The sequence below is a fragment of the Aeromicrobium sp. IC_218 genome (assembly GCF_004336805.1).
In the GTDB taxonomy this organism is placed as follows: Bacteria; Actinomycetota; Actinomycetes; order Propionibacteriales; family Nocardioidaceae; genus Aeromicrobium.
The window spans coordinates 1-226,943 of sequence record NZ_SJXM01000002.1 but is presented as its reverse complement, the minus strand read 5'-3'; the positions used below and the strand labels follow the sequence as shown (position 1 = coordinate 226,943).

At 72.3% G+C, this 226,943-nt stretch carries 210 protein-coding genes, 1 tRNA gene and 2 pseudogenes (1 of these 213 running past the window's edge); 124 read left to right on the top strand and 89 right to left on the bottom strand.

The window, feature by feature from the left end:
• Together E0W78_RS03120 and E0W78_RS03115 are read left to right on the top strand one after the other, a co-directional pair.
• Positions 1 to 193: the end of an FhaA domain-containing protein gene (locus tag E0W78_RS03120; protein WP_131402378.1), read on the top strand. It extends 788 nt beyond the left edge of the window; the window shows 193 of its 981 coding nt (coding positions 789–981); its start codon lies off the left edge, out of view; it ends in the stop codon at positions 191 to 193.
• 44 nt (positions 194 to 237) lie between these two features.
• Positions 238 to 1,752, top strand: a complete 1,515-nt coding sequence (locus E0W78_RS03115; RefSeq protein WP_165570390.1) for a serine/threonine-protein kinase — start codon at positions 238 to 240, stop codon at positions 1,750 to 1,752.
• Between the two features lie 31 nt (positions 1,753 to 1,783).
• On the opposite strand, the gene E0W78_RS03110 is transcribed toward E0W78_RS03115, so the two are convergent.
• Both E0W78_RS03110 and E0W78_RS03105 read right to left on the bottom strand, forming a co-directional pair.
• The gene (locus E0W78_RS03110; RefSeq protein ID WP_131402376.1) at positions 1,784 to 2,761 is read right to left on the bottom strand and encodes a glycoside hydrolase family 6 protein; all 978 of its coding nucleotides are present in this window, start codon (positions 2,759 to 2,761) and stop codon (positions 1,784 to 1,786) included.
• Positions 2,758 to 5,334, bottom strand: a complete 2,577-nt coding sequence (locus E0W78_RS03105) for a DEAD/DEAH box helicase (protein WP_207392604.1) — start codon at positions 5,332 to 5,334, stop codon at positions 2,758 to 2,760. Before E0W78_RS03105 ends, E0W78_RS03110 begins: the two co-directional genes overlap by 4 nt.
• A gap of 128 nt (positions 5,335 to 5,462) precedes the next feature.
• Here E0W78_RS03105 and E0W78_RS03100 point away from each other — a divergent pair, with 128 nt between their 5' ends.
• Complete coding sequence (locus tag E0W78_RS03100; protein WP_131402374.1) at positions 5,463 to 6,284, top strand: class III extradiol ring-cleavage dioxygenase; 822 nt, start codon at positions 5,463 to 5,465, stop codon at positions 6,282 to 6,284.
• A gap of 54 nt (positions 6,285 to 6,338) precedes the next feature.
• Here the strand turns inward: E0W78_RS03100 and trxA are convergent, their stop codons facing one another.
• Positions 6,339 to 6,719 carry a thioredoxin gene (gene trxA, locus E0W78_RS03095; protein ID WP_131402373.1) on the bottom strand — a complete coding sequence of 127 codons (381 nt, stop codon included), beginning with the start codon at positions 6,717 to 6,719 and terminating at the stop codon, positions 6,339 to 6,341.
• A 161-nt stretch (positions 6,720 to 6,880) separates the two neighbouring features.
• Between trxA and E0W78_RS03090 the strand changes: the two genes are divergently transcribed.
• The 3 genes from E0W78_RS03090 (at position 6,881) to E0W78_RS16435 (ending at position 9,084) form a co-directional block, all read left to right on the top strand.
• Entirely contained in the window at positions 6,881 to 7,693 is an 813-nt protein-coding gene (locus E0W78_RS03090; protein WP_131402372.1) for a hypothetical protein, read from the top strand.
• Between the two features lie 33 nt (positions 7,694 to 7,726).
• A complete protein-coding gene (locus E0W78_RS03085) occupies positions 7,727 to 8,851 on the top strand; it encodes a PQQ-dependent sugar dehydrogenase (RefSeq protein WP_165570389.1) in 1,125 nt (374 codons plus the stop codon).
• Positions 8,852 to 8,916: 65 nt separating this feature from the next.
• Entirely contained in the window at positions 8,917 to 9,084 is a 168-nt protein-coding gene (locus tag E0W78_RS16435; RefSeq protein ID WP_165570388.1) for a hypothetical protein, read from the top strand.
• A 68-nt stretch (positions 9,085 to 9,152) separates the two neighbouring features.
• Here E0W78_RS16435 and E0W78_RS03080 read toward each other — a convergent pair whose 3' ends face one another.
• A complete protein-coding gene (locus tag E0W78_RS03080; protein ID WP_019145480.1) occupies positions 9,153 to 9,356 on the bottom strand; it encodes a cold-shock protein in 204 nt (67 codons plus the stop codon).
• 348 nt (positions 9,357 to 9,704) lie between these two features.
• Here E0W78_RS03080 and E0W78_RS03075 point away from each other — a divergent pair, with 348 nt between their 5' ends.
• Complete coding sequence (locus E0W78_RS03075) at positions 9,705 to 12,101, top strand: immune inhibitor A domain-containing protein (RefSeq protein WP_131402370.1); 2,397 nt, start codon at positions 9,705 to 9,707, stop codon at positions 12,099 to 12,101.
• 65 nt (positions 12,102 to 12,166) lie between these two features.
• Here E0W78_RS03075 and E0W78_RS03070 read toward each other — a convergent pair whose 3' ends face one another.
• The 4 genes from E0W78_RS03070 to E0W78_RS03055 all read right to left on the bottom strand — a co-directional run bounded on the left by E0W78_RS03070 (position 12,167) and on the right by E0W78_RS03055 (position 15,872).
• Positions 12,167 to 13,243 (bottom strand): beta-eliminating lyase-related protein, encoded by a 1,077-nt coding sequence (locus tag E0W78_RS03070; protein ID WP_131402369.1) that lies wholly within the window; start codon positions 13,241 to 13,243, stop codon positions 12,167 to 12,169.
• Positions 13,244 to 13,284: 41 nt separating this feature from the next.
• Positions 13,285 to 14,577 carry an MFS transporter gene (locus E0W78_RS03065; RefSeq protein WP_131402368.1) on the bottom strand — a complete coding sequence of 431 codons (1,293 nt, stop codon included), beginning with the start codon at positions 14,575 to 14,577 and terminating at the stop codon, positions 13,285 to 13,287.
• Complete coding sequence (locus E0W78_RS03060) at positions 14,564 to 14,989, bottom strand: MarR family transcriptional regulator (protein WP_207392603.1); 426 nt, start codon at positions 14,987 to 14,989, stop codon at positions 14,564 to 14,566. Before E0W78_RS03060 ends, E0W78_RS03065 begins: the two co-directional genes overlap by 14 nt.
• An 85-nt stretch (positions 14,990 to 15,074) precedes the next feature.
• Positions 15,075 to 15,872: an exodeoxyribonuclease III gene (locus E0W78_RS03055; RefSeq protein ID WP_131402367.1), complete on the bottom strand. Its 798-nt coding sequence runs from the start codon at positions 15,870 to 15,872 to the stop codon at positions 15,075 to 15,077.
• An 82-nt stretch (positions 15,873 to 15,954) separates the two neighbouring features.
• On the opposite strand from E0W78_RS03055, the gene E0W78_RS03050 reads away from it, so the two are divergent.
• Positions 15,955 to 18,048, top strand: a complete 2,094-nt coding sequence (locus E0W78_RS03050; protein ID WP_131402366.1) for an EAL domain-containing protein — start codon at positions 15,955 to 15,957, stop codon at positions 18,046 to 18,048.
• A gap of 21 nt (positions 18,049 to 18,069) precedes the next feature.
• Here the strand turns inward: E0W78_RS03050 and E0W78_RS03045 are convergent, their stop codons facing one another.
• Positions 18,070 to 19,719 carry an FAD-binding dehydrogenase gene (locus E0W78_RS03045; RefSeq protein WP_131402365.1) on the bottom strand — a complete coding sequence of 550 codons (1,650 nt, stop codon included), beginning with the start codon at positions 19,717 to 19,719 and terminating at the stop codon, positions 18,070 to 18,072.
• Positions 19,720 to 19,944: 225 nt separating this feature from the next.
• Here E0W78_RS03045 and E0W78_RS03040 point away from each other — a divergent pair, with 225 nt between their 5' ends.
• Positions 19,945 to 20,976 (top strand): aminotransferase class V-fold PLP-dependent enzyme, encoded by a 1,032-nt coding sequence (locus tag E0W78_RS03040; protein WP_131402364.1) that lies wholly within the window; start codon positions 19,945 to 19,947, stop codon positions 20,974 to 20,976.
• A 4-nt stretch (positions 20,977 to 20,980) separates the two neighbouring features.
• On the opposite strand, the gene E0W78_RS03035 is transcribed toward E0W78_RS03040, so the two are convergent.
• Positions 20,981 to 22,231 carry a geranylgeranyl reductase family protein gene (locus tag E0W78_RS03035; protein WP_131402363.1) on the bottom strand — a complete coding sequence of 417 codons (1,251 nt, stop codon included), beginning with the start codon at positions 22,229 to 22,231 and terminating at the stop codon, positions 20,981 to 20,983.
• A 44-nt stretch (positions 22,232 to 22,275) separates the two neighbouring features.
• Here E0W78_RS03035 and E0W78_RS03030 point away from each other — a divergent pair, with 44 nt between their 5' ends.
• Complete coding sequence (locus E0W78_RS03030) at positions 22,276 to 23,004, top strand: queuosine precursor transporter (protein ID WP_242686207.1); 729 nt, start codon at positions 22,276 to 22,278, stop codon at positions 23,002 to 23,004.
• 108 nt (positions 23,005 to 23,112) lie between these two features.
• On the opposite strand, the gene tgt is transcribed toward E0W78_RS03030, so the two are convergent.
• From tgt to E0W78_RS03015, 3 genes are read right to left on the bottom strand one after another with little or no spacing between them, the layout of a single operon-like run.
• On the bottom strand, positions 23,113 to 24,306 hold the full coding sequence (gene tgt / locus E0W78_RS03025) for a tRNA guanosine(34) transglycosylase Tgt (RefSeq protein WP_207392602.1): 1,194 nt from the start codon (positions 24,304 to 24,306) through the stop codon (positions 23,113 to 23,115).
• A gap of 20 nt (positions 24,307 to 24,326) precedes the next feature.
• Positions 24,327 to 24,953, bottom strand: a complete 627-nt coding sequence (locus E0W78_RS03020; RefSeq protein ID WP_242686206.1) for a M50 family metallopeptidase — start codon at positions 24,951 to 24,953, stop codon at positions 24,327 to 24,329.
• A gap of 23 nt (positions 24,954 to 24,976) precedes the next feature.
• A complete protein-coding gene (locus E0W78_RS03015; RefSeq protein ID WP_131402360.1) occupies positions 24,977 to 25,384 on the bottom strand; it encodes a tetratricopeptide repeat protein in 408 nt (135 codons plus the stop codon).
• A gap of 143 nt (positions 25,385 to 25,527) precedes the next feature.
• On the opposite strand from E0W78_RS03015, the gene E0W78_RS03010 reads away from it, so the two are divergent.
• The 6 genes from E0W78_RS03010 (at position 25,528) to E0W78_RS02985 (ending at position 33,424) form a co-directional block, all read left to right on the top strand.
• Positions 25,528 to 26,643 carry an exonuclease SbcCD subunit D gene (locus tag E0W78_RS03010; RefSeq protein ID WP_131402359.1) on the top strand — a complete coding sequence of 372 codons (1,116 nt, stop codon included), beginning with the start codon at positions 25,528 to 25,530 and terminating at the stop codon, positions 26,641 to 26,643.
• Positions 26,640 to 29,231 carry an AAA family ATPase gene (locus E0W78_RS03005; protein WP_131402358.1) on the top strand — a complete coding sequence of 864 codons (2,592 nt, stop codon included), beginning with the start codon at positions 26,640 to 26,642 and terminating at the stop codon, positions 29,229 to 29,231. Before E0W78_RS03010 ends, E0W78_RS03005 begins: the two co-directional genes overlap by 4 nt.
• A 196-nt stretch (positions 29,232 to 29,427) precedes the next feature.
• Complete coding sequence (locus E0W78_RS03000) at positions 29,428 to 30,537, top strand: spermidine/putrescine ABC transporter substrate-binding protein (RefSeq protein ID WP_242686205.1); 1,110 nt, start codon at positions 29,428 to 29,430, stop codon at positions 30,535 to 30,537.
• Positions 30,521 to 31,678: an ABC transporter ATP-binding protein gene (locus E0W78_RS02995; protein ID WP_131402356.1), complete on the top strand. Its 1,158-nt coding sequence runs from the start codon at positions 30,521 to 30,523 to the stop codon at positions 31,676 to 31,678. The genes E0W78_RS03000 and E0W78_RS02995 overlap by 17 nt, the downstream gene beginning before the upstream one ends.
• Positions 31,678 to 32,523, top strand: coding sequence for an ABC transporter permease (locus E0W78_RS02990; protein ID WP_131402355.1), 846 nt, complete (start codon positions 31,678 to 31,680; stop codon positions 32,521 to 32,523). Before E0W78_RS02995 ends, E0W78_RS02990 begins: the two co-directional genes overlap by 1 nt.
• 76 nt (positions 32,524 to 32,599) lie before the next feature.
• Complete coding sequence (locus tag E0W78_RS02985) at positions 32,600 to 33,424, top strand: ABC transporter permease (RefSeq protein ID WP_242686204.1); 825 nt, start codon at positions 32,600 to 32,602, stop codon at positions 33,422 to 33,424.
• 382 nt (positions 33,425 to 33,806) lie between these two features.
• Here the strand turns inward: E0W78_RS02985 and E0W78_RS02980 are convergent, their stop codons facing one another.
• The 4 genes from E0W78_RS02980 to E0W78_RS02965 are packed head-to-tail and all read right to left on the bottom strand — an operon-like array spanning position 33,807 to position 37,743.
• Positions 33,807 to 34,550 carry an ABC transporter ATP-binding protein gene (locus E0W78_RS02980; protein ID WP_131402354.1) on the bottom strand — a complete coding sequence of 248 codons (744 nt, stop codon included), beginning with the start codon at positions 34,548 to 34,550 and terminating at the stop codon, positions 33,807 to 33,809.
• On the bottom strand, positions 34,550 to 35,428 hold the full coding sequence (locus E0W78_RS02975) for an ABC transporter ATP-binding protein (RefSeq protein ID WP_242686203.1): 879 nt from the start codon (positions 35,426 to 35,428) through the stop codon (positions 34,550 to 34,552). The genes E0W78_RS02980 and E0W78_RS02975 overlap by 1 nt, the downstream gene beginning before the upstream one ends.
• A 4-nt stretch (positions 35,429 to 35,432) precedes the next feature.
• Positions 35,433 to 36,431, bottom strand: coding sequence for a branched-chain amino acid ABC transporter permease (locus E0W78_RS02970; RefSeq protein ID WP_131402352.1), 999 nt, complete (start codon positions 36,429 to 36,431; stop codon positions 35,433 to 35,435).
• Between the two features lie 16 nt (positions 36,432 to 36,447).
• Positions 36,448 to 37,743, bottom strand: coding sequence for a branched-chain amino acid ABC transporter permease (locus tag E0W78_RS02965; protein ID WP_131402351.1), 1,296 nt, complete (start codon positions 37,741 to 37,743; stop codon positions 36,448 to 36,450).
• 269 nt (positions 37,744 to 38,012) lie between these two features.
• Here E0W78_RS02965 and E0W78_RS02960 point away from each other — a divergent pair, with 269 nt between their 5' ends.
• Positions 38,013 to 38,618 carry a GNAT family N-acetyltransferase gene (locus E0W78_RS02960; RefSeq protein ID WP_242686216.1) on the top strand — a complete coding sequence of 202 codons (606 nt, stop codon included), beginning with the start codon at positions 38,013 to 38,015 and terminating at the stop codon, positions 38,616 to 38,618.
• 33 nt (positions 38,619 to 38,651) lie between these two features.
• Positions 38,652 to 41,315 carry a DNA polymerase I gene (polA, locus tag E0W78_RS02955; RefSeq protein ID WP_131402349.1) on the top strand — a complete coding sequence of 888 codons (2,664 nt, stop codon included), beginning with the start codon at positions 38,652 to 38,654 and terminating at the stop codon, positions 41,313 to 41,315.
• A gap of 152 nt (positions 41,316 to 41,467) precedes the next feature.
• Here the strand turns inward: polA and E0W78_RS02950 are convergent, their stop codons facing one another.
• Both E0W78_RS02950 and E0W78_RS02945 read right to left on the bottom strand, forming a co-directional pair.
• Positions 41,468 to 42,019, bottom strand: a complete 552-nt coding sequence (locus tag E0W78_RS02950) for a GNAT family N-acetyltransferase (protein WP_131402348.1) — start codon at positions 42,017 to 42,019, stop codon at positions 41,468 to 41,470.
• Positions 42,016 to 43,227 carry a hypothetical protein gene (locus tag E0W78_RS02945; protein ID WP_165570386.1) on the bottom strand — a complete coding sequence of 404 codons (1,212 nt, stop codon included), beginning with the start codon at positions 43,225 to 43,227 and terminating at the stop codon, positions 42,016 to 42,018. The genes E0W78_RS02950 and E0W78_RS02945 overlap by 4 nt, the downstream gene beginning before the upstream one ends.
• A gap of 53 nt (positions 43,228 to 43,280) precedes the next feature.
• On the opposite strand from E0W78_RS02945, the gene E0W78_RS02940 reads away from it, so the two are divergent.
• On the top strand, positions 43,281 to 44,981 hold the full coding sequence (locus E0W78_RS02940) for a hypothetical protein (RefSeq protein ID WP_165570385.1): 1,701 nt from the start codon (positions 43,281 to 43,283) through the stop codon (positions 44,979 to 44,981).
• On the opposite strand, the gene E0W78_RS02935 is transcribed toward E0W78_RS02940, so the two are convergent.
• The 3 genes from E0W78_RS02935 to E0W78_RS02925 are packed head-to-tail and all read right to left on the bottom strand — an operon-like array spanning position 44,926 to position 47,922.
• Positions 44,926 to 45,684 carry a decaprenylphospho-beta-D-erythro-pentofuranosid-2-ulose 2-reductase gene (locus E0W78_RS02935; protein WP_131402345.1) on the bottom strand — a complete coding sequence of 253 codons (759 nt, stop codon included), beginning with the start codon at positions 45,682 to 45,684 and terminating at the stop codon, positions 44,926 to 44,928. The genes E0W78_RS02940 and E0W78_RS02935 overlap by 56 nt on opposite strands.
• 10 nt (positions 45,685 to 45,694) lie before the next feature.
• The gene (locus tag E0W78_RS02930; RefSeq protein WP_131402344.1) at positions 45,695 to 47,044 is read right to left on the bottom strand and encodes an FAD-binding oxidoreductase; all 1,350 of its coding nucleotides are present in this window, start codon (positions 47,042 to 47,044) and stop codon (positions 45,695 to 45,697) included.
• A complete protein-coding gene (locus tag E0W78_RS02925; protein WP_131402343.1) occupies positions 47,041 to 47,922 on the bottom strand; it encodes a decaprenyl-phosphate phosphoribosyltransferase in 882 nt (293 codons plus the stop codon). Before E0W78_RS02925 ends, E0W78_RS02930 begins: the two co-directional genes overlap by 4 nt.
• Before the next feature lie 125 nt (positions 47,923 to 48,047).
• On the opposite strand from E0W78_RS02925, the gene E0W78_RS16430 reads away from it, so the two are divergent.
• On the top strand, positions 48,048 to 48,194 hold the full coding sequence (locus E0W78_RS16430; RefSeq protein ID WP_165570384.1) for a hypothetical protein: 147 nt from the start codon (positions 48,048 to 48,050) through the stop codon (positions 48,192 to 48,194).
• Between the two features lie 115 nt (positions 48,195 to 48,309).
• Here the strand turns inward: E0W78_RS16430 and E0W78_RS02920 are convergent, their stop codons facing one another.
• Entirely contained in the window at positions 48,310 to 49,395 is a 1,086-nt protein-coding gene (locus tag E0W78_RS02920) for a glycosyltransferase family 4 protein (RefSeq protein WP_242686202.1), read from the bottom strand.
• A gap of 98 nt (positions 49,396 to 49,493) precedes the next feature.
• On the opposite strand from E0W78_RS02920, the gene E0W78_RS02915 reads away from it, so the two are divergent.
• Positions 49,494 to 50,225, top strand: a complete 732-nt coding sequence (locus E0W78_RS02915; protein WP_242686201.1) for a class I SAM-dependent methyltransferase — start codon at positions 49,494 to 49,496, stop codon at positions 50,223 to 50,225.
• Entirely contained in the window at positions 50,222 to 54,310 is a 4,089-nt protein-coding gene (locus E0W78_RS02910; protein WP_131402341.1) for an alpha-(1->3)-arabinofuranosyltransferase family protein, read from the top strand. Before E0W78_RS02915 ends, E0W78_RS02910 begins: the two co-directional genes overlap by 4 nt.
• On the opposite strand, the gene E0W78_RS16425 is transcribed toward E0W78_RS02910, so the two are convergent.
• The 4 genes from E0W78_RS16425 to E0W78_RS02895 are packed head-to-tail and all read right to left on the bottom strand — an operon-like array spanning position 54,202 to position 60,948.
• Positions 54,202 to 55,398, bottom strand: a complete 1,197-nt coding sequence (locus tag E0W78_RS16425; RefSeq protein WP_165570383.1) for an acyltransferase — start codon at positions 55,396 to 55,398, stop codon at positions 54,202 to 54,204. The two genes, E0W78_RS02910 and E0W78_RS16425, sit on opposite strands and share 109 nt — an antisense overlap.
• Positions 55,395 to 57,242 (bottom strand): hypothetical protein, encoded by a 1,848-nt coding sequence (locus E0W78_RS16420; protein WP_165570382.1) that lies wholly within the window; start codon positions 57,240 to 57,242, stop codon positions 55,395 to 55,397. The genes E0W78_RS16425 and E0W78_RS16420 overlap by 4 nt, the downstream gene beginning before the upstream one ends.
• Complete coding sequence (locus E0W78_RS02900) at positions 57,239 to 59,179, bottom strand: hypothetical protein (RefSeq protein WP_131402340.1); 1,941 nt, start codon at positions 59,177 to 59,179, stop codon at positions 57,239 to 57,241. The genes E0W78_RS16420 and E0W78_RS02900 overlap by 4 nt, the downstream gene beginning before the upstream one ends.
• The gene (locus E0W78_RS02895; protein ID WP_131402339.1) at positions 59,176 to 60,948 is read right to left on the bottom strand and encodes a hypothetical protein; all 1,773 of its coding nucleotides are present in this window, start codon (positions 60,946 to 60,948) and stop codon (positions 59,176 to 59,178) included. Before E0W78_RS02895 ends, E0W78_RS02900 begins: the two co-directional genes overlap by 4 nt.
• A gap of 250 nt (positions 60,949 to 61,198) precedes the next feature.
• Between E0W78_RS02895 and E0W78_RS02890 the strand changes: the two genes are divergently transcribed.
• The 3 genes from E0W78_RS02890 (at position 61,199) to rpsA (ending at position 65,176) form a co-directional block, all read left to right on the top strand.
• Positions 61,199 to 62,209: a DUF3068 domain-containing protein gene (locus tag E0W78_RS02890; RefSeq protein WP_165570381.1), complete on the top strand. Its 1,011-nt coding sequence runs from the start codon at positions 61,199 to 61,201 to the stop codon at positions 62,207 to 62,209.
• A gap of 67 nt (positions 62,210 to 62,276) precedes the next feature.
• On the top strand, positions 62,277 to 63,539 hold the full coding sequence (locus tag E0W78_RS02885) for a M18 family aminopeptidase (RefSeq protein ID WP_131402337.1): 1,263 nt from the start codon (positions 62,277 to 62,279) through the stop codon (positions 63,537 to 63,539).
• Positions 63,540 to 63,724: 185 nt separating this feature from the next.
• The gene (rpsA, locus tag E0W78_RS02880) at positions 63,725 to 65,176 is read left to right on the top strand and encodes a 30S ribosomal protein S1 (protein WP_131402336.1); all 1,452 of its coding nucleotides are present in this window, start codon (positions 63,725 to 63,727) and stop codon (positions 65,174 to 65,176) included.
• An 82-nt stretch (positions 65,177 to 65,258) separates the two neighbouring features.
• On the opposite strand, the gene E0W78_RS16415 is transcribed toward rpsA, so the two are convergent.
• Positions 65,259 to 65,402, bottom strand: coding sequence for a hypothetical protein (locus E0W78_RS16415; RefSeq protein WP_165570380.1), 144 nt, complete (start codon positions 65,400 to 65,402; stop codon positions 65,259 to 65,261).
• Positions 65,403 to 65,495: 93 nt separating this feature from the next.
• On the opposite strand from E0W78_RS16415, the gene E0W78_RS02875 reads away from it, so the two are divergent.
• From E0W78_RS02875 to coaE, 3 genes are all read left to right on the top strand, one after another.
• Positions 65,496 to 66,473, top strand: coding sequence for a helix-turn-helix domain-containing protein (locus tag E0W78_RS02875; protein ID WP_131402335.1), 978 nt, complete (start codon positions 65,496 to 65,498; stop codon positions 66,471 to 66,473).
• A 236-nt stretch (positions 66,474 to 66,709) separates the two neighbouring features.
• Positions 66,710 to 67,453, top strand: a complete 744-nt coding sequence (locus E0W78_RS02870) for an SH3 domain-containing protein (RefSeq protein ID WP_131402334.1) — start codon at positions 66,710 to 66,712, stop codon at positions 67,451 to 67,453.
• Complete coding sequence (gene coaE / locus E0W78_RS02865) at positions 67,454 to 68,041, top strand: dephospho-CoA kinase (RefSeq protein ID WP_131402333.1); 588 nt, start codon at positions 67,454 to 67,456, stop codon at positions 68,039 to 68,041. It abuts the gene before it with no gap.
• Between the two features lie 215 nt (positions 68,042 to 68,256).
• Here the strand turns inward: coaE and E0W78_RS02860 are convergent, their stop codons facing one another.
• Together E0W78_RS02860 and E0W78_RS02855 are read right to left on the bottom strand one after the other, a co-directional pair.
• Positions 68,257 to 69,201, bottom strand: a complete 945-nt coding sequence (locus tag E0W78_RS02860; protein WP_131402332.1) for a sigma-70 family RNA polymerase sigma factor — start codon at positions 69,199 to 69,201, stop codon at positions 68,257 to 68,259.
• A gap of 86 nt (positions 69,202 to 69,287) precedes the next feature.
• Positions 69,288 to 69,866 carry a TetR family transcriptional regulator C-terminal domain-containing protein gene (locus E0W78_RS02855; RefSeq protein ID WP_131402331.1) on the bottom strand — a complete coding sequence of 193 codons (579 nt, stop codon included), beginning with the start codon at positions 69,864 to 69,866 and terminating at the stop codon, positions 69,288 to 69,290.
• A 70-nt stretch (positions 69,867 to 69,936) separates the two neighbouring features.
• On the opposite strand from E0W78_RS02855, the gene E0W78_RS02850 reads away from it, so the two are divergent.
• Positions 69,937 to 70,479 (top strand): hypothetical protein, encoded by a 543-nt coding sequence (locus E0W78_RS02850; RefSeq protein WP_207392601.1) that lies wholly within the window; start codon positions 69,937 to 69,939, stop codon positions 70,477 to 70,479.
• A gap of 13 nt (positions 70,480 to 70,492) precedes the next feature.
• Here E0W78_RS02850 and E0W78_RS02845 read toward each other — a convergent pair whose 3' ends face one another.
• Together E0W78_RS02845 and E0W78_RS02840 are read right to left on the bottom strand one after the other, a co-directional pair.
• Positions 70,493 to 72,595, bottom strand: a complete 2,103-nt coding sequence (locus E0W78_RS02845; protein ID WP_131402330.1) for a S9 family peptidase — start codon at positions 72,593 to 72,595, stop codon at positions 70,493 to 70,495.
• 76 nt (positions 72,596 to 72,671) lie between these two features.
• Entirely contained in the window at positions 72,672 to 74,000 is a 1,329-nt protein-coding gene (locus tag E0W78_RS02840) for a DNA polymerase IV (RefSeq protein ID WP_131402329.1), read from the bottom strand.
• Between the two features lie 115 nt (positions 74,001 to 74,115).
• On the opposite strand from E0W78_RS02840, the gene E0W78_RS02835 reads away from it, so the two are divergent.
• The 9 genes and pseudogenes from E0W78_RS02835 (at position 74,116) to E0W78_RS02795 (ending at position 82,371) form a co-directional block, all read left to right on the top strand.
• Positions 74,116 to 75,120 (top strand): DUF4192 domain-containing protein, encoded by a 1,005-nt coding sequence (locus tag E0W78_RS02835; protein WP_165570379.1) that lies wholly within the window; start codon positions 74,116 to 74,118, stop codon positions 75,118 to 75,120.
• A gap of 10 nt (positions 75,121 to 75,130) precedes the next feature.
• Positions 75,131 to 76,606: a glutamate-cysteine ligase family protein gene (locus E0W78_RS02830; RefSeq protein ID WP_131402327.1), complete on the top strand. Its 1,476-nt coding sequence runs from the start codon at positions 75,131 to 75,133 to the stop codon at positions 76,604 to 76,606.
• Between the two features lie 130 nt (positions 76,607 to 76,736).
• Positions 76,737 to 78,062, top strand: coding sequence for an RNA polymerase sigma factor (locus E0W78_RS02825; protein WP_131402326.1), 1,326 nt, complete (start codon positions 76,737 to 76,739; stop codon positions 78,060 to 78,062).
• Between the two features lie 126 nt (positions 78,063 to 78,188).
• Positions 78,189 to 78,482 (top strand): helix-turn-helix transcriptional regulator, encoded by a 294-nt coding sequence (locus tag E0W78_RS02820; protein WP_165570378.1) that lies wholly within the window; start codon positions 78,189 to 78,191, stop codon positions 78,480 to 78,482.
• Positions 78,479 to 79,549 (top strand): protein kinase, encoded by a 1,071-nt coding sequence (locus tag E0W78_RS02815; RefSeq protein WP_131402324.1) that lies wholly within the window; start codon positions 78,479 to 78,481, stop codon positions 79,547 to 79,549. The genes E0W78_RS02820 and E0W78_RS02815 overlap by 4 nt, the downstream gene beginning before the upstream one ends.
• A gap of 232 nt (positions 79,550 to 79,781) precedes the next feature.
• Complete coding sequence (locus E0W78_RS02810) at positions 79,782 to 81,296, top strand: hypothetical protein (RefSeq protein ID WP_131402323.1); 1,515 nt, start codon at positions 79,782 to 79,784, stop codon at positions 81,294 to 81,296.
• A gap of 21 nt (positions 81,297 to 81,317) precedes the next feature.
• Positions 81,318 to 81,461 (top strand): annotated as a pseudogene (locus E0W78_RS02805) (sigma factor-like helix-turn-helix DNA-binding protein); the annotation flags it as partial.
• A 115-nt stretch (positions 81,462 to 81,576) separates the two neighbouring features.
• A complete protein-coding gene (locus E0W78_RS02800; RefSeq protein ID WP_131402322.1) occupies positions 81,577 to 82,005 on the top strand; it encodes a hypothetical protein in 429 nt (142 codons plus the stop codon).
• Positions 82,006 to 82,014: 9 nt separating this feature from the next.
• On the top strand, positions 82,015 to 82,371 hold the full coding sequence (locus E0W78_RS02795; protein ID WP_131402321.1) for a VOC family protein: 357 nt from the start codon (positions 82,015 to 82,017) through the stop codon (positions 82,369 to 82,371).
• Positions 82,372 to 82,440: 69 nt separating this feature from the next.
• Here E0W78_RS02795 and E0W78_RS02790 read toward each other — a convergent pair whose 3' ends face one another.
• Positions 82,441 to 83,067 (bottom strand): DUF6338 family protein, encoded by a 627-nt coding sequence (locus E0W78_RS02790; protein WP_131402320.1) that lies wholly within the window; start codon positions 83,065 to 83,067, stop codon positions 82,441 to 82,443.
• Positions 83,068 to 83,405: 338 nt separating this feature from the next.
• Positions 83,406 to 83,630 carry a hypothetical protein gene (locus tag E0W78_RS02785; protein ID WP_131402319.1) on the bottom strand — a complete coding sequence of 75 codons (225 nt, stop codon included), beginning with the start codon at positions 83,628 to 83,630 and terminating at the stop codon, positions 83,406 to 83,408.
• Positions 83,631 to 83,866: 236 nt separating this feature from the next.
• Here E0W78_RS02785 and E0W78_RS02780 point away from each other — a divergent pair, with 236 nt between their 5' ends.
• The 7 genes from E0W78_RS02780 (at position 83,867) to E0W78_RS02750 (ending at position 90,675) form a co-directional block, all read left to right on the top strand.
• Positions 83,867 to 85,924 carry a DNA topoisomerase IV subunit B gene (locus E0W78_RS02780; protein ID WP_131402573.1) on the top strand — a complete coding sequence of 686 codons (2,058 nt, stop codon included), beginning with the start codon at positions 83,867 to 83,869 and terminating at the stop codon, positions 85,922 to 85,924.
• Positions 85,925 to 86,061: 137 nt separating this feature from the next.
• Positions 86,062 to 86,592 (top strand): isopentenyl-diphosphate Delta-isomerase, encoded by a 531-nt coding sequence (idi, locus tag E0W78_RS02775; protein WP_242686200.1) that lies wholly within the window; start codon positions 86,062 to 86,064, stop codon positions 86,590 to 86,592.
• Positions 86,592 to 87,476: a squalene/phytoene synthase family protein gene (locus E0W78_RS02770; RefSeq protein WP_131402571.1), complete on the top strand. Its 885-nt coding sequence runs from the start codon at positions 86,592 to 86,594 to the stop codon at positions 87,474 to 87,476. Before idi ends, E0W78_RS02770 begins: the two co-directional genes overlap by 1 nt.
• Positions 87,473 to 89,050, top strand: a complete 1,578-nt coding sequence (gene crtI / locus E0W78_RS02765) for a phytoene desaturase family protein (RefSeq protein ID WP_131402318.1) — start codon at positions 87,473 to 87,475, stop codon at positions 89,048 to 89,050. Before E0W78_RS02770 ends, crtI begins: the two co-directional genes overlap by 4 nt.
• Positions 89,051 to 89,126: 76 nt before the next feature.
• Positions 89,127 to 89,477 (top strand): lycopene cyclase domain-containing protein, encoded by a 351-nt coding sequence (locus tag E0W78_RS02760; protein ID WP_131402317.1) that lies wholly within the window; start codon positions 89,127 to 89,129, stop codon positions 89,475 to 89,477.
• Entirely contained in the window at positions 89,474 to 89,785 is a 312-nt protein-coding gene (locus E0W78_RS02755; protein WP_131402316.1) for a lycopene cyclase domain-containing protein, read from the top strand. Before E0W78_RS02760 ends, E0W78_RS02755 begins: the two co-directional genes overlap by 4 nt.
• Positions 89,782 to 90,675 (top strand): prenyltransferase, encoded by an 894-nt coding sequence (locus tag E0W78_RS02750; protein ID WP_131402315.1) that lies wholly within the window; start codon positions 89,782 to 89,784, stop codon positions 90,673 to 90,675. Before E0W78_RS02755 ends, E0W78_RS02750 begins: the two co-directional genes overlap by 4 nt.
• Here E0W78_RS02750 and E0W78_RS02745 read toward each other — a convergent pair.
• From E0W78_RS02745 to E0W78_RS02715, 7 genes are all read right to left on the bottom strand, one after another.
• The gene (locus E0W78_RS02745) at positions 90,618 to 91,394 is read right to left on the bottom strand and encodes a glycosyltransferase family 2 protein (protein ID WP_131402314.1); all 777 of its coding nucleotides are present in this window, start codon (positions 91,392 to 91,394) and stop codon (positions 90,618 to 90,620) included. The two genes, E0W78_RS02750 and E0W78_RS02745, sit on opposite strands and share 58 nt — an antisense overlap.
• A complete protein-coding gene (locus tag E0W78_RS02740) occupies positions 91,391 to 91,987 on the bottom strand; it encodes a hypothetical protein (RefSeq protein ID WP_207392599.1) in 597 nt (198 codons plus the stop codon). The genes E0W78_RS02745 and E0W78_RS02740 overlap by 4 nt, the downstream gene beginning before the upstream one ends.
• Positions 91,969 to 92,400: an SRPBCC family protein gene (locus tag E0W78_RS02735; RefSeq protein WP_019145551.1), complete on the bottom strand. Its 432-nt coding sequence runs from the start codon at positions 92,398 to 92,400 to the stop codon at positions 91,969 to 91,971. The genes E0W78_RS02740 and E0W78_RS02735 overlap by 19 nt, the downstream gene beginning before the upstream one ends.
• A gap of 68 nt (positions 92,401 to 92,468) precedes the next feature.
• A complete protein-coding gene (locus E0W78_RS02730; RefSeq protein WP_131402313.1) occupies positions 92,469 to 92,966 on the bottom strand; it encodes a carbonic anhydrase in 498 nt (165 codons plus the stop codon).
• A 20-nt stretch (positions 92,967 to 92,986) separates the two neighbouring features.
• Positions 92,987 to 94,732 carry an MFS transporter gene (locus E0W78_RS02725; protein WP_131402312.1) on the bottom strand — a complete coding sequence of 582 codons (1,746 nt, stop codon included), beginning with the start codon at positions 94,730 to 94,732 and terminating at the stop codon, positions 92,987 to 92,989.
• Position 94,733: 1 nt separating this feature from the next.
• On the bottom strand, positions 94,734 to 95,423 hold the full coding sequence (locus tag E0W78_RS16410) for an LppX_LprAFG lipoprotein (protein WP_242686215.1): 690 nt from the start codon (positions 95,421 to 95,423) through the stop codon (positions 94,734 to 94,736).
• A 7-nt stretch (positions 95,424 to 95,430) separates the two neighbouring features.
• Complete coding sequence (locus E0W78_RS02715; protein WP_131402311.1) at positions 95,431 to 97,890, bottom strand: DNA topoisomerase IV subunit A; 2,460 nt, start codon at positions 97,888 to 97,890, stop codon at positions 95,431 to 95,433.
• 119 nt (positions 97,891 to 98,009) lie between these two features.
• Here E0W78_RS02715 and E0W78_RS02710 point away from each other — a divergent pair, with 119 nt between their 5' ends.
• From E0W78_RS02710 to E0W78_RS02695, 4 genes are read left to right on the top strand one after another with little or no spacing between them, the layout of a single operon-like run.
• Complete coding sequence (locus tag E0W78_RS02710; protein ID WP_131402310.1) at positions 98,010 to 100,703, top strand: bifunctional GNAT family N-acetyltransferase/acetate--CoA ligase family protein; 2,694 nt, start codon at positions 98,010 to 98,012, stop codon at positions 100,701 to 100,703.
• Positions 100,700 to 101,272 (top strand): DUF5998 family protein, encoded by a 573-nt coding sequence (locus E0W78_RS02705; RefSeq protein ID WP_131402309.1) that lies wholly within the window; start codon positions 100,700 to 100,702, stop codon positions 101,270 to 101,272. Before E0W78_RS02710 ends, E0W78_RS02705 begins: the two co-directional genes overlap by 4 nt.
• Complete coding sequence (locus tag E0W78_RS02700) at positions 101,269 to 102,399, top strand: nucleotide pyrophosphatase/phosphodiesterase family protein (protein ID WP_242686199.1); 1,131 nt, start codon at positions 101,269 to 101,271, stop codon at positions 102,397 to 102,399. Before E0W78_RS02705 ends, E0W78_RS02700 begins: the two co-directional genes overlap by 4 nt.
• A gap of 29 nt (positions 102,400 to 102,428) precedes the next feature.
• Entirely contained in the window at positions 102,429 to 103,082 is a 654-nt protein-coding gene (locus E0W78_RS02695; protein WP_131402308.1) for a thymidine kinase, read from the top strand.
• A gap of 111 nt (positions 103,083 to 103,193) precedes the next feature.
• On the opposite strand, the gene sepH is transcribed toward E0W78_RS02695, so the two are convergent.
• Entirely contained in the window at positions 103,194 to 104,165 is a 972-nt protein-coding gene (gene sepH, locus E0W78_RS02690; RefSeq protein WP_131402307.1) for a septation protein SepH, read from the bottom strand.
• A 143-nt stretch (positions 104,166 to 104,308) separates the two neighbouring features.
• On the opposite strand from sepH, the gene E0W78_RS02685 reads away from it, so the two are divergent.
• A complete protein-coding gene (locus tag E0W78_RS02685) occupies positions 104,309 to 104,704 on the top strand; it encodes a VOC family protein (protein WP_131402306.1) in 396 nt (131 codons plus the stop codon).
• Here E0W78_RS02685 and E0W78_RS02680 read toward each other — a convergent pair.
• The gene (locus tag E0W78_RS02680; protein WP_131402305.1) at positions 104,701 to 108,174 is read right to left on the bottom strand and encodes a bifunctional proline dehydrogenase/L-glutamate gamma-semialdehyde dehydrogenase; all 3,474 of its coding nucleotides are present in this window, start codon (positions 108,172 to 108,174) and stop codon (positions 104,701 to 104,703) included. The genes E0W78_RS02685 and E0W78_RS02680 overlap by 4 nt on opposite strands.
• Positions 108,175 to 108,264: 90 nt before the next feature.
• Entirely contained in the window at positions 108,265 to 109,476 is a 1,212-nt protein-coding gene (locus E0W78_RS02675; protein WP_131402304.1) for an MFS transporter, read from the bottom strand.
• 70 nt (positions 109,477 to 109,546) lie between these two features.
• Here E0W78_RS02675 and E0W78_RS02670 point away from each other — a divergent pair, with 70 nt between their 5' ends.
• The 3 genes from E0W78_RS02670 (at position 109,547) to E0W78_RS02660 (ending at position 111,745) form a co-directional block, all read left to right on the top strand.
• Positions 109,547 to 110,587, top strand: coding sequence for a ferrochelatase (locus E0W78_RS02670; RefSeq protein WP_131402303.1), 1,041 nt, complete (start codon positions 109,547 to 109,549; stop codon positions 110,585 to 110,587).
• Positions 110,584 to 111,384 (top strand): inositol monophosphatase family protein, encoded by an 801-nt coding sequence (locus E0W78_RS02665; protein WP_131402302.1) that lies wholly within the window; start codon positions 110,584 to 110,586, stop codon positions 111,382 to 111,384. The genes E0W78_RS02670 and E0W78_RS02665 overlap by 4 nt, the downstream gene beginning before the upstream one ends.
• A 61-nt stretch (positions 111,385 to 111,445) precedes the next feature.
• The gene (locus tag E0W78_RS02660) at positions 111,446 to 111,745 is read left to right on the top strand and encodes a DUF4193 domain-containing protein (RefSeq protein WP_019145566.1); all 300 of its coding nucleotides are present in this window, start codon (positions 111,446 to 111,448) and stop codon (positions 111,743 to 111,745) included.
• Positions 111,746 to 111,952: 207 nt separating this feature from the next.
• Here E0W78_RS02660 and E0W78_RS02655 read toward each other — a convergent pair whose 3' ends face one another.
• Complete coding sequence (locus tag E0W78_RS02655) at positions 111,953 to 112,309, bottom strand: DUF4235 domain-containing protein (RefSeq protein ID WP_131402301.1); 357 nt, start codon at positions 112,307 to 112,309, stop codon at positions 111,953 to 111,955.
• On the bottom strand, positions 112,284 to 112,778 hold the full coding sequence (locus E0W78_RS02650) for a DUF3093 family protein (RefSeq protein WP_165570376.1): 495 nt from the start codon (positions 112,776 to 112,778) through the stop codon (positions 112,284 to 112,286). The genes E0W78_RS02655 and E0W78_RS02650 overlap by 26 nt, the downstream gene beginning before the upstream one ends.
• A gap of 64 nt (positions 112,779 to 112,842) precedes the next feature.
• Here E0W78_RS02650 and dut point away from each other — a divergent pair, with 64 nt between their 5' ends.
• The 4 genes from dut to E0W78_RS02630 are packed head-to-tail and all read left to right on the top strand — an operon-like array spanning position 112,843 to position 114,919.
• Positions 112,843 to 113,286 carry a dUTP diphosphatase gene (gene dut / locus E0W78_RS02645; protein WP_207392598.1) on the top strand — a complete coding sequence of 148 codons (444 nt, stop codon included), beginning with the start codon at positions 112,843 to 112,845 and terminating at the stop codon, positions 113,284 to 113,286.
• 2 nt (positions 113,287 to 113,288) lie between these two features.
• Positions 113,289 to 113,843 carry a GrpB family protein gene (locus E0W78_RS02640; RefSeq protein WP_131402299.1) on the top strand — a complete coding sequence of 185 codons (555 nt, stop codon included), beginning with the start codon at positions 113,289 to 113,291 and terminating at the stop codon, positions 113,841 to 113,843.
• Between the two features lie 39 nt (positions 113,844 to 113,882).
• On the top strand, positions 113,883 to 114,242 hold the full coding sequence (locus E0W78_RS02635; RefSeq protein ID WP_207392597.1) for an OB-fold nucleic acid binding domain-containing protein: 360 nt from the start codon (positions 113,883 to 113,885) through the stop codon (positions 114,240 to 114,242).
• Positions 114,239 to 114,919: a DUF3159 domain-containing protein gene (locus E0W78_RS02630; RefSeq protein ID WP_207392596.1), complete on the top strand. Its 681-nt coding sequence runs from the start codon at positions 114,239 to 114,241 to the stop codon at positions 114,917 to 114,919. The genes E0W78_RS02635 and E0W78_RS02630 overlap by 4 nt, the downstream gene beginning before the upstream one ends.
• Positions 114,920 to 114,922: 3 nt before the next feature.
• On the opposite strand, the gene E0W78_RS02625 is transcribed toward E0W78_RS02630, so the two are convergent.
• On the bottom strand, positions 114,923 to 115,585 hold the full coding sequence (locus E0W78_RS02625) for a TrkA family potassium uptake protein (protein ID WP_131402298.1): 663 nt from the start codon (positions 115,583 to 115,585) through the stop codon (positions 114,923 to 114,925).
• A complete protein-coding gene (locus tag E0W78_RS02620; protein WP_131402297.1) occupies positions 115,582 to 116,247 on the bottom strand; it encodes a TrkA family potassium uptake protein in 666 nt (221 codons plus the stop codon). Before E0W78_RS02620 ends, E0W78_RS02625 begins: the two co-directional genes overlap by 4 nt.
• Positions 116,248 to 116,315: 68 nt before the next feature.
• On the opposite strand from E0W78_RS02620, the gene E0W78_RS02615 reads away from it, so the two are divergent.
• The 9 genes from E0W78_RS02615 (at position 116,316) to E0W78_RS02575 (ending at position 130,215) form a co-directional block, all read left to right on the top strand.
• Positions 116,316 to 118,319 carry an APC family permease gene (locus tag E0W78_RS02615; protein WP_131402296.1) on the top strand — a complete coding sequence of 668 codons (2,004 nt, stop codon included), beginning with the start codon at positions 116,316 to 116,318 and terminating at the stop codon, positions 118,317 to 118,319.
• Positions 118,312 to 119,532, top strand: coding sequence for a TRAM domain-containing protein (locus E0W78_RS02610; protein ID WP_207392595.1), 1,221 nt, complete (start codon positions 118,312 to 118,314; stop codon positions 119,530 to 119,532). The genes E0W78_RS02615 and E0W78_RS02610 overlap by 8 nt, the downstream gene beginning before the upstream one ends.
• A 49-nt stretch (positions 119,533 to 119,581) precedes the next feature.
• Positions 119,582 to 122,143 carry a hypothetical protein gene (locus E0W78_RS02605; protein ID WP_131402295.1) on the top strand — a complete coding sequence of 854 codons (2,562 nt, stop codon included), beginning with the start codon at positions 119,582 to 119,584 and terminating at the stop codon, positions 122,141 to 122,143.
• A gap of 46 nt (positions 122,144 to 122,189) precedes the next feature.
• Complete coding sequence (locus E0W78_RS02600) at positions 122,190 to 122,888, top strand: hypothetical protein (protein WP_131402294.1); 699 nt, start codon at positions 122,190 to 122,192, stop codon at positions 122,886 to 122,888.
• A 146-nt stretch (positions 122,889 to 123,034) separates the two neighbouring features.
• Positions 123,035 to 125,869 (top strand): aconitate hydratase, encoded by a 2,835-nt coding sequence (locus E0W78_RS02595; RefSeq protein WP_131402293.1) that lies wholly within the window; start codon positions 123,035 to 123,037, stop codon positions 125,867 to 125,869.
• Between the two features lie 103 nt (positions 125,870 to 125,972).
• The gene (locus tag E0W78_RS02590; protein ID WP_131402292.1) at positions 125,973 to 126,482 is read left to right on the top strand and encodes a flavin reductase family protein; all 510 of its coding nucleotides are present in this window, start codon (positions 125,973 to 125,975) and stop codon (positions 126,480 to 126,482) included.
• A 73-nt stretch (positions 126,483 to 126,555) separates the two neighbouring features.
• Complete coding sequence (dxs, locus tag E0W78_RS02585; RefSeq protein WP_131402291.1) at positions 126,556 to 128,436, top strand: 1-deoxy-D-xylulose-5-phosphate synthase; 1,881 nt, start codon at positions 126,556 to 126,558, stop codon at positions 128,434 to 128,436.
• 10 nt (positions 128,437 to 128,446) lie between these two features.
• Complete coding sequence (locus E0W78_RS02580) at positions 128,447 to 129,340, top strand: PAC2 family protein (RefSeq protein WP_131402290.1); 894 nt, start codon at positions 128,447 to 128,449, stop codon at positions 129,338 to 129,340.
• Positions 129,337 to 130,215 (top strand): acyl-CoA thioesterase II, encoded by an 879-nt coding sequence (locus E0W78_RS02575; RefSeq protein ID WP_131402289.1) that lies wholly within the window; start codon positions 129,337 to 129,339, stop codon positions 130,213 to 130,215. The genes E0W78_RS02580 and E0W78_RS02575 overlap by 4 nt, the downstream gene beginning before the upstream one ends.
• A gap of 118 nt (positions 130,216 to 130,333) precedes the next feature.
• On the opposite strand, the gene E0W78_RS02570 is transcribed toward E0W78_RS02575, so the two are convergent.
• Together E0W78_RS02570 and E0W78_RS02565 are read right to left on the bottom strand one after the other, a co-directional pair.
• A complete protein-coding gene (locus E0W78_RS02570) occupies positions 130,334 to 131,212 on the bottom strand; it encodes a MaoC/PaaZ C-terminal domain-containing protein (RefSeq protein WP_207392594.1) in 879 nt (292 codons plus the stop codon).
• A 1-nt stretch (position 131,213) separates the two neighbouring features.
• On the bottom strand, positions 131,214 to 132,560 hold the full coding sequence (locus E0W78_RS02565; protein ID WP_131402288.1) for a 3-oxoacyl-ACP reductase: 1,347 nt from the start codon (positions 132,558 to 132,560) through the stop codon (positions 131,214 to 131,216).
• A gap of 142 nt (positions 132,561 to 132,702) precedes the next feature.
• Between E0W78_RS02565 and E0W78_RS02560 the strand changes: the two genes are divergently transcribed.
• The 3 genes from E0W78_RS02560 (at position 132,703) to E0W78_RS02550 (ending at position 137,330) form a co-directional block, all read left to right on the top strand.
• The gene (locus E0W78_RS02560) at positions 132,703 to 134,025 is read left to right on the top strand and encodes an acetyl-CoA C-acetyltransferase (RefSeq protein WP_131402287.1); all 1,323 of its coding nucleotides are present in this window, start codon (positions 132,703 to 132,705) and stop codon (positions 134,023 to 134,025) included.
• A 61-nt stretch (positions 134,026 to 134,086) separates the two neighbouring features.
• A complete protein-coding gene (gene uvrB, locus E0W78_RS02555; RefSeq protein ID WP_131402286.1) occupies positions 134,087 to 136,171 on the top strand; it encodes an excinuclease ABC subunit UvrB in 2,085 nt (694 codons plus the stop codon).
• A 184-nt stretch (positions 136,172 to 136,355) separates the two neighbouring features.
• Entirely contained in the window at positions 136,356 to 137,330 is a 975-nt protein-coding gene (locus E0W78_RS02550) for a TerC family protein (RefSeq protein WP_131402285.1), read from the top strand.
• Between the two features lie 54 nt (positions 137,331 to 137,384).
• Here the strand turns inward: E0W78_RS02550 and E0W78_RS02545 are convergent, their stop codons facing one another.
• The gene (locus E0W78_RS02545; RefSeq protein ID WP_207392593.1) at positions 137,385 to 138,806 is read right to left on the bottom strand and encodes an APC family permease; all 1,422 of its coding nucleotides are present in this window, start codon (positions 138,804 to 138,806) and stop codon (positions 137,385 to 137,387) included.
• 98 nt (positions 138,807 to 138,904) lie between these two features.
• On the opposite strand from E0W78_RS02545, the gene E0W78_RS02540 reads away from it, so the two are divergent.
• Together E0W78_RS02540 and E0W78_RS02535 are read left to right on the top strand one after the other, a co-directional pair.
• Entirely contained in the window at positions 138,905 to 140,206 is a 1,302-nt protein-coding gene (locus E0W78_RS02540; protein WP_131402563.1) for a cytochrome P450, read from the top strand.
• Positions 140,203 to 141,186 carry a hypothetical protein gene (locus E0W78_RS02535; RefSeq protein ID WP_131402284.1) on the top strand — a complete coding sequence of 328 codons (984 nt, stop codon included), beginning with the start codon at positions 140,203 to 140,205 and terminating at the stop codon, positions 141,184 to 141,186. The genes E0W78_RS02540 and E0W78_RS02535 overlap by 4 nt, the downstream gene beginning before the upstream one ends.
• A gap of 9 nt (positions 141,187 to 141,195) precedes the next feature.
• Here the strand turns inward: E0W78_RS02535 and E0W78_RS02530 are convergent, their stop codons facing one another.
• Positions 141,196 to 141,975 (bottom strand): putative protein N(5)-glutamine methyltransferase, encoded by a 780-nt coding sequence (locus E0W78_RS02530; protein ID WP_131402283.1) that lies wholly within the window; start codon positions 141,973 to 141,975, stop codon positions 141,196 to 141,198.
• Between the two features lie 44 nt (positions 141,976 to 142,019).
• On the opposite strand from E0W78_RS02530, the gene E0W78_RS02525 reads away from it, so the two are divergent.
• On the top strand, positions 142,020 to 142,376 hold the full coding sequence (locus tag E0W78_RS02525; protein WP_131402282.1) for a hypothetical protein: 357 nt from the start codon (positions 142,020 to 142,022) through the stop codon (positions 142,374 to 142,376).
• A gap of 96 nt (positions 142,377 to 142,472) precedes the next feature.
• Here the strand turns inward: E0W78_RS02525 and E0W78_RS16830 are convergent.
• The 4 genes and pseudogenes from E0W78_RS16830 to E0W78_RS02510 form a co-directional block, all read right to left on the bottom strand.
• A pseudogene (locus E0W78_RS16830) lies at positions 142,473 to 142,586 on the bottom strand (MBL fold metallo-hydrolase); the annotation flags it as partial.
• Between the two features lie 46 nt (positions 142,587 to 142,632).
• Entirely contained in the window at positions 142,633 to 142,950 is a 318-nt protein-coding gene (locus E0W78_RS02515; protein WP_131402281.1) for a hypothetical protein, read from the bottom strand.
• Entirely contained in the window at positions 142,950 to 143,198 is a 249-nt protein-coding gene (locus tag E0W78_RS16685; RefSeq protein ID WP_207392592.1) for a hypothetical protein, read from the bottom strand. Before E0W78_RS16685 ends, E0W78_RS02515 begins: the two co-directional genes overlap by 1 nt.
• On the bottom strand, positions 143,192 to 143,848 hold the full coding sequence (locus E0W78_RS02510) for an MBL fold metallo-hydrolase (protein WP_131402280.1): 657 nt from the start codon (positions 143,846 to 143,848) through the stop codon (positions 143,192 to 143,194). Before E0W78_RS02510 ends, E0W78_RS16685 begins: the two co-directional genes overlap by 7 nt.
• Before the next feature lie 122 nt (positions 143,849 to 143,970).
• Between E0W78_RS02510 and uvrA the strand changes: the two genes are divergently transcribed.
• From uvrA to E0W78_RS02460, 10 genes are all read left to right on the top strand, one after another.
• Positions 143,971 to 146,850 (top strand): excinuclease ABC subunit UvrA, encoded by a 2,880-nt coding sequence (gene uvrA / locus E0W78_RS02505; protein WP_131402279.1) that lies wholly within the window; start codon positions 143,971 to 143,973, stop codon positions 146,848 to 146,850.
• The gene (uvrC, locus tag E0W78_RS02500; RefSeq protein WP_131402278.1) at positions 146,850 to 148,802 is read left to right on the top strand and encodes an excinuclease ABC subunit UvrC; all 1,953 of its coding nucleotides are present in this window, start codon (positions 146,850 to 146,852) and stop codon (positions 148,800 to 148,802) included. The genes uvrA and uvrC overlap by 1 nt, the downstream gene beginning before the upstream one ends.
• Positions 148,803 to 149,666 carry an RNase adapter RapZ gene (gene rapZ, locus E0W78_RS02495; protein ID WP_131402277.1) on the top strand — a complete coding sequence of 288 codons (864 nt, stop codon included), beginning with the start codon at positions 148,803 to 148,805 and terminating at the stop codon, positions 149,664 to 149,666.
• Positions 149,663 to 150,661 carry a uridine diphosphate-N-acetylglucosamine-binding protein YvcK gene (gene yvcK / locus E0W78_RS02490; protein ID WP_242686197.1) on the top strand — a complete coding sequence of 333 codons (999 nt, stop codon included), beginning with the start codon at positions 149,663 to 149,665 and terminating at the stop codon, positions 150,659 to 150,661. The genes rapZ and yvcK overlap by 4 nt, the downstream gene beginning before the upstream one ends.
• 4 nt (positions 150,662 to 150,665) lie before the next feature.
• Positions 150,666 to 151,652: a DNA-binding protein WhiA gene (gene whiA, locus E0W78_RS02485; protein ID WP_131402276.1), complete on the top strand. Its 987-nt coding sequence runs from the start codon at positions 150,666 to 150,668 to the stop codon at positions 151,650 to 151,652.
• Positions 151,653 to 151,753: 101 nt separating this feature from the next.
• Entirely contained in the window at positions 151,754 to 152,758 is a 1,005-nt protein-coding gene (gene gap / locus E0W78_RS02480; protein ID WP_131402275.1) for a type I glyceraldehyde-3-phosphate dehydrogenase, read from the top strand.
• Between the two features lie 2 nt (positions 152,759 to 152,760).
• Entirely contained in the window at positions 152,761 to 153,954 is a 1,194-nt protein-coding gene (locus tag E0W78_RS02475) for a phosphoglycerate kinase (RefSeq protein WP_131402274.1), read from the top strand.
• Between the two features lie 17 nt (positions 153,955 to 153,971).
• Entirely contained in the window at positions 153,972 to 154,745 is a 774-nt protein-coding gene (gene tpiA / locus E0W78_RS02470; protein ID WP_207392617.1) for a triose-phosphate isomerase, read from the top strand.
• 31 nt (positions 154,746 to 154,776) lie between these two features.
• Positions 154,777 to 155,013: a preprotein translocase subunit SecG gene (gene secG, locus E0W78_RS02465; RefSeq protein WP_131402272.1), complete on the top strand. Its 237-nt coding sequence runs from the start codon at positions 154,777 to 154,779 to the stop codon at positions 155,011 to 155,013.
• A complete protein-coding gene (locus E0W78_RS02460) occupies positions 155,013 to 155,366 on the top strand; it encodes an RNA polymerase-binding protein RbpA (protein ID WP_131402271.1) in 354 nt (117 codons plus the stop codon). Before secG ends, E0W78_RS02460 begins: the two co-directional genes overlap by 1 nt.
• Before the next feature lie 66 nt (positions 155,367 to 155,432).
• Here E0W78_RS02460 and pgl read toward each other — a convergent pair whose 3' ends face one another.
• The 6 genes from pgl to tkt are packed head-to-tail and all read right to left on the bottom strand — an operon-like array spanning position 155,433 to position 163,490.
• Complete coding sequence (gene pgl, locus E0W78_RS02455; protein ID WP_131402270.1) at positions 155,433 to 156,134, bottom strand: 6-phosphogluconolactonase; 702 nt, start codon at positions 156,132 to 156,134, stop codon at positions 155,433 to 155,435.
• On the bottom strand, positions 156,131 to 157,036 hold the full coding sequence (locus tag E0W78_RS02450; protein ID WP_131402269.1) for a glucose-6-phosphate dehydrogenase assembly protein OpcA: 906 nt from the start codon (positions 157,034 to 157,036) through the stop codon (positions 156,131 to 156,133). Before E0W78_RS02450 ends, pgl begins: the two co-directional genes overlap by 4 nt.
• An 18-nt stretch (positions 157,037 to 157,054) precedes the next feature.
• Entirely contained in the window at positions 157,055 to 158,587 is a 1,533-nt protein-coding gene (gene zwf / locus E0W78_RS02445; protein ID WP_131402268.1) for a glucose-6-phosphate dehydrogenase, read from the bottom strand.
• Positions 158,584 to 160,164 (bottom strand): glucose-6-phosphate isomerase, encoded by a 1,581-nt coding sequence (locus tag E0W78_RS02440; RefSeq protein WP_131402267.1) that lies wholly within the window; start codon positions 160,162 to 160,164, stop codon positions 158,584 to 158,586. Before E0W78_RS02440 ends, zwf begins: the two co-directional genes overlap by 4 nt.
• Before the next feature lie 3 nt (positions 160,165 to 160,167).
• The gene (gene tal, locus E0W78_RS02435; RefSeq protein WP_131402266.1) at positions 160,168 to 161,256 is read right to left on the bottom strand and encodes a transaldolase; all 1,089 of its coding nucleotides are present in this window, start codon (positions 161,254 to 161,256) and stop codon (positions 160,168 to 160,170) included.
• A 26-nt stretch (positions 161,257 to 161,282) separates the two neighbouring features.
• Positions 161,283 to 163,490 carry a transketolase gene (gene tkt / locus E0W78_RS02430; RefSeq protein ID WP_242686196.1) on the bottom strand — a complete coding sequence of 736 codons (2,208 nt, stop codon included), beginning with the start codon at positions 163,488 to 163,490 and terminating at the stop codon, positions 161,283 to 161,285.
• 128 nt (positions 163,491 to 163,618) lie between these two features.
• On the opposite strand from tkt, the gene E0W78_RS02425 reads away from it, so the two are divergent.
• From E0W78_RS02425 to E0W78_RS02410, 4 genes are read left to right on the top strand one after another with little or no spacing between them, the layout of a single operon-like run.
• Entirely contained in the window at positions 163,619 to 164,530 is a 912-nt protein-coding gene (locus E0W78_RS02425) for a heme o synthase (protein ID WP_242686213.1), read from the top strand.
• The gene (locus tag E0W78_RS02420) at positions 164,527 to 164,898 is read left to right on the top strand and encodes a hypothetical protein (RefSeq protein WP_207392591.1); all 372 of its coding nucleotides are present in this window, start codon (positions 164,527 to 164,529) and stop codon (positions 164,896 to 164,898) included. Before E0W78_RS02425 ends, E0W78_RS02420 begins: the two co-directional genes overlap by 4 nt.
• Before the next feature lie 10 nt (positions 164,899 to 164,908).
• Entirely contained in the window at positions 164,909 to 165,298 is a 390-nt protein-coding gene (locus E0W78_RS02415; RefSeq protein ID WP_131402264.1) for a hypothetical protein, read from the top strand.
• A 52-nt stretch (positions 165,299 to 165,350) separates the two neighbouring features.
• Positions 165,351 to 165,713: a DUF1330 domain-containing protein gene (locus tag E0W78_RS02410; protein ID WP_131402263.1), complete on the top strand. Its 363-nt coding sequence runs from the start codon at positions 165,351 to 165,353 to the stop codon at positions 165,711 to 165,713.
• Between the two features lie 3 nt (positions 165,714 to 165,716).
• Here E0W78_RS02410 and E0W78_RS02405 read toward each other — a convergent pair whose 3' ends face one another.
• The 3 genes from E0W78_RS02405 to E0W78_RS02395 are packed head-to-tail and all read right to left on the bottom strand — an operon-like array spanning position 165,717 to position 168,306.
• Complete coding sequence (locus E0W78_RS02405; protein ID WP_242686195.1) at positions 165,717 to 166,610, bottom strand: COX15/CtaA family protein; 894 nt, start codon at positions 166,608 to 166,610, stop codon at positions 165,717 to 165,719.
• Positions 166,611 to 166,612: 2 nt separating this feature from the next.
• Positions 166,613 to 167,389, bottom strand: coding sequence for an ABC transporter permease (locus E0W78_RS02400; protein ID WP_131402261.1), 777 nt, complete (start codon positions 167,387 to 167,389; stop codon positions 166,613 to 166,615).
• Entirely contained in the window at positions 167,386 to 168,306 is a 921-nt protein-coding gene (locus tag E0W78_RS02395; RefSeq protein ID WP_242686194.1) for an ABC transporter ATP-binding protein, read from the bottom strand. Before E0W78_RS02395 ends, E0W78_RS02400 begins: the two co-directional genes overlap by 4 nt.
• An 82-nt stretch (positions 168,307 to 168,388) precedes the next feature.
• Between E0W78_RS02395 and E0W78_RS02390 the strand changes: the two genes are divergently transcribed.
• A complete protein-coding gene (locus E0W78_RS02390; protein WP_131402260.1) occupies positions 168,389 to 168,721 on the top strand; it encodes a VOC family protein in 333 nt (110 codons plus the stop codon).
• 4 nt (positions 168,722 to 168,725) lie between these two features.
• On the opposite strand, the gene E0W78_RS02385 is transcribed toward E0W78_RS02390, so the two are convergent.
• A complete protein-coding gene (locus E0W78_RS02385; protein ID WP_131402259.1) occupies positions 168,726 to 170,252 on the bottom strand; it encodes an ATP-dependent DNA ligase in 1,527 nt (508 codons plus the stop codon).
• A 74-nt stretch (positions 170,253 to 170,326) separates the two neighbouring features.
• Between E0W78_RS02385 and E0W78_RS02380 the strand changes: the two genes are divergently transcribed.
• A complete protein-coding gene (locus E0W78_RS02380; RefSeq protein ID WP_131402258.1) occupies positions 170,327 to 171,418 on the top strand; it encodes an ATP-dependent DNA ligase in 1,092 nt (363 codons plus the stop codon).
• A gap of 5 nt (positions 171,419 to 171,423) precedes the next feature.
• Here the strand turns inward: E0W78_RS02380 and E0W78_RS02375 are convergent, their stop codons facing one another.
• On the bottom strand, positions 171,424 to 172,734 hold the full coding sequence (locus E0W78_RS02375) for an HNH endonuclease signature motif containing protein (protein ID WP_131402257.1): 1,311 nt from the start codon (positions 172,732 to 172,734) through the stop codon (positions 171,424 to 171,426).
• 372 nt (positions 172,735 to 173,106) lie between these two features.
• Positions 173,107 to 173,907, bottom strand: a complete 801-nt coding sequence (locus E0W78_RS02370) for a GTP pyrophosphokinase family protein (protein WP_242686193.1) — start codon at positions 173,905 to 173,907, stop codon at positions 173,107 to 173,109.
• A gap of 103 nt (positions 173,908 to 174,010) precedes the next feature.
• Between E0W78_RS02370 and E0W78_RS02365 the strand changes: the two genes are divergently transcribed.
• The 5 genes from E0W78_RS02365 to E0W78_RS02345 all read left to right on the top strand — a co-directional run bounded on the left by E0W78_RS02365 (position 174,011) and on the right by E0W78_RS02345 (position 178,448).
• The gene (locus E0W78_RS02365; RefSeq protein WP_131402256.1) at positions 174,011 to 174,745 is read left to right on the top strand and encodes an acyltransferase; all 735 of its coding nucleotides are present in this window, start codon (positions 174,011 to 174,013) and stop codon (positions 174,743 to 174,745) included.
• Positions 174,746 to 174,898: 153 nt separating this feature from the next.
• Positions 174,899 to 175,756 carry a hypothetical protein gene (locus tag E0W78_RS02360; protein ID WP_131402255.1) on the top strand — a complete coding sequence of 286 codons (858 nt, stop codon included), beginning with the start codon at positions 174,899 to 174,901 and terminating at the stop codon, positions 175,754 to 175,756.
• A gap of 43 nt (positions 175,757 to 175,799) precedes the next feature.
• Positions 175,800 to 176,051, top strand: a complete 252-nt coding sequence (locus E0W78_RS02355) for a hypothetical protein (protein WP_131402254.1) — start codon at positions 175,800 to 175,802, stop codon at positions 176,049 to 176,051.
• Positions 176,052 to 176,145: 94 nt separating this feature from the next.
• Complete coding sequence (locus E0W78_RS02350) at positions 176,146 to 177,306, top strand: GGDEF domain-containing protein (protein WP_131402253.1); 1,161 nt, start codon at positions 176,146 to 176,148, stop codon at positions 177,304 to 177,306.
• On the top strand, positions 177,303 to 178,448 hold the full coding sequence (locus tag E0W78_RS02345) for a GGDEF domain-containing protein (protein ID WP_131402252.1): 1,146 nt from the start codon (positions 177,303 to 177,305) through the stop codon (positions 178,446 to 178,448). Before E0W78_RS02350 ends, E0W78_RS02345 begins: the two co-directional genes overlap by 4 nt.
• A 1-nt stretch (position 178,449) precedes the next feature.
• Here E0W78_RS02345 and E0W78_RS02340 read toward each other — a convergent pair whose 3' ends face one another.
• Positions 178,450 to 179,508, bottom strand: coding sequence for a DNA primase small subunit domain-containing protein (locus E0W78_RS02340; RefSeq protein WP_131402251.1), 1,059 nt, complete (start codon positions 179,506 to 179,508; stop codon positions 178,450 to 178,452).
• A gap of 135 nt (positions 179,509 to 179,643) precedes the next feature.
• Here E0W78_RS02340 and E0W78_RS02335 point away from each other — a divergent pair, with 135 nt between their 5' ends.
• From E0W78_RS02335 to E0W78_RS02295, 9 genes are all read left to right on the top strand, one after another.
• Entirely contained in the window at positions 179,644 to 180,324 is a 681-nt protein-coding gene (locus E0W78_RS02335) for a metalloregulator ArsR/SmtB family transcription factor (RefSeq protein WP_131402250.1), read from the top strand.
• Positions 180,321 to 181,757 carry a Fe-S cluster assembly protein SufB gene (gene sufB / locus E0W78_RS02330; protein WP_131402249.1) on the top strand — a complete coding sequence of 479 codons (1,437 nt, stop codon included), beginning with the start codon at positions 180,321 to 180,323 and terminating at the stop codon, positions 181,755 to 181,757. Before E0W78_RS02335 ends, sufB begins: the two co-directional genes overlap by 4 nt.
• 44 nt (positions 181,758 to 181,801) lie before the next feature.
• Complete coding sequence (gene sufD / locus E0W78_RS02325; protein WP_242686192.1) at positions 181,802 to 182,965, top strand: Fe-S cluster assembly protein SufD; 1,164 nt, start codon at positions 181,802 to 181,804, stop codon at positions 182,963 to 182,965.
• Positions 182,962 to 183,282 (top strand): non-heme iron oxygenase ferredoxin subunit, encoded by a 321-nt coding sequence (locus E0W78_RS02320; RefSeq protein ID WP_131402247.1) that lies wholly within the window; start codon positions 182,962 to 182,964, stop codon positions 183,280 to 183,282. The genes sufD and E0W78_RS02320 overlap by 4 nt, the downstream gene beginning before the upstream one ends.
• A 6-nt stretch (positions 183,283 to 183,288) precedes the next feature.
• Positions 183,289 to 184,056, top strand: coding sequence for a Fe-S cluster assembly ATPase SufC (gene sufC, locus E0W78_RS02315; RefSeq protein ID WP_131402246.1), 768 nt, complete (start codon positions 183,289 to 183,291; stop codon positions 184,054 to 184,056).
• Positions 184,053 to 185,306 carry a cysteine desulfurase gene (locus E0W78_RS02310; RefSeq protein ID WP_131402245.1) on the top strand — a complete coding sequence of 418 codons (1,254 nt, stop codon included), beginning with the start codon at positions 184,053 to 184,055 and terminating at the stop codon, positions 185,304 to 185,306. The genes sufC and E0W78_RS02310 overlap by 4 nt, the downstream gene beginning before the upstream one ends.
• A 2-nt stretch (positions 185,307 to 185,308) precedes the next feature.
• The gene (sufU, locus tag E0W78_RS02305; RefSeq protein ID WP_131402558.1) at positions 185,309 to 185,758 is read left to right on the top strand and encodes a Fe-S cluster assembly sulfur transfer protein SufU; all 450 of its coding nucleotides are present in this window, start codon (positions 185,309 to 185,311) and stop codon (positions 185,756 to 185,758) included.
• A complete protein-coding gene (locus E0W78_RS02300; protein WP_131402244.1) occupies positions 185,755 to 186,114 on the top strand; it encodes a metal-sulfur cluster assembly factor in 360 nt (119 codons plus the stop codon). Before sufU ends, E0W78_RS02300 begins: the two co-directional genes overlap by 4 nt.
• A gap of 201 nt (positions 186,115 to 186,315) precedes the next feature.
• Positions 186,316 to 187,914 carry an ABC-F family ATP-binding cassette domain-containing protein gene (locus E0W78_RS02295; RefSeq protein WP_131402243.1) on the top strand — a complete coding sequence of 533 codons (1,599 nt, stop codon included), beginning with the start codon at positions 186,316 to 186,318 and terminating at the stop codon, positions 187,912 to 187,914.
• Here the strand turns inward: E0W78_RS02295 and E0W78_RS02290 are convergent.
• Complete coding sequence (locus E0W78_RS02290) at positions 187,887 to 188,681, bottom strand: SURF1 family protein (protein ID WP_165570375.1); 795 nt, start codon at positions 188,679 to 188,681, stop codon at positions 187,887 to 187,889. The genes E0W78_RS02295 and E0W78_RS02290 overlap by 28 nt on opposite strands.
• A gap of 80 nt (positions 188,682 to 188,761) precedes the next feature.
• Between E0W78_RS02290 and moaA the strand changes: the two genes are divergently transcribed.
• On the top strand, positions 188,762 to 189,748 hold the full coding sequence (moaA, locus tag E0W78_RS02285; RefSeq protein WP_131402241.1) for a GTP 3',8-cyclase MoaA: 987 nt from the start codon (positions 188,762 to 188,764) through the stop codon (positions 189,746 to 189,748).
• A 16-nt stretch (positions 189,749 to 189,764) separates the two neighbouring features.
• Here moaA and E0W78_RS02280 read toward each other — a convergent pair whose 3' ends face one another.
• The 3 genes from E0W78_RS02280 to E0W78_RS02270 are packed head-to-tail and all read right to left on the bottom strand — an operon-like array spanning position 189,765 to position 190,867.
• On the bottom strand, positions 189,765 to 190,307 hold the full coding sequence (locus tag E0W78_RS02280; protein ID WP_242686191.1) for a sugar O-acetyltransferase: 543 nt from the start codon (positions 190,305 to 190,307) through the stop codon (positions 189,765 to 189,767).
• A gap of 43 nt (positions 190,308 to 190,350) precedes the next feature.
• Entirely contained in the window at positions 190,351 to 190,557 is a 207-nt protein-coding gene (locus tag E0W78_RS02275; RefSeq protein WP_131402240.1) for a hypothetical protein, read from the bottom strand.
• Positions 190,550 to 190,867 carry a DUF3099 domain-containing protein gene (locus E0W78_RS02270; RefSeq protein WP_131402239.1) on the bottom strand — a complete coding sequence of 106 codons (318 nt, stop codon included), beginning with the start codon at positions 190,865 to 190,867 and terminating at the stop codon, positions 190,550 to 190,552. Before E0W78_RS02270 ends, E0W78_RS02275 begins: the two co-directional genes overlap by 8 nt.
• A gap of 42 nt (positions 190,868 to 190,909) precedes the next feature.
• Here E0W78_RS02270 and E0W78_RS02265 point away from each other — a divergent pair, with 42 nt between their 5' ends.
• Positions 190,910 to 191,125 carry a dodecin gene (locus E0W78_RS02265; protein ID WP_131402238.1) on the top strand — a complete coding sequence of 72 codons (216 nt, stop codon included), beginning with the start codon at positions 190,910 to 190,912 and terminating at the stop codon, positions 191,123 to 191,125.
• Positions 191,126 to 191,128: 3 nt separating this feature from the next.
• Here the strand turns inward: E0W78_RS02265 and E0W78_RS02260 are convergent, their stop codons facing one another.
• Positions 191,129 to 192,337 (bottom strand): MFS transporter, encoded by a 1,209-nt coding sequence (locus E0W78_RS02260; protein ID WP_207392590.1) that lies wholly within the window; start codon positions 192,335 to 192,337, stop codon positions 191,129 to 191,131.
• An 80-nt stretch (positions 192,338 to 192,417) separates the two neighbouring features.
• Here E0W78_RS02260 and E0W78_RS02255 point away from each other — a divergent pair, with 80 nt between their 5' ends.
• Genes E0W78_RS02255 through E0W78_RS02245 form a run of 3 tightly spaced genes read left to right on the top strand, consistent with a single transcriptional unit; the run spans position 192,418 to position 194,271 of the window.
• Positions 192,418 to 192,735, top strand: coding sequence for an ArsR family transcriptional regulator (locus E0W78_RS02255; protein ID WP_131402237.1), 318 nt, complete (start codon positions 192,418 to 192,420; stop codon positions 192,733 to 192,735).
• Between the two features lie 55 nt (positions 192,736 to 192,790).
• A complete protein-coding gene (locus tag E0W78_RS02250) occupies positions 192,791 to 193,711 on the top strand; it encodes a helix-turn-helix domain-containing protein (RefSeq protein WP_131402236.1) in 921 nt (306 codons plus the stop codon).
• A complete protein-coding gene (locus E0W78_RS02245) occupies positions 193,708 to 194,271 on the top strand; it encodes a dihydrofolate reductase family protein (protein WP_131402235.1) in 564 nt (187 codons plus the stop codon). The genes E0W78_RS02250 and E0W78_RS02245 overlap by 4 nt, the downstream gene beginning before the upstream one ends.
• Before the next feature lie 114 nt (positions 194,272 to 194,385).
• Here the strand turns inward: E0W78_RS02245 and serB are convergent, their stop codons facing one another.
• Entirely contained in the window at positions 194,386 to 195,606 is a 1,221-nt protein-coding gene (gene serB, locus E0W78_RS02240) for a phosphoserine phosphatase SerB (RefSeq protein ID WP_131402234.1), read from the bottom strand.
• A gap of 83 nt (positions 195,607 to 195,689) precedes the next feature.
• Between serB and E0W78_RS02235 the strand changes: the two genes are divergently transcribed.
• From E0W78_RS02235 to E0W78_RS02225, 3 genes are read left to right on the top strand one after another with little or no spacing between them, the layout of a single operon-like run.
• Entirely contained in the window at positions 195,690 to 196,496 is an 807-nt protein-coding gene (locus E0W78_RS02235) for an ABC transporter ATP-binding protein (RefSeq protein WP_131402233.1), read from the top strand.
• 30 nt (positions 196,497 to 196,526) lie between these two features.
• Positions 196,527 to 196,994, top strand: a complete 468-nt coding sequence (locus tag E0W78_RS02230) for an NfeD family protein (RefSeq protein ID WP_131402232.1) — start codon at positions 196,527 to 196,529, stop codon at positions 196,992 to 196,994.
• Positions 196,994 to 198,049, top strand: a complete 1,056-nt coding sequence (locus E0W78_RS02225; protein WP_131402231.1) for an SPFH domain-containing protein — start codon at positions 196,994 to 196,996, stop codon at positions 198,047 to 198,049. The genes E0W78_RS02230 and E0W78_RS02225 overlap by 1 nt, the downstream gene beginning before the upstream one ends.
• A gap of 99 nt (positions 198,050 to 198,148) precedes the next feature.
• On the opposite strand, the gene E0W78_RS02220 is transcribed toward E0W78_RS02225, so the two are convergent.
• Positions 198,149 to 198,676, bottom strand: a complete 528-nt coding sequence (locus E0W78_RS02220) for a YbhB/YbcL family Raf kinase inhibitor-like protein (protein ID WP_131402230.1) — start codon at positions 198,674 to 198,676, stop codon at positions 198,149 to 198,151.
• 18 nt (positions 198,677 to 198,694) lie between these two features.
• Between E0W78_RS02220 and E0W78_RS02215 the strand changes: the two genes are divergently transcribed.
• The gene (locus E0W78_RS02215; protein WP_131402229.1) at positions 198,695 to 199,495 is read left to right on the top strand and encodes an RNA methyltransferase; all 801 of its coding nucleotides are present in this window, start codon (positions 198,695 to 198,697) and stop codon (positions 199,493 to 199,495) included.
• 123 nt (positions 199,496 to 199,618) lie between these two features.
• On the opposite strand, the gene def is transcribed toward E0W78_RS02215, so the two are convergent.
• Complete coding sequence (gene def / locus E0W78_RS02210) at positions 199,619 to 200,209, bottom strand: peptide deformylase (RefSeq protein WP_278249415.1); 591 nt, start codon at positions 200,207 to 200,209, stop codon at positions 199,619 to 199,621.
• 129 nt (positions 200,210 to 200,338) lie between these two features.
• Between def and E0W78_RS02205 the strand changes: the two genes are divergently transcribed.
• Genes E0W78_RS02205 through E0W78_RS02195 form a run of 3 tightly spaced genes read left to right on the top strand, consistent with a single transcriptional unit; the run spans position 200,339 to position 203,351 of the window.
• Positions 200,339 to 201,649: an acyl-CoA dehydrogenase family protein gene (locus E0W78_RS02205; protein ID WP_131402228.1), complete on the top strand. Its 1,311-nt coding sequence runs from the start codon at positions 200,339 to 200,341 to the stop codon at positions 201,647 to 201,649.
• An 11-nt stretch (positions 201,650 to 201,660) separates the two neighbouring features.
• Positions 201,661 to 202,869, top strand: a complete 1,209-nt coding sequence (locus E0W78_RS02200; RefSeq protein ID WP_131402227.1) for an acyl-CoA dehydrogenase family protein — start codon at positions 201,661 to 201,663, stop codon at positions 202,867 to 202,869.
• Positions 202,870 to 202,904: 35 nt separating this feature from the next.
• Positions 202,905 to 203,351, top strand: a complete 447-nt coding sequence (locus E0W78_RS02195; protein WP_131402226.1) for a MarR family transcriptional regulator — start codon at positions 202,905 to 202,907, stop codon at positions 203,349 to 203,351.
• Positions 203,352 to 203,357: 6 nt separating this feature from the next.
• On the opposite strand, the gene E0W78_RS02190 is transcribed toward E0W78_RS02195, so the two are convergent.
• A complete protein-coding gene (locus E0W78_RS02190) occupies positions 203,358 to 204,404 on the bottom strand; it encodes a zinc-dependent alcohol dehydrogenase family protein (RefSeq protein WP_131402225.1) in 1,047 nt (348 codons plus the stop codon).
• 60 nt (positions 204,405 to 204,464) lie between these two features.
• Between E0W78_RS02190 and E0W78_RS02185 the strand changes: the two genes are divergently transcribed.
• A complete protein-coding gene (locus E0W78_RS02185; protein ID WP_131402224.1) occupies positions 204,465 to 204,824 on the top strand; it encodes an FKBP-type peptidyl-prolyl cis-trans isomerase in 360 nt (119 codons plus the stop codon).
• Positions 204,825 to 204,894: 70 nt separating this feature from the next.
• On the opposite strand, the gene hrpA is transcribed toward E0W78_RS02185, so the two are convergent.
• From hrpA to E0W78_RS02170, 3 genes are read right to left on the bottom strand one after another with little or no spacing between them, the layout of a single operon-like run.
• The gene (gene hrpA / locus E0W78_RS02180) at positions 204,895 to 208,539 is read right to left on the bottom strand and encodes an ATP-dependent RNA helicase HrpA (RefSeq protein ID WP_242686190.1); all 3,645 of its coding nucleotides are present in this window, start codon (positions 208,537 to 208,539) and stop codon (positions 204,895 to 204,897) included.
• Positions 208,539 to 209,309: a type II CAAX endopeptidase family protein gene (locus E0W78_RS02175; protein WP_131402223.1), complete on the bottom strand. Its 771-nt coding sequence runs from the start codon at positions 209,307 to 209,309 to the stop codon at positions 208,539 to 208,541. Before E0W78_RS02175 ends, hrpA begins: the two co-directional genes overlap by 1 nt.
• Positions 209,306 to 210,202 carry a neutral zinc metallopeptidase gene (locus tag E0W78_RS02170; protein ID WP_131402222.1) on the bottom strand — a complete coding sequence of 299 codons (897 nt, stop codon included), beginning with the start codon at positions 210,200 to 210,202 and terminating at the stop codon, positions 209,306 to 209,308. Before E0W78_RS02170 ends, E0W78_RS02175 begins: the two co-directional genes overlap by 4 nt.
• 212 nt (positions 210,203 to 210,414) lie before the next feature.
• Here E0W78_RS02170 and E0W78_RS02165 point away from each other — a divergent pair, with 212 nt between their 5' ends.
• Both E0W78_RS02165 and E0W78_RS02160 read left to right on the top strand, forming a co-directional pair.
• On the top strand, positions 210,415 to 211,674 hold the full coding sequence (locus E0W78_RS02165; protein ID WP_242686189.1) for a DUF445 domain-containing protein: 1,260 nt from the start codon (positions 210,415 to 210,417) through the stop codon (positions 211,672 to 211,674).
• 452 nt (positions 211,675 to 212,126) lie between these two features.
• Positions 212,127 to 212,211 (top strand) — tRNA-Leu (locus E0W78_RS02160).
• 68 nt (positions 212,212 to 212,279) lie between these two features.
• Here the strand turns inward: E0W78_RS02160 and E0W78_RS02155 are convergent.
• A complete protein-coding gene (locus tag E0W78_RS02155; RefSeq protein ID WP_207392589.1) occupies positions 212,280 to 212,948 on the bottom strand; it encodes a TetR/AcrR family transcriptional regulator in 669 nt (222 codons plus the stop codon).
• Positions 212,949 to 213,053: 105 nt separating this feature from the next.
• Between E0W78_RS02155 and E0W78_RS02150 the strand changes: the two genes are divergently transcribed.
• From E0W78_RS02150 to E0W78_RS02135, 4 genes are all read left to right on the top strand, one after another.
• A complete protein-coding gene (locus E0W78_RS02150; protein ID WP_131402221.1) occupies positions 213,054 to 214,478 on the top strand; it encodes an NAD(P)/FAD-dependent oxidoreductase in 1,425 nt (474 codons plus the stop codon).
• Positions 214,479 to 214,480: 2 nt separating this feature from the next.
• Entirely contained in the window at positions 214,481 to 215,356 is an 876-nt protein-coding gene (locus E0W78_RS02145) for a universal stress protein (RefSeq protein WP_131402220.1), read from the top strand.
• A 61-nt stretch (positions 215,357 to 215,417) separates the two neighbouring features.
• Entirely contained in the window at positions 215,418 to 216,941 is a 1,524-nt protein-coding gene (locus E0W78_RS02140; RefSeq protein ID WP_131402219.1) for an APC family permease, read from the top strand.
• Between the two features lie 98 nt (positions 216,942 to 217,039).
• Positions 217,040 to 218,218, top strand: coding sequence for a GGDEF domain-containing protein (locus E0W78_RS02135; RefSeq protein ID WP_131402218.1), 1,179 nt, complete (start codon positions 217,040 to 217,042; stop codon positions 218,216 to 218,218).
• Here E0W78_RS02135 and E0W78_RS02130 read toward each other — a convergent pair.
• Entirely contained in the window at positions 218,215 to 219,105 is an 891-nt protein-coding gene (locus E0W78_RS02130) for a patatin-like phospholipase family protein (protein ID WP_131402217.1), read from the bottom strand. The two genes, E0W78_RS02135 and E0W78_RS02130, sit on opposite strands and share 4 nt — an antisense overlap.
• Before the next feature lie 241 nt (positions 219,106 to 219,346).
• Between E0W78_RS02130 and E0W78_RS02125 the strand changes: the two genes are divergently transcribed.
• On the top strand, positions 219,347 to 220,492 hold the full coding sequence (locus E0W78_RS02125; protein WP_131402216.1) for a GGDEF domain-containing protein: 1,146 nt from the start codon (positions 219,347 to 219,349) through the stop codon (positions 220,490 to 220,492).
• A 16-nt stretch (positions 220,493 to 220,508) separates the two neighbouring features.
• Here E0W78_RS02125 and E0W78_RS16405 read toward each other — a convergent pair whose 3' ends face one another.
• Together E0W78_RS16405 and E0W78_RS02120 are read right to left on the bottom strand one after the other, a co-directional pair.
• Complete coding sequence (locus E0W78_RS16405; protein ID WP_165570374.1) at positions 220,509 to 220,670, bottom strand: hypothetical protein; 162 nt, start codon at positions 220,668 to 220,670, stop codon at positions 220,509 to 220,511.
• A gap of 88 nt (positions 220,671 to 220,758) precedes the next feature.
• Entirely contained in the window at positions 220,759 to 221,181 is a 423-nt protein-coding gene (locus E0W78_RS02120) for a MauE/DoxX family redox-associated membrane protein (protein ID WP_131402215.1), read from the bottom strand.
• 69 nt (positions 221,182 to 221,250) lie between these two features.
• On the opposite strand from E0W78_RS02120, the gene E0W78_RS02115 reads away from it, so the two are divergent.
• Entirely contained in the window at positions 221,251 to 223,770 is a 2,520-nt protein-coding gene (locus tag E0W78_RS02115) for a DEAD/DEAH box helicase (protein WP_131402214.1), read from the top strand.
• Positions 223,771 to 223,817: 47 nt separating this feature from the next.
• A complete protein-coding gene (locus tag E0W78_RS02110; RefSeq protein WP_242686188.1) occupies positions 223,818 to 224,798 on the top strand; it encodes a TIGR03557 family F420-dependent LLM class oxidoreductase in 981 nt (326 codons plus the stop codon).
• A gap of 1 nt (position 224,799) precedes the next feature.
• Here the strand turns inward: E0W78_RS02110 and E0W78_RS02105 are convergent, their stop codons facing one another.
• From E0W78_RS02105 to E0W78_RS02090, 4 genes are read right to left on the bottom strand one after another with little or no spacing between them, the layout of a single operon-like run.
• The gene (locus tag E0W78_RS02105) at positions 224,800 to 225,099 is read right to left on the bottom strand and encodes a GNAT family N-acetyltransferase (RefSeq protein ID WP_131402213.1); all 300 of its coding nucleotides are present in this window, start codon (positions 225,097 to 225,099) and stop codon (positions 224,800 to 224,802) included.
• 14 nt (positions 225,100 to 225,113) lie between these two features.
• Positions 225,114 to 225,527: a pyridoxamine 5'-phosphate oxidase family protein gene (locus E0W78_RS02100; protein WP_131402212.1), complete on the bottom strand. Its 414-nt coding sequence runs from the start codon at positions 225,525 to 225,527 to the stop codon at positions 225,114 to 225,116.
• The gene (locus tag E0W78_RS02095) at positions 225,524 to 226,387 is read right to left on the bottom strand and encodes a hypothetical protein (RefSeq protein WP_131402211.1); all 864 of its coding nucleotides are present in this window, start codon (positions 226,385 to 226,387) and stop codon (positions 225,524 to 225,526) included. Before E0W78_RS02095 ends, E0W78_RS02100 begins: the two co-directional genes overlap by 4 nt.
• A gap of 37 nt (positions 226,388 to 226,424) precedes the next feature.
• Positions 226,425 to 226,766: a TraR/DksA C4-type zinc finger protein gene (locus E0W78_RS02090; protein ID WP_131402210.1), complete on the bottom strand. Its 342-nt coding sequence runs from the start codon at positions 226,764 to 226,766 to the stop codon at positions 226,425 to 226,427.
• Between the last annotated feature and the right edge of the window lie 177 nt (positions 226,767 to 226,943).

Below are 226,943 nucleotides of genomic sequence, written 5' to 3'. Positions count from 1 at the left end.
CGCCCGCGGCGAGTGGCAGGTCAAGGACCTGGGCAGCACGAACGGCACGACCGTCGACGGCGAGCGGCTGACCCCGGACGTCTGGACGACGGTGCGCCCCGGCGCCGAGCTGGCCCTCGCCGGTGTCGTCGTGACGGTCACGGCGCCGGCCCCGGGCACGGTCCCCGTCCGCCGCGTGCCCACCGTGCGGTGACAATGGAGCCGGCGCCCGACGTCGAGCCGGGAAGGAGGCGCACCGTGGTCGACCCCTTCGTGAGCCCCGACCCCACGATCGACGTGGCGGTGGCCCGGTTCGAGCTGCTCGGACGCATCGGCGCCGGCAACCACGGCGTCGTCTTCCGCGCCCGCGACCGGCACCTGGGCCGCGACGTCGCGGTCAAGCGCTTCTCGCACTTCCTGGCCGACGACCCGCGGGCCATGCGCCGCATCACGCGCGAGGTCGAGGCCCTGGCGCGCGTGTCCCACCCGCACGTCGTCACCGTGCACGACCTCGTCCACATGCCCGACGGCGACGGCGAGGTCACCCCGCACCTGGTCATGGAGCTGGTCGAGGGCACCTCGCTGCGCGAGCTGCTGCAGGCCCACGGCCCGAGCCTGCGCTCGACCGTCGCCGTGCGCGGCGTCCTCGACGGGCTCGCTGCGTGCCACCGCGCCGGCATCCTGCACCTGGACATCAAGCCGGCCAACGTGCTGGTCACCCCCGAGGGCGGCGTCAAGATCGTCGACTTCGGCATCTCCCGCGCCGCGTCCGACACGACGGCCACGGTCGCCGGCACCCCGCACTACATGGCCCCCGAGCAGTACGACGGCCGCGCCGACGAGCGCAGCGACGTCTACTCGGTGGGCTGCCTGCTGTTCGAGTGCCTGACCGGACGCCCGCCGTTCGAGGGCTCGGTCGCCGAGCAGCTCATGGCCCACCGGCAGGCGCCGCGCCCCGACCCGCGGGTCCTCGCGCCGGGCGTCGGCGCCGACCTCGCCGCGGTCGTGCTGGGCGCGATGGCGATCGACCCGGACGAGCGGTTCCAGACCGTCGAGCAGATGCGTGACGCGCTGGACGCCGTCGCCGACGTCCCGGTCGATGCCGCCGCCCGCACCGCCGCCGTGCCGACCTCCGTGCCGCGCCCGCTCGTCACCGACGCTGCGTGGGCGGGTGCCACCGGCCAGGAGGGCGTCGTCGGCTGGCCCGAGCGGCTGCGCCACTGGGCGGTCGGCGGCCTGCTCTGTCTCGGCCTCGCGCTGCTGGTGCCGTCGGTCGTCGCGGGCAGCCAGAGCCTGCTGCCGTCCGCGGACGTGGTCCGGGCCCAGCCGCTGGTGCCGTCGCTGGACTGGACGGCCGTCGCGATGCTCCTCGTCGCCGGTGGTCTGCTGCTGCGCGTCCGGCCGCTGCTGGCCGCCCTCGACGGACCGCCGCTGGGCTCGCCGGTGCCGCGCAGCGCGCTGAGCGGCTCGCACGCCCGGGCCCTCGCGCTGACCTGGGCCGCCGCGTGGCGCGGCAGCCTCGTGCTGCTGCTGCCCTGGTACGCGGCCGGCGTCGTGGCGCTGAGCGACTCCCTGGGCCTGGACTGGCCCGAGGGCGTCGACGCCTGGACGCAGCTGTGGGCCACGATGCCCGCGGTGTCGGTCGCGCTGGCCTGGTGGGGCGTCACCCGCCTGCGGCCGCGGTTCGGCGCCCTCATGGCGTCGATGCTGCGCCTCACCGCCGCGCTGGCCGCGGCGGGCCTGTTCGTGGCCTACCCGTCGGCGCTGGGCTGACCGTCACAAGGCTGACCGGCCACGGGGATGGTCAGCGCAGCAGGCGGCGGGCGCCCTCGGGCCACCACTGGCCGGCGGCCGGCTGACCCGGACGGCAGGAGCCGTCGGACTCGCCGGGGCTCTTGATCCACAGGTAGGCGTCCACGGTGCCGCGCGCGTTCGTGCGGTTGACCACACGCGGACGGCTGCCGAGCCGGGCGGTCGAGGGGTTGCACCAGCCGTCGCTGACCCGGTGGCGGCCGCCGTTGCGCGACGTGTCGACGACGTACCGGCGTCCCTTCACACCGCGCCGCGCCAGCTCGCGCACCACGGCGTCGCCGAAGCGGCGCTCACGGGCGGTGCGGTTGAAGTTCGACACGTTCGTCGAGAAGCCGCGTGCGTACCGGACGCCGGCCGACCGCAGGCGCGTGGCCATCTCGGCGGCCGGCACCCAGCTCGAGTGCCCGGCGTCGAGGTAGACCCAGGCGCCGGCTCCACGCAGCCGCTTGGTGGCGTACCGCATGAGCCGGGTGGTGGCGGACGTGTCGCACGCGCCGAGGTTGGCCAGCGCGTCCGGCTCCAGCACGACCATCGCGCGGCTGCCGCGCAGGCCGCGCGCCACCTCGTCGACGAAGGCGCGGTACTCGCGGGGGCCGTAGCCACCGGCCGAGTACGAGCCGCAGTCACGGTTGGTGATGGCGTAGACGACGAGGACGGGCGTGCGCCGCTGCCCGCGGGCCTCGCGGACGGTCTGGGCGACGACCCGGCGCACCTGCGCGCGTCCGGGGTAGGAGTCGGTCAGCCAGACCGCCTGCGGCTGCGACCAGATGCGCCGGTAGCGCGGGTCCCGGTCGACCCGCTGGGCCGGCCACGCGGGCACGTGCAGCCGCTGGGTCAGGCGGGGATCCTTGGCCGCCGTCGCGGTCGCCGCCGGACGCTCGAGGCCGGCCGGCCCGGCCACGAGCGCGACGACGAGGGCCGCGGCCAGCGCGAGCGCGGCGCGCGACGAGCGGGGGGAGGGTTGGCTCACGAGGTGCTCCGGCGGAGGGTCACGAGCTCGGCGAGCTCGGCGTCGGTCAGCTCGGTCAGTGCCCCCTCACCGGCGTTGACGACCGCGTCGGCGAGGGACCGCTTGGACGAGATGAGCTCGGCGATCGATTCTTCGACCGTACCTTCGGCCACGAGCCGGTGGACCTGAACCGCCCGGGTCTGCCCGATGCGGTGGGCGCGGTCCGTCGCCTGGTCCTCGACCGCCGGGTTCCACCAGCGGTCGTAGTGGACGACGTGGTCGGCCCGCGTCAGGTTCAGGCCGGTGCCGGCCGCCTTGAGCGACAGCACGAACACCGGCACCTCGCCGGCCTGGAACCGGCGCACCATCGACTCACGGGTGCGCACCGGCGTGTGGCCGTGCAGGAAGAAGTGCGGCACCTTGCGCTCGTCCAGGTGGCGGGCCAGCAGGTGCCCCATCTGCGTGTACTGGGTGAAGACGAGCACCGCGCCGTCCTCGGCCAGGATCTCGCCCAGCAGGTCGTCGAAGACGCCGAGCTTGCCCGAGCGTCCGGCCAGGCGTCCCTCGGTCTCGCGCAGGAACTGGGCCGGGTGGTTGCAGATCTGCTTGAGCTGGGTGAGCAGCCGGATGACCAGGCCGCGGCGCTGGATGCCCTGCGCCGCCTCGATCTGGGTCATCGTGTCGCGGACGACCGCCTCGTACAGACCGACCTGCTCGCGGGTGAGGTTCACCTGGTGGTCGGTCTCGATCTTGGGCGGCAGCTCCGGCGCGATGCCCGGGTCGGACTTGCGCCGGCGCAGCACGAAGGGGCGGATGAGCCGGGACAGGGTGGCGGCGCGCTCGCGGTCGCGTCCGGACTCGATCGGCTGGCTCCAGGACGAGCGGAACTCCTCGTGCGTGCCGAGCAGGCCGGGGGTCGTCCAGTCCAGGATCGCCCACAGCTCGCCGAGCGAGTTCTCGACCGGCGTGCCGGTGAGCGCGAGGTTCGCGTCGGCCTCGAGCCGGCGCAGCGCCTGCGCGGTGCGCGAGCGCGGGTTCTTGACGTGCTGCGCCTCGTCGGCCACGACCAGGCCCCAGGCGCGGTCGGCCAGCGTGTCGGCGTCGGTGCGCATCGTGCCGTAGGTGGTGACGACGAAGCCGTTGCCCGCGCCGTGCAGCGACCGGTTCGGGCCGTGGTAGCGGACGACCGGCACGTCGGGGGCGAAGCGCTCGATCTCGCGGACCCAGTTGCCGAGCACGGACGCGGGCGCGACGACCAGCGTCGGCCGCTCGGACTGGCGGTGCAGGTGCAGCGCGATGAGCATGACCGTCTTGCCCAGGCCCATGTCGTCGGCCAGGACGCCGCCCAGCCCGAGCTCGACCAGCTGGCTCATCCAGCCGACGCCGGCCAGCTGGTAGTCGCGCAGGGTGCCCTCGAGCGACTCGGGCTGCTGGACGCCGGCGCCGCCGGAGCCGCGGGCGACGAGCCGCTCGCGCACCTCGTCGAGCCAGCCGACCGTGTGCACCTCGACGGTGCGGCCGTCGACGTCGATCTCACCGGTGACCGCGGCGCGCAGCGCGTCGAACGGGCTGAGCTCCTGGCCGCGCCGGGCGAGCACGTCGCGCAGGTCGTTCTTGTCGACGAACACCCAGCGGTTCCGCAGCCGCAGCAGGCCGTGCTGGGACGCGGCCAGCTGGTCGACCTCCTGGGCCGACAGCACGTCCGAGCCGAGCGCGACCTGCCAGTCGAAGCGGAAGAGCTGTCCGGACGCGAACGCGGCCGGGCGGTCCGAGCGGGGGCCCTCGGCCCGCTGCACGAGGGCGGACGTGCCGAGCTCGCGGACGAGGTCGGCCGGCCACTGCACCTCGACGTGGTTGGCCATGAGCGCCGGCGCGAGCGCCGACGAGCCCAGCGCGGCGACGTCGTCGGTGCCCACCGTGACGGCGCCCCGGGCGTGCGGGCCGCCCAGGCGCGAGGCCGGCTCCCAGCGCTCGGCCAGCCGGCCGAGCATCGCGGTCGCGGCCTCGCGGGCGTCCTCGTTGAACGTCGTCGACGACGGCCCGAACAGCTCGGCGGCGTCGATCGCGGCGGTGCGGCCGGTGCGCGGCTGCGCCTTGAGCCGGACGACGGCGACCTGCTCGTCGGTGGGCTCGGTCAGGAAGCTGATGGTCAACGTGTAGCGGAAGGTGCGCGGCTCGTCCGGTCGCGGCTCGGGGGTGCGGCCGCGCTGCGGGGTGCGCGCGACGTCGGGGGCGTCGGCCGCGAGCGCCTTGAGGAAGCCGGCGATCTTGGCCTGCCCGCGCGAGGCGTCGACGTCGATGTAGCGGGCGGCCTCGCGCAGCTCGTTGAGCTCGGACGCGTCGGGGGACTCCAGCGCGCCGCGGGCCATGATGCGCAGCGCGACGAGGGCCGGCGTGGCCCAGGCGCGCACCGTGTCGTCCGCGCTCAGCGCCCGGATGCCCTGGCTCAGCGGACCGACGGCCTCGTTGGCCGTCGCCCGCTCGTCACCGCGCGGCGTGCGGAACACGAAGCGCGACTCCTCGGGGGCGTCGGCGAGCTCGAAGTCGACCGGGTAGCGCAGCAGCGAGCGCAGGTCGGGGCGGACGAAGACCATCCTTCTATTGTCGCGGGTCGCTCCTCGTGATCCCAAGCGGGTCCACGGTGACGTTCGCGTCATGTCCGGACCTGGACAGGCGTGGACCTCCGTGTAATAGTTGAAGCAACAACTATCGAGGAGTCGTCGTGTCGTACGCCCTGTCGGACCTGGAGAACCGCCTGGTGCCCAGCCCGCTCATGCCCGCGCTGTTCGTGGGGCACGGCAACCCGATGCACGCGATCTCCGACAACGACTACACGCGCACGTGGACGCGGGTCGGGGAGGGGCTGCCGGCGGCGCAGGCCATCGTCGTGGTCAGTGCGCACTGGCTCACGCCCGGCGAGGTCCACATCACCGACGCCCCGCGCAACGAGATCATCTACGACTTCGGCGGCTTCCCCGACGAGCTGTCGCGGGTGACGTACGAGACGACCGGCGACCCGGACGTCGCGCGGCTCCTCGCCCAGCAGCTCGCCGAGTACGAGGCCGAGCTCGACAAGCAGTGGGGCCTGGACCACGGCACCTGGAGCGTCCTGAAGTTCCTGGCGCCTGCGCCGGACGTGCCGGTGCTGCAGATCAGCATCGACTACGCGATGCCGCTGCCCCGGCTGTACGAGCTGTTCTCGCGCCTGCGCCGGCTGCGCCGCCGCGGCGTCGTGTTCATCGGCTCGGGCAACATCGTCCACGCGCTCGGCCGGGCCCGGTGGGAGCCGCAGGCGCCCGCGTACGACTGGGCGCTGCAGTTCGACGCCGACACGGCCGAGGCGATCGTCGAGCGCGACGTGGCCCGCCTGCTCGACCCGTACCGGTCGTGGAGCGAGGCGCGCCTCGCGGTGCCCACCGACGACCACTACCGCCCGATGGTCGCGGCGCTGAGCCTGCTCGAGCCGCAGGAGCAGGTGGAGTTCTTCAACGACACGATGGACATGGGCTCCATCAGCATGCGGTCGTTCATCACCGTCGCCTGAGCGCAGCACGAGGGGCCCGGTCCTGGTGGACCGGGCCCCTCGTCGTGTGCGGCGTCAGGCCTGCGGAGCCTGCTGGGCCTGCTGCTCGGCGAGCTGGCGGCGGACGTCGTCCATGTCGAGGTCGCGCACGGCCTGGAGCAGCTGCTCCAGCGCCTGTCCGGGCATCGCGCCGGCCTGGTTGAAGACCAGGATGCCGTCGCGGAAGGCCATCAGCGTGGGGATCGACGTGATCTGCGCGGCGGCCGCGAGCTCGCCCTGCGCCTCGGTGTCGATCTTGCCGAAGGTGACGTCCTGGTGCTGCTCGCTGGCGTTCTCGAACACCGGGCCGAACTGCTTGCACGGGCCGCACCACTCGGCCCACCAGTCGACGAGCGTGATGCCCTCGCCGGTGACGGTGGACTCGAAGTTGTCCTTGGTGAGCTCGACGGTAGCCATGGGTTGCCTCTCCTCGGGAGCGTGCGTACGACGGGTTCAACGTATGGCCCGTCCGGGCCATTCCCGGTGGCCGATGGTCCCGATCGCGTAACTTCACGCCATCCGCCACGTTTCATGCAACATCGGTCCCGAGTGATGGGGCTCACACAAGGGGAGAACGCATGAAGCGAATGTTGACGGTGCTGGTGGCAGCGGGACTGTCGGTCAGCCTGGTCGGTGCCTCCGCGACGACGGCCCAGGCCGCCGACTCGGTGAAGATCCGCAAGTTCGGCAGCTACAGCGTGACCAAGGGTCACAAGACCACCATCAAGGCGAAGGTCGACGCCCGCGGCAACGTCCGCATCGGCACGCCCGTCATGGACGTCTGGAACAAGAAGGGCAAGCGGATCGTCGTCAAGAAGCCGCGGGCCCGCCTCGGCGCCGGCACCTACAAGGTGCGCACGACGGTCCGGTACCGCTCGTACACGGTCCGCAACAACTACGCCCAGCGCGTCGTGGCCCGCAAGGGCTCGGCGGTCGACGCCACCTGCACCGTCACCTCGGTCAGCCCGGTGGTCGGCACGATCGTCGGACCCGTCGACGACGCGGTCACCGAGATCCCGGTGCTGGGCGACCTGCTCGGGGTGGTGACCGGCCTGGTCGGCAACGTGCTGCAGGGCGTCATCAACGTCCACGACTACACCGCGACCTGCAAGGTCAACGGCTCCAACGGGTTCCGCATCGCCGGCACGATCGCCGGCTCCGGCTCGGTCGATCGTTCCGTGGTCTCGTACCCCGGCTCGGAGAACCGCGACGTCACCGACCCGGAGATCGTGAACTACGGGCCCGAGCAGCTCAAGGGACGCAGCTTCGTCGCCGACGGCCTGACGCTGGCCGCCGACGCCACCCAGACGTACGTCAGGTCCCGCACCACGACGTACTCGCCGCTCAAGAAGAAGACCCGCACCCAGACGGTGAAGATCCGCCGCCGCTAGCGGGCCGGCCAGGGGCCGGGCAGGATCGTGGGCATGGACCGACGACACCTGCTCGGCTCGCTGGCCGCCGTGGGCGCCGCGGCGCTCGTCGGGTGCACGTCCGACGAGCCCGCGCCGCGCCGCACCACCTCCGGCCCCTCGCCGACGCGCAGCCCGAGCGCGACGCCGGTCTCGCCGTCCCCGACGGACGAGCGCCCGGTCCGTCCGCGCAAGGACTCCGTGGTCGCCGAGGGGCTCGGTGTTCCCTGGGGCATCGCGTTCCTTTCGACCGGCGAGGCGCTGGTGTCGCTGCGCGACGAGGCCCGCGTCGTGCGGGTCGGCCCCGACGGCGTCCGCACCGTGGGCGACGTGCCGGGAGTCGTCCCCGCCGCCGGCATCGGCGAGGGCGGGCTGCTCGGGCTGGCCGTGCCGCCGGGCGACGACTCGGTGGTCTACGCCTTCCACACGTCCGGGTCCGACGATCGGGTCGTGCGCATGAGCTACTCCGGTGGCCGGCTGGGTCGTCCCGAGCCGGTGCTCGCCGGCATCCCGACGTCCACGCACCACCACGGCGGACGCCTGCTCTTCGACGGGCGCGGGCGCCTGTTCGTGTCCACCGGCGACGCCGAGCAGCGCGAGCTGGCCCAGGACCGCGACTCGCTCGCCGGCAAGGTGCTGCGTGTCGACCGCGACGGACGTCCGGTCGACGGCAACCCGTTCGGCAACCGCACCTGGACCTACGGCCACCGCAACGTCGAGGGCCTCGCGCTCGACGCGTCCGGACGGCTGTGGGCGACCGAGTTCGGGGACAAGGCGGCCGACGAGCTGAACCTGCTCGAGCGGGGCGGCAACTACGGCTGGCCCCAGGTCGAGGGGGAGGGCGGTGGCGACGGGCTCGTCGACCCGAAGGTCACGTGGGGCACGAGCGAGTGCTCGCCCGCGGGCCTGGCCATCACCCGCTCGACCGCGTTCCTGGGCGCGTTGCAGGGGCGGTGCCTGTTCTCGGTGCCGCTACGCGGCGAGCGGGCCGGGACGCCCCGGCGTCACCTCGACGACGGCGACCGGGTGCGCTCGGTGGCGGTCGCGCCCGACGGCGCGCTGTGGGTGACGACGAGCAACACCGACGGGCGACGCGAGCCCTCCTCGGGCGACGACCGCATCTGGCGCGTCACACTCTGAGGGTGGGCGAGACTACCGCCGCGTAGGGGTGCCGCCGGGCGAAACATGAGGCTAGCGTCAGGTTCATGGACGACTCGACCTTCGACTACGACCGCGACGACGTCACCACCATGGCCCACCGGTTCCCGTCCCGGCCGCTGGCCCACGCCCAGGCGCACCCCGGCGACGTGCGCTTCCTGGCCGGCGTCCCCGAGCCGCTGCAGCACGCGTGGGACGAGGGCGGACGTCCCTGAGCGACGTCCCTCCACGGACGACGAAGGCCCCACCCGGCGAACCGGGTGGGGCCTTCGTGCGCGTCGGGTCAGAGCGGGCGGATGTTCGCCGCCTGCGGGCCCTTGGGGCCCTGCTCGACGTCGAACTCGACCTTCTGGGCCTCGTCCAGCGAGCGGTAGCCGCTCGTCTGGATGGCGCTGAAGTGGGCGAAGACGTCGGCGCTGCCGTCGTCCGGCGCGATGAATCCGAAGCCCTTGTCGGCGTTGAACCACTTGACGGTTCCGGTGGCCATGTCCTTCTCTCCTCCGTGGCAGGAGCGGCCCGAGACGATCTGCGGACCGCGGTCGCGGTCGTGCACCCGAACCAACCAGGCACCCGGACGGGTCACGCAGCCGAGGTCGTACGCACAGCAACTGCCGAACACCCTAGGGCAGCCGATGCTCCCCGTGCACGGGTTCGCCCGAGGCGTGTCGCCGGCACGTCCCTTCACCGAATCGCAATCGGACGAATAGTCCTTGGTGTCTAGACGCAACTAGTCATTTCTTCCTAGGTTGTGCGAAGGCGTGCGCCACCCCACCCGGGCGGCACGCGCTGCGCGGACCACCCGGCCCGCACCATCACGACACACAGGGGGAACACAGTGAGACGTCTCACGACGGGCCTGATCGGGCTCGGACTGACGGCCTCGTTCGGAGTCGCGTACGCCGCGCCCGGACAGGCCGCCCCGGCGCCGCAGCAGCCGGCGGCCGAGAAGGCACACCGGGAGCACGACCTCCCGAACCCGCTCGAGGAGAAGCGTCGCGCCCTGCGCGAGGAGGCCCTCTCCTCGGTGCTGAGCGGTGACGCCAAGACGGTGCAGAAGAACGGCAGCACCGTCGTCAAGCTCGGCAAGGCGTACGCGCCCGCCGACGCCGCCGCCCAGAACAACGCCAAGGCCCGCACCAAGCTGCGTGCGCAGAAGGCCGCGCCGAAGCAGGTCGACCAGTACGTCGAGCTCGAGCAGGAGCGCGCCGACAAGGTCTTCGTGATCCTCGCCGAGTTCGGCGACGAGCGTCACCCCGACTTCCCCGACTCCGACTGGGCCTCCGCCGAGGACGCGGTCGAGCCGCAGCGCTTCGACGGCCCCCTGCACAACCAGATCCCTGAGCCCGACCGTCGCAAGGACAACACGACGATCTGGCAGAAGGACTTCTCCCAGCAGCACTTCGACGACATGTACTTCGCCGACGGCAAGAAGGACGAGTCGCTCAAGACGTACTACGAGACGCAGTCGTCGGGCCGCTACACCGTCGACGGCGAGGTCTCGGACTGGGTCAAGGTCCGGTACAACCAGGCCCGCTACGGCCGCACCGACGAGGGCGCCTGGGACCTGGTCCGCGACGCACTGAACCAGTGGGTCGCCGACCGCGAGGCCGCGGGCGCCACGCCCGCCGAGATCAAGGCGGAGCTGGCCGAGTACGACCAGTACGACCGCTACGACTTCGACGGTGACGGCGACTTCAACGAGCCCGACGGCTACGTCGACCACTTCCAGATCGTCCACGCGGGCGGCGACGAGGCCGACGGCGACCCGATCTACGGCAGCGACGCCCTGTGGTCGCACCGCTGGTACGCCTTCGTCACCGACGCCGGCGCGACCGGCCCGGCCACCAACCCGCTCGGCGGCACCCAGGTCGGCGACACCGGCATCTGGGTCGGCGACTACACCGTCCAGCCCGAGAACGGCGGCCTGTCGGTCTTCGCGCACGAGTACGGCCACGACCTGGGCCTGCCCGACGCGTACAGCACCTCCGGCGGCGACAACAACAACGAGTACTGGACGCTCATGGCGCAGAGCCGCCTGAGCGGCAAGGGCGAGCCGCTCGGCACGCGTCCGGGCGACCTCGGCGCGTGGGAGAAGCTGCAGCTGGGCTGGCTCGACTACGAGGCGGTCACGGCCAAGCAGAAGAAGACGCTCGAGCTCGGTCCGCAGGAGTACAACACCGACAAGGCGCAGGGCGCCGTCGTGGTGCTGCCGAAGAAGTCGGTCACCAAGCAGAACGGGGCCCCGGCCTCGGGCAAGCTGCAGTTCCACTCGGGCTCCGGCGACGACCTGGCCAACTCGATGACCACCGAGGTCGACCTCACGGGCAAGACCACCGCCTCGTTCAAGGGCAAGGTCCGCTACGCGATCGAGAAGGGCTACGACTACGCCTACATCCAGGCGTCCACCGACGGTGGCGACACCTGGACGTCGCTGCCGGGCACGGTGGGTGGCAAGGCCTTCGGCCTCGACACCTCCAAGCGCCCGGCCCTCGGCGGGGAGCAAAAGACCTGGGCGGACCTCAACGTCCCGCTGGACGCGTACGCGGGCCAGAAGATCCAGCTGCGCGCCTACTACAAGACCGACGGCGGCCTCGCCCTCGCCGGCCTGTTCCTGGACGACCTGAGCGTCGTCGCCGACGGCCAGCCGGTGCTGACCGACGGTGCCGAGGACGGCAGCCCGGCGTGGACGTTCGACGGCTTCCAGATCATCGCGGAGACCACGACGACCCAGCACGACAACTTCTACGTCATGGGCAACCGGTCGCACGTCAGCTACGACAAGTACCTGGCGACCGGTCCGTACAACTTCGGGTGGCTGAACACCCGGCCCGACTGGGCCGAGCACTTCAGCTACGGCCAGGGCCTGCTGATCTCGTACTGGGACACGTCCCAGGCCGACAACAACACGATCGACCACCCCGGCCAGGGCCGGAACCTGCCGATCGACGCCCACCCGGAGCCGATCATCAACATCGCGAACGGTCAGCCGTGGCGCGCCCGCGTGGCGGTCTACGACGCGCCGTTCTCGCTGCAGAAGGCGGACTCGTTCACGCTGCACACCAACGGCGTGGCGTCCTACATCCGGGCGCAGAACCCGCAGCCGACCTTCGACGACACCAAGAAGTACTGGTACGCCGAGACGCCCCAGCAGGGCGTCAAGCTGCCGGGTGCCGGTGTGAAGGTCAAGGTGGTGCAGCAGCAGGGCACCAGCCTGAAGATCAAGGTCAACTGACCGACGCCTGACGCGCGAGGGCCCCGGGGAGCGATCCCCGGGGCCCTCGTCGCGTGCGGACGCGCTCAGCCGCGGCCGAGCTCCTGGCGGACGACGGCGACGAAGCGGTCGACGTCGGCCTCGGTGGTGTCCCAGGACGTCATCCAGCGGACCTCGCCGCGCGAGCGGTCCCAGTCGTAGAAGCGCACCTGCTCGCGGATGCGGTCGGCCGCCTCGAGCGGGAGCGTCGCGAAGATCGCGTTCGCCGGGCTGTCCTGCGTGAACGCGAGCCCGGCCAGCGACCCGTCGGCCACGCCGGCCTCGAGCGCCGAGCGCAGCCGGGCGGCCATGGCGTTCGCGTGGGCGGCGCTGCGCAGCCCGAGGTCGTCCTCGAACAGGGCCAGCAGCTGCGCCGAGGCGAACCGCATCTTGCTGGTGAGCTGCATCGTGAGCTTGCGCAGGTAGGTCAGGCCGGTGGCGCGCTCGGGGGAGAGCACGACCACCGCCTCGACGCCCAGCAGCCCGTTCTTGGTGCCGCCCAGGCTGAGCACGTCCACACCGGCGTCGGTGACGAAGTCGCGGAACGGCAGGCCCAGCGCGGCGGCGGCGTTCCAGAGCCGCGCGCCGTCCATGTGCACGGCCATGCCGCGCTCGTGGGCCAGGTCGGCGATCGCCCGCACCTCGGCGGGCGTGTAGAGCGTCCCCATCTCGGTGGTCTGGGTGATGCTGACCGCGAGCGGCTGCGCGCGGTGCTCGTTGCCGTAGCCCCAGGCCTCACGGTCGACGAGCTCGGGCGTGAGCCTGCCGTCGGGCGTCGGGACGGTGAGCAGCTTGAGCCCGGTCATGCGCTCGGGGGCGCCGGCCTCGTCGGTGTTGATGTGGGCGGTGCTCGCGGCGACGACGGCGCCCCAGCGGGGCAGCACGCTGGTCAGCGACACGACGTTGGCGCCGGTGCCGTTGAACACCGGGAACGTCTCGGCCTGCTCACCGAGCTGCTCGCGGACGACCTGCTGCAGGCGGGCGGTGTAGACGTCCTCGCCGTACGCGACCTGGTGGCCGCCGTTGGCCGCGGCGAGCGCGGCCAGCACCTCGGGGTGGACGCCGGCGTAGTTGTCGCTGGCGAAGCCGCGCCAGTCGGGGTCGTGGAGGGGGGTGGTGGTCACCCGCTCATCCTCCCAGCCACGCCCCGACCGGCCGGCGGCGGTCACGCGCGCTCGTGCGCGTGGACGACCTGGTCGATCGCGCCGGGCGCGCCGCCCATCTCGTCGGCGACCTCTCCGGCGACGGCGTCCGCGTCGGTCACGGGGTGGCCGCTCTCGTCCATCCCGGCGTCGGCCGCGTCGAGCGCCGCGCGGTTGGTGGCCAGCACGCCGACGGCGGCGAGCGCGGCCAGGGCGGCGATCGCGAACGGCACGTGCAGGTTCAGGTGCTCGACCAGCTTGCCGGCGGCGTAGGGCGCGAGGCCGCCGCCGATGAAGCGCACGAACCCGTAGGCGGCCGAGGCCACCGGACGCTCGACCGGGGCGACGATCATGACCGCCTGGGTGGTGAGCGTGTTGTTGATGCCGATGAAGATGCCCGACACGACCACGCAGGCCACCAGGACGGTGCGCTGCTCGGGGAAGGCGGCGATCACGGCGAGGACGACCGCGAAGCCGGTGAGCGCGCCGTACAGCGATCGAGCGGTGCCGAACCGGTTCTGCAGGCGCGGGGCGCCGACCACCGAGAACAGCGCGACGAGCAGGCCCCAGCCGAAGAAGACCCAGCCGAGCTGCATGGCGCCCAGGTCCATCGGGAACGGCGCGTAGCCGAGCATCGTGAAGAACGCCCAGTTGTAGAGGAGGGCGGCGACGCTCATGAGCAGCAGGCCGCGGTGGCCGAGCGCGCGCAGGGGGGCGGCGGCCGACGTCGGCGTGGCCGGGCGCGGCGTCGCGGGGAGCAGCACGGCCGTGGCGACCAGGGCGACGGCCATGAGCACGGCGACGCCGTAGAACGGGCCGCGCCAGCTGATGTCGCCCAGCAGGCCGCCGACCAGCGGACCGGCGGCGATGCCGAGGCCGAGGGCGGCCTCGTACAGGATGATCGCACCGGCGAAGCCGCCACGGGCGCTGGAGACGATCGCGGCCAGCGAGGTGGCGATGAACAGGGCGTTGCCCAGGCCCCAGCCGGCACGGAACGCGACGATGCCGCTGATCGAGTCGGTCGAGCCGGCGAGCGCGGCGAAGACCACGATGATCACCAGGCCGGTGAGCAGGGTCGCCTTGGCGCCGATGCGGCTGGAGATCGCGTTGGTCACGAGCATCATGAGCGCGGTGACGACGAGGTAGCTGGTGAACAGCAGCGTGACCTGGCTCGGCGTGGCGTCCAGCTCGGACGCGAGCGCCGGCAGGATCGGGTCGACCAGGCCGATGCCCATGAACGAGATGACGCAGGCGAAGGCGACGGCATAGACCGCCTTCGGCTGCTTGAACATGCTGACGGGCTCAGCGGTGTGCATGGTCCTCCGTGTCGGGGTAGGTGAGCAGGACGGGTGCGGCGGCGGCCAGGAGCTCGCGCTCGGCGGGGGAGAGGCGCTCGAGCCAGGCGCCGAGGGCGGCGTCCTGCTCGGCCCGGCGGGCGGTGAGTGCCTCGCGGCCGGCGTCGGTGATCGAGATGAGGCTGACGCGTCCGTCGGCCGGGTCGTCCTCGCGGTGCACGAGGCCGCCGGCCTCGAGCCGCTGGACCAGGCCGGTCATGGCCGGCTGGCTGACGCCCTCGTTCTCGGCCAGCGCGGTGATGCGCCGGCCGCCGGAGCGCTCCAGGTCGCCGAGGGTGGCCGCGGCGACGCGGCTCATGGACGTCGACCGGGTGCTCCGGGCGACGTCCACCGCGAACGTGCGCAGCGCGCTCGCCAGTTCAAGTTGATTCACGCAACCATGTATATCAGGTGGTTATGCATATCTCCAGACGAGGACGCCCCGGCCCGTGTCGGACCGGGGCGTGCGGGGCCCGGGACTACAGGTCGTAGTCGACGACGAGGGGCGCGTGGTCGGACCAGCGCTCGCCCCAGCTGGCGGCGCGGTCGACCCACGCCTGCCGGGCCAGCGCGCCGAGCTCGGGCGTGGCGAGGTGGTAGTCGATGCGCCAGCCGGTGTCGTTGTCGAACGCCTGCCCGCGCATCGACCACCAGGTGTACGGGCCGTCGACGTCGCCGCTGAGCTGGCGGTGGACGTCCACCCAGCCGAGCTCGCCCAGGAAGCGGTCGAAGTAGGCGCGCTCCTCGGGCAGGAAGCCGGCCTTCTTGAGGTTGCCCTTCCAGTTGCGGATGTCGCGCTCGGTGTGGCCGACGTTGAGGTCGCCCATGAGCAGGCCGTGGGTGCCCGCGGCGCGCAGCTCGCGCATGCGCTCGGACATGGCGTCCATGAAGCGGTACTTGTCGTCCTGGCGCGGGGAGCCGGCCTCACCGGAGTGCACGTAGACCGACACGACGGTCAGCGCGCTGCCGTCGTCGAGGACGTAGTCGGCCTCGATCCAGCGGCCCGACGTGTCGAAGTAGTCGTCGCCGTTGCCGACCCGGACGTCCTTGGGCTCGAACCGGCTCAGGATCGCCACGCCGGCGCGTCCCTTGTCGGCGGCCTCGGTGTGGACGACGTGGAGCCCGCTCTCCGCGGTGATCTCCCGGACGATGTCGTCGGGGGCCCGGACCTCCTGCAGCGCGACCACGTCGCAGCCGCGGTCGGCGAGCCAGGCGTCCATGCCCTTGCGGTAGGCGGCACGGATGCCGTTGACGTTGACGGTGGCGACACGAAGCACGACTCGACCTTATCGGCACGTCCTGCTGAACTAGGGGGCGCGGGATCGCTATGCTCCGGGTGTTCGAGCAACGGGAGGGTCGATGTCCGTGGAGGACGCCGCCGCCGACGAGCGACCCGACGAGGGCTCGTGGCGTGACGTCGTGGAGTCCATCTCCACCGGCGTGCTGGTCTGGGACCTGCGCGGGCGGATCCGCATGGCCAATCCCGAGGCCGGACGCCTGCTCGGCTGCGAGCCGCTCGACCTGGTGGGCCAGGACGTCCGCGACTTCGTCCCCGAGACGTTCCACACCGACACCACCGAGGCGCACCTCGCGCTCGCCGTCACGCGCGAGACGTTCGGGGTCGCCGAGGAGCTCGTGGTCAGCCGTCCCGACGGCACCAGCCTGCACGTCGACGTGCGCCTGTCGCTGCTGCACGGCGACGACGAGCCGCTCGTGGTCGCCTCGGCCACCGACGCGCGCACCCGGGTCGCCACCGAGCAGGCCCGCCTGGACGCGGGCCGGCGCACGATCCTGGACAGCGTCCCGATCAGCATCCTCACCACCGACGCCGACGGCGTCGTCGTCTCGGCCAACGCCGCGGCCGGCACCCTGCTCGGCGTCGAGGCCGACGAGCTGATCGACCTCGACCTGGCCGACCTGCACGACCCCGACGAGCTCGCCGCGGCCGGCCTCGACGTGCCCCAGGCGCGTCCCGAGGGTGACGACGCGCCGACCTTCGCCGTGCTGCGCACGCTGGCCGACCTCGAGCCCGGCGCGCGCCGCGAGTGGTCGTACGTCCGGCCCGACGGCACGCGCGTCCCGGTCGCGGAGTTCATCACGCCGATGGGCGGGGGAGACGCGCCGACCGGCTACCTGTTCGCCGCCTACGACAACAGCCAGCGGGTCGAGGCCTCGGCCGAGGCCGAGCGGCTCGCCCGGCACGACCAGCTCACCGGGCTGCCGACGCGCGCGTTCCTGGTCTCGGTCGTCGACGACATCCTGCTGCGCCGCCCGTCCGCGCCGCTCGCCCTGCTCGTGCTGGACGTCGACCACTTCAAGACCGTCAACGACACGCTCGGCCACCACGTGGGCGACGCCGTGCTGCGCTCCGTCTCCGAGCGCATCCGCGAGGGGGCCGGTCCCGGTGCCGTCACCGCGCGCATCGGTGGCGACGCCTTCGCGACCGTCGTCGACGTGCTCGACGAGCCCGACGCGATGTCGCGGGCCCGGGTCATCCAGGAGCGCGTCGCGATGACCGACATCGAGAGCGACGACCTGGACCTGGTCGGCGTGAGCATCGGCGTCGCGCTGGCCGGCCGCGACGGCGCCGACGCGACCGAGCTGCTCAAGCGCGCCGACACCGCGATGTACCAGGCCAAGGTCGCCGGCCGGAACACGATCAAGGTCTTCGTGCCGTCCATGGACGCCGACCGCGAGAAGCTCCAGCTGGCCAGCGGCCTGCGCCGGGCGATCAACGAGTCCGAGGTGACTGTCTCGTACCAGCCGCTCGTCGACCTGCGCACCGGCAACGTCGCCGCCTTCGAGGCGCTGGCGCGCTGGACCAGCCCGCGCTTCGGCGTCGTGTCGCCCGGCCGGTTCATCCCGCTCGCCGAGGACCACGGTCTCATCTCCGACCTGGGCGAGAAGGTGCTGCGCACCGCGTGCGCCGAGGTGGCCGAGCTGTGCCGCCGCCTCGACCGTCCGGTCGGGCTGTCGGTCAACGTCTCGCCGCAGCAGTTCCGCGACCGCGACCTGCCCGGCCTGGTGCGCCAGATCGCCGAGCAGACCGGGTTCGACCCGACGATGCTCGAGCTGGAGATCACCGAGAACATCCTGGTCAGCGACCCCATGGAGGTCGTCGACGTCATGCGGGCCGTGCGCTCGCTCGGCGTGAAGATCGTCATCGACGACTTCGGCACCGGCTTCTCCAGCCTGGGCTACCTGACCCGGCTGCCGATCGACAAGATCAAGATCGACCGCTCGTTCGTCACCAAGATGGACGACAACGAGCGCGACGCGAGCATCGTGGAGTCGATCATCCTGCTCGCCCACACCCTCGGCATGGCCGTGGTGGCCGAGGGCATCGAGACGCCCGGCCAGGAGCAGCACCTGCGCGGCCTGGGCTGCGACCAGGGGCAGGGCTTCCTCTACAGCGCCGCCGTGCCGATCGCCGCGGCCTCCGTGCTGGTCTGACGGCCCGGGCGGGCCCGCGACCTACAGGTCGCGAGCCAGCGCGCGTCCGGCGGCGCGGCCCGAGAACAGGCAGCCGCCCAGGAACGTGCCCTCGAGCGCGTTGTACCCGTGGACGCCGCCGCCACCGAAGCCGGCGACCTCGCCGGCCGCGTACAGCCCGTCGAACGGGGTGCCGTCGGCCCGGAGCACGCGCGAGTCGAGGTCGGTCTGCAGGCCGCCGAGCGACTTGCGGGTGAGCACGTGCAGGCGGACGGCGACGAGCGGGCCGGCCTTCGGGTCGAGCAGCTCGTGCGGCGACGCGACGCGGATGATCTTGTCGCCCAGGTAGCTGCGGGCCTGGCGCATGGCCGCGACCTGCAGGTCCTTGGTGAACGGGTTGCGCATCTCGCGGTCGCGCGCCTCGACGACGGTGCGCACCTGCGCGACGTCCAGGAGGGGCTCCTTGGTGACGGCGTTCATGCCGTCGACGAGCTGCTCGAGGGTGTCGGCCACGACGAAGTCGGCGCCGCGCTCCTTGAACGCCTCGACCGGTCCGGGCGCGCCCTTGCCCAGGCGCTGGCGGAGCAGCTCCTTGACGCTGCGGCCGGTGAGGTCGGGGTTCTGCTCGGAGCCCGACAGCGCGAACTCCTTCTCGATGATCTTCTGCGTGAGCACGAACCAGCTGTGGTCGTGCCCGGTCTCGCGCAGCAGCTTCAGCGTGCCGAGGGTGTCGAAGCCGGGCAGGCCGGGCACCGGGAGGCGGTTGCCCTCGGCGTCCAGCCACAGCGACGACGGGCCGGGCAGGATGCGGATGCCGTGCATCGGCCAGACCGGGTCGTAGTTCTCGATGCCCTCGACGTACGCCCAGAGCCGGTCGCGGTTGACGTGGTGGGCGCCGGCGGACTCGGCGATGCCCAGCATGCGTCCGTCGACGTGCGCCGGGACGCCCGACAGCATGTGCTCGGGCGGGGTGCCGAGCCGCTCGGGCCAGACCTCGCGCACGAGCTCGTGGTTGCCGCCGATGCCGCCGGAGGTCAGCACGACCGCCTGGGCGCGCAGCTCGAACTCGCCGACGACGTCGCGGTTGGTGGCGACGGCGCGGGCGGACGTGTCGGGGGCCAGGCGGGTGCCGCGGACGCCGACCACGCGGCCGTCCTCGACCACGAGGTCGTCGACGCGGTGGCGGAAGGCGAACGTGACCAGGCCACGGGCGAGACCGTCACGGACGACCCGCTCGAACGGCTCGACGATGCCGGGGCCGGTGCCCCAGGTGATGTGGAAGCGGGGCACGGAGTTGCCGTGCCCGCCGGCGAGCCCGCCGCCGCGCTCGGCCCAGCCCACGACGGGGAAGAGCCGGTGGCCCTTCTCGTGCAGCCAGGCGCGCTTCTCGCCGGCGGCGAAGTGGACGTACGCCTCGGCCCAGCGGCGGGCGTGGTCGTCCTCGGCGCGGTCGAACTGGGCGCTGCCGAGCCAGTCCTGCATCGCGAGGTCGACGGAGTCCTTGATGCGCAGGCGGCGCTGCTCGGGGGAGTCGACGAGGAACAGCCCGCCGAACGACCACCAGGCCTGGCCGCCGAGGCCCTGCTCGCCCTCCTGGTCGACCAGCACGACCGAGCGGCCGGCCTCCACGAGCTCGGCGGTGGCGACGAGACCGGCGAGACCGGCCCCCACGACGACGACGTCAGCATCCATGCCGAGCATTGTGGCGCACGCCACCCCGCCGGCGGGCCGGTACCCGCAGATCCGGCGACCGGGCGCCGGGGGCGGTGCGTCGTCCACCACGGGACCGCCGGGGCGGTGCGTCGTCCACCACGGGACGGTGCTCGGTGGGGGACCACGCACCGCGCGGGGACGCAGGGCCAGTGCGCGTCAGGTGGACCTCCCCTCGCCCAGCCCCCGGCCGGTAGCGTCGCCGGGGTGCGAGAGACCCACGGTGAGACGTTCGACGGTGCCCCGGGATACCTGAACTCCGCGACCTACGGGCTCGCGTCGCGGCGCCAGGCCGAGGTGCTGCGGGGCCGGCTGCGCGCATGGGAGCTGGGCGAGATGACGCCGCGCGACTTCGACGTGCCGGTCGCCGCGGCCCGTGAGGCGTTCGCGTCGTTGGCCGGCGTCCCCACCTCGACGGTGTCGATGGGCGGCAGCGTGTCGGCTCTCATCGGCCTGTTCGCCGCAGTCGTCCCGGACGGGTCGCGCGTCGTCACCCTGACCGGCGAGTTCACAAGCGTGAGCGCGCCCTTCCACGTCCACGGCGGGCGCGGCGTCACGGTGACCGCGCTGGGCCCGGGTGAGCTGGAGCGCCGGGCCGGCGAGTTCGACGTCGTCGCGGTGAGCCTGGTGCAGTCGGCGGACGGGTACGTGCTGGACGTCCCCACGCTGCGCGCGAGCCTGGCCGGGCGACCGACCCGCGTCGTCCTGGACGTCACGCAGGCGATGGGCTGGATGCGCCTGGACGTCGGCTGGGCCGACGCCGTGGTCGGCGGCAGCTACAAGTGGCTGGTCTCGCCGCGCGGCGCCGCCTGGATGGCGGTGCGCCCGGACGTCGCGGACTCGCTCGTCCCGCTGGCGGCGAGCTGGTATGCCTCCGAGCGTCCGTGGGCCAACACCTACGAGCTGCCGCCGCTGCTGGCCGGCGACGGGCGCCGGTTCGACACGTCCCCGGCCTGGTTCACCCTCGTCGGCGCGGGCGTGGCGATGCCGTGGCTCGCCTCGCTGGACATGGACGCGGTGCAGCAGCACTGCACCCGGCTGGCCGGCCGGGTGCGCGAGGCGCTCGACCTGCCGGCGTCGCCGTCGGCGATCGTGGCGCTCGACGCGGACGGCGCCGAGCAGCGGCTGCAGGCGGCGGGGCTGCGGGCCGCGGTGCGCGCCGGACGCGTGCGCGTCGGCTTCCACCTCTACAACGACGACGAGGACGTCGACCGCCTGCTCGCCGCGCTGGCCGGCTGAGCGGTCAGGCGAACGGCGGGCGGGCGTCCAGGCGCACCGAGGCACGTCCGGCCGCGCGCCAGAGCCGGGCGGTGAGGTCGCGGTCCTCGTCGGTGACCAGGTTGCCCATGACCCGCAGCGCGACCGTCATCAGCACCTTCGAGCGCATGCCGAGCGGGCCGAACGTGGGCAGGACCCGCGGCACGGTGAGCAGGCCGGAGAGACGCCGCGCGATCGAGAACGCCTCGCCGTAGTGCCGGCGCAGCAGCGCGGGCCAGGCGGTCGCGAGGTCGGCACCGTCGGCCAGCTGCTCGGCCACGAGGCGTCCGGTCTCCAGGCCGTAGTCGATGCCCTCGCCGTTGAGCGGGTTGACGCAGGCGGCCGCGTCGCCGACCAGCGCCCAGTTGGGGCCGGCCACGCCGGTGACGGCACCGCCCATCGGCAGCAGCGCGGACGTCGGCGCGCGCAGCTCGTCGCCGAGCTCCCAGGTCTCGCGCTGCTGGTCGGCGTACAGGTTCATGAGCGGGCGGACGGCGAGGTCGGCCGGACGCTTGGACGTCGCCAGCGCGCCCACGCCGAGGTTCACCTCGCCGTCGCCGAGCGGGAAGATCCAGCCGTAGCCGGGCAGCACCGTGCCGGTCTCGTCGCGCAGCTCCAGGTGCGAGGAGATCCAGGGGTCGTCGGTGCGGCCGGACTTCACGTACGAGCGCCCGGCCACGCCGTACGCGGTGTCGCGGTGCCACTCACGGCCGAGCACGCGGCCGAGCGGCGAGCGGACGCCGTCGGCGACGACGAGGCGGTCGCAGCGGACGACGTGCGGCTCGCGGCCGCGACCGAGGCTGAACACGACGCCGGTGACGCGGCCGGCGGCGTCACGCTCGACGTCGGTCGCGCGGGCTCCGTCCAGCGGGGTGGCGCCGGCGGCCAGCGCGGTCTCGCGCAGGTGCGCGTCCAGCTCGGTGCGCGGCACGGCCGAGCCGTGGTCGGGCAGCGACCCGCCGGGCCAGGGGAGCAGCAGCTCCTGGCCGAAGCCGGCCGCGCGCAGGCCCCGGTTGGTGCCGTGCGAACGCGTCCACGCACCGAGTCCGAGCCGGTCGAGCTCGGCGACCGCCCGCGGGGTGAGGCCGTCGCCGCAGGTCTTGTCGCGCGGGAAGACGGCCGCGTCGGCGAGCACCGTGGCCAGCCCGTGGCGCGCGGACCAGGCCGCGGCGGCGGACCCGGCGGGGCCGGCGCCGACCACGAGGACGTCGGTGCGGTCGGGCAGCGCGGCGGTCATGGTCGGATTCTCCCAGAGGGTCGGTCGGTGGTTGGATGAAGCCCGTGACAGCCCCCTCGACGCGCGTCCGGTACGCCGCGCGCACCCGCACCCACTTCGACGTCATCCTGGCGCTGTTCTGCGTCGTGCTCGTCGTGTCCAACATCGTCGCCACCAAGGGCATCGAGCTCGGCTCGGGCTCGTGGTCGCTCGGCTCGCTGCAGCTGTGGCCGGTGATCACCGACGGGGGTGCGTTCCTGTTCCCGCTGGCGTACGTGCTGGGCGACGTCATCAGCGAGGTGTACGGCTTCCGGGCCGCACGGCGTGCGGTGATCGTCGGGTTCGGCGCCTCGATCGTCGCGGCCCTGACGTTCGTGGCCGTGGAGCACGCCCCGGCGGCGTCGTTCTACGAGAACCAGGGAGCGTTCGAGGCCGTGCTGGGCCAGGTCCCGCAGATCCTGCTGGCGTCCATGGCCGGGTACGTGGTGGGCCAGCTGACCAACTCGTACGTGCTGGTGCGCATGAAGGCACGCACCGCCGAGCGCGGCCTCGTCGCCCGCCTGGCCACGTCCACCGGCGTCGGGGAGGCCGCCGACACGCTCATCTTCTGCGCCATCGCGGCGTCGGCCATCGGCATCACGTCGATGGGCCAGTTCTGGAACTACGCGATCGTCGGCTTCGTGTACAAGGTGCTCGTCGAGCTCATCGTCATGCCGGTCACCGTCGTGGTGATCGCCTGGTTGAAGCAGCGCGAGCCCGGCTACTGGGACGACGCCGCGCCCGTCGTCGACTGACCGTCGCCCGGTGGGGCGGTGAGTGAGCGTCCACCGCGAGTGCCGCGGTGGACGCTCACTCACCGCTGACGACCCGGGGTGGACGCCAGGTCACCGCCGGCGGCGGGGTCAGCGGCCGTAGTACCGAGCCAGGACGTCGGCCTTGAGGTCGGCGTACGTCCCGTCCTCGATGGCGGCGCGGATCTCGTCGACCAGCCGCACCGTGAACCGCTCGTTGTGGATCGAGGCGAGCGTGGCCGACAGGTACTCCTTGGCCTTGTACAGGTGGTGCAGGTACGCCTTCGTGTAGTGCGTGCACGTGTAGCAGTCGCACGACGCGTCGATCGGCGTGAAGTCGCGCTTGAACCGCGCCTGCAGCAGGTTGAACCGGCCGTCGCGGGTGTAGACCCGCGAGCGGCGGGCCTCGCGGGTGGGGGAGACGCAGTCGAAGGTGTCAATGCCGGACTCGACCGCGGCGAAGAAGTCGTCCGGCTCGCCGATGCCGAGCAGGTGGCGCGGCTTGTCCTCCTCGAGCTCGGAGACGGCCCAGGAGGTGATCTCGCCCAGGCGCTCCTTCTCGATCGCGCCGCCGATGCCGTACCCGTCGAAGCCGAGGGTGCGCAGGTCGCGGGCCGCCTGACGGCGCAGGTCCTCGTGCTGCGCGCCCTGCACGACGCCGAACAGCGCCTGGTACGGCTTGTCCGCGCGCGCCTCGGTCAGTCGCGCGTGCTCGCGGACGCAGCGCTCGGCCCAGCGCTGGGTACGGGCCAGCGACTCGACCTGGTACCCGCGGGAGTTCATGAGCGTCGTCAGCTCGTCGAAGGCGAAGATGACGTCAGCGCCGAGCTGGTGCTGGATGGCCATCGACACCTCGGGCGTGAAGCGGTGCTTGCTGCCGTCCAGGTGCGAGCGGAAGGTGACGCCGTCCTCGTCGACGTGGGCCAGGCGCTCCTTGCCCGGCGCGATGACGTCGTCGGCGGTCGCCGTCGTCGAGTCCATCGACAGCGTCTTCTGGAAGCCGGCACCCAGGCTGAGCACCTGGAAGCCGCCGGAGTCGGTGAACGTCGGGCCGCGCCAGCCCATGAACGCGCCCAGGCCGCCGGCCTCGTCGACGACGTCGGCGCCGGGCTGCAGGTACAGGTGGTAGGCGTTGGCCAGCAGCGCCTGCGCGCCGAGCTCGGCCATCGACTCAGGCAGCACCGCCTTGACCGTCGCCTTCGTCCCGACCGGGATGAACGCGGGGGTCCGCACGTCGCCGTGCGGGGTGGAGAGGACGCCGGTGCGTCCGAGGGTCCCGGGGAGCTGCTTGCCGACGGTGAACACCGCGCCATCCTCCCAGGGGGTCAGTCGAGCACCGGCAGCCAGGAGGTGGCCAGCACGAGCGCGCCGGCGGCGGCCGCGACCAGCAGCAGGTTCCACAGCGGTGCCGGCACCCGGGTGAGCCGGGCCAGCACGTCGGCGTCGGAGGTGCGGGTGCGGCTGCGCCGCCGGTGCGGCCACAGCTCGACGGTGGTGCGCAGGCCGCCGAGCAGCAGGAACCATGCGGCGCCGGCAGCCACGCCCTCCTGCACGGGCAGCGAAGCCCAGCGCACGAGGGCGTAGACGCCGGCGCCGCACAGGGCCACGACGAGCAGCCCGAACAGGTTGCGCACCCACAGCAGCACGAGCGCGAGCACCGCGACCGCGACGCCCAGCGACCAGCGGGTGCCGCCGACCGCGGCGAGCGCGGCCAGCAGCAGCCCGAGCAGGGGAGCGGCCAGGAACCCGGCGGCGGCGGTCAGCACCATGCCGGGGCCGCGCGGACGTCCGACCGAGACCGTCAGGCCGGACGTGTCGCGGTGCAGCCGGATGCCCTGGAGCCGCCGCCCGGTCGCGAGCGCCGCCAGCGCGTGACCGGCCTCGTGCACGAGCGTCACGACGTGGCGCGAGAACGCCCACGCCGGCGGGACGAGCACGAGGGCGGCGGCCACGGCGGCCGGCACCCAGGCCGAGGTCAGACCAGGCCCTTGTCGTCGACCAGGTCGACGCGGGTGGCGTCACGCGGGTCGGCCCCCATGGCCGCGGCCATGCGGTGGAACATCGCGCCCTCGGAGTGACGGCTCTGGCGGTCCAGGCTCAGGCCCAGCGCGGTGTGCGCCCACTGGCTCGTCGGCTCCAGCTCGACCAGGCGGCGGAACGCGTCCTCGGCCGGCACGAGCAGGGCGGCGGCGAAGCGCGCCCGGCCCATGAGCTCCCAGGCGGCGGCGTTGCTCGGCTCGGACTCAACCACCTTGGTGAGCACCCGGATCGCCTCGCGCGGCCAGCGCGAGTCGAGCAGCTCCTCACCGAGGCGGAAGGCGTCGAAGACCTCCATGGCCTCGATCTGCGCGTCCGTGTAGCTCGGCTTCTGGTAGATGGTCATGTGCCAGTCCTTTCTCGTGCCCGCCACAACAGCGACCGAGTGGGATCCATTCCCAACAGCGTCGCACGTCCGCCGGCGGGACGTGACGCACACGCCGGGCGACGCTGCCAGGTTCTGTCAGCCCTCGGACCTAGGCTCGCAGCATGCGATTCGTGGCGACCGCCGACTGGCAGATCGGCATGACCGCGCACTTCCTCGAGGCGGAGGCGCGGCCCCGGTTCGCGCAGGCACGCCTCGACGCCGTCCGGGCCACGGGGCGGGTCGCCGCCGAGCGCGGTGCTGCGTTCGTCCTGGTCTGCGGCGACGTCTTCGAGTCCAACCAGCTCGACCGCCAGGTGGTCGGCCGCGCCTTCGACGCGCTGCGCGACGTCCCGGTCCCGGTCTGGCTGCTGCCGGGCAACCACGACCCGCTCGACGCGGCGTCGGTCTACCGCTCGCCGGAGTTCCTGGCCGGCTGCCCCGAGCACGTCCACGTCCTCGACCGTCCCGGCCTCCACGAGGTGGCGCCGGGCGTCGAGGTGGTCGCCGCACCGTGGTTCTCCAAGCGTCCGCTGAGCGACCTGGTCGCCGACGCGCTCGAGGGCCTCGAGCCGCCCGCGCCCGGCACCGCCCGGGTCGTCGCCGGCCACGGGTCGGTCGTCGGCTTCGACCGCACCAACCCGTCCACGATCAGCGAGCCCGGCCTCACCGCGGCGCTCGACGCCGGGCTGGCCCACGTCGCCGTCCTGGGCGACCGGCACTCGACCACCCGCGTCACCGACCGCGTCTGGTACCCCGGGGCGCCCGAGGTCACCAGCCGGCTCGAGGACGACCCGGGCAACGTCCTGGTCGTCGACGTCGCCGACGACGGTGCTGTGTCGGTCGAGCCGGTCCGGGTCGGCGCATGGCGGTTCGTGGCCCACGCGGCGCGGGTCGACTCCGCCGCCGACCTCGACGCGCTCGAGCGCTGGCTGCGCGAGCAGCCGGCCAAGGAGCGCACCGCGGTGTGGCTCTCGCTCACCGGCACGCTCAGCGTCGCCGAGAAGGCGCGGCTCGACGCCGTGCTCGACGACGCCGGCTCGCTGTACGCCCTGCTCGACCTGTGGGCCCGGCACACCGACCTCGCCGTCCGTCCCGCCGACGGCGACATGGACGAGCTCGGTCTCACGGGCTTCGCCCGCGAGGCGGTCGACGAGCTGGTCGCGCGCTCGGCCGACGACCCGGCCGCGCAGGACGCGCTGAGCCTGCTCTACCGCCTGGCCTCGGCAGGTGCCCGATGAGGCTGCTGCGCATCCGGCTGAAGGACTTCCGCGGGGTCGCGGAGTCCGAGGTGCGGCTCGACGCGCCCGGCGTCACCGTCGTCGTCGGCCCGAACGAGATCGGCAAGTCGTCCCTGGCCGAGGGCCTGCGGCTCGTGCGCCAGTACAAGAGCGCGTCCTCCCACCGCGACGTCAAGGCGGTGCAGCCGACCCACCGCGACGTGGGCCCCGAGGTCGAGATCGAGGTCGAGACCGGGCCCTACCACTTCGTCTACACCAAGCGGTGGCTGCGCAAGCACCGCACCGAGCTCACCGTGCTGGCCCCGCGGCGCCAGCAGCTCTCCGGCGACGAGGCCCACGACCGGGTCGAGGCGATGTTCGCCGAGACCCTCGACGCCACGCTCTGGGACGCGCTCCAGCAGGTGCAGGGCGACTCCCTCCAGCAGCCGGCGCTGGGCCGGGCGACCCCGCTGCAGGCCGCGCTCTCCGGGCGGGCCGGCGCCGACGACGGCTCGGTGCACGCCGCCCTCGTCGACCGCGCCGCCGCCGAGCGGGCGCTGTACCTGACGTCCACCGGCCGGTCGACCAAGGAGCTCGCCGACGCCGAGCAGCGGCTCGCCGAGGCCGAGCACGAGGTCGCCCAGGCGCGCGAGGCGCTGGCGCGGGTCGAGGCCGACGTCGAGGCCCACGCCCGCACCGTGGCCCGCCTGGCCGACCTCCAGCCCCGCGTCGCCGAGCGGGCCGAGGTGCTCGCCGAGGTCGAGCGTCGCCACCAGACCGTGGTCGGGCTGCGCCGCGAGCTCGAGCGGGCCGAGGCCGCCGTCCGCGAGGCCGGTCTGGTGGCCGCCGACGCGCTGCGCCGGGTCGACGACCGCCAGGCCCTGGTCGCCGAGGTGGCCGAGCGCGGCCGGTCCGTCACCGCGCTCGACGCCGAGCACGAGCAGGTGGCGGCCCGCCTGGTCGAGACCGAGACGCTGCTGGCCCCCGCCGTCGAGCGCCGCGACGCCGCCCGCCTGGCCCACGCCGACGCGGCCACGGCGCTCACGACCGCGCGCCGCCAGGTCGAGCTGGCCCGGGCCGGTGCCGAGCTCGCCTCGGTGCGCGATCGCGTGCAGCGAGCCCAGAAGGCCGCCGACGAGCTGCGCTCGGCGCACGAGGCGCAGGAGCGCAACGGCCTCGACGCCGCCGCGCTGCGCCGGGTCGAGCAGGCCCAGCTCGACGTAGACAGCGCCCTGGCCGCCGCCCGCGCCGGAGCGGCACGCATCGTGGTCGAGCCGCTGGGCGACACCGTCGTCCACCTCGACGGTCGTCCGGTGGTGCGAGTCGTCGAGCACGACGTCATCGCCGAGACCGAGGTCGACGTGCCCGACGTCGTCCGGGTCCGTGTGCTGCCCGACCGCAGCGCCGACGAGCAGGCCGAGCGCGTCGGTCGGGCGCGTGACGCGCTGGCCGCGCTGCTGTCGAGGCACGACGTGCCCGACCTGGTCGCCGCGCGTGAGAAGGCGGCCGAGCACGCCGACCTCGTCCGCACGGCCGACGCGGCCGCGGCGACCCGCGACCTGGTGCTGGCGGGGGACAGCCTCGACCGGCTCACCGCTCGCCTGACGGTCCTGGAGGAGCGGGCCGAGGCGGCTCCGGCCGAGCCGCTGGAGGCGCTCGAGGACGCGCTCGACGCCGCCGAGCGGGCTGTGCGCGACGCCGAGCGCGAGCGTGACGAAGCAAGCACCGAGCACGACCATCTGTCCGACCGGGTGGGCGTCCTGCGGGCCGACCACGCACGCACGGGCGCGCGCCGCGAGAGCGCTCACGCCGAGCTCGACCGGCTCGTGACGCGCCTGGAGGCCGACCGGGCCGATCAGCTCGACGAGGCGCTGCAGGCGGCGGCCGACGCGGCCGACCTCGCCGGCGACGAGGCGCGGGCCGAGGTCGCCCGGGTCCGCTCGTCCCTCGCCGAGCTCGGGGCCGAGCTGCTCGAGGTCGAGCTCGAGAACGCCCGCGGTGCCGTCGAGAACGCCGGCCGGGAGATCGGCAGCCTCGAGGCCGAGCGCGTCCGTCTGGAGTCGGTGCTGGACGATCGCGGCCGCGACGGCCTGCAGGACCGGCTCGACGCGGCCCTGGCCGCCCACCACGACGCCGAGCGGGCACACGAGGCCGTCCGGTCGCGCGCGGCTGCGGCCGACCTGCTGCACGAGGTGCTGCAGCGCCACCAGCACGAGACCCGTGCCCGGTACGTCGACCCGTTCCGCCGCGAGGTCGAGACCCTCGGCCGGCCGGTGTTCGGACCCGACTTCGCCGTCGAGATCGCCGACGACCTGAGCGTCGAGAGTCGCACGCTCGACGGCGTCACGGTGCCGTTCACCGGGCTGTCGGGCGGCGCCCGCGAGCAGCTGGGCCTGCTCACCCGGCTGGCCACCGCCCGGCTGGTCGACCCGGCCGACGGGGCGCCGGTCGTGCTCGACGACTCGCTCGGCTTCAGCGACCCGGTGCGCCGGCGCAGCATGGCCACGGTGCTGGCCCTGGCCGGACGCCAGGCCCAGGTCGTCGTCCTGACCTGCGACCCGGACCGGTTCGCCGACCTCGGACAGGCCCACTTCGTCACGCTCGACTGAGCAATCCGTCGCTCAAATGAGCGTTCCTGTACCGATTTCGTTGCGTTGTCGTTACATCAGCACTGAATCCATTGTCAGTGCCCCCCTGTGAGCGGCACCATGATCTGGCCCGGACGACCCGTGTCCGGTTCAGGGAGGTGTTATGCCGCGTCAACCCACTCGCCGCACGGTGCTGAGAGGTCTCGGTGCCGGAGCCGTGCTCGCCGGCAGTGCCGGCGTCCTGCCGCTGTTCGGCACGCCGAGCCGGCAGCAGGACCCCGAGTCGTGCACGACCGACGACCGGTCGGCCACCGACAAGCGCCTGGTGATCTCGAACTGGCCCGAGTACATCGACACCGCCGAGGACGGCGGCACGACGACCCTCGAGGACTTCGAGAAGGCCACGGGCATCGACGTCAGCTACACCGCGGACGTCAACGACAACGTCGAGTTCTTCGCCAAGGTCGTCAACCAGCTCGGCGCCTGCCAGGAGACGAAGCGTGACATGTTCATGCTGACCGACTGGATGGCCGCCCGGATGATCCAGATGGGCTGGATCCAGAAGCTGGACGCCGCCAAGGTCCCCAACCTGCACCAGAACCTCATCTCGTCACTGCGGGGCGTCGACTGGGACCCCGAGCGCGAGTACTCCGCGCCCTGGCAGAGCGGGCTGGCCGGCATCGCCTACAACGCCGCCGAGGTCGGCGAGGTGCGCACGATGGACGAGCTGCTGACCCGGTCCGACCTCAAGGGACGCATCAGCCTGCTCACCGAGATGCGCGACACCATGGGCCTGCTCCTGCTGAGCGACGGCAACGACCCGGCCGACTTCGACGACGACGACTGGGCCGTGGCCATGGAGAAGCTGCGCAAGGCCCGCTCCGCCGGCCAGATCCGCGCCTTCACCGGCAACGAGTACATCCAGGACCTCAGCGCCGGCAACATCCTGGCCTGCGTCGCTTGGTCCGGCGACGTGCTGGCCGCGGGCGACGAGAACCTCAAGTTCGTCACGCCCGAGGAGGGCTCGATGATCTGGTCGGACAACATGCTCGTCCCGAACCTGGCCGGTCACCAGGACAACGCCCAGAAGTGGATCGACCACTACTACGACCCGGCCGTCGCGGCGAAGCTCGCCGCCTGGGTCAACTACATCTGTCCGGTCGAGGGGGCCCAGGCCGAGATGGAGAAGATCGACCCCGAGCTGGCCGAGAGCGAGCTCATCTTCCCCACGGAAGAGACCCTCGCCCAGACCCACGTCTTCCGTGGCCTCAAGGAGTACGAGGCCCGCGCCTACGAAGGAGAGTTCGCTGATGTCACAGGTGGATGAGGTGCTGCACCAGCACCGTGAGCGGGCGCAGACCCGTGACCTGCGGCTCGAGGGCCTGACGAAGGAGTTCGCCTCCTTCACCGCGGTCAAGGCGCTGGACCTGGTGGTGCCGACCGGCACCTTCTTCGCCCTGCTCGGCCCGTCGGGCTGCGGCAAGACGACCACGTTGCGCATGGTGGCGGGCCTGGAGACGCCGACGAGCGGGCGCATCCTGCTCGGCGACGACGACGTCACGTACACCAAGCCGTACAAGCGTCCGGTCAACACGGTGTTCCAGAACTACGCCCTGTTCCCGCACCTGGACATCGCCGAGAACGTCGCGTTCGGCCTGAAGCGACGCGGGATCAAGGACGTCAAGGGCGCGGTGGCCGAGATGCTGGAGCTCACCGAGCTCAGCACGCAGGCGACCAAGACGCCCGGGCAGCTCTCCGGCGGCCAGCAGCAGCGCGTCGCGCTCGCCCGCGCGCTGATCAACCGCCCCGAGGTGCTGCTGCTCGACGAGCCGCTCGGCGCCCTCGACCTCAAGCTGCGCCGCTCGATGCAGGTCGAGCTCAAGCGCATCCAGTCCGAGGTGGGGCTCACCTTCGTGCACGTCACGCACGACCAGGAGGAGGCCATGACCATGGCCGACGTGGTCGCGGTGATGAACGGGGGCGTCATCGAGCAGATGGGCTCGCCGACCGAGCTGTACGACAACCCGCGCACCACGTTCGTGGCCAACTTCCTGGGCCAGTCGAACCTGGTCGCCGGCGAGATCATCGGCGTCGACGGCGACGTCGTGAAGGCCGACATGCACGGCACGACGGTGTCGGTGCCGCGCGAGCGGGCCCACGCGACGTCCGGCAAGGGCTGGATCGGCGTGCGCCCCGAGAAGGTGCTCATCGCCCGCACCGGCGAGCGCATCGACGCGCCCGGCAACCACATGACGGGCGCGGTCGTCACCGACGCCTCGTTCATCGGCGTGAGCACCCAGTACCGGGTGCGCATGGCGTGGGGCCAGGAGATCACCGCCTTCGAGCAGAACACCGGCCTGCGCGAGGTGCTCGCGCCGGGCACCCCGGTCGACGTGTCGTGGCGTCCGGAGTTCGCGTTCCTGCTGGACGCCAGCCAGGACGTCACGGCCGGCCTCGGGGAGGTCTGATGCGCGGACGCCTCACCGGCTACTGGCTGTTCGCGCCGGCGGCGCTGTGGCTGGCGCTGTTCTTCGCCGTCCCGCTGTACTCGCTGGTGGCGACCAGCCTGTTCGACCCGGACGGCTCGGTGCTCACCGGCTACGACGTCGCGTGGGCGTTCGGCAACTTCCCCGACGCGATCAGCGAGTACTGGCGCCCGCTGGTGCGGTCGTTGGTCTACGCCGGCATCGCCACGGCGATCTGCCTGGTGCTCGGCTACGTGCTGGCCTACGCCATCGCGTTCAAGGCCGGACGCTGGAAGAACCTCATGCTCGTCCTGGTCGTGGCGCCGTTCTTCACCAGCTTCCTGGTGCGGACGCTGTCGTGGAAGCTGATCCTGGCCGACGACGGCTGGATCGTGAACACGCTGCAGTTCGTCCACGTGCTGGGCGACGACGGACGCCTGCTGGCCACGCCGGTGGCGGTGGTCGCCGGCCTGACGTACAACTTCCTGCCGTTCATGGTGCTGCCGCTGTACGCGGCGCTGGAGAAGCTCGACCCGCGCCTCATCGAGGCGGCCAGCGACCTGTACGCGTCCCCGGCCCGGGCGTTCTGGAAGGTGACCTGGCCGCTGTCGCGTCCGGGCGTCGTCGGCGGCGTGCTGCTGACCTTCATCCCGGCGGCCGGCGACTTCATCAACGCCGAGCTGCTGGGCAGTCCGAACGAGCGGATGGTCGGCAACGTCATCCAGAACCTGTTCACCACCACCGGCGACTACGCCGCGGCCGGAGCCCTCTCGGTGACGCTCATGCTCATCATCGTGGCCATGGTCGTCGCGTACGCCCGCACCTCGAGCACGGAGGACCTCGTATGAGCGAGCGGAGCGAGCGAACCATGCAGACCCTCACGGGCGGACGTCCGTACCGTGCTCTTCCCACGGAGGTGCGCCCGTGACCCCGCTGCAGCGTGTCGGTCGGTGGATCGGCGACCACCTGGTGCTCGCCCTCGGCGTGCTGGTGATCGTGTACCTCGTGGTGCCGATCGCAATCGTGGCGCTCATGAGCTTCAACGACTCCAGCGGCTCGCGGAACGTGTACAAGTTCCAGGAGTTCACGGTGTCCAACTGGGCGAACCCGTGCAAGCCGGAGGGACTGTGCGACGCGGTCTCGACCAGCATCCAGATCGGTCTGCTGGCGACCATCGTGGCGACGACCCTCGGCACGCTGGCCGCGTTCGCGCTGGCCCGGCACCGGTTCCGGGGCCGGTCGGGCGCCAATATGCTGATCTTCTTGCCGATGGCGTCCCCGGAGATCGTCATGGGCTCGTCGCTGCTGGCGCTGTTCGTGGCGGCCGGCTTCGGCGGCCAGCTGGGCTTCTGGACGATCTTCATCGCCCACGTCATGTTCTGCCTGTCGTTCGTGATCATCACGGTCAAGGCGCGCCTGTCGGGCCTGGACGACAACCTGGAGCAGGCGGCCATGGACCTCTACGCCACCGAGGCGCAGACGTTCTGGCGGGTCACGTTCCCGCTCGTGTTCCCCGGCATCCTGGCCGCGGCGCTGCTGAGCTTCTCGCTGTCGTTCGACGACTTCATCATCAGCAACCTGAACGCCGGGCAGACGGTGACGTTCCCGATGTTCGTGTGGGGCGCGGCCCAGCGCGGCGTCCCGATGCAGGTGAACGTCATCGGCACCGCGATGTTCGTCATCGCGCTGGCGCTCGTGCTCGCCGGTGGCTGGAACCAGCGCCGCCGGGCCACCGCCAAGGCGGCCTAGCCGGGCGCACGCGGCCCGGCGAGAGGGCCCCCGGACGACGCGTCCGGGGGCCCTCTCGCGTCCCCAGGTCCCTCACCCGGGATGCCCGGTCCGGCTCCCGCTGAGTGTGACGTTTCGGGGGTGGAACGGGGCTTCTGAGCCCCGAAACGTCACACTCAGCGGGACGGTGACCGACCACGGGAGGTGAGGCTCAGCGGGACGGTGACCGACCGCGGGAGGTGAGGCTCAGCGGGACGGTGACCCACCTCGCACGGTGACACTCAGCGGGAGGGTGGCCCACCTCGGGCGGTGACAGGCGGCGGGACGGGGGACTGCGGCCGGGGACGTGGGAAGGCCCCCGCACCCGGGAGGGGTGCGGGGGCCTTCGCCGGGGGGACTGGCGTCAGGCCTTGGCCAGCGTCCCCAGGTACAGCTCGATGACCTTGGGGTCGTTGAGCAGCGCGCGACCGGACGCCGTGTGGGCGTCCTTGCCCTGGTCCAGGACGTAGCCGCGGTCACAGATCTGCAGGCAGCGGCGGGCGTTCTGCTCGACCATGACGACCGAGACGCCGGCGGCGTTGATCTTCTTGGTCTGCAGGAACACCTCGTCCTGGAGCGCGGGGGACAGGCCGGCCGACGGCTCGTCGAGCAGCAGCACCGACGGGTCCATCATGAGCGCGCGGCCCATGGCGACCATCTGGCGCTCACCGCCCGACAGCGAGCCGGCGCGCTGGTCCTTGCGCTCCAGCAGCCGCGGGAAGATGTCGGTGACGTACCCGAAGCGCTCCTTGAACTTCTTGGGAGCCAGGTACATCCCCATCTCGAGGTTCTCGCCCACGGTCAGTGACGGGAAGACGTTGTTCGTCTGCGGGACGAACCCGATGCCCGCGGACACGAGCTGGTCGGCGCGCTTGCCGACGATGCTCTCGCCCTTGAGCGTCACGTCGCCCTCGCGCACCTGCACGAGGCCGAACAGCGACTTGAGGAACGTCGACTTGCCCGCGCCGTTCGGCCCGATGATGCCGATCAGCTCGCCCTCGTGGCAGTGCAGGCTCGCACCGTTGAGGATGTTGACGCCGGGCAGGTAGCCGGCGACCAGGTCGTCGGCCCGCAGGACCGCGCCCTCGGGGTTGGTGTAGTCGACCATCAGCGGTTCTCCTCCGTCTCGGCCGCGATCTCCTGCTCGGCCTCCGCCTCGATCTGCGACTCCATGTCGAAGGTCAGCTCGGCGTCGTGGTGGGCGCCCAGGTAGGCGTCGATGACAGCAGGATCGCTCATGACGGCGTCCGGCGTGCCCTGGGAGACGATCTTGCCCTGGGCCATGACGACGACCCAGTCGCTGATGTCGCGGACCATGTCCATGTCGTGCTCGACGAACAGGACCGTGCGGCCCTCGTCGCGCAGCGACTTCACGTGGCCCAGCAGCGACTGCTTCAGCGCCGGGTTCACGCCGGCCATCGGCTCGTCGAGCATGATCAGCTCGGGGTCGACCATGAGGGCGCGCGCCATCTCCAGCAGCTTGCGCTGGCCGCCCGAGAGCGAGCCGGCGAAGTCGTCCTTCTTGGCGTCGAGCTTGAACCGGCGGAGCAGGTCCATCGCGCGCTCGGTGTTGGCGTCCTCCTGGCCCTGCCACAGGAAGCGCAGGACGCTCGGCAGGAACCGCTCGCCCTTCTGCCCCGTGGCGCCCAGGCGCATGTTCTCGATCACCGTCAGGCGCGAGAGCACCTTGGTGAGCTGGAACGTGCGGACCATGCCGCGGCGGGCCACCTTGTAGGGCGGGACGCCGGACAGGCTCTGGCCGTTGAACGTCCAGCTGCCCTCGTCGGGCTTGTCGAAGCCCGTCAGCAGGTTGAAGAACGTCGTCTTGCCGGCGCCGTTGGGTCCGATGAGCGCGGTGATCTTGCCCCGCGGGATCTCGAAGTGGTCCACGTCGACGGCCTTGAGGCCGCCGAACGTCCGGGTCACGCCGTCGGCGACCAGGATGACGTCGCCGCCCCCGTGGGCCGTCTCGTGCTTCTCGTTCATGGTGTCAGCGCCCATCGATCGCCAGCTCCCGCCTGTCTCCGAGGATGCCTTGCGGCCGGTAGATCATGATCAGCATCAGCACCAGGCCCAGCACGATCAGGCGCATGAGGCTGGCCTGGTTGCTGTCCATGATCGCCGAGGGGATCAAGGGGTCGGTGCCGCTCGTGGCCTTGCCGAAGAACAGGTCCAGCCCGTTGAGGAAGAACCAGAAGATCAGCGCACCCAGGACGGGGCCGAGCACCCGGGCCGCGCCGCCGATGAGCAGCACGGTGTAGGCGAAGAACGTCGTGTCGGTCGCGAAGTCCGACGGCGCGACGTTGCTGGTGGCCAGGCCGCTCATGATGCCGGCCATCGCGCCGATGACGCCGCCCAGGACGAGCGCCTGCATCTTGTACGAGTAGACGTTCTTGCCGAGGCTGCGCACGGCGTCCTCGTCCTCGCGGATGCCCTTGAGGACGCGGCCCCACGGGCTGCGCATCAGCAGGTAGATGAACACGCACAGCAGGGCGACCAGCACCCAGCCGATCAGCATGATGAAGAAGTCGTAGGACCGGAACTGGATGATGCCCAGGTCCACGCCTCCCTCGGGGATGGGGTTGATGTCGCGCAGCGCCTCGGTGAAGCCGAAGCGTCCGTCCTGGCCGCCGAACTGGTCGTTCAGGCTGGCGGCACCGAGGATCTGGCGCAGCGCCTCGGCGGCGGCGATCGTCGCGATCGCCAGGTAGTCCGCTCGCAGTCGCAGCGTCGGGACGCCCAGGATCAGGGCGAGGACGACCGCGGCCAGGAGGCCGACCAGGATGCTCAGCCAGAGGTTCTGGCCCCAGGTCTGGACGAGGGCGCCGACGGCGTAGCCGCCGACCATCATGAAGGCGGCCTGACCGAAGTTCAGCAGACCGGTGTAGCCGAAGTGGATGTTCAGGCCGATCGCGGCCAGGCAGTAGACGACCGCCTGCGGGCCGACGGCCTGCTCGATCGCGTTGGTGAGGACTTCGAACCAGCTCATCAGTGTTCTCCTTTCCTCAGCCGACGCGCTCAGCCCGGCCCAGCAGGCCCTGGGGCCGCACGAGCAGGATCAGGATGAGGACGACGAGCGCGGTCACGTACTTGAGCTCGGGCGGCAGGACGATCGAGGACAGCTCGACCAGGAGCCCGACGATCAGGGCGCCGGCCATGGTGCCCCAGATCGTGCCCAGGCCGCCGAGGGTCACCGCGGCGAACGTGAGCAGCAGGATCTTGTTGCCCACCTGGTAGTCGAAGCCGTTCTGCAGGCCCCACATGATGCCGCCCATGCCGGCCAGCGCGGCGCCGGCGATCCAGACGGTCGTGATCACGCGGTTGACGTCGATGCCGGACGAGGCGGCGAGCGCCGGGTTGTCCGAGACGGCGCGGGTCGCCTTGCCCAGGCGGGTGCGGGTCACGGCCAGCGAGACCAGGATCAGCACGACCACGCAGATGACCGCGATGTAGAACGACTTGGGCGAGATGCCCACGCCGCCGATGTTCCACAGGTCGCCGGCGGGGACCCCGCGGTACTGGTGGTTGTCGGCGCCGAAGAAGTACTGGTAGACGTTCCGCAGGAAGATGCCCAGGCCGATGCTGACGATCATCATCGCGATCAGGCCGGTGCCGCGGCTGCGCAGCGGCTTCCAGAGCAGGCGGTCGTTGGCCAGGCCGAAGACGCCGGCCAGGATCACCGCGAGCAGCGCCGCGGCGTAGAAGTTCCAGCCGAAGGCGTCCTGCAGCAGGTAGGCGGCCAGCGCACCGAACGTGATCAGCTCGCCGTGGGCGAAGTTGGTCAGGCCGGTGGTGCCGAACACCAGGGAGATGCCGAGCGCGGCGAGCGCCAGCAGCAGGCCCAGGAAGACGCCGTTGATGCTGTTCTGAGCGATCTCCTGCAGCAGGCCGGGGCCCTTGTCGGCCTCGGGGCCGATGCCGTAGTTGACGGTGATGTCGGCGTTCGTCTTCACCATGACGGTGAAGGAGGTCTTCTTGCCGTCGGTGAGGCTCGTGCCCTCGGGGAGGGAGTCGGTGTCGAGCTTGACGGTGAGGTCCTGACCGAGGAGGTCGTCCGGCGAGCCGGGGACGGGGATCGCGAAGGTGCCGTCGGGTCCGCTGACGCCGGTGGCGACCTCGGATCCGTCGATCTCGACGCTGATCTTCACGTCGGGGACGGGCTCGGGGGGATCGGTACGGGTGTCGCTGAGAGTGCCCTTGATGTTGATCGCGTCGGACGCCGCCCCTGCGGGCGAGGCGAGTCCGACGACGACCAGGGCTCCCAGGACAACCGCGAGGACAGCTGCGGGTCGCAGTCGCACGCGTGGCTCCTAGTTCGTTCAGGCAGCAGGTCGTGCCGCTGAATGGTCCCTGGGAGCATAGACGTGCCCCAGGTCGCCGCACCCCTTGTTACGTCACCTGACGTGTAACAAGTTGGTTGCAGTTCGACTAAGCAGCGTCGGGCCCGCGGGGGAGGGGGTGCGGCGTGGCCGGGCCGCCCGGTCGCAACGGTGCGGCGGGTATGCTGTGCCAGCCTCCGCGGAGGCGTTCCGTCCCCCGCGGTTCTTCCCAGGAGGTCCACCCCGTGCCGATGCGTCCCGGCGTCACCCTGCGTGAGGCGACCCTCGCCGACGCCGCCGAGCTCGTCGCGCTGTGGTCCGAGTGCGCGTCCGCGAACCGCTCCGAGGGCATCGAGGCGGCGGCCTACTCCAACCTGTGGCGCGAGCCGTCGCTGGAGGAGGCCGAGGAGGCGCTGGGCATGACGCTGGCGCGCGACGGCCGGCACATGATCGTCGCGATCGTCGACGACGAGCTCGTGGGCGTCCTCATGTTCCAGATCGGCACGATCACCCCGCTGAACCTGACCCGGACGCTCACGGTGCACGAGCTGCTCGTCTCGCCGCGCTACCGCCGCCGCTCGGTGGCGATGACGCTGCTGTCGGCCGCCGAGCACGCCGGCGAGGAGCACGCCTGCGAGGTCGTCATCGCCGTGACGCCCGCCCACGCGCGCGAGCCCAACCGCTACCTGACCAAGCTCGGCTTCGCCCAGGTGGCGACCGTCCGGGCCATCCAGACCAGCGTCCTGCAGTCGCGCCTGAGCACCCGCACGGGCGCCTCGCGCGACACCGGACGCCTCATCGCGATGCGCCGCACGCTGCGCCGCCGCGAGCGCGAGGCGCACCGCTTCGCCGAGTGAGGCCTGTCGGCCGCGGCCGGTAGGGTCGGGGCCGTGACTCGCCTGCTGCTCATCGACGGACACTCGGTCGCCTACCGCGCCTTCTTCGCCCTCCCGGTCGAGAACTTCTCGACCAGCACCGGCCAGCACACGAACGCCGTCTTCGGCTTCACCTCGATGCTGATCAACGTGCTGCGCGACGAGCAGCCCACGCACGTCGCGGTCGCGTTCGACGTGTCGCGCCAGACCTTCCGGGCCACCGAGTACGCCGAGTACAAGGCGAACCGCTCCAAGAGCCCCGACGAGTTCAAGGGCCAGGTCACCTTGATCAAGGAGGTGCTCGAGGCGCTCGGCATCCCCATGTTCGAGAAGGACGGCTTCGAGGCCGACGACATCATCGGCACGCTCGCCACGCAGGCCCAGGCCGCGGGCATGGAGGTGCTCATCTGCACCGGCGACCGCGACGCGCTGCAGCTGGTCACGCCGACGACCACCGTCCTGTACCCGCGCAAGGGCGTCTCCGACCTCGCGCGCATGACGCCCGACGCCGTGCTCGACAAGTACGGCGTCACCCCCGAGCACTACCCCGAGATCGCCGCGCTCGTGGGCGAGACGAGCGACAACCTGCCCGGCGTCCCCGGGGTCGGGCCCAAGACCGCGGCCAAGTGGATCAACCAGTACGGCACGCTCGAGGCGCTCGTCGCCGACGTCGACAAGGTGCCGGGCAAGGCCGGCCAGTCGCTGCGCGACCACCTCGACGACGTGCTGCGCAACCGGCGCATCAACGCGCTCGTGCGCGACCTCGACCTGCCGCTCGGTCCCGCCGACCTCGCGTTCAGCACGGCGTGGGACCGCGAGGCGATCCACCGCGTGTTCGACGCCCTCGAGTTCGCGGTGCTGCGCGAGCGGCTGTTCAGCTACCTCGGCGGCGCCGACGAGGAGGTCGAGGCCGGCTCGGCGCTCGACCTCGACCTGACCCTCGTCCCGCACGACGGGCTGCGCGCCTGGCTCGACGCCCACGCCGGCACCGACCCGGTCGGGGTCGAGGTCGCGGGCGTCACGCGTCCGGTGGGCGCCCGCACCGAGAGCATCGCCGTGGCCACCGCCGACGGCACCGCCGCGTGGTTCGACGTCGAGGGGCTCAGCGCCGACGACGACGCCGCGCTGGCCGCGTGGCTGGCCGATCCCGAGCGCCCCAAGGTGCTGCACGACGCGAAGGGGCAGGTGCACGCCCTCGCGGCCCAGGGCTGGACGCTGCGCGGCCTGGTCGCCGACACCGCGCTGGCCACGTACCTCGTGCGTCCCGACCAGCGCGCGTACGACCTCGCCGACCTCGCCGTCCGCTACCTGCACCGCGAGCTGACGATCACCGACTCGTCCGGCCAGCTGGCCTTCGACGACGACACCGCCGGCGCCGACGGGGCGGTCCAGCGGGCCCGGGCCACGCTCGACCTGTGGGGCGCGCTGCAGCCCGAGCTGGAGGCCGAGGGGTCCCTGACGCTGCTGCGCGACGTCGAGCTGCCGCTGCTCGACGTGCTCGCGGTCATGGAGCGCGACGGCATCGCGGTCGACTCCGACCACCTGGCCGCGCTGCACGCCGAGTTCTCCGACCGCATGCAGGTGGCGGCCCAGGAGGCGTACGACGTCATCGGCCGCGAGGTGAACCTCGGCTCGCCCAAGCAGCTGCAGGTCGTGCTCTTCGAGGAGCTCGGCATGCCCAAGACCAAGAAGACCAAGACGGGCTACACCACCGACGCCGACGCGCTGCAGTCGCTGTTCGTCAAGACCGAGCACCCGTTCCTGGCCCACCTGCTCGACCACCGCGACGTCACCCGGCTGCGCCAGACCGTCGAGGGCCTGCAGAAGACCGTCGCCGACGACGGCCGCATCCACACGACCTACTACCAGACGATCGCCGCCACCGGCCGGCTCAGCTCGGCCGACCCGAACCTGCAGAACATCCCGATCCGCACCGAGTCCGGGCGTCGCATCCGTGAGGCGTTCTGCGTCGGCGACGGCTACGAGACGCTGCTGACCGCCGACTACAGCCAGATCGAGATGCGCATCATGGCGCACCTGTCCGAGGACGCCGGGCTCATCTCGGCGTTCAACTCCGGCCAGGACTTCCACACGGTCATGGCCGCCAAGGTGTTCGAGCGCGACCCCGAGGCGATCGACGGCGGGCTGCGCGCCCGCATCAAGGCGATGAACTACGGCCTGGCCTACGGGCTGTCGTCGTACGGCCTGAGCCAGCAGCTGGGCATCACCACCGGTGAGGCGCAGGCGCTCATGGACGACTACTTCGAGACCTTCGGCGGCGTCCGCGACTACCTGCGCAGCCTGGTCGACGAGGCGCGCACGACCGGCTTCACCGCGACGATCCTGGGCCGGCGCCGCTACCTGCCCGACCTGCTGAGCGACAACCGCCAGCGCCGCGAGATGGCCGAGCGCATGGCGCTCAACGCCCCCATCCAGGGCTCAGCCGCCGACATCATCAAGGTCGCGATGCTCGGGGTGGCGTCCGCGCTGCGCGAGGCCGACCTCCGCTCGCGCATGCTGCTGCAGGTGCACGACGAGCTCGTGCTCGAGGTCGCGTCCGGCGAGCTGGAGCAGGTCGAGGCGCTCGTCCGCGAGCAGATGGCGGCGGCCGCCGACCTGTCGGTGCCGCTCGACGTCTCGGTCGGCATCGGCCGCACCTGGCACGAGGCCGGCCACTAGCCCGAGCACCCGCACCGCTCCGCCGGAGCGGTGAGTCCTGGTCACTCTCCCGGGGTGGGCGGTGAGTCCTGGTCACTTCCTGGCCAGGAAGTGACCCCAGGTCACCGCTCCCGCAGGGGAGTGACCGCCACTCACCGCTCAGGGGGTGCTGGTCAGCCGAGGGCGGCGACGCCGGCGAGGGTCGCGTCGTCGAGCGCACGGTCGGCCAGGGCCACACGCACCAGCCCGTCCGGGCGCGGCCCGCGCAGCACCTCGCGCAGGCCGGTCCGCCGGGCCACGGCGATCGACGCCGGGTTGGTGGTCAGTGCCCGGGCCACGACCGGACGTTCGCGGTCGTGCGCGTGCGCGGCCCGCACCGCCTCGGTCGCCAGCTCGGTGGCCAGGCCGTGGCCCCAGACCGCGGGGCTCAGCCGGTAGCCCAGGTTCCAGTGGAACGGGTCGCGCGGCGAGACGCCGCCCAGGCCCACGACCGTCCCGGCCGGCACGTCGCCGACCGTCTGCGCGAGCCGCACGGTCCAGGAGTCCAGCCCGTGAACCCGCCATCCCGCCGCGGCGTGGTCGATCATCTGCGCCGTCTGGTCCGGGTGGGTGTGCCGGCCGGACGGCAGGTGGGTCCAGGTGGACGGGTCGGCGAAGACCGCGTGGACGGCGTCGACGTCGCCTGCCGCCACGGGCGCCAGGGCCAGCTGCGCGGTCGTCGTCATCGAGCGGTGCTGCGGTCGTGCGCCCGCGAGGCGCTCCACAGGGCGACGGCGAGCACCGCGGCAGTGGCGGCGACGAGCGTGATCAGTCCGGTGACGTGCACGTCGAGGGCGTAGGCCCCGACGACGAGCACGACGACGGCGGCCCACACCATCACCGTGACCCCGTGGGCGTGGCGGGCCAACGCGTCGAACAGCAGCAGGTGCACGACGGCGAGCACGGAGCCGGCGAGGGCGAAGAGCCAGAGCCGGTCCTGGATCTCGGCGTACTGGTCACCGCCGACCAGGATGAGCGCGAGCCCGGGCAGCAGGGCGGTCGCGGCCGTGGCGAGGGTGCCCAGCGCGGCCACCATGCCGACGGCCCGGAGGCGGGCCTTGGCCCCGCCGCCCTCGGCCAGGTCGGCGAAGACGACGACGCTGACGAACTGGGGGAAGAACACCGCGGCCTTGGCCAGGATGAGCCCGGACGCGTACAGGCCCGCCTCGTGCTCGTCGAACCGGTTGCGGGCGATGAGCGCGTCGAGGTTGCTCAGCGCGAAGTACGCGGCGAGCGCCTGGGTGCCGAGGATCGCCTCGCGCAGCAGGAGGCGACGCGACACCCAACCGCCGCGGGCGTGGGCGCGCAGCAGCGGCAGCCCGACGACGGCCGGCACCACCTGGCCGAGCAGGATGCCGCAGATGGCGCCGAGCGGGGTGGGGGAGACGAGCAGCCCCAGCCCGCCGCCGAGGATGCGGCCGAAGCCGTTGGCCAGGTAGATCGCGGTGAGCGTCCGCCACGCGCGGGTGCCCTGGGCGATGCCCATCTCGGCGCCCATGAACGCCAGCGGCACCATGATCAGGCCGCACACCACGACGAGCCGGTAGTCGTCGAGCCGCAGCACGGGCGTGAGCACGACGGACGACGCGGCGACCAGGGCCGCGACGCTCACGCCGACGAGCAGCGTCACGCGGGCGACGGCGGCGACCACCTGGTCGCGCCGCTCGGGGGCCACGGCCAGCTGGCGCGCGGCGGTGGCCTGCAGGCCCAGCGACGCGACGCTGCCCACCAGGACGATGCCGAGGAGCGCGGTGAGGGCGCCGAACTCCCGGGGCAGCAGGGCGCGGGCGGCCAGGACGGTGAGCCCGTACAGCAGCACGTTCATCACGACCATGCCCATGGCGACGAGGGCGCCGCCGGACACGGTGGTCTGGCGCTCGGCCGGTCTCGTCACCCCTGCACAATAGCCACGCCGGTCACCGTCCGTGGCAGGCCCTGGGAGGACAGATGCGCAACGCGCGACGGCTGCTGGCCGATCGCTGGCCCGACGTGGCCGCGGTCGTGCTGTCCCTGCTCGTGCTGGCCCCGCTGCTGCGCCGTGGGTACGTGCTGTCGTACGACATGGTCTGGGTGCCGGACCTCGAGCTGGGCCGGCGCGACGTCTGGGGGCTGGGGTCGGCGCTTCCGCGCGCGGTCCCCTCCGACGCGCTCGTGGCCCTGGTCGGCTCGGTGCTGCCGCAGTGGGTCGTGCAGCGGCTCGTGCTGCTGGGCGCGCTCGTCGCCGCCGGAGCCGGCGCGTCCCGGCTCTGCGCCGGACTCCCGGTGGCCGGACGCCTGGTGGCGGCGACCCTCGCGATCTGGAACCCGTTCGTCGCCGAGCGCCTCGCCCTCGGCTCCTGGCCCGTGCTGGTGGCCTACGCCGGCACGTTCTGGCTGATCGCCGGCCTGATCGGCGGGCGGCGCGTGCCGGTGGTCCTGGGCCTGGCCGCGACCGCGCTCTCGCCCGCAACCGGCGTGATGGGCCTGCTGGTCGTGCTGGCGTGCGCCCGTGGGGTGGCCGGACGCGTCCGGTGGCTCGCGCTCGGCCTGGCCCTCAACGCGCCGTGGCTGGTGACCGGCCTGCTCCGGGGCTCGGACGCCGTGGTCGACCCGCTCTCGGTGCGGCTGTTCGACGCCCAGCCCGAGCTCGGGCTCGGGCGGCTCGGGGCCGTCCTGTCGCTCGGCGGCATCTGGAACACCGAGGTCGTGCCGGTCTCGCGGACGCTGTTCTCGTCCGCCGTGCTCGTCGTGGCGCTCTGGCTGCTCGTGCTCCTGGGCCTGTGGGCCTGGCGGCGATCCGGCGGGCGTGGCCTGGTGGCACTGGTCGCGCTGGGCGTCGTGGGGGTGCTCGTCGCCCTGGCGGGCTCGGTCGCACCGGACGCCCTGGGCTGGGTCGTCGCCCACGTGCCCGGGGCCGGACTGCTGCGCGACGGCACGCGCTGGCTGCTGCTGCTCGCCCCGGTGCTCGTGGTCGGGGGCGCGCACGGCGCGTCGTGGCTCGTCGACCGCTGCCGCACCGCGGGCCCCCGCCGCCTGGTCGCGGCCGGGCTCGTGCTCGTCCCGGTCGCGGCGCTGCCCGACCTGGCCTGGGGCGTCGGCGGTCAGCTGAAGGTCGCTCACTACCCGCAGGACTGGGCCGAGGCGCGCGAGCGCGTCACCCAGTCCGGCACCGAGGGCGACGTGCTCGTCCTGCCCTTCTCCGCCTACCGGCAGCCGTCCTGGAACCACGACCGCCCGGTGCTCGACCCGCTCGGGCGCTTCCTGGACCGCGACACGGTCGTCTCGGACGACCTGTACGTGTCCGGGCGGCGCATCGCCGGCGAGGACCCGCGCGCGGCCGAGGTCCGCGAGGTGCTGGACGGCGACTGGACGGGCGACGACCTGGCCGATCTCGGCATCGGCGTCGTGGTGGTGGACGGCTCGGCGCCCGGCTCCGCCGACCTGCCGTTCGAGCAGCTGGCCTCGCTGCGCCGGCTCGGCGGGGGAGAGGTGAAGGTCTACGCCGTGGACGGCGCGTCGAGGCCGTCCGTGCCGGCGAGCTGGCGGGTGCTGGTGCCGCTCGCCTGGGTCACCGCCCTCGCGGCCCTGGTGCTGGCGCTCGCGGGTCCGGCGCTCAGACGGGCAGGCGGCGGAACACGCCCCGTGGCAGGTGGCGCAGCCCGCTCATGACGCCGCGCATGGCACCGGGCACCCACACCTGCTCGGAGCCGCCGGTGACCGCCTTGACGATGGCCTCGGCGACGCCCTCGGGGGTCGTGGCCAGCGGAGCTGCGTCCAGGCCCTCGGTCATCTTGGAGCGCACGAACCCGGGCCGGACGACCACGACGCGACCGCCGAGCGGACGCAGCGCCTCGCCCAGACCGGTGTAGAACGCGTCCATGCCGGCCTTGGTGGAGCCGTAGACGAAGTTGGAGCGGCGCGGACGCTCGCCGGCGACGCTGGACAGGGCGACGACGACGCCGTGGCCCTGACGCCGCACGAGGTCGCCGAGCGCGACGCCGACCGTCACGGCGCCGACGTAGTTGACCTCGGCGAGCGCCCGAGCCGCCGCGACGTCGGTCCAGGCCTGCTCCTGGTCGCCGAGCAGCCCGAACGCGACGACGGCGAGGTCGACGTCGCCGTCCTGCGCGGCCGCCTCGACCACCGCGGCGTGCGTGTCCGGCTCGCGGGCGTCGAAGTCGAGCGCTCGCACCGTGCAGCCGGCCGCCTCGAGCCGGGTGACGGCGGCGTCGCGGTCGGCCGACGGCCGGGCCGCCAGCGCCACACGCAGGCCCGGGCCGGCGGCGGCGTAGGCCTCGGCCGTGGCGAGCGCGATGTCGGACGTGCCGCCGAGCAGCAGCAGGGACTGGGGTCGGCCCAGGGCGTCGATCATGGTTCTCCTGTCAGAGGTCGAGTCGTCGGGCCAGGTCCGACCGGAACCGGCGGTCCGGGTCGACCCGGTCGCGCACGGCCGCGAATGCGTCCAGCCGCGGGTACATGCGGGCGATGGTGGCGGCGTCGGCGCGCGAGTCCTTGGCGAGGTACAGCCGGCCGCCGGCGTCCAGGACGACCGCGTCCAGGTCGCGCAGGAGCGCGTCGAGACCCCGCCGCACGGGCAGGTCGACGGCCAGCGTCCAGCCCTCGGTCGGGAACGAGAGCAGGCCGCGGTTGCCGGCCCCGAACCGCTTGAGGACGTTGAGCGACGACACGTGGTCGGACTCGGCGATCATCCCGACGGCGGTGCGGAAGGCCGCCTCCTCGCCGAACGGGACGACGAACTGGTACTGGCAGAACCCGGCCGAGCCGTAGACCCGGTTCCAGTCGGCCACCACGTCGAGCGGGTGGAAGAACTGGGTGAGGTTCTGCAGCTCGCCGTGCCGGTGGCGCGGCGCCTTGGCGTACCAGAGCGCGTTGAACGCGCGAGCGGTGAAGCGGTTCACGACGCCGTTGGGGAACGAGAACGGGACGGTCGCGAGGGTGCGGTCCGACATCGACAGCGCGCCGGGGCGGTCGGCCTCGGGCAGCGCGTCGCGCGGCGCCTGGTCGCCCCGGGTGACGACCGCGCGGCCCATGGACGCGCCGGTGGTGGCGGTGTCGAACCAGGCCACGGAGTACTCGTAGCGGCTGTCACCCTCCGAGAGGGAGGTGAGCAGGCCGTCGAGGTTCGGGACGCGGTCGGTGTCGACCAGGAAGAACGACGACTCGACCCGCTTGAGGGCGACGGTCGCGCGCAACACGACGCCGGTCAGGCCCATGCCGCCGACGGTGGCCCAGAACAGCTCGGCGTCGGGGCCGTCGGGCGCCACCGTGACGACGTCGCCGGAGGCGAGCAGCACGTCCATGCTGACCACGTGGTCGCCGAAGCTGCCGCGGACGTGGTGGTTCTTGCCGTGCACGTCCGCGGCGATCGCGCCGCCGACCGTGACCTGGCGGGTGCCGGGGATGACCGGCAGCCACAGGCCGAACGGCAGCACGGCGCGCATGAGCGCGTCGAGGCTGGCTCCGGACTCGACGGTGACCGTCGCCGCCGCGACGTCGAGGTCGAGGATGCGCGTCCAGCCGGTGAGGTCGAGCACGTCGCCGCCGGCGTTCTGCGCGGCGTCGCCGTAGCTGCGGCCCAGGCCGCGCACGAGCACGCCTCGCGCGCCGGAGGTCGTGACCGACGACCGCAGCTCGTCCAGGCCGGCCGGACGGTGGACGTCGGCCGGGGTCGGGCTGGTGCGGCCCCAGCCGTGCAGCGTCTCGCGGCTCATCCGTAGACCCCCAGGGCGAAGACGACGACCCAGACGACGCCGACCACCTGCAGCACCCGGTCGCGCGCGACGGCGTCCTCGGGCTCGCCGGCCAGGCCGCGGTCGACGTCGACGGCGTAGCGCAGGATGCCCACGACGAACGGCGCGATCGAGATGGCCTGCCAGTTGACGTGGCCGGTGGGCACCAGCTCGAAGGCCCAGAGGCTGTACGCGGTGACGGCGACGGCCGCGGCCAGGCTCCAGACGAACCGCAGGTAGGAGTCGGAGTAGTCGTTGAGCGAGCGCCGGGTGCCGCCGGCCGCGCCGACGGTCATGAGCTCGGAGTAGCGCTTGCCGGCGACCATGAACAGCGAGCCGAACGCGGCGACGAGCAGGAACCACTGCGACAGCGGGACGTCCGCGGCGACGCCGCCGGCGATGGCACGCAGCAGGAAGCCCGACGACACGATGGCGATGTCGAGCACCGCGACGTGCTTGAGCCACAGCGCGTACGCCAGCTGCAGCACCAGGTAGACGCCCACGGTGGCCAGCAGGTCGGGGTCGACCAGGGCCGACAGCGCGACCGAACCCAGGGCCAGCACCACGGCGGTGGCCAGCGCGACGTTCGGCCGGACGCGCCCAGCGGCGACCGGGCGGTGCCGCTTCACCGGGTGGAGCCGGTCGGCCTCGCGGTCCAGCGTGTCGTTGACCAGGTAGATGGACGCCGACGCCATGACGAAGGCGACGAAGGCCGCGACCACGGAGACGATGACGTCGGACTCCAGCAGGACGCCGGCCGACAGGGGGGCCACGAGCACCAGCGCGTTCTTGGACCACTGGCGCGGACGGGCGGTGACGAGGAGGCCGCTGAGCTCTCCGGACCTGACCTCGGTACGCATGATGGGGGCCACACTACGGGCTGGTCCGGGGGCTCGTGACACGTCGGGGAACTTTCGTTTCGAGGACACGTCTTGTGACGTGCGCTACTGTTACTCTTGCGTAGTTCTTGAGGAGGGACAAAGACGTGAATGGAATCCTGATCACCATCGGCTGCCTGCTCGGTGGCGGTGCACTCGCCACCGCGACGGCTGTGGGCATCGTGCAGTCCCAGCAGTCGGCGGGCGAAGAGCCCATCAGCTCGACCAGCACCGTGAACTACGGCTCGAACTAGCTGAGCTTCGCGCCACGGCGCGCACGAGGGGCCCGGAACCGACATGGTTCCGGGCCCCTCGTGCGTCCGGGCACGGACGGATCCGCGCGGACGGAGGCAGGGAGAAGCGGGGAAGTCAGGCGCCGAGCACGGCGGCGAACCCGGCCTGGGCCGCGGTCCACGAGTAGCGCTCGGCCTTGCGGGCGGCGCCGGCGCCGAGGTAGGCGCGCCACTCGGCGTCGCGCAGCACGGCCGCGGTCTCGGCCGCGAGCTCGTCGACGGTGTCGACCAGGACGCCGGAGTCCTTGTGGTCGATCGACTCGGTCGGTCCGCCGGCCTCGCGGTACGCCAGGGTCGGGGTGCCGTGCACGCCGGCCTCGCCGATGACGATGCCCCAGCCCTCCTTCAACGAGGGGAGCAGCATCGCCCAGGAGCGGGCGTAGACCTCGTGCTTGGTGCGCTCGTCGACGAACCCGAGCAGGTGCACGCGGTCGAGCAGGCCGCGGTCGCGCGCGTACGTCTGGAGCTCCTCGTGCCACCAGCCGTCGCCCACGACGTCCAGCTCGAGGTCGGGGAACGTGTCGGTGAGCCGGTCGACGACGTCGATGGCGTGCTCGACCTGCTTGTGCGGCACCAGACGTCCGACGACGCACAGGCGCGGCGTGGGGGAGCGGACGACGTCGACCGCGGGCGCCGGCTCGGTGCCGTTGTGCACGATCGCGATGCGCTCGCGGTCGACGCCGAGCTCGACCAGCTCGTCGCGCGACGCCTCTGAGACGGTGACGTACTGCGAGCGGCGGTAGAGGACGGGGGCGACCCGGGACTCGATGAACCAGCCGATGCGGCCGGTGAGGCCGGGGTAGACGACCGGCCACTGCTCGCGGTGGACGTGGTGCACCAGCACCGTGACCGGCTTGCGCGTGGCCAGGCGGGTGAAGAAGGGGAGTCCGTTCTGCACGTCGACGACGTGGTCGACGCGGCCGTACAGGCCGAGCAGCAGGCGCGCCAGGACGCGCACGTAGATGCTGAGCTTGGTGCCGCGGCGGACGAACCGGACGCCGTCGACCACCTCGTCGCGGGCCGCTCCGGGGTACTCGGCGCACGCGATGGTGACGGTGTGGCCGCGCTGGACGAGGCCGCGGGCCATCGCCTCGACGTAGCGCTCGGAGCCGCCGCCCTCGGGGTTGCGGGTGTCGCGCCAGTTGGCGAACAGCACGTGCACGAGAGCCTCCGAGGCGGGCGTCGTGGCACAGATCACGCCACGGATGACAGTTCCACTGTAACAGTCTGTGTGTGGTGGGTCTCATGTATCGTTCCCGCGTGCCCGACGACTTCTCCCCGGACCTCGCCCGGTCCGTGAGGCTCTTCCGGGCCTTCCGCGTCGAGCAGACCGACCCGGCGCACTTCTACGGGACGCTCGCCGAGGACTCCGTCCGCCAGCTGTCCTCCTACGGCTCGCTCGAGGGCGCCCGCGTCCTGGACGTCGGCGGCGGCCCGGGCTACTTCGCCCGCGCGTTCCGCGCCGCCGGTGCCACGTACACGCCGCTGGACGCCGACCTGGGAGAGCTGTCCGCGGCGACGGAGCCCGAGCCGGGCACCGTGCTGGGATCGGGGATGGAGCTGCCGTTCCGCGACGACAGCCTCGACGTCACCTACTCCTCGAACGTGCTCGAGCACGTGCCGCGGCCCTGGCAGATGGCCGACGAGATGGTGCGGGTGACCAAGCCCGGCGGCCTCGTCTTCATCTCCTACACGCTGTGGTTCGGGCCGTGGGGCGGGCACGAGACCGCCCCCTGGCACTTCCTCGGCGGCCGCTACGCCGCCCGCCGCTACGAGCGCAAGCACGGTCACCCGCCCAAGAACGTCTACGGCGAGTCGCTGTTCGCCGTCACCGCGGCCGGTGGGCTGCGGTGGGCCGAGCAGCAGACCGCGGCGGACGTCCTGGGCGTCGTGCCGCGCTACCTGCCCCGCTGGTCGTGGTGGGTCCTGCGCGTGCCGGTGCTGCGCGAGCTCGTCACCTGGAACCTGGCCGTCGTCCTGAGGAAGCGATGAGGGTCACCGCGTGGCGTCTGCGGCTGGCGGCGGTGAGCATGGTGCTCGCCGCCGTCGCGTTCGTGCAGGCCCCTCGGCTGCTCGTGGCCGACACCAAGGCCGACCTGGTCATCGACCCGGGCGGGTTCCTCGCGCGGGCGCTCAGCCTGTGGGACCCGGACGGCTCGCTCGGCCAGGTGCAGAACCAGGCCTACGGCTACCTGTTCCCGATGGGGCCGTTCTTCTGGCTCGCCGACCTGGTGCACGTCCCCGGCTGGGTGACGCAACGGGCGTGGTGGTCGCTGCTGCTCGTCGTAGCGTTCCTCGGCGTCGTGAAGCTGGCCGGGGCGCTGGGCATCGGGACGCCGTGGGCGCGGGTGGTCGGCGGCCTGGCGTTCGCGCTGTCGCCGCGCATCCTGACGCTGCTGGGCACCAGCTCGATCGAGGTGTGGCCCTCCGCCCTCGCGCCGTGGGTGCTGGTGCCACTCGTGCTGGGGCTGCGCTCGAGGCGACCCGCGCTGCACGCGGCGCTGTCGGCCCTGGCCGTGACGGCCGTCGGCGGGGTGAACGCCGTCGCGACCTTCGCCGTGATCCCGCTCGGGGCGCTGTGGCTGCTCATGGCCCCGCCCTCGCCGCAGCGCCGGGCGATGATGCGCTGGTGGCCGGCGCTCGTCCTGCTCGGGACGCTGTGGTGGATCGGTCCGCTGCTCCTCCTCGGCCGCTACAGCCCGCCGTTCCTGGACTTCATCGAGAGCGCCTCCACGACGACGGGCGTCGCGACCGCCTACGACGCGCTCCGCGGCACCACCAACTGGATCCCGTACCTGGACGGCAACCTGACCGCCGGCCACCTGCTGGTGAGCGAGCCCTACGTCATCGTCAGCTCGGTCGCCGTGGTGGCGATCGGCTTCTACGGCCTGGCCCGCCGCGACAACCCGGCCGGACGCTTCCTGCTCGCTGGCGCGGTGCTGGGTCTCGTGCTCGTCACCCTCGGCCACGCCGGCACCAACCTGGCCTCGGGCACCTGGCGCGAGCTCTTGGACGGCGCGCTGGCCCCGCTGCGCAACACCCACAAGTTCGACGTGCTCGTCCGGCTCCCGCTGGTGCTCGGCCTCGTGCACGCCGCCACCGCGCTGGCCCGCGGCGTGACCGGCTCGACCCGCACGCAGCGCACCGGCCGGGCGGCGGTCGCGCTGCTGACCGCCGCCGCGGTGGTCGGGGCCACCGTGCCCGCCTGGACCGCCGAGCTGCCCCGACGCGGCACGTTCCAGGACGTCCCGCAGTACTGGGTGCAGGCCGCCGACTGGCTGGACGAGAACGCGGAGGGGCAGAACACGCTCGTGGTGCCCGGCTCCGCGTTCGGCGACTACCTGTGGGGGAGTCCCCGCGACGAGGTGCTGCAGGCCCTGGCCGGCACGCCCTGGACGGTGCGCAACGCCGTGCCGCTCACCCCGGCCGGCACGATCCGGACGCTCGACGGCTTCGAGCGCGCCTTCGCCTCCGGGCGGGGCAGCGACTCTCTGCGCGACGCCCTGGTGCGCTCCGGCGTCCGCTACCTCCTGGTGCGCGAGGACCTCTCCGGTGCCGGCACGACCGACACCGAGCTGGTGCACTCCACGCTGGCCACCACCCCGGGCGTGACCCCGGCGAAGGGCTTCGGGCCGCGGGTGGGCAACCCGCCGGCGCAGCGCACCGACGACGGCGAGCTGGTGTTCGTCAACAGCGGCCGGCAGAGCCGGCACCGGGCGATCGAGGTCTTCGAGGTCGAGCAGGCCGACGCCGAGCCGGTGCGATCGCAGGACGCCGGCTCCACGTCGGTGCTGGCCGGTGCGGCCGCCGCGGTCGTGGAGCCCTCGGCCGCGATCCGGGGCGCCGACGACGTGCTGCTCGCGCAGGACGTGCCGAAGTCCGTCACGCCCGAGCACGTCGTCCTCACCGACACCCTGCGCCGACGCGAGGCGGCGTTCGGGCGGGTGGTGAACAACCGCTCGGCCCCGCTCTCGCTGCAGGAGCGCTACCGGGTCGAGCGCCGCGTGCACGACTACGTCGTCGACGACGAGGCCCGCTGGTCGGCCGTGCCCGAGCTGCGCGGAGCGGAGTCGCTGACGGCGTCCTCCTCGGCGTCCGACGTCACCCAGACCAGCATCCGCACCGACCGGTCGCCCTGGTCGGCGATGGACGACGACGACCGCACCCGCTGGACGGCGGGGGAGGCGGACCTGCGGCCCTGGATCGAGCTGCGGTTCGCCGAGCCGGTCGACGTCACCGGCACGGCCGTGCAGCTCACCGAGGCCTTCTCGTCCCGTGACGTCACCGTCACCACCGACGAGGGCTCGGCCGTCACGGCGGTGCCCGCCGGGGGCTCGGTGACCCTCGACGTCCCCGAGGGCGCCACCCGCCGCCTGCGCCTCACCGCGGACAGCAACGCCTTCGACCCGTTCTCGATCGACACCCTCGAGGTGCCCCACGTCGACGTCTCGCGCCCGCTGCGCCTGCCGGCGCTGCCCGAGGAGTGGCCCGAGCCGGACGAGGTGCTGCTCACCACGGCGGCGCCGCCGAACGGCTCCTGCCGCTCGGTGCCCGACGTCCGCGAGGCCGACGACGAGGACGACGAGGACGTGCGCGGCAGCCTGGTCGTGCGCTGCGACACCGGCCCGGAGCGGCTGGGCGAGGACGGCCGCACCCTCGACCGGGCCATCACGCTCCACCGCGAGGCCGGCTACCTGCCCGCCCTGACCGTCCTGCCCGAGTCCGGCCGCGCCCTCAACGACGCCTTCGCCGGGGCGCTGGCGGTCCAGGTGAGCTCGACCGGCTCGGGCGCTCCCCGCGCCGGCGCCCTGGCCACGACCGACGGCGACATCGCGACGGGCTGGATCGCCCGCCTGTCCGACCGCTCGCCCCAGCTCACGCTGAGCCTGGACCGGACGCGCCGGGTCGACGCCCTGCGGCTCTACACCGACGACTCGCTGGCCGCGTCCGCCGTGCGGGAGGCCGACCTGACGTTCGCCGACGGCACGACCCGCACCGTGCGGTTCGACAGCAGCGGCCTGGCCCGCTTCGACGCCGTCCGCACCGACTCGATCACCGTCGACGTCACCCGCATCCGCGTCCGCTCCTCGCTGGGGTTCGACGGGCAGGGCAACGGCCTGCCGCTCGGCGTCAGCGAGATCGCCGTGTCCGACGTCGACGCGGCGGCGGACGCCGGCGAGCCGGTCCGGCTGCCGTGCGGCAGCGGCCCGCAGGTGTCGGTCGACGGGCGCACCTACGACACCCGGGTCACCGCGAGCCGCCAGGCGGTGCTGTCCCGGCAGCCGGTCGGCGCGACGTTGTGCGGCACCGACTCGTTCCTGCTCGGCGCGGGCGAGCACCAGGTGACGGTCCGTGCGTCCGACCTGTTCCGCCCCGCGTCGATGCGCCTGCTGCGCAACCTGCCGCAGGAGGCCGGAGCCACGACGCTCGACGCCGAGCGCACGGAGCGCTCGGTGCAGGCCGAGCCCGCCCCGTCGGCCGACGACCAGGTCGTGTCGCTGGCCCAGACCTGGAACCAGGGCTGGACGGCCGACGACGCGACCCCGGTCGCCGTGTCGGGCTGGAAGCAGGGCTGGATCGTGCCGGCCGGCACCGCGCTCGACGCCCGGTTCGGCGGCCAGCTGCCGTACTCGCTGGCGCTGGGCGTCGGGCTCGTCGCGCTGCTGGCGCTCCTCGGCCTCACGGTGTGGCTGCGCCGGCGCCCGGCCGGGCCCGACGTCGTCGGCGACGTGCGCGAGCGGTCGGTCCGCGTGCCGCTCGGTGTGCTGGGCACCGCGGCCGCGTGCCTGCTCGTGGGCGGCTGGGTCGGCCTCCTCGCCGGCCTGCTGGGTGGCGTGGCCGGCTGGTTCGTCGCCCGCCGGTTCGACCCCGCCCCGCTCGCCGCGCTGCTGGTGCTCGTGGCCGGCCTGGCCTACGTCGTCCGTCCGTGGACGAGCCCGCAGGGGTGGGCCGGGGAGTGGAGCTGGCCTCAGTGGCTGGTGCTGGCGGCCTTCGGCGTGGTGGCCGCGTCCTTGCTGCGGCGCCACGGGGCGCGGACGTCCTTGAGCCGCATGGCCGGACGCTCGACCACCCGGTAGGCGACCTCGGACAGCACGACCGTGATCGCCACGGTCGTGCCGAGCAGCGCCCACCCGTTGCCGGTGAACACCGGCGCGTCGAGCAGGTGGGCCGCGAGGTGCAGCACGAGCAGGTGGATGCAGAAGATGCTGTACGAGATGAGCCCGAGGTGGCGCAGCCACGGGTGGGCCAGCACGTCCGAGTACGTGGTGCCGCGGTCGGGCCCGAGGGCCGAGGGCAGGACGACCAGGCCGGCGATCGCGGCGTAGAGCAGGTTCTTGGTCACCGACTCGGTGCCGGTGGCCGGCAGCAGGGACGTCGGGCCGGCGACCGGGGTGCAGGCCACGGCGAACAACGCGGCGGCCATCGTCCAGCAGGTGCCGGGCAGCTCGGCGAGCGTGCGCAGCCCGCCGAAGGCGTCGGGACGCCGCTGGTGCTCGAGCTGGACGACGGCCAGGGCCATGCCGACCGCGAACCACGACAGGTAGGCCGGCAGCCACTGGTTGGCGCCTGCCCAGCGTCCGGCCAGCTCGGTCGTCCACACGACGTTGGCGACGACGAGCAGCGCGAGCGCGCCGAGCGCCCAGCGCGGGCTCCAGCCGCGGCGCCGGGCGACGAACGCCGCGACGACCATGCCCACGGGCAGGACGGCGTAGAACGCGACCTCGGTGGACAGGCTCCACAGGTGGGTGAGGCCGGCCGGCAGGCCGCCGTCGTGGTAGAGCTCGGTCAGCGTCAGGTTGCGCACCCAGGGGCCGACGCCGAGACCCCGGTTCTCCTCGAGCACCACCAGGGCGAGCACGGTGACGAGCACGGCGAGCGGGACGATGCGCAGGGCGCGCTTCCAGGCGTACCGGCCGACGCGGGGCAGGGGGAGGCCGTCCTGCATCGCGCTCAGGAACGGCCGTCCGAGCAGGAACCCGGACAGCACGAAGAAGAACGCGACGCCGATGTCGAGCCGGGCGGTGGCCGCGCCGAGGTAGCCCTTGGGGTACCAGCCGGCCCAGAACGAGACGTGGGTGACGACGACGGCCAGCGCGGCGAGCGCGCGCAACGAGTCCAGCCCGGGGAAGTACCGGCGGGGCAGGTCGATCGGCGCGGCGGTCACTCGTCCTCCTGCGGGACGTCGAGCGGGGTCAGGAAGCCGACGTTCATGTTGTCGACGCAGAGCGTGGTGCCCTCGGCCGGGGTGAGGGTGACCGAGCCGTAGGCGCCCTGGGTGCGAACGTACGCCGTGTGCAGGCCGCGCTCCACCGGCACCTCGACCTCGGTGCGTCCGGCCGACACCGTCATGGAGCCGTCCTGCCCGGCCAGGTAGCTGATGGTGAGCCAGAAGTCGAAGTCGAGGACCGGCACGATCTCGATCACGGTCTCCTCGGACACGGAGTAGCCGCACTGGCCGTCCGGTCCGGGTTCGGTGCGGGGCACGTCGGCCACGGTGGCGGGGCGCAGGTTGCCCTCGCCGTCCAGCATCCGCAGGTCGGTGCCGTGGTCGACGACCTCCACGCGGTCGCCGAGCGGCGACAGCAGGCGCGAGACCAGGTTCGCCGGGAAGCCGGCCGCCCAGAGCACCGAGTCGGGCACGGTCGTGTCGGGGATCTCGACCGGCTCCTCGGTGAGCGCTTCGGTGGCGTTCGCGACCCACTGCTCCTGCGGCATCTGCACCGGATCGTGCCACGGACGGGCGTACGACCAGGACGACCACAGCGAGCCGGCCAGGACGACGGCCAGCCCGGCCGCGACCCAGCGGCGTCCGACGTGCAGGTCCAGCACGACCGGTGTGCGCGGCTCGCTCGACCCGACGGCTCCGCGCACGGGCAGGGTCGCGAGTCCCAGGCACAGGGCGACGACACCGGACAGATCGGCGAAGTAGCGCAGCTCGAGCGAGGCGGACGCGACGCCGAAGTCGCCCGCTCGTCCGGCGCCGACCAGCACGGCGGACGCGAGCGCGTAGACGGCGAGCAGCAGCAGGGCGAACCAGGCGCGGCGGCGGCGCAGCACCGCGACCAGCGCGAGCATGCCCAGCACCAGCCAGGACAGCGCGACGAGCGACGTGGGGGTGTCGACGAACAGGCGGGGCCCGACGCCACCGACCTGGTTGAGCGACGACCACACCCAGGGCCCGCCGAGCATCGACGGGGCCAGCGAGGTGGTCAGCGACAGGTCGACGGTCTCGGCGAGCACGCCGAGGTCGGGCCGACCGGTGCCGGGCACGGTGGTGAGGTAGACCGCCAGGTAGCTCACCGCGACGACGCCGTACGCCGTCCAGGCCTGCCAGTAGTCGACGAGCGCCCGCCAGGGACGGCGCAGCACGCCGCCCTCGGCGAAGTAGAGGACGGCCACGAGCACCAGGAGCACCGGGACCAGCAGGCCCTTGGTGTAGCTGCCCAGGGCCAGGGCGAAGAAGACCGTCGCCATCACCAGGGCCCAGCGCCGCCGCTCGCGCAGGTAGATGACGTGCGCGGCCAGGCAGGCGTAGAGCGCGGCCTGGTGGGGGAGCTGGTTCACGACCGCCGCCCACCAGACGACGGTCGGGAACGACATCGGCAGGAACAGGAAGGCGCCCAGGGGCACGAGGGTGCCGGGACGGTCGCCGAAGAACGTCCGCAGCATCCACCAGCAGGCCAGGCTCGCGAGCAGCTGGAGCACGAGGATCTCGGCCGCGGCCGCCGTCCAGGAGAAGGCGCCGACGGCCCCGACCAGCTTGGTCAGCCACAGTCCGAGCGGCATGAGGTGGATGTTGTGCGGCTCGAACAGCCACGCGGTGGTGGCCTCGCCGGTCGCCTCCTTGCCCAGGAAGATGAAGTCGTCGGCGTAGAACCAGCTGCCGGCGACCGCCCACCCGCGCAGCAACAGCTGCACGGCGATCATCGTCCAGGCGGCGAGCACGACCCGCTCGCCGGTCGACAGCGCGGCCCACGTGCGGCGCAGGCGCCCGGGCACGCGCCTCATCGGGCGCTCCCCACGGGCTCGACGTCGCCGACGCGGATGCTGTCGACGCACACGGCGCCGCCGGTCTCGGACTGGATCGTGACCTCCGAGAAGGTGCCCTCCGTGGCCAGGAACATCGAGTGCAGCCCTTCCTCGACCGGCACGCGGACGCTCGTGTCGCCGGCGGTCACGATCACCGAGCCGTCCGCCGCCGCCAGGTAGTCCACCTGCATCCAGAACGGCAGGTCGAGCACCGGCGCGACGTCGATCGTCGCCTCGGGATTCACCAGGTAGCCGCACCCGTCGACCGGGCCGGGCTCGGCCCGGCTGTCGCCCGGCACCCGGGCGAGCTGGATGCGTCCGTCGTCGTCGATGATGCCCAGGTCGGTGCCGGCCGAGACCGCCTTGAGCCGCGGCGCCAGCGACGCCAGCTTGTGCGAGGGCCGGTTGAACGGCGCGATGAGCGGGTTGGCGATGACGTACGGCAGCGAGGCGTCCACGACGGACACGGACCGCTCGTCGCGCCGGTCGAGGTCGTCGAGCAGGTTGTTCACGAAGGCGCGCTCGGGGAAGGCCGTGCTGTCCCAGCGCTCGTGCCAGGGAAGCACGTAGGCGACGGACGACCCGACCGAGCCGATGAGGACCGCGAGGGTGACCCCGACGAGCACCGGCCGGGGGAGACGCAGCCGCAGGTACGGCTCGCGGCGCGGCGTCGGGCGGCGCAGCGCGCCGCGGATGGGCGTGATCGCCGCGCCGATCACGAACGCGAGCATGGCGGCGACGTCGGCGTAGTACCTGATCTCGCGGGCGCTGATCGCGCTGCCCCAGACCCCCGCGCGGCCGGCGTACACGAACAGCGCCGACAGCAGCACGTACGGCACGGCCACCCACAGGACGTGGATGGCGTCGCGGAAGCGGCCCCACAGGTAGACGAGCGCGGCGCCGACCAGGAGGACCGCGACGACGGTGAGCGGCAGCGGGGCGTCCGTGAAGGACTGCGGCGCCCCGCCCACCAGCAGGTCGGTGGCACCGCGGTAGGCCTGCGGCACGCAGCTGTCCGGCACCTCGGGGTGGGCGTCGGCCGTCCAGAGCTGCCAGCTCCAGGGGCCGCCGACGACGGCGGTGCCGACGGTGTCGACGAACGAGGTAAAGATCGTCCTGGGCAGCTCGCACGCCTGGCGCGGGGACGCCACGTCGCGGGAGGCCCACCACACGACGGCGTACCCGCCGGCGAGCACCGTGTAGACGGCCCACGCCAGCCAGCTCTGCAGCATCGTCCGGAGCCAGTCGCGCCACGGTCCGCGCGCGAACCACACGGCGGAGATCGTGAACAGCACGACCACGACGAGCGGCCCCTTCACGTAGCTGCCCATGGCCAGCAGCACGAAGACGGCCGCCACGATGATCCATCGCCGCCGCCGAGTACGCATGTAGGTGACGTGGGCGGCGATCGCGCCGAACAGGCCCACGTGCTGGGGCAGCTGGTTGATCGCGACCGACCACCAGACGCTGGACGCGATGGTCAGCGGGGTCACCAGGTAGAAGGCCAGAGGCACCAGGATGCGGAGCCGGTCGCCGAAGACGACCCGCAGCATCCACCAGCAGGCCAGGGCGGCCAGCGCCTGCATGACGACGAGCTGGGTCGCGATCACCGGCCAGTCCAGGCCGGCCCAGCCGACGCTCTTCACCAGCAGGAAGGACACCGGCATGAACAGGTTGAAGTGACTGTGGAACACCCAGGCGAAGTCGTCCATCCCGAGCGTGACCTGCCCGATGAAGATGTAGTCGTCCCACATGAACCACGAGCCGGAGGACGCCCACGTCCGGAAGCCGAGGTGGACGACGATCATCGCCAGGGCCAGGACGGTCACGACGCGCCGGCGCGACCACCGGCGCAGCGCGGCGCCGCCCAGACGGCCGGCGAGCCGTCGGACCGGAGCATCGGTCGAGGTGCTCACGACGCGTCCTCCTCGGGGCTCAGGCTGCCGACCCGGACGGCGCTGACGCACAGCACCTGGCGGTCGGCCGGGTAGATGGTCACCTCGTCGTAGGCGCCGGTGGTGCGCACGAGGAGCCGGTGCTCACCGGCCTCGAGCCGCACGCCGGTGCGTTGGCCGCCGGCCACGACGGCGACGTCGCCGGGGACGAGCGTGGAGTAGTCGACCTGCATCCAGAAGACCGAGTCGATGATCGGCACGATCGGGATCGTCACCGGCTCGCCGCCCGACGCCTCGTAGGCGCACCGCTCCGGCTCGCGGGCGCTGCGCGGCTCACCGTCGACGAACGCCGGCACCGGGTTCCCGTCCACGTCGAGCAGGCTCAGGTCGACCCCCGCCGCGCGGACGTCCTGAGCGTCCTCGCCCAGCGGCGCGAAGTAGTTCCGGATGAGGAACACGTCGCCGCCGGTCACCGGGGGCAGGATCCGCGTGGGCACCGCGTCGTCGGCGACGGCAGCGTCCGACTGGAGCGCGGCCCGTCCGTTCTCGAGGAAACGGCGCTCCTGGAAGTCCTCGTGCCACGGCTCGGCGTACCGGATCGTGGACGTGACGGACGCGGCGAGCACGGCGAGCGCGCCGAGTGCGATGGCGGTCCGGGGGAGGGACACGGCGAGAAGCGGGTCTGCTCGCCGCTGCGAGGACTCGGGGGCGCCGGGGACCCGGAGCAGCATCCCGCCCACCGCCAGCGCGATCAGCGGGGCGGCGTCCGACAGGTACTGGAGATGGAGCCCGACCTCCTTCGCGCCGATGATCGCGATGACGTACGACCGCCCGGCCACGACGAGCGCGATGGAGCCGGCGACGTAGACGGCAGGGATCCACAGCGCACGAAGAGCGCGGACGCGGGTCAGCGCCACCCACGCGAGCAGGGCCCCCAGCAAGACCCAGGCGACGACGATGACCGTCTCACCGGGGTCCACGTACGAGATGGGGCCGGGCCCGAAGAGCTTCCACTGCAACGGACCGCCCACGAGGGTGGGGACGAGCGTGACGCCGATGAACGTGACGGCGAGCTCGACGTTGTTCCCGCCGGTGCCGTTGACGTTCCCAGCGACGCTCAGGTGCAGGTAGAGGACCGCGAAGGCGAGCCCGACCACGCCGTAGGCGAGCCAGGCCAACCACCACCGTCGAAGCGCGCTCCAGGCTCGCGCCACGGGCGTGGAGCCCGCCGTGAACCACACCATGGCGACGACGGGCAGCACCGGCAGGGCGAGGGCGGTCTTCGTGTAGGAGGCGAGTCCGATCAGCAGACCCAGCAGCGCGACGAGCAGCCACCGGCGCCGATTCGTCCGCAGGTACTGCACATGAGCGCCGAGGAGGATGCACAGGCCGATCTGCTGGGGCAGCTGGTTGATGGCCACCGCCCACCACATGACCGACGGAAGCGTGAGAGGGGCGAACAGGTAGCCGGCGAGAAGCACCACGACGGCCGGCCGGTTCCCGAAGATCGTGCGGAGCATCCACCACGCGGCGAGGCTGGCCAGCAGCTGCAGCACGGCGATCTGGACGGTGACGGCGGTCCAGGAGAAGGCCGGGGCGAACGACACGAGCTTCACCAGGACGAACGACAGCGGCATGAAGTGGCCCTGGTGGATCCGCAGGTACCAGTCGAGGTCGTCCTGCCCGCGCGCGATGCCCGACAGGAAGATGTAGTCGTCGACCAGGAAGTGGCTTCCCGCCACCGCCCAGGTGCGGAAGGCGACCTGGAGGGCGATCAGCACGAGCGCCACGGCGGTGATCGTGCCGGGTCGGCGAAGCCGTCGGCTCCACCCCGCAGGGCGCGCCGCGAAGGCTCGGCGGGCGCCCGATCGCTCGTCAGTCACAAGCGCCGATGCTCTCACAGCTGTGTCGTGGGCCACGCGGCAACGGCCGCATTCGTGCCGGTGGAAAAACCATCACGCGCAAAGTTGTGTCAGACGCCACATTGCGACCTTACTCACTGGTACGGTCTGTCCGATCAGTTCTCTGGAGGGAGCCCTCGTGGGTAAGAAGCTCGGCACCGTCGCCATCGTGCTTGGTGCGTTCTTGTTGGTGCTTGCCGCACTGTCGAAGTTCTACATGTACGACCGTCTCGCGGTCGTGCCGCTCAACCAGGAGACGACGAGCATCTCCGCCACGGAGGAGGGCGCCGACGGCACCATCCTCGACATCCCCGGTGGCCTGGTCGAGAAGCAGACCCCGCTCAAGTCGACCCGCACCGTCCAGGGCGACGTCGAGATGAGCAAGGAGGCCAGCGACGAGCTCGACCGCGACGTCGCGGTCTGGAAGACGTTCGTCTGCACCGACACCCCCGACTTCGACTGCGGCTCGGGTGACACCCCGCTCGCGAGCACCTACGACATCGTCGCCTTCGACCGCCACACCGGCGAGGCCGTGAGCTGGGACGGCACCCGCACCGAGAGCAACGGCACCACGGTGCGCGGCAGCTTCGAGGGCCAGTACTTCAAGTTCCCCTTCGACACCAAGAAGAAGGACTACGAGTTCTGGGACGGCACGATCAAGCAGGCCACCCCGGCGAAGTTCGTCAAGGAGACCGAGCTCGAGGGCATGAAGGTCTACCAGTTCGAGCAGGTCATCGAGCCGACCAAGACCGGCACGATCGCCGTCCCCGGCACCCTCGCCGGCGTCTCCAACCCGACGGTCACCGCCGACCGCATCTACTCCAACACCCGTCTGCTGAACGTCGAGCCGACCACGGGCGTCATCATCCGTGGTGGCGAGACCCAGGACGGCTGGCTGGAGTACCAGGGCGAGCGCATCGCGACCACGACCGAGGCCTCGCTGCAGTACACCGACCAGAACGTCAAGGACACGGTCGACGAGTACTCCAGCAAGGTCACCCTGCTGAACGCGATCCAGACCTGGATCCCGCTCGGCGGCCTGATCCTCGGCCTCGTGCTGATCGGCCTGGGCGTCGTGCTGGTCCTGCGCAAGCGTCCGGAGGGCGGCGAGCGCCGCGCCACCGACGAGCGCGTCCGCACCACCGCCTGACGCTCCCGCCGCTCGACGGCCCCCGCACCCCCGTGGTGCGGGGGCCGTCGTCGTTACAGTGAGCGCCATGGTCCACGCCCCCGCCGCGGAGCTCTGCTCCTTCGTCGACGCCTCGCCGACCCCGTTCCACGTCTGCGCCACCGTGCTGGCCGAACTGGAGGGGGCGGGCTACCGCCAGGTCGACGAGCGCGACCCGTGGCCGACCGAGCCGGGCCGCTACGTGGTCGTCCGCGGCGGCTCGCTGATCGCCTTCTCGACCGTCGGGTCCACGTCGCCGTCCGACCCGTTCCGCGTCGTCGGCGGCCACACCGACAGCCCGAACCTGCGGCTCAAGCAGCACCACGACCGGCGCCCCGAGGGGCTGGGCGTCGTCGCGCTCGAGCCGTACGGCGGTGCGTGGACGCACTCCTGGATGGACCGCGACCTCGGCGTGGCCGGACGCCTGGCGCTGCGCGACGGCCGGGTCGAGCTCGTCCGCGTCGACGAGCCCGTCCTGCGCGTGCCGCAGCTGGCCATCCACCTCTCCGACGACCGCAAGGGCGTGCAGCCCGACCCGCAGCGCCACCTGGACGCGCTCTGGACGGTCTCGCCGCAGGGCGGCTTCCTGTCGTGGCTGGCCGCCCAGGCCGGCGTCGACGCCGACGAGGTGCTCGGCTTCGACCTCATGGCCCACGACGTCACCCCCAGCCGGCTGGTCGGCGCGCGCCAGGACCTGGTGTCGGCGCCCCGGCTCGACAACCAGGGCACCTGCTTCGCCGGCACCCGCGCGCTGCTCGGCGCTCCGGACGTCGAGGGCGTCCGCCAGGTGCTGGCGCTGTTCGACCACGAGGAGGTCGGCAGCACGTCCGAGCGCGGCGCCTTCTCGGACTTCCTCACCGGCGTCCTGGAGCGCATCGTGCTCGCCGCGGGCGGCACGCGCGACGACCTCCACCGCGCGATCGCCGGCTCGCTGTGCGCCTCGGGCGACATGGCGCACGCGACGCACCCGAACCGTCCCGAGCGGCACGAGCCGCTGCACCACGTCGACCTCGGCGGGGGACCGGTGCTCAAGGTCAACCAGAACCTGCGCTACGCCACCGACGCGGTGGGCACGGCGGCCTTCGCGCTGGCCTGCGAGCAGGCCGACGTCCCGCTGCAGCGGTACGTGCACCGGGCCGACCTTCCGTGCGGCTCGACCATCGGCCCGCTGAGCGCCTCGCGCACCGGCATGACGACCGTCGACGTCGGCGCCGCACAGCTCGCGATGCACTCGGTGCGCGAGACGATGGCCGCCGCGGACGTGCCGCTCTACGCCGAGGCGCTGTCCGCTTTCCTGGCTCCGCAGGACTGACGGCGCGCCTGCATTGAGGTAACGGGGCCCCGTCGCGTAGGATCGACGGGCGCCGTGTGCCTGCGTGCCCTCGAAGGGAGCAGGTCGCGCTCGTGCCCGTGTCGGGCGATTCTCTCGACAAGCTCACGAAAACAGGTCGCGACGCACCCGGTTCGACTACATCCATCCATCGGAGCATCTCCTATATGACGAGCAGCATCGCACCTTCTGCGGCCCCGCAGGTTGCGGTCAACGACATCGGCAACGAGGAAGACTTCCTCGCCGCCATCGACAAGACCATCAAGTACTTCAACGACGGCGACATCGTCGACGGCACGATCGTCAAGGTCGACCGTGACGAGGTCCTCCTCGACATCGGCTACAAGACCGAGGGCGTCATCCCCTCGCGTGAGCTGTCGATCAAGCACGACGTGGACCCCTCCGAGGTCGTCGCTGTCGGCGACTCCGTCGAGGCCCTCGTCCTCCAGAAGGAGGACAAGGAAGGCCGCCTGATCCTGTCCAAGAAGCGTGCGCAGTACGAGCGCGCCTGGGGCGACATCGAGAAGATCAAGGCGGAGGACGGCGTCGTCGAGGGCACCGTCATCGAGGTCGTCAAGGGCGGCCTCATCATGGACATCGGTCTTCGTGGCTTCCTGCCGGCCTCGCTCGTCGAGATGCGTCGCGTCCGCGACCTCGACCCGTACATCGGCCAGAAGCTCGAGGCCAAGATCATCGAGCTCGACAAGAACCGCAACAACGTGGTCCTGTCGCGCCGTGCCTGGCTCGAGCAGACGCAGTCGGCCGTCCGCCAGAACTTCCTGACCGAGCTCCAGAAGGGCCAGGTCCGCAAGGGCGTCATCTCCTCGATCGTCAACTTCGGTGCGTTCGTGGACCTCGGTGGCGTCGACGGACTCGTCCACGTCTCGGAGCTGTCCTGGAAGCACATCGACCACCCGAACGAGGTCGTGCAGGTCGGCGACGAGGTCACGGTCGAGGTGCTGGACGTCGACATGGACCGCGAGCGCGTCTCGCTGTCGCTGAAGGCGACCCAGGAGGATCCGTGGCAGCACTTCGCCCGGACCCACCAGATCGGTCAGATCGTCCCGGGCAAGGTCACCAAGCTCGTCCCGTTCGGTGCGTTCGTGCGCGTCGAGGACGGCATCGAGGGCCTCGTGCACATCTCCGAGCTGGCCGAGCGCCACGTCGAGATCCCCGAGCAGGTCGTGCAGATCAACGACAAGGTCATGGTCAAGATCATCGACATCGACCTCGAGCGTCGTCGCATCTCGCTGTCGCTCAAGCAGGCGAACGAGACCGAGGTCGCGCTGGACGACGACCAGTTCGATCCCACGCTGTACGGCATGACCTCCTCGTACGACGAGCAGGGCAACTACATGTACCCCGAGGGCTTCGATCCGGAGACCGGCGAGTGGCAGGAGGGCTTCGAAGAGGCCCGCGCCACGTGGGAGAAGCAGTACGCCGAGGCGCACGAGCGCTGGGAGGCGCACAAGCGTCAGATCGCGGACGCCGAGAAGGCCAACCGCGAGGCGGCCGAGACCAGCAACTACAGCTCCGAGCCGGCCGCGCCGGCCGAGGGCTCGCTGGCCTCGGACGAGGCGCTGCAGGCCCTGCGCGAGAAGCTGACCGGCGGCGAGTGATCGCCCCGGCCGCCTAGCGCAGCCGCACGCACGAGGCCCCCGACCATCTGGTCGGGGGCCTCGTCGTTGTCGGGGCTGGGCGTCATCGGGGCGGCCCCCACGGGCCGGTGACGTCCTGCCAGTGGCTGCGGGGAGCGGGACGGGTGCCGTATCCGTCGTGGTCGACGACGACGATGCTGAGCGCGATCACCAGCACCGCCGCGAGCAGGAGCAGTAGAATCATCATGGCAGTAATTCTTCGCCCCACGAGATGCTGCCACCAGTGGCGGGATTGCCATGGTTCGTCGACATCCTGCCAACGATGTGCGAGGCTGGTCACATGCGCAAGGTCGTCGTCATCGTCCAGGACCACGCCGAGCCGTTCGGGCTCGGCTCGCTCGTCGAGGTGTGGGACGAGCCGTACCACCCCGAGGACGACAACCCGCAGTTCGACTTCAGCATCGCCACCCCGCGCCCGGGCGTCGTGAAGGGCCGCTCGGGCTTCGACCTGGTGGTCGAGCACGGTCTGGACGTCATCGAGGGCGCCGACCTGGTCGCCGTGGCGCCGCACCACGACTTCCTCGACCACGACCCGGCCGTCCTCGAGGCGGTCCGCAGCGCGCACGCCGCCGGCGCGATGATCTTCGGTCACTGCTCGGCCGCGTTCACGCTCGGCGCGGCCGGGCTGCTCGACGGCCGCTGCTGCACGACCCACTGGCGCTACGGTGAACGGCTCGCCGCGATGTATCCCGAGGCCGACGTGTGCACCGACGTGCTCTACGTCGAGGACGAGGGCGTGCTGACCGGGGCGGGAGCCGCCGCCGGCATCGACGCCTCGCTGCACCTCATGCGCCGCTGGTACGGCGCGCGCACCGCCGCCACCACGGCCCGCCGCATCGTCGTCCCGCCGCACCGCGACGGCGGCCAGGCCCAGTTCGTGAAGTCGCCGGTCCGCCCGACGCCGGCCGAGACGCTGGCGCCGCTGCTGGAGGCCGTGCGCGAGCGGCTCGACGAGCAGCTCACCATCGACCAGATGGCGCGTGAGGCCCACATGTCGCCGCGCACGTTCGCGCGCCGGTTCAAGGACGAGACCGGCACGACGCCGCTGCAGTGGGTGACAGGGGAGCGGATCGCGCTGGCCCAGGAGCTGCTGGAGCAGACCGCCGAGCCGGTCGAGTCCGTCGCCGCCCGGGTGGGGTTCGGCAACGCCGCGACCCTGCGGCACCACTTCTCCGCCGCGGTCGGCCTCTCGCCGCAGGCCTACCGCAAGCGCTTCAGCTGCGTGGACGACGCCTGTGCCGACGGCGTCGTGGCGTGAGTCCGCTCACCACCCCCGCGGGACGTCCGCCGAGATCGTCCTGACGCGTGATTTTGCTCGCGAGGTGTGCTTGACTCGGTCCGGTTCGTTCCGTCCCCGACCGTCCTGCAGGTGATGCTCCCGTGGCTTCCCCCGGCCACCGTCGACGCCGTCGAGCACCCCTCGGCGAGCGCGTGCTCCGCACCGCGCTGCCCGGAGTGGGCGCCGCTGCCCTTGCGATGAGCACCGTCGCCGTCGTGACCGCGCCCGACCGCGCGGACGACCCGCCGGCCACGACCGCCGCCGCGTCCGTGGGCCGCACGCTGGCCGACCAGTCGAGCCCGGCCGCCACGACCGCCGCGCCGCCCGTCTCGCGCAGCACCGACGTGCGCCCGCCGCTCACCGAGAGCCGCACCGTGCAGGTGCGGGGCAAGCGCTTCGTCGTCACGGCGCTGGACGTGCGCATCGGCCCGTTCAAGGACGCCGCGGTCGTCGGCGAGGTGACCAAGGGCAAGACGGTCGCCGTCACCGGCCGACGCGACGGCCGCTACGCCGAGGTCGTGTACCAGGGCGCCCGGCGCTGGGTGCGGGTCGACTACCTCTCCACCAGCAAGCCCAAGCCGAAGCCGAAGGTCGAGCCGATCGGCACGGCGCCGTGCGCCACCGGCTCGGACGTCGAGCAGGGCCTGCAGCAGAACACGATCGACGTGCACCGCGCCGTGTGCGCCCGCTACCCGCAGATCCAGGTCTACGGCGGCATCCGCGGCGACGGCATGCACAGCCAGGGCCGTGCGCTCGACATCATGGTCAGCAGCGACCTGGGCACCGAGATCGCCGAGTGGCTGCAGGACCACGCCGCCGAGCTGGGCGTCACCGAGCTCATCTGGCGCCAGCGCATCTGGACCACCGAGCGCGCCGGCGACGGCTGGCGCTCCATGGAGGACCGCGGCTCCGCCACGGCCAACCACATGGACCACGTGCACGTCACCACAGGGGGCTGAGTGCGGCTCGGACTGACCGGCGGCATCGGCTCGGGCAAGAGCACCGCCAGCACCCGGCTGCGCGAGCTCGGCGCGACGGTGCTCGACTACGACCAGCTCGCCCGCGACGTCGTCGAGCCCGGCTCCGCCGGCCTGGCCGCGATCGCCGACCGGTTCGGCGCGGAGATCCTGCGCGCCGACGGGACGCTGGACCGTCCGGCCCTCGGCGCGATCGTGTTCGCCGACCCGGCCGCCCTCAAGGACCTCGAGGGCATCACGCACCCGGCCATCCGCGAGCGCGCCGCGCTGCTCGAGCGCGAGGCCGGTCCGGACGCCGTCGTCGTCCACGACAACGCGCTGCTGGTCGACATGGGCGCCCACCGGGCCATGGACACCGTGGTCGTGGTCGACGTGCCGGTCGAGACGCAGGTGCAGCGCCTCGTGGAGCGCCGCGGGCTCACCGAGGCCGACGCGCGGGCGCGCATCGGCGCGCAGCTGAGCCGCGAGGAGCGGCTGGCCGCGGCCGATCACGTCCTGGACAACTCCGGCACGCCGGACGACCTGCGGGCCGCCGTCGACGCGCTGTGGGAGACGCTGGCTCGCTCCTGAGCCCCATCGAGCACGTCCCCGGGCCGACTCGGGAGCGTCGTCGTGCGTCCCTTCGACGAGCTCGGGGAGCGTCGTGCGTGCGTCCCTTCGACAAGCTCAGGGACCGGTGCCGTCGACGCTCGGGGAGCGGTGCCGCGGCGGTGGGCTCCGGACGCACCAGGGCCCCGCGACCGTCGGGGGAGTCGGTCAGCGGGGCCCTGATGGGTCTGGGTGCGTCAGGCGGCCAGGTCCGGGTCGGCGATGCGGCGCAGCGTGGTGAGCGACTCGCGCTCGAGCTGGCGCACGCGCTCGGCGGAGATGCCGTGACGCTTGCCGATGTCGGCCAGCTTGTGCTGACGTCCGTCGAGCAGGCCGTAGCGCGCCCGGATGATGTCGGCCTCGCGCGGTGCGAGGTGCTCCGCGATGAGGGACGACAGCCGGTCGCTGGCCTCGACGTCGAGCACCTGGTTGTCCGGGCCCGGCGCGGTCTCGCGGGCGATCAGGTCGCCCAGCGAGGTGTCGCCGTCCTCGTCCACCGGGGTGTCGAGGCTGACGTGGTCACGGCCCCAGGACAGCAGGTCGATGACGCGCTCGACGGTCATGCCGAGCTCGTGCGCGATCTCGGCCGGCTCGGGGTCGTAGCCGAGCTGGCGCTCGAGCGTGCGACGTGCGCCGGTGACCTGGTTGAGCTCCTCGACCACGTGCACGGGCAGCCGCACGACGCGGGCCTGCTGCGCGATGCCGCGGGTGATCGCCTGGCGCACCCACCACGTCGCGTACGTGGAGAACTTGAAGCCCTTGGCGTAGTCGAACTTCTCGACCGCGCGGATCAGGCCGGTGTTGCCCTCCTGGACCAGGTCCAGCATGGGCATCTGGGCGCGGCCGTACTTGCGCGCGATGGAGACGACCAGGCGCAGGTTGGCCTGCGTGAACTCCTCCTGGGCGCGCTCGCCCTCGGCGACCATCCACTCCAGCTCCTCGGCGGTGGCCGACTTCGGGGCGCCGCCCTTGCGGCGTCCGACGCGGCCGGTCTCGAGCAGGTGCTGGGCGAAGAGGCCGGCCTCGATCGCCTTGGCCAGCTCGACCTCGCGCGCCGCGTCCAGCAACGGGGTGCGCGCGATCTCGGCCAGGTACATGCCGACGCTGTCCTTGCCCTCGACCTCAGTGCTCGTGCTCGCCATCAAATCTTCACCACTCTCGTCCGGTTTGCTCCGTCCAGTACCGTCAACGGACTCCCCGGGCGAATGATTCCGCTCTCAGGCGCTTCTTAGCCGTGGTGTGACGCGATCCGCTCCAGCTCGGCCCGCAGCAGGGCCCGGGCCCACGTGACGTCCTCGCCGGGCTCCTGCGACAGCAGGTGCAGCGCCAGGCCGTCGAGCAGGGCGTGCAGCCGGCGGACGGTGGACTCGTCGTCACGGCCGCCGAGCCGCTCGACCGCCTGCCGGCAGAGCAGGGCGATGCCCGCGGCGGCCTCGTCGCGGATCGCCGCCAGCCGGGGGAGCGCCGGCGCCTCCGCGACCAGCGCGAGGTTCACCTCCATCTCCGCGCGCCGGGTCGCGTCGAGGGGGAGCAGCTCCTCGAGGACCGCCAGGGCGTGGGCGAGCGGGTCGCCGTCCTGCGGCACGGCGCGGACGCGCTCGGCGGCCCGCTGGACGATCAGCTCGGCGGAGAACTCCAGCAGCTCGGCGCGCGTGGGGAAGACGTGTCGCAGCGAGCCGACGGCGACGCCGGCCTCGTGGGCGACGGTGCGGACGGAGACGGCCCCCACACCCTGCGTGAGGACGACGTGCCAGACCGCCCGGGCGAGCTGGGCGCGGCGGGCGTCGACGTCGAGACGGGGTGGCACGTCGGCAACGTAGCACGGTCGTGCTACGTTCGTTGTGGCACGACCGTGCTACAACGTGGAAGGCGGAGAGATGGACCTGATCCTGGCCGTGATCGTGGCCTGCGAGGTGGGCTTCTGGGTGCTGATCGGCGCGGGGCTGGTGGCCCGGTACGTGCTGCGGGCGCCCCGGCTGGGGCTCGTCCTGCTGGCGCTCACGCCCGTCGTCGACCTCGTCCTGCTCGCCGCCACCGTGGTGGACCTGCGGCACGGCGCGACCGCGAGCGTCGCGCACGGCCTGGCCGCGGTCTACCTCGGCTTCTCGCTGGCCTACGGCCACGCGATGATCCGCTGGGCCGACGTCCGGTTCGCGCACCGCTTCGCCGGTGGACCGGCGCCGGTCAAGCGGTACGGGGTGGCCTACGCACGTCAGTGCTGGACCGACGTGGTGCGCAGCGCGTCGGCGGCCGCGGTGGCGTCCGGCCTGCTGCTGCTGCTCGAGCGCCTGGTGGACGACCCGTCGCGCACGGACGCGCTGCGCGGCATCTACCCCGTGCTCGGCGTCGTGCTGGCCGTGGAGCTGGTGTGGGCGGTGTCGTACAGCCTGTGGCCGCGCCGGGAACCGGCGCGACCCTGACCTGGGCCGACCGTCAGGCGTCCTGCGTGGCGGTGTCGATGATCCAGGCCAGCTCCCACGCCCGCTCGTGCCAGGACGCGTACCGGCCGCTGACGCCGCCGTGGCCGGCGTTCATCTCGGTCTTGAGCAGGATCGGCCGCTCGGAGCGCGCCGTGGCCCGCAGCCGGGCCACCCACTTGGCCGGCTCGACGTAGAGCACGCGGGTGTCGTTGAGGCTCGTGACCGCGCAGATGGCCGGGTAGGCGTGCTCGCCGACGTTCTCGTAGGGCGCGTAGGACTTCATGTACGCGTAGACCTCGGGGTCGTCCAGCGGGTTGCCCCACTCGTCCCACTCGATGACGGTCAGCGGCAGCGACGGGTCGAGGATCGTCGTGAGGTTGTCGACGAACGGCACCTCGGCCAGGATGCCGCGGAACGCCTGCGGGGCGAGGTTGGCCACGGCGCCCATCAGCAACCCGCCGGCGCTGCCACCCTCGGCGACGAGGCGGTCCGGGCTCGTCCAGCCCTCGGCGACCAGCTGCTCGGCGGCGGCCACGAAGTCGGTGAAGGTGTTGCGCTTGGTCAGCGTCTTGCCCTCGTCGTACCAGCGGCGGCCCATCTCGCCGCCGCCGCGGACGTGCGCGACGGCGAAGACGAAGCCGCGGTCGAGCAGCGACAACCGGCTGATCGAGAACGCCGGGTCGATGCTGATCTCGTACGAACCGTAGCCGTAGAGCAGCGCCGGGGCGGTGCCGTCGCGCGGGGTGTCGCGGCGGGCGACGACCGAGACCGGCACCTGCGTGCCGTCCGGCGCGGTCGCCCACGTGCGGTGCTGCTCGTACTGGCTCGCGTCGTACCCGCCGCGGACGACGACCTGCTTGCGCAGGTGCCGCTCGCCGGTCTCGACGTCGTAGTCGTACACCGACGGCGGGGTGACGAACGAGGCGTAGCCGACGCGGACGAGCCGCTGGTCCCACTCGGCGTTCGCGCCGACGCCGGTGCTCGAGAGCTCCTCGCCGAAGTCGATCTCGGTGAGCGGGCCGAACCCGTCGTCGGTCAGGCGCATGATCGCGACCCGGGGCAGGGCGTCGCGGCGGTAGGACACGAGCACCTGGCGCTGGAAGACGTCCACGTCCTCGAGCCGCACCTCGTCGCTCCCGGGGATGACCACGGTGCGCTCCTGCGGCGCGTCGACGGGGACGCTGACCAGCTCGAAGTCCGGGGCGCCCTCGTTGTGCAGGACCAGGAAGACGTCCTCGCCCCCGACGACCGCGTGCTCGAGGGAGTACTCGACGCCCTCGCGGCGGGGCCACACGACGCGCGGCTCGCCCTCGGGGTCGTCCGCGGGCAGGACCCGCACCTCGCTGGTGATCTTCGACGAGGCGGCCACGACGATCCACTGCTCGGAGTGGGTCATGCCCACGCCGGCGAAGAACCGCTCGTCGGTCTCCTCGTGCACCAGGACGTCCGCGCCGGTCGAGCCGAGGGCGTGCCGCCACACGCGGTGGGGACGCCAGGCGTCGTCCACGGTCGTGTAGAAGAGGTGGGTGCCGCGGCCGGACCAGGTGACGCCCGCGGACGCGCCGGTGATCTCGTCGCCCAGCAGCTCGCCGGTGCGCAGGTCCTTGACCCGGATCGTGTAGCGCTCGTCGCCCTCGACGTCGACCGAGTACGCCAGCAGGTGCCCGTCGGGGGACACGGTGAACGCACCGAGCGAGAAGAACTCGTGCCCCTCGGCCTCGACGTTGGAGTCGAGCAGCACCTGCTCGCCGTCGATCGGCTGGGTCGGGTCGAGCTCGGGCGGGGTCCAGTCGTCGGGGTCGGCCAGCGGGCAGCGGCAGCGCAGCGCGTACTCCTGGCCCTCGACGGTGCGCGAGTAGTACCACCAGCCGTCGTGCCGGGTGGGCACCGACAGGTCGGTCTCCTGGGTGCGTCCCTTGATCTCCTCGAAGATCGTCTGGCGCAGGTCGGCCTGGTGCTCGGTCTGCGCCTCGGTGTACGCGTTCTCGGCCTGGAGGTAGGCGAGCGTGTCGGGGGAGTCCTTGTCGCGCAGCCACTCGTAGTCGTCGACGAACACGTCGCCGTGGTGCGTGCGGGTGGTGGGGACGACCTTCGCGACGGGGGCCTCCGACGTCATGCCGTCACCTCCGTGGGAAGAGCACGGTACGGAGGTACCGGCACGACGGGCCCGATGGTCGCTCGCTGGCGCTCGCTCATGAGGCGAAGGTACCCGGGGCCTCCGTCGTGTCCGGGCCGCGGTGCCCGGCGTGAAGCGCCGGGTCGTCCGCGCGGAACGTGTGCACGGGCCCGGGCGGGGTGTGGCGGGTCTCGAAGCGGACGGTCACGCGGCCGAGCCCGGCGCCCCACACCCAGCCGTCGCCGTGCTCGTCGTGCGAGGCGTCCATGCCCGGGTACCAGCGCGGCACCTCCGGCTCGTACGCCTCCGGGACGTCGTCGTCGGGCTCCTCCGGCGCGCTGGCGCCGAACAGGTCGTCCTGCACCCAGTCGGCCAGTCCGCTGACCCCGACGCCGAGCAGGCGCAGCCCGCCGCCGAGGTCGGTCTGGGCGAGCAGGGCGCGGGCGGTGTCGGCGAGCAGGGCGGCGCTGTCGGTGGGACCGGCGAGGGTGGTGGAGCGGGTGTGGGTCTCGAAGTCGTGGTGGCGCACCTTGAGCGTCACCGTGCGTCCGGAGAGGCCGTGCGACGCGAGCCGCGCGGCCACGCGCCGGGCCATCCGCTCGGCCACGAGCTGAAGCTGCGCCCGGTCGGTCACGTCGGTCTCGAAGGTGTCCTCGACGCTCACCGACTTGGTCTCGCGCTCGGCCACCACCGGGCGGGCGTCGTCGGCGCGCGCGAGCCGGTACAGCGAGGTGCCGGACGCGTTGCCGAGCAGCCGGGCCAGCTCGTCCTGCGAGGGGCCGTGCAGCTCCTCGACGGTCGTGATGCCGACCCGGCGCAGCCGCTCGGCGGTCGCGGGGCCGACGCCGGGGATCGCGGTGACCTGCATGGGCCCGAGCAGCTCCTGCTCGCTGCCTGGCGCGACGACGAACGACCCGGCGGGCTTCTCCAGCTCGCTGGCGATCTTGGCCATGAGCTTGCTGGACGCGACGCCGACGGACGCGGTGAGGCCGCCGGTCAGGCGCTCGACGTCGGCGCGCAGCCGCTCGACCTGGTCGCGCACTCGAGCGGGGTCGAAGTCGTCGCCCGCGGCCAGGTCGACGAACGCCTCGTCCAGCGACAGCGGCTCGACGAGCGGCGACTCCTCGCGCAGGCGGTCCATGACGATGCGGCTCGCCTCGCGGTAGGCGTCGAAGCGGCCGCCCAGGAACGCGGCGTGCGGGCACCGGGCGCGCGCCTCGGTGGTGCGCATCGCCGAGCGGACGCCGTGCACACGGGCCTCATAGGACGCGGTGGAGACGACACCACGCGGCCCGATGCCGCCGACGACGACCGGCTTGCCGCGCAGCGAGGGCTTGTCGCGCTGCTCGACCGAGGCGAAGAACGCGTCGAGGTCGAGGTGCATGATCGACGCCTCCGCCCGCATGGCGTCCATCCTGCCCGAGCCCGCGGACGTCCACAGACGGGCGGTGGTCCGGTGCCGTCCACAGCGCTGCGAGCCGACGGCCGGGGGAGTCGGTCCCCGCGGACAGCGTGGACGCATGACCCCACGCCACGTCTGCCACGACGTCCCCGACATCCTCGACCTGCTGCCGGCCCTGTTCGGCTTCGTCCCGCACGAGTCGCTGGTCGTGGTCGCGACCCACGGCGAGCGAGTCCGGTTCGGCTTCCGCCTGCGGCTCGACCTGCCGGCCGCGCCGGACGTCGACGCCGCGGCCCGGGTGGTCGCTCACCACCTGCGCCAGGCGGAGCCGGACGGCCTCGTGCTCGTCACCGTCACCGAGGGCGACGGGTACGTGGCCGACACGCTGTGCGACGCGGTGGCCGACCTGCTCGACCCCGTGCCCGTCGTCGTCGCGGCGCGCACCGACGGTCGCAGCCGCTACTGGCTGCCCGGCGGGCCGGACGAGGGCACCGCGTACGTGCCGCGCACGAGCCCGGCCACCGCGGCCGCGGTCCTGGACGGTCGCGAGATCCTGCCGTCGCGTGACGCGCTCGTGGCCCGGTACGCGCCCGCGACCGGGCGGCGTCGCGCCGCCGCCGAAGCCGCGACGGAGGTGGCGCTGGACGAGCTCGTCGAGGCCCGGCGCACCCCCGGCCCGCCGTCGCTGGCCGAGCGCGGACGCCGGGTGGTCGACGAGGTCCGTCGGACGTTCCTGCGCACCGGCTTCGTGCCGGGCGACGCCACGCTGGTGCGGCTCGGGGTCTGGACCGCCGTGCCGGAGGTGCGCGACCACGCGTGGTGGGGGCTCAGCCGCGACGACGCCGCCGTGCACCTGCGGCTCTGGACGGCGGCCGCCCCGCTCGCGCTCGAGCCGTTCGACGCGCACGTCCTGGCCGTGGCCGGGTTCCTGGCGTGGCGCAGCGGCGACGGAGCTGCGGCGCTGGTGGCCACCGACCGCGCCCTCGCGGCCTCACCCGTGCAGTCGCTGGCGCGCACCGTCCACGAGCTGCTCGTCGCCGGGGTGCCGCCGAGCCGCTGGGACGAGCTGCTGGCCACCGAAGGAGGCCGCTCTCGCACGGACGGGAACGCCTCCAGCCCCTAGGGTGAGCGGCATGGGACGCGACGTCGAGGACCGCGAGTTCACCCGCGAGGACCGCACCCGCTACCGCGCCAAGGTGCGCCGGTGCCTGGACGTGCTGGCCCGCATGCTCACCACCCACGACTTCTCGGTCAACGTGCCGCACATCGGCATCGAGATCGAGTTCAACCTGGTCGACGACGACGGACGTCCGGCGTTGCGCAACCAGGAGGCGCTGGACGCCATCGCCGACGAGGACTTCCAGACCGAGCTCGGCCTGTTCAACGTCGAGATCAACGTCCCGCCGCGGCCGTTGACCGGCGACGGGCTGGCGGTGCTCGAGGAGGACCTGCGCGGCGACCTCAACGGAGCGCAGGGCAAGGCGGCGACGATCGGCACCCACCTGCTGATGATCGGCATCCTGCCCACCCTGGACGAGTCGCACATGACGACCGAGGCGATCTCGCCCAACCCGCGCTACAAGCTGCTGTCGGACGAGATCCTCAAGGCCCGGGGCGAGGACATCGCCATCTCCATCGACGGTGTCGACCGGCTGGAGACGACGACCGACACGATCATGCCCGAGGCCGCCTGCACCAGCACCCAGCTCCACCTGCAGGTCGAGCCCGACGACTTCGCGCCGGCGTGGAACGCGTCGCAGGCCATCGCCGGCGTCCAGCTCGCGCTCGGGGCGAACTCGCCGCTGCTGCTCGGCCGCCAGCTCTGGCACGAGACGCGCATCGCGCTGTTCGATCAGTCCACCGACACCCGCAGCGACGAGCTGAAGGCCCAGGGCGTCCGGCCGCGGGTCTGGTTCGGCGAGAAGTGGATCACCTCGGTGTTCGACCTGTTCGAGGAGAACGTCAAGTACTTCCCGGCGCTGCTCCCGATCGTCGAGGACGAGGACCCGGTGGCCGAGGTCGAGGCCGGCCGCATCCCGTCGCTGGCCGAGCTCAACCTGCACAACGGCACGATCTACCGCTGGAACCGGCCGATCTACGACGTCTCGGACGGCTTCCCGCACCTGCGCGTGGAGAACCGCGTCCTGCCGGCCGGACCGACCGTCGTCGACACCTTGGCCAACGCCGCGCTCTACTACGGCCTGGTCCGGGCGCTCGTCCGTGCCGAGCGTCCGCTGTGGTCGCAGCTGTCGTTCCAGGCGGCCGAGGAGAACTTCTACGCCGGCGCCCGCGAGGGCATCGACGCGCAGCTGTTCTGGCCCGGCCTGGGCACCGTCCCGGCCACCGAGCTCGTCCTGCGCCGGCTGCTGCCGATGGCCCACGAGGGCCTGCGGGGCGCCGGTGTCGACGACGGCCTGCGCGAGCGCCTGCTGGGCGTCGTCGAGCAGCGCTGCCTCACCGGCCGCAACGGCGCCACCTGGCTGATCGAGGAGTTCGGACGCCGCCGCCGGTCCGGCGAGGACCGTGCCGAGGCCCTCCGGGCGACGACGAAGGCCTACCAGGAGCGCATGCACGCGAACGAGCCCGTGCACTCCTGGGGCCACGACTGAGCGATCCGCCTGCCCTCGCAGGCATCCTCCGACCTGGCACATGAGAGTTTGCTGAGACGTGCCACACTGGTCTCGCTGAGGTTGACCGCAGGGCAGATCGTTGCGCCCTCGATCCGATGAAGGGGTGCTGATGGCCGTCAGAAAGACCGTGTCTCCGGCGACCGCCGACACCTCGACCCCGTCCCCGTCGAAGCCCGCGACCCAAAAGAGCACCGTGACGAAGACTGCTGCCAAGACCACGACCACCGCCGCCAAGAAGGCGCCCGCCAAGAAGGCCGCTGCGGCCAAGAAGGCGCCGGCGAAGAAGGCGGCCGCCAAGAAGACCGCGGCGAAGGCCGACCAGGTCGACGTCTCCGGCGACGACACGTCCGCCGCGACGACCCTGGTCGACGCGACCGGCAAGAAGGTGCTGCCGGACATCTCCGACACCGAGTTCGAGAAGGACCTGGCGACCGACCCGACGCTGAAGGAGGACGAGAAGTCCGGCTTCACGCTGTCGGCGGCCGACGAGTCCGACGAGCCCGTCCAGCAGGTCATGGTCGCCGGCGCCACCGCCGACCCGGTCAAGGACTACCTCAAGCAGATCGGCAAGGTCGCGCTGCTGACCGCCGCCGAGGAGGTCGAGCTCGCCAAGCGCATCGAGGCCGGCCTGTTCTCGGAGGAGAAGCTGGCCGCCGGCGGCAAGATCACGCCGAAGGTGCTCGAGGAGCTCGAGTGGATCGTCCAGGACGGTCGCCGGGCCAAGAACCACCTGCTCGAGGCCAACCTGCGACTCGTCGTCTCGCTGGCCAAGCGCTACACCGGCCGCGGCATGCTCTTCCTGGACCTGATCCAGGAGGGCAACCTGGGCCTCATCCGCGCGGTGGAGAAGTTCGACTACACCAAGGGCTTCAAGTTCTCGACCTACGCCACCTGGTGGATCCGTCAGGCGATCACCCGCGCGATGGCCGACCAGGCCCGCACCATCCGCATCCCGGTGCACATGGTCGAGGTCATCAACAAGCTCGCCCGCGTCCAGCGCCAGATGCTGCAGGACCTGGGCCGCGAGCCCACGCCCGAGGAGCTCGCCAAGGAGCTCGACATGACGCCCGAGAAGGTCGTCGAGGTGCAGAAGTACGGCCGCGAGCCGATCTCGCTGCACACCCCGCTGGGCGAGGACGGCGACAGCGAGTTCGGCGACCTGATCGAGGACTCCGAGGCCATCGTCCCGGCCGACGCGGTCTCGTTCACGCTGCTGCAGGAGCAGCTGCACGCGGTGCTCGACACGCTCAGCGAGCGCGAGGCGGGCGTCGTCTCGATGCGCTTCGGCCTGACCGACGGCCAGCCCAAGACGCTCGACGAGATCGGCAAGGTCTACGGCGTGACGCGTGAGCGCATCCGTCAGATCGAGTCCAAGACGATGAGCAAGCTGCGCCACCCGTCGCGCTCGCAGGTGCTGCGCGACTACCTCGACTGAGTCACGCCAGACGAAGGGCCCCGGTTCCGTGCGGACCGGGGCCCTTCGTCGTCCGAGCAACGCACGCGCGCGAGCATCTGCGGGCTCGGCTGTTGCCACTCTCGGCAACGAAAGGTACATTGCAGTGTGGCTGAAGAGCTGACCGCTGCACAGGTTCTCCGTCGCGCCCGAGAGGCGCGTGGTATTTCCTTGCGTGCCGCAGCATCGGACATGGGTCTGGCGGCATCACAACTTTCTCGTATGGAGCGCGGCTTGAGGGGCGTCTCGACGGAGTCGGCTGGCCAGCTCCGCCAATATTACGGATTGTCTGACGATGAAATGGCACTGGCAGAGGGGCGCGTGCCTGCTGACGTAATGAGGATTCTTCTCGAGAATCCCGACTTAATCGAGCTCATCCGGAAGAAAGGTCGTGGCGTGTGACCGCGCCTTGGGATACGTTGCTCATCGGGACCCGGGTCGATGGGTACGAGATCGTTGAGCATCTTGGTGGCGGCGGTTTTTGCGACGTTTTCAGAATCGTCCATGATTCGACCGGCGACAGTCGCGCACTGAAGGTCCTGAATCCCACACCTGATTCGGACGCGTCGACCGAATTTGAGCGGGAGGCGCGTCTCTTGACCTCTCTCCAAGGTTCTTCGAATGTTGTCGCGATGGACGGTGATAGGCGGACCGTCAAAGTGATGCTTGAGGCGGTGGGTTCGGGGGTGCCATTCACTATGGAACTCCCATGCATCATTCTTGAGCTGGCCGACTGCTGTCTCGAGGAACTGATCTGCGCGCCCGACGACCTCGCACTGCTGGAGAAGTTCCGACTCTGGCGGGCGGTGGTTCTCGGTGTGCACCAAATGCACATGCGAAATGTCGTCCACAGGGACATGAAGTCAGCAAACTGCCTCGTCTTCGTCGGGAGCTCGATAGGAAGGGAGGGGTGTAAAGTCTCGGATCTGGGGCGCTCGAGGTCACTGGGAGAGCCCCCTGTTCATGCTCTCGACGACTATGTTCTCGGGCGCGGAGACTTGAGGTTCGCGCCTCCCGAATTCTTGTGGGCGCAAGGGGACGATAGCGCTCTCACCCACCGTTGCGCTGACTTGTATGGGCTTGGGTCTGTTCTGTTTGAGATCATTGTTGGTGTCGGGATATCGTCATTGGCCATCAATCCCGACGGGCAGCTTCTAGCAAGAAATCAAGCAAATGTCCGTGCTGGTCTACGTGCCGACTTGTCGTCGCTGCGGTCGCAGTATGAGCGGTCCTTCGATCTGTTCGAGTCTGCACTACCTAGGAACGTTGCCTCTTACGCGACATCTTTGCTCAGAGTGCTTTGCGATCCGGTGCCCGCCGAGAGGTTGAAAATTACTCGTGGCCGCAAGGTGAATCTTCCCCCTGAGTCCTTGGAATGGTTGCTTCGACGCATAGATATTGTGATCAAGCGTCTAGAGATCTCTGAGAAAGAAAACCGACGTCCTAAGGAGAGTTATGGCCGGCGTTAGTGCTCTCGACGCCCCGCGGGTAAGCCCAGCGGCTAGGAGCGTGCCGCATGCTGTTCGCCCCGGGGATGTAGGCGAGCAACTTCGTGAGCGTGACAATGGGCCTCGTCTTTCCCGCACTGTCTCAGGAGAGGTAATCTCACGCAACCTCCGCGATCTGCAACGGCGTAGTCTGGAATTTGCGGAGCGAATGAACACTCCAACCGGCTGGGTGCGCGCAATGCAGTCCGCTCGCATGAGCGGTGATGTGGAGGTCGCCATTGATGCTGCGCGGCGTTCGCTTGTATCTTTGGCCGATGCGCGTGTAACCCGTACGGCGGACGCTGCCCTGCTTGAGGTCGCAGGCGAAGAATTGATCCGGGCGGGCCTTTTCGGTGAGCTCCAAATGCACTTGGACAATGTTGGCGCGCGGCGCCCGGATTTGCCGAGTACTCGACTTTGGGCGATCGTCCTCGCAAACGAGGGACAGTTTTCAGAGGCGTTGTCGTTGTTGGACAATTCGGAGCGGGATGATTCTCTTGATATCCGCGCTTATCTGGAACTCGAGCTGGGAAATCCCCACGTCGCGATCAAGCACCTGCGAAGTCGCCTGCGATCCGGCTTCAACACGCCTCAGGACCATATGAATCTGGCGTTCGCCTACTGGCGGGTTGGTTCCTACGCGAAGGCGATCAAGTCCGCTAGAGAGGCGGCTTTGCTAGCTCCTGGTCGTAAAGACATCTCACTCGATTCGCTTCGCCTGATGTTGGGTGCGGGGATGGTCTCGGAGGTGCTTGCCGAGGTTCGTCGGCTCAAGACACGCGGTATAGATGACCCTGATCTATTGCGTCTAGAGGCCGAAGCTCTGGATCAGATGGATCGAAAGCCTGAGGCGATGAGGGTCCTGCGTCGTGCCGGAAATCATCCGGCTGCGACGGAATCGCTTAGGTCGGAAGCGGAATTGTATTCTTCCGTACTGGGTGCTCGCCTAGGCCTGAACGCTCGCGCTGATGTTTTTGTGAAGGTCCTTGATGCGTGTAGGCAATCGGTCTCGTCCAATCTGGTCGATTGGTTGGTCGAAATGGGTGACACCAAGCGGGACGGGGAGATCGTCGAGAGCCTCTATGACAGAATTCGACATGAATTCACTCGAAACTATGCACTTCGCTTGGAATCCCACATCGCATTTCTGAAGCAAGATTGGGAGACTTCTCTGAATAGAGCCCGCGAACTTCTGGAGCGGGACGAATTCAATGAATTCGCTATCGGTAACGTTGCTATGCTGGAGGGACACCTCTTCGAGCGGTGGGAACCAGCCATCTCGTTGGTTCGACGGATGGAGAGGAAGGGGTTGATCGCTGGTCGTTACATGGTCAACCAGAGTGCTTTTATTCTTGCCTCAGGCGGTTACGGCGATGAAGCCTTGAAGATCCTCGGACGTGCCTCCAACCTGGACCCGGTCATGTTGGCCACGCGAGGCCTCGCACGAATGGCGGCGGGTGACTTCAGTGGAGGCGCGAGGGACTACCGTGACGCTTTCAGCGCTATTCCACGTGGGCCGCGTCAGGCCGCCATGCGCGGTCTGATGGCGGTCTACGAGGCTCAGGGTATGTACCGGTTGGGTATCGTGGAACGGCAAGACCCTGTCGAGATCCAAGGTAATTCGCTGCCGGTTTCAGAACTTGAAGGGATCGATGATTCGGACTCTAGTGTTGCTTTGTTGAAGGAGAGCGCGCTGCGAAACGGATGGCCCTGGCCTACCCTCTTCTAGTTGATCCGCCTTGTATCCGGTACCGACGGCCAGCCCAAGACGCTTGACGAGATCGGCAGGGTCTACGGCGCGACGCGTGAGCGCATCCGCCAGATCGAGTCCAAGACGATGAGCAAGCTGCGTCACCCGTCGCGCTCGCAGGTGCTGCGCGACTACCTCGACTGAGTCACGCCAGGCGAAGGGCTCCGGTTCCATGCGGACCGGGGCCCTTCGCCGTCCCGGGCGGCAGGTCTTGGCCACCACCCTTAGCCTGGGGATCCGCCCGGACGAGGGGAGCGTCGTGGACCGCAGGAGCGTCACCCAGCAGGTGATCAAGTACGCGCCTGTCGTGGCCAAGCAGCTGCCGAGGCTGTGGCCGCTGCTGCTGGAGTCGCGCAACCGGGACAAGGTCACCGGCCTGTTCCGCGACCTGGCCGACACGTCCCCGGCCAAGCGGCTCCAGGCCCGACTCGAGCTGACCGCAGCGCTGGCCGAGCGGATCGGCGACGAGGCCGCGTCCCCGCAGGAGAAGGAGCAGGCCGTCGCGTGGCGCGACCGTGCCCGCAACCTGCAGCGTCGCGTCGACATGCCGGTCGGCGGGGTGCGGGCGAAGGCCGCGCACCGACGAGCGGTCCGCGCGCAGCTCGACGCGCTGCACGCCGAGATGGACGCGCACCTGGGCGGACCGGGGTCGTCGCGGCCCTTGCCGTCGTCGCCGCCGGAGGCCTAGCGTCCGTGGATGGACCTGTTCTCCGGACTCCCGGTGACCGAGATGGCCCGGGCCGCCGCCTGGTACGAGCGCCTCCTGGGCGAGCCGGCGACGTTCGTGGCGTCCCCGCAGGAGTCGGTGTGGGACCTGGCGGAAGGGCGCGCGATCTTCGTTGAGCTCGCCCCCGAGCACGCCGGGCACGCCCGGGTGCTCTTGTTCGTGGACGACCTCGAGGCGCGGGTCGCCGAGATTGCGGCGCGCGGGCTGGAGCCTGTGTCGCGCGAGGAGTACCCGAACGGCGTGCGGAAGGTGAACTACCTCGACCCGGACGGCAATCAGGTCGGGCTGGGCGGGCTCACGGCCGTCGACGCCGGGGGAGCGGAGTAGCCCGGCGAAGTTGTTGACCGTTCAGCAGCCATCGGGCGAAGCAAGTTGCCCGCTGCGTTGGTCGCGGTTCTACTCAGCAACGGGTACATGCGTGACAGTGATGGTCCTGATCTCGGACTCGGGGACCATCAGTCTGTCGCCCGGTAGGGGCGTGACCGGTTGGGTCGAGGAGTAGTAGGAGAGCGGATCCCCGAGTGCCAGGTCTCGCCCGAGACCTAGTGGAATGCCGTCATAGTCCGACACTTGGCCCCGGAGGACCCGTCCGTCCTTGAGCTCCACCTCAGCGAACGCGGCATGACCGGACGGGGCGCCGCCGAGGATTTCATGCCACGTTGACTCTCCCGAGATCCTCTCGTGGCGACATCGGTAGATGGTGGCCGCGACCCAGGAAAGCGTGACCGCGCAGCCTGTCATTGCCGCGAGCACGATCGCGGTCGTCCTGATGTCATCCGTACTGGTGTACTGGGCGCCGCGCAGAGTTTGGACGACCGTCGAGATTCGTTCAGGGCAGATGATGCTGGCAGCTATGACCGTCGGGAGCGTAAAGACGAAGCCGGAGGCAATCAGAGATATGGCTTCTTCGAGTCCGGACTGGTTGAGCTTCGGCGCGCGATGTTGGCTGGTGCCCTGAGCGTAGATATATCCCGGGACTACCGCGCAGAGAAGCAGGACACCGACAAGAGAGGCAGCCAGCACGTGCGGACTAGGAGCTGGAAGGGTCGGAGTCGTTTACCGGCGCCTGCACCGGCGCAGACGGTGGCGGGGGCGCGATGATTTTCTGCTGGCCAACGTGGTTGGAGCCCTTGGTGAACTCGCCCTCTCGCGATTCCTTCGGGACACCCTGAACGGACCGCTTGTTTTCATTCGTCATGGGGGCCATTCTGACAGGTGCCAGCCGCGGGCGGGGCATTTGTCAGCGCCCAGCGCACCTCTCCCTCACCCATGCCCGCACCCTAGGGGGCCGGGGACGCGCAAGGGCCCGGTTCCGAGTGGAACCGGGCCCTGCGGTGGAAGTCTGGGTGTGTCGGGGTGGCTCAGGCCTCGTCGTCGGCGGCGATGGCCGGGGTCGCCACGAGGCGTCCGGTCTCGTCGTGGATGCGGCTCGAGACCTCGCGCAGCTTGTCCTCGTGCTCCCGCGCGTGGTGCGCGCAGAACAGCAGCTCACCGCCGCTGCCGAGCGTGACCCGGACGTACGCCTGCGCGCCGCAACGATCGCACCGGTCGGTGGCGTTCAGCGTGGGCTCTGCGAGTGTCTCCACAGTGACCTTCTCTCCTGGTCGTCGGGTCCGTGCGTTGTCGCTCTGGTCAACATCCAACCACGAAGGGCTATTCCGGGGCGGTCGAGGTGACCTGTGTCCCACGATCCTCGCCGATCGGCCCAAACCCGCGCATCCTGAGGCGTGTCCGACGCCGATTCCGTAGGAGCCGGTCGTTATCGTGGAGCAGTCAATCTCCCCGGCGTCCCAGGGCGCCACGCACCGAGGCAGGCCGCACCATCGAGAGCACGTACGACGCCCGCAACCTCCTGGTCCTGGAAGGACTCGAGGCGGTCCGCAAGCGACCCGGCATGTACATCGGGTCGACCGACACCCGCGGCCTCATGCACTGCCTGTGGGAGATCATCGACAACGCCGTCGACGAGGCGCTCGGTGGCTTCTGTGAGCACATCGACATCCTGCTGCACGCCGACGGCTCCGTGGAGGTCCGCGACGACGGCCGCGGCATCCCGGTCGACGTCGAGCCGAAGACCGGCCTGACCGGCGTCGAGGTCGTCTTCACCAAGCTGCACGCCGGCGGCAAGTTCGGCGGCGGCTCCTACAACGCCACCGGCGGACTGCACGGCGTCGGCGCCTCGGTCGTCAACGCGCTGTCGCAGCGCCTCGACGTCGAGGTCGACAAGGGCGGGGCCACCTGGGCCATGTCGTTCCGCCGCGGCGTCCCCGGCGTCTTCGACGGCGACGGGCCGGACGCGCCCTTCACGCCGACCAACGAGCTGCGCAAGGTCGCCAAGGTCAAGAAGACGGCCAGCGGCACGCGCGTGCGGTACTGGTCGGACCCGCAGATCTTCATCAAGGACGCGGCCTTCGGCTACGACAACCTCGTGGCCCGCGCCCGCCAGACCACGTTCCTGGTGCCGGGCCTGGAGATCGTCATCCGCGACGAGCGGGCCGGCGAGCTGCACGAGGAGAAGTTCCGCCACGAGGGCGGCATCTCGGAGTTCTGCGACTTCCTGGCCGCCGACGAGCCGGTCACCGACGTGCTGCGCCTGCAGGGCCAGGGCACGTTCACCGAGACCGTCCCCGTGCTCGACGAGCACGGCCACATGACCCCGCAGGACGTCGAGCGCGAGCTGGGCGTCGACATCGCCGTGCGATGGGGCACCGGCTACGAGAACGACTTGCGCTCGTTCGTCAACATCATCGCCACGCCCAAGGGCGGCACCCACGTGCAGGGCTTCGAGCGGGCGCTGACCAAGACGTTCAACGAGGTGCTGCGCGCCAGCCGCGTGCTCAAGGCCAACGACGCCGACGTCACCAAGGACGACGTGCTCGAGGGGCTCACCGCGGTCGTGACCGTGCGCCTGGCCGAGCCGCAGTTCGAGGGTCAGACCAAGGAGGTGCTGGGCACGCCGCCGGTGACCCGCATCGTCAACAAGGTCGTCGCCGCCGAGCTCAAGACGTTCCTGACGTCCACCAAGACCGCCCAGAAGGCCAAGGCCCGCCTGGTCATGGACAAGGTCGCCTCGGCCGCCCGCACCCGCCTGCTGGCCCGTCAGCAGCGCGACACGCAGCGGCGCAAGAACGCGCTGGAGTCCAGCGCGCTGCCGGCCAAGCTGGCCGACTGCCGGGCCACCGACGCCGAGCGCACCGAGCTGTTCATCGTCGAGGGCGACTCCGCGCTCGGCACCGCCAAGGCGGCGCGCGACTCGGAGTTCCAGGCGCTGCTGCCCATCCGCGGCAAGATCCTCAACGTCCAGAAGGCGTCCATCGGCGACATGCTGAAGAACGCCGAGTGCTCCTCGATCATCCAGGTCGTGGGCGCCGGCTCCGGGCGCACGTTCGACCTGGACGCCGCGCGGTACGGCCGGGTCATCTTCATGGCCGACGCCGACTCCGACGGCGCGCACATCCGTTGCCTGCTGGCGACGCTGTTCTTCCGCTACATGCGCCCGCTCGTCGAGGCCGGCCGGGTCTACTCGGCCGTCCCGCCGCTGCACCGCATCGAGCTGGTCAACCCCAAGAAGGGGCAGGACAAGTACGTCTACACGTACTCCGACCCCGAGCTGCAGCGCACGCTCGCGTCGCTGGCCAAGAAGGGCGTCCGCTGGAAGGACCCGGTCCAGCGCTACAAGGGCCTGGGCGAGATGGACGCGCACCAGCTGGCCGAGACCACGATGGAGCCCCAGCACCGCACCCTGCGCCGTCTGACGATGGACGACGCGGAGGAGGCCAGCGAGGTCTTCGAGCTGCTCATGGGCAACGAGGTTGCCCCGCGCAAGCAGTTCATCGTGGCCAACGGCGGCAACATCAGCGACGACGACCTGGACTTCTGACGGCAGGGCGCTCGGGGGGTGCGCGCCTTGCCGGGGACGTGTTCACTAGGCCTCGCCGGGGAACGCTCTCCGGCCCGCCGTCGGGCGTCCCGGCGTCGCCGACGAGGGAGAGAACCCTGCACGCAGCCGATGACCTCGTGGTCCTGCTCGACGCCGAGCACCGGCCGTCGGGCACCGCGCCGCGCACCGAGGTGCACACCGCGCGCACGCCGCTCCACCTGGCCTTCTCCTGCTACCTGCTCGACGACTCCGGACGCGTGCTGCTGACCCGGCGCGCCACGTCCAAGCAGACCTTCGCCGGGGTGTGGACCAACTCCTTCTGCGGGCACCCGCGACCGGGCGAGCCGATGGAGGACGCCGTGCACCGCTACGCCGTGCGCGAGCTCGGCACGACGGTGCGCGACCTGCACTGCGTCCTGCCCTCGTTCCGCTACCGCGCCGTCGACGCGTCCGGGATCGTCGAGAACGAGCTCTGCCCCGTCTTCGTCGCCACCTGCGACGGCCCGCTCGCGCCGAACCCCGACGAGGTCGACGCCCTGCGCTGGGTGAGCGAGGACGAGCTCCGCGGCGCCGTCGCGGCCGCCCCGTGGGCGCTCAGCCCGTGGATGGTCGAGCAGGTGGCCGAGCTCGGCCTCGCCGGCAGCACCTGGGGACGGGTGGCCTCGTGATGCTGCTCGGAGGTCGGGGGTCCGGCCGGCCGTCCCCGGCCGACCAGTACGACGCGCTCGCGACGTCGACCGCGCGCCTGGTGATCCGCCGCTACTCGACGTCGTTCGGCCTGGCCGCACGACTGCTCGACGAGCCCGTGCGCACTCACGTCCGCAACGTCTACGCGCTCGTGCGGGTCGCCGACGAGATCGTCGACGCGCCGCGGCCGGGCGAGAGCGACGACGCGCGCCGCACGCTGCTCGACGCGCTGGAGACCGAGACGCTCGCCGCGATGGCCAGCGGCCACAGCGCCAACCTGGTCGTGCACGCGTTCGCCCGCACCGCCGTGGCCTGCGGCATCGAGCCGGAGCTGGTCACGCCGTTCTTCGCCTCCATGCGCACCGACCTGGACGTCCTCGAGCACGACCAGGCGAGCCTGGACGCCTACGTGTACGGGTCGGCCGAGGTCGTGGGCCTCATGTGCCTGCGGGCGTTCCTGCGCGAGGAGCCCGACCCGCAGGCCGCCTACGAGGCCCTCCGTCCGGGCGCGTGCCGCCTGGGGGCGGCGTTCCAGAAGCTCAACTTCCTGCGCGACCTGGCCGCCGACCACCGCGAGCTCGGCCGTCGCTACTTCCCGGACGTCGACCCGGCCACGCTCACGTCCGCCGAGCGCGACGCCCTGCTCGACGACGTCGACGCCGACCTACGGGTCGCCGCCGCGGCGATCGAGCAGCTCCCGCCCGGCAGCCGGCGCGCGGTCCGCGTCGCGCACACGCTGTTCGCCGAGCTGGGTCGCCGGCTGCGCGAGGCGCCGGTCGAGCAGGTCCGCACCGAGCGTGTCCGGGTCCCGAACGTCGTGAAGTCGCGCCTGGTGGCGCGCGAGCTGCTGCGGGGACGCTGGTGAGCGCGCGCGAGCCGGGGCGTGCCGTCGTCGTCGGTGGCGGGGTGGCCGGACTGGCCACCGCGTCGCTGCTGGCCCGCGACGGCTGGACGGTCGACCTGGTCGAGAAGCAGCCCGACCTCGGCGGCCGGGCCGGCACCTGGGAGCAGGACGGCTTCCGCTTCGACACCGGGCCGTCGTGGTACCTCATGCCCGAGGTGTTCGACCACTTCTTCCGGCTCATGGGAACCAGCGCCGCGGACGAGCTGGACCTCGTCCGGCTCGACCCGGCGTACCGGGTGTTCTTCGAGCAGCACGACGAGCCGCTCGAGATGACCGGCGACCGTGCCGCCAACGTCGCCGCGTTCGAGGCCGTCGAGCCGGGCGCGGGCACGGCGCTCGAGCGCTACCTGGACTCGGCCCGCGACGTCTACGACCTGGCCGTCCAGCGCTTCCTCTACGGCACGTTCGCGTCGCGCACGTCCATCGTGCGGCCGGACGTGCTCCGTCGCGGCCCGCGGCTCGCGCGCATGCTCACGCAGTCGCTGGAGTCGTTCGTGGCCGGACGGTTCACCGACCCGCGGCTGCGCCAGGTCCTGGGCTACCCGGCGGTCTTCCTGGGCACCTCGCCGGAGCGCGCGCCGAGCCTGTACCACCTCATGAGCTGGCTCGACCTCGACGACGGCGTCTACTACCCCCAGGGCGGCTTCGGCACGTTCGTGGACGCGCTGGTGCGCGTCGCCGAGCGGGCCGGGGTCCGCCTGCACACCTCCACGGCCGCCACGGCGGTCGAGGTCGAGCGCGACGGACGTCCGCGGGTGCGCGGCGTGCGGGTCCGCAGCGCGGACGGCGCCGACACGCTCGTCGAGGCCGACCTCGTCGTCGGTGCGGCCGACCTGCACCACGTCGAGACCCGGCTCGTCCCGGCCGACCTGCGCACGTACGACGAGGACTACTGGGCCCGTCGCGACCCCGGCCCCGGCGCGGTGCTGGCCTGCCTGGGCGTGCGCGGTGCCCTGCCCGAGCTGGCCCACCACACGCTCTTCTTCACCGAGGACTGGCGCTCCAACTTCGACGCCATCTTCGAGCGTCCGACCCGGGTGCCCGACCCGGCGTCGCTGTACGTGTGCCGTCCGTCCGCCACCGACCCGAGCGTCGCGCCCGCGGGCCACGAGAACCTGTTCGTCCTCGTACCGGTGCCCGCCGACCCCGGGCTCGGCCGCGGTGGTGTCGACGGCGGGGGAGACGCGGTCGTCGAGAAGGCGGTCGACGCGGCCATCGCGACGATCGCGGCCAAGGCCGGCGTGCCCGACCTGGCCGAACGGGTCGTCGTGCGGCGCTCGATCGCGCCTGGCGACTTCGCCGCGGACCTCAATGCCTGGTCCGGCGGCGCGCTCGGTCCGGCCCACGTGCTGCGGCAGAGCGCGTTCTTCCGCGCCGGCAACGCCTCGCGGAGGATCGACGGCCTGGTCTACGCCGGCAACGGCACCATCCCGGGCATCGGACTGCCCATGTGCCTGATCAGCGCCGAGCTGGCGCTCAAGCGCGTGCGCGGCGACCGCACCACCACCCCGCTGCCGGTGGGGGAGGGCGCATGACCGAGCGGAGCGAGGGAACGTTCAGCGCGGTCATGGGCGGGTCTCCGTACCGTGGCTTCTTCACGGAGGTCCGTCCATGACGTCGCTGTACCTGCTGGCGATCGTCGGGTCGACGGTGTGCATGGGGCTGGTCGACCGGCGCTGGCGGCTGTTCCTGTTCGACCGTCCGCGGTTCGCGCTGGGCGTCGTGGCGGCCGGGGTGGCGTTCTTCCTGGCCTGGGACCTCGTGGCGATCTCGCTGGGCATCTACGAGCGGGGCGACTCGCCCGCGATGACCGGTCTCGAGCTGGCCGACGAGCTGCCGGTCGAGGAGATCTTCTTCGTGCTGTTCTTCTGCTACCTCACGATGGTGCTGCACCGGCTCCTGCTGCGGGTCGTGCTGCCCGCGCTCGACGCCCGCGGCCCGCGGGAGAGGAGCGTCCGATGACGTACGCGACGCTCGCCCTGCCGTTCGTCGGCCTCGCCGTCGTCGTGCTCGTCGTGGCCGCGGTCGTCCGGCGTCCGGGACGCCGCTGGTGGCTGGCGACCGTCCTGACCCTGGTCGCGCTGCTCGTGCTCACGGCGGTGTTCGACAACGTCATGATCGCCGCCGACCTGTTCCGCTACGACGACGCGATCACGTCCGGGCTGCGCGTCGGCCTGGCCCCGCTGGAGGACTTCGCCTGGCCGCTGGCCGCCGGGCTGGGCCTGCCCGCGCTCGCGCTGCTGGCCCGTCGCGAGGACGTGGCCGCGTGAGTGCCGCGTCCGTCGGCGGCACGCCCGCACCCAGTCCGCTGCGCCAGGTGCTGGGCTCGTCGCGCCCGCTGAGCTGGGTGAACACGGCCTACCCGTTCGGCGCGGCCTACCTGCTCGCCGGCGGCGGCGTCGACCTCGCGTTCGTGATCGGCGTCCTGTACTTCCTGGTGCCCTACAACCTGCTCATGTACGGCGTGAACGACGTCTTCGACTACGAGTCCGACGTGCGCAACCCGCGCAAGGGCGGGGTCGAGGGCGTGGTGCTCGACCGCCGGGTGCACCGCACGACGATCGTCGCGGCGGTGGCCAGCAACGTCCCGTTCCTGGCCGCGCTGCTCGTGCTGGGCGACGTGCGCTCGGCCCTCGTGCTGACGGTGAGCGTGTTCGCCGTCGTCGCGTACTCGGCCCCGGTGCTGCGCTTCAAGGAGCGCCCGTTCCTGGACTCCGTCACGTCCAGCACGCACTTCGTCAGCCCCGCCGTGGTCGGCCTGGCGCTCGCCGGTGCCTCGATCGGTGACAACGCCGCCGCGCTCGTCGGGTTCTTCCTGTGGGGCATGGGCTCGCACGCCTTCGGCGCGGTGCAGGACGTCGAGGCCGACCGGGCCGGGGGCATCGGGTCGATCGGCACCGTGCTCGGCTCCGCACCCACGACCTGGTTCGCGCTCGGCTGCTACGTCGTCGGCGGGCTCGTGCTGCTCACGCTGCCCTGGCCGTACACGCTCGCCGGCGCGCTCGCGGTGCCGTACGTGCTGAACGTGCTGCCGTTCGTGCGGCTGCGCGACGCCGACTGCGAGCGGGCCAACGCCGGCTGGCGGCGGTTCCTGTGGCTGAACTACCTGACCGGCTTCCTGCTCACCCAGCTGCTGATCTGGCCCCACGTCTCCTGGTGACGGTCGCGCCACCGCAGCCACGGCGGGCTGGTGCGCCAGTTCAGCTCGAGGGTGCGCCGGGCGCGTCCGAACCGGCGGCGCATCTGCACTCCGCCGCGCAGCGACCGGGCCGAGACCCCCACGACGACCGGCACGAGCCGGATGCGGCGGCGCGGCCCGAGCACGAACGCCAGGTCCATGTCGTCGTGGACGTCCGCCTCGCGGTGGACGGCCGTCGACACCTCGGCCCAGGACGTGCGGCGCAGGGCCATGTTCGAGCCCCACAGCGCGGTGTGACCGAGCGCCAGGTGCGAGGTCACGTAGTAGGCGCCGAGGTAGAGGACGGTCAGCAGCGTGCGGCTGCCGCGCGGTGCGTCGCGGAACACGCCCAGCCCGGTCACCGCGTCGAGCCCGGAGTCGTGCTCGAGCGGGGCGACGAGCCGCTCCAGCCAGCGCGGGCCCGGCAGGCTGTCGGCGTCGCAGCGGACGATCACGTCGCCGGCCGCCGCGTCGTAGCCGGTGGCGGCCGCGTGCGGGATGCCGCGGCGCGGCTCGGTCACGACCCGGGCGCCGTACGCGCGGGCCACCGCGACCGAGGTGTCGGTGGAGCCGTTGTCGACCACGACGACCTCGTCGGGGCGTCGGGTCTGCCGCCCGAGCCGGTCCAAGCAGCGGGCGAGGGCGGTCGCGTCGTCCAGCACGGGCACGACGACGGAGACCGAGCCGCGGTCGGCGGTCACCGGTCCGCGTCCGTGCGGCGGGAGAGCGGGACGGCGGCCGCCACGGCACCCAGGGCGCCGGCCAGCAGGTCGCCGACGGTGTCGCTCGTGCCGACCTGGATGCGGTCGTCCAGGTAGGTGTGGCCCAGCCACTCGCCGACCTCCCACACCACGGCGAGCGCCAGGCCGAGGGCGACGGTGGTCATGGCCGACGCCAGGCGGGAGCGGGGCGCCCCCGGCTCGGGCAGCAGCCGGACCCGCGCGAGCGTCAGGTGGGCGACCGCAGCGACCAGGCCGGTCGCGACGGCGTGGACGACCAGGTCGAGCCAGTCGACGGCCTCGTACCAGTCGAGCTGGGCGGCCCACGCCGCGAGCAGGATGGTGGCGCAGAACGGCACGTCCAGCGCCGTCGGCAGGCCCAGGGCCCGGGGCAGCATGGTGCCGCCGAGGACCAGCAGGAACAGCGCGGCACCGACGAACCCGTACAGCGGGACGGCGACGGCGAGGCTCACCAGCGCGGCAGCGCGCAGCAGGTCGCCCGCCACCCACGTGGGGGAGGCGGGCGACCGGGGGTCGGCGGGCTCGGCGGCCCGGCTCAGAGGCGTCGCAGGCACTGTTCCATCTGTTCCGCGGCGTCGTCGCCGAGCTTCTTGAGGCCGAGCGGCAGCAGCGGCTCGACCAGCTTGGCCGCGCCCTGCGGGTGGAACTCGGCGACGTAGCGCACCGTCGTCCGCGGGCCGTCCTGCTCGATCGTGATGGTGTCGTGCAGCTTCACCGAGCCCGCGTCGCCGTCGAGCTCGAGCCGGTGCGGCGCCTCGTGGACGACCACCGTGTACGTCACCTCGGTCTCCTTGCCCAGCAGCTTGGAGACGTTGCGGTAGACGGTGCCCACGCCGCCGTCGCCCGAGACGCGTTCGGTCGACTGCGTCGGCGGGTCCCACTGCTCGGTCGTGGTGAAGTCGGACAGGAAGTCCCACACCGCCTGCTGGTCGGCGTCCACGGTGATGGTGCGGTCGATGTCGGGCACGGTCGTCTCCGGGGGGATCGAGGAAGGGTCACCGGCGTCGTACCCGGGGGCCGACGCCGTGAACCGTCCTACTCCTGGACCGGCGCGAGCAGGCCGGAGTCGACGTCGTAGACGAAGCCGCCGACCTTCGCCCGGTCGCCGATGAGCGGGTGGCTGCGGACACGGTGCAGGTCGTGGCGGATGGTCTGCTGCTGGTCGGTGATCGCGCCCAGCGTCATCCAGGACGCGTCGAGGCCGGCGCTCTGCGTCAGCGCCTCGTGCAGCTCGTGCTCGGGCTTGGAGGCCATCGCGCAGCGCGTGTGCTCGACGACCAGGATCCGCTCGACGCCGAGCAGGTGGACGCCCAGCACGAGGGCGACCAGGGCCTGGTCGGTGACGCGGCCGCCGGGGTTGCGCAGGATCTTCGCGTCGCCGGGCTTGAGCCCGATCATCCCCAGCGGGTCGATGCGCGAGTCCATGCAGGTCACCATGGCGACGCCGGCGCGGGCGACGCCGTCGAAGCCGGCGAGGTCGAAGTCGGACGCGAAGTCCGCGTTGGCGTTCAGGAGGTCGTCGAAATCACCCATGACGGCGAGGGTATCGACACTCAGGCGCGGCGTCGCGGCAGCACCCAGAGAGCGAGAAGAGCGGCCACCACGGCGCACACCGCGGCGCCCACGAACACCGCGTGGAGCTGGCTGATGCCCGCGTCGACGACGGCCTCCCGGTACGCCTTGCAGGCCGCGGCCTGCCCGCCGCACAGCTGCTCGGCCGGCGGGATGTCCTCGGCCGCGTCGTGGAACGCGCGCAGCCCGATCGTGGTGAGCACCGAGATGCCGACGAGCATGCCGACCATCCGCGAGACCACGAGCAGGCCGCTGGCCACGCCGTGGACGTCGTCGGGCGTGCGCTCGAGCAGGGCCGCGTTGACCGGGGCGAGGGCCAGGCCGAAGCCGAGCCCGGCGACGACCAGCGAGAGCGTCTCGACGGGGGACTCCAGCGCGGTGCGGTCCCACGTCGCCATGTGGGCGAACGAGCCCGCGGTGAGCACGAGCGCCACGGCGGTGAGCGGGGCGGGGGCGACCCGGCGCAGCAGCCAGCCGCCGAGCACGGCACCGATCGGCAGCGCGACCAGGAACCGCACGAGGACGAACGCGGCGGCGACCTGGTCGTCGCGGTGGATGGTGAGCCGGGCGAAGAACGGGATGTCGACGAGCGCGGCGATGAGCGAGGCGCCGACGAAGAACGACACGAGCACCGCGCCCCACGCCGCACGGTCGGCGAGGGTGCCCGGGGGCACGAGGGGGTGGGCCGCCCGCCGCTGGCGGACGGCGAAGGCCACGAAGCAGACGACGGCGAGCGGGAGCAGCCACCAGGCGGCCTCGCTGATCGCGGCGGACTCCGGCTCGGCCGACGCGAACGAGACGATGACGGCGCCGAGCCCCGCGCACAGCAGGACGGCGCCGGGGACGTCCGTGCGGCGCAGCACGTCGCCCCACCCGCGCCACTGCACGAGCGGTCGCCGCGCGGTCGCGGTGCGCACCAGCAGGAGCACGACGAGCACGTAGAGCGCCAGGGCCATCGGGGTCAGCCACTTTGACTCGCCGCCGTCGACGGGCAGCCACGCGCGCCCGGTGTCGACGCCCTCCACCAGCCGCTGCGGCGGCGACATGGTGAGCACGAGCGCGGTGACCGCGGCGAGCAGCAGCACGGCGCCCAGCACGTCCGGCCATGGGCGGCGGGGCCCGGGCTCGGTCTCGTCGGGCTCGGTCGTGCGCGTGCGGCCCGCGAGCTGCAGCAGCCCGGCGGCCAGCAGCAGGCCGACGGCGGTGTTGAGCCAGAAGATGGCCCGCCAGTCCGCCACGGCGAGCACGACGGCGCCCAGCACCGGGCCGAGGACGCTGCCGAGCTCCTGGACAGCGCCCACGACGCCGAGCGGGAGCCCCCGCCGGTGCGGTGGCCACAGGTCGGCCACCAGGGCGAGCGTGGGCGGCACGAGCCCACCACCGCCGACGCCCTGCAGGAAGCGCCCGGCGACGATCGACTCCAGGTCGTACGCCGCGGCCGTGACGACCGACCCGAGCGCGAAGACGAACAGGGTGCCGACCAGGACGGGCAGGCGACCACGCAGGTCGCTGATGCGGCCGACGAGCGGCAGGATGCCCACGTAGCCGAGCAGGAAGCCCGACACGATCGGGGCGGCGCGCTGCAGCTCGTCCACGCCGAGGCCGGACGCGCTCATCATGTCCGGCAGGGCCAGCACGACGACGTAGGTGTCGGCGGCGGCGAAGCAGACGGCCGCGGCGGCCAGGCCCAGCAGGGCGTAGGACGCCCGGCTCACGGTCGCGGGCATGTCAGGGCTTGGTGATCTCGACCGGCTCGTCGGAGGTGCTGACCGTGAGCGTGTAGGTGACGTCGGAGTCGTCGTAGAACGGGCCCTTGACGGTGGCGTCGCGCAGCGCGTCGTCGTCGTCCAGGCGCCACTCGACGTCGAACTCACCGTCGACGTCGGCGGACGGGATGAGCGCCTGCACGTCGCCGCCCTCGAGGGTGCCGGTGATCGTGCGCAGGACGTCCTGGCCGTCGCGCTTCTCGCCGCCGTCCTCGAGGTCCTCGGTGGCGGTGAGCAGGCCCGAGACGCCCTTGCCGGCCGCGAACAGCGACGCCGGGTCGGGAGCCTTCAGCGTGGCCGGGTCGATGGCCAGGAAGGCGGGGGAGAAGCCGGTCTTGGCCCACACCGACCCGCCGGTGGCGACGACGTCGGCGTCCAGGCTCGCGCCGCCGGTAACCACGGTGACGGTGCCCTGGAACGCCGGCGTGTGGTTGCCCTGGCCCTTGGCCGAGAGCAGTCCGGTGACGCCGCTGGGCAGCTCCTTGGTCGCCAGCGTGAGGTCGATCGTCTCGGCCGCGTCCAGGGTCTCCTGCGCGGTCGCGAGGCGGTCGGCGAGCGCGCCGGTGCCGGCCTCGCCGCCCCCGTCGTCACCTCCCGTGCAGGCGGTCAGCGTGAGCGTCAGGGCGGCCGCGACGGCGGCGACTCGGGTCATCACGTGGTCAGTCTGGCACGACGCGCGTCGTCAGCAGGGCCGACGCGGGCGCCGAGACGGCGAGCACCGGCTGGGCGAGCGGCACGCCCGACCCGTCACGGCGCTCCGTCGGCTCGGGCAGGTCGACCGCGGTGCCCGACGAGGCGCAGGCCTGGGCGGGCGCCTGGCCGGCCCAGGCCAGGACGAGCGCGTCCTCGCCCTTGAGCAGGCGGTGGCAGCGGACGCCACCGGTGGCGCGCCCCTTCGCCGGGTACTGCGCCAACGGCGTGACCTTGGCCGAGCCGGTCTGGGTGCCCGGCAGGGCGTCGCTGGAGCCGGAGATCGTGACGACCTGCGCGGTGTCGACGTCCGCGACGGCGCCGAACGACACGACGTGGGCCCCGGAGGCCAGCTTGATGCCGGCGACGCCACCGCCCGAGCGGCCCTGCGGACGCACGAGGGACGCCGAGAAGCGCAGCAGCTGGGTGTCGCTGGTGACGAACACCAGCTCCTCCTCGCCGGTCACGAGCGGCACGGCGCCGACGAGCGAGTCGCCGTCCTCGAGCCGGATGACCTCCCAGCTGTCGCGGCCGAGCTGCTCGGGACGCACGCGCTTGACCACGCCCTGCTTGGTGCCCAGCGCCAGGCCGGGCACGTCGTCCTCGAACGTCATGAGCGCGAGCGGCTGGCCCTCGACCGCCGGCAGGTCGCGGACCGGGACGCCGCCCTGCAGGTTCGGCGCCGACGCGGTGCCGGGCAGCGCGGGCAGCTCCAGGACGCTGAGCCGGTGGACGCGGCCGTCCGTCGTGACGACCCCGACCTCCCCGCGCGCGGTGCTGCGCACGGCGGCGACGATCGTGTCGTGCTTGGTGCGGCGGCCCTCGGCGCTGAGCGGGGAGTCGTCGTTGGTGCGGGCCATGAGGCCGGTGGCGGACAGCAGCACCCAGCACGGATCGTCCGGCACCTCGGCGGACGCCGTCGCCGTGACCGTCTGGCCGGCCGACTCGAGCAGCACCGTGCGGCGGGCGTCGCCGAAGCGGGTGGCGACGTCGGCCAGCTCGCCGCCGACGACCGCGCGCAGCATGGCGTCGTCGGCCAGGATCGCGTCGAGCTCGGCGATGCGGCGGGTCAGCTCGTCGCGCTCCTTCTCCAGCTCCATCCGGGCCAGGCGGGTGAGGCTGCCGAGCGTCCGGTCGAGGATGTGGTTGGCCTGGATCTCGGACAGGTCGAACACGTCGATGAGCCGCTGGCGCGCCTGCTCGCGGTTCTCGCTGGAGCGGATGAGCTGGATGACCTCGTCGATGTCCAGGATCGCGACGAGCAGGCCCTCGACCTTGTGCAGCTGGTCGGCGGCCTTGGTGCGACGGAACTGGCTGCGCCGGCGCACGACCGTGTAGCGGTGCTGCAGGAAGACCTCGAGCATCTGCTTGAGCGTCAGCGTGCGCGGCTGGCCGTCGACGAGCGCCACCGCGTTGATGCTGAAGGACGTCTCCAGCGGCGTGTGCTTGTAGAGCTGCTCGAGCAGCACCTCGGGCACGAAGCCGTTCTTGACCTCGATCACCAGGTGCAGGCCCTTGTGCCGGTCCGAGAGGTTCTTCAGGTCCGAGATGCCCTGGATCTTCTTGCTCTGGACGAGCTTCTTGATCGCCTCGACGACCTTCTCCGGCCCGACGTTGTAGGGCAGCTCGGTGACGACGATGCCCTTCTTGCGCGGCGTGACGTTCTCGATGCGGGCGGTGGCGCGCATCTTGAAGCTGCCGTTGCCGGTGGCGTACGCGTCGCGGACGCCGTCGAGGCCGACGATCTTGCCGCCGCTGGGCAGGTCCGGGCCCGGGATGAACCGCATGAGGTCGTCGAGCTCGGCCTGCGGGTGATCGATCAGGTGGCGCAGCGCGCCGACGACCTCGACCACGTTGTGCGGCGCGATGTTGGTGGCCATGCCGACCGCGATGCCGGACGCGCCGTTGACCAGCAGGGCCGGGATGGCGGCGGGCAGCACGACCGGCTCGGTCTCGCGGCCGTCGTAGTTGGGCCGGAAGTCGACGGTGTCCTCGTCCAGCGAGGCGGTCATCGCCTCGGCGGCCTCGGCCATGCGGCACTCGGTGTACCGCATGGCGGCCGGGCCGTCGTCGAGGTCGCCGAAGTTGCCGTGGCCGTCGATGAACGGCACGCGCAGCGCCCACGACTGGGCCTGGCGCACGAGCGCGTCGTAGATGGCGGTGTCGCCGTGCGGGTGCAGGCGTCCCATCACCTCGCCGACGACGCGGGCGCTCTTCACGTGGCCGCGGTCGTGGCGCAGGTTCTGCTCGTCCATCGTGTAGAGGATCCGGCGCTGCACGGGCTTGAGGCCGTCGCGCGCGTCGGGGAGCGCCCGGGCGTAGATGACCGAGTACGCGTACTCCAGGAAGCTCGAGCGCATCTCCTCCGACACGTCCGTGTCGACGATGTGCTCCTCGAACTCCTCGACGGGCGCGGTGGTCCTGGCCATCGGGTGGATCTCCTCGGGGGACGGGGACGGGACGTCCCATTGTCGCCGCCGGGCCCGCGCGGACGGACACCGCCACGCCGGTCCGCGCCCGGTGCGGCCCGGAGCGGTAGGTTGAGGGCGTGACGAGCACGCCGCCATGGGTCGAGCACTGGGAGGCGGACGTCCTGCTCAAGGACGGGCGCGTCGCCCAGATCCGCGCCATCCAGCCCGAGGACGCCGACGACTTCGTGGCGTTCTACTCCCGGGTCTCCGACGAGTCCAAGTACCTGCGCTTCTTCGCGCCCTACCCGACGCTGTCGCAGCGCGACGTCACGCGCTTCACGACGGTCGACCACGACCGCCGCGTGGCCTTCGTCGTGACGGTGCAGGACCACATCATCGCGGTGGGCCGCTACGACGCCGTCGACGACGACGAGGCCGAGGTCGCCTTCCTGGTCGAGGACGCCCACCAGGGCCGCGGCATCTCCCAGCTGCTGCTCGAGCACCTGGCCCAGGCCGGGCGAGAGCGCGGCATCCGCCAGTTCGTCGCCGAGGTGCTGCCGGCCAACGTCCGGATGCTGCAGGTGTTCCGCGAGATGGGCTACACCGTCTCCGGCGAGCTGGCCGAGGGCGTGCAGCGGCTCACCTTCCCGCTCGACCCCACCGAGACCGCGCTCGGCGTCATGCGCGCCCGCGAGCAACGGGCCGAGGCGGCGTCCATCTCGCGCATCTTCGGCGCCCGCAGCGTCGCCGTGGTCGGCGCCAGCCGCCGGCAGGACTCGATCGGCCAGGCGATGGTGCGCAACCTCGTCCTGGGCGACTACTCCGGCTCGGTCTACGCGGTGAACTCCGCCGCCGAGGCCGTGTCGGGCCTGCCCGCGTACAAGACGGTCAGCGACATCCCGCACGACGTCGACCTGGCCATCGTGGCCGTGCCGGCCGAGTCGGTCGCCGACGTCGTGCTCGACTGCGCCGCCAAGGGCGTCCACGGCCTGGTCGTCATCTCGGCCGGCTTCGCCGAGGAGGGCGCGGAGGGGCGGCAGCGCCAGCGCCGGCTGCTCGGCCTGAGCCGCTCGTACGGCCTGCGGCTGGTCGGCCCCAACTGCCTGGGCATCATCAACACCGCCTCGGACGTCCGCCTGAACGCGTCGCTGTCGCCCACGATGCCGCCTCCCGGCCGCGTCGGGTTCTTCTGCCAGTCCGGAGCGCTGGGCACCGCGATCCTGGAGTCGGTCTCGCGCCGCGGCCTGGGCCTGTCCACCTTCGTGTCGGCCGGCAACCGCGCCGACGTCTCGGGCAACGACCTGCTGCAGTACTGGCAGGAGGACTCGGCCACCGAGGTCGTCCTGCTGTACCTGGAGTCGATCGGCAACCCGCGCAAGTTCTCGCGACTGGCCCGCCGCCTGTCGCGCGAGAAGCCGATCGTCGCGGTGAAGTCCGGCCGCACCACCCAGGGCGTCCCGGTCGGCCACGCGGTCAAGCGCACCGCCGCGCCGCAGTGGGCCGTCGACGCCATGTTCCGCCAGGCCGGCGTCATCCAGGTCGACACCCTGGAGGAGATGTTCGACGTCGCGCAGATCCTGGCCCACCAGCCGCTGCCCAGCGGCAACCGCGTGGCCGTGGTCGGCAACTCCGACGCCATGGGGCTGCTCGTCGCCGACGCCGCCACGGCGTCCGGCCTGCGGGTCGGCCAGCCGGTCGCCCTGGGCGCCGGGGCCGGGCCCGAGGACTTCGAGATCGCGATCGAGAAGGCACTGGCCAACCCCGATGTCGACGCGCTCGTCGTCGTCTACATCCCGCCGTTGAACCAGAGCGGCGAGGAGGTCGCGCAGGTGCTGGCCGCGGTCGGCGAGCAGTCCGACAAGCCGATCGTGTCCTCGTTCCTGGCCAGCGAGGGCGTCCCCGAGCTGCTCCGCGTCCCCGACCTCGAGGGCGCGGCAGGACGCGGCTCGGTGCCGTCGTACTCCGCGCCCGAGGCCGCCGTCCGCGCCCTGGCCCGGGTCGTCAACTACGCCGAGTGGGCCGCCCGCGAGCACGGCGAGTTCCGCTCCGGCCACGAGTTCCGCTCCGGCGACGCCCGCGCCCTCGTCGAGGACGTGCTCAAGGCCGCCCCGCGCGGCGCGATCCTGTCCACCGACCAGGTCCACGACCTGCTGGCCTGCTACGGCATCGACATGTGGACGTGGATCAACGTCCACGACGAGGCCGAGGCGGTGGCGGCGGGGGAGTCCCTGGGCTGGAACGTCGTGCTCAAGGCCGGCAGCGAGCACCTGCGCGCCCGGCCCGACCTCGCCCACGTCTGGCGCGGCATCACCGACGCCGACGACATGCGCAAGGCGTGGCGCGAGATGAACACCTGGGTCGGCATGCGCCGCGACACCCAGTTCTTCGTCCAGAAGCAGGCGCCCGACGGCGTCGCGGTCTCGTTCAGCGCCACCGAGGACCCGCTGTTCGGCCCGCTCGTCTCGTTCGGCCTGGCCGGGGCCCCGAGCGAGCTGCTCGGCGACCGCGCCTACGGCATCCCGCCGCTGACCGACGTCGACGCCGAGGAGATGATCTCCGGCCTGCGCTCCGCGCCGCTGCTGTACGGCTATCGCGGTGCCGAGCCGGTCGACGTCAACGCGCTGGAGGACATCATCCTGCGGCTCGCCGCGCTCAAGGACGACCTGCCCGAGGTCAGCGAGCTCGACGTCGAGCCGGTGCACGTCAGCGCCGACGGCAGCTGGGTGCTCTCGGCCCGCGCCAAGGTGACGCCGTCGGAGGACCGGCGCGGCGAGTGGTACGTGCGCCGCCTCAGCCAGCCGGCGGGCGCGGGCGATACGCTGTCGGGGTGACCGGCCCCCAGAACGACGCGCTCTTCGCCGCGGTCTCGCAGAGCGGGTACCACCCCGAGGTGGTGGCCGCCGGCCTGCGTGACGCGCTCGCCGACGAGGACGTCCTCGCCTACGTGCTGCACCACGAGCCGACCTTCGACCGTGACGAGGTGCGCCGTCACCTGACCGCCCTGGCCCTGACGCCCTCGCGGCTCGTGCTGGTGCACACCGACGAGCACCCGGCGGACACGCTGCTGCCTAAGCCGTACACGTCCACGACGAGCGAGGCGGTGCCGCTCAGCGCGGTGACGTCGGTCGTCGTCACGCGCATGGTGCCCGAGGGCTCGCGGGGCGTCGTCGAGGCCGTGCTGACGATCGGCTGGGGCGCGGTGTCGCGCGTCGAGCTCGAGCCCGCCCAGTGCGAGGACCCGAACTGCGAGGCCGACCACGGCTACTCCGGCACGCTGTCCAGCGACGACTTCTCGCTGCGGCTCAGCGCGGTCGCCGAGGGCGGCACCGCGGTCGAGCAGCTGCTCGAGCTCGCCCGCCGGCTCTCGGAGGCCACGTCCCGCACGGCCCTGCCCCGGTGAGCGCGCCCGGCGGCGCCGCGCCGCTGCTGCCCGCCTACGGGGGCCGCTCGCTCGACATGGTGCTGCCGGCGGTCGCCCACCGCCTGGGCCTGCCCGGCTTCGCCGACCCGTTCGACCTGCCCGAAACCTCGCGGTACCTGGTCATGCTGGTCGACGGGCTCGGCTCGGACCTGCTCGAGGAGCACGCCGACCTGGCCCCGTTCCTGTCGCGCCTGGCCACCCGCGAGCCGATCACCTGCGGCGTCCCGTCGACGACCGCGACCAGCCTGACCTCGCTGGGCACCGGCCTGGCCCCGGGCCGGCACGGCGTCACCGGCTTCACCTCGCGCATCCCCGGCACCAACCGCCGGCTCAACTCGCTGACCTGGGACGACCGGGTCGACCCGCTGGAGTGGCAGCCGCACCCGACCATGCTGCGCCGCATCCACGACGCCGGCGTGCCGGTCACCGTCGTCAACCAGGCCCGCTTCGCCGGCAGCGGGCTCACCGCGGTCAGCCAGCACGGTGTGCCGTTCGCGGGCATCGAGAACCAGTGGGAGCAGCTGGACGTCTGCCTGGACGCCCTCGAGGCGACCGACCGGGCCGTCGTCTACACCTACGAGCCGCGGCTCGACCACGTCGGGCACCGCCAGGGCTGCCGCTCGCAGGAGTGGCGCGACACCCTCGTCGCCGTCGACGCGGACGTCCGCCAGCTGCACGAGGAGCTGCCCCCGGGCACGACGCTCGTCGTCACGGCCGACCACGGCATGATCGACCTGCCCGCGGACGACCGCTTCGACGTGGCCGACCACCCGCGCCTGCTCGACGACGTCGAGGTGCTGGCCGGCGAGGCCCGGCTGCGCCACCTGCACGTGCGCCCCGGCGCCATGCACGACGTGGCGCGCCGCTGGCGCGACGCCGTGGGCGACCGCGCGCTCGTCCGCACCCGCGACGACGGGCTCGAGGACTGGTTCGGCCCGCTCGACGGCTCGGTGGCCGAGCGCGTCGGCGACGTGGTGGTCGCCGCCCTGGGCGACTTCGGCGTGTTCGCCACCCGCGACTTCCCCTCCGAGATCGGCATGGTCGGGTTCCACGGCTCGATCACGGGTCCGGAGATGCGCATCCCGCTGCTCGTGGCGACGTCCTGACCCCGGCCGCCCCCTGGCAGAATGGCGGGGTGGCAGAGCTTCGGGCGTTCGTGGGCGTGATGGACAGCGGCAAGAGCACCCTGGCGCTCCAGATGGACCACAACCACCGGGCCCGCGGGCGCGAGGGACGCGTGTTCAGCTCGCGCGACCGCGCCGGCGAGGCGGTGCTCTCCAGCCGCCTGGGCCTGTCCGTCCCGGCGATCGAGGTCAACGAGGGCTTCGGCTTCTGGACGTACGTCGTCGACGAGCTGACCCGCGGCGGACGCGTCGACTACCTGGTGTGCGACGAGGCGCAGTTCTACACGCGCACGCAGATCGACGACCTGGCCAAGATCGTCGACGAGCTCGAGGTCGACGTCTTCGCCTTCGGCATCCTCACCGACTTCCGCACCGAGCTGTTCGAGGGCTCGCGCCGGCTCATGGAGCTCGCCGACCGCGTCCACACGCTGCAGGTCGAGGCGCTGTGCTGGTGCGGCCGCCGCGCGACGCACAACGCGCGCACCGAGGACGGCGTCATGGTCACCGAGGGCGACGTCATCGTCGTCGGCGACGTGGAGGACCCCGACCGTCCGGCGCCCACGGTCGGCTACGAGGTGCTGTGCCGCCGGCACCACCGACGCCGCATGACAGCCGCGACGGCGAAGGCGTCCGCGCTCTCGCCCGACGTGCTCCCCTTCGGCTAGATCCTCACCCGGGCTCGGCGCTGCCGAGAAGTGTGACGAAAAGGACCCCGTCCGCCGCGGGAAGGGGTCCGATTCGACACACATCGCGGCGGAGCCGCGCGGTGGTGGGTCTCAGTCGGCGGAGGAACCGAACATGATCTCGTCCCAGCTGGGGACGCGACGGCGCTCGTGACGCTTCTTGCGCGGGCCGTCGTCGGGCAGGTCGTCGGGGACGGCCATCGCCGGACGCTGCGGCTCGGGCTCCGGCTCGGCCGGGGCGGCGGGCTCGTCGTGCTCGGCCTCGGGGAGCGTGTCCTGCTCGGGCTCGGTGGGCAGCGCGAGCTGCTCCTCGGCCAGGGCCATCTGCTCCATCGCACGGCGGTCGCGCGCGGCCTTGAGCGAGGAGACGCCGACCGGGTGCAGGTCGACCTCGGCCTCGACGACGACCTCGACGACCGTGGGCTCCTGGGTGGACGCGGGGGCGTCGCGCAGGGCGTCGGCGATCGCCATCTCGTGCGAGACCGGGGGAGCGAGGTCGCCCACGAGGTCGTGCGCGACCTGGTCGGCGGGCAGCACGTAGCGACCCTGGACGTCGTAGGTGAAGGTGGCCGGGTCGGTGGCGCCCTCGGGCAGCACCGTCAGCGTCCAGCGGCCGTCCTCGCGGCGCCAGGAGTCCCACACGGCCGCCTCGGCGGAGCCGCCACGGGCCTGGACCTGCTCGTCGACGAGGGTGCCGAGGACGACGTTGGCGCCCCCGACGTGGCGTCGGCGGACGACGGTCTTGCGGGCCTGCTCGACCATGAACTCGCGCTCGGCGAGCACCGGGATGGCGTAGGCCATGACGCGCTCGACGTCCACGCCGGCGGCGTCGGCCACCGCCTCGGGCGTCTCGCCGCGCCGGACACGGGTCTGGATCTCGCGCGGTGACATGTCCATCGTGGTCTCCGATCGACCGGGTCGCGGCCGCGGGGCTCGGCTGAGCTGCGCGACCTGGGACAGCGTGCGGTGGTCGGCCCGCAGGGCGAGCTGCTCGCCCGACGACGGGTCGCGGGCGACGAGGAACTGCTGGTCGTCGCTGAGTCCGACGAGCTCGATCTCGCGCATCGCCCACCTCCTTCTCGCCGACCACCGGATGGTGCGTCAGCGACCATCCTAGGGACGCCGGCGCGTGGATCCGGGAGACGCGCCGAGCGCGTCGGCGCGCGTCGTTCCCGCCCGGGCGCGGCCGGACGTCCTACGGTGGCCCGATGCCCCTGGAGCTCTTCTCGCTGGTCGTCGACGACTACGACGACGCGATCGCCTTCTTCACCGCCACGCTGGGCTTCGACCTGGTCGAGGACGCGCCCTCGCAGACGTCCGACGGACGGCCCAAGCGCTGGGTCGTGGTGCGGCCGGGCGACGGTGGCCCGGGTCTCGTGCTGGCCCGCGCCGACGGCACCGAGCAGGAGGCGGTCGTGGGCCGCCAGTTCGCCGGACGCGTCGGGCTGTTCCTGCGGGTGCCCGACCTCGACGCCACGGTGGCGCGCCTGGCCGAGGCCGGCTGCGAGCTGGTGCGGCCGGTGCGCGCGGAGGCCTACGGACGCGTGTGCGTCTTCCGCGACCCGTGGGGCAACCTGTGGGACCTGCTCGGGGACGCCGCCTAGACCGTCCGGGCCTCGTCAGCCAGAACCTGCGCCATCGCCGGGTCGGGGTTGCCGAAGCGGTGCGCGGTGATCGAGACCGCCTGCTCGCGCAGGAACGGCAGCAGCTCGACCCGTCCGGCCGGCGTCACCTCGTCGGCGTAGGTCGCCACGTCGGGGTCGCCGCCGAGCGCCGTCGCCAGGTCGGACGCGGACGAGCCGACGAGCCGCGCGCGCTCGGGCCGCTCCTCGGCCACCCGGCTCAACCAGGCCGCGTCGTCCTCGACGTGCACGTCCGCGTGCAGCGACGGGGGCACCTCGACGGCGCTGCTCACCCGCACCGACGAGCCGGCCCGCCGCGCGGCGAGCAGCACCCGGGCGAGCTGGACGAGCGTGCCGTCCTCGCCGAGCCGCACGGTCACCGGCACGGGCAGGTGGCGCAGCAGGTTGCGCTCGACGCCGAGCGCGGACACGTCGCGTCGCCCGCCGAGCTCGGCGTCCCAGGCGTGCTGGTCGCTGGCGGCGGCGCCGCGCAGCCACGCGGCGTCCGCCTCGCCGAGGCCGTCGAGCCCCTGGAACGCCGCCTCGAGCAGGGTCGCGACGGGCTCGGACAGCGTCACCGTGGCGGGGTCGAGCTCGAGCGGGGCCGGGCTCCAGGAGCCGAGGTGGAACAGGTAGCTGGGACCGCCGGCCTTGCTGGTGGCGCCCACGGTCGACCGCTTCCAGCCGCCGAACGGCTGGCGGCGCACGACGGCGCCGGTGATGCCGCGGTTGACGTAGAGGTTGCCCGCCTCGACCCGCTCGTCCCAGTGCTCGACCTCGCGGGCGTCCAGCGAGTGCAGCCCGGCGGTGAGGCCGTAGTCGGTGGCGTTCTGCCAGGCGATCGCCTCGTCCAGGTCGCGGGCGGCCATGAGTCCCAGCACCGGGCCGAAGTACTCGGTGCGGTGGAAGTCGCTGCCCGGGCGCACGCCGATCCGGACGCCCGGCGACCACAGCCGTCCGGTGTCGTCGAGCGGACGCGGCTCGACCAGCCACTCCTCGCCCTCGCCGAGCTCGGTGAGTCCCCGGGCGAGCTTGTCGCGGGGCGGCTCGACGACCGGGCCCATGACCGTCGTCGGGTCGGTCGGCCAGCCCACCGGCAGCGAGGTCACGTAGTCGACCAGCTGGCGGCGGAAGCGCTCGGACGTCGCGACCGAGCCGACCAGGATCCCGAGGCTGGCGGCCGAGCACTTCTGCCCGGCGTGGCCGAACGCGCTGCGGACGAGGTCGGCGACGGCCAGGTCGAGGTCGGCGCTCGGCGTGACCACGACGGCGTTCTTGCCGCTCGTCTCGGCCAGCAGCGGCAGGTCCGGACGCCAGGACCGGAACAGCCGGGCGGTCTCCCACGCCCCGGTGAGCACCACGCGGTCGACCAGGTGGTGGGCGACGAGATCACGACCGAGCTCGGCCTCGCCGACCTCGACGAAGGTGAGCGCGTCCTGGGGCACGCCGGCGTCCCACAGCGCCTCGACCATGACGGCGGCGCAGCGGCGCGACTGCGGGGCGGGCTTGATCACCACGGCGCTGCCGGCCGCGAGCGCAGCCAGCACCGAGCCGGCGGGGATGGCCACGGGGAAGTTCCAGGGCGGCGTCACGAGCGTGAGGATCGCGGGGGAGAAGGTCGCCCCGTCGACCGCGTCCAGCCGCAGCGCCTGGTCGGCGTAGTAGCGGGCGAAGTCGACCGCCTCGCTGACCTCGACGTCCGCCTCGGCGATCGTCTTGCCGGTCTCGGACGCCATGACGGCGACGAGGTCGCCCCGTCGCGAGGCCAGGCTGGCGGCCGCGTCGCGCAGCAGGCCGGCGCGCTCGGCCGACGGGCGCGCGCCCCAGAGCACGCCGCCCTGGCGCGAGCGCACCAGCAGGGCCTCCAGCGCGTCGCGCTCGGTGACCGTGTGGGCGGCCACGGTCGGCGAGCCGAGGTCGCACGAGCCGGCGCGGTCGAGGATGCCCGCGGCCCAGGCCCGGTTGGCCGCCACGGAGGGGTCGGTGTCGGGCGTGTTCTCGAAGCCCGGGCCGAAGACGGGCCGCTCGTGCCGGCGGTCCTGGACCCGGTGCGGGGCGGGGACGTGGTCGGCCGGCTCGGCGTCCAGGGCGGCGAGCGAGGCCAGGAAGCGGTCGCGCTCCCGGGCGAACAGCTCCTCGGACTCCTGCAGGTCGAACACGGCCGACATGAAGTTGTCCGGGCTCGCGTTCTCCTCCAGGCGGCGGACGAGGTAGGAGATGGCGACGTCGAACTCCTCGGGACGCACGACCGGCGTGTAGAGGAGCAGGCGGCCGACGTCGCGGCGCACGGCACCGGTCGGCCCGGTGGCCATGCCGAGCAGCATCTCGAAGTCGACCGCGTCGCGGACGCCGCGCTCGCCGGCCAGGAGCCAGGCGTGGGCCACGTCGAACAGGTTCTGCCCGGCCACGCCGATGCGGACGGCGTCGACGCGCTCGGGGGTGAGGGCCCAGCGCAGCACCCGCTTGTAGCTGGTGTCGGTCTCGCGCTTGGAGTGCCAGGTGGCCAGCGGCCAGCCGTGGACGGTCGCGTCGACGGTCTCCATCGCCAGGTTGGCGCCCTTGACGACCCGCACCTTGATGGGAGCGCCGCCGGACGCGCGGCGCTTCGCCGCCCAGGCCTGCAGGCGCTGCATCGCGCCGAGGGCGTCCGGCAGGTACGCCTGCAGCACGACGCCGGCCTCCAGCCGTGGGAAGTCGTCCAGGATCGTCGTGAACACCGCGAGCGTCAGGTCGAGGTCGCGGTACTCCTCCATGTCGAGGTTGATGAACGTGGGCTCGCCCTGCGCGGCGGCCTCGTACAGCGGGCGCAGACGCTCCACGACGCGCTCGACGGTGGCGTCGAAGGCCCACATCGACAGGTTGCTGGCGACGGCGCTGACCTTGATCGAGACGTAGTCGACGTCCGGGCGCTCGAGCATCGCGCGGGTGCCGTCGAGCCGGTGCCGGGCCTCCTGCTCGCCCAGCACGGCCTCGCCGAGCAGGTTCAGGTTGAGCCGGTCGCCGCCGGACCGCAGCCTGGTGATCGCCTTGGTCAGCGGCTCGGGACGGGCGTCGACGACCAGGTGGCCCACGATGCGGCGCAGCGTCCAGCGGGCGACGCCGACCACGACCCCGGGCAGGACGAACGAGACGACGGCCCCGACGACGAGCAGGACGCGCTGGTACCAGGGCAGGAAGCGCGGCACGCGGCGCGCGAGCCGGCGCAGCTGGCGCGCGGCGACCTTCGGGTCCTCGGGCCGCACCACGCGGTCGATGAACCCGAGCGTGAACTCCAGGCCGTGCGGGTCCTTGAGCAGGGCGGCGAGCCGTCGGGCCGACCGGTCCGGCGGGACGTCGGCCGACGCCTCCAGCCAGGACCGGACGAGGTCGACGGAGGCGGGTCCCAGGTCGTGGGGTCCGGCCGTCTCGTGCGTCTGCGGGGGGTGGTTCGCGGGGCGCGTGTCGTCGGTCATCCCGGCCAGCGTACGGCCGGGTCGCGGTGTCGGGTACCCGGGCCGCGACGGCCCCGGCGGGCCGGGCGGGACGCCCTCGAGCGGCGCGGCTCAGCCCGGTGGGGCGGCGTCCGGCAGGCGGTCGGCGCGCGGCGCCGGCTCCTTCGCCAGCCACGCGAGCAGCGCCGTCACGACGGCCGCGCCGAGCGGCACGAGGAAGCCGGTCGCGGCGCTGTGCGCGTCCACGACCCGCCCCGACAGGGCGGCCCCCAGGGCGGTGCCCGCGGCCATGCCGGTCATGGTCCAGGTGATGCCCTCGGTGAGCCGGGTCGGGGCGACGTGGCGCTCGACCAGGCTCACGGCGGCGATGAGCGTGGGGGAGACCATGAGCCCGAGCAGCAGCATCGCGGCGGACAGCGTGACCACGTCCGGCGCCAGCCAGGCCGGCACGACCAGCAGCGCCATGAGGACCGTGGTGGCCCGGAGGCGGCGCAGCGGGTCGGCCGCGTTGAGGAAGGCACCCACCGCCAGCCCGGCCAGCAGGCTGCCGCCGGAGAACACGGCCAGCACGATGCCGGCCGCGCCGGGCTGCCCGGCCTCGTCGGTGAAGGCGACGACCACGACCTCGATGGCGCCGAACACGACGCCGATGCCGGCGGCCGCCGCGACCATCGGGCCGAGCAGGGCCCAGCCCATCGGCGCGCGGGCCGTCCCGGCGACGTGCGGGGCCGGTGGCGGTGCCGTGCCGTGCTGCGCGGCCAGGGCCCAGCTGCCCACCAGGGCGGCCACCACCGGCAGCGCCAGGCCGGACGTCGGATGGACCTGGAGGGTCAGCACGGTCACCAGCACCGGCCCGGCGATGAACACGACCTCGTCCACGACCGCCTCGAGCGCGAAGGCGGTGTCGAGCCCCGGGCGTCCGCGCAGGGCGTGGGTCCACCGGGCGCGCACCATGGCCCCGGCCTGCGGGGCGCCGGTGCCGGCGAGGGCGGCCGTCACGTAGTACGTCCACTGCGGCGCGCCGGACTCGACGGCGACCAGGAACGCGACCATGCCGATCGAGAACAGCAGGCTCGCCACGCGCAGCACGGGCGCCTGGCCCAGCCGGTCGGCGAGCCGGGCGATGGCCGGCCCGGCGACCCCGGACGTGACCACGTACGCGGCCGAGACGGCGCCGGCCGTGCCGTACGAGTCGGTGCGCAGCTCCACCAGCAGGACGATGCCGAGCCCGGCCATCGAGGCGGGCAGCCGCGCGAGGGCACCGGCGAGGCAGAACGCGGCGGAGCCCGGCGTGGCCAGCACCCCTCGGTACGCGCTCAGCATCGCTTCTCCTGTCGTCCGGCGACAGGGTAGCCAGCGCGCCGCGCCGGGTCCCCGGTGGGAGGATGGCGGCATGGATCCCCGACCGTACGACGCGCTCTTCCTGGTCTCCTTCGGTGGACCGGAGAAGACCGAGGACGTCGTGCCGTTCCTGCAGAACGTCACGACCGGCAAGAACATCCCCGTCGAGCGTCTGGAGGAGGTGGGCGAGCACTACTACTCCTTCGGGGGCAAGTCCCCGATCAACGACCAGAACCGGGCCCTGCTGGCGGCGCTGCGCGAGGACTTCGCGGCGCACGGCGTCGACCTGCCGATCTACTGGGGCAACCGCAACTGGGACCCGTACTTCCGCGAGGCCGTCGAGCAGATGAAGGCCGACGGCGTCGAGCGGGCCATCTGCTTCGTCACCAGCGCCTACTCCTCCTACTCCGGCTGCCGCCAGTACCGCGAGAACCTGTTCGAGGCGTCCGAGGGCACCGGCGTCGCGCTCGACCGCCTGCGCCACGGCTTCAACCACCCCGGCTTCGTCGGCCCGTTCGCCGAGGCCCTCGAGGAGGCGCTCGCGACCGCGCCGGAGGGCACGCACGTGGTGTTCGTGACCCACTCGATCCCCGACACGATGGACGCGGCCAGCGGCGGTCCCGGCGAGCACGCCTACGTCCGCCAGCACCTGTCGGTCGCCGAGGAGGTGGCCAAGCGCGCCGGCGCCGGCAGCTGGGACCTGGCCTTCTGCTCGCGCTCGGGCCCGCCGACCATGCCCTGGCTCGAGCCGGACGTGAACGACCGGCTGCGTGAGCTGAGCACCGAGGGCGTCGAGTCCGTGATCGTGGTGCCGATCGGCTTCGTGTCCGACCACATGGAGGTCGTCTTCGACCTCGACACCGAGGCCGCGGCCACCGCCGAGGAGCTCGGCATGCGGTACGTCCGCGTGGCGACCCCGGGCACCCACCCGGACTTCGTGGCGATGGTCCGCCAGCTCGTGCTGGAGCGCGCCGCGGTCGAGCGTGGCGAGGACGTCGAGCGTCCGGCCGTCGGCACGCTGCCGCCGTGCTGGGACGTCTGCGCCGTCGACTGCTGCGCGAACCCGCGGGCGGACCTGCCGACGATCTCGTGACCACCGACCCGCTCGACCTGCTCGAGCTCGCGGCCCGGGCGGCCCGCGAGGCGGCGGCGTACGTCCGCGCCGAGCGACCGTCCGGCCGGGTCGAGGTCGCGGCCACCAAGTCCAGCGACACCGACCCGGTGACCCGCATCGACCGCGGGGCCGAGCGGGTCGTCGTCGACCGGCTGCTCGCCGAGCGACCCGACGACGGCGTGCTGGGCGAGGAGGGCGGCGTCCGCGAGGGCACGTCCGGCGTCCGCTGGGTCATCGACCCGATCGACGGCACGGTCAACTTCGTCTACGGCATCGAGCGGTACGCGGTCAGCGTCGCGGCCGAGCTCGACGGCGTGGTCGTGGCCGGCGCGGTCGTCGACGTCGTCCACGGCACCGCGTGGCTCGCCGCTCGCGGCCACGGCGCGGTGCGCGAGCGCGGCGACGTCCGCGAGACGCTGCGCCTTCCCGAGCCGCCGCCGCTGGCGTCGGCGCTCGTCGGCACCGGGTTCTCCTACGACGCGGACCGGCGCGCGCGCCAGGGCGCGGCGGTGGCCCGGCTGCTGCCCCAGGTGCGCGACGTCCGCCGCATCGGCGCGGCGTCCCTCGACCTGTGCTCGGTCGCCGACGGCACCCTCGACGCGTACGTCGAGGAGGGCCTGCAGCCGTGGGACCACGCGGCGGCGGGACTCGTCGTGACCGAGGCCGGCGGAGCGCTCGGCGGGCACGACGGGCGCCCTGGTGAGAGGCTCGTCACGGCCGTCCATCCGGCGCTGGAACAGGAATTTTCCGCGGTCGTCCGGGCTTGTGGCTTCTGACGGCGCGGGGGTTGCGGCGGTGTGCAACAATCGCCCGCGTTGAGCCGACTAGGAGGAATGCATGGCGACTGATTACGACGCGCCTCGCAAGACTGACGAAGAGCAGTCCGAGGACAGCATCGAGGAGCTGAAGGCACGTCGCCACGAGAAGAACTCGGGCAAGGTCGACGAGGACGAGGTCGAGGCCGCGGAGTCGTTCGAGCTGCCCGGCGCGGACCTGTCCCACGAAGAGCTGTCGGTGCAGGTGGTCCCGAAGCAGTCCGACGAGTTCACGTGCGGCTCCTGCTTCCTGGTGCACCACCGCAGCCAGCTCGCCGAGGAGCGCAACGGCGTGATGGTCTGCCGCGACTGCGCGTACTGATCCAGACTTCTTCTCGGGAGCGAAAGCAAGGCCTCGGTGACCGGTCCGGTCGCCGAGGCCTTTCTGTGCCTAGGGGGCGCCGAGCCCGCAGGTGAGCAGGTCGGACGCCTCGCGTCCGACCGGGGCCAGCGTGCCCCGGTCGGCGGGGGTCGGTGCGTCCACGGCCCCACGGTAGGGCGTGCGAGCCCTCGGCGAGGGCGGAACGGGCTACTTGCCCGGACGGACGCGCTTCATGCCCGGCGGCAGGTCGCCGGTCGACTTGACCCAGTAGGTCGCGGCGGCCCGGCGCGTGCCCATGCGGACGAGCTCGACGAGGGCACCGCCCACGACCGCCCACACGACGGCCTCGCGGGTCGCGACCTCGGGGCTGCGGGAGTTCGTCGGGGCCGGCTTGCCGGTGACGACGCGCCACGCGCCGGTCGAGAGCCGGCGGGCGAGCAGCGCGCCCACGACGACGCTGCCGCGGTCCATGAGCTTCCACGTGCTGCGCGCCGAGCGGGACGCCTTGCGCGGCGCGGTCGCCGTCTCCAGGGTGGGCTCAGCCTTCTTCTTGCGTCGTGCCACGGGGGTCCTCTCCACGGGGGTCCGGACCAGTGTGCCCGAGGTCGAGCGCCTCGGCGAGCGCGGCGGGACGGTCGCTGGAGACCAGCCAGTAGGGGGCCGGGTCGGCCGGGTCGCTGACCGCGACGCGCACGCCCACGCGGGCCCACGGCCGGGTGAACAGCGCCGCGCGGTGGTCGGCCCGTGGCCCGTGCAGGTCGCGGTACCCGGCGGCGTCCAGCGCGGTGCTGGCGCCGCGGTCGGCCACGCCGAGCACGGCGCGCCCGACGTGCAGCGTGCCGTCGGCGTCCACGGCGATGCGGAGCGTCCAGCGCGACACGGCGGCCAGGGCGAGCCCGGCGACGACCACCAGCGCGACGACGCCGGCCTCCGGCGTCGCGGCGACCCACAGGATCCAGCCCATGACCACGCCGGCCGCGATGGCCAGCGCCCACCAGGCGGCGGACGGCCGCAGGCGCTCCTCGTACCTCATGGGCTCACTGTGCCCGAACCGCCAAGCGGCCGTGCCCGTCGGGGTCGCCGGTAGGGTCGCGGCCATGGTGCAGGTGCTCATCTCCCGGCTCGACCCGGACGTCCCGCTGCCCTCGTACGCGCACCCGGGCGACGCCGGGGCGGACCTCGTCACGACCGAGGACGTCGAGCTGGCCCCGGGGGAGCGCCGCCTGGTGCCGACCGGGGTGGCCCTCGCGCTGCCCGAGGGCTTCGCGGCGTTCGTCCACCCGCGCTCGGGCCTGGCCGCCCGCCACGGGCTGTCGATCGTCAACGCCCCGGGCACGGTCGACGCCGGCTACCGCGGCGAGATCAAGGTGTGCCTGGTGAACCTCGACCCGACCACGCCGATCCGGCTGGCGCGGCTCGACCGCGTCGCCCAGCTGGTGATCCAGCGGGTCGAGCTCGCGTCGTTCGCCGAGGTCGACGTGCTGCCCGAGTCCGTGCGGGGCGAGGGCGGCTACGGATCGACCGGCGGGTTCGCGGTCTGACCGTGCCGAGCCCGCGCCGACCGGACGTCACCACCGTCGAGCTGGTGGGCGGTGTCGAGAAGCGAGCCCTCGTGCTGGCCGACCCCGACCCGCGCTGGGCGGGCGTGTTCGCCGAGCACGAGCGGCGCATCCGTGCGGCCCTCGGGCCGGCGGCCCTGCAGGTCGAGCACATCGGCTCGACGGCGGTGCCCGGCCTGGCCGCGAAGCCCATCATCGACGTCCTGGTGACGGTCACGGACGTCACCGCCGAGGAGGACCACCTCGACCGGTTGCTGGACGCCGGGTACGAGCTGCGGGTCCGCGAGCCCGGCCACCGCCTCGTCCGGACGCCGGCCCGGGACGTCCACGTGCACGTGCTGCAGGCCGGCGACCCGGCCGCCGACGACTACCTGCTGCTGCGTGACCGCCTCCGCACCGACGCGGCGGACCGCGCCCTGTACGAGCGCACCAAACGGACCCTGCTCGAGCGGGAGTGGGCGGACATGAACGCGTACGCCGACGCCAAGACCGAGGTCGTCGAGGCGATCAAGGCTCGCGCCCGGGCCTCGCGGTCGTAGCGGGTCCCGGCCGCCGCCGGACGCGCCTACACTGGCGGCATGGCACGCCTCTTCTCGCGCGGCAGCACGCCGCGCCGTGACGCCCTGGACCGCCAGGAGCACGACGAGCTGCAGCAGGACGTCGAGCGCGCGGGCTGCCGCGCCATCGCCGCCCAGGGCGAGCGCTGCTCCGTGGACGTCCACGGCGTCCTGCGCTCGGTGACGCTCGAGCCGGTCGGCGGCGCGCCCGCGCTGCAGGCCGAGCTCTACGACGGCACCGAGGCGCTGACCCTGGTCTTCCTCGGCCGGCGCCGCATCGCCGGCATCGAGCCGGGCCGCCAGCTGACCGCGCACGGCCGGGTCGGCCGCCGCGACGGCCAGCGCATCATCTTCAACCCGCGCTACGAGCTGTCCGCGTGAGCGAGCGGACCACGGCGGACGACGGCCGGACCACGGCGGACGTCACGACGGTCGAGCAGCTGGTGCGCCAGCAGCTGGCCGCGGCGCTGGGCGGCGGGCGCGGCATCCTCGAGGCGGCCGTCCCCACCGTCTCGTTCACGGTCAGCTGGCTGCTGACCCACGACCTGCGCACCTCGCTGGCCGTGAGCATCGGCCTGGCCGTGCTGCTCATCGTCGTCCGGCTGGTGCAGCGCTCGTCGACGCAGTTCGTGATCAACGCGTTCGTCGGCATCGCCATCGCCGCGGTGTTCGCGTCGCGCACGGGCGAGGCGAAGGACGTCTTCCTGCCCGGCATCCTCTACAACGGCGCCTACGCGGTCGGCCTGGTGCTGTCGATCCTGGTCGGCTGGCCGCTCGTCGGCTTCCTGGTCGGCGCCGTCACCAACGACCCGACGGGCTGGCGCCGCGACCGCGCGATGGTGCGCCTGTGCGCGCGGCTGACCTGGCTGCTGGCGCTGCCCTGCATCGTCCGCGTGGCGGTGCAGTACCCGCTGTACCTCGGCGACCACGTCGGCCTGCTCGGCACGAGCAAGGTCGTGCTCGGCTGGCCGCTGCAGGTCGCCGCGCTGCTCGCGATGGCCGCGCTGCTCGGCCGCAACGCGACGCCGCTCGAGCGACGCCCGGTCACCGAGGCCTGAGCCTCAGCCCTTCGGGGCCAGCAGGTCGCCGATCGCGGCCTCGGCCGACTCCGGGCACACGAACAGCAGCTCGTCGCCGGCCTCCAGCGACCGGTCCGCCTCGGGCGTGTTGATGCCGTGGTCGCGCAGGATCGCCACGAGCACGACGTCCAGCGGCCACGGCACGTCGCCGACGCGCTGGCCGACGAAGGGGGAGTCGTCGGGCATCGTGAGCTCGACCAGGTTCGTCGAGTTCTGCCGGAAGGTGAACAGGCGCACCAGGTCGCCGACCGTCACCGCCTCCTCGACGAGCGCCGACATGAGCCGCGGCGTCGACACCGCGACGTCGACGCCCCAGGACTCGTCGAACAGCCACTCGTTGCTCGGGTGGTTCACGCGGGCGACGGTGCGCGGCACGGTGAACTCGGTCTTGGCGAGCAGGGCGATGACCAGGTTGGCCTTGTCGTCGCCGGTCGCGGCGATCATGACGTCGCAGGTCTGCAGCTGCGCCTCGGTGAGCGAGGAGAACTCGCACGCGTCGGCCAGCAGCCACTGCGCGTCCGGCACGACGTCGCTGCGGATGGACGTGGCCTGCTTGTCGATGAGCAGCACGGTGTGCCCGTTGTCGAGCAGCTCCTGGGCGACCGAGCGCCCCACGGCGCCGGCCCCGGCGATCGCGACCCTCATGCGTCCTCCTTCGGTCCGCGCTCCAGCACGGCGTGCGCGGCCTCGGCGTCGTCCTCGCGGACGAAGATGCTGAGGTAGTCGCCCTCCTGGACGACCGTCTCGGGCGTGGCGATGATGCCGGTGCCCAGCCGCAGCAGGTAGGCGACGCGCACGGAGGCCGCCCGCTCCAGGTCCGAGACGCGGCGCCCCACCCAGCCGAACGGCGCGTAGACGTGGTCGAGGCGCACCTCGCCGGACGGGTCGCGCCAGATCGGCTCGCTGCCGGCCGGCACCAGGCGGCGGAGCACCTGGTCGGCGGCCCACGGCACGGTGGCGATCGTGGGGATGCCCAGGCGCTCGTACACCTCGGCGCGGCCCGGGTCGTAGATGCGGGCGACGACGTTCGGCACCTGGAACTGCTCGCGCGCGACACGCGCGGCGATGATGTTGGAGTTGTCGCCGCTGGAGACCGCGGCGAAGGCGTCGGCCTGCTCGATGCCGGCGCGCTTGAGCACGTCCCGGTCGAACCCGACGCCGGTCACGGTGCGGCCCGAGAATCCCGGGCCGAGCCGGCGGAACGCCTCGGGGTTGGAGTCGATGACGGCCGTGGTGTGGCCGCGGTCCTCCAGGCTCTGGGTGAGCGTCGAGCCGACGCGTCCGCAGCCCATGATCACGATGTGCACGCAGCGACGCTACACCGCAGGGCCCCGCTCGTCGCTCGCTCCGGGGGTCCTGGCCCTACCATCGTCCGGTGGGTGTTTCCGGGACCGTGAAGCGGACGCTCGTCGGCCGCAAGCTCCGCAGCTCGCAGCTCGGCGAGACGCTGCTCCCCAAGCGGCTTGCGCTGCCGATCTTCGCCAGTGACGCGTTGTCGTCCGTGGCGTACGCGCCGGACGAGATCTTCCTGACGCTGTCGATGGCCGGGCTGAGCGCGTACGCGTTCAGCTGGCCGATCGGCGTGGCCGTCGCCGTGGTGATGCTGACCGTCGTCGCGTCGTACCGGCAGAACGTCCACGCCTACCCCAGCGGCGGCGGCGACTACGAGGTCGCGACGGTCAACCTCGGCCCGACCGCGGGCCTGTCGGTGGGCAGCGCCCTGCTCGTCGACTACGTGCTCACCGTCGCGGTCTCGATCTCCTCGGGCGTGCAGAACGCCACGGCGGCGATCCCGTTCCTGGAGGGCCACGAGGCGCTGGCGGCCAGCGCGCTCGTGCTCGTGCTCATGGCGATCAACCTGCGGGGCACCAAGGAGTCCGGACGCGCGTTCGCCGTGCCCACCTACCTGTTCATGGTCGCGATCATCGGCATGGGCCTGGTCGGGTACTTCCGCTACCTGACCGGCACGCTGCCGGAGGTCGAGAGCGCGAAGTTCGAGATGGTGCCCGAGGCGCCGTACGAGGGCGCGGTCACGACCCTGGCGATGGTCTTCCTGCTGGCCCGGGCCTTCTCGTCCGGCTGTGCGGCCCTGACCGGTGTCGAGGCGATCAGCAACGGCGTGCCGGCCTTCCGCGAGCCCAAGAGCCGCAACGCCGCCACCACGCTGCTCATGCTCGGCACGATCGCCATCACCATGCTGCTCAGCGTCATCGTGCTCGCCCAGCTCATGGGCCTGCGGTACGTCGAGGACCCGGCCCACCAGCTGCTGCTGAACGGCGAGCCGGTCGGCGACGGGTACGTGCAGGACACCGTGCTGGGCCAGCTGGCCGGGGCGCTGTACGCCGACCTCCCGCCGTTGTTCTACTTCACGATCGCCTGCACGGGCCTGATCCTCGTGCTGGCCGCCAACACCGCCTTCAACGGCTTCCCGGTGCTCGGCTCGATCCTGGCCCGCGACGGCTTCCTGCCCCGCCAGCTCGACACCCGCGGCGACCGGCTGGCGTTCAGCAACGGCATCGTCCTGCTCGCGGTGGCGGCGATCGTGCTCATCCTGGCCTTCGACGCCGAGGTCACCCGGCTCATCCAGCTCTACATCGTCGGCGTCTTCGTGTCGTTCACGGTGAGCCAGCTGGGCATGATCCGGCACTGGACGCGCCTGCTGTCGACCGAGACCGACCCGGCCGAGCGGCGGCGCATGATGCGCTCGCGGCTCGTGAACGGCTTCGGCCTGGCCATGACCGGCGTCGTGCTCGTCATCGTGCTCATCACCAAGTTCCTGGCCGGCGCCTGGATCGCCATCGCCGCGATGGTGGCGATCTTCGCGGTCATGCGCGGCATCCGCCGGCACTACGACCTGGTCAACGAGGAGCTGGCGATCGGTGACGAGGACGTGTCGCTGCCCTCGCGCGTCCACGGCATCGTGCTCGTCAGCCGGCTGCACAAGCCCACGATGCGCGCGCTCGCCTATGCGAAGGTCTCGCGGCCCAGCACCCTCGAGGCGGTCACCGTCCAGATGGACCCCGAGCGCACGCGCGAGCTGCTCGCCGAGTGGGACGCCCGCGACATCAAGGTGCCGCTCACGGTGCTCGACTCGCCCTACCGCGAGCTCGTCCGGCCGGTCGTCCGCTACGTCAAGGAGCGGCGCAAGGCCAGCCCGCGCGACGTCATCACGGTCTACATCCCCGAGTACGTCGTCGGTCGCTGGTGGGAGCAGCTGCTGCACAACCAGACCGCGCTGCGGCTGAAGGGACGCCTGCTGTTCATGCCGGGCGTCATGGTCACGAGCGTGGCGTACCAGCTTCGCTCCGCGAAGGACCGTCGCCCGCCGACGGCCGGCTCCGCGCCGGGGGACGTGCGTCGTGGCTACGTCGGTGAGTGAGGGCCTGGACGTCGGGGACGAGGTCGTCGTCGACGTCGGACCGGTGGCCCACGGCGGGCACTGCGTGGCCCGGCACGAGGGCCAGGTGCTCTTCGTGCGGCACACGATCCCCGGCGAGCGGGTGACCGCCCGGGTGACCGAGCGTCAGCGCAGCTTCGTGCGCGCCGACGCGGTCGAGGTCCACGAGGCGTCGCCTGCCCGCGTCACCCCGCCGTGCCCGTACGCGCGTCCGGGCCTGTGCGGCGGCTGCGACTTCCAGCACGTCGACCCGGCCGAGCAGCGCCGGATGCTCGGTGACGTGGTGGCCGAGCAGCTGCGCCGCCTGGCCGGCCTCGACCGCGAGGTCGTCGTCGAGGAGGTCGAGCCCGTGCTGGGCTGGCGCACCCGGATGACGTTCGTGCCCGGCCCGACCGGCCACCTCGGGCTGCGCAAGCACCGCTCGCACGAGGTCGTCGAGGTCGAGAGGTGCTGGATCGCGCACCCCGGGCTCCCGGACGTGCTGGCCCACGACTGGGAGTCCGACAGCGTCGAGGCGGTCGTCTCGTCCACCGGCGACACGCTGGTCGTCGCCGACGGCCCGGTGCCGGCCGGCCTGGAGACCGGAGGGGTCGTCGGCACGAACGGCCGTCGTCGCGAGGGTCGCGGCGGCGTGACCGAGCAGGTCGGCGAGCACCGCTTCCGGGTGACCGGGTCGGGGTTCTGGCAGGTGCACCCGGAGTCGGCACGCTTGCTGACGGACGCCGTGATGACCGCGGCCGGCGTGCGTCCGGGCGACGCGGTCGCCGACCTCTACGCCGGCGTCGGCCTGTTCACGGCGCCGCTGGCCGAGGCCACCGGCCCCAGCGGGTCGGTCGTGTCGGTCGAGGCCGACCACGGCGGCACGCGCGACGCCCGGCGCAACCTGCACGCGTTCGAGCACGTCCGGCTCGTCGACGCCACCGTCGAGGCCGCGCTGCGGCGGCGCCTCGTGGGGGAGCGCCTCGACGTCGTCGTGCTCGACCCGCCGCGCACCGGGGCCAAGAAGGCGGTCGCCGGCATCGTCGCGCTCGAGCCGCGCACGATCGTCTACGTCGCGTGCGACCCGGCAGCGCTGGCCCGCGACCTGGCCTCGTTCGCCGCCCGCGGCTACGAGCTGGACGGGCTGCGCGCCTTCGACCTGTTCCCGCAGACGCACCACGTCGAGTGCGTCGCGGTGCTGCGCCGGGCCGGCTGACCGCGCGTCGGCTTGTCGGCGCCGGTGCCGGCACGCCACAGTGACGGCCATGACCTTCGCCGACGCGTCCGTGTGCCCGGACTGCCGGTCGACGCTCGGGGGAGCGGTCCGCTGCCCGGCCTGCGGGCTCGATCTCACCACCCGTCCGGCCCGTGAGCTGTGGCAGACGCTGCGCCGGGCCGACGAGCAGCTCGCCGCCGCGCGCACGGCCTCCCGTCCGGTCGCCGCCGCCGTCCCGCCGCAGCCGCAGCGCGCCCCGGCACCCGCGCCGGCCGCCGTGCCCGCGGGACCGCCGCACCCGGCCGGCCCGTACCCGGCGTACCCGTCGTACCGCGGCGACGCGCGTCCCCAGCCGGCCGGACCCGGACCGCTGGTCGGACCGCGGACACCGAGCCCCGGTGCCTCGGTGGGCTCGATCCTGCTCGCTCTCGGAGCCCTGATGCTGCTCGTCGCCAGCATCATCTTCGTGTCGTTCGCGTGGGCCGTGGTGGGCGTGGCCGGCCGCGTCGTCATCATGCTCGTGCTCACCGCGCTGGCGACCGCACTGGCCGTCGTGCTGACCTGGCGCCGACTCCGCGCCTCGGCCGAGACCGCGTGGGTGCTCGTGGTCGGCACGGTGACGATCGACTGGTTCGCGGCGTACGGGCTCGACCTCGCCGGTCTGCGGGCCGCTCCCGTCGAGGCGGTGGTGGTCGTCTGGTCGCTCGTGGCCCTCGCCCTCGGCCTGGCGGCCGGACGCTGGAGCGCCGGACCGCTCGACGGACGCCTGCGCGCGCCCGGCGTGCTCGGTGCCGCGGCCACGGCCGTGGCCGCGCTGGTGCTGGTCGTCGTCCTGCTGGCCGAGCACGGCTGGTCCGTCTCGTGGGCGGTCGCCGTGGCGGCGCTGCTGCCCGGGCTCGCCGCGGGTGCTGCCCACCTGTCCGGCGACACCTGGGGACGCCTGGTCGGCCTGGCCGGGGTGGGCGCCGGAGCGTTCGTGTTCGTCCTCGCCGCCCTGACCGAGCTGGCCGCCGACCCGTCGGCGGTGGTCTCGGGCCTCACCGGGCTGCCACTGCTCGTGGTGGCGGCCGTCCTGCTCGGCGCCGCCCAGGCGGTCCCGAGCCGCCGGGCCTGGTTCGCGTGCGCCGGTGCACTCACCCTCCTCGTGCTCGTCCTCGTCCCGCTGCAGGACGCCGACCCGTGGCGCGCCCCGCTGCTCACCGCCTCCGTCCTGGCGGTCGTGCTGGCGGCGGTCCCGGTGAGCGGCGGCGGATGGTCGCGGGGGCTGCGGGCGGCGGCGGTGCCGCTGGCCGCGCTGCTGGCGCTGGCCCTGCTGAGCTGGTGGTCGGAGATCCTGGCTGCTCCGCGTCTCGCCGACGGTACCGGGCTGGGCGTCGTCCCGGCCGAGGACGCCGGCGTCGGCCGCGTGCTGGACGCGTACGTCGTGACCCCCTGGTGGGTCGTGCTGCCGGTGGGCGTGGCGCTGGCCGCGACGGTCCTGCTCGCGCGGCGGTCGCTGCCGGACCTGCCAGCGCCGCTCCGCACCGCGTCCGACTGGCTGCCGTTCGCAGCCGCCGTGCTCGTCGCACTCACCCTCGGGCCGGCGGTCCAGGCCGCCGAGCTGCCGCTGGCGCTCGTGGCCGGCGTGACCGTCCTGGGCCTGGCGCTCACGACGCTGTTCGGGCGCGCGCTGCCGTGGCCGGCGTCGGTGGCCGCCGTCGCCGGGTCGGCGGTGGCGTCCCTCCTGGTGGCGGACGCCCTGGAGGCCTCGTTCCTGCTGGCCTGCCTCGTGGCGGTCTGCCTGGGCGTCGTGGCGCTGCTGGACGACCGCGAGCGGGTGCAGGCCCCCGCGACGGCGATCGCGGCGCTGGCCGCCGGTGCCGCCGTCGTGGTCGCCGTCCGGCTGGTCTCCGACGAGGACCGGGCCTGGACGCTCGTGGCCGTCCTGGCCGGCGCGGTCGCGCTCGGCGGGGCCCTGCTCGCCAGCGGCCTGGTGCGGGTGGCCGTGCAGGCCGCCGCGGTGCCGCTCGTCGTGGCCGGTCTGGCCGGCGCCCCGACCACCGGCTGGTCCGCGCTGCTCTGGTGCCTGCTCGGCGTCGCGCTCGTGCTCGTCTCCTGGCGGGTCGACCACGGCCGGTGGTGGCGCCTCGCCGGAGCGGTCGCCCTCGGGGCGTCGTACGTGCTGCGCCTGGTGGCCAGCGACGTCGGCGTCGTCGAGGCCTACACCGCGCCGTTCGCCGCGGCCCTGCTCGTGGCGGGGGTGCTGGCCATGCGGCGTCGACCGGCCCTCCGCTCCGAGGCCGCGCTGTCTGCGGGACTCGCCCTGGCGCTGCTCCCGACCCTGCCGTACGTCCTGGCCGACGCCGCCTCCTGGCGCGGCCTGGCGCTGGGACTCGTCGCGCTGGCCGCCCTGGTCGCCGGGCTGGTGCTGCACTGGCGAGCGCCGCTCGTGGCCGGGGCCGCCGTCCTGGCCCTGGTGACCCTGGCCGGCCTCGGACCGTACGCTCTCGTGCTCCCGCGCTGGCTGCTGTTCGGCCTCGTCGGCACCGCGTTGCTGTCCGCCGGCATCGCCTGGGAGTCGGCCGTCCGGGCCGGACGTGCGGTGGCCGGACGACTCGCCGCGATGCGTTGACGGCGCGTTGCTTGCCCCGGGTGGGGCGAGGCGGGACAGTGAGGGCATGAGCACCGAGGCCGAGGCCCCGACCACGCTGACCGAGAAGCGCCAGGACGCCTTCTTCAACGACGCGCTCCTGTTCAGCGCCGCCTTCACCGCCGCCGTCGTGCTGTACGCCGCGGTCCTCCTGCTGGGCCGGGTGGTGGGGCTCGAGGACGTCGACCTGTCGTGGAGCGACGGCCTGCCCGACCACCTGCTCGTCGCCGGACTCGTCGCCGGCGAGCTCTTCCTGCTCTGGAACAACGGCCTGCGCGCCGGGCTTCGCGGGCACAGCATCGGCATGCACCGGGTGGGCGTCCGCGTCGTCGACCGTGAGAGCGGTGCCCTGCTCGGCGCCGGCCGCGGGATCGTCCGCGGCCTCGTGCAGGTGGTGCTGCTCGACCTGCTGCTGACCGCGCTCCCGTTCGGCCTGCCGACGGTGCTGCGCACCGCGACCCCGGACGCCTGGCACGTCGGCATCCTGGCCTACGTGGTGCTGGCTGTCGGGCTCGTGCTGCTGGTCGTCCCGTCGCTGCCCAACCCGGCCGACCTGCTGGCCCGGAGCCGGGTCGTCGAGGCGACGGGGGAGGACGCTTTGCTCACGCCGCAGCGGCGCACGGTGGTGACCGTGCTCGAGGTCGTGGGCGTCGTCGGCGTGCTCGCGGTGGCGGCCAGCTACGTGTGGTTCGTGTGGCCGGTCCTGCACGCGCCGAGCCTGTGGTGACCGTGTCGCTGCGCTCGCACTGACCGACTCCTTGATATCGTGTATCTTGATATCAAGATACTTACGGTTAGGCAGACCTGAGCACGCGTCGCATGATGGACCGTGGGCAGGATGGGGACCGACCCGCGCCATCGAAGGAGAACACCATGGCAGTCGACAGCTTCCACGCCAAGGAGTCGCTGAAGGTTGGTGAGCAGAGCTACCAGTACTTCCGCCTGGACGCCGTCCAGGGCGAGGGGCTGGACGTGGCCACGCTTCCCTACAGCCTGAAGGTGCTCCTCGAGGCGCTGCTGCGCACCGAGGACGGTGCCGACATCACGAAGGCCGACATCGAGGCCCTCGCCGGCTGGGACGCCGAGGCGGACCCCAGCAAGGAGATCCAGTTCACGCCCGCGCGCGTGATCATGCAGGACTTCACCGGCGTCCCGTGCGTCGTCGACCTCGCCACCATGCGTGAGGCGATGGCCGACCTGGGCGGCGACCCGGCCAAGATCAACCCGCTCGCGCCGGCCGAGATGGTCATCGACCACTCCGTCATCGCCGACGTCTTCGGCACGCCGGACGCCTTCGAGCGCAACGTCGAGATCGAGTACGAGCGCAACGGCGAGCGCTACAAGTTCCTGCGCTGGGGCCAGGGCGCCTTCGACGACTTCAAGGTCGTCCCGCCGGGCACCGGCATCGTCCACCAGGTCAACATCGAGAAGCTGGCGCGCGTGGTGTTCACCCGCGACACCGACGGTGAGCTCGTGGCCTACCCCGACTCCTGCGTCGGCACCGACTCGCACACGACCATGGTCAACGGCCTCGGTGTCGTGGGCTGGGGCGTCGGCGGCATCGAGGCCGAGGCCGCGATGCTCGGCCAGCCGATCAGCATGCTCATCCCGCGCGTCGTCGGCTTCAAGCTGTCCGGCGAGCTGCCCGAGGGTGCCACCGCGACCGACCTCGTCCTCACGATCACCGAGCAGCTGCGCAAGCACGGCGTCGTCGGCAAGTTCGTCGAGTTCTACGGCCCCGGCGTCTCGGCCGTCCCGCTGGCCAACCGCGCCACGATCGGCAACATGAGCCCCGAGTACGGCTCGACCGTCGCGATCTTCCCGATCGACGACGAGACGACCAAGTACATGCGCCTCACCGGCCGCGACGAGGAGCAGATCGCCCTCACCGAGGCCTACGCCAAGGCCCAGGGCCTGTGGCACGACCCGGCCGCCGAGCCGCGCTACTCCGAGTACCTCGAGCTCGACCTCTCCGAGGTCGTCCCGTCGATCGCCGGCCCGAAGCGTCCGCAGGACCGCGTCGTGCTGGCCGAGGCCAAGCAGGGCTTCCGCGGCGCGCTGGCCGACTACGCCACCGACGAGGTCGACGGCGACCGCAAGCCCGGCGTCCCGCCGGCGGCGAACGAGGAGACCGGCTACGACGAGGCCGTGGCCGAGACGTTCCCGGCCTCCGACCCGGTGTCGAGCCACGACGACGGCAAGAGCGCGCCCAAGGACTACGCGTCCTGCGCCCCGGCCGACGGCGGCCGCCCGAGCAACCCGGCGATGGTGACGCTCGAGGACGGCACGCAGTTCGAGCTCGACCACGGCGCGGTCACGATCGCGGCCATCACGTCGTGCACCAACACGTCCAACCCGTCGGTCATGATCGGCGCGGCGCTGCTGGCCAAGAAGGCCGTCGAGAAGGGCCTCGCGCGCAAGCCGTGGGTCAAGACGACGCTGGCCCCCGGCTCGAAGGTCGTCTCGGACTACTACGAGCGCGCCGGCCTCACGCCGTACCTGGACAAGCTGGGCTTCAACCTGGTCGGCTACGGCTGCACCACCTGCATCGGCAACTCCGGCCCGCTCATCCCCGAGGTCAGCGCGGCGGTCAACGAGAACGACCTCGCCGTCGTCTCGGTGCTCTCGGGCAACCGCAACTTCGAGGGCCGGATCAACCCGGACATCAAGATGAACTACCTGGCGTCGCCGCCGCTGGTCGTCGCGTACGCCCTGGCCGGCTCCATGGACATGGACATCACCACCGAGCCGCTGGGCAACGACACCGAGGGCAACCCGGTGTACCTCAAGGACATCTGGCCCTCGCCGGCCGAGGTCGAGGACGTCATCCAGGAGGCGATCTCCTCGGACACGTTCAGCCGTGAGTACGCCGACGTCTTCGCCGGTGACGAGCGCTGGCAGAACCTGCCGACGCCCGACGGCGACACCTTCGAGTGGGACGCGGACTCCACCTACGTCCGCAAGGCGCCCTACTTCGACGGCATGCAGCTCGAGCCCAGCCCGGTCGAGGACGTCTCCGGCGCCCGCGTCCTGCTCAAGCTCGGCGACTCGGTCACCACCGACCACATCTCGCCGGCCGGTGCGATCAAGAAGGACAGCCCTGCGGGCAAGTACCTGATGGAGAACGGCGTCGAGCCGCGCGACTTCAACTCGCTGGGGTCGCGTCGCGGCAACCACGAGGTCATGATCCGCGGCACGTTCGCCAACATCCGCCTGCGCAACCAGATCGCCCCCGGCACCGAGGGCGGCTTCACGCGCGACTTCACCGCCGGCGGCGAGGTCACCTCGGTGTTCGACGCCTCGCAGAACTACCAGGCCGCCGGCACCCCGCTGGTCGTCCTGGCCGGCAAGGAGTACGGCTCGGGCTCGTCGCGCGACTGGGCGGCCAAGGGCACGGCGCTGCTGGGCGTCAAGGTCGTCATCGCCGAGAGCTACGAGCGGATCCACCGCTCCAACCTCATCGGCATGGGCGTCCTGCCGCTGCAGTTCCCCGAGGGCCAGAACGCCGAGAGCCTCGGCCTGACCGGCGAGGAGACCTTCGAGTTCACGGGCATCACCGAGCTCAACGAGGGCCGCACGCCCAAGACGGTCAAGGTCAAGGCCGGCGACGTCGAGTTCGACGCCGTCGTGCGCATCGACACCCCCGGTGAGGCGAACTACTACCGCAACGGCGGCATCATGCCGTACGTGCTGCGCAGCCTCCTCTGAGCTGAGCGGCCACCCCACGCGCTGAGGGTGACGTTGTTGAGGCGACACGCCGTGTCGAGCCGCAACAACGTCACCCTCAGCGCTTTCCCGGGAGAGTGAGAGCGTGACGATCCACACCGACCACCCGTTCGTGCCCGGCGAGGGGGACCGCGACCCCCTGCGCCGCCTGCGCGGACGTCTGGCCGCGCCGGTGACGGTCTGGACGACCGGCCACGGACGCGACCGCGCCGGGCTGACGATCTCCTCGCTGCTCGTCGCCGACGGCGACCCCGCGCGCGTGCTCGGGCTCGTCGACGAGGACTCCGAGCTGGCCGACGCGCTGGACGACACCGGGCTCGTCACCGTCAACGTGCTGGGGGAGCGGCACCGCTTCCTGGCCGACGCGTTCGCCGGCCTGGCGCCGGCCCCGGGCGGCCCGTTCACCCAGGGCGAGTGGGCCGACGGGGAGCACGGCCCGCGCCTGGTCGACGCCGTCGGCCACCTCGGCGTCCGGCTCGACGACGCCCCGCGGCGGCACGCGGGCTGGGCGCTGCTGGTCGAGGGCACGGTCGAGCACGTGGCCGTGGGGGAGGGCGAGCCGCTCGTCCACCTGCGTGGCCGGTACCGGACGTAGGCGACCGGGCCGCCAGCCGACTCGTCGGTAGACTGGCCCAATGTCGTCGGGCAACGTGGGAGAAGGAGATCGGATGGGCGTCCTGGACCGCGTGACGGGCCCCGCCGACCTCGCCGGGCTGACCGACGCCGAGCTCACCGAGCTCGCCGCGGAGGTGCGCGAGCGGCTGCTCGTCTCGGTCGCACGCAGCGGCGGCCACCTCGGCCCGAACCTGGGCGTCGTCGAGCTGACGATCGCGATGCACCGCGTCTTCGACTCCCCGCGCGACCGCATCGTGTGGGACACCGGGCACCAGTCGTACGTCCACAAGATGCTCACCGGCCGCGCCGCCGACTTCGAGCGGCTGCGCCAGGAGGACGGCCTGTCGGGCTACCCCTCGCAAGCCGAGTCCGAGCACGACTGGGTCGAGAACTCCCACGCGTCCACGAGCCTGTCGTACGCCGACGGCATGGCCCGCGCGAACCAGCTGCGCGGCAGCGACGACCACGTCGTCGCGGTCATCGGCGACGGCGCCCTCACCGGCGGCATGGCCTGGGAGGCGCTCAACAACATCGCCGCCGACCAGACTCGTCGGCTCGTCGTCGTGGTCAACGACAACGGACGCTCGTACACGCCGACCGTCGGCGGCCTGGCCAACAAGCTGGCCCAGATCCGCACCAACCCGCGCTACGAGCCCACGCTGCGCGCGGTCAAGGAGCGGCTCAGCCGCGGCGGCACCGTCGGCAGCGCGGCCTACGAGGCGCTCCACGCGATGAAGAAGGGCGTCAAGGACGCCTTCGCCCCGCAGAACATGTTCGAGGACCTCGGCCTGAAGTACCTCGGCCCGGTCGACGGCCACGACCGCGCCGCGGTCGAGCAGGCGCTCACGCTGGCCCGCAACTTCGGCGGCCCGGTGCTCGTGCACGTCATCACGACCAAGGGCCAGGGCTACGACATCGCCGTGGCCAACGAGAACGACCAGATGCACCAGTCGGGCCCGTTCGACCGTCTCACCGGCGACGCCACCACGGTCGCGCCGGTCGGCTGGACGTCGGTCTTCCGCGACGAGGTGGTGCGCCTGGCCGACGAGCGCGACGACCTGGTCGGCATCACCGCCGCCATGCTCTACCCGGTCGGCCTCGACGCGTTCGCCGACAAGTTCCCCGACCGGGTCTTCGACGTCGGCATCGCCGAGCAGCACGCCGTCACCAGCGCGGCGGGCATGGCCATGGCCGGGCTGCACCCGGTGGTGGCGGTCTATGCGACCTTCATGAACCGCGCCTTCGACCAGGTGCTGCTCGACGTCGCCCTGCACCGCTGCGGCGTCACCTTCGTGCTCGACCGCGCCGGTGTCACCGGCGACGACGGCGCGAGCCACAACGGCATGTGGGACATGTCGCTGTTCCAGCTCGTCCCGGGCCTGCAGCTGGCCGCCCCACGCGACGGCGCCCGTCTGCGCGAGCTGCTGCGCGAGGCCGTCGCCGTCGAGGACGCGCCCACGGTCGTCCGCTTCGCCAAGGGCGCCGTGCCCGACGACCTGCCGGCCATCGACCGCGTGGGCCGCAGCGACGTCCTGAGCCGCGACGACGACGCCGAGGTGCTGCTCGTGGCGGTCGGCTCGTTCGCCCGGGCCGGTGAGCGGGCCGCGGCGCTGCTGCGCGAGCAGGGCGTCCGCGTGACCGTCGTCGACCCGCGCTGGGTCAAGCCGGTCGACGCCTCGATCCTCGACCTGGCCCGCGAGCACGAGCTCGTCGTGACGTTCGAGGACAACGGTCGCGTCGGCGGCGTCGGTGCGTCGATCACCGCCGCGCTGCAGGACGCCGGCATCGACACGCCGGTCGCCGTCCACGCCGTCGCGCAGGAGTTCCTCGACCACGCCAAGCGCGACGTCGTCCTCGGCCGGCTCGGCCTCACGCCCGAGGCCGTCGCCGCCGACACCCTCGACCGGCTCGGCCGGAATACCTCCGACTCCTGAGGCATTGACGATGAAGTGGTTCCGTGAGAAGCGACGCCCCGAGCGTCCGTACACCGAGCGTCCCGTCCTGATCCATGCCCTCGACGGCTTCCTGGGCGCGGGCAACGCGTCCCGGCTCGCCGCGCAAGCGCTGTCGAGCGGCCAGGGGCAGGTGCTCCACAGCTTCGACGTCGACGAGTTCTACGACTACCGCGCGCGCCGCCCGCTCATGGCGTTCAAGGCCGACCACTACGCCGAGTACGACGAGCCGCGGCTCGACGTCGTCCTCGAGCACGACGTCAACGGGCACCCCTACCTGCTGCTGGCCGGCCCCGAGCCGGACTTCCGCTGGGAGGCGTTCATCGACGAGCTGGCCGACGTGGTCGGCGAGCTCGACGTGTCGCTGACCCTCGGCCTCGGTGCCGTGCCCATGGGCGTGCCGCACACCCGGCCGCTGGTGCTGACCTCGCACGGCACCAAGCCGTCGCTGGTCGACCGCAAGAACCTGTGGCAGGGCACGGTCAACGTGCCGTCGTCGGCCGCCTCGCTGCTGGAGCTGCGGCTCGGCGAGCGCGGCGTCGACGCCGCCGGCTACGTCGTCCACGTGCCGCACTACCTGGCCCAGATCGAGTACCCGACCGCGGCCATCGCGCTGCTCGACGCGCTCCAGGCCCGCACCGGCCTGACCGTCGACCTGGACGACCTGCGTCGCCAGCAGTCCGAGACGCTGGTCGAGATCCAGAAGCAGATCGACGAGCAGGACGGCGGTGCGCTGCTCAGCGGCCTGGAGCAGCAGTACGACGCGTTCACCCGAGGCGCGGCCGACTCGCTGCTGGCCCACGACGAGGAGCTGCCGACCGGCGAGGAGCTGGCCGACCAGTTCGAGCAGTTCCTGGCCAAGATCCGCAAGGAGGACCAGGAGTGAGCACCGGAGTCGACGACCTGCTGCGTCTGCTCGACCTGGAGCCGCTGGAGGTCGGGCTGTTCCGCGGCTTCCCGCCGGAGAACCCGAGCCGCCCCGACCGCGTCTACGGCGGACACGTCGCCGCCCAGGCGATGGCCGCGGCGCAGCTGACCGTGCCCGAGGACTGCCTCGTGCACTCCTTCCACGCCTACTTCATCCTGGCCGGCGACGCCACGGTGCCGGTGGTCTACGACGTCGAGAACGTCCGCGACGGCCGCACCTTCCGCACGCGTCGCGTCGCCGCCCGCCAGCACGGCGCGATCATCTTCTACATGACCGCCTCGTTCCAGAAGGACGAGCCGGGCCTGGACCACCAGGACGCGATGCCGCCGGTGATGGCGCCCGAGGACGCGACGCCGCTGGCCGACATCGTCAAGCTGCTCGACCCCGAGCAGGGCGAGCAGTGGAAGTCGCAGTGGGGTGCGATCGACCTGCGCTACGTCGGCGACGACCGTCCGGCCGACGACCCGATGCGCCAGCGCGAGCCGGCCGTGCAGCGGTTCTGGTTCCGCACGGCGTCGGAGCTGCCGTCCGACGACCCGCGGCTGCACGTCAACGCCTTGACGTACATGAGCGACCTGACGCTGCTGGGCGCCTCGCTCGTCCCGCACGGCAAGGTCATCGGCGACCCGAGCATCATGCCGGCCTCGCTCGACCACACGCTGTGGTTCCACCGCCGCTTCCGGGCCGACGAGTGGCTGCTGTACGACCAGCACTCGCCGTCCGCCTCCGGCGCACGCGGACTGTCGACCGCGCGGATCTTCGACCAGCAGGGCCGGCTCGTCGCCACGGCGGCGCAGGAGGGGCTCATCCGCCCCATCACCCGCCGCTCCTGACTCCCGGTCCCTGAGGCGCTGCTCCGCCCCCTGAGGCGCTGCTCCGCCCCCTGAGCCTGTCGAAGGGGCTTCGACCGGCTCAGCCAGCGGGGGCGGGCTCAGCCGGCGGGGACGCTGTCTAGAGCGGGGTGACGCGACCGACCAGGTGCGTGACCGGCTTGCGCTCTCCCTGGACGCCGAACACGGTCGTCCCGGCCTCGCCCTCGGCCGAGCCGAGCAGGACGGTGGTCGGCAGCAGCACGGGCTTGCGAAACTCCACGTCCACGCGGAACGCCGCCGGAATCCGGTTCTCCAGGGCCGCGAGGCAGCGCGCCTTGGTCCACATGCCGTGGGCGATGTTGCTCGGGAAGCCGAACGCCTTGGCCGTCCACGGGTGCAGGTGGATCGGGTTGCGGTCGCCCGAGACGGCCGCGTAGCGACGTCCGAGACCGCCGTCGAGCCGCCACCGGGCCACGCCCGGCGGGGGCTCCACGCCCTCGAGCGGGGCCGCCTCCTCCGGGCCGCGCCCGGACCCGCGCGCGAACAGCGTCGTCGTCTCCTCCCACACCGTCTCGCCCCGGGTGCGCGCGACCGTCACGAGGTCGACCAGGCGTCCCTTGGGGTGCGGGCGCAGTCCCTCGGCGTGCACGGCGACCGAGAGCGGCTCGGTGACGCCGATCGGGCGGTGCTGGACGATCGTGTTGCGCAGGTGCACCAGGCCCATGGGTGCGAACGGGAACCGCGTGTCGGTCATGAGCGCCAGGTGCAGCGCGAACGCGTGCATGTGCGGGTACGTCGCCGGCAGGGTGTCGCGCAGCCCGAAGCCGCAGACCTCGCGGTACGCCCGCAGGTGCGCCGGGTCGGCCGACACGTTCTTGCGCTCCAGCACGACGTCCGGGACGCCGTCGGACGCGTGCTTGACCCCGGGCAGCGACCCGACACCGGGCAGCGCCGGCAGCAGCGCACGCCCGTACAGCGGGAGCGTCGCGGGAGGCTTCTCGTACAGCCGGCGCGTCACGTCAGGCGCCCAGCAGGCTCTGGCCGCAGACCCGCACGACGTTGCCCGACACGGCGGACGAGCCGGGGTGCGCGATCCAGGCGACGGTCTCGGCGACGTCGATCGGCTGGCCGCCCTGCGACATCGAGCTGAGCCGGCGTCCGGCCTCGCGGATGCCCAGCGGCATCGTCTTGACCATGTCGGTCTCGATGAAGCCCGGGGCGACCGCGTTGACCGTGATGCCCTGCTCGGCGAGCCGCGGCGCCAGGTCCTGCACCAGGCCGATGACGCCGGCCTTCGCCGCGCCGTAGTTGGTCTGGCCCGAGTTGCCGGCGATGCCGGCGATCGACGAGACGCCGAGCACGCGGCCGCCGGGACGGATCAGCCCCTGCGAGACGAGCTCCTCGGTGATGCGCTGCGGGGCCCCGACGCTGATGTCGACGACCAGCGCGAAGCTCTCCGGCTTCATGTTCTTGAGGCGCTTGTCGCGGGTGATGCCGGCGTTGTGCACGACGACGTCGACGCCGCCGTGGTGCTCCTTCAGGTACGCCGCGATGCGCTGCGGGGCGTCCGGCACGGTGATGTCGAGCGCGAGCCAGCCGCCCTCGAGCTCGTCGGCGAGCTTCTTGAGGTCGTCGGCCATCGCGGGCACGTCCAGGCCGACGACGGTGGCGCCGTCGCGGTGCAGCGTGCGGGCCATCGCCGCGCCGAGCCCGCGGGAGGCGCCGGTGACCAGCGCGACCTTGCCCGCGAGCGGACGCTCCGGGTCGGTCACGGCGTCGGCCGCGGTCAGCGCGGTTAGGCCGAGCCGCACGACCTGGCCGGAGACGAACGCCGAGCGGGGCGAGAGCAGGAAGCCGATGGTCGAGGCGAAGGAGTCCTCGGCGCCGTCGCCGACGTAGACGAGGTTGACCGCGCCGCCGTTGCCGATCTCCTTGCCGAGCGAGCGGGTGAAGCCCTCCAGGCCGCGCTGGGCGATGGCGGCGCCGGTGCTGCCGGCCTGCTCGGGAAGGCGTCCGACCACCACGACGTGGGCGCTGGACGAGACGCTGCGCAGCACCGGGGTGAAGAAGCGCTGCAGCTCGACCAGGCCCTCGGGGGAATCGATGCCGGTGGCGTCGAACAGCAGGCCCTTGTAGCGCTCGCCCTCGACGAACGACCCGGTGGCGGTGATTCCGAGCGTGGTCAGCGCGGCGCCCACGCGGTCGCCCAGGACGCTGCCCGGCGCGGACCCGACCAGCACCGTGCCCTTCACCGTCGGGTCGCCGGGGCTCCAGCGGTCCAGGAACGGCGGGTTCGGCAGGCCGAGGTTCTTGACCAGCAGCTTGCCGACGGGGGAGTGGGCCAGGGCCTGGTAACGGTCGCTCATTCGACGGGTTCCTTCATCTCGCATACCATCGGTATCTGGATCTGGTCCGGAACGATAGCCTCATGCCACGGCGTCGTCCACACCGCGAGTGTGCCGTGACCGTCCGGACCGCACGACCCGAGTCGACCCAGCAGGAGAGAACATGGCCGCCAAGAACGCCCCGCAGTCCTCCACCGCGTCCGCGCTCGCGCCCTCGGTGCGCCGCGTCGCCGTGATCGGCGGCAACCGCATCCCGTTCGCGCGGTCGAACACCGCGTACACCGAGGCGTCCAACCAGGACATGCTGACGGCGGCGATCGACGGGCTGGCCCACCGCTACGGGCTCGAGGGCGAGCGGGTCGGCCAGGTCGTGGCCGGCGCGGTGCTCAAGCACTCGCGCGACTTCAACCTGGCCCGCGAGTCGGTGCTGGGCTCGGTGCTCTCGCCGGCCACGCCGGCCCACGACGTCCAGCAGGCCTGCGACACCGGCATCCGGGCGATCATCGACGTCGCCGACAAGATCGCGCTGGGCAAGATCGAGTCGGGCATCGGCGGCGGCACCGACACCACGTCGGACGCGCCGCTGGCGGTCGGCGAGCGCCTGCGCAAGCACCTGCTCGCCGCCAACCGGGCCAAGGACGTCAAGGGCCGGCTCAAGGCGCTCGTGAAGATCCGTCCCCAGGACCTCGCGCCGTCCATCCCGCAGAACTCCGAGCCGCGCACCGGCATGTCGATGGGCGAGAGCCAGGCGCTCACGACCGTCGAGTGGCAGATCGGCCGGGAGGAGCAGGACGAGCTCGCGGTCGCGTCCCACCACCACCTGGCCGCGTCGTACGACGCGGGCTGGCAGGACGACCTCGTGACGCCGTTCCAGGGTCTGGAGCGCGACAACAACCTGCGTCCGGACTCCTCGGTGGAGAAGCTGGCCAAGCTCAAGCCGGTCTTCGGCAAAGGCGAGGCGGCCACCATGACCGCCGCCAACTCCACGCCGCTGACCGACGGTGCGTCCGTCGTGCTGCTGGCCAGCGACGAGGAGGCCGAGCGGCACGGCTGGACGCCGCTGGCCTACCTGGTCGACTACGAGACCGCCGCCGTCGACTACGTGTCGGGCCGCGAGGGCCTGCTCATGGCACCGGCCTACGCCGTCCCGCGCATGCTCGAGCGCCAGGGCCTGACGCTGCAGGACTTCGACTTCTACGAGATCCACGAGGCGTTCGCCTCGCAGGTGCTGAGCACGCTCAAGGCGTGGGAGGACCCGATCTTCTGCAAGGAGCGCCTGGGCCTGGACGCCCCGCTGGGCTCGATCGACCGGGCGAAGCTGAACGTCAAGGGCTCCTCGCTGGCCGCCGGGCACCCGTTCGCCGCCACGGGCGGACGCATCGTGGCCAACCTGGCCAAGCTGCTGCACGAGAAGGGCTCGGGCCGCGGCCTGATCTCCATCTGCGCGGCCGGCGGCCAGGGCGTCGTCGCCATCCTCGAGGCCTGACGGCGGGGCCCGCGGGCCCGACGACGAGTGGCTGTCGGAGGGGGACCGTAGGCTCAAGGGCATGAGGCCTCGTTCCCAGCTCAAGCGCCAGGTCGCTCCCTTCAAGGTCGTCTCGGACTACCAGCCCGGCGGCGACCAGCCGACCGCCATCGCGGCGCTCGAGCAGCGGATCAAGAGCGGCGAGCAGGACGTCGTGCTCATGGGCGCCACGGGCACCGGCAAGACCGCGACGGTCGCGTGGATGACCGAGCGGCTGCAGCGTCCCGTGCTCGTGCTCCAGCCGAACAAGACGCTGGCGGCGCAGTTCGCCAACGAGCTGCGCGAGCTGTTCCCCGACAACGCGGTCGAGTACTTCGTCTCGTACTACGACTACTACCAGCCCGAGGCGTACGTCCCGCAGACCGACACCTACATCGAGAAGGACTCCTCGATCAACGAGGAGGTCGAGCGCCTTCGCCACTCGGCGACCTGGTCGCTGCTGACCCGTCGCGACGTCATCGTCGTCGCGACTGTCTCGTGCATCTACGGCCTCGGCTCGGCCGAGGAGTACACGAACCGCATGCTCGGGTTCAAGGTCGGCCAGGAGCACCCGCGCGAGGAGCTGCTGCGCACCCTGGTCGAGGCGCAGTACGTCCGCAACGACGTCACGGCGACCCGCGGCACGTTCCGCGTGCGCGGCGACACGGTCGAGATCTTCCCGGTCTACCAGGAGATGGCCGTCCGCATCGAGTTCTTCGGCGACGAGATCGAGCGGCTCATGACGCTGCACCCGCTCACCGGCGAGGTGCTCAGCGACGACCAGGAGCTCTACGTCGGCGCCGCGACCCACTACGCGGTCGGCAGCGACATCATGGAGCGCGCGATGGTCGGCATCGAGCTCGAGCTGGCCGACCGGCTCGCCGAGCTCGAGCGCGACGGCAAGCTGCTGGAGGCCCAGCGGCTGCGCATGCGCACCACCTACGACCTCGAGATGATGCAGCAGATCGGCACCTGCTCGGGCATCGAGAACTACTCGCGCCACATGGACGGGCGTCCGGCCGGCTCGGCGCCGAACTGCCTGCTCGACTACTTCCCCGACGACTTCGTCCTGGTCGTCGACGAGTCGCACGTGACGATCCCGCAGATCGGCGCGATGTACGAGGGCGACATGTCGCGCAAGCGCACCCTGGTCGAGCACGGCTTCCGGTTGCCCAGCGCGATGGACAACCGGCCGCTGAAGTGGGGCGAGTTCCTCGAGCGCATCGGCCAGACCGTCTACCTCTCGGCGACCCCCGGCAACTACGAGATGGAGAAGTCCGGCGGCGACGTCGTCGAGCAGATCATCCGACCGACCGGCCTGGTCGACCCGGAGGTCGTGGTCAAGCCGACGAAGGGCCAGATCGACGACCTCATCAGCGAGATCCGCACGCGCGTCGAGAAGGACGAGCGGGTGCTGGTCACGACGCTGACCAAGAAGATGTCCGAGGACCTCACCGACTACCTGCTCGAGGCCGGGCTGCGCACCCGCTACCTGCACAGCGAGGTCGACACCCTGCGCCGCGTCGAGCTGCTGCGCGAGCTGCGCATGGGCGAGTACGACGTCCTGGTCGGCATCAACCTGCTGCGCGAGGGCCTCGACCTGCCCGAGGTGAGCCTGGTGGCGATCCTCGACGCCGACAAGGAGGGCTTCCTGCGCTCCAACCGCTCGCTCATCCAGACCATCGGTCGTGCGGCGCGCAACGTGTCGGGCCAGGTCATCATGTACGCCGACACGATCACGGCGTCGATGGCCGACGCGATCGAGGAGACGAACCGCCGGCGCGAGAAGCAGCAGGCCTACAACCGCGAGCACGGCGTCGACCCGCAGCCGCTGCGCAAGAAGATCGGCGACATCACCGACATGCTCGCCCGCGAGGACGCCGACACGTCCGCGCTGCTCGCCGCCACCGGCGACAAGCGGCGCAAGGGCGCGCCGGTGCCGCTCGGCCAGCACACCAAGTCGCTGGCCGACCGTCCGGCCGGCGACCTGGCGCAGCTCATCGAGTCGCTCAACGACCAGATGCACGCCGCCGCGGCCGACCTGCAGTTCGAGGTGGCGGCCCGCCTGCGCGACGAGATCCACGAGCTCAAGAAGGAGCTGCGCGGCATGATCGACGCCGGCGTCTGACGGCGTCGGCGCCGTCCCGGCGCGTGCGACGTGGCGGCGCCTGACAGAATGTCCTGCGGAGGGGAGTATTCCTTCGCCGCAGTGTCGTCATCACGGGAGCCGTCCAGTGCTCCCCGGTGCTGCGGGTCACCGGCCACGGTGGCGGAAGAGACCTCCGGACGCCTGTTAGACGACCGGAGGATCAGTGGACGTTTCCACTCTGGAATGGACGATCACCATCGCGGTGACCGTCGCTGTCTTGTTGTTCGACGTGGTGGTGATCGCGCGCAACCCGCACGAGCCGACGCTCAAGGAGTGCGCCACCGCCCTGTCGGTGTACGTGGGTCTGGCCATCGCCTTCGGCATCTGGACCTGGACCTACCACGGGCACGACTACGGCGTGCAGTTCTTCGCCGGCTGGCTGACCGAGTACAGCCTGTCCGTGGACAACCTGTTCATCTTCATCATCATCATGGCCAGCTTCTCGGTGCCGCGTAAGTACCAGCAGGAAGCGCTGATGGTGGGCATCATCCTGGCCCTGATCTTCCGCGGCATCTTCATCGCGCTGGGCGCCGCCGCGATCAACAACTTCTCGTGGGTGTTCTACATCTTCGGCGCGTTCCTGGTCTTCACCGCGTACAAGCTGATCGGCAACCACGACGACGAGACCGACGGCGACAACGCCATCGTCAAGTTCGCCCGCAAGCGCCTGCCGATGACCGACCGCTGGGACGGCCTGAAGCTGAGCGTCCGCGAGAACGGCAAGCGCCTGTACACGCCGATGCTGCTGGTCATCATCTCGCTGGGCACGACCGACCTGCTGTTCGCGCTGGACTCGATCCCGGCCATCTACGGCCTGACCCAGGAGCCGTACTTGGTCTTCACGGCCAACGTGTTCGCGCTCATGGGCCTGCGCCAGCTGTACTTCCTGCTCGGTGACCTGGTGAACCGCTTGGTCTACCTGTCGTACGGCCTGGCGTTCATCCTGGCCTTCATCGGCGTGAAGCTCGTCCTGCACGCACTGCACGAGAACGAGCTGCCGTTCATCAACGGCGGTGAGCACGTGAAGGTGCCGGAGATCCCGACGCTGCTGAGCCTCGGCGTCATCATCGTGACCCTCGTGGTCACGGCGGTGCTGAGCCTCATGAAGACCCGCAAGCAGGACCGCGCGCAGTCCTGACCCGCACGCCCGTCGGCCCCGGTCCCACGCAGGGACCGGGGCCGACGTGCGTCCTCAGTCGATCTCGTGCGGCGGGATGTCCTCGGGGTCGCGGAGCTCCATGCGCTCGCCCTGGCGGCGGCGGTGCAAGTAGACCGGCACCGACAGCACCAGGCCCACGAGCAGCAGCAGCCCGGCGACCTCGTACTGCTGGCCGTCGCGGCCCGACAGCGGCGTGACGAGGTACAGGCAGCTGACCGCGCCGAGCAGCGCCACCGGCGTGCGGGTGCGGAAGTGGTCGCGGTCGACCCGGTCGCGGCGCAGCACCAGCACGGCCACGTTGACGACGGCGAACACGGCCAGCAGCAGCAGCGACGTCGTGCCGCCCAGCACGGCCACGGCATCCTCGCTGGCGTACGAGACGTAGGCGATGAGCGCGAACGACAGCAGGGTGGTGAAGGCGATCGCGGTGTACGGCGTCCGGCGGCGGCTGACCTTGCCGAGCGAGCGCGGCAGGACGTCCTGGCGGGCCATGCCGTAGAGCAGCCGGCTGGCCATCATCATGTTGATGAGGGCGGAGTTGGCGACGGCGAACATCGAGATGAACGGCAGCACGTCGTCGACCGGGAAGTCGGGGGCGCCGCGCTCGACGACCAGCACGAGCGGGGTGTCGGTGTCGGCCAGCTCGCCGACCGGCACGATCGCCACGGCGCAGATCGCCACGAGCACGTAGATGAGCCCGGCGATGCCCAGGCCGGTCAGCATCATCCGCGGGAAGATGCGGTGCGGGTCCTTGCACTCCTCGGCCATGTTGACCGAGTCCTCGAAGCCGACCATCGCGAAGAAGGCCAGCGACGTCGCGGTGGTGACGGCCAGGAAGACGTTCTTGTCCTCGGGGGTGTCGAAGGCGACCACGCGACCCCAGTCGGCGTCGCCGCCGGCGATCACCCACAGGCCGACAACGATGACCAGCGCGAGACCGGAGAGCTCGACCAGCGTGAGCACGACGTTGGCCTTGACGCTCTCGCTGACGCCGCGCAGGTTGACCGCCGCGACGAGCGCCATGAAGCCGAGCGCCACCAGCAGGATGCCGCCGTCGCCCGCCTCCCAGCCGATGCCGGTGGCCAGGTTGGACGCGAACGCGCGCGCGGCGGTCGACGCCGACGTGATGCCCGAGCTCATCACCGCGAACGCGATCATGAACGTGACCAGGTGGATGCCGAACGCCTTGTGCACGTACAGCGCGGCGCCGGCGGCCTGCGGGTACTTGGTCACCAGCTCCAGGTACGAGAACGCCGTCAGCAGCGCGACGGCGAACGCGACCAGGAACGGCAGCCAGGCCGCGCCGCCCACCTCGGCCGCCACCTGGCCGGTCAGCGCGTAGACGCCGGTGCCGAGGATGTCGCCCACGATGAACAGCAGGAGCAGGCCGGGGCCCATCACCCGCCGCAGCTCGTGACCCTGCTCGTCCGTGGATGCCTCGTCGTGGACCGTCATGTCGGTCGCCTCCGCTCGTCCGGCCGAAAGTTGACCTCAGAGTGGAGCCGTTGGCCGTGAGACGCAACAGGGCGTAGTAGTTTCGGCCCGTGGTCACGATGGGTTCCCGGATCAAGCGGCTCGCCGCCCGCATGGTGGTGCGACGCATCCAGAAGCAGGGGATCGACCTCTCGCGCATCACGGTGATCCCCGAGCAGACCCGCATCCCGCTCGAGCGCGACGGCACCGACCCGAAGCCGCAGATCGCGCAGTGGCGTGAAGCGGGGCCGCTCAAGGTGCTCGAGATGCCCTTCGACTTCACGCTCTACCTGGTCACCGGCCACGAGGAGGCGCGCGCCGTCCTCACCGACACCACGAGCTACAGCAACGACATCCGTCACCTGCTTCTCGGCGACGGCCCCGCGACCAAGGACGACATCGGCGGCCTGGGCTTCACCGACCCGCCGCTGCACACCCGCCTGCGCAAGCTGGTCACCCCCGAGTTCACGATGCGCCGCCTGGCCCGGCTGGAGCCGCTCATCGAGCGCATCGTCGACGACGCCCTGGACGCGATGGAGGCGGCCGGGCCGTCGGCCGACCTGGCGTCCCAGGTGGCGTTCCCGGTGCCGTTCCAGACCGTGTGCGACCTGCTCGGCCTGGCGTACGACGACCGCGACGTGTTCATGAAGCTGGCCACCACGCGCTTCGACGCCACCGGCGGTGCGGCGGCCGCGTTCGGCGCGGTGTCGGCACAGCGCGAGTTCCTGTTCGAGGCGGTGGCGCGCCAGCGCCTCGAGCCGGGTCCGGGCCTCATCGGCCAGATCCTCGAGCGCGAGGGCGACGCGATCTCCGACGCCGACCTCGCCGGCCTGGCCGACGGCATCTTCACCGGCGGCTTCGAGACCACCGCCGGCATGATCAGCCTCGGCACGATGGTGCTGCTGCGCGACCCGGCCTACGCCGCCCTGGTGCGCGACGGCGGCCGGGCGGACGTCGACCGCGTCGTCGACGAGCTGCTGCGCTACCTCTCGGTCGTCCAGGTCGCCTTCCCGCGTTTCGCCAAGCAGGACATGGACCTGTTCGGGCAGCGGATCAAGGCCGGCGACGTGGTCATCGCCTCGCTCAGCGGCGCGAACCGCGACCCGGCCTCCGCGGGCGACGACCCGGACGGGTTCGACCCGTTCCGCGTGCCGGCCAGCGGCCACCTGGCCTTCGGGCACGGGCTGCACCGCTGCATCGGCGCCGAGCTGGCCCGCATGGAGCTGCGCATCCTGTTCCCGAAGCTGCTCCAGCGCTTCCCGGACCTCGCCCTCGCCGTGCCGGAGTCCGAGATGAGCTTCCGGCAGATGTCGTTCGTCTACGGCGTCGACGAGCTGCCGGTGCACCTGGGCGTCCCGGCCCGCAGCACGCCGGTCGCGTGAGCACCGCGGCGACCGACGTCCGCGACGTCGAGCGCTGGTTCGAGGCGCAGGGCCTGCCCTACTTCGTCGGCGACCACGCCGACCGGGTCGAGTCCTGGCTGTCGAGCAAGCGCATCCTGGCCTCGCTGGCCCTCGTCCTGGCCGTCTCGGTCGGCGCCGGATGGCTGCTCGGGCACCGCGCCGGCACCGAGTGGGGCACGACCGTCGGCGTGCTGCTCTTCCTCGTCCTGCTCGGCGGGTACGCGGGCGGGCTGCTGCGGATGACGACGATGATGCGCTGGGCGGTGCGCCGGACGTTCGGCTCGCTCGGCCTCATGGTGCCGCTGCTGACCCGGGCGCTGCCGCTGCTGTTGCTCGCGGTGACGTTCCTGTTCGTCAACGCCGAGGTCTGGCAGGTCGCCGCGCTGATGCCGCGCCCGCGGCTGTGGCTGGCCGTGCTGGCCTTCGCGGCGGTGGCGGTGCTGTTCCTGCTCGTCCGCCTGCCCGAGGAGGTGCGCGGCGTCGAGCGGGACGCGTCGGGGGAGCGGCTCGCGCAGCTGTGCGCGGGCACGCCCGCCGAGGGGCTGGCCGGCGCGGGCACGACGGCCGGGGAGCTGCCCCGGTTCGCGCGGGTCAACCTCGTGATGGTGCTGCTGTTCAACCAGGCGATCCAGGTGCTGCTGCTCGCGGTGCTCCTGCTCGGGTTCTTCGTCGCGTTCGGGCTGCTGGCCATCCCCGACTCGACCGTCGAGGCCTGGACCGGCGCCGCCGTCACCGACCTCCCGTCGCTGGGCGCGCGCGTCCCGGTGACCAACGAGCTGTTCCAGGTGTCGGTGTTCCTCGCCGCCTTCGCCGGGCTGTACTTCACCGTCTACGCCGTCACCGACGCCACGTACCGCGAGCAGTTCTTCTCGTCGGTGTCCGAGGAGCTCGAGCGGGCGGTCGCCGTCCACGCCGCCTACGCCGCGGCCCGGCAGGACGTCCCCGCCGCCGAGCGGTGAGTGTTCCACTCACCGCCCGGGGCGGGTGGCGAGGACGACCGACGCGTCGCGGTCGCCGTCGCGGACGACCTGCGGCACCAGCCCGGCCGCGGCGAGCAGCGACGCCGTCCCGGAGGCCTGGGTCACGCTCGTCTCGATCACGACGACGCCCATGGGGGAGAGCCACGTGCACGCCTCGGCCGCGACCCGGCGGTGCACGTCCAGGCCGTCCGCGCCGCCGTCCAGCGCCACCCGCGGCTCGTGGTCGCGGGCCTCGGGCGGCATCAGCGCCACGGCCTCGGTGGGCACGTAGGGCGCGTTGACCGCCAGGACGTCCACCGTGCCCCGCAGCTCGGGTGGGAGGGCGGCGAACAGGTCGCCCTCGTGGACGCGGGCGCCGAGCGGCTCGAGGTTGCGGCGGGCGCACGCGACGGCGGCCGGCTCGACGTCCGTGCCGTGGACGCGGGCCGTGGGCACGTGGGTGGCCACGACCAGGCCCACCGCGCCGGTGCCGCAGCACAGGTCGACCACGGTCGAGCCGGAGCCCGCCCGGTCGAGCGCCTGCATGGCCAGCAGCTCGGTGCGGGTCCGCGGCACGAAGACGCCGGGGGAGACGAGCACCCGGAGCCCGCAGAAGGAGGCCCAGCCGACGACCGACTCGAGCGGCTCGCCGGCGACGCGGCGGGCGGTCATCGCCTCCAGCGCGGCGTCGTCGGCGGCCGACTCGCGCAGCACCAGGGCCTCGTCCTCGGCGAAGACGCACCCGGCCGCCCGCAGCCGGGCCACCAGCCGGTCGGTCACGTCGTCCACGGGAAGACCGTTCGGCGGCCCGGGGACCGCCCTACCCTGGCCCGGTGATCGAGTACGTCGACCGGGCCAAGACGCTGCCGGCGCCCCCGCACGTCGTCTGGGACGACCTGGTCGACCCGCGCACGACCGGGCTGCGGCCGTGGCTCGTCCTCGAGGCGGACGAGGTGCCGCCGCGGGTCGTGGCGTCCGAACGTCCGCGCCTGGTCGTGTGGTCGTCGTTGTGGACCGCGCGTCCGGACGACGTCGTCACCCTCGAGCTGTCGCGCGCCGGGGCGGGCAGCACGCTCCGGGTCCGCGTGGTCACGCCGCACGAGCTTCCTGGCGAGGACGTCGCGAGCCACGTCCGCCGGCGGCTGGGGCAGCTGCTCTACGGCGAGCTGCGCCTCACCTACGGCGCCTGACGCAGAGCGGTGACCTGGCGTCCACCGGGGCCCCTCGCGTGGACGCCAGGTCACCGCCCCCGTGCCCACGTGGGCGCGGCCGCCGCGTTGGTGGCGTCACCAGCCGCGCTCGCGCCACTCCGCGAGGTGCGGTCGCTCGGCGCCGAGCGTGGAGTCGTCGCCGTGCCCCGGGTGGAACCAGGTCGCGTCGTCGAAGCGGCCGAAGATCTTGGTCGACCTCGTCGATCAGCCGCTGTCCAGGTCGGCGCGGGTCCGGTCAGCGAAGGCGGTAGGACCAACTTGCCGCGTAGTCGCGGTCCACCGTCTCCTGCGACTCGACGATGACGCTGCTCAGAAGACCCTCGAGTCCTGCTGCCGCTGCCAGTCGTTGAGCGACTCGGTACAGACCCGGGTCGGCGGAGAGCAGGTCCCTCTCGGCGTCGCTCGTGGTCCCGAGCCACGCGTGGAATCGGAACGGAGGGTCGAAGGCCACGACGTGCTCGGATCGGACCGCTCCACGGTCGGCATACTGCTCGATCAGGTTGGACTCGAAGGTGGCAATCGCGTGCCAGTCCGGCTCCACGGTCCCAGTCATCAGAGGACCCGCGGCATAGCAGGGAGGTATACGCCGTTCGACACCTCGCGTACGGCGACGGTCTGCGTCCGGGTGGTCGATTCGACCTCGCAGACGCCGTCGATCGGGCCCTTGAACGGGATCCGCCTCCGGGCGCTCCGCCACTTCGACGACCAGAGGTCCGCGGGAAGCTCTGGAACGGAATCGCCCTCGCGACGGCCGCCGACCAAGGCCCATCCGAGCTCGTCCGGCACGTCCATCGTCACCATCGGCGAGCCAACCATTCAGGTATCGAAGCGCGCTCGGCGCCGAGCGTGGAGTCGTCGCCGTGCCCGGGGTAGAACCACGTTTCGTCGGGGAGCCGGCCGAAGACCTTTTCCTGCAGGTCTCTCATGATCGAGTCGAACTCCTCGGGACTTGTCGTCCTCCCAGGACCGCCGGGGAACAGGGAGTCGCCGGTGAACAGGTGCGTGCTCCCGTCGGAGTCGCGGTGCACCAGCACGATCGAGCCGGGGGTGTGGCCGACGACCTGGACGACCTCGAGCTCCACCTCGCCGAACCGCAGCGTGTCGCCGTCGGCCAGGCGGACGTCCGTGGGCACGGGGATGCCGTCGGCGTCGTCGCGGCCGGCGAACGTGCGGGCGACGGTCTCCTTGACGACCTCGTCGAGCGCGGCCCAGTGGTCGGGGTGGCGGTGGGTGGTGACGATGCCGTCGAGCGCCTCGGTGCTGCCGACGAGCTCCATGAGCCGCTTCGGCTCGGCCGCCGCGTCGACGAGGAGCCGCTTGCCGGTGGCGCGGCACTCGAGCAGGTAGGCGTTGTTGCTCATGTCGCCGACGGCGAGCTTGGTGATCGTGAGGTCGGCGAGCTCGCGGACGTCCGCGGGGCCCCCGACGCTGACCTGTCCGGTGTACGTCATGGCCCGACGATAGGCCAGGGACGGTGAGTCCGGTCACCCCGCGACCGGCGTCGGGATGTTCTTGTCGGTGGGCGTCGTTACGCTCGGTGATGCCCCACACCACCTCTGACCTCAGGAGCCGCGTGAACGACCGCCTCGTCATCGAGGGCGCCCGCGAGCACAACCTCAAGAACGTCTCGCTGGACCTGCCGCGCGACTCCCTCATCGTCTTCACCGGCCTGTCGGGATCGGGCAAGTCGTCGTTGGCCTTCGACACGATCTTCGCCGAGGGCCAGCGCCGCTACGTCGAGTCGCTCTCGGCGTACGCGCGCCAGTTCCTGGGCCAGATGGACAAGCCGGACGTCGACTTCATCGAGGGCCTGTCGCCCGCGGTCTCGATCGACCAGAAGTCCACCTCGCGCAACCCGCGCTCGACGGTGGGCACGATCACCGAGGTCCACGACTACCTGCGCCTGCTGTTCGCCCGCGCGGGCCGCGCGCACTGCCCCGAGTGCGGCGAGCGCATCTCCAAGCAGACGCCGCAGCAGATCGTCGACCGGGTCATGACCATGGACGAGGGCACCCGCTTCCAGGTGCTCGCTCCGGTCATCCGCGGCCGCAAGGGCGAGTACCTCGAGCTGTTCCGCTCGCTGCAGCAGCAGGGCTTCAGCCGCGTCGTCGTCGACGGCGAGACCCACATGCTGGCCGACGAGCCGCCCAAGCTGGCCAAGACCAAGAAGCACACGATCGACGTCGTCGTCGACCGTCTGCAGGTCAAGCCCACGCAGAAGCAGCGCCTCACCGACTCGGTCGAGACCGCGCTCGGCCTGGCCGACGGCCTGGTGCTCATCGAGGTCGTCGACCTGCCCGCCGACGACCCGCAGCGCGTCCGCCGGTTCAGCGAGAAGCTGGCCTGCCCCAACGACCACCCGCTGGCCGTCGACGAGCTCGAGCCGCGCTCGTTCTCGTTCAACGCCCCGTTCGGCGCCTGCCCGGTCTGCCACGGCCTGGGCACGCGGCTCGAGGTCGACCCCGAGCTCGTCGTCCCCGACCCGACCAAGACGCTCGCCGAGGGCGCGCTGGCTCCGTGGAGCAACACGCAGTCCAGCGACTACTTCGGCCGCATCCTGCAGGCGCTCGGCGAGGAGCTGGGCTTCGACCTCGACACCCCGTTCGAGCGGCTCGCCAAGGACGTCCAGAAGGCGCTGCTGCACGGGCACCCGACCAAGGTCCACGTCCGCTACCGCAACCGGTACGGCCGCGAGCGCTCGTACTACACGTCCTTCGAGGGCGCGATCGGCTACATCGAGCGCCGCCACGAGGAGACCGAGTCCGAGGCCAGCAAGGAGCGCTACGAGGGCTTCATGCGCGAGGTCGCGTGCCCGACCTGCCAGGGCACCCGGCTCAAGCCGGTCATCCTGGCCGTGACGGTCGAGAACCCCGCGCTCGGCGAGAAGAACATCGCCGAGGTCTCGAACCTGTCGATCCGTGAGGCGTCGGAGTACCTGGCCGGTCTCGAGATGACCTCGCGCGAGAAGCAGATCGCCGCGCAGGTGCTCAAGGAGATCAACGCCCGGCTGCGCTTCCTGCTCGACGTCGGCCTCGACTACCTGTCGCTCGACCGGGCGGCCGGCACGCTGTCCGGCGGCGAGGCCCAGCGCATCCGCCTGGCCACGCAGATCGGCGCCGGCCTCGTCGGCGTCCTGTACGTGCTCGACGAGCCGTCCATCGGCCTGCACCAGCGCGACAACGAGCGGCTCATCGAGACCCTCGTCCGGCTGAAGAACCTGGGCAACACGCTCATCGTCGTCGAGCACGACGAGGACACCATCCGCGCGGCCGACTGGGCCGTCGACATCGGCCCGGGCGCCGGTGAGCGCGGCGGCAACGTCATCGTCTCCGGCCCGGTCGACGAGCTGCTGTCCAGCGACGACTCGATCACCGGCAAGTACCTGTCCGGCCGGCTCGAGATCCCCGTGCCCGACAAGCGCCGTCCGGCCCAGAAGGGCCGCGAGCTCGTCGTGCGCGGCGCGCGCGAGAACAACCTGCGCAACGTCGACGTGAAGTTCCCGCTCGGCCAGCTCGTCGCCGTCACCGGCGTCTCCGGCTCGGGCAAGTCGACGCTGGTCAACGACATCCTCTACACGTCGCTGGCCCGTTCGATCTACAAGGCGCGGGCCATCCCGGGCCGACACCGGACGATCGAGGGCACCGACCAGCTCGACAAGATCATCCACGTCGACCAGTCGCCGATCGGCCGCACGCCGCGCTCGAACCCGGCCACCTACACCGGCGTCTTCGACCACGTCCGCAAGCTGTTCGCGCAGACGCCCGAGGCGAAGATGCGCGGCTACCAGCAGGGCCGGTTCTCGTTCAACATCAAGGGCGGACGCTGCGAGGGCTGCTCGGGCGACGGCACGATCAAGATCGAGATGAACTTCCTGCCCGACGTGTACGTGCCGTGCGAGGTCTGCGGCGGGGCCCGGTACAACCGCGAGACGCTCGAGGTCCGCTACAAGGGCAAGACGATCGCCGAGGTCCTCGACATGCCGATCGAGGAGGCCGCGGAGTTCTTCGAGCCGATCACGGTCATCCACCGCCACCTCAAGACGCTCGTCGAGGTCGGCCTGGGCTACGTCCGGCTCGGCCAGCCCGCCACCACGCTGTCCGGCGGCGAGGCACAGCGCGTCAAGCTCGCCACCGAGCTCCAGCGCCGCAGCACCGGCCGCACCATGTACGTGCTCGACGAGCCGACCACTGGTCTGCACTTCGAGGACATCCGCAAGCTGCTCGAGGTGCTGCACCGCCTGGTCGACCAGGGCAACTCGATCATCGTGATCGAGCACAACCTCGACGTCATCAAGACGGCCGACCACATCATCGACATGGGTCCCGAGGGCGGCAGCGGCGGCGGTCAGGTCGTCGTCACCGGCACGCCGGAGAAGGTCGCGGGCACGCCCGACAGCCACACCGGACGCTTCCTGGCGCCGCTGCTCGAGCGCGGTCGCGTCCCGGTCGGCTGATGGCCGACCCGGCGACCTACCGGCCCCGGCCGGGGGAGATCCCCACCGACCCCGGCGTCTACCGCTTCCGTGATGCCGAGGGTCGGGTCATCTACGTCGGCAAGGCGAAGTCGCTGCGCCAGCGGCTGAACTCGTACTTCGCCGACCTGGCCGGCCTGCACGAGCGCACCCGGCGCATGGTCACCACGGCCGCGGGCGTCGACTGGACGGTCGTCGGCACCGAGGTCGAGGCGCTGGCGCTGGAGTACACCTGGATCAAGGAGTACGACCCGCGGTTCAACGTCAAGTACCGCGACGACAAGTCCTACCCGTGGCTCGCGGTGACCGTGGGCGAGGAGTACCCGCGCGTCCAGGTCATGCGCGGGACCCAGCGCAAGGGCGTGCGCTACTTCGGCCCCTACGGCCACGCCTGGGCCATCCGCGACACGGTCGACACGCTGCTGCGGGTCTTCCCGATGCGCTCGTGCTCCGGTGGCGTGTTCCGCCGGGCCGCGGCCATCGGACGTCCCTGCCTGCTCGGTGACATCGGCAAGTGCGCCGCGCCGTGCGTCGGCCGCGTCGACGCCGACGAGCACCGCGACATCGTCGAGGACTTCATGTCCTTCATGGGTGGCCAGACCACCGGGTTCACCCGCGAGCTCGAGCGCAAGATGCGCGACGCCGCGAGCAGCCAGCAGTACGAGCTCGCGGCCAAGTACCGCGACGACCTCGGCGCGCTCAACCGCGTCCTGGAGAAGCAGACCGTCGTGCTGGGCGACGGCACCGACGCCGACGTGCTCGGCTTCGAGCTCGACCCGCTCGAGGTCGCCGTGCAGATCTTCAACGTCCGTGGCGGACGCATCCGCGGCCAGCGCGGCTGGGTCGCCGACCGCGCCGACGACGCGCCGCTGCCCGAGCTGGTCGAGCGCGCGGTCATGGCGCTGTACCAGGACGCCGCGCCGGCGGGCATCCCGCGCGAGGTGCTCGTGCCCGCGCTGCCGGCCGACGTCGAGGCACTGGAGGCGCTGCTCGCCGAGCTGCGCAACGGCCCGGTCACCCTGCGCGTCCCGCAGCGCGGCGACAAGAAGCGGCTGCTCGAGACGGTCGGCCAGAACGCCAAGCAGGTCATGGCCCGGCACAAGCTCAAGCGCGCCGGCGACCTGACCGCCCGCAGCCAGGCGCTCGAGGAGATCCAGGAGACGCTCGGCCTGCCGACCGCCCCGCTGCGCATCGAGTGCTACGACATCTCCAACCTGCAGGGCACCGAGATCGTCGCGTCCATGGTCGTCTTCGAGGACGGCCTGCCGCGCAAGTCCGAGTACCGCCGCTTCACCATCCGGCACGAGGGCCAGAGCGACGTCGCCGCGATGCACGAGGTCATCACGCGCCGGTTCGAGCGGCTGCTCAAGGCCCGGGCCGAGGGTGCCGACGCCGCCGGCATCGACCCCGAGACCGGCAAGCCGAAGAAGTTCGCCTACGCGCCCGCGCTCGTGGTCGTCGACGGCGGCCCGCCGCAGGTGGCGGCCGCGCAGCAGGCCATGGACGAGCTGGGCATCACCGACGTCGCGCTGTGCGGCCTGGCCAAGCGCCTGGAGGAGGTCTGGGTCCCCGACGACGAGGACCCGGTCATCATGCCGCGCACGAGCGAGGGGCTGTACCTGCTCCAGCGGGTCCGTGACGAGGCCCACCGCTTCGCCATCAGCCACCACCGCCAGCGGCGCAGCAAGTCGATGGTGGTCAGCGAGCTCGACGCCGTCCCGGGCCTGGGGCCGACGCGCATCAAGGCGCTGCGCAAGACGTTCGGCTCGGTCAAGGCCATGCGGCAGGCCTCGGTCGACGAGCTGGCCGCGGTGCCCGGCATCGGTCCGGCGACCGCCGCGGCGATCCATGCCGCCCTGAACGACGGCGACGCCCGGGCGGCGTCCGGTACGGTCGCGGTCAACACCGCCACCGGCGAGATCCTGGAGGACTAGATGGCTCGGCTCGACGAGCTCGTGCTGGTGACCGGCATGACCGGCGCCGGGCGAGGCACCGCGGCGAAGACCCTGGAGAAGCTCGGCTACTACGTGGTCGACAACCTCCCCGCCGCCCTGCTGCCTGAGGTCGTGCGCACCGCGCGCGACCTCGACGGCTTCGTCGGCCTCGCCGTCGTCGTCGACGCCCGCTCCGGCCCGTTCTTCGGCGAGCTGTTCGACGCGGTCGAGACGGTGCGTGACTCCGGCGTGACGCCGCTGGTGCTCTACCTGGAGGCCGCCGACGAGGTGCTCGTACGCCGCCAGGAGGCCGCCCGGCGTCCGCACCCGCTCAGCCGCGAGGGACGCCTCATGGACGGTTTCGCCCGCGAGCGCGAGCTCCTGCGTTCGTGGCGCGGCCGGGCCAACGTCGTCATCGACACCACGAACCTCAACACCCACCAGCTGGCCTCGCGCGTGCGCGCCGCCTTCCACGACCCCGAGTCCGGGGGCCTGCGCGCCTCGGTCGTGTCGTTCGGCTTCAAGTACGGCCTGCCGATCGACGCCGACATGGTCGCCGACATGCGCTTCCTGCCCAACCCTTTCTGGGTCGACGACCTGCGCCCGCTCAGCGGCCTGGACGACCCGGTCCGCGACTACGTCCGGTCCCAGCCCCGCGCCGAGGAGTTCCTGGAGCGCTACGAGGAGCTGGTCGCCTTCCTGACCGACGGCTTCCTCAAGGAGGACAAGCACTTCCTCACCATCGCGATCGGCTGCACCGGCGGACGCCACCGCAGCGTCGCCATGGCCGAGGCGTTCGCCGACCGCCTGCGCCGGCACCAGGTCCCCACGCTGGTGGTCCACCGCGACCTGGGACGCGAGTGAGCGCCACGCGCCGGCTCCCGAACCAGCGCGCCCGCCGCGTCGTGGCGCTGGGCGGCGGGCACGGCCTGGCCGCGAGCCTGTCGGCGCTGCGGCTGCTGCCCACCGACCTGACCGGCGTCGTCACCGTCGCCGACAACGGCGGCTCGTCCGGGCGGCTGCGCACCGAGCTGGGCGTCCTGCCGCCCGGCGACCTGCGCATGGCCCTGGCCGCCCTCTGCGGCGACGACCAGTGGGGACGCACGTGGGCCGACGTGCTGCAGCACCGCTTCCAGACCGAGGGCGAGCTGCACGGCCACGCGGTCGGCAACCTGCTCATCGCGGCCGTGTGGGAGCGGCTGGGCGACCACGTCGCCGGGCTCGACCTCGTCGGCCGCCTGCTCGGCGCCCAGGGCCGGGTGCTGCCCATGACGTCCGTGCCGATCGAGATCACCGCCGAGGTCGTCCTGCACGACCAGCCCGGCGAGCTCACCACCATCCGCGGCCAGGTCGAGGTCGCCTCCACCGACGGCGACGTCGTGTCGGTGTCGCTCGAGCCGTCCGACCCTCCGGCCTGCCCGGAGGCGGTCGAGGCGATCATGGCCGCCGACGACGTGGTCATCGGTCCGGGCTCGTGGTTCACCAGCGTCATCCCCAACCTGCTCGTGCCCGAGCTGCGCGACGCGCTGGTGCGCACGAGCGCCAAGCGGGTGCTGGTGCTCAACCTGGCCAACCAGCCGGGGGAGACCGACGGCTTCACCGCCGAGACGCACCTGGAGGTGCTGGCGGCGCACGCGCCCGAGCTCGACATCGACGTCGTGCTGGCCGACGACCGGGTCGTTGACGAGACCGGTAGTCTCGACGCGATGGTGAAGGGCCTCGGCGGCCGCCTCGTGCGCACGCCGGTGGCGACCTCGCCGCAGTCCGACCAGCACGACTCGTTGCGCCTCGCGGCAGCGTTCCGGCGGATCTTCGACGAGCTGGACGACAGGGGTCGCGGGGCGACCGGAAGGTGGTAGCCGCATGGCGATGACCGCGCAGGTGAAGTCCGAGCTCGCGAGCACGAACGTCACGAAGGCCTGCTGCCGCAAGGCGGAGGTCTCCTCGATGCTCCGCTTCGCCGGTGGCCTCCACCTCTCGGCCGGACGCATCGTCGTCGAGGCCGAGCTCGACACCGGGGCCGCGGCCCGCCGCCTGCGCAAGGACATCGCCGAGGTCTACGGCCACGACAGCGAGATCGCGATGCTGCGCGGCGGCTCGAGCCTGCGCAAGAGCGCGCACTACCTCGTCCGGGTCAGCCGTGACGGCGAGGCGCTCGCCCGCCAGACCGGCCTCATCGACGGTCGCGGACGTCCGGTGCGCGGACTTCCCCCGCAGGTCGTCTCCGGCGCCACGTGCGACGCCGTGGCCGCCTGGCGGGGCACGTTCCTGGCCCGCGGCTCGCTCACCGAGCCCGGACGCTCGTCCGCCCTCGAGGTGACCTGCCCCGGCTCCGAGGCCGCCCTCGCCCTGGTCGGCGCGGCCCGCCGGCTGGGCATCGGCGCCAAGGCCCGCGAGGTCCGTGGCGTCGACCGCGTCGTCATCCGCGACGGCGAGGCCATCGGTGCGCTGCTGACCCGTCTGGGTGCCCACGAGACGCTGCTGGCCTGGGAGGAGCGCCGCATGCGCCGCGAGGTGCGCGCGACGGCCAACCGCCTGGCCAACTTCGACGACGCCAACCTGCGCCGTTCGGCGCGCGCCGCGGTCGCCGCCGGCGCCCGGGCCCAGCGCGCGCTGGAGATCCTCGGCGACGAGGTGCCCGACCACCTGCGCATGGCCGGCGAGCTGCGCGTCGAGCACCGCCAGGCGAGCCTGGAGGAGCTGGGCCGCCTCCACGAGCCCGTGCTGACCAAGGACGCCATCGCCGGACGCATCCGGCGCCTGCTCGCGATGGCCGACAAGCGGGCCGAGGAGCTGGGTGTCCCCGACACCGAGGCGGGCCTGTCCGAGGACGTCCTGGACGACGAGTGACCGATACCCGCGCGTAACCCGGGTCACGCGACCGCGCGGCGGGTCGGGTCGATAGGCTGGGCCCCGGACCAACCAAATCGTCGAGACCAGGAGCGAACCTCGTGACCGTACGCGTGGGCATCAACGGATTTGGCCGCATCGGCCGCAACTTCTTCCGCGCGGTTCGCGCGTCCGGCGAGGACATCCAGGTCGTCGCCGTCAACGACCTCACCGACAACAAGACGCTGGCGACGCTGCTCAAGTACGACTCGATCCTGGGTCGTCTCGACGCCGACGTCACCTTCGACGAGTCGGCCATCTACGTCGGCGACCAGAAGATCACCGCCTTCGAGGAGCGCGACCCCGCGAAGCTCGACTGGGCCTCGGTCGGCGTCGACGTCGTCGTGGAGTCCACCGGCTTCTTCACTGACGCCACCAAGGCGAAGGCGCACGTCGACGGCGGCGCCAAGAAGGTCATCATCTCGGCGCCCGCGTCGAACGAGGACATCACCATCGTCATGGGCGTGAACCACGACCTGTACGACGGCGAGAAGCACACCGTCATCTCGAACGCCTCGTGCACGACGAACTGCCTCGCCCCGATGGCCAAGGCGCTCAACGACGCCCTGGGCATCGAGAAGGGCCTCATGACGACGATCCACGCGTACACGCAGGACCAGAACCTGCAGGACGCGCCGCACAAGGACCTGCGTCGTGCCCGCGCCGCCGCGCTCAACATCGTCCCGACCTCGACCGGTGCGGCCAAGGCGGTCAGCCTGGTCCTGCCCGAGCTCAAGGGCAAGCTCGACGGCTACGCGCTGCGCGTGCCGGTGCCGACCGGCTCGGCCACCGACCTCAGCTTCGAGGCCGCGCGCGAGACCACCGTCGAGGAGGTCAACGCGATCATGAAGGCCGCCGCCGAGGGCCCGCTGAAGGGCTTCCTGACCTACACCGAGGACCCGATCGTGTCCTCGGACATCGTCACCGACCCGTCGTCGTGCACCTTCGACTCGGGCCTGACGAAGGTCATCGGCAACCAGGTCAAGGTCGTCGGCTGGTACGACAACGAGTGGGGCTACTCCAACCGCCTCGTCGACCTGGTCAAGCACGTCGGCGCCTCGCTCTGACCGTGCAGACCATCGACGACCTCGGCGACCTGCGCGGCAAGCGCGTCCTGGTCCGCAGCGACCTGAACGTGCCGCTCGACGGCACGACGATCACCGACGACGGCCGCGTCCGCGCGAGCGTCCCGACGATCAAGCGGCTCGCGGACGCGGGTGCGCGCGTGCTGGTCACCGCGCACCTCGGCCGTCCCGACGGCACGCCGAACCCGACGTACTCGCTGGCCCCGGTGGCCGAGCGGCTCGCCGAGCTGCTCGGCCGTCCCGTGCTCTTCGCCAACGACACGGTCGGCGCCGAGGCGCAGCGCATCAGCGCGGCGCTCGAGGACGGTGACGTCGCGGTGCTCGAGAACGTCCGGTTCAACCCGGGCGAGACGAGCAAGGACGACGCCGTGCGCGGCGCGTTCGCCGACGAGCTCGCCGCGCTGGCCGACGTCTTCGTGTCCGACGGCTTCGGTGTCGTGCACCGCAAGCAGGCCAGCGTCTACGACGTGGCCACGCGCCTGCCCGCCGCCGTCGGCGGCCTGGTGCAGGCCGAGGTCGAGGTGCTGCAGCGCCTGACCGAGACCCCCGAGCGTCCCTACGTGGTCGTCCTGGGCGGCTCGAAGGTGTCGGACAAGCTGGGCGTCATCGACAACCTGCTCGACAAGGCCGACGCGCTCCTCATCGGCGGCGGCATGCTGTTCACCTTCCTCAAGGCCCAGGGCCACGAGGTCGGCACGTCGCTCCTCGAGGCCGACCAGCTCGACACCGCCCGCTCCTACCTGGAGCGCGCGGCCGCGCAGGGCGTCGAGCTGCTGCTGCCGACCGACGTCGTTGTCGCGCCGGAGTTCAAGGACGCCGGCGCCGAGACCGTCGCCGCCGACGCCATCCCGGCCGACCGCATGGGCCTGGACATCGGCCCGGAGTCGGCGGCCGCGTTCGCCGAGCGCATCCGCGGCGCGCGCACCGTCTTCTGGAACGGCCCGATGGGCGTGTTCGAGATGGCGTCGTTCGCCGAGGGCACGCGGACGGTCGCCCAGGCGCTCACCGAGGTCGACGGCCTGTCGGTCGTCGGCGGTGGTGACTCCGCCGCCGCGGTGCGCCAGCTCGGCTTCGAGGACGCGCAGTTCGGTCACATCTCCACCGGTGGCGGTGCGAGCCTGGAGTACCTCGAGGGCAAGACGCTCCCGGGCCTGGACGTCCTGGAGGAGCAGTCGTGAGCACCCGTACCCCGCTGATGGCGGGCAACTGGAAGAGCAACCTCAACCACCAGGAAGCGGTGGTGCTCGTCCAGAAGCTCGCCTGGACGCTGCAGGACAAGAAGCACGACTTCGACAAGGCCGAGGTCGTCGTGGTCCCGCCGTTCACCGACCTGCGCAGCGTCCAGACGCTCGTCGACGGTGACCGGCTGAAGATCCGCTACGGCGCCCAGGACGTCTCCGCCCACGACGGCGGCGCGCACACGGGCGAGATCTCGGCCGCGATGCTGGCCAAGATCGGCTGCTCCTACGTCGTCGTGGGGCACTCCGAGCGCCGCCAGGACCACGCCGAGTCCGACGAGCTCGTGGCCACCAAGGCGCGCAAGGCGCTCGCGGCGAGCATGACGCCCATCGTGTGCGTCGGCGAGGGCCTGGAGGTCCGTCAGGCCGGCGAGCACGTCGCGTACACGCTCGCGCAGGTCGAGGGCTCGCTGGCCGGCTTCTCGCCCGAGGAGGTCGCCGGGCTGGTCGTCGCGTACGAGCCGGTCTGGGCGATCGGCACCGGCGAGGTGGCCACCCCCGAGGACGCCCAGGAGGTGTGCTCGGCGATCCGCCAGCGTGTCGCGGAGACCTGGTCGCCGGAGGCGGCCGCGTCGTTGCGTATCCTGTACGGCGGATCGGTCAAGGCGGCGAACGTCGCGTCGATCATGGCCCAGCCCGACGTGGACGGGGCCCTGGTCGGCGGTGCGAGCCTCGAGGCCGAGGAGTTCGCCGGGATCGCCCGGTTCTACGCCCTGCCGAGCATCGGCTGATCGTCCAACAGGACACCCAGAAAGGTCCGACGTGGTTCTCTTCTTCTCGGTCGTGCTCGCCATCAGCAGCCTGCTGATGATCGTGCTCGTCCTCATGCACAAGGGTCGCGGTGGCGGCCTGTCGGACATGTTCGGCGGTGGCGTCTCCAGCTCCCTGGGCGGATCGTCCGTCGCCGAGCGCAACCTCGACCGCATCACGGTCGGGTTCGCGGTCATCTGGGCCGTGAGCGTCGTGGCCCTCGGCCTGCTCCTGAAGGTGGCCAACTGATGGCCGCCGGAGCGATCCGGGGCAGCCGCATCGGCTCGGGCCCCATGGGCGAGGCGGAGCGCGGCGAGGCCGCGCCCCGCAAGGCCGTGACGTACTTCTGCCACAACGACCACCGCACGGTGCTGCAGTTCGCCATCGAGGCGGAGACGCCGGACGAGTGGGACTGCCCGCGCTGCGGCCTGCCGGCCAGCGTCGACGCGGCGAACCGTCCCGACGCGCCCAAGACCGAGCCGTACAAGACGCACCTGGCCTACGTGAAGGAGCGCCGCTCCGAGACCGAGGCCACCGAGATCCTCGACGAGGCGCTGCAGCTGCTCCGCAGCCGCCGCAAGTCCGGCGAGGTCATCTTCTGATCCGCTGACGCGGACGCACGAAGGCCCGGCACCCCGTGAGGGGGCCGGGCCTTCGTCGTGCGTGGGTCAGGCGGACAGCTGCGACGCGGCGTCGGCGTCGAGGAACCAGCGGGTCTCCTGCGTGCCGCGCACACCGGTGGCGGGCACCTCGGTGACCGGCTCGCCGGCGGCGGCCCGCGCGACGGCCTCCGCCTTGCCCTCGCCGCTCACGACGAGCCACGTGCGGCGGGTGTGGTTGAGCACCGGGAAGGTGAGCGTGAGCCGGTTCGGCGGCGGCTTGGGGGAGTCCTCGACGTCCACGACCGGCCGCACCGTCTCGTGCAGCTGGGCGAAGCCGGGGAACAGCGACGCGACGTGGCCGTCGGGCCCGACGCCGAGCAGCACGACGTCGAACGGCTCGGTCGGGAGCACGGCGGCGTACGCGTCGGCCGCCTCGGCGGCGGACAGCCCGCCGTCGGTCGACGGGAACGCGTGGATGCGCTCCTCGGGCACGTCGAAGCGGTCCAGGAAGCCCTCGCGGGCCTGCCGCTCGTTGCGGTCGTCGGAGTCGCCGGCGACGAACCGCTCGTCGCCCCAGTACCAGTCGACGTCGGTCCAGTCGGCCGCGTCGGGGTCCATGCGCTCGAAGGCGCGGGTCGCGATCGTGCCGCCGGTGAGGACGACCGCGGGCGTGCGTCCCTCGGCCTGGGCCTCGCGCACGACGTCGGCCAGGGCCGCGTTGAGCGCGTCGACGAGGGCGTCGGGACCGTCGTGGACGTCGTGGGTCATCGGGTGCCCTTCTCCAGCATGTGCTTGACGGTGGACTCGTAGACGTCGTCGGCGTCCAGGCGGCGCAGGTCCTCGGCCAGCAGCTCGGGGACGGTGCGCGTCACCAGCGGCACCTGGCGCTCGGACGCGCCAGGCACCGAGAACGTCGTGGTGTCCGCCTCGCGGACGATGAGCACGTCGCCGGCGTCGGTGTGCAGCTTCACCTCGCTGACGTGCGGGTAGGAGCCCTCGGTCAGCGAGACGTCGATGCGCAGCCGGTCCTCCAGCCACGCGGCCAGCAGGACGGCGGCCGGGTTGCCCGGTCCGGCGACCAGCTCGGCCGAGCGCACCTTGGACCGGGTCTGGTCGAGGGCGGCCGCAAGCAGGCCGCGCATCGGCGTGAGCCGGGTCCAGGCCAGGTCGGTGTCGCCGGGTTCGTACCGGCGGGCCACGGCCCGCAGCGCGTGCACCGGCTTGCTGCTGGCCTCGGAGTCGGTCAGCCGACGCTGGGCCAGGCGTCCGATCGGGTCCTCGGCCGGGTCGGCCGGGGCCTCGCCGGGCCACCAGACGACCACGGGGGAGTCGGGCAGCAGGAGCGGCAGCACGACCGACTCGGCGTGCTTGACCAGCTGGCCGGACATCCGCAGCAGCACGGACTCGCCGGACGTCTCCTGGCCGACGCGCACCTTCGCGTCCAGCGTCGCGGCTCCGCGGCCGGAGCCGCGGATGACGCCGATGACCCGGGCCGGGTGCTCCTTGGCCAGGTCGGTGGCGTCGCGCAGGGCGTCGGCCACCCCGTCCTCGTCGGTGATGACGACGAACGTCAGCACCATGTCCATCGCCGGGCTGCCCGAGGCGATCCGGGCCTTGACCATCGCCCGGGCGATCTCCGAGGCGTTGGTGTCGTTGAGCTCGATCTGCATCAGCGCGTCACTCTCGTCTCACGGACGGCGCCAGCGACGACCGTCGCGGGCGAGCATCTTGTCGGCGGACTCCGGGCCCCACGTGCCGGCCGGGTAGGTGTCGATCCGCTTCTGCCGCGCCCAGTGCTCGATGACCGGGTCCAGGATGCGCCAGGACAGCTCGACCTCCTCGTGCTGGGGGAACAGCGGCGGGTCGCCCAGCAGGACGTCCAGGATCAGCCGCTCGTAGGCCTCCGGGCTCGACTGCACGAACGTGCCGCCGTAGGCGAAGTCCATGTTGACGTCGCGGATCTCCATCGTGGTGCCGGGGACCTTCGCGCCGAAGCGCAGCGTGACGCCCTCGTCGGGCTGGATGCGCATGACAAGCGCGTTCTGGCCCAGCTCCTCGACCTCGAGCTTGCTGAACGGCAGGTGCGGGGCCTGCTTGAAGACGACGGCCACCTCGGTGACGCGCCGGCCGAGGCGCTTGCCGGCCCGCAGGTAGAACGGGACGCCGGCCCACCGGCGGGTGCCGATGTCGACCCGGATGGCCGCGTACGTCTCGGTGAGCGAGTCCGGCGGGATGCCCTCCTCGCCGAGGTAGCCGTCGACCTCGACGCCGCCGGCCCAGCCCTCCACGTACTGCGCGCGGGCCGTGTGCAGGTCGAGGCGCTGCGGGGGACGGGCGTTGGCCAGGATCTTCTGCTTCTCGATGCGCAGGCTGCCCGCGTCGAAGGAGACCGGCTCCTCCATCGCGATCAGCGCCATGAGCTGCAGCAGGTGGTTCTGGATGACGTCGCGGGCCGCGCCGATGCCGTCGTAGTAGCCCGCGCGGGTGCCGATGCCGATGTCCTCGGCCATGGTGATCTGCACGTGGTCGACGTAGTGGTTGTTCCAGATCGGCTCGAACATCCCGTTGGCGAAGCGGAAGGCCAGGATGTTCTGGACCGTCTCCTTGCCCAGGTAGTGGTCGATCCGGAAGACGCTCTCGCGCGGGAAGACCTCGGCGACGGCGGCGTTGAGCTTCTGCGCCGACTTCAGGTCGTGGCCGAAGGGCTTCTCGACCACCACGCGGCGCCACGAGCCGTCGTCGTCGGGGTCGGCCAGCCCGTGCTGCTTGAGCTTGCTGACCACGACGTCGAAGAACGCCGGCGGGATCGAGAGGTAGAACGCGTGGTTGCCGCCCGTGCCCTGCTGCTGGTCCAGCTCCTTCATCGTGGACGCGAGGTTCAGCCACGCCGCGTCGTCGTCGAAGGTGCCCGGGACGAAGCGCAGGCCACCGGCCAGCTGGTCCCAGACCGAGTCGCGCCACTGCGTGCGCGCGCCGGCCTTGGCCGCCGCCTTGGTGCGCTCGGCGAACTCCTCGATGTCGAAGTCGTGCCGGGCGAAGCCGATGAGCGAGAAGCTCGGCGGCAGCAGGCCGCGGTTGGCCAGGTCGTAGATGGCCGGGATCAGCTTGCGCTGGGCCAGGTCGCCGGTGACGCCGAAGATGACCAGGCCGCACGGACCCGCGATGCGCGGGAGACGGCGGTCGTTCGGGTCGCGCAGCGGGTTGGTGTAGCTGGTGCTCATCCGAGCGCCTCCCGGAGGCGGGCCAGGCCCGCGTCGACGTCGTGCAGGTGCAGGCTCAGCACCGGGCGTCCCTTGTCGCGCAGCACCTTCGCGTCGCCCGCGGCCTGGGAGCCGATGAACGAGCCGAAGCTGAAGTCGCGCCCGGGCACGTCCAGGTCGCGCAGCGGCTCGCCGGTGACCTGGAGGTAGACGCCGGTGGCCGGGCCGCCCTTGTGGTACTGGCCGGTGGAGTGCAGGAACCGCGGGCCCCACCCGAAGGTGACCGGACGTCCGAGCCGCGCCGCGAGCGTCTCGCGCACCTGCGCGAAGTCGGCGTGGGCCTGGCGGTCCAGGTAGACCTGCACGGCCAGGTAGCCGTGCTCGCGGTCGATCGAGCCCAGCAGCGTGGCCAGCGCCTCGGCGAGCGTGCTCGCGTCGGTGCCGTACAGGTCGATGCCGGCGTCGGTCGCGTCGGGCTCGGCCTGCTCGCCGCCGCCGCCCAGCAGGTCGCGGGCGGCCTGCTTGGCGCTCTCGACGTCGGGCTGGTCGAACGGGTTGATGCCGATGAGGCGGCCGGCGTGCGCGGTGGCGTGCTCCCACAGCAGCATGAGCGCGCCGAGGTCGCCCTCGACCGCGGCGCCGAAGCCGGACTCCGACGACGGGGCCGCGTCGGCACCGATCGTCACCAGCACGGCGTCGGACGTGCTGGGGGAGAAGCCGGGGGCGTCCTCGCCGGGCACGACGACGGGCAGCACGCCCTTGCCGTCCTTGCCCGTGGACTCCGCGACCAGCTGCTCGATCCAGTCGCCCAGCCCATGACCCGTGCGGTCGGCCAGGACGAGCTTGTCGACGCCCGCCCGGTTCGCCAGCCCGAGCAGCCCGCCCAGGACGAGCGCGGGGTTGGCCGTGCCGTCGGCGGCGAGCTCGGTGGCGACCGTGGCCGCCTGGTCGAGCAGCTCGCCGATCGGGGCGCCGGCGAGCCCGCTCGGCACGAGGCCGAAGGCGGTCAGGGCCGAGTAGCGTCCGCCGACGTGCGGGTCGGCGCTGAACAGCCGGTAGCCGGCCTCGCGCGCGGTCTGCTCGAGCGGCGAGCCCGGGTCGGTCACCACGACGATGCGCTCGGCCGGGTCGATGCCGGCGTCGCGGAGCGCCTGCTCGTAGGCCCGGCGCTGGCTGTCGGTCTCGACGGTGCCGCCGGACTTGCTGGACACCACGACGACCGTGCGGTCGAGGTCGGTCTCCAGCGCGTCGCGCACCATGTCGGGCTGGGAGGAGTCGAGCACGACGAGCGGGACGCCCGCCGCGCGGCAGATGACCTCCGGCGCCAGGGACGAGCCGCCCATGCCGCACAGCACGACGTGGTCGACGCCGCGCCCGGCCAGGTCGGCCCGCAGCTGCTCGACCTCGGCGACTAGCGGGCGCGAGGACTCGTGGAGGCTCACCCACGACAGGCGGATCGAGGCCTCCTCGACGGCCGCGGGGCCCCACAGCGTGGGGTCCTGCGCGGTCAGCCGCGACGCGACGGCGTCGTCGACCTGGTGGGCGACGACGTCGTCGAGGGCGGCGTGGTCAGGGACGTTGACGTGGACCGCGACCATCGATCAGGCCTTGTCGAGCTCGCCCTGGACGGTCTCCAGCAGCTCGGCCCAGGAGGCGTCGAACTTCTGCAGGCCCTCGGCCTCGAGCTGCTGGACGACCTCGTCGTACGAGATGCCCTGCTCCTCGAGCTGCGCGAACAGCGCCCGCGCGTCGTCGTAGCTGCCGTGCACCGTGTCGCCGGTGACCTCGCCGTGGTCGGCGAACGCCTCGAGCGTCTTCTCCGGCATCGTGTTGACGGTGCCGTCGACCACGAGCTCGGACACGTACAGCGTGTCGGGCAGCGCGGGGTCCTTGACGCCCGTGGAGGCCCAGAGCGGACGCTGGACGTTCGCTCCCTGCTCCTTCAGCGCGGTGAAGCGCTCGCTGCCGAAGACCTGCTCGTAGGCCTCGTAGGCCAGGCGGGCGTTGGCCAGCGCGGCCTTGCCGCGCAGCGGGCTGTCGTCGCCCAGGCGCTTGTCGACCTCGGAGTCGACGCGGCTGACGAAGAAGGACGCCACCGAGTGGATCTGCGACAGGTCGCGACCCTCGGCGACGGCCTGCTCGAGGCCGTACAGGTAGGCGTCCATGACGCCGCGGTAGCGCTCCAGCGAGAAGATCAGCGTCACGTTGACGCTGATGCCGGCCGCGATCGTCGCGGCGATCGCCGGCAGGCCCTCCTCGGTCGCGGGGATCTTGATCAGCAGGTTGGGCCGGTCGACCTTCTCCCACAGCTTCTTGGCCATGGCGACGGTCGCGTCGGCGTCGCGGGCGAGGCCGGGCTCGACCTCGATCGAGACGCGGCCGTCGACGCCGTTCGTGGCGTCGTAGACCGGGCGCATGATGTCGCAGGCCTGCTGGACGTCCAGCGTGGTGATCTCGAAGACCGCGGTGTCGACGTCGGCACCGGCCGCCTTGAGATCACGCACCTGCGGGTTGTACTTCTCGCCCTTGGCGAGCGCGGAGGCGAAGATCGTCGGGTTCGTGGTGACGCCGACGACCGACGACTCCTTCACGAGCTCGGCGAGGTTGCCGGTCTCGATGCGCTCGCGCGACAGGTCGTCGAGCCAGATCGAGACTCCCGCGTCGGACAGGGCCTGGAGGCGTGCATTCATGCTGTTCTCCTTCGGGTGCGGGACGATCAGGCGCCGGTGGCGGCGTTCTGCTGGGGTCCCTCGGGGGCGTCCGGGTTGTCACCCGGGCCCACGGGGCCGGCAGGACGGGCGTGGAACGGGGCCACGGGCTCGCCCGCCGCAGCGGCGATCGAGTCCTTGGCGGCGGCCACGACGGCGTCGGTCGTGATGTGGAAGTTCTCGTACAGCGTCTTGTAGTCGGCCGAGGCGCCGAAGTGCTCGATGCTGACGATGCGGCCGGCGTCGCCGACCACGTCGCGCCAGCCCAGGGCCACGCCGGCCTCGACGCTGACACGGGCGCGCAGCGACGGCGGGATCACGCTGTCGCGGTACGCCTCGTCCTGCTGCTCGAACCACTCGCGCGACGGCATGGAGACGACGCGGGCAGCGATGCCCTCGGCGGCCAGGGCCGTGCGGGCCTCGACGGCGAGCTGCACCTCCGAGCCGGTGGCCACGAGGATCACGTCGGGCGTGCCCTCGGTGTCGACCAGGACGTAGGCGCCCTTGGCGGTCAGGTCGGCCGAGCCCCACTCGACGCCGTCGGCGTCGGTGCCGCGCGGGAACGTCGGCAGGTTCTGCCGGCTCAGCGCGAGCGCCGCGGGACGGTCGTCGAGGCCGAGCAGCGTGCGCCAGGCGGCGACGGTCTCGTTGGCGTCGGCCGGACGGATGACGTCCAGGCCGGGGATGGCCCGGAGCGCCGCGAGGTGCTCGATCGGCTGGTGGGTCGGGCCGTCCTCGCCGAGGCCGATCGAGTCGTGGGTCCAGACGTACGTGACGGGCAGCTCCTGCAGCGCCGCGAGGCGGACCGCGCCGCGCATGTAGTCGCTGAAGACCAGGAACGTGCCGCCGTACGGCCGCGTGGGGCCGTGCAGCGCGATGCCGTTCATGATCGAGCCCATGGCGTGCTCGCGGATGCCGAAGTGCAGCACCCGGCCGTACCAGTCGCCGCTGAACTTCGCGGTGGACCGCTGCGGCGGCAGGAACGACGGCTCGCCCTTGGGCGTGGTGTTGTTCGAGCCGGCGAGGTCGGCCGAGCCGCCCCACAGCTCGGGCAGCACCGGTGCGATCGCGGTGAGCACGTCGCCGGACGCCACGCGGGTGGCGACGCCCTTGGCGTCGGCCTCGTAGGTCGGCAGCGCGTCCTCCCAGCCCTCGGGCAGCTTGCGCTCGGCCAGGCGGTCGTACAGGGCGGCGGCGTCGGCGTTGCCGGTGCGCCACGCGTCGAGGTGCTTGCTCCACTCGGCCTGCAGCTGCTGGCCGCGCTCGCGGGCCTGCTGCGTGTGCGCGATGACCTCGTCGCTGACCGCGAAGGTCTGGTCGGGGTCGAAGCCGAGCAGCTCCTTGGTGGCGCGGATCTCGTCGTCGCCCAGGGCCGAGCCGTGCGACGCGCCGGTGTTCTGCGCGTTCGGGGCCGGCCAGGCGATGATCGTGCGCAGCACGATGAAGGACGGCTTGTCGGTGACCTGCTTGGCCGCCTGCACCGCGTCCCACAGCGCCTGGACGTCCTCGTGGTAGCCGGTGCCGCCCTGCGTCCAGTCGACGGTCTGGACGTGCCAGCCGTAGGCGGCGTAGCGGGCCGCGACGTCCTCGCTGAAGGCGACGTCGGTGTCGTCCTCGATCGAGATGCGGTTGTCGTCGTAGATGACCGTCAGGTTGCCCAGCTGCTGGTGGCCCGCGAGCGAGGACGCCTCGGCCGAGACACCCTCCTGCAGGTCGCCGTCGGAGGCGATGACGTAGACGTCGTGGTCGAACGGGCTGGTGCCGGCCGCGGCGGTGGGGTCGTACAGGCCACGCTCGCGGCGGGCGGCCATGGCCATGCCGACGGCGTTGGCGATGCCCTGGCCCAGGGGACCGGTGGTGACCTCGACGCCGGGGGTGTGGCGGTACTCGGGGTGACCCGGCGTCTGGCTGCCCCAGGTGCGCAGCGACTTCAGGTCGTCCAGCGTCATCGGGTAGCCGGCCAGGTACAGCTGGATGTACTGGGTGAGGCTGCTGTGGCCGCACGAGAGCACGAAGCGGTCGCGGCCGGCCCACTGCGGATCGGCGGGGCTGTGCCGCATCACCTTCTGGTAGAGCAGGTAGGCCGCCGGGGCGAGGCTCATCGCCGTGCCCGGGTGTCCGTTGCCTGCCTTCTGGACCGCGTCCGCGGCCAGCAGCCTGATGGTGTCGACCGCCTTGGCGTCGACCTCGTTCCACTCCAGAGCCGTCGTGGTCACCGTGTGGATTCCTCCTGTGAAAAGGGTGTGAAGGGGATCGCGCGTGCCTACGTCGTCCACACTATCGCTCGGCGCGTAGACTGCTCACCGTGACCGACGTTCGAACCGACGATGCTCCTGACGTCGACGTGACGACGTCGCACGCCCCCGCGGCCGGCCCGCTCGAGGTCGTCCAGGCCTACGTGGCGCTGACCAAGCCCCGCATCATCGAGCTGCTGCTGCTGACCACGATCCCGGTCATGTTCGTCGCCGCCGAGGGCGTCCCGCCGCTCGGCCTGGTGCTCGCCACGTTCATCGGCGGCACCCTGTCGGCCGGCAGCGCCAACGCGCTCAACTGCGTCTACGACGCCGACATGGACGCCAAGATGCGCCGCACGCGCCGGCGCCCGCTGGCCCGTCACCAGGTCTCGCCGCGCGCGGCCCTCGTGTTCGGCCTGGTGCTCGGCGTCGTGTCGACCGTCATGCTCGGCCAGCTCGTCAACTGGCTGTCGGCCGCGCTGGCGCTCACCGCGAACCTGTTCTACGTCCTCGTCTACACGATGGTGCTCAAGCGCCGCACCTGGCAGAACGTCATCTGGGGCGGCGCCGCGGGCTGCTTCCCGGCGCTCATCGGCTGGTCGGCCGTCACCGGCGACCTGGCCTGGACGCCGGTCGTCATGTTCATGGTCGTGTTCTTCTGGACGCCGCCGCACACCTGGGCGCTGGGGATGCGCTACCGCGAGGACTACGCCGCGGGCGGCGTGCCGATGCTGCCGGTCATCGCGTCGTCCGACACCGTGTCGAAGCAGATCGTGCTCTACACCTGGCTGACCGTCGCCACCTCGCTGCTGCTGTGGCCGGTCGCCGGCACCGGCTGGTTCTACCCGGCCGCCGCGATCTCGCTCGGCATCGTGTTCCTCGTCGAGGCCTATGACATGCGCTCGCGGGCTCGCGACACCGAGGAGCTGTCGGTCATCAAGCCGATGCGCCTGTTCCACTTCTCCAACGCCTACCTGGCACTGCTGTTCGTCGCCGCCGCGGCGGACCCCTTCCTGCGGTGATCCCGGCGGACTGGACGCCGCACCGGCGTCCGGGCGACCGCGAGGTGATCGGGTGGCTGGCGCCCGCGGGCGACGACGTCGTCCCCATGTCCCTGCTCGGCGTGCCGCTGGGCGGGCCGACCGACTGGGTGTCGGCCGAGGGCGTGCTCGAGCAGGCCGGCCTGCGTTGGCTGGCCGAGCCGCTGTGGCTGCGCGAGGACGACGGCACGGTGCGACGCGTGGTCGTGCTCGAGATCGACGCCGAGCGGGTCGTCGTGGGCGACGCGGAGGCCGCGCTGGTCGTCGGACGCCCCGAGGAGCTAGCCGGACGCACCGTGCTGGAGCTCCCCACCGACCGGCTGACTGCCGAGGCCGCCACCGACCGATAGGTTCGCGACCGTGCTGAAGCAGATCGCGGGTGCCGTCGGCGTCGTCGTGCTGGCCTGGGCGTCCTGGTGGGGCTGGATGGGCTGGGACACCGAGTACCAGCTGGACCCCGTCACCGGCAACGAGAGCGGACCGTACGAGACGTGGCAGGTGCTCGGCTCCGGTGCCTGCGTCGTGCTGCTCGTCGTGGTCGCGACCCTCGTGTGGGGGCGGCGCACCGCGGTCGTCGCCACCACCCTCGGCTACACGCTGGGCTGGTGCGTGACGTCTCTCCCCGAGGACGAGTCCGGCCTCGCGCTGGTCGGGGCGGTCATGGTGCTGGTCGGCGTCGGGGCGGCCTCGGCCGTCGTCGCGTGGCTGACCGACCGCCTCGCGCGGCGTCGGCGCTCCGCGCCCGCCTGAGCCGGACGCTCGCTACGGTGGCGGCGCCCGAGCCGCGACCCGAGGAGCCCCCATGTCCGTCGACCCGACCGGTGCCGACCTGAAGCGCTTCCTGAGCGAGGACCCCGGCGGCCCCGTCGTCATGCTGAACCTGCTGCGCTTCGCCGAGGGCGGCCGCCCCGCCTACGACGAGTACGCGGGCGCGATCGGCCCGTTCCTGCGGGGCGTGGGAGCGCGGGTGGTCTACGCCGGGGACACCTCGACGTCCCTGGTCGCTCCCGACTCGCACGTGTGGGACGCGGTGCTGCTGGTCGAGTACCCCTCGCGCGAGGCCTTCTCGCGCATGGTGGCCGACCCCGACTACCAGCGGATCACCGAGCACCGCACCGCGGCGCTGTCGCACGCGGTGCTGCAGGCGACGACGCCCTGGCGTTGAGCCTCAGCCGACGCGGACGGGCGTGCCCACGCGGGCGCGGACGTTGACCAGCTGCCACGCGGCGAGCGACATGAGCACCGTGGCGCCGACCATGTGCAGGGCCACCAGGACGACCGGCACGTCGTTGACGTACTGGACGTAGCCGATGACGCCCTGGGCCAGCTCGGCGACGAGCAGCCAGACGGTGGCCAGGAACGCGGTGCGCGGCCCCTTCCGCAGGGCGACGAGCCCCGCGACGGTCAGCGCGATCAGCACCACGACGGCGTACCCGTGGACGGTGCTCCACACGTCCGGGCGCAGGCCGTTGCGCGGGGCGTCGAGGTCGCCGGCGTGCGGGCCGCTGCCGGTGACGATCGTGCCGAGGTAGACCACGACCCACATAGCGGCGAACGTGGCGCGCACGAGCCACAGGCGTCCGGCGTCGACCGGGGCGGGCTCGACGCCGCGCACGAGACGCAGCAGCCAGGCGGACAGGCAGATGAGCACCATGGACAGCAGGAAGTGCAGCGACACGACCCACGGGTTGAGGTCGGTGAGCACGGTGATGCCGCCGACGACGCCCTGCGCGGGGATGCCGATCGCGATGGCGACGGTCAGCGCGGAAGCACGGACGGGCGCGTCCGCCCAACGGCGGACGGCGAACCAAGTGGCGATCGCGATGGCCACGAGCACGTAGGTCAGCAGCCGGTTGCCGAACTCGATGACGCCGTGCAGGCCGAGGGCGCCGTGCGGGACGAACGACTCGTCGGTGCAGCGCGGCCAGGTCGGGCAGCCCAGCCCGGACGCGGTGAGCCGGACCAGCCCGCCGGTGACGACGATGACGCAGTTCGCGACGAGCGAGGCCCAGGCCCAGCCGACGACGAAGCCGCGGGTCGGATGACGGAAACGGTCGAGCACGGTCACTCCCAGCGGAAGGTGCGGGCGGTGGCGGTCGCGCCGACGGCGGACCAGACCACGAGGACGAGGACGGGCAGCAGACCGGGCGCGCCGGACGCGAAGGCGTCCCGCAGTCCCTGGCCCAGCGCACCGGACGGCAGCAGCTCGAGCACGGCGCGCGCGCCGTCGGGGTAGCGCTCCAGCGGCACCAGGACGCCGCCGCCGACCAGCAGCAGGACGTACACCAGGTTGGCGACCGCGAGCGTGGCCTCGGCGCGCAGCGAGCCCGCGATCAGCAGGCCGAGCGAGCCGAACGCGGTGGTGCCGAGCACGAGCAGGACGGCCGCCCACAGCCAGCCGGACACGCCGCCGTCGGGCTGCCAGCCGAGGGCGAAGGCGACGGCCGCGAGCACGGCGACCTGCACCACCTCGACCACGACGACGGCGAGCGTCTTGCCGGCCAGCAGGCCCCACCGGGGGAGCGGGGAGGCCCCGAGCCGCTTCAGGACGCCGTAGCGGCGCTCGAACCCGGTGGCGATGGCCAGTGACGTGAACGAGGCCGACAGCACGGCCAGGGCGAGGACGCCGGGCGCGAGGATGTCGATCGGCCGTCCTTCGCCGAGGTCGACGATGCTGCCGGCCTTGGTTCCGGCCACGAGCAGCAGCAGCGGCACGACGAGCGTGATGCCGAGCTGCTCGCCGTTGCGGGCCAGCAGGCGCAGCTCCATGAGCGCCTGGGCGCGGACCATGGCGCCGTCGGACGCGGCGCCCGGACGCGGGCTGAGGTCGAGGTGGGTCATCGCAGGCTCCGGCCGGTGAGGTCGAGGAAGCGGTCCTCGAGCGTCTGCCGCTCGACCATGACCGACTGGACGAGGACGCCCTGCCGCGCGCACCAGGCGGTCACACCGGCGACGAGCGCCGGGTCGACGTCACCGGCGACGACGTACGAGCCGGGCTCGATCTCCTCCACCTTGGTGCCGTGCCCGAGCGCGTCCATGAGGTCGGCGACGTCCAGGCCGGCCGAGGCGGTGAAGCGCACGGTGTTGCGCGCGCCCTCGGCGGTGAGCGAGGCGGGGGAGCCCGACGCGATGACGCGTCCGGCGTCGACGACGTGGACCACGTCCGACAGCGCCTCGGCCTCGTCCATGTAGTGGGTGGTGAGCACGACGGTGACGCCCGCGTCGCGCAGCTCGGCGACGAGGTCCCACGTGGCGCGCCGCGCCTGGGGGTCGAGGCCGGCGGTGGGCTCGTCGAGGAAGACCAGCTCCGGGCGTCCGACGACGGCCATCGCCAGGCCGAGGCGCTGCTGCTGGCCGCCCGACAGCCGGCGGAACGGCGTGCGGGCCGAGCGGTCGAGGCCGAGCCGCTCGATGAGCGCGTCGGGATCGAGCGGGTGGGCGTGCAGCGACGCGACGTGGCGGAGCATCTCGGGCGGCCGGACGCCGGACCACGCGCCGCCGCTCTGCAGCATCACGCCGACCCGGGGCCGCAGCTCGCGGGCGTCGGCGACCGGGTCGAGGCCGAGCACCCGGACGGTGCCCTCCTGCGGCGAGCGGTAGCCCTCGCAGGTCTCGATGGTGGTGGTCTTGCCGGCGCCGTTCGGGCCGAGGATCGCGGTGACGGTGCCCCGTTCCACGGTCAGGTCGAGCCCGTCGGCGGCGACGGTCGAGCCGTACCGCATGACGAGTCCGCGGACGTCCACGACCGGTGCTTGCACCCGGCCAGTCTAGGCCGACGGCCCTGTCGTCCCGGTGCCGGGCTCTTGCCGTCGCGGCCGCGTCCGTGTGACCGTGGCGCGCATGCTGAGGCTCGGTGCGGTGGTGCTGAACGTGTCGGACGTGGGACGCGCGGCCGCGTTCTGGACGCAGGCCCTGGGCCATGTCCCGCTCCCGGAGGACGGAGCGTTCCTCGTGCCGTCGGCGCCGCAGGAGGCCCGGTTGCACCTGGACGAGGACGACCGGACGCACCTGGACCTGTGGGTCGACTCCGCCGAGGAGCAGCAGGCCGAGGTGGAGCGTCTCGTCGGGCTCGGAGCCCGCCGGGTCGCGTGGGACTACCCGGACGATGCCGACTTCGTGGTGCTCGCCGACCCGGTCGGCACGGTGTTCTGCGTCGTCGACACGAGCAGGTAGCGCCTCAGCCCAGGAAGGTCCGCACCGTCTCGAGGGTGTCGGCCTCGGCCGACGTCTTGTCGTCGCGGTAGCGGACGACGCGGGCGAAGCGCAGCGCGAGGCCGCCGGGATAGCGGGTCGAGCGCTGGACTCCGTCGAAGGCGATCTCGACGACCTGCTCGGGCCGCACGGTCACCGTGTAGCCGTCGTCGTCGGTGGCCAGCTCGCGGAAGCGCTCGGTCTGCCAGGCCAGGGTCTCGTCAGTCATGCCCTTGAACGTCTTGCCGAGCATGACGAACCCGTCGCCGTCCCGAGCGCCCAGGTGGATGTTGGAGAGCAGCCCGCTGCGGCGTCCGCTGCCCCGCTCGACGCCCAGCACCACGAGGTCGAGCGTGTGCACGGGCTTGACCTTCACCCAGCCCGACCCACGACGTCCGGCCTCGTACGGCGCCTCCGGGTCCTTCACCACGACGCCCTCGTGGCCGGCGGCGACCAGCGTGCGGAAGAACGCCTCGGCCTCCGCGGGGTCGCTCGTCACCACTCGGGGCACCTGGGCGGACGCCGGCAGGGTGGCGCGCAGCCGGTCGAGCCGCTCGGCCAACGGACGGTCGAGCAGGTCCTCGCCGTCCAGGTGCAGGACGTCGAAGACGTACGTGGTCAGTGGCGTGCGCGTGCGCAGCGTCTCGAGGTCCGTACGGCTGGCGGTGCGGGCGCCGGTCTCCTGGAACGGCCGCGGGCTGCCGTCGTCGCGCAGGGCGATCGCCTCGCCGTCGAGCACGGCAGTGGTGACGTCGAGCGCCGCGACGGTCTCGACCACCTCGGGCACCCGCTCGGTCACGTCGTCGAGGCTGCGCGTGTAGACCCGGACCTCGTCGCCGACGCGGTGCACCTGCACCCGGATGCCGTCGAGCTTGGCGTCGACGACGACGTCGCGGCCCTCGGGCACGGCCTTGGCCACCGCGGCGGGGACGTCGGTGGCGCTCGCCGCGAGCATCGGCAGCACCGGACGTCCGGGCTCGAGGGCGAACGCCTCCAGCGCGTCCGTGCCACCGGTCAGGGCCGCGTGGGCGACGGACGTCAGCCCGCCGCCGAGCATGGCGGCACGCCGGACGAGGGAGGCCGGCACGTCGGCGGCTTCCGCGACGGCGTCCAGCACCAGGCTGTCGAGCGCGCCCTGGCGGAGCTCGCCGGTCAGCAGGCCGACCAGCCAGGTCTGCTCCTCCGGCGTGGCCCGGGCGAAGAGGTCGTCGACCAGGGCGCGGCGGCGGTCGCGCGAGCCGCTGCCCGCGACGGCGGCGAGCTCGTCGAGCCGGGTGACCACGTCGTCGACGGTGAGGGTGGGCTCGAGCGCCGGGTCGGGCAGCGAGGTGAGGCCGCGCCAGCCGACACCGGTGCGCCGCTGCGTGGCGCTGCCGGCCAGGTAGGACGCCACGGTGGCGACGTCGTCCTCGGACGCCTCGGCGAGCACGGCGGCCAGCAGCGTCCGCTTGGCGACCCGTGAGCGCGTGGCCGCCACGGCGGCGGAGGTCTGGACCAGTCGGGCGAGCAGCACGCACCCATCGTGGCGTGCTGCGGGTCCGCGGCAACCCGGGCGCGCGACGGCTCCGCGCGCCGTACTGTCTGGCCATGGACCTGCCTGTCATGCCGCCCGTCCGTCCGATGCTCGCCAAGTCGGTCAAGGGAGTCCCCGCCGCCGACTCGGTCGAGGGCGGTCTGCTCTACGAGCCCAAGTGGGACGGCTTCCGCTGCCTCGTCTTCCGCGACGGCGACGAGGTGGAGCTGATGAGCCGCTCGACCAAGCCGCTCACGCGGTACTTCCCGGACGTGGTCGAGGCGGTCAAGGCCGAGCTGCCCGAGCGCTGCGTCGTCGACGGGGAGATCGTGACGATCGTGGGGGACCGGCTCGACTTCGACACGCTGAGCCAGCGCATCCACCCGGCCGCCTCGCGCGTGACGATGCTGGCCGAGCAGACGCCCGCCTCGCTGGTCGTCTTCGACCTGCTCGCGCTGGGCGACGAGGCCCTGGACGCGGCCCCGTTCTCCCAGCGGCGCGCCCGTCTCGAGGAGGCGCTCGCCGACGTCCGTCCGCCGGTGCACCTGACCCGCACGACCACGGACGCCGCGGTGGCCGAGGACTGGTTCGGCCACTTCGAGGGGGCCGGCCTGGACGGCGTCGTGGCGAAGCCGCTGGGCCGCGGCTACGAGCAGAACGGCCGGGTCATGCTCAAGATCAAGCACGCCCGGACGGCGGACGTGGTGCTGGCCGGCTACCGGCTGCACAAGACGTCCACCGAGGAGCGCCCGCTGCTGGGCTCGATGCTGCTGGGCCTGTACGACGACGAGGGCACGCTGCAGCACGTCGGCGTCTGCGGCTCGTTCACCGAGGCCCGCCGGGCCGAGCTGTACGACGAGCTGCAGGAGCTGCGCATCGGGCTGGACGAGCACCCGTGGGCGCGTTGGCAGTCGGCGGAGGCGCAGGCGTCCGGGCGGCTGCCCGGCGGGCAGAGTCGTTGGAGCGGCGGCAAGGACCTCTCGTTCGTCCCGCTGGCCCCCACGCGTGTGCTGGAGGTGGGCTACGAGCACATGGAGGGCGACCGATTCCGCCACCTGGCCCAGTTCAAGCGGTGGCGTCTGGACCGCGAACCGACCTCGTGCACGTACGAGCAGCTCGAGGAGGTCGTCTCGTACGACCTTGCGGACGTGCTGTCGGGAGCGTGACCGCGTCAGGCGGGTTCGAGGGCGCGGGGTCGGTGCTTGACGTGGCGGGCGTGGCGCAGGGGTCGCCGCTGCGGGTCGATCCGGGGTGGTGGGATGACCTCGACGACTTGATCCGCCGCGAGTCGCGCGCTCCAGTCGGAGTCGTGGAGCAGGTGGTGGTGGAAGAAGCAGAACAGGGCGCCGTTGTCGACCGATGTTTCTCCACCCTCTGACCACGGGACGAGGTGGTGGGCTTCGCACCAGCCGGGTGGGCGGTCGCAGCCCTTCCAGGAGCATCCGCCGTCTCGCTTGGCCAGAGCGATGCGCTGGGACCTGTCGTGGAGACGCTTGGCCCGGCCGACGTCCATCGGCTGGCTCGCGCCGCCGAGAACCACGGGGATCAGACTCGCGTTGCAGGCCAGGCGCCGGGCTTGGGAGGCGGAGATCCCGGTGTCGGTGGAGAGCATCGCCCGGCCGAGGTCGCGGATGAGGTCGTCGTGCTTCATCGAGATGGTCACCGTGGCCGCAACACCGCCGGCCTGCGGGAACGCGTCCTGCGGCAGGTGCTCGACCAGCTCACACAGCGCGAGGCCCATCCGGCGGGCGTGGTCGAGCCGGCCGATCTCGGTGCCGGAGTGGTCGCCGTCGGCGTCGCGGAAGAGGGCACCGTCGCGCCGGGGTGAGGCGAGTCCTTCGAGGACGGTCTTGAGCATGTCGGCCTGCACGTCCGGGAGGACGCCCCGGACCGACGAACGTCCCTTGCCCATGCGGGTGATGGAGAGGTGGGTGTCGTCCCAGGCTTGCTTCTCCTGCGCCTCGAGCTGGGCGCCGATGATCTCGTCGGCCGAGTCGGGGTCGACGACCTCCACGATCCGGTTCGCCAGGCGTCGCGGGTCGTCGGCCCCGAACTCGGACGCGTGCTCGAGCAGGGTGGCTTCGGCGTCGTCGTGCTGCTCGTCCACGAACCACTCCGGCAGAGCATCGAGAGCCTTCAGGATGATCGAGGCCTGCTCGGTCGTGAGCCGTCCGGTGCTCCACCGCTCCTGCGTGATGCGTCCACGGGTCGGATCGAGACGAGTCAACGAGACCAGCTTCGACGCCTCGCGCTTGGAGACGTTCGTGGTGCTGGCCAACCACACCGTCGGCGACGTGCAGCCGTCCTCACGCGGTAGACCACGGTCCGCCGCTGCCGCCGTGAGTCGGACAGTCAGCGCTTGGAGCGCGGACGCAGCCTGAGCGGCAGCCTGCAGCTCAGCCCGGATCTCACGGTCCGTCAGCGTCCATGGCTCGAGCGCGCTGGACTCCGCCAGCAGTGCCTGAACCTGGTCGCTGATCATCCGAAACCCCCGTGTCGAACGTTTGTTCTATCCTACCTCGCGGTGGTGACAGGAACAACGCGGAATCCACTGCAATCGCAGATGTTTTCGACGCTTCGACAGGCTCCCTTTCGACAAGCTCAAGGAGCGGGCTCGAGCGAGCCGACAGACTCACCGCGTCACCCACCCAACCGCCTCGTCATCAGCCCCTCGGGCGAGCACGCACCCAAGGCTCCTTTCGACAAGCTCAAGGAGCGGGGTCAAGCGAGCCGACAAGCCGAGGCGTCACGCTCCCGAGCGCCTCGTCGTCAGCCCCTCGGCTGCCCACGCACCGAGGCTCCTTACGACAAGCTCCAGGAGCGGGATCACTCGGCCCTCGGGCCGGAGGAGGACCTACGAGTCCTCGCCGAGGCGGCGGAGCTGCTCGAGCAGCACCTGCGTGGACGCGGCCTCGGCCCGGTCGCGGACGTCCGAGACGAGGTCGCGGGGCAGGTCGTTCATCGAGCGGACCTCGGCGTGGAGCATCTCCATCGTCGAGTCCAGGGTGGCGGCGGTCTCGGCCGCCTCCTTGAGGCCGCCGAGCAGGTTCTCGGGCACCGCGTCGCGGTACTTGTAGTAGATCTTGTGCTCGAGGCTGGCCCAGAAGTCCATCGCGATGGTGCGCAGCTGCACCTCGACGGTCACCGGCACGACGCCGTCGGACAGGAACACCGGCACCTGGACGAGCACGTGCAGGCTGCGGTAGCCGTTCGGCTTGGGCTCGGCGATGTAGTCGCGGACGTCCACGATCTGCACGTCGTCCTGGGACGTCAGCATGTCGAACACGTGGTAGACGTCCGACACGAAGCTGCAGGTGACACGGACGCCGGCGATGTCGGTGATGTGCTCGCGGAACGCCTCGAAGGTGATCGGGCAGCTCTTGCGCTGCGCCTTCTCGAGCAGGCTCTCGGGCGACTTGAGCCGCGAGGCCAGGTGCTCGATCGGGTTGTAGTCGTGCAGGTGGGCGAACTCGTCGCGCAGGATGTTCAGCTTGGTGACGACCTGCTCCATGCCGAACTTGTAGCGCATCATGAACCGGGTGAACTCCTGGCGCATCTCGCGCAGGTGCTCGGCGTCGACCCCGTCGCCCAGGGAGCGGTCCAGCACCTCGGCCGGGAGCTCGAGGTTGGGGTCGATCGACGCATCGGATGCCACACGGACACCGTACGTGACGGCCGGGGACGTGGCCTGGCCCACGTCCGGCGACCGGGCGGACGGCCGGCGAGCCGGACGGCCCGGCCCCGATACGCTGCTCGACGTGCAGGTGATCACCACGCTGGAGTCCTACGCCGACGAGCGAGGCAACCGCATCGAGTACGACGGTGAGCCCTTCCCCGTGAAGGTCACCTTCCACGGCAGCGACAACGTCCTGACGGTCGCGACCAAGGTCAGGACGCCGGACCTCATCGTCCAGTTCGACGGCGACGGGGGACGCGTCAGGATCGGGCCGAGCCGGGGCGTCACCCTGCGGGCGGGCATCCGGGTGGGCGGCGGCTCGCAGGTGAAGATCGGCCCCCGCGTGTCCTCGACGTCCAAGGCGAACATCAGCGCAGTCGAGGGCGCCACGGTCGTCATCGGCCAGGACGTCATGATGGCCAGCGACGTGCAGATCCGCAGCGACGACGGGCACGCCATCTACGACGTCCGCAGCGGCCGGCGCGTGAACACCGCCCGCGACATCCGCGTCGGCGCCCACGTGTGGCTCGGCCTGCAGTCGGTGCTGCTCGGCGGTGCGCGCATCGGCGACGGCAGCGTCGTCGGCCTCCGCGCGGTCGTCACCGGGCGCGTGCCCAACAACGTGGTCGTGGTCGGCGCGCCCGCCCGGGTGGTCCGCCGCGACGTCGCGTGGGAGCGACCCCACCTGTCGATGGACCCGCGCGACAAGTCCGCGTGGCCCGAGGAGCTGCGCACCCCGTACTGGGCGCTCACCGAGGAGACGCCGGCGAGGCCGTCCCTGGCGCGGCGGGTGGCCCGTCGTCTGCGTCGCGGCTGACCGGGCGCGCAAAAGCCCCCGGCGGTGCGTGACGCGCCGGGGGCCTTCTGCTGAGTGTTGCCGTCGTGCTTGCCTCCAGGATAGGCCCGTCGGAGCGGGTCCGCACCTCGAGAACGCCTGCGATCCCGGGCTCGGCGGGCCTACGGTGGGCCCATGATCGGACGACTGGCGTGGGTCACCGCACGCGAGGCCCGCGGCCAGGACGAGGACGAGGCGGTGGCGCTCGCGGCGCTCGCCCGCACCGGGGTGGACGTGGACGTCGTCGACTGGGACGACCCGGCGGTCGACTGGGCCGGCTACGACCGCGTGGTGCTGCGCTCGCCGTGGGACTACCCGGCCCGCCTGGCGGACTTCCTGGCCTGGCTGGACGCGACCGCGGCGCTGACCGAGGTGGTCAACGAGCCCCGCACCGTGCGCTGGAGCATCGACAAGCGGTACCTGGCCGAGCTCGACGAGGCCGGGGTGCCGATCACCGACACCGTGTTCGTCGCGCCGGGGGAGTCCGTCGACCTCCCCGCCGGTGACTTCGTCGTCAAGCCCGCCGTCGGCGCCGGCAGCAAGGACGCCGCGTCGTACGGGCCGGACCAGCACGCCGTGGCCCGCGAGCACGTCGAACGCCTGCACGCCGCCGGGCAGGTCGTGCTCGTCCAGCCGTACGTGGCGTCCGTGGCGACGGACGGGGAGTGGGCCCTGGTCTACCTCGGCGGCCGCTACAGCCACGCCGCCAGCAAGCGGGTGGCGCTCCCGCGGGCGGGCGTCGTCGAGACGTTGTTCGCGGAGGAGACCAACGCGCCGCACGAGGCCACGGCCGAGCAGCGCGCTGCTGCTGACGCAGCCATGGCTCACGTCGAGGAGCGGCTCGGCACGCCGGCGTACGCGCGCATCGACCTCGTCCGGCACGACGACGGCGGCCACCGCGTGCTGGAGGTGGAGCTCGTCGAGCCGTCGCTCTTCCTGCCCTACGCGGACGCGTCCGCGGCCGACCGGCTCGCCGAGGTGCTGACCACCTAGCCTGCCCGCGCCGTCGTTCGAACGGATGTTCTATCGTTCGTCCGTGGGAGCGAATCCGGGTCGGCGGGACGCGTGGCCGCGGCCGCGGCGCGCCCGCTTCGTCTGGGTCCGCGCGGTCGGCAAGCAGCACCCGAGGCCGGGGCTGGTGATCGCCTGGCGCCGTCACGGCACGTCCTGGGAGGCGCTCGTCACCTATCTCGACGACAGCAAGCGCGACCCCCAGCTCGTGCAGCGCTGGGTCGACGCGCGCCAGATGTCGCCGGTCTGGGCCGACCCCAACGAGACCGGCTGGTGACGTGCGTCGCAGGGACGCGCAGCCAGGGCGATCGTTGCGAACATCACCGGATGATTCGACTGAGGTCCGGACGCCGGACGCCGATCAGACGCGCGTGCCCCACCTGGATGCGACGTCGATGCGCCTGGAGCTCGGCGTCGTCCTCGTGACCACGCTCGTGCTCTTCTACGGCGTCACCTACCGTTCCACCCGCTCGCGCTACGTCGGCCTGTGGTGCCTGGCGCTGCTGGCCATCGCGGCCGGCACGATCGCCTACCTGGGCGACGGCACCGCGGTGCAGTGGTGGGCCAACCCGCTCGGCAGCGCGCTGTACGCCCTGGGCGCCTGGCTCATCTGGCGCGCGGCCCGCACGCTCGACGGACGCCCGCGCTGGCCCCGCTGGGTCGTCCTCGTCGTCCCGGCGATGGTGCTGCTCTCGGCGCTGGCCGACTCGCCGGCGACGAACTCCTGGGCCGGCGCGTGGGCGCTCTTCCCCGCCGTCAGCGTGCTCATCGCCCTCGCGTCGTGGGTCATGTGGACGACGCGTCGCACCCACGCCGGCACGCTGCGCCGTGCGACCTCCGCGACGGGGTACGTCGTGTCGGTCTACTACCTCGGCCGGTTCGTCACCTTCATGGCCTTCGGCCCCGACAGCGTGTGGTTCATCGACCTGTTCGGCACGTCCATGACGACGATCGTCATGACCTTCCTGCTCGTCGGCGCGACCTTCAGCATGACCGCGCTGAGCTACGAGCAGCAGACGGCCGACCTGCGCCGGCGCGCGGCGTCGGACGGGCTCACCGGACTGCTCAACCGGCGCACCTTCCTGGAGCGGGCCGAGCTGCTCCGCCGGGACGCCGAGCGCCGGGACGTCCCGTGCGTGCTGGCCATGGCCGACCTCGACCACTTCAAGCAGGTCAACGACACCTACGGCCACGAGGCGGGGGACCGCGTGCTCATCGGGTTCGCCGAGGCCTGCCGGGCGACGGTGCGCTCCATGGACCTGGTGGGTCGCTTCGGCGGCGAGGAGTTCGTGCTCATGCTCGCCGGCGCCACGCCGGAGGACGCGAGCCGGGTGTGCGAGGAGATCGGTCACCGCTTGCGCATCGTGCAGGAGTCGGCCGGGATGCCCTCGGCGACCATCAGCTTCGGCCTGGTCGAGGTGCCCCAGGACGTCCCGTTCGCCCAGCTGCTCGTCGAGGCCGACCAGGCCCTGTACCGGGCCAAGGCCGAGGGACGCGACCGTGTGGTCGTCGGGCGACGAGGCCGGGAATGAGCGGGCTCGACGCGTTCTCGATGCGCCTGGAGATGGGCGTCGTGCTCCTCTCGGCCCTGGTCCTGTGCGTGGGTGCCAGCTACCGCTCCACCCGGGCACGCTACGTCGGCCTGTGGTGCGTGGCGCTCGTGGTGCTCGCCGTCGCCTCGGTGCTGTCGCTCGGTGGCGAGACCGCCGTCCAGGGCTGGACGCTCCCCGCGGCGAGCGCGCTCATGGTGCTGGGAGCCACGGTCGTGTGGCGGGCCGCCCGAAGCCTGGACGGCGGGTCGCTGCCGACCGCCGTGCACCTCGTCCTGCCCGGCCTCGTCCTGGGCGTCTGCCTGGCCGGGGACCCGGCCGACGACGTGTGGACCGGCGCCTGGGCGCTGTACGCCGGCGTGGCGACCGGCTTCGGTGGCGCCGCGCGAGCCATGTGGTCGTCGCTGCCGACCCAGGCCGGACGGATGCGGCGGGCGACCGCCTGGTGCGGCGTCGTGGTCGCGGGCTACTACTCCGCCCGCCTGGTCGCCCTGCTGACGATCGGCCCGGACAGCGGTCTGTTCCTGGACGTGTTCGGGTTCCAGACGACGACGGTCGTCCTGTCGGTGCTCCTGGTCGGGGCGACGTTCAGCATGTCGGCGCTCACCTACGAGCAGGAGCGCAACGACCTGCGGGTGCAGGCCACCACCGACCCCCTCACGGGTCTGCTGAACCGCACCGCGTTCGTCGAGAACGCCCGCTCGCTCAAGCGCGACACCCACCGGCGGGGCGTGCGCTGCGCGCTCGTGCTCGCCGACCTCGACCGGTTCAAGGACGTCAACGACCACTTCGGTCACGACGTCGGCGACCGGGTGCTGGTGGCGTTCGCCGACGCGTGCCGGGCGCGGGTGCGGGCCCTGGACGTCGTCGGCCGCTACGGCGGCGAGGAGTTCGGCCTGCTGCTCGCCGGGGCCGATCCCGACGGGGCTCGGCGCGTCCTGGAGTCGGTGCAGTCCGGTCTCGACGCGCTGTGCGTCGAGCGTGGGCTCCCGCCGGTGACGGCGAGCTTCGGCGTCGTCGAGGTGGTGAACGGCGCCGCCTGGGCGGACGTGATCGGCCGGGCGGACGCCGCGCTGTACGCGGCCAAGGCGGCCGGCCGCGCGACCACCGTCGTCGCGGCCTGACCTACTCCTTGCGCTCGCGCGAGGGCTGGACGCGCTTCGGCTCGCCGGGCATCTTCGGGTAGTCCGGGGGATAGGGCAGGTCGCCGTGGCCCTGCTCCTCGTCGCGGGCGTGCCACTCGAGCATCGTGTCGAGCGAGTGCGCGACGTCGTCGATCTCGGCGTGCGCGTCGCCCAGCTCGTCCAGGCGCTGCGGCACGGTGTGCAGGTTGAGCGTGCGCGGGTCGTCGAGCCCGTCGAGCTCGTCCCAGGTCAGGGGAGTGGAGACCGGGGCGCCCGGCTTGGCGCGCAGGCTGTAGGCGCTGGCGATCGTGCGGTCGCGGGCGTTCTGGTTGTAGTCGACGAAGATCGACCCCTCCGGCCGCTCCTCCTTCCACCAGCTCACCGTGACGCCGTCGGTGCGCCGGCCGAGCTCGCGGCCGAAGGCGATCGCGGCGTGACGCAGCTCGGTGAACGACCAGCGCGGCTCGATGCGCACGTAGACGTGCACGCCGCGGTTGCCGCTGGTCTTGGGGAAGCCGCGGATGCCGATCTCCTCCAGCAGCGCCCGCGCCGTGCGGGCCACACGGCGGGCGTCGGCGAACGTGGCGCCCGGCTGCGGGTCGAGGTCGATGCGCAGCTCGTCGGGGTGCTCGACGTCCGTGCGACGCACCGGCCAGGGGTGGAAGGTGAGCGTGCCCATGTGCGCGGCCCAGGCCACGACGGCCACCTCGGTCGGGCAGATCTCGTCGGCGTGGCGCCCGGACGGGAACTGGATGCGCGCCGACTCCAGGTACTCGGGAGCGCCCTGAGGGACGCGCTTCTGGTAGAACGCGTCGCCGTGACCGTCGGCCCGCGTCGCCATCACCATGTCCTCGCGGAAGCCCTTGGGCCAGCGCTCCAGCGTGGTCGGACGCTCGCGCAGCGCGCGCATGATGCCGTCCTCGACCGCCACGTAGTACTCGGCCACCATCAGCTTGGTGACCTCCGCCGACCACGGGGTGGCCTCGTAGATGACCCGCTCGGGGCTGGAGATCCGCACGGTGCGCCCGCCGGCCTCGATCTCGGTCGCGCTGCTCGCCATGGCGTCACCCTAGGGGCGTACGGGGCCGCCGGCCCGGTGGGCGGACGGCCCCGGCGGCGGCGTGACCCGGGCCACTGAGGGTGACCTTCGTTGAACGGGGGGAATCATTAACGTCACACTGCTGTTGTGAAAAGCATGCGCACTGTCGAGAAGTCGTCGTCCGACGACGCCCCGACGCGTTCGCGTGTGGCCCAGAGCATCCTCGAGCACGGGCCCTCCACCGCGGTCGCGCTGGCCGAGCGTCTGTCGCTGACGCCTGCCGCCGTGCGGCGTCACCTCGACCAGCTGGTCGCCGAGGGGCACGTCGCGGCGTCCGAGCAGCGGCTCAACGCCCCGCGCGGTCGTGGTCGTCCGGCCAAGGTGTTCGCCCTGACCGACGCCGGCCGTGACCAGTTCGAGCACGCCTACGATGACCTCGCCGCCGAGGCGCTGCGCTTCCTGCGCCGCACCGGTGGCGACGCCGCCGTCGACGCGTTCGCGCGGCACCGGCTGGCCGAGCTCGAGGACGGCCTGCGCACCGCGGTCGAGGCCGCCGAGCCCGACGAGCGCGCCCGCGTGCTCGCCGAGGCGCTCAGCGGCGACGGCTTCGCGGCGTCGGTCATCTCGACCGACCGCGGCGAGCAGATGTGCCAGCACCACTGCCCGGTCGCGCACGTCGCGGGGGAGTTCCCCGAGCTGTGCGAGGCCGAGGCCGAGATGTTCTCCCGGGTGCTCGGCACCCATGTCCAGAGGCTGGCGACGATCGCCCACGGCGACGGCGTCTGCACCACGTTCCTTCCCCGAACCACCGTCCAGGCAGAGAGGCGCCACGCATGACCATCTCGCAGGAGACCAACTCGATCGAGGAGCTCAACCCCGGGCTCAAGGACGTCGGCCGCTACGAGTTCGGCTGGGCCGACGCGGACGTCGCCGGCGCGAACGTGCAGCGCGGGCTCAACGAGGACGTCGTGCGCAACATCTCCGGGCTCAAGGACGAGCCGCAGTGGATGCTCGACCTGCGCCTGAAGGGCCTCAAGCTCTTCGGCCGCAAGCCGATGCCCGCGTGGGGCGCCGACCTCGACGGCATCGACTTCGACAACATCAAGTACTTCGTGCGGTCCACCGAGAAGCAGGCCGCCACGTGGGACGACCTGCCCGAGGACATCAAGAACACCTACGACAAGCTGGGCATCCCCGAGGCCGAGAAGCAGCGTCTCGTGTCCGGCGTCGCGGCCCAGTACGAGTCCGAGGTCGTCTACCACTCCATCCGCGAGGACCTCGAGGCCCAGGGCGTGCTGTTCCTGGACACCGACACCGCGCTCAAGGAGCACCCGGAGATCTTCCAGGAGTACTTCGGCACGGTCATCCCGGTCGGCGACAACAAGTTCGCCGCGCTGAACACGGCCGTGTGGTCCGGCGGCTCGTTCATCTACGTGCCCAAGGGCGTCCACGTCGACATCCCGCTGCAGGCCTACTTCCGCATCAACACCGAGAACATGGGCCAGTTCGAGCGGACGCTGATCATCGCCGACGAGGACTCCTACGTCCACTACGTCGAGGGCTGCACCGCCCCGATCTACTCCTCGGACTCGCTGCACTCCGCGGTCGTCGAGATCATCGTGAAGAAGGGCGCCCGCGTCCGCTACACGACGATCCAGAACTGGTCGAACAACGTGTACAACCTGGTCACCAAGCGCGCCGTCTGCGAGGAGGGCGCGACGATGGAGTGGGTCGACGGCAACATCGGCTCCAAGGTCACCATGAAGTACCCGGCCGTCTACCTCATGGGCGAGCACGCCAAGGGCGAGACGCTGTCGATCGCCTTCGCCGGCGAGGGCCAGCACCAGGACGCCGGCGCCAAGATGGTGCACGCCGCCCCCAACACGTCCAGCTCGATCCTGAGCAAGTCGGTCGCCCGTGGCGGCGGACGCACGTCCTACCGCGGCCTGCTGCAGGTGCTCGAGGGCGCCGAGGGCTCGGCCAGCACGGTCAAGTGCGACGCGCTGCTCGTCGACCAGATCAGCCGCTCGGACACGTACCCGTACGTCGACGTCCGCGAGGACGACGTCACGCTCGGCCACGAGGCCACGGTCTCCAAGGTCAGCGACGACCAGCTCTTCTACTTCATGTCGCGCGGCATGGAGGAGGACGAGGCCATGGCGATGATCGTGCGCGGCTTCGTCGAGCCGATCGCCCGTGAGCTGCCGATGGAGTACGCCCTCGAGCTCAACCGCCTCATCGAGCTGCAGATGGAGGGCGCGGTCGGCTGACGCCGGTCCGTCCCCGTCCCGCCCCTTCACACAGGAAGACATCAGTGGAGAACCTCAGCAACGTCCTGGAGCTCGAGCCCGTCGAGTCCCACCTGCACCCGGAGGGGTCCTTCGACCTCGCCGACCACGCCGTGCCGAACGGCCTGGAGGAGATCTGGCGCTTCACGCCGCTCAAGCGGCTGCGTGACGTCCACGGCGAGGCGCCGCTCGACGCGGGCTCCCTCTCCGCCCAGGTCACCGGCCCCGACGCGGTGAAGGTCGAGGTCGTCCCGGCGGCCGAGTCGGCCCGTGGCGCGTCCGGCTACGTGCCGACCGACCGCGTGTCGGCCCGCGCGTGGGCCGCGGCGACGCAGGTGCGCGAGGTGACGGTCCCGGCCGACGCCATCGTCACCGAGCCGGTCACCATCGCGCTGACCGGCCAGGGGGTCGACGCCGCGGGCGCCGGCCACCTGCTGGTGCGCGCCGGCCGCTTCAGCAAGGCGATCGTCGTCGTCACCTACGAGGGCTCGGCCACCTGGACCGAGAACATCGAGGTCGTCCTCGAGGACGGCGCCGACCTGACGTTCGTGACGATCCAGGACTGGGCCGACGACGCCGTCCACGTCGCCACGCAGCACGCCCGCGTGGGCCGCGACGCGCACCTCAAGCACGTCGCGGTCTCGCTCGGCGGCGACGTCGTGCGCGCCAGCACCTCGGCCGACTACGCCGGCACCGGCGGCAGCGTCGACCTGCTCGGCCTGTACTTCGCCGACGCCGGCCAGCACATCGAGCACCGGCTGTTCGCCGACCACACGGCGCCCAAGACCCGCAGCAACGTCGAGTACAAGGGCGCGCTGCAGGGCGACGGGGCGCACACGGTCTGGATCGGCAACGTGCTCATCCGCAAGGTCGCCGAGGGCATCGAGACGTTCGAGCAGAACGACAACCTCGTGCTCACCGACGGCGCGAAGGCCGACTCGGTGCCGAACCTGGAGATCGAGACCGGCGACATCGCCGGCGCCGGCCACGCGTCCACCACGGGCCGCTTCGATGACCAGCACCTGTTCTACCTGATGAGCCGCGGCATCCCCGAGGACGACGCCCGTCGCCTCGTCGTGCACGGCTTCTTCAACGACGTCATCCGCCGCATCGGCGTGCCGGACCTGGAGAAGCGCCTCGTCGAGGCCGTCGAGCGCGAGCTCGCCGAGCACGTCGGGAGCATCGCGTGACGTTCGTCGAGGCCGCGAAGCTCGGCGACGTCGTCGAGGGCAGGGCCCTGGGCCTGGTCATCGACGAGGTCGACGTGGCGCTCGTGCGCGACGGCGAGAACGTCTACGCCATCTCCGACTGGTGCTCGCACGCGCAGGTGCCGCTGTCCGACGGTGACGTCGAGGGCTGCGAGATCGAGTGCTACCTGCACGGCTCGCGGTTCGACGTCCGCACCGGCGAGGCCCTCAACCTGCCCGCCACCGAACCCGTACCGACCTACCCCACGAAGATCGAGGGAGACACCGTCTGGGTGGATCTCTCCGCGAACAGGAGCTGAACGCACATGGCCACCCTTGAGATCAAGGACCTGCACGTCTCGGTCGAGACCGAGGACGGCGCGAAGGAGATCCTGCGCGGCGTCGACCTCACCGTCCGCTCGGGCGAGATCCACGCGATCATGGGCCCGAACGGCTCGGGCAAGTCGACCCTGGCGTACACGATCGCCGGTCACCCCAAGTACACCGTCACCCAGGGCGAGGTCCTGCTCGACGGCGAGAACATCCTCGAGATGAGCGTCGACGAGCGCGCCCGCGCGGGCCTGTTCCTGGCGATGCAGTACCCGGTCGAGATCCCGGGCGTCTCCGTGGCGAACTTCCTGCGCACGGCCAAGACCGCCATCGACGGCGAGTCGCCGAAGCTGCGCACCTGGGTCAAGGACGTCAACGAGGCGCTCGAGCGCATGGACCTGGACGCGTCGTTCTCCCAGCGCAGCGTCAACGAGGGCTTCTCCGGCGGCGAGAAGAAGCGCCACGAGATGGCCCAGCTCGACCTGCTCGACCCGAAGTTCGCGCTGCTCGACGAGACCGACTCCGGCCTGGACATCGACGCCCTGCGCGTCGTCTCCGACGGCGTCAACCGCTACCACGGGCGTGGCGACCGCGGCGTCCTGCTGATCACGCACTACACGCGCATCCTGCAGTACATCAAGCCCGACTACGTCCACGTCTTCGTCGCCGGCAAGGTCGCCGAGAGCGGCGGCCGCGAGCTGGCCGACCAGCTCGAGGCCAACGGCTACGACAAGTACGTGAAGGCTGCGGCGGCGACGCGATGACGACCGCCGAGGCGACCGGCTACGACGTCGAGCAGGTGCGCCGGGACTTCCCCGTCCTGGCGCGCCGGCTCGCCGGCGACCTGCCGCTGGTCTACCTCGACAGCGCGAACACCTCGCAGAAGCCGGCGAGCGTGATCGCCGCGATCGAGGAGCACTACCGGCTGCACAACGCCAACGTGGCCCGCGCCATGCACCAGATCGGCGCCGAGGCCACCGAGGCGTTCGAGGGCGCCCGCGACAAGGTCGCCGGGTTCATCGGTGCGCCGAGCCGCGACGAGGTCGTGTTCACCAAGAACGCGTCCGAGGCGCTCAACCTGGTGGCCCGCGTGCTCGGCGACGCCGGACGCGTGGGGGCCGGCGACGAGATCGTCATCACCCAGCTCGAGCACCACTCCAACATCGTCCCGTGGCAGCAGCTCTGCCAGCGCACGGGCGCGACGCTGCGCTGGTTCGGGCTCACGCCCGAGGGCCGGCTGGACCTGTCCGACATCGACAGCCTCATCACCGAGCGCACGAAGGTCGTCTCGGTCGCGTGGGTCTCGAACATGCTCGGCTCGGTCAGCCCGCTGGCCACCATCATCGCCAAGGCCCACGCGGTCGGCGCCCTCGTGGTCGTCGACGCGTCGCAGGCGGTGCCGCAGCTGCCGGTCGACGTCAGCACCCTCGGCGCCGACCTCGTCGCCTTCACCGGCCACAAGATGCTCGGCCCGACCGGCATCGGCGTGCTGTGGGGCCGCTACGAGCTGCTGGCCGAGCTGCCGCCGTTCATGGGCGGCGGCGAGATGATCGAGACGGTCACGATGGAGCGCACGACGTACGCCCCGCCGCCGGCCCGCTTCGAGGCCGGCACCCCGCCGATCGCTCAGGCCGTCGGCCTGGGTGCGGCGGTGGACTACCTCTCGGCGCTCGGCATGGAGAACGTCGCCGCGCACGAGCACGCGATCACGGCGTACGCGCTGGGTCGCCTCCAGGAGATCGACGGCCTGCGCATCGTCGGACCGTCCGAGGCGGTCGACCGTGGCGGAGCGATCAGCTTCGAGCTCGCGGGCGTCCACCCGCACGACGTGGCCCAGCTGCTCGACAGCCGGGGCATCGCGGTGCGCGCGGGCAACCACTGCGCGAAGCCGGCGCACGCCTGCTTCGGGGTGCAGTCGACGTCGCGGGCCTCGTTCTACCTGTACACGACCGAGCAGGAGGTCGACGCCCTCGTGGACGGCCTGCTGCACACCAAGAAGTACTTCGGAGCGTGAGCATGGACGTCGACGCGCTGTACCAGGAGATCATCCTGGACCACTACAAGAAGCCGCACGGCGCGGGCCTGCGGGAGGACTTCGACACCGAGGTCCACCACGTGAACCCGACCTGCGGCGACGAGATCACCCTGCGGGTGCACCTGGACGGCGACACCGTCGCCGACGTGTCGTACGCCGCGCAGGGCTGCTCGATCAGCCAGGCGTCCGCCTCGGTGCTCAACGACCTGGTCGTCGGGCACAGTGTCGAGGAGGGCATGACCGTGCTGGGCTCGTTCACCGAGCTCATGCAGGGCAAGGGCAAGGTCGAGCCCGACGAGGACGTTCTGGAGGACGGCGTCGCGTTCGCGGGCGTCGCCCAGTTCCCGGCCCGCGTGAAGTGCGCCCTCCTGGCCTGGATGGCCTGGAAGGACGCGGTCGCGCAGGCCGTCACCGAGAAGGAGGACGCATGACGACCGACCACACCGACCTGCCGGAGGTCGCCACGGCCCCCGCGGGCGCCACGACCGCCGACGACGTCACCGAGGCGATGAAGGACGTCGTCGACCCCGAGCTCGGCATCAACGTCGTCGACCTCGGCCTGGTCTACGGCGTCGACGTCGACGAGCACAGCAACGCGGTGCTCTCGATGACGCTGACGTCCGCGGCCTGCCCGCTGACCGACGTCATCGAGGACCAGACGCGCTCCGCGCTCGACGGCATCGTCAACGACTTCCGGATCGAGTGGGTCTGGATGCCGCCGTGGGGCCCGGACAAGATCACCGACGACGGCCGCGAGATGCTGCGCGCCCTCGGCTTCAACGTCTGAGCCACGCTCGACGACCTGCGACCTCCTCCGGCCCGGCCGGGGGAGGTCGCGTCGCGTGACTCGTCACACGGCGTCCGGGTCTCGGCCTCGTGGGGGTCGGGCCCGTAGACTGGCTCGGTGGACATCATCCGGCTGGAGTGACGCGCGAGCCCCTGCTCGCCTCCTCGTCCTCGCCATCCACGCAATCTCGAAGGTTCTCTCATGCTCACCGTCTCCGGAGTGGAGCTGCGCTTCGGCGCGCGCGTCCTCATGTCCGACGTCTCGTTCCGTGTCGACAAGGGCGACAAGGTCGGCCTCGTCGGTCGCAACGGCGCCGGCAAGACCACGCTGACCCGCATGCTGTCCGGCGACGGCCAGCCGGCCCAGGGCACCATCACCAGCACCGGCAAGATCGGCTACCTGCCCCAGGACCCCAAGTCCGGCGACCTGTCGACCACCGCCCGCGACCGCATCCTCGGTGCGCGCGGCCTGGACGACGCGCTGGTGCGCATGCGCAAGGCCGAGATCGACATGGGCTCGCCCGACCCCGACATCGCCGCGAAGGCGATGCGCTCGTACGCCAACGCCGAGGGGGAGTTCTCCGCCGGCGGCGGCTACGCGGCCGAGTCCGAGGCGGTCACGATCGCCACCAGCCTGGGCCTGCCCGACCGGATCATGGAGCAGCCGCTGTCGACGCTGTCCGGTGGTCAGCGCCGCCGCATCGAGCTGGCGCGCATCCTGTTCTCCGACGCCGACACGCTGCTGCTGGACGAGCCGACCAACCACCTGGACGCCGACTCGATCGCCTGGCTGCGCGGCTTCCTCAAGAACTTCTCCGGCGGGCTCATCATCATCAGCCACGACGTCGACCTGATCGAGGAGACCGTCACCAAGGTCCTCTACCTGGACGCGAACCGGGCCACGATCGACATCTACAACATGGGCTGGAAGTCCTACCTCAAGCAGCGCCAGGCCGACGAGCAGCGTCGCCGCCGCGAGCGCGAGATCGCCACCAAGACGGCCGAGCGGCTCACGTTGCAGGGCAACAAGATGCGGGCCAAGGCCAGCAAGGCGTCCGCGGCCCAGCAGATGCTGCGCCGGGCCGAGCAGCTCATGTCCGGCCTCGAGGACGAGCGCCAGAGCGACAAGGTCGCCCACATCACCTTCCCGAAGCCGGCACCGTGCGGCAAGACGCCGCTCATGGCCGAGGGGCTGTCGAAGTCGTACGGCGCGCTGGAGATCTTCGCCGGCGTCGACCTGGCCATCGACAAGGGCAGCCGCGTGGTCATCCTGGGGCTCAACGGCGCGGGCAAGACGACGCTGCTGCGGATGCTGGCCGGCACGCTGACCCCCGACACCGGCGAGATCCTGCCCGGCCACGGGCTCAAGATCGGCTACTTCGCCCAGGAGCACGAGACGCTCGACACGAGCCGCAGCGTGCTGGAGAACATGCAGGCCAGCGCCCCGCAGCTGACCGACACCGAGGCGCGCAGCGTGCTCGGCTCGTTCCTGTTCAGCGGCGACGACACGGCCAAGCCGGCCGGCGTGCTGTCCGGTGGTGAGAAGACGCGTCTGGCCCTGGCCAGCCTCATCGTCTCCAGCGCCAACGTGCTGCTGCTCGACGAGCCGACCAACAACCTGGACCCCGCGTCGCGCGAGGAGGTGCTGCGCGCCATCCGCACCTACGAGGGCGCGATCGTGCTCGTCTCGCACGACGAGGGCGCCGTGCGCGCGCTCGAGCCGGACCGGGTGCTGCTGCTGCCCGACGGCGACGAGGACCTGTGGAGCGACTCCTACGCCGAGCTGGTCTCGCTGGCCTGACGGTCGTCCGCGTCGGCGGCCTCGGCCCGGCGCGCCGCGCGGCGCTCGCGCAGCTCGAGCACGGACTGGCGGCCGAAGTACACGGCGCCGGTCAGCCCGAGGATGCCGAAGAACCACCACTGCCACGCGTAGAAGAAGTTCTGCGCCGAGGACTCCTCGGGCGCCGGCTCGTGGGCGAGCGACTCGGCCGGCGCCGGGTCCTCCTCCTGCAGCTCGACGAAGCCCGGGTAGAGCGTGTAGCCGGTGTGGTCGGCCAGCACCTTGCTCGAGATCGCGCGCACCTGCTCGTCCTGCACGGCGATCGCGCTGCCGTCGGCCCCGGTGTCGGGACGCAGCCAGGCGGTGATGGTGACCTCGCCCGCGGGCGGGTCGGGGATGTCGATGCTGGCGACGTCGTTGTTGGGCACCTGCACCCAGCCCCGGTTGACCAGCACGGCCGTGCCGTCCGCCGTCACCAGCGGGGTGACGACGTCGACGCCGGGCTGCTTGTCGCGGGTCGTGAACCGGACCGTCACCTGCTGGGACGTGTCGTAGGTGCCCGTGACGCTCACCGGACGCCACTCCTCGTCCTTCGCGACGGAGTCGCCGGGACGCACGAGGGAGTCGATCGGCACGGGCGGCTCGTCGAGGTAGCGCTGGATGCGCGCGGAGTCGGCGTCGATGCGGTCGTGCTTGTCCCACTGCCACTGGCCCAGCGCCCAGCAGGCCCAGGCCAGGAACGCCACGACGACGACCGCGAGCGTCCAGCGGAGGAGGGTGCGCACCACGTCCCCGACGATAGGCCGTCGCGGCAAGTCCGTGGCGCGCGGGGCGGGTGCTCGTCAGGTCCGGGCCGTAGGGTGAAGGCATGCAGCTCGGGGATGGTCACGGTCGTGTCGCGACGGACCTGCGCGTCTCGTTGACCGACCGGTGCAACCTGCGCTGCCAGTACTGCATGCCGGCCGAGGGGCTGGACTGGATGCCGGCCGACGAGACCCTCACCGACGACGAGCTGAACCGGCTCATCGCGATCGCCGTGACGCGGCTCGGCGTCACCGACGTCCGCTTCACCGGCGGCGAGCCGTTGCTGCGCCGCGGCCTGCCGGCCATCGTGGCCGCCACCAAGGCGCTGCCGGGCTCGCCGCGCACCGCGATCACGACCAACGCGCTCGGGCTCAAGCACACTGCCGTCGCGCTGGCGGCGGCCGGGCTCGACCGGGTCAACGTCAGCCTCGACACCACCGATGCCGACACCTTCGAGCGCATCACGCGACGTCCGCGGCTGCACGACGTGCTCGACGGGCTCGCGGCCGCCCAGGCCGCCGGCATGCGTCCGGTCAAGGTCAACGCGGTGCTGCTGCGCGGCATCAACGACGCCGAGGCGCCCGACCTGCTGCGCTGGTGCATGAAGCACGAGTACGAGCTGCGCTTCATCGAGCAGATGCCGCTGGACGCCCAGCACGGCTGGGACCGCGCCAGCATGGTCACGGCCGACGAGACGCTGGCCCTGCTCGGCGAGAGCTTCCGGCTGACGCCGCTCGACGGTCGCGGCTCCGCGCCGGCCGAGAAGTTCCTGGTCGACGACGGCCCGCACACCGTGGGCATCATCGGCTCGGTCACGCGTCCGTTCTGCGGCGACTGCAACCGGGTGCGGCTCACCGCCGACGGGCAGGTGCGCAACTGCCTGTTCGCCCGCGAGGAGTCCGACCTGCGCGCCGCGATGCGCGCCGGGGCGAGCGACGAGGAGCTCGCCGAGCGCTGGGTCGCGGCCATGGCCACGAAGCGCCCGGGGCACGGCATCGACGACCCGGCCTTCCTCCAGCCGACGCGCCCGATGTCGGCGATCGGCGGCTAGCGGGCCGGGGGAGCGGCTACAGGCTCCGCACGACCCTCGCCGGCACGCCGGCCACGAGCACCCGGGCCGGCACGTCACGCGTCACCACCGCCCCGGCGGCGACCACCGAGTCCTCTCCGATCGAGACGCCCTGCAGCACGGTGGCCCCGGCTCCGATCCAGACGCCCCGGCCGAGCTCGATGCGGGCGACCACGACCCCGGCCCGGCGCTCGGCCGGGTCGACCGGGTGCCCGGCGCTGAGGAGCTGGACGTTCGGCCCGACCATCACGTCGTCACCGATCGAGATGCCGCCCAGGTCGTTGATCGTGCAGCCGTGGTTGACGAACACGCGCTCGCCGAGCCGCAGCGCCCGGCCGTGGTCGCTCCACAGCGGCGGGACGACGCGCACGGAGGAGTGAATGTCGGTGCTGGTCAGCTCGGCGACGGCGGCGCGGATCGCGTCCTGGTCGGCGCGGGGCAGCCGGTTCAGCCGCTCGCACACCGCGAACGCGCGCTCGACCCCGTCCACCATGGCGGCGGACTCGTCGGTGCGCGGCAGGATGCGGCGGCTCTCGAACACGGCCACAACCTAGCGGCGCCGCCGATCCTGCCGCCGTGGGCGGCTAGCGGGCCTCGGCCTGGGCGGCCGGCACGGTCTCGCGCCAGAAGCCGCGAGCGTCCAGGAACTGCTGCAACGAGGCGGTGTGCTCGGGGCACGCCATCCAGACCTTGCGTCGGTCGGGCGTGTGGATCTTGGGGTTGTTCCACTGCAGCCCGGACGTCGCCTCGGCACCGCAGCCCTTCGCCGAGCACGTCAGCGCGTCAGCCACGCGGGCCCTCGATCTGCGGACGGTCCTCGGGTCCGAACGGGCTCGGTCCCGCGCCCTTGCGGCGCACGCCGGCGTTGGCCATGACGACGGCCACGTAGGGCAGGACGATGGCCGCGGCCATGAGCAGCAGGGCGACCACGAGCCAGTGCAGCCAGGTGGCCGCGAGCACGGCCAGCACGAAGCAGACCGACCGGATGCCCATCGACAGCGCGTAGCGCTTCATGCGCCCGTCGAGCTCCTCGGTGTGGGGCACGCTGGCCGAGGTGATGGACTGGACCTCGGCGTCGCGACGACCCCTGCTGCGTTCCATGCTGCCAGCGTACGCCGGACGTCCGCACGGCATGATGGGCGCATGAGCGACCGCACCTACCGAGTCACCGAGATCGTCGGCACGTCCCCCGAGGGCGTCTCCGAGGCCGTGCAGAACGGCATCAAGCGCGCCGGGCAGACGCTGCGCCACCTGGACTGGTTCGAGGTCGTGGGCATCCGCGGCCAGATCGTCGACACCGAGGTGTCGCACTACCAGGTCACGATGAAGATCGGCTTCCGCCTCGAGGACGACGAGTAGTCGCTACTCGGTCGTCGCGAACCGGCGCAGCAGCGCGGCCGTCGTCGCCAGTACGGTGATGGCCGCGCCGTAGACGTACGTCGTGGTCTCCAGGCCCAGGTGGGGCACGGCGAAGCCGGCGGCGACCGCCGGCAGGCCGAACGCGACGTAGCTGAACACGAACACGGCGGCGAACAGCTCGCCGCGCTCGGCCGGACCGACCGTCGGGGTCACCGAGCGCATGACGCCCATGAACGCGGTGCCGAACCCGGTCGCGGCCACCGCCACGGCGGCCACGAACCAGCCGAGGGTGTCCAGCGCCAGGGCCGTCAGCGTGAGCGCGGTGCCGACGGCCAGCGCACCGGTGCCGTAGAGCGTGAGCGCTCGCGGGCTCAGCGACCGCATGAGGAACGCGGCCAGCGCGCCGCCGCCGGTCAGGACGCTGACGACCAGGCCCTGGGCCAGGTGGCTCTCGCCGCCCAGCTGACCGATCAGCGGGGCGCCCAGCGAGAGGTACAGGCCGCCGGTGGCCCAGCCGGCCACGATGGCCGGCGTGCTGCGCAGGAACGCCGCCCGGGCCGCGGCCGGCACGCCGACGCGCGGGCGCAGCGAGTGCAGCAGCCCGTCGTGGCCGGGGGACGTCTCGGGCAGCGCCCACACCGCCACGGTCACGACCAGGTAGAGCCCGGTGAGGACGCCGAACACCACCGGCTCGGGGGAGTCCGAGACGTCCAGCACCCAGCCGCTCACGGCCGCGCCGATGGCCATGCCGGCCAGCGGCAGCACGGCGTTGGCGACCGCGGCGCTGCCCGGGCGCGACGGCGGCTCGAGGTCGACCACCGCGGCGGTGAGGGCCGAAAGCAGCAGGCCGGCGGCCAGGCCCTGCACGACGCGGGCGGCCAGCAGCGCCTCGACCGACCCGGCGTGCCAGAACACGACCATGCTCACCGCGAGGATCGCGAACCCGGCCGACAGCACCGGACGGCGTCCGACGTGGTCCGACAGCGAGCCGGTCACCAGCAGCGCGACCAGCAGCGCGAAGGCGTACACCGCGAAGATCGACGTCGACGCGAGCGCGGAGAACCCGATCTCGGCCTGGAGCACCGGGTAGAACGGCGACGGGGCGCTGGCCGCGCCCATCATCGCGACGGCGGACGCCAGCGCGAGGACGAACGCGGCGGTGCTGCCGGCCCGCAGACGGCGGGTCGGACGAGCGGGGGCGGTGGTGGACACGGCGGGCCAATCGTTCGAGAGAAGTGGAACTGGCCTGACGATAGACCGCCGCGACCCGATCGTTCAAGTATGATCGAACCATGCCCGGACCCAGCGTGCTGATCCATCCCGACGTGCGGGACGTCCCCGTCACCGAGGTGCTGTTCGCGCTGAGCGACCCCGCGCGGCTCGCGATCGTCCGCGAGCTGGCCGACGGGCCGCTCGACATGGCCGACTGCACCGCCGTGCCCGACATGCCGAAGTCGACGCGCTCGCACCTCATGAAGGTGCTGCGCGAGGCCGGGGTCATCCGCAACGAGCCCGTCGGGCGCAACCGCCGCATCAGCCTGCGCCGCGACGACCTCGAGGCGGCCTACCCGGGCCTGCTGGACGCGGTGCTCGGCGCCGCGCGCGACTGAGCACGGGGCAAGAACGGTCAAGCGCCGCGGGCCGGCGCGCCGCCAGACTGAGGTCATGACCGGACGGGACCGCCTGCGCGAGCTGCTCGACGCCGTGCTCGACGAGGACAACCGCAGCCTGGACGAGATGGCGCAGGACGCCTACGCCTCCCCGTTCCACCTGTCGCGGACGCTGTCGCGCGCCGCCGGCGAGGCGCCGGTCGCGATGCGGCGCCGGGTCATGCTCGAACGGGCCGCCTGGCGCCTACGTGGCGGGACGAGCGTCACCGACGCCGCGTGGGAGGCCGGGTACGAGTCGGTCGAGGGCTTCAGCCGCGCCTTCACCCGAGCGTTCGGGCACCCGCCGAGCCGGGCCGTGGACGACGCCGAGCCCTGGCTGCCCGCCCCGAACGGCATCCACTTCCACCCGCCCACCTCGCTGTGGGTCCGCAGCACGGAGCACGCCATGAACCCGTTGACCGAGCAGCTCGTCCGCCACGACCTCGACGACACCCGGCACCTGCTCGAGCTGGCCGAGGGACTCGACGACGACGTCCTGCGCCGGCCGCTGGCGCCGGGCCTGACCGTGCTCGCCTGGGACGGCCCGGAGGAGTCCGTCCTGGCCGTCCTCGACCGCTCGGTGCGGACGCTGGAGGTCTGGCTCGCGTCCATCCAGGGCCTGGACCTGCCGGACCAGCGCGAGGCGGCGGACGTCGCCGAGCTGCTCGAGCGGCACGAGTCCGCGGCCGCCCGCTGGCTGGCGACCGTGCGCGACCTCGACCGCCGCGGCGCGTGGGACGACCGGCTGGTCGACGCGCTCTGCGACCCGCCGGAGAGCTTCGTGCTGAGCAGCGTCGTGGCCCACGTGCTGACCTACTCCGCGCACCGCCGCCAGCTCGTGCGGCACCTGCTGCGCGGCGCCGGGGTCGAGGTCGACCACGGCGACCCCATCGAGTGGCTGCGCGCCCGGCGCACCCAGGACCCGGAGGACCGATGACCACCACCTTCCACACCGCGACGACGCTCGACGGCTTCCTGGCCGACCCGGACGACTCGCTGGACTGGCTGCTGCGCCAGGAGCAGGGCGCCGAGGGAGAGGCCGAGTTCGCCGACTTCATGGCCGGGGTCGGCGCGATCCTCATGGGCTCGACGACCTACGAGTGGGTGGTGCGCCACCTCGACGCGGCCGGCGGCGGCGCGTGGCCCTACAGCGTCCCCAGCTGGGTGATGACCTCGCGCGAGCTGGAGCGGCTGCCCGGCGCGGACATCCGCTTCGCCTCCGGGGACGTCGGTGCGGTGCACGCCGCGATGCGCGAGGCCGCCGGCGACCGGCCGCTGTGGGTCGTGGGCGGGGGAGACCTCGCCGGACAGCTCGCGGACGCCGGCCTGCTCGACGAGGTCGTCGTGTCTGTGGCACCGGTGGTGCTGGGAGCGGGACGCCCGCTGCTGCCGCGCCGGCTGGACCTCGAGCTGGTCGAGACCCACCGGGCCGGTGCCTTCGTCGTGAGCCGCTACCGGGTGGCCGGCCCGCTGCGCGAGGACCGCACCGCTCCCTGAGCCTGTCGAAGGGAGGCTTCGACAAGCTCAGCCAGCGGGGTGCCGGTCAGCCACGGGCCGCTCCCTGAGCCTGTCGAAGGGAGGCTTCGACAAGCTCAGTCGGCGGGGCGCCGCTCAGCCGGTGGGGGCGGCGTCGGCGGCGTCGGCGGCCTCGACCTCCTCGCGCGTGATGCCCATGAGGTACACGATCGCGTCGAGGTAGGGGACGTTCACGCTGGTGCGAGCCTGGTCGCGCACGACCGGCTTGGCGTTGAACGCGATGCCGAGACCGGCGGCCGCGAGCATGTCGAGGTCGTTGGCGCCGTCGCCGATGGCCACGGTGTTCTTGACCGGGATGCGCGCCTGCTCGGCGAAGTCGCGCAGCGCGGACGCCTTGCCCGGACGGTCGACGATGCGGCCGACCACGCGTCCGGTGAGGCGTCCGTCGGCGACCTCGAGCTCGTTGGCGGCGAAGTAGTCGATCTCGAGCTCGGCGGCGATCTGCTCGATCACCTGCGTGAACCCGCCGCTGACCAGCGCGAAGCGGTAGCCGAGCCGCTTGAGGGTGCGGATCATCGTCCGGGCGCCGGGGGCGTACTGCAGGTTCGCGTAGACCTCGTCCAGCGCCTCGACCGGCACGCCCTCGAGCCGGGCCACGCGCTCGCGCAGTGACTCGGCGAAGTCGAGCTCGCCGCGCATGGCCCGCTCGGTCACCTCGGCGACCTGCTCCTCGCAGCCCGCGTGGGCGGCCAGCATCTCGATGACCTCGCCCTGGATGAGCGTGGAGTCGACGTCCATGACGACGAGGCGCTGGGCGTGGCGGCGGATGCCGTTCTCCTGCACCGCGACGTCGACGCCGTTCTCGTGCGCGAGCGCACCGAGGTCGGACTGCAGCCGGTCGGGCTCGACGCCGGAGACCTCCATGCGGATGGCCGTCACCGGGTAGCGGCCCATGCGCACGATCCGGTCGATGTTGCCGCCGCCGCGCTTGATGCCGGCGGTGATGGCCGCCATGGCTCCCGGACGCAGGGGAGCGCCGAGCACGACCACCTGCGCGCGTCCGACCCGGCGGGGCCGGTTGTCGCCGTCGCCGTGCTCGATCTCGACGTGCAAGCCGAAGCCGTCGCCCACGGCGCGCACGGTCTGCTCGAGGGTCCCGGCGTCGTCGGGCACGGTCAGCAGGACGCTCAGCACGAGCCGGCCGCGGACGACCAGCTGCTCGACGTCCACCACCTCGACGTCGAAGCCGGAGAGCGCGTCGAACAGCCGGGTCGAGACGCCGCTCTGGTCCGGCCCGGTCAAGGTCACCAGGACGGTGGGCGCGGTCAGGTGCACGGCGGGCACGTGGTCGGTCATCGGGGACGAGGCTACCGCCCGGGCCGTGGGGGCCTCCGATAGGTTGTTGATCACACGGACGAGGTCGTCGGGAGGGAGCCTGCATGGAACCGGTCGTGAAGCTGTCCGAGGTGTCGGTGGTCCGTTCGGGGACCACCCTGCTCGACGGGATCGACTGGGAGGTCATGCCGGACCAGCGCTGGGTCGTGCTGGGTCCCAACGGCGCCGGCAAGAGCACGCTCCTGCAGGTCGTGGGCGCCCAGATGCACCCCACCAGCGGCACCGCGGACGTGCTCGGCGAGACGCTCGGCCAGGTCGACGTCTTCGACCTGCGCACCCGCATCGGCCACACGTCGGTCACCATCGCCGACCGGCTGCCCCGCGACGAGGCGGTGGAGAACGTCGTCCTGTCGGCCGCGTACGCCGTCACCGGCCGCTGGCGCGAGCAGTACGACGACGAGGACCACCGGCGATGCCAGCAGATCCTCGGCGAGATGGGCGTCCAGCACCTGGCCCGTCGCACCTTCGGCACGCTGAGCGAGGGCGAGCGCAAGCGCGTCCTCATCGCCCGGGCGCTCATGACCGACCCCGAGCTGCTGCTGCTCGACGAGCCCGGCGCGGGCCTGGACCTGGGCGCGCGGGAGGACCTGCTGCTCAGCCTCACCGTGCTGGCCACCTCGCCGCAGGCGCCGGCCACGATCATGGTGTCGCACCACGTCGAGGAGATCCCGGTCGGCTTCACCCACGTGCTGATGCTGCGCGAGGGCAAGGTCGTGGCCGCCGGCCCGATCGACGACGTGCTGAGCACCGACAACCTCGGCGCCACGTTCGGCATGCGGCTGCACATCTTCGTGGACGACGGGCGCTACATGGCGCGCCGTTCGACGTACGGGACGCGCCGCGCCCTCTAGGGTGACGGCTCCGACGACCGAGAGGCGCGCATGACCGAGTTGATCCAGGACAACCCCTGGGTGGCGTGGGCGGCGCTGGCCGTCGTCCTGGCCGTCGCCGAGGTGCTCGGCCTCGACCTGGTGCTCCTCATGCTGGCCCTGGGCGCCGGCGTGGCCGCCGTCGCCAGCGTGATCGGCGCCCCGTTCTGGCTGTGCATGGCGGTGTTCATCGTCGTGTCCGCGGCCCTGCTCGTCCTGGCTCGTCCGCCCATCGTCGCCCGGCTGCACGCCGGGCCCACGGTGCGCAGCGGCACCTCCGGCCTGGTCGGCCACCGCGCGGTCGCCCTCACCGTCGTCGACGAGCGTGACGGACGCGTGCGGCTGGCCGGCGAGGAGTGGTCGGCCCGCACCGCCGACCGCGGCACCGTCATCGACCCCGACGCCGACGTGCTCGTCGTCGCCATCGACGGCGCGACCGCCGTCGTCACCCCCGACCCCGACCCACGAAAGGGGCCGTGATGCTCGGCTCAGCCGTGACCGTGGCCATCGTCCTGCTCGCCGTCCTCGTGGTGGTGGTCCTGACGATGACCGTCAAGATCGTCCCGCAGGCGCGCGCCGGCATCGTCGAGCGCTTCGGCAAGTACCGCACCACCCTGTCGGCCGGCCTGAACATGGTCGTGCCGTTCATCGACAAGGTCCGCTACAAGATCGACCTGCGCGAGCAGGTCGTGTCGTTCCCGCCGCAGCCGGTCATCACCGAGGACAACCTCGTCGTGTCGATCGACACGGTCATCTACTTCCAGGTGACCGACGCCGTGGCCGCGACCTACGAGATCGCCAACTACATCCAGGCGATCGAGCAGCTGACCATGACGACGCTGCGCAACATCATCGGCGGCATGACGCTCGAGCACGCGCTGACCAGCCGCGACCAGATCAACTCCGGCCTGCGTGGTGAGCTCGACGGCGCCACCGGGCGCTGGGGCATCCGCGTGAACCGGGTCGAGCTCAAGGGCATCGACCCGCCGCCGTCGATCATCGACGCCATGGAGCAGCAGATGCGCGCCGAGCGGAACAAGCGTGCCGCGATCCTGACCGCCGAGGGCGACCGCCAGTCGGCGATCCTCACCGCGGAGGGCGAGAAGCAGTCCTCGATCCTGACCGCGGAGGGCGACCGTCAGGCCGCGATCCTGCGCGCCCAGGCCGATCGTCAGGCGGCCATCCTGCGCGCCCAGGGCGAGGCGCAGGCCATCGAGGCGGTCTTCCAGGCCATCCACGACGGCAACCCCGACCAGAAGCTGCTGTCGTACCAGTACCTGCAGATGCTGCCGAAGATCGCCGAGGGCGAGGGCAGCACGGTGTGGGTCATCCCGGCCGAGCTGACCGAGGCGCTGGGCACCATCGGCGGCGCGATCGGCAAGATCCCGGTCGACGGCGGTGGCAGCAAGAAGCGGGTCGATCTCGACGAGCCGGTCGTGGACACCGAGGCGTCGCAGACGTCCGCCGCGGTCGAGGAGGCGCTGGAGGCGGCCAAGGAGGCCGAGGCGCCCGGCCTGGGCACCACTGAGCGGTAGCCTCCCTGCCGAGATGTGTGTCGAGAAGGACCCCGTCCACTGCTGGGCGGGGTCCTTCTCGTCACGAGTCGCGGCAGCGCCGCGCCGGGGTGAGCCGGCTCAGTGCTGGTAGGTGCCGTGCAGGATCGCGCGGCCGAGCGTCTTGAACGCCAGGTTGAAGCCGACGACGGCGGGGGAGACGGACGCGTCGACGCCCAGGGTCTCCTCGCCCACGGCGTGGACGACGAAGAAGTAGCGGTGCGGCTGGTCGCCCTGCGGCGGGGCCGCTCCGGTGAAGTCGAGCGAGCCGGCGTCGTTGCGGACGTGGAACGCCCCGCCGGGCAGCGTGTCGTCCGAGGCGCCGGCGCCGGTGTCGAGGCTGGTGACGGACGCGGGCAGGTCGACGACGGTCCAGTGCCAGAAGCCCGAGACGGTCGGGGCGTCGGGGTCGAAGCAGGTGACGACGTACGACCTCGTGCCCTCGGGGGCACCGGACCAGGACAGCTGCGGCGAGGTGTTGCCCAGCGCGCCGACCTGGTCGTCCTTGAGCGGCTGGCCGTCGGTGACGTCGTCGCTGGTGACGGTGAAGCTCGCGGCGGCGGGCAGGAGCGGGTACGGGTCCGGGGTGACGGGTCGGTCGAGGCTCATGCTCCGTACGCTAACGGCGTGGCTGCGATCGTGACACTGGACGACCCGACCGACCCGCGGCTGCGCGACTACACCGACCTGCGCGACGTGCACCTGCGCAAGCTGCTGGAGTCCGAGCGCGGGATCTTCCTGGCCGAGGGCGAGAAGGTCGTCCGCCGGGCGCTGGAGTCCGGGCACGAGGCGCGCTCGTTCCTCATGTCGCCCCGCTGGCTGGAGCCGCTCGCCGACCTGCTCGAGGCCAGCGACGCCACGTGCTTCGTCCTGCCCGACAAGGCGATCGAGCAGCTCACCGGCTTCCACGTGCACCGCGGCGCCCTGGCCGCGCTGGCGCGGCAGCCGCTGCCGTCGCCCGAGGAGGTGCTGCGCGACGCCCGCCGCGTCGTCGTGCTCGAGGACCTCGCCGACCACACGAACGTCGGGGCCGCCTTCCGCAACGTCGCCGCGTTCGGCTTCGACGCGGTGCTGCTGTCACCGCGCTGCGCCGACCCGCTGTACCGGCGGGCGGTCAAGGTGGCGATGGGGACGGTGTTCTGGCTGCCCTACGCCCGCATCGACGACTGGTACGAGGCGCCGGACATGCTGCGCGACGCCGGATTCACCAGCTACGCCATGACGCTGGCCGACGACGCCGTGCCGCTGGACGAGGCGCCGCAGGCCGAGCGGATGGCGCTCGTGTTCGGCTCGGAGGGGCACGGGCTCACCCATCGCTGGGAGTCCGGCGCGGACCACCGCGTGACCATCCCGATGGCGCCGCAGATCGACTCGCTCAACATCGCCGCGTCCGTGGCGGTCGCCTGCTGGCAGATGCGACCGCGCTGAGGCTCACCCGCTCCCTGAGCTTGTCGAAGGGACGCTTCGACGGGCTCAGCCAGCGGTGGCGGGCTTCGACAGGCTCGGCCAGCGGTGGCGGGCTTCGACGGGTCCAGCCAGCAGAGCGGTGGGTCAGTCCTCGTCGGTGGCGGGGGAGACCGGCCAGTCCTGCGGGTAGTGGTCGGCGACCTGCTCGTGCTGCTTGTAGAGCTTCTTGCGCAGCCGGTTCGGCACGCGGTCGCCGAACACCGTGCCGTGCAGGTGGTCGGTCTCGTGCTGCAGGCAGCGGGCCAGGACGCCCGTGCCCTCGAACGCCACGGCCTCGCCGTTCTCGTCCGTGCCGGTCACCCAGGCGCGGTCGGGACGCGCGCACTCGACGAACGCGCCGGGCAGCGAGAGGCAGCCCTCGTCGTCGGGGTCGAGCTGGCGGTCGACGCCCTCGGGCAGCGAGAGGATGGGGTTGCACACGACACCGGTGACGCGCTCGTGGTCGGCGTCGGGGCAGTCGAAGACGAAGACCTTGAGGTCACGGCCGACCTGGTTGGCGGCGAGCCCGACGCCGTTGGCGGCGTACATCGTGGCGGTCATGTCGGCGACCAGCGTGCGCAGCTCGTCGTCGTACACCGTCACGTCCCGCAGCTCGTGGTGCATGACGGGAGTGCCCCACCGGGTGATGGGCAGCACCTTGCCCCCCTCGGGCAACGGACGCGACTGGCTCGACACGCTTCAGCTCCTGTTCGTGGACAGCAGGAGCGAGCCTAGCGAAGCGGTTCGGGACGAGCGCCCTGGACCGTGCGACCCCATCTCGGATACTCTCGGTATCTGACGTTGTCCACCGCGACAGGAGCACCCATGCCCGTGCGCACCGACCCGATGGCCGCCGGTCTCGCCGTCCTCAACCGGCTGGCCGGCTCGCCGTTGCTCGACCGGCTCAACCTGCGCCGTCCGGCCGAGCGGTCGGTCTACCACGGCGCCCGCGTGGGCTTCAGCGCCGCGACCCGGGCCAGCCGCGCGTTCGCCCGCCGGGGCGGGTCCGGCGATCCGGTCCGACCGGCGACGGCGTCCGCGAAGGGTGTCTTCGACCTCACCCCGACCGACGACCAGGACATGATCGTCGGCGTCGTCCGCGAGCTCGCCGCCGAGCTGCTGCGCCCGGCCGCCGAGTCCGCGGAGTCGGCCAGCGCCACGTCCGCGGAGGTGCTCGCCCAGGCGGAAGAGCTGGGCCTCAGCCAGCTGGGCGTGCCCGAGTCGCTGGGCGGCCTGGCCGAGGAGCGCTCGGCGGTCACCGCGGCGCTCGTGGCCGAGGCGCTCGCGCACGGCGACATGGGCCAGGCGGTGGCCTGCCTGTCGCCGGCGGCGGTCGCGACCGCGTTGACGCTGTACGGCTCGGACGTCCAGCAGCAGACCTACCTGCCCGCGTTCGTCGGCGACGACGTCCCGGTGGCGGCCTTCGCCGTGACCGAGCCGCAGCCGCTGTTCGACCCGACGGCCCCGGCCACGACCGCCGTGCGGACGCCCGACGGCTTCCGGCTCGACGGCGTGAAGTCGGCGGTCGTCCGCGGCGCCGACGCCGAGCTGTTCGTCGTCGCGGCCGACCTGGAGGGGGAGGGGCCACGCCTGTTCCTCGTCGAGTCCGGCACGGACGGCCTCGGCGTGGCGCCCGACCCGGCGATGGGCCTGCGGGCCGCCGCCCTGGCCCGGCTGAGCCTGGACGCCGTGCACGTCGGTCCGGACGCGCTGCTGGGCGACGGCGACGACTACCGCGACGCCCTGCGCCGGGCCCGGGTCGCCTGGGCCGCGCTCGCCGTCGGCACCGGCCAGGCCGTGCTCGACTACGTCAAGCAGTACGTGCTCGAGCGGCAGGCCTTCGGCGAGCCGATCGCCCACCGCCAGGCCGTCGCGTTCATGGTCGCGGACGTCGCGATCGAGCTGGAGGGGATGCGTCTGGCCGTCCGCCGGGCCGCGTCCCGCGCCGACCACGGGCTCGACCTGGCCCGTGAGGCGGGCATCGCGCACAGCCTGGCCAGCCGGCACGGCATGAAGATCGGCACCGACGGCGTCCAGCTGCTCGGTGGGCACGGCTTCGTCAAGGAGCACCCGGTGGAGCGGTGGTACCGCGACCTGCGGGCCGTCGGCGTCATGGAGGGAGCACTCCTCGTCTGAGGGGGACCGCGATGATCAACCTGGAGACTCCCGCCCGCCTGCGCGGCTTCGTGAAGCAGGCCCACGACGTGGCCGACCAGTTCCTGCGCGCCAACTCGCGCAAGTACGACCTGGCCGAGCACAGCTACCCGGTCGAGCTCGACCTGCTCGCCGAGCTGGTCGACGGCATGAACGACTCGGGCAACGGCCACGGAGCCGGGGCCGGCGGCGTGCGCCGCAGCGAGGGCACCGACGACGGCGTCCGCAACGGCACCCACATGGCGTCCGTCCTCTCGGTCATCGAGATGTGCTGGGGCGACGTGGGCCTGCTGCTGTCGATGCCGCGCCAGGGCCTGGGCAACTCGGCGATCGCCTCGGTGGCCACCGACGAGCAGCTCGAGCGGTTCAAGGGCACGTGGGCGGCCATGGCCATCACCGAGCCCGCCGTCGGGTCCGACTCGGCGCAGATCACCACCACCGCGGTGAAGGACGGGGACCACTACGTCCTCAACGGGGAGAAGATCTTCGTGACGTCGGGGGAGCGGTCCGACTCGGTCGTGGTCTGGGCGACGCTCGACCGCTCGAAGGGCCGCGCCGCGATCAAGTCGTTCGTCGTGCCCAAGTCGCTGCCCGGCATCCGGGTGGAACGGCTCGAGCACAAGCTCGGCATCCGCGCGTCCGACACCGCGGTCATCGTGCTGGACGACTGCCGGGTGCCGGCCGAGAACCTGCTGGGCAGCCCCGAGATCGACACGTCCCAGGGCTTCGCCGGCGCCATGGCGACGTTCGACAACACCCGCCCGCTCGTCGCCGGCATGGCGGTGGGCTGCGCCCGGGCCGCGCTGGAGCGCACCCGCGAGCTGCTCGAGGAGGCCGGCGAGACGATCGACCCCGACCGGGCGCCGGGCCGGCAGAGCCACGCAGTCGCGACCTACCTGGAGCTCGAGGCGGACTGGGAGGCGGCGTACCTGCTGACGCTGCAGGCCGCGTGGATGGCCGACAACGGCCGGCCGAACTCGATGCAGGCGTCCATGGCGAAGGCGAAGGCCGGCCGCTCGGGCAACGCGATCACGCTGCGCTGCGTCGAGCTGCTCGGCACGGTCGGCTACGGCGAGGGCGAGCTGCTGGAGAAGTGGGCCCGGGACAGCAAGATCCTGGACATCTTCGAGGGCACCCAGCAGATCCAGCAGCTCATCGTCGCGCGCCGCCTGCTCGGCCTCGGGTCGGCCCAGCTTCGCTGAGCCGGGCGGTGGGGGCCGCCCGGTACGATGACGCCGTGCCTCACCAGATGCCGGACGACTTCGACGTCGACGTGCAGTTCACCCGGTTCTTCCGCCGCGCCCGCGTCCGCACCATGGGGCTGCTGGCCAGCATCAACCCCGGGCTCGACTACGGCTCCTACCTCGTGCTCGTGGCCATCCACGACGCGCCCGACGGCGTCCGCGCCTCCGAGCTCGCCGAGACCTTCGACGTCCACAAGTCGACGATCAGCCGCGCGGTCTCCTCGCTGGAGCGGCTCGGCCTGGTCGAGCGCGAGCCCGACCCCGAGGACGGTCGCGCCCAGCTGCTGACCGTGCCGGACGAGGCCGCGGTCCGGCTCAAGGACTTCCGGCGCGACGTGCACCAGTGGTTCGCCGGCCTGCTCGAGGGCTGGACGACCGAGGAGCGAACCACGCTCGCGCGCCTGGTCAAGCGCCTCAACGAGACGCCCGACCCGGCCTGACGCGGCTCAGAGCGTCAGCAGCGACTTGATCGCCGTGCGCTCGTCCATGGCCCGGTAGGCGTCGGCCACCTGGTCCAGCGGGACGCTGAGGTCGAAGACGCGTCCGGGCTGGATGCGTCCCTCCCACACGTCGGGCAGCAGCTCGTCCAGGTACGCCCGGACCGGTGCGACGCCGCCGTTGAGGCCGACGTTGCGGCCGAACATCGTCGGCACGTCCAGCGTGACCCCGTGCGGGACGCCGACGTAGCCGACCATGCCGCCGGGACGCGCGCTGCGCAGCGCCTGCTCCATCGACGCGCCGGTGCCGACGCACTCCAGCACGCAGTCGGCGCCCAGGCCGTCGAAGATCTCCTTGACCGCCTGCGCCCCCTCCTTGCCGCGCGACTCGACGACCTCGTCGGCACCGAAGGCGCGGGACAGCTCTTGACGGTCGGCGTGCCGCGACATGGCGACGATGCGGGAGGCACCGAGCCGCTTGGCCGCGAGCACCGCGCTGAGCCCGACCGCGCCGTCGCCGACCACGGCCACCGTGCTGCCCTCGGTGACGCCGGCGCTGACCGCCGCGTGGTGGCCGGTGGGGAAGACGTCGCTCAGCGTGAGCAGGTGGGGGACCAGCGCGGGATCCGGGGCGTCCGGCGTCGCGACGAGCGTGCCGTCGGCCAGGGGGACGCGGACGAGCTCGCCCTGCAGGCCGTCGACGAAGTGGCCCTCGCGGTCGTCGCCGCCCCAGAACCCGCCGTGGCGGCACGAGGTCTGCACGCCGACGCGGCACGCGGCACAGGTGTTGTCGCTGTAGGCGAACGGCGCGATGACGAAGTCGCCCGGCTGCACGGTGCTCACGGCGCTGCCGACCTGCTCGACGACGCCGACCATCTCGTGGCCGATGCGCTTGGGCTCGGTGACGTCGTTGACGCCGCGGTAGCTCCACAGGTCCGAGCCGCAGACGCAGGCCGCGACGACGCGCACGATCGCGTCGGTGTCGAGGGCCAGCTGCGGGTCGGGGACGGTGTCGAGGCGGACGTCGAACGGGGCGTGGAGGACGGTGGCGCGCATGCGGCCATCGTGCCAGGACGTCGTCCGGCCGGCCGCTCGGGCCTGTGCGAGGATCGAGCCATGAGTGAGAAGCCTGAAGTCGACTTCATCCCCGGCCCCCCGCCCACCGAGCTGACGGTCACCGACCTGGTCGTGGGCGACGGCCCCGAGGCCGTCGAGGGTGGCGTCGTGGACGTCCACTACGTCGGCGTCGAGTTCGAGAGCGGCGAGCAGTTCGACTCGTCCTGGGACCGCGGTCAGTCCGCGCGCTTCCCGCTGCCGCAGCTGATCGCCGCGTGGCAGCAGGGCATCCCGGGCATGAAGGTCGGCGGCCGCCGCCAGATCGTCGCCCCGCCGGAGCTGGCCTACGGCACCGGCCGCGGCCACCACCTGTCGGGCAAGACGCTGGTCTTCGTGATCGACCTGCTCGGCGTCGGCTGAGCACGCACCGACCCACGCCACGAGGGCGGACCCAGGATCATCCTGGGTCCGCCCTCGTGCCGTCCGGGGCCTAGCGCGACTCGAGCGCGTCCAGCAGCTTGGTCATGCGCTTGAGCGAGATCGGGTGGGCGGTGCGCAGGTCCTGGGCCCACAGGCCGATGCGCAGCTCCTCCAGGGCCCAGCGGGCGTGGCGGACGTCCGGCTGCTGACGCTGCCAGGGACGCAGCCGGTCGCTGATCGCGTAGAAGCGGGCCTCGAGGTCCTGCACGTCGGCCAGGTGCGGGTGCGTGCCGGCGGCGAGCAGCCGGCGGGTGGCCTCGAGGTACAGAGGCATCCGCCGCACCTGCGTGAGGCCGGCGTCGCGGACGAAGCCCGGGTAGACCAACCACGAGAGCTGCACCTTCGCGTCCTCGGCGGCGTCGGACGTGCCGGTCACGGGCACGACGTCGCCCAGCTTCTGCAGCGTCTGCACCACGCCCCGCAGCACCTGCTCGGCGACGTCGAAGACGTCGGCGCGCACCTGCTCGCGCAGCAGCTCGAACTCGGCCTCGTCCCACGCCGGACCGGCGTGGCGGACGACGAGCTCGTCGAGCGCGGCCAGGAAGCAGTCCTCGATCACCGCGGCGGCGTCGGCGTACGGGCCGGTCGAGAGCAGCAGCTTGGTGCGCACGTCGAGCGTCCGGCCGAGCTGCGGCACCGGGGTGGCCACGACGTACGACAGCAGGCGCGCCTGGGCCTTGACCATCGCCGCCCGCTGCTCGCCCGGGGTCTCCAGGACGCGCAGGGCCACGCCGGCCTCGGCGCCCTCGTCGACGAGCGCGGGGTAGCCGGTGACCTGGCCGGCGGTGAGGCTGCGCTCGACCGTGCCGACGTCCCACCGCTTGATGCCGGTGCGCTCCTCGGCCCTCGCGGTCTCGGTGAGGCCGGCGCGCAGGTGGTCGCGCAGGCGCTCGCGGAGCTCGTCGAGCGACTCACCGCGGGCGAGCTCGTCGCCGTCGTCCATCACGCGGTACGTCATGCGCAGGTGCGGCGGCAGGGACGACCAGTCGAAGTCGGACGGCTCGACCAGCACCCCGGTCTGGACCTTCACCTGGCGGGCCAGGGCGGTGCCGAGGTCGCCGTCGGCCGGGTCGAGCGCGGGGGCCAGCGTCGCCGCGTGCTGTGGGGCGGGGACGAGCTGGCGGCGCAGCTGCTTGGGCAGGCTGCGGATCAGGGCGGCGACCAGCTCGGTGCGCTGACCCGGGACGCCCCAGGCGAACTCGCCCTCGGAGACCTGCAGCAGGCGGTCGAGCGGGAGGTCGACGGTCACGCCGTCCTCGACCACCCCCGGCTCGAAGCGGTACGTCAGCGGGTACGCGGCACCGTCGGAGAACCACTCGGTCGGGTACAGCTCGTCCACGTCGGCGTCGACGTCGTCGGCCAGCAGCATGGACGGGTCGAAGGTGAGCAGGTCGGGCTGGTCCTGACGCGTCCGCTTCCACCAGGAGTCGAAGTGCCGGGTCGAGACGACGTCGGCCGGCACGCGCTCGTCGTAGAAGGCGAACAGCGTCTCGTCGTCCACGCGCAGGCCGCGGCGGCGCAGCCGGTCCTCGAGCTCGCCCACCTCGTCCAGGAACGCGCGGTTGCGCTCGAAGAAGCGGTGGTGGGTGCGCCACTCGCCCTGGACGAGCGCGTGCCGGATGAACAGCTCGCGTGAGACGACCGGGTCGACCTTGCCGTACTGCACGAGCCGGTCGGCGACGAGCGGGACGCCGTAGAGCGACACCCGCTCGCGGGCCATGACCGAGCCGCGCTTAGTCGACCAGTGCGGCTCGCTGTAGCTGCGCTTGACCAGGTGCTCGCCGGCCTTCTCGGCCCACTCCGGCTGGATCTTGGCCACGTCGCGGGCCCACAGCCGGCTCGTCTCGACCAGCTCGCCGGCCATCACGAGCCGCGGCGGCTTCTTGGCCAGGCCGGAGCCCGGGAAGATCGCGAACTTCGCGTTGCGCGCGCCGAGGTACTCGCGGGTGTCGCCCTCGCGCAGCCCGACGTGCGACAGCAGGCCGTGCAGCAGGGCCTGGTGGATCGCATCCGGGTCGGCGCCGTTGCGGCCAGGCTTCATGCCGAGCTCCTTGACCGTGCGGCGCAGCTGGGAGTGCACGTCGTGCCACTCGCGGATGCGCAGGTAGTGCAGGAACTCGTCGCGGCACATGCGGCGGAAGGCCGAGTGGCTCATGAGGTCGCGCTGCTCGCGCAGGTACGTCCACAGCGTCAAGTACGACAGGAAGTCCGAGTCCGGCTCACGGAAGCGCGCGTGCTTCTCGTCGGCGGCCTGCTGGTGCTCCAGCGGACGCTCGCGCGGGTCCTGGATGCTCAGCGCCGACACGACGACCAGCACGTCGGCCAGGCAGCCGAGCCGGTCGGCGGCCAGCACCATCCGCGCCATCCGCGGGTCGAGCGGAAGCTTGGCCAGGGTGCGGCCGAGCCGGGTGAGCCGCGGCGTGCCGTCGCGGCCGTGGACGAGGGCGCCGAGCTCGGTGAGCAGCACGACGCCGTCGCCGACCGCGCGCGAGTCGGGCTTGTCCAGGAACGGGAAGGACGTCACGTCGCCGAGCTCGAGGTCGGCCATCTGCAGCAGCACCGAGGCGAGGTTGGTGCGCTGGATCTCGGGGTCGGTGAACTCCGGCCGGCTCTCGAAGTCCTCCTCGGAGTACAGCCGGATGCAGATGCCCTCGGCGACACGTCCGCAGCGGCCGGCGCGCTGGCGGGCGGACGCCTGCGAGACCGGCTCGATCGGCAGCCGCTGCACCTTGAGCCGCTGGCTGTAGCGCGAGACGCGGGCGAAGCCGGGGTCGACGACGTACCGGATGCCGGGCACGGTCAGCGACGTCTCGGCCACGTTCGTGGCCAACACGATGCGCCGGCCGCCGCTCGGTGCCGCGAAGATCTTCTGCTGGTCCTGGGTCGAGAGCCGACCGTAGAGCGGCAGGATCTCGGTGCGGGGCCACTTCTTGCCCTGCAGGTGCTCGGCGGTGTCGCGGATCTCGCGCTCGCCGGACAGGAAGACGAGCACGTCGCCCTCGCGGGGGAGCTCGGTGATCGCGTCCGCGATGGCCTGGAGCGGGTCGCCGTCCTCGCGCTCGACGAACGGGCGGTAGCGCACCTCGATGGGGAAGGTGCGGCCGCTGACCTCGATGACCGGGGCGCCGTCGAACATCTCGGCGAAGCGCTCGACCGCGATCGTCGCGGACGTGATGACGACCTTGAGGTCGGGACGCCGCGGCAGCAGCTGGACCAGGTAGCCCAGCAGGAAGTCGATCGCCAGGCTCCGCTCGTGGGCCTCGTCGATGATGATCGTGTCGTAGCGGCTCAGGTCGCGGTCGTGGCTCAGCTCGGCCAGCAGCAGGCCGTCGGTGAGCAGCGTGATCGCGTCACCGCGCTGGTCGTCGAAGCGCACGGCGTAGCCGACCTCGGTGCCCAGCTCGACCCCGCACTCGTCCGCGATGCGCTTGGCCACCGAGCGGGCGGCGATGCGCCGGGGCTGGGTGTGGGCGATCGCGCGGCGGCCGAGCTCGTAGGCGATCTTCGGCAGCTGCGTCGTCTTGCCCGAGCCGGTCTCGCCGGCCACCACCACGACCTGGTGGTCGCGCAGCGCCGCCGCGATCTCGTCGTGGCGGTCGGTGATGGGGAGCGCGGGGTCGTACTCGATCCGCATCGTGCTCTCCGTCGTGCTCATCAGCGCAGTCCCAAGGTGTCGGCCAGCAGGGCGTACCCGACGAACGCGACGACGTCCAGGATCGTGTGGGCGACGATCAACGGCCACAGTCGTCCGGTCCGCAGGTAGAACCATCCCAGCAGAAGCCCCATCGCGACGTTCCCCAGGCCCTGTCCCACGCCCTGGTAGAGGTGGTACGAGCCGCGCAGCAGCGCCGCCACGACGACGATCGCGAGCGGTCCCCAGCGCAGCTGGCGCAGCCGCGTGAACAGGTAGCCGACGACCACGACCTCCTCGAGCACGGCGTTCTGCACCGCCGAGAGGACGAGCACCGGCACCGTCCACCAGTGCGCCGACAGGTCGCTGGCCACCACCTCGGCCGTGACGCCCAGCGCGCGTCCGGCGAAGTAGACGCCGAGGCCGGGGATGCCGATGAGCGCGGCCAGCGCCGCGCCCCAGGCGACGTCGAGCCCCGGACGGTCGCCGGTCAGGCCGAGCCGCTCGCGCAGGCGGGGGAGCGTCGGGTCCCAGCGCCGGTCGGCGGACAGCAGGTACAGCGCCAGCGCCACGGGGACGAGCGCGAACCCGATGCTGAGCAGGTTGAGCACGAGGTCGAGCCAGGCGCTCGTGTCGCGGGTCGGGTTCAGCGTCGCCGTCGACCCGCCGATGCCGGCGTCCGACAGCGCCTTGCGCACGAGACTGACGACCGCGTAGACCGCGGACTGTCCCAGCGACAGGCCGAGGACGATCCAGACCTCCGCCCGCAGCGCGCGGCGGGGGACGGTCGTCACAGCGAGTTCGTCGCGAAGGTGTCGCACGTCCCGATGGTGCCCGACTCGTACCCGGTGGTGAACCAGCGCTGGCGCTGCTCGCTCGAGCCGTGCGTCCAGGAGTCCTGGTTGACCGAGCCGCCGCCGAGCTCGGACTGGATGTGGTCGTCGCCCACCGCGGCGGCCGCGGACAGCGCGGAGTCGATGTCGCGCTGGGTGAGCGGCTCGATGAGGGTGACGCCGTTCGCGTCCTGCGTGGACGCCGCGTGGTTGGCCCAGACGCCGGCCAGGCAGTCGGCCATCAGCTCGATGCGGACGCCGTTGCTCGTCGCGCCCGTGCGGCGGTCCTGGTACTTGCTGAGGATGCCGAGGACGTTCTCGACGTGGTGGCCGTACTCGTGGGCGACGACGTACATCTGGGCGAGCGTGCCCCCGTCGGCGCCGTAGGTGCTGGAGAGCTGGTCGAAGAACGAGGCGTCGATGTAGACCCGCTCGTCGGTGGGGCAGTAGAACGGCCCGGTCTGGTTGGACGCGGTGCCGCAGGGCGACTGCGTGGCGCCGGAGTAGATGACGGTGCGGGCGTCGCGGTACTGGCGGCCTACGTCGGCGGGCAGCGCGTCGCGCCAGTAGTCCTGGACGCTGTTGACCGTGCCGACGATGCGACAGTCGTCGTACTGGTTGGCGTCCGCGCCGGTCTTGCAGTGGGAGAAGTCGCCGCTGCTGCTGGACACGGTGCTCGTCTCGAACGGGTTGGTCGACCCGCCGCCGGTGAGGCCGGAGAGGTCGACGCCCAGGAACGCGCCGATCAGCAGGATGACGACGCCGCCGATGCCGCCGCCGATGAGGGCGCCGCCGCGTCCGCCGCCGCCACTGACCTGGCTGGTGTCGAGTCCTGCGTCGTCGTTGAAGCTCACCCTTCGGATCGTAGTGAGCCAGCCCCGACCCGGCCCGCCGAGCGCCGCCGGGCCGCTGCGTCGGGACCCGTGGCGGTGAGCCTGCGTCCACCCCGAGGCCCGCGGTGGACGCAGGCGCACCGCCGACGCAGGGCCGTGGACGCCAGGTCACCGCCGAGGGAAGGGGCAGGTTCGACGGGCTGGGGTGGTGGGAGGAGCCCTACGGTGGCTCGGTGACGTCCTTCGCCGTGCCGGCCGCGCTGTCGGCCTCCGACCAGATCCGCCGCCGCGCGCTGCGCCGCATGCGCACGGTGGCCACCTGCCTGCTCCTGCTCGCGGCCGTCGTCTACGTGGTGACGCACGGGCAGGACGGCTGGCAGGGCTACGTCAACGCGGCCGCGGAGGCGGCCATGGTCGGCGCCGTGGCCGACTGGTTCGCGGTCACCGCGCTGTTCCGCCACCCGCTCGGCCTGCCGGTGCCGCACACGGCGATCATCCCGCGCAAGAAGCAGATGCTCGGCGAGAGCCTGCAGGAGTTCGTCACCGACAACTTCCTGCACGAGGACGTCGTCCGCGCCCGGCTCGCCGACGCGAAGGTCAGCGAGCGCGCCGGCACCTGGCTCAGCCGGCCCGAGCACGCCCAGCGGATCGTGGAGATCGGCTCGCGGGTCACGGCCGACGCCCTGGCCCGGGTGAAGCCCGACGACGTCAAGGCGGTCGTCGACGCCGCGATCGTGCCGCGCCTGCGCGAGGAGGAGCTCGGGCCGGTGGCGGGACAGCTGCTGGAGTCCGTGCTGGCCGACGACGCGCACCGCGGCCTGGTCGACCTGGCCCTCGCCGAGCTGGAGCGCTGGCTCGTCGAGCACGCCGGCGACGTCGCGGCGATCATCGAGCAGCGAGCCCCCACCTGGACGCCGCAGTGGCTCGACCGCCGCGTCGCGGGCTGGGCGCAGGAGCAGGCGCTGGAGTGGGTGCGCGACATCGTGCGCGACCCCCAGCACCGGGTCCGCCGGGCCCTCGACGGCTACCTCGCCACGCTCGCCGACGACCTGCAGCACGACCCGGCCACGCGCGAGCGGGCCGAGCGGCTCAAGGCCCGCGTGCTCGACCAGCCCCAGGTCACGGTCACGGCGGTGCGGCTGTGGGACGCCCTGCGTCGCGCCCTGGTCGAGGCGCTCGAGCAGCCCGACGGACCGCTGCGGGCCCGCGCGGTCGCCGAGCTGACCGCGCTGGGGGAGCGGCTGAGCACCGACGCCGCCTTCGCTCAGCGCGCGGACGACCTGCTCGCCGACGGGGCGTCGTACGTGGTCGACCGCTACGGCCACGAGCTCGCCTCGGTCATCTCGGCGACGGTCGACCGGTGGGACGGCCGGGAGACCGCCGAGCGCATCGAGCTGCACGTCGGACGCGACCTGCAGTTCATCCGCATCAACGGCACGGTCGTCGGCGGGCTCGTCGGCCTGCTGATCCATGCGGTGAGCTCCGCCCTCTGACCGTCCCCACCTGTGGACGGACCTGTGGGCAGAGCGTGCACAACCGCGTCCGGCCTGTGGGTGGGGAGGGGCCGCCTGTGGGCGCCCGGTGGACCGACGTCCCTTCTGCGGGTTTTCTCGGCGAACTGCTTGCGCCGAGGTGCGCCCGCGCCCTAGAAAGGACCCACGCTCCGGTGCGCCGGAGCGCGTAGGCAGCGGGGACACCGACTCCCAGTCGCCACGGTTTTGCCCCCTGACGCGTGCCGCCGGTGATGCGGACGGTCGGGACCGGTGACAGCCGCTGCCGGATCCGGGCGAGAGACATCACGCTCGCTCGTGACGGGGCCCCGAGAGCTCATACCTCCCGGGGCCCCTCCGTCTTCCGGGGACGGGTGAGGGGACCCGGGTTTGGGTGGCCCGAGCACGGTTTGGTAGTCTTCGGGAGTTGTCACAGCGGGTTCGCAAGAGCCCGGGTCCGGGTGGCGGAATAGGTAGACGCGCTAGCTTGAGGTGCTAGTGCCCGTATAGGGCATGGGGGTTCAAGTCCCCCCTCGGACACAGCAAGGAACACAGGAGCAGGCCCCCGCGAGGGGGCCTGCTCCTTTCTCGTGGTGCCGTGCCGCCGGTCAGGGCCGGGACGCGAGCAGGCCCGCGACCATCGCCCGCAGGCCCGTGGCGAAGGCAGCGTCGGCGTTGTGCTCACCGGTCGCGCGCTGGGCGGCCAGGGCGTCCTCGAACTGAGGCAGCGTGCCCGCGTGCTCGCCCGGGTCGAAGATGTCGTCCGGTGCCGTCGCGTCGAGCGCGGAGCCGAACACGAACGACTCCAGCGCGACGATGGCCGGGACGACCGCCTCGCGCGGCCAGCCGGCCCGGACGAAGCCGCCGGTCACCGCCTCGTACATCTCGAGCAGGCGCCGCGAGCTGGAGACGGGCATGACCGCGATGAGCGGGATCAGCGGCGCGTGGTCGGCGAACACGTCGCGGTAGGTGCGCGCCCAGCGCACGAGCGCCTCGTCGAGCGGGTGGGTCGCGAACAGCGAGTGGTCGACCCCGTCCATCACCAGCTCCTGGATCCACTGCAGCAGCTCCTGCTTGGAGCTCACGTGGTTGTACAGGGCCGACGGCGAGACGCCGAGCGACGTGGCCACCGCCGACATGGTGAGGCCGGAGTACCCGCGGGCCGACACGACGTCGAGCGCGGCGCGGGCGATGATCCGGCGGTCGAGCACGCCGGCCGACGGCCGTCCGGCGCGGCGCCGCCGGGCCGGAGCCGGACCGACGGTCGGTCGGCTCACGGTCGGCTCCTGACGGGGATGTGCGTGATGCGGGACACGTCGGCTACTATCGCACCCGCAGTTAAATGAATCCAGTTCATTTAGATCTTCCGGGAAGTAGGCACCATGCGATTCCTCGAGCGCGACGTCGTCGTCGTCGGAGCCGGGCCGTCCGGCCTCACGGCGGCCTACGAGCTGCGCAAGGCCGGCCGGACCGTCGCGGTCCTGGAGGCCCGTGACCGCGTCGGCGGGCGGACCTGGACCGAGCAGATGGACGGGGCGACGATCGAGATCGGCGGCCAGTGGGTCTCGCCGGACCAGACTGCCCTGTACTCGCTCATCGAGGAGCTCGGCCTGGAGACGTTCGCGCGCTACCGCGAGGGCGACTCGGTCTACGTCGCCGCGGACGGCACCCGCACGGTCTACAGCGGCGGTGACTTCCCGCTGGCCGCGTCGACCGTCGCCGAGATGGACGCCCTCGTCGCGGCGATCGACGCGGTCGTGGCGGAGGTCGACCCGGACGCGCCGTGGGCGCACCCGCGCGCGGAGGAGCTGGACCGCATCTCCTTCCACGACTGGCTGCGGACGCTGTCGAGCGACGAGGTCGCCTGCGCCAACGTGGCACCGTTCATCGCCGGCGGCATGCTGACCAAGCCCGCCTACGCGTTCTCGGCGCTGCAGGCGCTGCTGATGGCCGCGTCCGCCGGCTCGTTCTCGAACCTCGTGGACGAGGACTTCATCCTCGACCGCCGCGTGGTGGGCACGATGCAGGGCGTCTCGAAGGCCCTCGCCGAGCGCCTCGGTGACGACGTGCACCTGGGCAACCCGGTGCTGCGGCTCGAGTGGTCCGAGGACGGCGTCGTCGCCCACGGCGCGGACGTGACGGTCAAGGCCCGCAAGGTCGTCCTGGCTGTCCCGCCGAACCTCTACTCGCGCCTGTCGTACGACCCGCCGCTGCCGCGTCGCCAGCACGTGACCCACCAGCACCAGTCCATGGGGCTCGTCATCAAGGTCCACGCCGTCTACGCGACGCCGTTCTGGCGCGAGCAGGGGCTGTCGGGCACCGGCTTCGCCCCCGCGGGAATCGTGAGCGAGGTGTACGACAACACCTACGTGGGCGAGTCCACCGGCACCCTCGTCGGGTTCATCTCCGACCTGCGCGCCGACGAGATGTTCGCCCTGCCGGCCGACGAGCGCCGGGCCGCGGTCCTGCAGAGCGTGGCCGCGTACCTCGGCGACGAGGCGCTCGAGCCGGTCGTCTACTACGAGTCGGACTTCGCCTCCGAGGAGTGGACGCGGGGCGCGTACGCCACGAGCTACGACCTGGGTGGGCTCCACCGGTTCGGTCCGGACCAGCACGACAACGTCGGGCCGATCTACTTCTCCTCGTCCGACCTGGCCGGCGAGGGGTACCAGCACGTCGACGGCGCCGTCCGCATGGGCCGCCGCACGGCCGCGCGCATCGTGGCGGCGCTCGACGGCACGACGTCCGACCCGGACCTGGACGGTGCCACCTCGCCGTTCGGCACGCTCAGCCTGAAGGGGGCCTAGGCATGCGCTGGCTCGTCGGATACACCGCGGACGACCGGGGCGCCGAGGCCGTCGCACTGGCCTGCGCGCTGGGCGGGCCCGGCGCCCACCTGGACCTGGCCATCGTCCTGCCCGAGCACACGCCGTTCTCGGCCGTCTATCCCGGCACCGACCACGGCTACTCGTCCGTGCTGGCCGACCAGGTCGACGCCTGGGCCGAGGAGGCGCTCGCGCTCGTCCCGGAGGGCGTCACCGCCCGCGTCATGGCCCGCGCGGTCTCCTCGCCGGCCGAGGGGCTCATCGCCATGGCGGAGGAGACCGGCGCCCAGGCGATCGTCCTCGGCGGGCGCAAGCGTCACGTGGCCGGGTTCTTCGCCCCCGGCGCGGTCGCCAGCGCCCTGCTGCACTCCTCGCCGATCCCGGTCGCCATGGGCTCGCCCGAGGCGGTCGCGTCGCTCGAGCAGGCTCAGGGCCGGCTGGAGCGCTACACGGTCCTGGTCGGCAACCGGCCCGGTCACAAGTCGGTCGTGCGGTTCGCCGCGGAGTCCGCGGCCGCGCAGGGTCTGCCGCTGCGCGTCGTCTCGCTGCTGGCCCAGGACGAGCTGCCCACCGGGTCGGCGTCCGTGCCGGAGCTGGTGGCCGCCGAGCGCGCCCGGGTCGCCGAGCTCGTCTCGGTGCTGGGCATCGAGGCCGAGGTGACCGTGGCGTCCGGCGACAGCATCGACGACGCCGTCGCCGAGCTGACCTGGAAGCCGGGGGAGGTCGCCGTCGTCGGGTCCAGCCGGCTGGCGCGGAAGCGTCGCCTGTTCCTCGGGGCGACGGCCCAGCGGGTGCTGCGCACCCTGCCGGTCCCGCTGATGGTCGTCCCCAAGAGCTACAAGATCTCCACCCAGTCGTAGCAGCACCCACCGCAGGGCGCCGCCGACCACGCGCGACGCCTCGGAACGAAGGAACACCGACATGAGTCGTGCAGACAGCACCGTCGCGCCCGCCCCGCCGTCCGAGTCCGGCCTGAGCAGCAAGGGGCTCAGCACGGGCACCGTCGGCGTGCTCGGCGCGGTCGTCATCGGCATCTCGTGCATCGCCCCGGCCTACACCCTCACCGCGGCCCTCGGCCCGACGGTGGCGGAGGTCGGGACCCAGCTGCCGGCCGTCTTCATCGCCGGGTTCCTGCCGATGCTGCTCGTCGCGCTCGGCTACCGCGAGCTCAACCGCGCCATGCCCGACTCGGGCACGTCGTTCACCTGGGCCACGCGCGCGTTCGGGCCGTGGATCGGCTGGATGGGTGGCTGGGGGCTGATCGCCGCGACGATCATCGTGCTGTCCAACCTGGCCGCGGTCGCGGTGGACTTCTTCTACATCATGCTCGGCCAGGTCTTCGGGAACGACGACCTCGCCGACCTGACGACCAACCTGTGGATCAACATCCCGACCACGCTGGTGTTCATCGCCGTGGCCTGCTGGATCTCCTACCGCGGCATGGAGGCGACCAAGGCGTTCCAGTACGTGCTGGTGTCGTTCCAGGTCGTCGTCCTGGTCTGGTTCGCGGTCTCGGCGTTCGTCCACGTCGGCAACGGGACGGCGTTCGACGCCACGCCGGTGTCCCTGGACTGGTTCGACCCCACCGCCATCGAGTCGTTCGGCGCGTTCGCCGCCGGCGTCTCGCTGTCGATCTTCATCTTCTGGGGCTGGGACGTCACGCTCACGATGAACGAGGAGACCACCGACCCCGAGAAGGTCCCGGGCCGTGCGGCGACCCTCACGGTGCTGGTCATCATGGGCATCTACATGCTCTGCTCGGTCGCGGTCATCGCCTACGCCGGCATCGGCACCACCGGCCTGGGCGCCGGCAACCCCGAGAACCAGGAGTCCATGTTCGCCGTCCTGGCCGAGCCGATCATGGGCCCGTTCGCGATCCTGATGTCGCTGGCGATCCTGTCGTCGTCCGCGGCGTCGCTGCAGTCGACGCTCGTCTCGCCCGCCCGCACGATGCTGGCGATGAGCCACTACAAGGCGCTGCCCTCCGGCCTGTCGCGGATCTCGCCGCGCTTCATGTCGCCCTCGGTCGCGACGATCACCGCCGGCGCGACGGCGGGCGGGTTCTACGTGATCACCCGGCTGCTGAGCGAGAACGCGCTGTGGGACACCATCACCGCCCTCGGCCTGATGATCTGCTTCTACTACGGCGTCACCGCCCTGGCGTGCGTCTGGTACTTCCGCCGCGAGGCCTTCTCGTCGCTGCGCAGCGCGACCTTCCAGTTCCTCGCGCCGCTGCTGGGCGGCGTGATCCTGCTGGTCATGTTCGTGAGCACCGCGCACGACTCGATGGACCCCGGCTACGGCTCGGGGTCGAGCGTCCTCGGCGTCGGCACGGTGTTCGTCCTCGGCAGTGCGGTGCTGCTGCTCGGCGTCGTCATCATGCTCGTGATGCGCTTCCGGCAGCCCGGCTTCTTCCGCGGCGAGACGATCCGCCGCCACCGGTAGCAGATGGCCTAGTCCGGTCGGGTGGTTCCGCGCCGAACCGGTCCGTCGCCGGCGGCGGACCTGGCAGGCTGGACGCACTCGTCCGGGGGAGGTCAAGGGTGGAAGCGCTGGACATCGCGTCGTTGCGGATCAGCCTGGTCGTCGTCGTCCTGGCCGCCTTCGTGCTCTTCTACGTCGTCACCTACCGGGTGACGCGCGCGGCGTACGCCGCCCTGTGGTCGCTGGCCCTCCTGCAGATCGTGCTCGGCACGACCCTCATGCTCGGTGTCGGCACGTCCGCGCAGGCGCTCGTGCTGCCCCCGGCGAACGGTCTGCTGCTCGGCGGCGCGATCGCCCTGTACGCGGGCGTCCGCACCGTCGACGGGCTCGCCGTGTCGCGGGCCCTCGTGGTGCCGCCGGTGCTCGTCGCGCTGGTCACCGCCGCGGACGACCCCGGGACCAAGGCGTGGGCGGGGGACCTGGTGTACCTGCCGCTCCTCGGTCTGGCCACGGGGGCGACCGCCCTGCACCTGTGGACCACGACCGGGCCACGGCTCGGCCTGCGCCGGGCGCTGGCCGGCGCGATCGCCGTCGAGTCCGCCTTCTACCTCGTCCGCACGGTCGCGTTCTTCACGATGGGTCCGCAGGACGCCCGCTACGACGCGCTGTTCGGCCCGGTGCCGGCGACGCTGGTCAACCTGGCGGTGCTCATGGGCGGCGTGCTCGGCATGACCGCGCTGTCGACCGAGCAGCAGGTGCGCGAGCTGCGCAGCCAGGCCACGCGGGACGGTCTGACCCAGCTGCTCAACCGCGCCGAGTTCGACCGTCGCGCGACCGTCGCGATCGAGCGCATGCGTCGTGGCGGGATGCGCGGCACCCTCGTGATCGCCGACCTCGACCACTTCAAGACGGTCAACGACACGTGGGGGCACGAGGTCGGCGACCGGGTGCTGTGCGCCTTCGCCGAGGCGTGCCGGTCGGTCGTCCGTGCGTCCGACCTCGTGGCCCGGGTCGGCGGCGAGGAGTTCGTGCTGCTGCTTCCCGGATCGTCGCCCCAGGACGCCGAACGGGTCGTCCGTGAGCTGCGCGCACTGCTGTGCGCCGTGCCGATGCCCGACCCGGACCTGCAGGTCACCGCGAGCTACGGCGTCGTCTCGACGACCGACCACCGCGGGCTCGCGGCCGTCGTGGCGGCGGCGGACGCGGCGCTGTACCGCGCCAAGCGGGCCGGGCGCGACCGTCTCGGCCACGCGGACTCCGCCGACCGGACGCCCGGCGAGCTCGTCGAGCTGGGCTAGGCCACCTGCTCGCGGGAGCGGCGGCGCAGGCCCGGCAGCAGCCGCAGCCGTGGGGCCTCGACCGAGGCCGGCACCACGGCGTCCAGCACCGCCTCCGCGGCCTCCTGTCCGGCGCGGACGAGCGCGTCGGTCTGGGTGAAGTCGGTCATCGGCACGTCCAGCTCGGGGAAGCTGAGCTCGACCACGCGCGTGCGCGGCCCGAGGTCGACGACCGGGCGCAGCCGCATCGAGGCGCCGAGCGACATGATCAGCACGTCGACGGGGTTGCGGGGCGCGCGGGCCCGTACCGGCGGGCTGACGTTGAGCACGTACACGGTGGTGGGCTCCAGGTCGACCGCGCCGGCGAGCGGGACGTTGTCGGTGATGCCGCCGTCGACGTGGATCGTCTCCTCGCCGGTGAGCGGGCTCGTCAGCCGCACCGGCGGGAAGACGGCGGGCAGCGCGGTCGAGGCGAGCAGCACGTCCCGCAGGTCGCCCGAGTCGTGGTACGACGGCAGGCCCGACCCCAGCTCGGAGGTGACGATGCGCACCGGCGTGGGCAGGTCCTCGACGCGCTCGTGGCCGATCCAGTCGTCGATCAGGCCGGCGAGGTTGGCGTTGTCGTACAGGTAGGGGCGACGACGCATGAGGTGACGGATCCGCGTGAACGTGCCGCCGGGGAAGATCGTGCCGCCGCTGAGGCCGCGCCAGCTCTCGTGCAGGGCGTCGACCCGCTCGACCGTCGGGTCGCAGGCCACGAAGGCGGCGTTGAGGGCGCCGACGGACGTGCCGACCAGGTGGTCGGGGACGATGTCGCGCTCCAGCAGGGCCCGCAGCATGCCGATCTGCGCCGCGCCGCGGGACGCCCCGCCCGACAGCACCATCACGGTGCGTCCCTGCTCCGCCATGCCGCCTCCTCGTCCCGAGATCCACGCGATGACTCGTGTGCTGAATGTCTACACCGAAGATGTCACGTTCACATGTCGAGAGCGGTCCGGACGGTTACGACCGCGTGACGCCTCGGGGCCGTCCGATGCCGGTGCGCGGCCGGCGGGGGCGATCGGCCGGCCGGATGTCGGGACTCCCCACCGGCGGCGGGCCGACCGTGCCATGATGCTGGCGCCGGTCGGGGGAGAGCACGGAGGAGCCATGATGCTCGAGCTCGACCCCGCGACCCTGCGCGTGGCCCTGGTGGCCGTCCTGGCGACCACGCTGCTGCTGTTCTACGCGGTCACCTACCGCATCACCCGCGCCCCGTTCGTCGGCCACTGGTGCCTGGCGCTGCTGTGCCTGGGCGGCGGCACGATGCTCTACGTCCTCAACGGCACGCCGGCGCAGCGCTGGGCCAACCCGGTCGGCAACGCGGTCGTCGTCCTCGGCCTGTCCTTCGCCGTCTCCGGCGCGCGGACGCTGCGCGGACTGCGCACGCCGTCCTGGTGGCTGGGCGTGCCGCCGCTCATGGCCCTGGGGGCGTCGTGGTGGGACGACGCGGCGACGAACGTCTGGTCCGGTGCCGAGGTCGTGCTCGGCCTGGTCGGCGTGCTGTCGTGGATCGCGGCGACGACGCTGTGGACCGACCGTCGCGGCGGGGTCGCCCGGCTGCAGCGCGTCGTGGGCGCGGCCGGCGCGCTGTTCGGCACCTACTACCTGCTGCGCCTGACGTTCTTCGTGCTGCTCGGTCCGGACGACGAGCTGTTCCGCCGCCTGTTCGGCAGCGTGCCCACCACGCTGGCCATCACCGTCCTGCTCATCGCCATCACCTTCACCGTCGCCGCCCTGCACACCGAGCAGCAGACCCTCGAGCTGCAGGTGCGGGCCAGCCGCGACGGGCTCACCGGCCTGCTCAACCGGCAGGAGTTCCTGCGCCTGGCCGAGGTCGAGGCGCGACTGCTCGCCCGGGCCCGGCGGCCCGCGGCGGTCGTGCTGGCCGACATCGACCACTTCAAGCAGGTCAACGACCGGTTCGGGCACGACGCCGGCGACCAAGTGCTGTGCACCTTCGCGGCCCGCAGCCGGCAGGCCCTGCGCTCGACCGACCTGCTCGGGCGGTACGGCGGCGAGGAGTTCGTGTTCCTGCTCCCCGGCGCGAGCACCGCCGAGGCGGGCCACGTCATGCACGACGTGCGCCAGCAGGTCGCGCACGCGGAGGCGGACGGGCCGCGGGTGACCGCCAGCTTCGGGGTCGCCGCGCTCGAGCCGGGGGCCAGCGTGGGGGAAGCGATCGCCGCGGCCGACGCCGCGCTCTACCGGGCGAAGGCCCAGGGACGCGATCGTGTGGTGCTGGCCGAGGGCTGAGGCTCCCGGCGGCGGGTCAGGCGAGCTCGAGCTCGGCGTCGAGGTCCTCGAGCTCGTCGAGGAGCGCGCGCAGCTCGGCGCTCCCGGGCTGCTCGGCGGTGCGGAGGGCAGCCACGAGGGACAGCACCTCGTCGCGTCGCCAGCGGGCCTCGGCCGCGGCCAGGGGATCGTTCGTCACGCTCTCCATGGTCGGCCGCGCGACCAAGCAGATGAGGCATTTGGGGCCTCGGCGAGTCTGTGACGTCGATCGTCACAGGCTGCGGCGGTCAGCGGCGGCGCCAGGCCCCGGTCGCCCACAGCGACCACAGCACCAGCACGGGCTGGAACAGCAGCCGCACACCACGCTTGGTGTCCGAGTCGAGCCCGAAGGCGTCCGTGTGGGTGGCGTACTGGGAGATGTTGCCGGGGAAGATGGCCACGAAGAACGCCGCCAGCAGCCAGCCGACGGCGACCTTGCGGCGGCCGAGCAGCAGCGCGGCGCCGCCGAGGGTGATCTCCACGACGCCGGAGACGACCACCACGGTGTCCTCGTCCAGCGGCGTCCAGCCCGGCACCTGGGCCCGGAACTCGTCGCGGGCGAACGTCAGGTGCGAGACGCCGGCGAAGACCAGGAACGAGCCGAGGGCCAGGCGGCCGACGGTCTGCGGGACGGTCGTGCGCGGGTTCTCGTCGAGCGGCGTGAGCGGCATGACCCGAGTCTGGCAGCCTCCGCGCGGCCCGGCACCCCGGTCGGGGGCACGACCCGCGACAATGGACGGATGCGCCTGGTCGACCTGCTGCCCACCGGCACCACCACCGACGAGGACGTCGTCTACGACGCCTTCGTCCAGTGGGTCGAGAAGCGCGGCCTCGCGCTGTACCCGCACCAGGACGAGGCGGTGCTGGAGTGCCTGTCGGGGGCCAACGTCGTCCTGGCCACCCCGACCGGCTCGGGCAAGAGCCTCGTGGCCACCGGCGCGATGGCGGCCGCGCTGGCCCGCGGCGAGTGCAGCGTCTACACCGCCCCGATCAAGGCGCTGGTGAGCGAGAAGTTCTTCGACCTGTGCGAGGTCTTCGGCGCCGAGAACGTCGGCATGATCACCGGTGACGCGGCCGTGAACGCCGACGCGCCGATCATCGCCGCGACGGCCGAGGTGCTGGCCAACATGGCGCTGCGCGAGGGCGAGCAGACCGACGTCGGTCTCGTGGTCATGGACGAGTTCCACTACTACGCCGACCCCGACCGTGGCTGGGCCTGGCAGGTGCCCCTGCTCGAGCTGCCCAAGGCGCAGTTCCTGCTCATGTCGGCGACGCTCGGCGACACGACCCGGCTGCAGGAGCGGCTCTCCGAGCGCACCGGACGCCCGACGGTGTCGGTCGCCACCGCGGAGCGTCCCGTGCCGCTGGTCAGCGAGTACGTCATGACGCCGGTCCAGGAGACGCTGGAGAACCTGGTCGAGACGCACCAGACGCCGGTCTACGTCGTCCACTTCACCCAGGCCTCGGCGCTGGAGCGCGCGCAGGCGCTGACCAGCGTGAAGGTGGCCACCCGCGAGGAGCGCGACGCGATCGCCGAGCAGATCGGCGACTTCCGGTTCACGTCGGCCTTCGGCAAGACCCTGTCACGCCTCGTGCGCATGGGCATCGGCGTCCACCACGCCGGGATGCTGCCGCGCTACCGCCGGCTGGTCGAGACGCTGACCCAGGCCGGCCTGCTCAAGGTGGTCTGCGGCACCGACACCCTCGGCGTCGGCATCAACGTCCCCATCCGCACGGTGCTGTTCAGCGGGCTGAGCAAGTACGACGGCACCCGTCAGCGCCAGCTGCAGGTGCGTGAGTTCCAGCAGATCGCCGGCCGGGCCGGACGCGCCGGGTTCGACACCGTCGGCCACGTGGTCGTGCTGGCGCCCGAGCACGAGATCGAGAACGCCAAGGCGCTGGCCAAGGCCGGCGACGACCCCAAGAAGCGGCGCAAGGTCGTGCGCAAGAAGGCGCCCGAGGGCTTCGTGTCCTGGAACGACGCGACCTTCGACAAGCTCGTGAACGGCACCCCCGAGCCGCTCGTCTCGCGCATGCGGGTCAGCCACGCCATGGTGCTCGACGTCGTGAGCCGCCCCGGTGACGCGCGGGCGTCCCTGGAGCGCATGCTCAGCGACAGCGACGAGACCCCCGAGCGCCAGGACGCGCTGCTCGCCCAGGTCGACGAGATCATCGACGCGCTGCTCACCGGCGGGGTCGTCGAGCGGCTCGACCCGCCGGACGAGGAGGGACGCACGCTGCGCCTCACCGTCGACCTGCAGGCCAACTTCGCGCTCAACCAGCCGCTCAGCCCGTTCGCCGTGGCGACCCTGGAGCTGCTCGACCCCGAGTCCGAGACGTTCGCCCTCGACGTCGTCTCGGTCGTCGAAGCCACCCTGGACGACCCGCGCCCGATCATCTCGGCCCAGCGCTTCCGCGCCCGCGGCGAGGCCGTCGCGGAGATGAAGGCCGAGGGCATGGAGTACGAGGAGCGCATGGACGCCCTCGAGGACGTCGAGCACCCGCAGCCGCTGCGCGACCTGCTCGAGGCCGCGTACGAGACGTACCGCGCCGGCCACCCGTGGGTCGCCGACCACCAGCTGCGGCCCAAGTCGGTCGTGCGCCAGATGTGGGAGCGCGCCATGACCTTCTCCGAGCTCGTCAGCGAGTACGGGCTGGCCCGTTCCGAGGGCCTGGTCCTGCGCTACCTCTCGGACGTCTACAAGACGCTCGTGCGCACCGTCCCCGAGCGCGTCCGGACCGAGGAGCTCGGCGACCTCACCGAATGGCTCGGCGAGCTCGTCCGCCAGACCGACTCCAGCCTGCTGGACGAGTGGGAGCAGCTCGTGCACCCGGGCGAGGACGTCGCCGAGGTGCGGCCGCAGGCCGACGCCAGCGCGCCGCCCCGGCCGGTCACCGGCAACGCCCGTGCCTTCCGGGTGCTCGTGCGCAACGCGCTCTTCCGCCGCGTCGAGCTGGCCGCGCTCGGGCGCTGGGACTCCCTGGGCGACCTCGACGCCGAGTCCGGCTGGACGGCCGAGGCCTGGCGCGAGGCCGTGGGGGAGTACCTGGACGAGTACGAGTCGATCGGCACCGGCCCGGCCGCCCGCGGCCCGCAGCTGTTCATGGTCACCGAGGACGGCAGCACCTGGCGCGTCCGCCAGACGTTCGACGACCCCGCCGGCGACCGCGACTGGGGCATCAGCGCCGAGGTCGACCTGCCGGCGTCCGACGTCGCCGGCGAGGCCGTCGTGCGCGTCCTGGACGTCGGCCCGGCCTGACGCCCGCTCGAGGTGTGACCCGCGGTGCCCGCCCCTAGCGTGGGGACATGATGCGCTTCGGGTACACCCTCATGACCGAGCAGGCCCCGCCGCAGCGGCTCGTGCAGCACGCCGTCAGCGCCGAGGAGGCCGGCTTCGACTTCGCCGTCAGCAGCGACCACTTCTTCCCCTGGGTCGACGAGCAGGGCCACAGCCCCAACGCCTGGGTGCTGCTCGGTGCGGTCGCCCAGGCGACGTCCACGCTCCCGCTGATGACCTACGTGACCGCGCCGATCATGCGCTACCACCCGGCAGTGGTGGCGCAGCAGGCCGCGACGCTGGGCCTGCTGAGCGAGGGACGCTTCACGCTCGGCCTCGGCGCCGGCGAGAACCTCAACGAGCACGTCGTGGGCCGCGGGTGGCCGCCGGTCAACGTCCGGCACGAGATGTTCTCCGAGGCGCTCGACATCATCAACGCCCTGTTCGACGGCGGCTACGTGTCCTACCAGGGCAAGCACCTGAGCGTGGACTCGGCGAAGCTGTGGGACCTGCCCGAACAGCGCGTCCCGATCGGCGTAGCGGTGAGCGGCGAGCAGTCGATCAGGGTCGGTGCCCCGCGGGCGGACGTCATGATCTCCACCGAGCCGGACCCGTCGCTGGCCCCGCTGTGGGACGAGCACGCGCGCGGCGGTGCCGGCGGACGCAAGGTCGCCCAGCTGCCGATCGCCTGGGGCGCGGACGCCGAGTCCGCCACGCAGCGGGCGCACGAGCAGTTCCGCTGGTTCGCCGGGGGGTGGAAGGTCAACGCCGAGCTGCCCGGACCCTCCGGCTTCGCCGGCGCCACCCAGTTCGTGCGGCCCGAGGACGTCGCCGACCAGATCCCGTGCGGCGACGACGTCGACGCGGTGGTCGAGGCCGTCCGGCCGTTCGCCGAGGCCGGCTACACGGACCTGGCGCTCGTCCAGATCGGCGACGAGGCGCAGGAGGAGCTGTTCGACACCGGCGTCTCCCGCCTGCTGCCCGCGCTGCGTGAGGCGTTCGGCGGCTGAGCTAGGCCGAGGGCTCGCCGGCCGGCTCGACCAGGTCGGCGAGCTCGGGGTGCTCGTCGAGGTAGTGACGCACGTACGAGCAGCTGGGGCGCACGGTGCGGCCGGACGACCGCACGTCCTGCAGCGCTGCCCCCACCAGCTCGGCGGCCACGCCCTGGCCGGAGTACGCGTCGTCGACGACCGTGTGGTCCATGACGACGACGTCGCCCTCGACGCGCGCCTGGGTGAACCCGGCCTCGTCCCCGTCGACGTAGATCACGTAGCGCTGGCCGGCCTCGTCGTGCTCGATGGAGGTGCTCATGCCTCCACTGAACCTCAGGCCGGCGCCAGGCGCACGCGGCGGCCGGTCATCGCCGCCGCTCGCAGCCGCACCAGGGTGGTGCGCTCGCCGGGGGCCCACGGTCGCAGCCCCCGGTCGGCCAGCGTCGCGGCGAGCCCTTCGTCGTGGACGACCTCGGCGCGTCCGCGCAGCAGGATGCTCCAGCCGCTCTGGAACGTGTCGTCGTGGTGGTCGACCTGGAAGGCGACCTGGTCGGCGTCGGCGGAGCGCGCCAGGATGCCGCCGGCGGCGGTGAGCCAGAAGACGTCGCCGTCGAGCTCGCGATAGTTGACGGGCACGAGCTGCAGGGTGCCGTCGTGGTCGACGAAGGCGATGCGTCCGACGACCCCGGCTCCCAGCAGCGCGAGGGCCTCGTCGTGGTCGAGGACGGTGGGTCCGGTCTGGCTCATGTCGCTCCTTCGTCGTCGGGGTCCAGGTCCAGGCGGGCCTGCTCGTGGCGGACCTCGGCCTGCGTGAGCGCGGCGTCGGCGGACTCGTGCGCCGTGACGGCGCTCTCGAGCTCCGCGCTGGCGTGGGCCAGCCGCTCGGTGAGGTCCTCGACGTCGCGCTGGGCCTGGGCCAGGCGCAACGAGGTCTCGTCGTAGGCGGTGCGGCGCCCGGCCAGGTCGCGCTCGGCGGACGCCAGCTCGCGCAGCGCGGCCGCCCGTCGGCGCAGCGCCTCGCGCTCGGCCCGAGCGTCGGACACGTCCGGGTCGTCGTCGGAGGCGTCGAGCGGCACGACGTCGGGCAGGTCGAGGGCGTCCGGCACGGCGACCGACTCACGGACGTCGAGCGGCTCGAGCCCGGTGGCGACCAGGGGACGCACGAGCAGTCCCGACCGCGCGGCGACGGCCGCGGACTCGTCGGAGACGACGGCCCGCAGCGTCGCGTCCAGCTCGCGCAGTGCCACGGCGCCGATGCGCTGGCCGAGCACGCGGCCGCGGGAGGTGGCCACCTGCACGGCCTCGGACATGAGGGTGCGGCGGCGGGCGTCGAGCCCCCGGCGGGCGGCGCGGTCGGTGAGCGCGCCGTCGCGCAGCTGCTCGCCGATGTCGGACAGCTCCTCCAGCAGCGCCGGACCGCCCTCACCGAGCAGGTCGACCAGCCAGGCGGCCACCGACGGCTTGGGCAGCCGCTTCACGGCGTCGGCGAGCTCCTTGTCGACCTCGCGCGCGGCCTTGACGGCGTCGTCGCGCGCGGCGGTGAAGTCGCTCAGCGGCGTGCGATAGAGCTCACGCGCCACGTCGGCGACCTGCGCGGACGTCGTCATGGCGCCACCGTAGAGCACCGTGCCGACGCCGACGACCTCATCGGACGCTCGCGCACCGCAGGCACAGCGACGCGGTCGGCCGGGCGGCCAGTCGTTCCGGTGGGATCGGCTCGCCGCACCGTTCGCACGTGCCGTAGGTGCCGGCATCCAGACGAGCCAGGGCGGCGCGGGCCTCGTCGGCCCGGCGCCGGGCCTGGTCGGCGAGCGCCTCGACCTGGGCGCGCTCGAACGCGATCGTGGCGCCCTCGGGGTCGTGCTCGTCGTCGGCGTTCGACCCCTCGGACGCGCTCACGATCGCCGCGTGGTCGTCGTCGAGCGCGGTGAGCCGCCCGAGGGCGGCCGCCAGCTCCGCGTCGAGCCGCTGCCGGACGTCGTCCACGCGCGCGGCTAGCGTCGCGGGTTCTCGTCGTGGCCGGTGGTGATCACCAGCAGGCCGGCGGCGACCACGAGGGCCAGCACGACCCCGGTGACGACACCGGTGCGGAAGCTGCCGAACAGGGCCGACAGCAGCAGGCAGAGGGCGACCGCGGAGGTCGCGAACGCCATGAGGAGGGGG

Bases quoted from the DNA above. Each gene is read 5' to 3' on its own strand.
- E0W78_RS02600 (WP_131402294.1), top strand. From the start codon at position 122,190: ATGAGCACCGAGGCCGAGGCCCCGACCACGCTGACCGAGAAGCGCCAG.
- sufB (WP_131402249.1), top strand. From the start codon at position 180,321: ATGACCATCTCGCAGGAGACCAACTCGATCGAGGAGCTCAACCCCGGG.
- E0W78_RS16410 (WP_242686215.1), bottom strand. From the start codon at position 95,423: ATGACCCGAGTCGCCGCCGTCGCGGCCGCCCTGACGCTCACGCTGACC.
- E0W78_RS02380 (WP_131402258.1), top strand. From the start codon at position 170,327: ATGGACCTGCCTGTCATGCCGCCCGTCCGTCCGATGCTCGCCAAGTCG.
- E0W78_RS02635 (WP_207392597.1), top strand. From the start codon at position 113,883: ATGGCACGCCTCTTCTCGCGCGGCAGCACGCCGCGCCGTGACGCCCTG.
- E0W78_RS02660 (WP_019145566.1), top strand. From the start codon at position 111,446: ATGGCGACTGATTACGACGCGCCTCGCAAGACTGACGAAGAGCAGTCC.
- E0W78_RS02110 (WP_242686188.1), top strand. From the start codon at position 223,818: ATGATGCGCTTCGGGTACACCCTCATGACCGAGCAGGCCCCGCCGCAG.
- E0W78_RS02680 (WP_131402305.1), bottom strand. From the start codon at position 108,174: ATGACCGACGACACGCGCCCCGCGAACCACCCCCCGCAGACGCACGAG.
- E0W78_RS02970 (WP_131402352.1), bottom strand. From the start codon at position 36,431: ATGAGCTGGTTCGAAGTCCTCACCAACGCGATCGAGCAGGCCGTCGGC.
- E0W78_RS02345 (WP_131402252.1), top strand. From the start codon at position 177,303: ATGAGCGGGCTCGACGCGTTCTCGATGCGCCTGGAGATGGGCGTCGTG.
- E0W78_RS02340 (WP_131402251.1), bottom strand. From the start codon at position 179,508: ATGGCGAGCAGCGCGACCGAGATCGAGGCCGGCGGGCGCACCGTGCGG.
- E0W78_RS02770 (WP_131402571.1), top strand. From the start codon at position 86,592: ATGCTGCTCGGAGGTCGGGGGTCCGGCCGGCCGTCCCCGGCCGACCAG.
- E0W78_RS02540 (WP_131402563.1), top strand. From the start codon at position 138,905: ATGGGTTCCCGGATCAAGCGGCTCGCCGCCCGCATGGTGGTGCGACGC.
- sufC (WP_131402246.1), top strand. From the start codon at position 183,289: ATGGCCACCCTTGAGATCAAGGACCTGCACGTCTCGGTCGAGACCGAG.
- E0W78_RS02925 (WP_131402343.1), bottom strand. From the start codon at position 47,922: ATGCGTACCGAGGTCAGGTCCGGAGAGCTCAGCGGCCTCCTCGTCACC.
- E0W78_RS02360 (WP_131402255.1), top strand. From the start codon at position 174,899: ATGATCGGACGACTGGCGTGGGTCACCGCACGCGAGGCCCGCGGCCAG.
- E0W78_RS02930 (WP_131402344.1), bottom strand. From the start codon at position 47,044: ATGAGCCGCGAGACGCTGCACGGCTGGGGCCGCACCAGCCCGACCCCG.
- E0W78_RS02220 (WP_131402230.1), bottom strand. From the start codon at position 198,676: ATGAGCCTCGACCGACCCGTCACCCCGGACCCGTACCCGCTCCTGCCC.
- E0W78_RS02940 (WP_165570385.1), top strand. From the start codon at position 43,281: ATGCGCAACGCGCGACGGCTGCTGGCCGATCGCTGGCCCGACGTGGCC.
- E0W78_RS02975 (WP_242686203.1), bottom strand. From the start codon at position 35,428: ATGAACGAGAAGCACGAGACGGCCCACGGGGGCGGCGACGTCATCCTG.
- uvrC (WP_131402278.1), top strand. From the start codon at position 146,850: ATGGCCGACCCGGCGACCTACCGGCCCCGGCCGGGGGAGATCCCCACC.
- E0W78_RS03035 (WP_131402363.1), bottom strand. From the start codon at position 22,231: ATGACCGCCGCGCTGCCCGACCGCACCGACGTCCTCGTGGTCGGCGCC.
- E0W78_RS02185 (WP_131402224.1), top strand. From the start codon at position 204,465: ATGAGTGAGAAGCCTGAAGTCGACTTCATCCCCGGCCCCCCGCCCACC.
- E0W78_RS02150 (WP_131402221.1), top strand. From the start codon at position 213,054: ATGCGATTCCTCGAGCGCGACGTCGTCGTCGTCGGAGCCGGGCCGTCC.
- hrpA (WP_242686190.1), bottom strand. From the start codon at position 208,539: ATGAGCACGACGGAGAGCACGATGCGGATCGAGTACGACCCCGCGCTC.
- E0W78_RS02580 (WP_131402290.1), top strand. From the start codon at position 128,447: ATGAAGTGGTTCCGTGAGAAGCGACGCCCCGAGCGTCCGTACACCGAG.
- E0W78_RS02265 (WP_131402238.1), top strand. From the start codon at position 190,910: ATGAGCGACCGCACCTACCGAGTCACCGAGATCGTCGGCACGTCCCCC.
- rapZ (WP_131402277.1), top strand. From the start codon at position 148,803: ATGGCTCGGCTCGACGAGCTCGTGCTGGTGACCGGCATGACCGGCGCC.
- E0W78_RS02885 (WP_131402337.1), top strand. From the start codon at position 62,277: ATGGTCCACGCCCCCGCCGCGGAGCTCTGCTCCTTCGTCGACGCCTCG.
- serB (WP_131402234.1), bottom strand. From the start codon at position 195,606: ATGACCGACCACGTGCCCGCCGTGCACCTGACCGCGCCCACCGTCCTG.
- rpsA (WP_131402336.1), top strand. From the start codon at position 63,725: ATGACGAGCAGCATCGCACCTTCTGCGGCCCCGCAGGTTGCGGTCAAC.
- E0W78_RS16420 (WP_165570382.1), bottom strand. From the start codon at position 57,242: ATGAGGCGCGTGCCCGGGCGCCTGCGCCGCACGTGGGCCGCGCTGTCG.
- E0W78_RS03090 (WP_131402372.1), top strand. From the start codon at position 6,881: ATGAAGCGAATGTTGACGGTGCTGGTGGCAGCGGGACTGTCGGTCAGC.
- E0W78_RS02295 (WP_131402243.1), top strand. From the start codon at position 186,316: ATGCTCACCGTCTCCGGAGTGGAGCTGCGCTTCGGCGCGCGCGTCCTC.
- E0W78_RS16435 (WP_165570388.1), top strand. From the start codon at position 8,917: ATGGACGACTCGACCTTCGACTACGACCGCGACGACGTCACCACCATG.
- tal (WP_131402266.1), bottom strand. From the start codon at position 161,256: ATGAATGCACGCCTCCAGGCCCTGTCCGACGCGGGAGTCTCGATCTGG.
- E0W78_RS02230 (WP_131402232.1), top strand. From the start codon at position 196,527: ATGACCGAGTTGATCCAGGACAACCCCTGGGTGGCGTGGGCGGCGCTG.
- sufU (WP_131402558.1), top strand. From the start codon at position 185,309: ATGGACGTCGACGCGCTGTACCAGGAGATCATCCTGGACCACTACAAG.
- E0W78_RS02460 (WP_131402271.1), top strand. From the start codon at position 155,013: ATGGCCGCCGGAGCGATCCGGGGCAGCCGCATCGGCTCGGGCCCCATG.
- E0W78_RS02845 (WP_131402330.1), bottom strand. From the start codon at position 72,595: ATGACGTCGGAGGCCCCCGTCGCGAAGGTCGTCCCCACCACCCGCACG.
- E0W78_RS02115 (WP_131402214.1), top strand. From the start codon at position 221,251: ATGCGCCTGGTCGACCTGCTGCCCACCGGCACCACCACCGACGAGGAC.
- E0W78_RS02995 (WP_131402356.1), top strand. From the start codon at position 30,521: ATGTCACAGGTGGATGAGGTGCTGCACCAGCACCGTGAGCGGGCGCAG.
- E0W78_RS02670 (WP_131402303.1), top strand. From the start codon at position 109,547: ATGGATCCCCGACCGTACGACGCGCTCTTCCTGGTCTCCTTCGGTGGA.
- E0W78_RS02875 (WP_131402335.1), top strand. From the start codon at position 65,496: ATGCGCAAGGTCGTCGTCATCGTCCAGGACCACGCCGAGCCGTTCGGG.
- E0W78_RS03080 (WP_019145480.1), bottom strand. From the start codon at position 9,356: ATGGCCACCGGAACCGTCAAGTGGTTCAACGCCGACAAGGGCTTCGGA.
- E0W78_RS02910 (WP_131402341.1), top strand. From the start codon at position 50,222: ATGAGGGTCACCGCGTGGCGTCTGCGGCTGGCGGCGGTGAGCATGGTG.
- E0W78_RS02675 (WP_131402304.1), bottom strand. From the start codon at position 109,476: ATGCTGAGCGCGTACCGAGGGGTGCTGGCCACGCCGGGCTCCGCCGCG.
- E0W78_RS03065 (WP_131402368.1), bottom strand. From the start codon at position 14,577: ATGCACACCGCTGAGCCCGTCAGCATGTTCAAGCAGCCGAAGGCGGTC.
- pgl (WP_131402270.1), bottom strand. From the start codon at position 156,134: ATGACCCACGACGTCCACGACGGTCCCGACGCCCTCGTCGACGCGCTC.
- whiA (WP_131402276.1), top strand. From the start codon at position 150,666: ATGGCGATGACCGCGCAGGTGAAGTCCGAGCTCGCGAGCACGAACGTC.
- E0W78_RS02205 (WP_131402228.1), top strand. From the start codon at position 200,339: ATGCCCGTGCGCACCGACCCGATGGCCGCCGGTCTCGCCGTCCTCAAC.
- E0W78_RS02560 (WP_131402287.1), top strand. From the start codon at position 132,703: ATGGCCGCCAAGAACGCCCCGCAGTCCTCCACCGCGTCCGCGCTCGCG.
- uvrB (WP_131402286.1), top strand. From the start codon at position 134,087: ATGAGGCCTCGTTCCCAGCTCAAGCGCCAGGTCGCTCCCTTCAAGGTC.
- dxs (WP_131402291.1), top strand. From the start codon at position 126,556: ATGGGCGTCCTGGACCGCGTGACGGGCCCCGCCGACCTCGCCGGGCTG.
- trxA (WP_131402373.1), bottom strand. From the start codon at position 6,719: ATGGCTACCGTCGAGCTCACCAAGGACAACTTCGAGTCCACCGTCACC.
- E0W78_RS02730 (WP_131402313.1), bottom strand. From the start codon at position 92,966: ATGGGTGATTTCGACGACCTCCTGAACGCCAACGCGGACTTCGCGTCC.
- tpiA (WP_207392617.1), top strand. From the start codon at position 153,972: ATGGCGGGCAACTGGAAGAGCAACCTCAACCACCAGGAAGCGGTGGTG.
- E0W78_RS02515 (WP_131402281.1), bottom strand. From the start codon at position 142,950: ATGACTGGGACCGTGGAGCCGGACTGGCACGCGATTGCCACCTTCGAG.
- moaA (WP_131402241.1), top strand. From the start codon at position 188,762: ATGCAGCTCGGGGATGGTCACGGTCGTGTCGCGACGGACCTGCGCGTC.
- E0W78_RS02255 (WP_131402237.1), top strand. From the start codon at position 192,418: ATGCCCGGACCCAGCGTGCTGATCCATCCCGACGTGCGGGACGTCCCC.
- E0W78_RS02310 (WP_131402245.1), top strand. From the start codon at position 184,053: ATGACGACCGCCGAGGCGACCGGCTACGACGTCGAGCAGGTGCGCCGG.
- E0W78_RS02545 (WP_207392593.1), bottom strand. From the start codon at position 138,806: ATGACGGTCCACGACGAGGCATCCACGGACGAGCAGGGTCACGAGCTG.
- E0W78_RS02140 (WP_131402219.1), top strand. From the start codon at position 215,418: ATGAGTCGTGCAGACAGCACCGTCGCGCCCGCCCCGCCGTCCGAGTCC.
- E0W78_RS02825 (WP_131402326.1), top strand. From the start codon at position 76,737: ATGGCCGTCAGAAAGACCGTGTCTCCGGCGACCGCCGACACCTCGACC.
- E0W78_RS02145 (WP_131402220.1), top strand. From the start codon at position 214,481: ATGCGCTGGCTCGTCGGATACACCGCGGACGACCGGGGCGCCGAGGCC.
- E0W78_RS02605 (WP_131402295.1), top strand. From the start codon at position 119,582: ATGACCTTCGCCGACGCGTCCGTGTGCCCGGACTGCCGGTCGACGCTC.
- E0W78_RS02100 (WP_131402212.1), bottom strand. From the start codon at position 225,527: ATGAGCCAGACCGGACCCACCGTCCTCGACCACGACGAGGCCCTCGCG.
- E0W78_RS02300 (WP_131402244.1), top strand. From the start codon at position 185,755: ATGACGACCGACCACACCGACCTGCCGGAGGTCGCCACGGCCCCCGCG.
- E0W78_RS02980 (WP_131402354.1), bottom strand. From the start codon at position 34,550: ATGGTCGACTACACCAACCCCGAGGGCGCGGTCCTGCGGGCCGACGAC.
- E0W78_RS02625 (WP_131402298.1), bottom strand. From the start codon at position 115,585: ATGAGGGTCGCGATCGCCGGGGCCGGCGCCGTGGGGCGCTCGGTCGCC.
- E0W78_RS02450 (WP_131402269.1), bottom strand. From the start codon at position 157,036: ATGCAGATCGAGCTCAACGACACCAACGCCTCGGAGATCGCCCGGGCG.
- E0W78_RS02130 (WP_131402217.1), bottom strand. From the start codon at position 219,105: ATGGCGGAGCAGGGACGCACCGTGATGGTGCTGTCGGGCGGGGCGTCC.
- E0W78_RS02935 (WP_131402345.1), bottom strand. From the start codon at position 45,684: ATGATCGACGCCCTGGGCCGACCCCAGTCCCTGCTGCTGCTCGGCGGC.
- zwf (WP_131402268.1), bottom strand. From the start codon at position 158,587: ATGAGCACCAGCTACACCAACCCGCTGCGCGACCCGAACGACCGCCGT.
- E0W78_RS02840 (WP_131402329.1), bottom strand. From the start codon at position 74,000: ATGCGGGCGGAGGCGTCGATCATGCACCTCGACCTCGACGCGTTCTTC.
- E0W78_RS02990 (WP_131402355.1), top strand. From the start codon at position 31,678: ATGCGCGGACGCCTCACCGGCTACTGGCTGTTCGCGCCGGCGGCGCTG.
- E0W78_RS02125 (WP_131402216.1), top strand. From the start codon at position 219,347: ATGATGCTCGAGCTCGACCCCGCGACCCTGCGCGTGGCCCTGGTGGCC.
- E0W78_RS02725 (WP_131402312.1), bottom strand. From the start codon at position 94,732: ATGCCCGCGACCGTGAGCCGGGCGTCCTACGCCCTGCTGGGCCTGGCC.
- E0W78_RS02105 (WP_131402213.1), bottom strand. From the start codon at position 225,099: ATGAGCACCTCCATCGAGCACGACGAGGCCGGCCAGCGCTACGTGATC.
- E0W78_RS03105 (WP_207392604.1), bottom strand. From the start codon at position 5,334: ATGGTCTTCGTCCGCCCCGACCTGCGCTCGCTGCTGCGCTACCCGGTC.
- E0W78_RS02950 (WP_131402348.1), bottom strand. From the start codon at position 42,019: ATGACGACGACCGCGCAGCTGGCCCTGGCGCCCGTGGCGGCAGGCGAC.
- E0W78_RS03010 (WP_131402359.1), top strand. From the start codon at position 25,528: ATGCGATTCGTGGCGACCGCCGACTGGCAGATCGGCATGACCGCGCAC.
- E0W78_RS02245 (WP_131402235.1), top strand. From the start codon at position 193,708: ATGACCACCACCTTCCACACCGCGACGACGCTCGACGGCTTCCTGGCC.
- E0W78_RS02390 (WP_131402260.1), top strand. From the start codon at position 168,389: ATGCTGAGGCTCGGTGCGGTGGTGCTGAACGTGTCGGACGTGGGACGC.
- E0W78_RS03045 (WP_131402365.1), bottom strand. From the start codon at position 19,719: ATGGATGCTGACGTCGTCGTCGTGGGGGCCGGTCTCGCCGGTCTCGTC.
- E0W78_RS02850 (WP_207392601.1), top strand. From the start codon at position 69,937: ATGGACCTGATCCTGGCCGTGATCGTGGCCTGCGAGGTGGGCTTCTGG.
- E0W78_RS02960 (WP_242686216.1), top strand. From the start codon at position 38,013: ATGCGTCCCGGCGTCACCCTGCGTGAGGCGACCCTCGCCGACGCCGCC.
- E0W78_RS02190 (WP_131402225.1), bottom strand. From the start codon at position 204,404: ATGCGCGCCACCGTCCTCCACGCCCCGTTCGACGTCCGCCTCGACACC.
- E0W78_RS02565 (WP_131402288.1), bottom strand. From the start codon at position 132,560: ATGAGCGACCGTTACCAGGCCCTGGCCCACTCCCCCGTCGGCAAGCTG.
- E0W78_RS02440 (WP_131402267.1), bottom strand. From the start codon at position 160,164: ATGGTCGCGGTCCACGTCAACGTCCCTGACCACGCCGCCCTCGACGAC.
- dut (WP_207392598.1), top strand. From the start codon at position 112,843: ATGGTGCAGGTGCTCATCTCCCGGCTCGACCCGGACGTCCCGCTGCCC.
- E0W78_RS02335 (WP_131402250.1), top strand. From the start codon at position 179,644: ATGCGCACTGTCGAGAAGTCGTCGTCCGACGACGCCCCGACGCGTTCG.
- E0W78_RS02650 (WP_165570376.1), bottom strand. From the start codon at position 112,778: ATGAGGTACGAGGAGCGCCTGCGGCCGTCCGCCGCCTGGTGGGCGCTG.
- E0W78_RS16415 (WP_165570380.1), bottom strand. From the start codon at position 65,402: ATGATGATTCTACTGCTCCTGCTCGCGGCGGTGCTGGTGATCGCGCTC.
- E0W78_RS02400 (WP_131402261.1), bottom strand. From the start codon at position 167,389: ATGACCCACCTCGACCTCAGCCCGCGTCCGGGCGCCGCGTCCGACGGC.
- E0W78_RS02715 (WP_131402311.1), bottom strand. From the start codon at position 97,890: ATGGCCAGGACCACCGCGCCCGTCGAGGAGTTCGAGGAGCACATCGTC.
- E0W78_RS02835 (WP_165570379.1), top strand. From the start codon at position 74,116: ATGACCCCACGCCACGTCTGCCACGACGTCCCCGACATCCTCGACCTG.
- sepH (WP_131402307.1), bottom strand. From the start codon at position 104,165: ATGCGCGAGATCGAGCTCGTCGGACTCAGCGACGACCAGCAGTTCCTC.
- E0W78_RS02510 (WP_131402280.1), bottom strand. From the start codon at position 143,848: ATGACGTACACCGGACAGGTCAGCGTCGGGGGCCCCGCGGACGTCCGC.
- E0W78_RS02120 (WP_131402215.1), bottom strand. From the start codon at position 221,181: ATGCCGCTCACGCCGCTCGACGAGAACCCGCGCACGACCGTCCCGCAG.
- E0W78_RS02755 (WP_131402316.1), top strand. From the start codon at position 89,474: ATGACGTACGCGACGCTCGCCCTGCCGTTCGTCGGCCTCGCCGTCGTC.
- E0W78_RS16685 (WP_207392592.1), bottom strand. From the start codon at position 143,198: ATGGTGACGATGGACGTGCCGGACGAGCTCGGATGGGCCTTGGTCGGC.
- E0W78_RS02200 (WP_131402227.1), top strand. From the start codon at position 201,661: ATGATCAACCTGGAGACTCCCGCCCGCCTGCGCGGCTTCGTGAAGCAG.
- E0W78_RS02810 (WP_131402323.1), top strand. From the start codon at position 79,782: ATGAGCGGTGATGTGGAGGTCGCCATTGATGCTGCGCGGCGTTCGCTT.
- E0W78_RS02595 (WP_131402293.1), top strand. From the start codon at position 123,035: ATGGCAGTCGACAGCTTCCACGCCAAGGAGTCGCTGAAGGTTGGTGAG.
- E0W78_RS03005 (WP_131402358.1), top strand. From the start codon at position 26,640: ATGAGGCTGCTGCGCATCCGGCTGAAGGACTTCCGCGGGGTCGCGGAG.
- E0W78_RS02095 (WP_131402211.1), bottom strand. From the start codon at position 226,387: ATGACGACGTCCGCGCAGGTCGCCGACGTGGCGCGTGAGCTCTATCGC.
- E0W78_RS02410 (WP_131402263.1), top strand. From the start codon at position 165,351: ATGTCCGTCGACCCGACCGGTGCCGACCTGAAGCGCTTCCTGAGCGAG.
- E0W78_RS03085 (WP_165570389.1), top strand. From the start codon at position 7,727: ATGGACCGACGACACCTGCTCGGCTCGCTGGCCGCCGTGGGCGCCGCG.
- E0W78_RS02860 (WP_131402332.1), bottom strand. From the start codon at position 69,201: ATGGCGAGCACGAGCACTGAGGTCGAGGGCAAGGACAGCGTCGGCATG.
- E0W78_RS02795 (WP_131402321.1), top strand. From the start codon at position 82,015: ATGGACCTGTTCTCCGGACTCCCGGTGACCGAGATGGCCCGGGCCGCC.
- E0W78_RS02235 (WP_131402233.1), top strand. From the start codon at position 195,690: ATGGAACCGGTCGTGAAGCTGTCCGAGGTGTCGGTGGTCCGTTCGGGG.
- E0W78_RS02685 (WP_131402306.1), top strand. From the start codon at position 104,309: ATGCCCCTGGAGCTCTTCTCGCTGGTCGTCGACGACTACGACGACGCG.
- E0W78_RS02375 (WP_131402257.1), bottom strand. From the start codon at position 172,734: ATGATCAGCGACCAGGTTCAGGCACTGCTGGCGGAGTCCAGCGCGCTC.
- E0W78_RS02225 (WP_131402231.1), top strand. From the start codon at position 196,994: ATGCTCGGCTCAGCCGTGACCGTGGCCATCGTCCTGCTCGCCGTCCTC.
- E0W78_RS02760 (WP_131402317.1), top strand. From the start codon at position 89,127: ATGACGTCGCTGTACCTGCTGGCGATCGTCGGGTCGACGGTGTGCATG.
- E0W78_RS02830 (WP_131402327.1), top strand. From the start codon at position 75,131: ATGGGACGCGACGTCGAGGACCGCGAGTTCACCCGCGAGGACCGCACC.
- E0W78_RS02250 (WP_131402236.1), top strand. From the start codon at position 192,791: ATGACCGGACGGGACCGCCTGCGCGAGCTGCTCGACGCCGTGCTCGAC.
- E0W78_RS03015 (WP_131402360.1), bottom strand. From the start codon at position 25,384: ATGACCATCTACCAGAAGCCGAGCTACACGGACGCGCAGATCGAGGCC.
- E0W78_RS02270 (WP_131402239.1), bottom strand. From the start codon at position 190,867: ATGGAACGCAGCAGGGGTCGTCGCGACGCCGAGGTCCAGTCCATCACC.
- E0W78_RS03050 (WP_131402366.1), top strand. From the start codon at position 15,955: ATGTCCGTGGAGGACGCCGCCGCCGACGAGCGACCCGACGAGGGCTCG.